The sequence below is a fragment of the Haemophilus sp. HN_Hi08 genome (genome assembly GCF_049824455.1).
Lineage (GTDB): Bacteria > Pseudomonadota > Gammaproteobacteria > Enterobacterales > Pasteurellaceae > Haemophilus > Haemophilus influenzae_D.
The window spans coordinates 519,044-749,729 of the sequence record NZ_CP187493.1; the positions used below are offsets into that span (position 1 = coordinate 519,044).

Below are 230,686 nucleotides of genomic sequence, written 5' to 3' on the forward strand. Positions count from 1 at the left end.
TGCCTAATTTTGAGGCTAAAGACCACAAATTTAGGCTCAATATTTAGCATTTATACTTTGTGAAGAAATAAGCGGATTTTAACTAAACCCAATACCTAATTTATGAATTTAATATAAAATACGCGTTTGAATATAACCTTAATAGGAGAAATACAATGTCTAAATCTTACAATCAACGCCAACGCAAAAAACTTCATCTTGCGGAATTTCAAGAGCTTGGTTTTCTTGTCAATTTCCAATTTGCAGAAGGTACTTCGATTGAAACGGTAGATGAAATCGTTGATCGTTTTATTAACGAAGTGATTCAACCAAATGGTCTAGCTTACGAAGGTAGCGGTTATTTACATTGGGAAGGTTTAGTTTGCCTAGAAAAAATTGGCAAATGCGATGAAAGCCATCGTGAAACTGTGAAAAAATGGTTAGAAACAAATGGTTTGCAACAAATTGAAATAAGTGAATTATTTGACATTTGGTGGGAATATCCAGCAAAAGCAGAATAATCTAAATTGAAAGCAGCATAGCATAAATCGCTATGCTGTATTGTTTTAATGCCTTGCAAAATTCATTAAACCTTAGATTTTTTGATCTATAACAAATAAAGTTCAAATAATTGACAAACTACCTATTTTGGGTTGTTTTCATTCATTTATCGTAAACACATAATCCGTCTTCTACAGAAGCATTTAGAAATATTTTAAAGACAATGACCGTTGAAAATTTACCTCGCAGACAATTTTTACGCGGTAGATTTTCAACATTGAGCTGTTTAGAAAATAATCAAAAACAGAATTTTGTGGGTATTAGACCGCCTTGGTCTGTGGAAAATTCTATTTTTGTGGAGCAATGTACACGCTGTGGCGATTGTCTTTCTGTCTGTGAAACCAATATTTTGGTAAAGGGCGATGCTGGCTTTCCTGAAGTTCGTTTTGATAATGGCGAATGTACTTTTTGTGGAAAATGTGCAGATGCTTGTAAACAGCCTATTTTTCATCCTCGTGAGCAGTTGCCTTGGTCACATAAAATCGACATTGGCGTAGCTTGTTTAACTTTACACCGTATTGAATGCCGAACTTGCCAAGATAATTGTCCAGCTAATGCGATTCGTTTCAAATTACAAATGGGTGGCGTAGCACAACCTTTAGTTAATTTCGATGCTTGTAATGGCTGTGGGGCTTGTGTGCAAGGTTGCCCTGTGAATGCAATAACAATGAACGATCTAAAACAAAATGAATAATACAAATTTAATATCAGAAAATGCGGGAGATTGGCACGTTGTTGGATTGATCGTGCAAGGTAATCCAAAAAAATTATCAGCAATTCAAACCGCACTTTTAGCGATTGAGCATACTGAAATTCCGACTTTTGATGAAAAACTTGGGAAATTTGTGGTGGTAATGCAATCGCACGATCAGCATCTCTTGCTTGAAAAAATGGAAAGTGTGAAAGATATCGACGGTGTGATTAATGTATCGTTGGTGTATCACGAGCAAGATGAACAAAATAAATAATTTTAAAATCAAACGTTTAACGTGGGGGAAAACGCGATGAATTTAAGTCGTCGAGACTTTATGAAAGCCAATGCGGCTATGGCAGCCGCAACGGCAGCGGGGCTAACCATCCCAGTAAAAAATGTGGTCGCAGCCGAATCCGAAATTAAATGGGATAAAGGCGTATGTCGTTTCTGTGGTACTGGTTGTGCTGTGCTGGTTGGGACTAAAGATGGGCGTGTTGTGGCATCTCAAGGCGATCCTGATGCAGAAGTAAACCGTGGTTTAAACTGTATTAAAGGCTATTTCTTACCGAAAATTATGTACGGTAAAGATCGTTTAACGCAGCCGCTTTTACGTATGACAAACGGAAAATTTGATAAGAACGGCGATTTTGCGCCAGTTTCTTGGGATTTTGCGTTCAAAACAATGGCTGAGAAATTCAAAGAAGCGTTTAAAAAGAACGGGCAAAATGCAGTGGGTATGTTCACTTCTGGACAATCAACCATTTGGGAGGGTTATGCGAAGAACAAACTTTGGAAAGCAGGTTTCCGTTCTAACAACGTAGACCCAAATGCGCGTCACTGTATGGCGTCTGCAGCTGTTGCATTTATGCGTACTTTCGGTATGGATGAACCAATGGGCTGTTATGATGATATTGAACAGGCAGACGCTTTCGTGCTTTGGGGATCAAATATGGCGGAAATGCACCCAATTTTGTGGTCGCGCATTACTGATCGCCGTATCTCCAATCCTGATGTTCGTGTCACTGTTCTTTCGACTTACGAACATCGTAGTTTTGAACTTGCCGATCACGGTTTGATATTTACACCGCAAACTGATTTGGCGATTATGAACTATATCATCAATTATCTTATTCAAAATAATGCGATTAATTGGGATTTTGTTAATAAACATACAAAATTTAAACGTGGAGAAACGAATATTGGCTATGGTTTGCGTCCAGAGCATCCGTTAGAAAAAGACACGAATCATAAAACAGCTGGGAAAATGCACGATTCTTCTTTTGAAGAATTAAAGCAACTTGTCTCAGAATATACTGTGGAAAAAGTGTCGAAAATGTCTGGGTTAGATAAAGTTCAGTTAGAAACTTTAGCGAAACTTTATGCCGATCCAACGAAGAAAGTGGTTTCCTACTGGACAATGGGCTTTAACCAACATACACGTGGTGTGTGGGTAAACCAATTAATCTACAATATTCATTTACTTACTGGAAAAATTTCAATTCCGGGTTGTGGGCCATTTTCATTAACTGGTCAGCCTTCTGCTTGTGGTACAGCGCGTGAAGTAGGTTCATTCCCTCATCGTTTACCTGCCGACTTAGTGGTAACTAATCCTAAACACCGTGAAATTGCTGAACGTATTTGGAAATTACCAAAGGGGACGGTTTCTGAAAAAGTGGGGCTACACACAATTGCACAAGACCGTGCAATGAATGATGGCAAAATGAATGTGTTATGGCAAATGTGTAACAATAATATGCAAGCAGGGCCAAACATTAATCAAGAGCGTTTGCCAGGCTGGCGTAAAGAAGGCAACTTCGTGATTGTTTCAGATCCTTACCCAACTGTATCCGCACTTTCCGCTGACTTAATTCTTCCAACGGCAATGTGGGTAGAAAAAGAGGGGGCTTACGGTAATGCAGAACGTCGTACTCAATTCTGGCGTCAGCAAGTCAAAGCACCAGGCGAAGCAAAATCAGACTTATGGCAATTAATGGAGTTCGCAAAATACTTTACGACTGATGAAATGTGGACAGAAGACTTACTTGCACAAATGCCTGAATATAGAGGTAAAACTTTATATGAAGTGCTTTTCAAAAATGGTCAAGTAGATAAATTCCCATTGAGCGAACTTGCTGAAGGTCAATTAAACGACGAATCAGAATATTTTGGTTACTACGTTCACAAAGGTTTATTTGAAGAATACGCTGAATTTGGTCGTGGTCACGGTCACGATTTAGCTCCATTTGATATGTATCATAAAGCACGTGGTTTACGCTGGCCAGTTGTAGAAGGTAAAGAAACCTTGTGGCGTTACCGTGAAGGCTATGATCCGTATGTTAAAGAAGGGGAAGGTGTGGCTTTCTATGGTTATCCTGATAAGAAAGCGATTATTCTTGCGGTGCCTTATGAACCACCAGCTGAGTCACCCGATAATGAATACGATTTATGGTTATCGACGGGTCGTGTTCTTGAACATTGGCATACGGGTACAATGACACGCCGTGTACCAGAATTGCATCGCGCATTTCCAAATAATTTAGTATGGATGCACCCATTAGATGCACAAGCACGTGGTTTACGTCACGGCGATAAAATTAAGATTTCATCTCGTCGAGGCGAAATGATTTCTTACTTGGATACTCGCGGACGTAATAAACCACCTCGTGGCTTAGTATTTACCACTTTCTTTGATGCAGGTCAGCTTGCAAATAGCTTAACCCTAGATGCGACAGACCCAATTTCAAAAGAAACCGACTTCAAAAAATGTGCGGTAAAAGTGGAAAAGGCTGCGTAAAAACGATGTAAAAATCAACCGCACTTTATTTTCTCTCACCAATAAAAGAGGAAGATGAAAGTGCGGTTAAAATTTAAAAAGAAAATGAAGAAACCCGCTCTCAATCCTGAACGTAGAAAATTTCTCAAAGAAGCAACCCGTACTGCGGGTGGTTTAGCTGGCGTTGGGATTTTGTTGGGATTGCAGCAAAATCAAAGTCTTGCGCGAGAAGGTGTGCCATTACGTCCGCCCTTTGCTTTGCAAGATGCAAAAGCGTTTTCTGCCGCTTGTATTCGTTGTGGACAATGTGTTCAAGCCTGTCCTTATGACATGCTGCATTTAGCATCTTTATTATCGCCAGTAGAAGCGGGAACGCCGTATTTTATTGCGCGTGATAAACCTTGCGAAATGTGTCCCGATATTCCTTGTGCAAAAGCCTGTCCTAGTGGTGCATTAGAGCGTCAAGCAACAGATATTAATGAATCGCGTATGGGGCTGTCAGTACTGTTAGATCACGAAACTTGCTTAAATTATCAAGGATTACGTTGCGATGTTTGTTATCGGGTTTGTCCATTAATCGATAAAGCGATTACATTGGAAAAACAACATAATCCACGTTCTGATAAGCACGCGTTATTTATTCCAACAGTACATTCTGATGCTTGTACGGGATGTGGAAAATGTGAGCAAGCTTGTGTGTTAGAAGAAGCAGCGATTAAAATTTTACCAATGAATCTGGCAAAAGGTATGTTAGGTAAACATTATCGTTTAGGCTGGGAAGAAAAAGCGAAAGCGGGTCATTCTCTTGCGCCTAAAGATATGATTTCGTTGCCAACTCGAACGCCAGAGGGAGCTACAGTAATGCCTGAACCAGCAGAACCCGTGCTTGCGCCTATTTTAGGGAGTGGCAAATAATGGCAAATGCACCAAAATTTGCAGGGAAAGAGGCTCGAGAAAAATGGGGCTGGTGGTATGCAAACCGCTTTTTGTTTTGGCGTCGATTAAGCCAACTCAGCATTCTTGCCATGTTTTTAAGCGGGCCTTATTTTGGCGTATGGATTTTAAAAGGTAATTATAGTGGAAGCTTATTGCTCGATACTATTCCATTAAGTGACCCTTTAATTACCGCTGAAAGCTTGGCTGCAAGACATTTACCAGATGCTCTCACTTTGATTGGTGCAGCGATTATTGTGTTATTTTACGCAGTACTTGGTAGTAAAGTGTTTTGTGGTTGGGTATGTCCGCTAAATGTTGTAACTGACTGTGCTGCGTGGCTTCGCCGTAAGTTAGGCATTCGCCAAACAGCAAAAATTTCGCGTAGTTTACGTTATGGCATTCTTGTGCTTATTTTACTAGGCAGCTGCGTAAGCGGAATGTTGCTTTGGGAGTGGGTTAATCCAGTGGCTGCTCTTGGCCGCGCCTTTGTGTTTGGTTTTGGTGCAACAGGCTGGCTATTACTTGTTATTTTTCTTTTTGATTTATTGATTGCAGAACATGGCTGGTGTGGACATCTTTGCCCAATTGGTGCTGCTTATGGTGTGATTGGCGCAAAAAGTTTAATCCGTATTAAAGTGATTGATCGTGCTAAATGCGATAATTGTATGGATTGCTACAATGTTTGTCCCGAAGCCCAAGTGTTACGTTCGCCTTTACACGGAAAAAAAGACGAAAGCCTACTCGTGCTTTCCAAAGATTGCATCAGCTGCGGACGTTGTATTGACGTTTGCGCTGAAAAAGTTTTTAAATTTTCGACCAGATTCGATCATTCAGGGGAGTGATTAATATGACTAAACAGGTATCTAAAATTTTAGCGGGATTATTTACCGCACTTTTTGCTGGCTCACTGATGGCATCTGATGCACCAGCAGTGGGAAAAGATTTAACTCAAGCGGCTGAAAATATTGCACCCGCATTTCACAATCCACCGCGTCAAAGCGAATTACCCGCATTGAACTATGTAAACCAGCCTCCAATGGTTCCACATAGTGTTGCAAATTATCAAGTGACAAAAAATGTAAATCAATGTTTAAATTGTCACAGCCCAGAAAATTCTCGTTTGAGTGGTGCAACTCGAATCAGCCCAACTCACTTTATGGATCGTGATGGAAAAGTAGGTTCAAGCTCCTCTCCGCGTCGTTATTTCTGTTTACAATGTCACGTTTCTCAATCAAACGTAGATCCAATTGTTCCAAATGATTTTAAACCGATGAAAGGTTACGGAAACTAGTTTAAGAGGTCTATATGTCTGAGAAAAAACCAAATATCTTAAAGCGTTTCTGGCAATGGTTTAGAAAACCAAGCCGTATGGCAATTGGTACGATTATTATCTTATCGGCTATTGGCGGTATTCTTTCTTGGGTTGGTTTTAACTATGGTTTAGAGAAAACCAACACAGAACAGTTCTGTGCAAGCTGCCATATGCAAGATGTTTATCCAGAGTATTTGCATAGTGTGCATTATCAAACTCGTACTGGCGTGGGGGCAAGTTGTCCAGATTGTCACGTACCACACGAATTTGGTGCAAAAATGAAACGTAAAATTATAGCGGCTAAGGAAGTATATGCTCACTATACTGGAAAAGTGGATACCTTAGAAAAATTCAATGCGCATCGTTTAGAAATGGCTCAAAATGAATGGGCTCGTATGAAAGCTAACGATTCTAAAGAATGTCGTAATTGCCATAATGTAGATCGAATGAATTTCAATGATCAACGTTCTGTGGCAGCACGTATGCACCAAAAAATGAAAACTGAGGGTAAAACTTGTATTGACTGCCATAAAGGTATTGCACACCAATTACCTGATATGAGTGGCGTTGAGTCAGGCTTCAAAGACGAGAAGTGATTTTCTAAAAATAGGCTGAAAAAATACCGCACTTTTATCAGCCTATTATAAATTTGGGTAGTTTATAAAAAAATCTGCACTTTAATTCGCTGATTTCTTCAGCCTTTAAGGTGCAGACTAATTATATTTTCTAAAGTGCGGTTAATTTTTAGATTATTTTTAGCCTAAGATTTTATCTAACTCTTGGCTAACCTCTTCTACTTTTTGTGTACCATCTAAACGGAAATATTGAGTATTCCCCTCTTTCGCTTCTGCTTGGTAATAATCAATTAATGGACTAGTTTGTTTATGATATACGGCTAAACGATCTAATACAGTTTCTGGTTTATCATCTGCACGAATAATTAAATCTTCGCCAGTTACATCATCTTTACCTTCCACTTTGGGTGGATTATAAACGATGTGGTAAGAACGACCAGATGCTTGGTGTACACGACGACCGCTCATACGTTCAACAATCACTTCGTCTGGCACATCAAATTCTAAAACAAAGTCAATTTTAACACCTGAATCTTTCAGTGCATCCGCTTGTGGAATAGTACGAGGGAAACCATCTAACAAGAAACCATTTGCGCAGTCAGGTTGTGCAATACGATCTTTTACAAGCGCAACGGTTAATTCATCTGGTACTAATTTACCTTCATCCATTAATGCTTTAGCTTGTTTGCCCAATTCAGTCCCCGCTTTGATTGCAGCACGGAACATATCGCCAGTTGAAATTTGCGGGATACCAAATTTGTTCATAATAAATTGTGCTTGAGTGCCTTTACCTGCACCCGGCGCACCTAAAAGAATAATTTTCATAAAAATCTCCATTAATAAAAAACGTGATTAAGATACTGATAAAGAATAGTGTGGTCAAATTTTTTATAATTTTTACCGCACTTTTATACAAAGCTGGTCTTATGATTTTGTTGATTCCAAGGTGCTACCCAAAATAAACAAAGCATGCCTGGAATCGCTAAAAATAAACAAAACCAAAAATACTGATAATACCCCACTGCTCCCACTACATAACCAGAAAGCATACCTAAAACTTTACTAGGCAAAGCTGAAAGGCTTGTAAAAAGTGCAAGTTGCGTTGCAGTATAAAGCGGATTACTCTCACGCGCCATAAAAGCCACAAAAGCCGCGGTGCCAAGTCCAACGCCGATATATTCTGCGGCAATCACAACACCTAGTTTCCATAACTCGGCTGATGTAATAACATCAAAATGACCGAAAGCAGACAACCAAATAAACCCACCAATTGTTACCATTTGTACAAGCCCAAATAGCCACAATGCACGGTTAATACCCAGTTTTATTATTATCACACCACCAGCAAGCCCAGATAAAATGCTTGACCAAAGTGCGGTACTTTTTACAACAATAGCTATATCCTCTTTGCTAAACCCCATATCATAAATAAATTTGGTTTGTAGCGTTGTGGCAAAAGAATCCCCGAACTTATACAAAAACAAAAACAGTAAAAAACCGATAGCCTGAATAACGCCCTTACGCTGGAAAAATTCTTGTAATGGAATCCAAAATGCTTGATAGAACGGCTGATTAGTTTGCTGCATGTCTATTTTTGGCTCTTTTGCTAAAAATAACGTCATAAAGATGCCCGCTAACATACAAAGTGCGGTCCATAAAAAGACAGTTTCCCAAGGATAAATCGCCGCCAAATAGAGCGATAATCCACCCGGAATTAATCCCGCAATTCGATAAGCATTAATATGAATAGTGTTTCCCAAACCTAATTCATGATCACTCAAAATCTCACGACGATACGCATCCAACACGATATCTTGTGTGGCTGAAAAAAAGGCGATAAGCAACGCAATATTTGCCACCACGCTCAGTTGTGTGAGCGGATCAAACAGGCTAATGATGTAAAGTAAAATCAATAATGCCACTTGTGAAAGCAGCATCCAGCTACGACGACGCCCTAAAAAACTCGGGAAATAACGATCCAATAATGGTGCCCACAAAAATTTCAATCCATAAGGCAACATCACGCCAGTTACTGCACCAATAAGCTCAATTGAGAGATGCTTATCCGTCAGCCAAACAGGCAACATTTGCAATAACACAAATAATGGCAAACCAGAATTAAAACCTGTGAATACGCAAATCAACATTTTGCGTGTAAAAATTTGGGAAGAAAGGGAATTTGACATAAAGTGCGGTTAATTTTGGTTGTATTTTAGAAATTTCGCCTTTCAATTAAAGGATTTTTGTAAAAATTAGGGGATTTTTAATCATTCCCCCCAATGTTTAGCATTCTTCTTCCTAAAAAAGAAAAACAAATATTAGAGAATATTAATCTCTGTACCCTTTGGGATTATTTTTCTGCCAGTTCCACGTATCTTGCATCATTTTTTCAAGACCACGTTCTGCCACCCAACCAAGCTCTTTTGCAGCTAAACTTGGATCAGAATAACAAGTGGCAATATCGCCAGGGCGGCGTTCTACAAGTTTATATGCAATTGTAATATCGTTGGCTTTTTCAAAGGCTTTTACCATATCTAATACGGAATAACCATGACCTGTACCAAGGTTATAAATATGTAAACCAGAGTCATTTTCATGACGTTGAAGCGCTTTTAAATGTCCCACGGCTAAATCCACTACATGAATATAATCACGCACCCCAGTTCCATCGCGAGTGTCATAATCACTACCAAATACAGAAAGTTGTGCTAATTTACCGATAGCAACTTGGCTAATATAAGGTAATAAATTATTTGGAATGCCATTTGGATCTTCACCAATCAAGCCACTTTCATGCGCCCCAACTGGATTAAAATAACGCAAGATGGTCATGCTAAATTTTGGTTCCGCTTTTGCTGTATCGCGTAAAATCTGCTCAACCATATATTTAGAGGTACCATAAGGATTGGTTGTACCGCCGACTTCACAATCTTCTGTAATTGGAATAATTTTTGGATCACCGTAAACCGTTGCAGATGAGCTAAACACAAAGTTCCAAACACCCGCTTTTTTCATTTCTTGAATTAATACAAGGGTGCCAGCGACATTGTTCATGTAATATTCTGTCGGCTTTTGAACACTTTCCCCTACGGCTTTTAACCCTGCAAAGTGAATAACAGAGCTAATCTCATTTTCTGCAAAAATTTTTTGTAACAAAGTACGATCTAAAATATCGCCTTCATAAAACTTTGCGTCTTTGCCCGTAATTTGTTTTACGCGTTCAAGGGATTTTGGCGATGAATTGCAAAGATTATCTAATATCACCACCTCTTTGCCAGCATTTAATAATTCTACAACTGTGTGAGAACCGATATAACCGGCACCACCTGTCACTAAAATGGCCACAATGATCTCCTTATTAATTATTGAGACTAAAAAAATTATATCACTATTTTGTGTGATAAGAAAGATGTCTTGTATGCCCTTGCGGTCGCACCGCACGTTTTAAACGATATGGTTTCGGCAGTTCAAGCAAGGCTTCTGTTTCATATTGGCTCACTGGGATAGAATGGCCAATATATTCTTCAATTGCTGGTAAATTCATCGCATATTCTTCGCAAGCGAAACTAATAGAAACACCACTTTCCCCTGCTCGTCCAGTACGGCCAATTCGGTGAACATAATCTTCTCGATCATCGGGTAAATCATAATTGAAAACATGCGTCACATCAGAAATATGCAAGCCACGAGCAGCCACATCTGTTGCTACTAAAATATCTAAATTACCATCAGTAAATTGTTTTAATAAGGACAAACGTTTTTTCTGTGCTACATCGCCAGTCAGTAAGCCGACACGATGCCCATCAGCAGCCAAATAACCCCAAATTTCTTCACAACGATGTTTCGTATTAGCAAATACAATACAACGCTCAGGCCATTCATCTTCCATTAAGGTTAAGAGAAGTGCCATTTTATCCTGATTAGATGGATAAAAAAGTTCTTCTTTAATGCGATGTCCTGTCTTTTGTTCTGGTTCTATTTCAATATATTCAGGATCATTCATATCTTCAAATGCTAATTCACGCACTTTATAAGAAAGCGTCGCTGAAAATAACATCGTTAAACGCACTTGCGGAGTGGGGCATTTACGCAATAAATAACGAATATCACGGATAAATCCAAGATCGAACATTCGATCCGCTTCATCTAGCACGACAACTTGAATTTCATCTAAACAAATTACGCCTTGTTTCACATAATCAATGACTCGCCCCGTCGTACCAATCAAAATATCTACGCCACGCTCAATCGCTTGTAGTTGTTTATCATAACCATCGCCACCATAGGCAAGTGCGGTTTTTAATCCACAGGCTTTTGCAAGAAATTCTGCGTCATTACTAATCTGCACCGCTAATTCTCGAGTAGGTGCTAAAATCAAAGCTCTTGGGTGAGGATATTCCAGATTAGGATCTTGGTGAGTTAAAAGATGGTGAAAAGTAGCCGTTAAAAAAGCCATTGTCTTGCCTGTACCAGTTTGAGCTTGTCCTGCGACATCGCGTCCATTTAAACTGATAGGCAAGGATAAAGCCTGAATTGGGGTACAAAAATCAAAGCCTTTTTTTGCCAAAGCATCTCGTACAATCGGATGTAGAGGAAGATCGGAGAATCGTTGTTGGCTTAAATAATCTTGTTGCATAAAAATTACATTTTAGAATAATAAAATTACGTTTAGCATAGCATTTTTAGGAAAAATCCTCAAAAAAGCACCGCACTTATAAAAATTAACCGATAGGGTTTCCTATCGGTTAATCTCTATTTAATGCTCCATTCGTCACTCACATTTGGATCCATTGCAAAATCAGCAGTATCACTTGGAATCGCTTTTTCTTCAGCCGCCCATTCGCCAAGATCGATTAACTGGCAACGTTTGCTACAAAAAGGTCGAAAAGTACTTTCATTTGTCCAAGGCACAGATTTCTGGCAAATCGGACAAGGTACTTCAATAATTTCGTCAGACATTTTTATTTTCCGCTTGTTGTAAATAAAACTGGTGCAATTCTAGCACCTTTTTCTGCAAGTGCGGTAAGTTTTGAGCCAGATCAGCATCATTGTTAATCACATCATCCGCCCATTTCAAACGCTCTTGTTGAGAAACTTGAGAATTTATAATTCGTTGAATTTGCTCAAAATTATTGTTATCTCGTTGAGCTGAACGAGCAAGTTGAGTTTGTGGACTCACATCTACTACCAAAATACGATCACAAAGTGCGGTCAATTTATTTTCTATTAATAAAGGGACGACAAATAATGTGTAAGGTGCAGTTTGTTCAGAAAGTTGTTGTTTCATTCGTTCACGAATAGCGGGATGTAAAAGATTATTTAACCACTGTTTTTCTTCATCATTGCAGAACACTCGCTCTCGTAAGGCTGCACGATTAAGTTCTCCTTGCTCCGTTAAAATTTGAGCCCCAAAATGTTCAACAATTTTTGACAATAAAGGGGAATCTTTCGCAACGACTTCTCTAGCAACCACATCCGCATCTACTAGAGGTACGTCAAGATCGGCAAATAAATTAGCAATCGTTGTTTTACCACTACCAATGCCACCAGTTAAGCCAACAATATAAGTCATATAATTTCCCATAAAAAATAAGCGGCGATATTAATCGCCGCTAACCATATAATCAACGAAAGAAAATAAATCATTTCGGATAAACTGGAAGACGTTTACAAATTGCTAATACTTTTTCTTTAGTTTCAGCAATCACTTGTTCTTCATTTTCTTTGCCTAAAGCATCTAAAACATCACACATCCAGCCAGCTAATTCACGCACATCATTTTCATTGAAACCACGGCGAGTCACAGATGGTGTGCCTACACGGATACCTGAAGTAACAAATGGTTTTTGCGGATCATTTGGTACAGCGTTTTTGTTCACGGTAATATTTGCTTTGCCTAATGCCGCATCAGCTGCTTTACCTGTTAATCCTTGTTTAATGAAACTTACTAAGAACAAGTGGTTTTCAGTACCATTTGATACAACGTCATAATCACGTTGTTTAAATACATCAACCATTGCTTTCGCATTTTTGATTACATTTGCTTGGTATTCTTTATATTGAGGCTCTAATGCTTCTTTAAAGCAAACTGCTTTTGCCGCAATAATATGAACTAATGGACCACCTTGATTTGCGGGGAATACAGATGATTGTAATTTTTTGTAGATTTCTTCATTGCCACAAGATGAAAGAATTAAACCACCACGTGGACCGCCTAAGGTTTTGTGGGTTGTAGTGGTTACAACGTGTGCGTGCGGAAGTGGATTTGGGTATAAACCTGCTGCGATTAAACCTGCAACGTGTGCCATATCCACAAATAAATACGCACCCACTTCATCTGCGATTTCACGCATTTTCGCCCAATCCACAACTTGTGAATAAGCCGAGAAACCAGCAACGATAAGTTTTGGTTTACATTCTAATGCTTTTTGACGAACATCTTCATAATCAATTAAGCCATCCGCAGTGATTCCATAAAGCACAGAGTTATAAATCTTGCCAGAGAAACTGACTTTTGCACCGTGAGTTAAGTGACCACCGTGAGCCAAATCCATACCTAAAATAGTATCGCCTGCATTAATCAACGCACCATACACTGCAGCGTTTGCTTGTGAACCAGAGTGCGGTTGAACATTCACGTAATCTGCACCAAATAATTCTTTCGCACGATCAATGGCTAACTGCTCCACAATGTCTGCATACTCACAACCACCGTAATAACGTTTACCTGGATAGCCTTCAGCGTATTTATTAGTGAATTGTGAACCTTGAGCTTCCATCACACGCGGACTAGCATAGTTTTCAGATGCAATGAGTTCGATATGTTCTTCTTGACGACGATTTTCATCTTGGATCGCTTGCCACAATACCGGGTCGTAATCAGCGATAGTCATATTTCTTGTAAACATTGTGTTCTCCTGTTATGTAATTTATGGCAGATAGTTTAACTGTTTATGGATAAAAACTTAATTAAAATTTCATTCCTAAATTTTCATTACTTAAATGAAATTAATTCATCATAATGATATGAATTATTTTTGCAACTCTCGTTCAACAGCCCTATACCCAATATCTCGACGATAAAAACGCCCAGACCATTGAATTTGCTCAGCCAATTTTAACGCTTTCTGCTGTGCCTCAAATACGCTTTCGCCTAATGCAGTTACACAAAGTACACGACCGCCGTTTGTTACTAGCTTGCCTTCTTGTTCTGCGACACCCGCTAAGAAAACTTTCTCGTTTTTGACCGCACTTTTAGGCAATCCGCTGATTTCATCGCCTTTGCGATAATCTTTTGGGTATCCTTCTGCAGCCAATACGATACCTAAAGAAGCCTGTTGATCCCACTGTGATGTTACTTCATCTAATTTGCCGTCACAGGCTTTAAGACAGAGTTCAACAAGGTCTGATTTGAGACGTAGCATTATTGGTTGCGTTTCCGGATCGCCAAAACGACAGTTAAATTCGATCACTTTCGGCTGACCATTCGGCATAATCATTAATCCTGCATACAGGAAGCCAGTATAAACATTGCCTTCTTCCGCCATGCCATTAACCGTCGGATAAATCACTTCCCGCATAATGCGACTATGAATTTCGGGTGTTACCACAGGTGCAGGCGAATACGCACCCATACCGCCTGTATTTAATCCCGTATCATTTTCGCCAACACGTTTATGATCTTGGCTAGTCGCCATAGGCTCAACATTTTTACCGTCTACCATTACGATAAAACTGGCTTCTTCGCCATCTAGAAACTCTTCAATTACTACTTGGCTCCCCGCTTCGCCAAAGGCATTGCCAGAAAGCATATCATGCACAGCGTTTTCCGCCTCTTGCAAGGTCATCGCAACGATTACGCCTTTACCCGCAGCTAAACCATCTGCTTTAACGACAATTGGTGCGCCTTTCTCACGCAAGTAAGCCAATGCTGGTTCGACTTCGGTAAAGTTTTGATATTCCGCTGTTGGAATTTTATGACGAGCAAGAAAATCTTTAGTAAATGCTTTTGAACCTTCTAATTGTGCCGCTGCTTGAGTTGGGCCAAAAATTTTCAATCCTGCCTTGCGAAATGTATCAACAACACCAACTACTAACGGAGCTTCAGGGCCAACAATGGTTAATCCAATTTGTTTATCTTGAGCAAATTTCACTAAGGCTGGAATATCTGTCGCAGAAATATTCACGTTTTCTACTTTGTGTTCCAATGCAGTGCCAGCGTTACCTGGTGCGACAAAAACTTTATCCACAAGTGGAGATTGTGCAGCTTTCCAAGCCAGAGCGTGTTCACGACCGCCGTTTCCGATGATAAGAATGTTCATAATAATCCTAGTATCTTTTTGAATTTAATCCCCTCTTTACGAAAGAGGGGGAGAGTTAGATAAATTAATGTCTAAAATGTCGCATCCCAGTTAATACCATGACCATATTATGTTCATCCGCGGCATCGATGACTTCTTGATCACGCATTGAACCACCTGGGTGGATCACACATTGAATGCCCACTTTCGCCGCTGCATCAATGCCATCACGGAATGGGAAGAAAGCATCAGATGCCATTACACAACCAGCCACTTTTAAGCCTTCATCTTGCGCTTTGATACCTGCAATCTTCGCAGAATATACGCGGCTCATTTGACCTGCACCAATGCCAACAGTTTGATTATCTTTAGCGTAAACAATGGCATTAGATTTCACAAATTTTGCCACTTTCCAGCAGAACAATAAGTCTTTTAATTCTTGTTCAGTTGGCTGACGTTTACTCACCACTTTTAAATCATCCAAACCAACCATACCTAAATCAGCATCTTGTACTAATAAACCACCATTTACACGTTTGAAATCTAAACGTTCAGAACGTGAGGTCAATCCTCCACATTCAAGCAAACGGACATTTTTCTTGCGTTGTATTACTTCTTGCGCTTCAGCAGAAACTTTCGGTGCAATAATCACTTCGACGAATTGGCGTTCCACAATTTCATTTGCTGTTTTTTCATCTAATTCACGGTTAAAAGCAAGAATTCCGCCAAATGCAGACGTTGGATCGGTTTGGTAAGCGCGATTATAAGCATCTAAAATATCCTTACCTAACGCCACACCACAGGGATTAGCGTGTTTAACGATAACACAAGCTGGCTCATCAAATTCTTTCACGCATTCAAGTGCTGCATCAGTGTCGGCAATGTTATTGTAAGATAATGCCTTACCTTGCAGTTGATTAGCCGTAGCCACGCTCCCTTCTTTCACATTTAAATCAACATAGAAAGCAGCATTTTGATGGGCATTTTCTCCATAACGCATGGTTTGTTTACGTACGAAATTAAGATTTAAAGTCCGTGGGAATTGACCGCACTTTGCATTCGCCTCTTCTTCCTCTGCAATATGATAAGGTTTTACTAGCTGACCGAAATAGTTGGCAATCATAGAATCATATTGAGCGGTATGTTCAAATGCTTTAATCGCAAGATCAAAACGAGTTTCAAAAGTTAGGCTGTTTTGGTGTTTATCCATTTCTGTAAGAATGGCGTTAAAATCATTATTATTCACTATGATCGCTACATCTTTATGGTTTTTCGCCGCAGAACGAACCATGGTTGGCCCCCCAATATCGATATTTTCTACCGCATCAGTCAAGGTGCAATCTGGCTTAGCAACGGTAGCTGCAAAGGGATATAAATTCACAACAACCATATCAATGCCTTCAATACTATGTTGTTGCATAATGGCATCGTCCGTACCACGACGACCAAGAATCCCGCCGTGTATTTTTGGATGTAAGGTTTTCACTCGACCGTCCATCATTTCAGGAAAACCTGTGTAATCAGACACTTCAATTACAGGTAAACCATTTTGTGCTAAAAGTTTTGCCGTTCCGCCTGTTGAAAGTAGTTTTACACCGCGTTTAACTAAACCTTGAGCAAACTCTACAATACCCGTTTTATCAGACACACTCAGTAAAGCCTGACGAATTGGACGATCTGCCATTGTATTTTCCTTTCATTAAATAGTTAAAAATAAGCGATGAGAATTATAACGCAAACGTTTGCTTAAATATAGAAAAGATTAAATATAATTTCTTAAAGTGCGGTAAAAATACGATAAATTTCAGGCATAAAAAAGCCCACATAAATGTGGGCAAAAATAAGGATAAAATTATGAAACTACAACTAAACTACTTTTTAAAAAACTTATTATCTAAAGCACAAGCACCTGCGCCAGAAAATACAAAATATAGAAAGAGAAGTGAGTAAAGTAATGCAAGTTCGCCGCCATTTGCAATTGGGAAAAATAGATTTCCTTTTCCTGCTACGTGCATAAAGAAATAGGCATATGCCATTTCCCCTGACAAAATAAACGCAGCTTGGCGTGTAAATAAACCTAAGATTAATAAAATGGAACCAACAATTTCAATTACGCCTGCCACTAGTAGCATTGGATCGCCTACTGCACCATTTCCTCCAGTCATAGAAATTGGAAATTCCAAAAATTTTGCCGTGCCGTGTAAAATAAACATATAAGCGACAACGATACGTAAAAATGCCAAGAAATACGGGCGATATTTTTCAAGATTGTTCATTTTGCTTTCCTTTTGTTTAAAGATGAATTAAAACGGCGTCATATTAATCTTTAACGGATAGTCAAACAATAATTAAAATTGAAAAATACTTTTTACCAAAAGTAAAAAATAACTAAAGTAGCTTTTCAATCCAATTAGAAAAAGCATCAGCATCCATAAAGCCCGTTACTCTACTTCCTTTAATTTCATTATTTTGCTGATCAAAAAATAAAATCGTAGGCAATCCCATCACATTAAAGCGTTCCATTAATGCTTTATTTTCTGGGCTATTCTTTGTCATATTCACTTGTAACAATAAGATATTTTGAAATTGCTGTTGCACTTGTGGATCTGAAAACGTCAGCTTTTCAAATTCTTTACAAGCAACACACCAATCCGCGTATAAATCCAACATAGCAATTGAATGCGGATTTTCCGCTAAAGTGCGGTCAAGTTCTTCAGTATTTTTAATTTGCTTAAATTTAACTTGAGAAACAGGCATATTTTCTACCGCACTTTGTGTTGTAGTTTGAGTTTGCCAAATCCAATTTTGCAGGGGTTGTACAGTAACCATAGCCAACGCAAAACTAATAATTTTAATAGCATAGCCAAAACCGTTCTTAGACATCTGCAACGCAAACCAAATAAAAAATACTGTCGCTAACCCAGCCCATAAGCGAGGTTCCCATACTTCAGGCAAAATACGAGAAAGTAAAAACACAGGTAACGCCAACATAACAAAGCCGAATGTTTGTTTTACGGTATTCATCCATTCGCCTGATTTTGGCAAAATTTTATTACCAAACAATGTGATTAACATTAGCGGCACGCCCATACCCAGTGCAAGTAAATAAAGGGTTGCTGCGCCTGTGAATAAATCGCCACTTTGCGCCACATAAAGTAAAGCACCAGAAAGTGGCGCAGATGTACAAGGCGATGCCACCAGCCCAGCAATCATTCCCATCGCAAAGGAACCGCCAAAAGCACCTGAGGTTTGTTTTTGGCTCCATGTATTCAATTTATTTTGTAAGCTATTTGGCAATTGAATAGTAAATAAGCCAAACATTGAAAGGGCAAGCACAACAAATAAAATAGAAAGCCCGATCATCACATAAGGATGTTGCAAGGCGATTTGAAACGGTAAACCGATGGCTGCCACTGCAAGCCCTAACAAAGTATAAGTCAGTGCCATACCTTGAACGTAAAGAAAAGCTAAACTAAACGCACGCATCATATTTGGACGTTGTTGCTGACCGATAACAATAGCAGAAAGCAACGGTAACATTGGCAATACGCAAGGCGTAAAAGCCAGTCCCAATCCCAATAAAAAGAAACCGAAAATTGCCCATTTACTATGGAATAAACCATCAGCTAAACGATCTTGTTCAGATAAAAGTGCGGTATTTTTTTCAACTGTTTTTTCGACAATTTGCTCTTGAGAAAGAGCTAAATCGCCAATTCGCAATACTTTAGTTTCAGGCGGATAGCAAAAACCTTCGGTACATCCTTGATAAGTGATTTCAACCTTATCATCAGCATTATTAAATGCTCCGCTAAATATTCCATCAATTGAGTGAGTAAAAACTTGCACTTCGCCAAAATAAGGATCTTGATGTAATTCCGCTGCCTGTTGGGTATGCAAAGAGAGAGAATTTGATTTACCAACTAATTCAGCATTAATCTTATCTTGATATAAATAATAGCCATCAGCAATATCCCAATGGGCTTGTAACTGGCTTTTATCTGTAGATAAAGTAGCAGAAAAAGCAAAAGCATCATCTACTTTTAAAAAGGTTTGTTTTTTATCGAATAAACCTGAATTAGCCGCAAAAGCAGTGAAAATCAGCGTAAAAAAAAGAAAGAGTTTTTTCATAGAATTGAGTGTAAAAATATAAATGTTCGAAATTCTATCACAAAGAAAGTTGAATACCTAAAACTATGATTTAGATCACAAAAAGGAAAATCAGGTAAAAAATCACCGCACTTTTTTATTGTTACAATAATGTTGCACAGCTAGAATGATAGCTTTGATAGCATACGCCAAAATAAGTATAAGGATGGAAAATGGCTACTCCAAAAATTCTCGTTGTTGAAGATGAAATCGTCACTCGAAATACGCTTAAAGGGATTTTTGAAGCGGAAGGATATGATGTATTTGAAGCAGAAAATGGTGTTGAAATGCATCATATATTGACAAATCATAATATTAATTTGGTTGTGATGGATATTAATTTACCAGGTAAAAACGGCTTATTATTGGCAAGAGAACTCCGTGAAGAATTAAGCTTACCTCTTATTTTTTTAACTGGTCGAGATAATGAAGTGGATAAAATTTTAGGTCTGGAAATTGGTGCCGATGATTATTTAACCAAACCTTTTAACCCTAGAGAACTGACTATCCGCGCACGTAATCTATTGCATCGCACAATGCCGCATCAAGAAAAAGAAAATACATTTGGTCGAGAATTCTATCGTTTTAATGGTTGGAAATTAGACCTAAATAGCCACAGTTTAATTACACCAGAAGGACAAGAATTCAAACTTCCTCGCAGTGAATTCCGTGCAATGTTACATTTCTGTGAAAATCCAGGAAAATTGCAAACGCGCGAAGAATTGCTGAAAAAAATGACAGGACGAGAGTTAAAACCTCAGGATCGTACCGTAGATGTCACAATTCGACGTATCAGAAAACATTTTGAAGATCATCCAAATACTCCAAATATCATTATGACTATACATGGAGAAGGCTATCGTTTTTGCGGAGATATTGAATAAAGAGATTTTTCTACATAAAAATTCCTTTTTGAAATTCATTTCCTATTTTGTTAGAATTCGCACACTTTTCAGTATCTAATGAAAAGTGAGTTCGGATGAAGGTAGCTGGAGAGCGGGGAATTGACCCCACACCGACGATGTAAAATCTTTCAGGTGCGATGGCAGGGACTGTTACTGGACGAACCCTTGGAGAGATCCATTTTAGAAATGGACGCCGAAGGCGCAAAAGAGCGGTTAATTTTTTAATCGTTTTTCAAACGCTCAGGCAAAAGGACAGGGGCAAAAGACAATCTATTGTAAGTGTGGAAATTATCTATCTTTTCACCGCACTTTCTTTTCCATTGTATCTTTTCGTCTTCTTGTCGTGTTTATTTTTGATTTAAACGACGAGGAATCACAATGACAATTGAGTCAATTCTTTCAGCTATTGATAGCTTTATTTGGGGCGCACCGCTACTTATATTATTATCTGGTACAGGACTCTATTTAACGTTACGCTTAGGCTTTATTCAAATTCGCTACTTACCGCGCGCACTAGGTTATTTGTTCAAAAAAGATAAAGGTGGAAAAGGGGATGTTTCCTCTTTTGCCGCACTTTGTACTGCATTAGCCGCAACAATTGGAACGGGTAATATTGTGGGCGTTGCAACTGCGGTACAAGCAGGTGGGCCTGGCGCTATTTTTTGGATGTGGCTGGTTGCTTTGTTAGGAATGGCAACAAAATATGCCGAATGTTTACTCGCAGTTAAATATCGTGTTCGTGATAAAAATGGCTTTATGGCTGGCGGCCCGATGTATTACATTGAACGCGGACTAGGTATTAAATGGCTGGCAAAATTATTTGCATTATTTGGTGTAATGGTGGCCTTTTTCGGAATAGGTACATTCCCACAAGTAAATGCAATTACTCACGCAATGCAGGACACTTTTAACATTCCCATTTTAGTTACAGCAATTATTGTTACACTTTTAGTCGGCTTAATCATTCTTGGCGGAGTTAAACGTATCGCAATCGCATCATCAGTAATTGTGCCGTTTATGGCGATTTTATACGTCACAACTTCACTGGTTATTATCCTTTTGAATATAGAAAAAGTACCAGATGCGATTTTATTGATTATTGATAGTGCTTTTGATCCACAAGCAGCATTAGGCGGTGCCGTAGGGCTTACTGTAATGAAAGCGATTCAATCAGGCGTCGCTAGAGGCATTTTCTCCAATGAATCAGGTTTAGGAAGCGCGCCAATTGCAGCCGCAGCGGCACAAACTCGTGAGCCTGTCCGTCAAGGTTTAATTTCTATGACAGGAACATTCTTGGATACCATTATTGTTTGTACGATGACGGGGATTGTATTGGTATTAACTGGAGCTTGGAATAACCCTGAATTAGCGGGTGCAACAGTAACAAACTACGCCTTTGCACAAGGTTTAGGCACATCAATTGGTGCAACGATTGTAACAGTTGGCTTATTATTTTTTGCATTCACGACTATTTTAGGTTGGTGTTACTACGGGGAACGTTGCTTTGTTTATCTCGTCGGTATTCGTGGCGTAAAACTATATCGTTTAGCTTATATTATGTTGGTTGGTTTAGGGGCATTCTTACACTTAAATTTAATCTGGATTATCGCCGATATTGTAAATGGTTTGATGGCTTTCCCAAATCTTATCGCACTTATTGGATTGCGAAAAGTGATCGTTGAAGAAACAAAAGATTATTTTCAACGTTTAAAAATTAATCATTATGATCAAGATGAAGTGATAAAATAGTTAAATAAAAGGTGCTGTTCAGCAAATTCTGTGAGACAGCACCTTTATTTTTCTATTTTTAATCAGCACTATAATATAATTTTCCGATTTCAATTTTTTGACGACCCGTATCTTCTCGCCATTTATTACTATCACGTAAAGAATACACACAACCGCAATATTCTTGTTGATAGAATCGCTCACGCTTACTAATCTCAATCATACGCTGTGAACCACCTTCCTTGCGCCAGTTATAATCCCAGTAAACTACATCATCATATTTTTCCGCCGCACGATGTCCACAGCCATTGATTTGATTCATATCTTTCCAGCGAGAAATTCCCAAGCAACTAGTAAATACAGGGAAACCGTGTTTATGTGCATATTCAGCCGTTTTTTCAAAACGCATATCAAAACACATTGTGCAGCGAATACCTCTTTCAGGCTCCCACTCCATTCCTTTGGCACGATCAAACCAATTTTGACGATCGTAATCAGCATCAATAAATGGAATACCAAATTTTTTTGCAAAACGGATATTTTCTTCTTTACGAATCAAATATTCTTTGAGTGGATGAATGTTTGGATTATAAAAATAAATTGTAAATTCAATGCCTGATGCAAGAATTGCTTCCATCACTTCACCAGAGCAAGGCGCACAACAAGAATGCAAAAGGAGCTTATTGTGTCCATCTGGCAACTCAAGTTTTTCACGAATAAAAGGTGCGTTAGGATCCTTACGGATTTTTTGTTTTCGCGGTTTAGCTTGAAAATTGACCGCACTTATTTCTAGTTTAGGTTGAAGTTCTGTATTCATAAAGTTTAATTAAAATTAATGGGTATCAAGTATATAAGCTAAATTATGGACTAATAATTTCTATCCACAGACAAATATGCCAAAGAAATCAATGCCTTCTTATAATCACTCTCTGGCAATATTGCAATTGAATCCACTGCTTTTTGCGCTTCTTCTTTTGCACGATTCATCGCGTAATCTAAAGACTTATGCTCAGTCATAATAGCTAACACTTCATCAATAGCTTCACGTTTACCGCCTTGCTCAATCGCTTCTCGAATTAAAGCTGCCTGTTGAGCATTACCATGACGCATAGCATGTAGCAGAGGAAGGGTTGGTTTTCCTTCAGCTAAATCATCGCCTACATTTTTACCTAGAGCTTGCGCATTTGCACTATAATCCAATACATCATCCACAAGCTGAAATGCAGTGCCAAGATAACGCCCGTAATCTTGTAAAGCCTTTTCTTGAACTTCTGTTCCACCCGCAACAATTGCCGCAGCTTGACCAGCCACCTCAAACAAACGAGCAGTTTTGCTATAAATTACACGCATATAATTAGTTTCGCTCGTTTCAGGATCATTAACATTCATTAACTGCTGAACTTCGCCTTCCGCTAAAACGTTAGTCGCATCCGCCATAATACTTAAAATTTTCAATGATTCTAATTGTGCAACTAATTGAAATGCACGCGTATAAATAAAATCGCCTACCAACACACTCGCCGCATTGCCAAATTCAGCATTCGCCGTAGCACGCCCACGACGCATATCAGATTCATCTACTACATCATCGTGTAATAAAGAAGCGGTATGAATAAATTCAACAAAAGTAGCACAAGTAATTGAATTAGATCCTTCGAACCCTAAAGATCGAGCTGCAAGCACTGCGATCAACGGGCGTATCCGCTTACCGCCACCTTGAACAATATAAAAACCTAACTGTCCTATTAGCGGTACATCTGAATTAAGCTGAGCAAGAATATTTTGATTAACTTTTTGCATATCGGGATCTGCAAGTTTTTGGATCTCGTCTATGCTCATAAGATCTTGTTTCTTCATTTTTTCATCAATTATTAGTCAAAAGTGCGGTGCATTTTACCCGAATTTTCAGACTTTCTGAAATCAATCCGCAAATGAAGGGAATTTTTTTATTTTATTGTAAATAAATTCTTGCCATAGGTAGGATTTTTCCGTAGAATTTGCCACCTATTTTATATGAATTTTTAAGTGTGGACTGCTAAAGAGCAGGGAAACACAATTAAGCGGAGTATTTATGTACGCAGTTTTCCAAAGTGGCGGTAAACAACACCGTGTGAGCGAAGGTCAAGTTGTTCGTTTAGAAAAACTTGAACTTGCAACTGGCGAAACAGTTGAGTTCGATTCTGTGTTGATGGTCGTTAATGGTGAAGATGTTAAAATTGGTGCACCAGTAGTTGCTGGTGCAAAAGTAGTGGCTGAAGTTGTTGCACAAGGTCGTGGCGAGAAAGTTAAAATCGTTAAATTCCGTCGTCGCAAACACAGCCGTAAACAACAAGGTCATCGTCAGTGGTTCACAGAAGTGAAAATCACTGGGATTCAAGCATAATTTCAGAGGAGATCAAGTAGATGGCAACTAAAAAAGCTGGTGGTTCAACTCGTAACGGTCGCGATTCTGAAGCTAAACGCCTTGGTGTTAAACGTTTCGGTGGCGAGTCTGTATTAGCAGGTAGTATTATTGTTCGTCAACGTGGTACTAAATTCCACGCAGGTAACAACGTAGGAATGGGAAGAGATCACACCTTATTCGCAACCGCAGATGGTAAAGTGAAATTTGAAGTAAAAGGCGAGAAAAGCCGTAAATACGTAAGTATTGTTACTGAATAATTTAAAATCTATTCCATTGAAACGCCCTACAATTTTGTGGGGCGTTTTGTCTTTTTCTTAATTTCACATAAGTGAGAACGCAATGAAACAACAACCTTTACTAGGCTTTACCTTTGCACTTATTGCTGCAATGGCTTGGGGGTCATTGCCTATTGCTTTGAAACAAGTTTTGTCTGTAATGAATGCGCAAACTATCGTATGGTATCGTTTCATTATTGCTGCAGTTTCATTATTGGCTTTACTTGCTTATAAAAAACAATTACCTGAATTAATGAAAGTTCGTCAATATGCGTGGATTATGCTTATTGGAGTAATTGGTCTTACCGGCAATTTTCTATTATTTAGTAGCTCGCTGAATTACATTGAACCGTCAGTTGCACAAATTTTTATTCATTTATCCTCTTTTGGAATGCTCATCTGCGGTGTACTGATCTTCAAAGAAAAATTAGGGTTACACCAAAAGCTCGGGCTTTTCTTATTGTTAATTGGTCTAAGTTTATTCTTTAATGATCGTTTTGCTGTATTTTCTGGACTAAATAAGTATTCAACAGGTGTCATTTTAAGTATAGGGGGTGCTCTTATTTGGGTCGCTTATGGAATGGCGCAAAAATTAATGTTGCGTAAATTTAATTCACAACAAATCTTGCTAATGATGTATTTAGGTTGTGCCATAGTCTTTATGCCGATGGCTGAATTCTCGCAAGTGCAAGAACTCACACCTTTAGCTCTGATTTGTTTTATTTACTGCTGTTTAAATACCTTAATTGGATACGGCTCTTATGCGGAAGCACTTAATCGTTGGGATGTATCAAAAGTCAGTGTTGTTATCACACTTGTACCTCTTTTCACGATCCTATTTTCTCATATTGCCCATTATTTTAGCCCAGTAGATTTTGCAGCCCCAGAATTGAATAATATTAGCTATATTGGTGCATTTGTTGTAGTATGCGGGGCAATTTTATCCGCAATTGGACATAAATTATTACCGCATAGAACTCATTAAAGTGCGGTTTATTTTGGAGAAGTTTTAATGAAATTTATTGATGAATCCCTTATTAGAATTGAGGCAGGGGATGGTGGCAACGGTTGCGTAAGTTTCCGTCGAGAAAAATTTATTCCGAAAGGCGGCCCTGATGGTGGCGATGGTGGCGATGGTGGCGATGTATATTTACAAGCCGATGAAAACCTCAATACCTTAATTGACTACCGTTTTAATAAACGCTTTGCGGCAGAGCGTGGAGAGAATGGACGGAGTTCAGATTGTACAGGACGTCGCGGTAAAGATATTATTTTACCTGTTCCCGTAGGAACTCGTGCTATTGATAACGACACCAAAGAAACTTTGGGGGATTTAACCGAACACGGTCAAAAAATGTTGGTAGCCAAAGGTGGTTATCACGGTTTAGGGAATACTCGTTTCAAATCATCAGTAAACCGTGCACCGCGTCAAAAAACAATGGGAACACCGGGCGAAAAACGAGATTTATTATTGGAATTAATGCTACTTGCTGATGTGGGAATGCTCGGTTTACCTAATGCTGGTAAATCCACTTTTATTCGTGCCGTTTCAGCAGCCAAACCAAAAGTTGCAGATTATCCATTTACTACCTTAGTACCAAGTCTCGGTGTTGTGAAAGTGGATGACTCACACAGTTTCGTAGTGGCAGATATTCCTGGATTAATTGAGGGCGCAGCAGATGGTGCTGGGTTAGGAATTCGTTTTTTAAAACATCTAGAACGTTGTAGAGTGCTTATTCATTTAGTCGATATTGCGCCAATTGATGGCTCTAATCCAGCAGATAATGTTGCTATTATTGAATCTGAACTTTTCCAATACAGTGAAAAATTATCAGAAAAGCCACGCTGGTTAGTATTCAATAAAATTGATACGATGAGCGATGAAGAAGCTGAAGAGCGAGCCAGAGAAATTGCTGAACAATTAGGTTGGGAAGAAGATTATTACTTCATTTCAGCGGCAACAGGGAAAAATGTTTCTCCACTTTGTCGTGATATTATGGACTTTATCATAGCAAATCCACGCGAAGCTGAAACACAACAAGTTGCACCTGAAGAAGTAAAATTCAAATGGGAAGATTATCATCAGGAACAACTAGCGGAGCATCAATTTGATGATGACGAAGATTGGGATGATGATTGGACTGAAGAAGATGATGAAGGAATTGAGTTCATCTATAAACCTTAAGAAAGTCTAATTTTGTAAGCATTAAAAATTTAAAAGCACCTAAAACTTTTAGGTGCTTTTTGCTATCAATTAACGCTCAAAAATTTCACAATCAGTAAAGAAATAAGCAATTTCACGATTTGCATTTTCTATACTATCTGATCCGTGAACCGAATTCTCACGCTGACTTAATGCAAAATCTTTACGAATTGTCCCTTCTTCTGCAGTTTCTGGATTCGTTGTACCAATCAAAGTGCGGTAATCTTTCACTGCATTTTCTTTTTCAAGAACAGAAACCACTATCGGTGAAGACATCATATATTCAACTAAAGGCACAAAAAATTCTTTGCCTTGATGCTCGGCATAAAAGCCTTCAGCCTGCTCACGAGTTAAGCGTACCATTTTAGAGGCTATGATTTTAAAGCCATTTTGCTCAAAACGAGTTAAGATTGTTCCAATTAGATTACGCTTTACCGCATCAGGTTTAATAATCGAAAACGTTCTTTCTGTCATCATATCTCCTTACTTCAATGATTTTGATAACATTAAATTTGCTAAAGTTTGCACACCAATCCCTGTCGCCCCAACAGCCCATAAATCACTACTAGATTTACGATAAGTCGCGGAACAATCAATATGCAACCAATTTTGTTGATAATTTTTTACAAAATACGATAAAAATGCCGTTGCTGTACTTGCCCCCGCCCCAACTGGAACAGAACCAATATTAGCAATATCGGCAAAAGATGAATTAATTTGTGAGCGATGAAAATCTTCAAATGGTAAACGCCAGAAAGGTTCATTTTCTTCTTGTGCTGATTGGAAAAGATTCTTCACGAGATCATCATCCATAGATAATACCGAATGATAGTCATTTCCTACAGCCATTTTTGCTGCGCCAGTTAAAGTTGCACAATCAATAATAAAATCTGGATTTTGGCTGTCCGCTTCAATCAATCCATCAGCTAACACCAAACGCCCTTCAGCGTCAGTATTCAGCACTTCTGCTGTCACGCCATTTTTATAAGTAATAATATCGCCTAGTTTAAAGGCATTATTGCTTATCAAATTCTCTGCACAACATAAATACAGTTTAACGCGTTGATTTAATCCGCGAGCGATAGCGAAACCTAATGCCCCCGTTAATAATGCTGCCCCACCCATATCGGTTCGCATTGTGCTCATTCCATCACTTGGTTTGATACTGTAGCCGCCACTGTCAAAAGTAATCCCCTTGCCAACTAAACAAGCTAATACGGGAGCATTCGGATCTTGTGTTGGATTGAAATCAAGTTGCAACATAGCTGGCAAGTTAGCAGAGCCTTTTCCTACAGTCCAAATTCCGTGATAACCTTGTTGCTCAAGTTCCTCACCAGAAATAATCTTAAAACTTACCGCACTTTTTTCATTATAAATGTCCGCTTGGTTTAAGATAAATTCAGCCGCACGTTCTGCTAATGTTACTGGTGTTAGGCTTTGTGCTGGCTCATTAATAATCCCACGCACAAAATCACCACATTTGATACGCGCTAATAATTCATCTTGTAGATCATGATCCAAATGAGGAAACTCAATCCCGTAATCTTGTTTTGCTGTATAAAAACCTTGATAAAACGCCCAGCAAAATTCTAAATCCCATTCTTCACCGAGCAATTCCATATTTTTAATTCCCTGCCCACGCAATTTACGAGCGGCTTGTTGAACTAAAGTGCGGTCAGTTTTTTCATTATTTTTTAAATGAATTGTTGCTTTATTAGAGTCAAAGCTCAAAATAGCATTTTTTCCCCAAGCATCATTCGCTAAGTTATTTGAAAGTGTAATTTGCATATTTATTCCCCCATGTATAAACAAAATAAATTTAGAAACTATACCAGCTTTATTTCTAATAGTTAATTATTTGACCTTATTCACTCACTTTTTGACACCATTCTTGATGATTTAAATACCAAATTACCGTTTTTCTTAATCCCGATTCAAAAGTTTCTTTAGGTATCCAGCCTAGTTTATGATTGATTTTACTTGTATCAAGCGCATAACGAAGATCGTGACCCGGTCTATCTTGCACATAGCAAATTAAATTTTCATATCTATCAATATGTTTTGGCTTATTAGGTAAAAATTCTTCCAGTAAAGAACAAATAGAACTCACCACTTCAATGTTGGGCTTTTCATTATTTCCGCCAATATTATAGGTTTCCCCAATATTTCCTTTCGTCAAAACGCTATATAGTGCATCAATATGATCTTCAACAAATAACCAATCTCTAATTTGTAAACCATCGCCATAAATAGGCAGTGTTTTTCCCTTTATCGCATTTAAAATCATTAATGGAATTAATTTTTCAGGGTACTGATACGGGCCATAATTATTTGAACTATGTGTAATGATTGTCGGTAACCCATATGTTCTATACCAAGCCTGCACAAGATGATCGCTTGCCGCCTTTGAAGCTGAATAAGGACTACTAGGTTTATAAGCTGATGTTTCAGTAAATAAACCTTTGTTACTTTCTAAATCGCCATAAACTTCATCGGTGGAAATATGTAAGAATCGGAAACTGGATTTTTTTTGATTATCTAAACGATGCCAGTAGTCTAGAGTTGATTCAAGTAGCCTATAAGTTCCTACAATGTTAGTTTGTATAAACTCCGAAGAAGCATTTATAGAACGATCAACATGGCTTTCAGCGGCAAGATGGATAACGGCATCAGGTTGATATTGTGCAAAAATATAAGATAACGCCTTAGTATCACAAATATCTGCTTGTACAAAAGCATAACGTGGATGGTTTTCTACAGTTTTAAGTGAGGATAAATTTCCTGCATAAGTCAGCTTATCAACATTTACGATCTTATTATGTGTCTTTTCAAGAAGATAACGGACAAGCGCAGAACCAATAAAACCCGCTCCACCAGTTACTAGAATTGTTCTATTTGTATTCGACATTTTTACCCAAGTCTCGTTATAAACAATTTCAAACGAAAAGTGCGGTAAATTTTACCGCACTTTTAAACATGATTTCATCAATGATGATTACGCATAATACATTTCAAACTCAACTGGATGTGGAGCCATATTTAAACGCTCTACTTCTTTACGTTTGATACTGATAAACGCATCAATAAAATCTTTAGCAAATACGCCACCTTGAGTTAAAAATTCATAGTCTTTTTCTAATGAATTCAATGCTTCTTCTAACGAGCTTGCCACTGCTGGAATATCTTTTAATTCTTCAGGTGGCAGATCGTAAAGATTTTTATCCATCGCATCGCCTGGATGGATTTTGTTTACCACGCCATCAAGACCTGCCATTAATAATGCAGCAAATGCTAAATATGGGTTTGCTAAAGGATCTGGGAAACGCGCTTCTATGCGAATCGCTTTTGGATTGGTTACAGCAGGGATACGAATTGAGGCAGAACGATTACTTGCAGAATAAGCCAACAATACAGGTGCTTCATAACCCGGCACTAAACGTTTATATGAATTAGTGCTTGAATTAGTGAACGCATTTAAGGCTTTAGCGTGCTTAATGATACCGCCGATGTAGTAAAGCGCGGTTTCTGAAAGGCCAGCATATTTATCGCCTTGGAAAATGTTTTTTCCGTCTTTGCTTAACGACATATTACAGTGCATGCCTGAACCATTATCTCCAGTAATTGGTTTTGGCATAAAACACGCTGTTTTACCGTGCTCTAACGCCACATTTTGCACAACATATTTATAGATTTGGGTTTCATCCGCTTTTAAAGTCAGTGTATTGAACTTAGTCGCAATTTCATTCTGCCCTGCAGTCGCCACTTCATGATGATGGGCTTCAATCACAAGGCCCATTTCTTCTAAAATCAAGCACATTTCAGAACGAATATCGTGCGCACTATCAATTGGTGCAACGGCACAATATCCGCCTTTTTTCAATGGACGATAAGCGTTATTACCTTCTTCATATTTTTTATTCGTGTTCCAAGCAGCTTCTATATCATCAATAGAAAAAGACGCTTTGTTCATTGATACATTAAAACGTACATCATCAAATAAGAAGAATTCAGGCTCTGGGCCGAAAAAAGCTTGATCTGCAATACCAGTTGAACGCATATAATTTTCTGCACGAATTGCAATTGAACGTGGATCGCGATCATAGCTTTGCATTGTCGTTGGTTCATAAACACTGCAACGAATAGAAAGCGTTGGAATTTGCGCAAATGGATCGACAACTGCGGTTTCAGCCATTGGCATAAGCAACATATCGGCTTTATTAATTGTCTTCCATCCTTCTACAGAGGAACCATCAAACATCTTGCCGTCTTCAAACATATCTTCATCAACAAGGCTAACTGGGATAGAAACACCATGTTCTTTACCTTTAATGTCAGTAAAACGAAGCAATACAAACCTAATATCATTCTCTTCGATCAATTTAAACACGGAAGCAATGGCATCTGACATAGTAGATCCTCTTTCTATATAAAAAATTAAGTAAGCATTATAGTCTAATCAAATCTGACTTTCATTAGATTTGTTGTGGCGTTATAGTAAAAAGCACGGAAAGCCTGTATAATAGCTGCTATTAAAAATAAGTTGTATTTTATTCAATGAACGGTACAATATGCCCAATCAATCAATCAATCAATCAATCAATCAATCAATCAATCAATCAATCAATCAATCAATCAATCAATCAATCAATCAATCAAAGTCTGTCATTATTGCAGGTAATGGAACAAGTTTAAAATCAATTGACTATAGTTTATTACCTAAAGATTATGATGTTTTCCGTTGCAATCAATTTTATTTTGAAGATCATTATTTTCTTGGTAAGAAAATAAAAAAGGTATTTTTTAATTTTTCTGTAATTTTTGAACAATACTATACGTTTCTGCAATTAATTAAAAATAATGAATATGAATATGCTGATATTATTTTGTCATCTTTTCTGAATTTAGGGGATTCAGAATTAAAGATAATCCAGCGTTTAGAAAAATTATTACCACAAATTGATCTTGGTCATAACTATTTAAAAAAACTACGAGCTTTTGATGCTCATTTACAATATCACGAACTATATGAGAATAAGAGGATTACATCAGGCGTTTATATGTGTGCAGTGGCAACTGCAATGGGTTATAAAGATCTTTATTTGACAGGCATTGATTTTTATCAAGAAAAAGGGAATCCTTACGCATTTCATCATCAAAAAGAAAATATTATTAAATTATTACCTTCTTTTTCACAAAATAAAAGTCAAAATGATCTCCATTCTATGGAATATGATTTAAATGCACTTTATTTCTTACAAAAACATTATGGTGTAAATATTTACTGTATTTCGCCAGAAAGTCCTCTATGTAATTATTTTCCTTTATCACCACTGAATAACCCATTTACTTTTATTCCCGAAGAAAAGAAAAATTACACACAAGATATTTTAATTCCGCCAGAGTCAGTGTATAAAAAAATTGGTATATATTCCAAACCAAGAATTTACCAAAATCTGGTTTTTCGGTTGATCTGGGATATATTACGTTTACCTAATGATATAAAAAAAGCTTTGAAAGCAAAGAAAATGAGACTACGTAAATAAACCTGAGGTATAATGCCTCGTTTTCTTCAACATAAGACAACAACCTATATTAGGATTAGGTGCAGTAAATTGCACCTTTTTTATAAAATCATATACCGTGCAAAATTGCACCTTACTCGAAGCATTAGATAATGAAAAACGAAATTGATATTAAAAAACTCCGTAACATCGCAATTATTGCGCACGTAGACCATGGTAAAACCACTCTTGTAGATAAACTTCTGCAACAATCTGGTACTTTTGAATCTGCACGTGGTGATGTAGATGAACGCGTTATGGACTCAAATGATCTTGAAAAAGAACGTGGCATTACAATTCTTGCAAAAAATACCGCGATTAACTGGAATGACTACCGTATTAACATCGTGGATACTCCAGGACACGCCGACTTCGGTGGCGAAGTTGAACGCGTACTTTCTATGGTGGATTCTGTTCTATTAGTTGTTGATGCGTTTGATGGCCCAATGCCACAAACGCGTTTCGTGACTCAAAAAGCATTTGCTCACGGATTAAAACCAATCGTGGTCATCAATAAAGTTGATCGCCCTGGTGCGCGTCCTGACTGGGTTGTAGATCAAGTATTTGACTTATTTGTCAATCTTGGTGCAAGTGATGAACAGTTAGACTTCCCTATTATCTATGCTTCAGCATTAAATGGCGTTGCAGGTCTTGAGCACGAAGAATTAGCAGAAGATATGACTCCGTTATTTGAAGCCATTGTGAAATATGTAGAACCGCCAAAAGTAGAACTTGATGCGCCATTCCAAATGCAAATTTCACAATTAGACTACAACAACTATGTAGGTGTTATCGGCATTGGTCGTATTAAGCGTGGTTCGATTAAACCAAACCAACCAGTTACTATCATCAATAGTGAAGGAAAAACTCGTCAAGGTCGTATCGGTCAAGTACTTGGTCATCTTGGTTTACAACGTTATGAAGAAGATGTTGCTTATGCAGGCGATATTGTTGCAATCACTGGTTTAGGAGAATTAAACATTTCAGATACGATTTGTGATATTCACGCAGTGGAAGCGCTTCCATCATTAACTGTTGATGAACCAACAGTAACAATGTTCTTCTGTGTGAATACCTCTCCATTTGCAGGACAAGAAGGAAAATATGTCACATCGCGTCAAATTCTTGAACGCTTAAATAAAGAATTGGTTCACAACGTAGCGTTACGCGTAGAAGAAACCCCAAACCCAGATGAATTCCGTGTTTCTGGTCGTGGGGAATTACACCTTTCTGTATTAATTGAAAATATGCGTCGTGAAGGTTATGAACTTGCGGTTTCTCGTCCAAAAGTAATTTATCGTGATATTGACGGTAAAAAACAAGAACCATACGAACAAGTAACTATTGATGTAGAAGAACAACATCAAGGTTCTGTGATGGAGGCATTAGGTATCCGTAAAGGTGAAGTCCGTGATATGTTGTCAGATGGTAAAGGCCGTGTTCGCTTAGAATACATCATTCCTAGCCGCGGATTAATTGGCTTCCGTGGGGACTTTATGACCATGACTTCTGGTACAGGCCTACTTTACTCAAGCTTTAGCCACTACGATGAAATCAAAGGTGGAGATATTGGCCAACGTAAAAATGGTGTATTAATCTCAAACGCAACAGGTAAAGCACTGGGTTACGCATTATTTGGCTTACAAGAACGTGGTAAGTTAATGATTGATGCAAACGTGGAAGTTTATGAAGGGCAAATTATCGGTATTCATAGTCGTTCAAACGACTTAACTGTAAACTGCTTACAAGGTAAAAAACTGACCAATATGCGTGCGTCAGGTAAAGACGATGCGATTGTGCTGACTACACCTGTAAAATTCAGTCTTGAACAAGCCATTGAATTTATCGATGACGATGAATTAGTGGAAGTGACACCTGAATCGATTCGTATCCGTAAAAAACTTTTAACGGAAAACGATCGTAAACGGGCAAATCGTACAACGACAAGTACTAGCACGCATTAATAAACAACTTTAGCACGAAAATTTGTAAAAAAATTAACCGCACTTTGGGGATACAACTAAAGTGCGGTTATTTTTATGCTCAATTTACTAAGGCGAAAGTCTTTCTCTAATCCAATTATCGCTTTCTTTACGATAACGAATGCGATCATGTAAACGGCTTGGTCGCCCTTGCCAAAATTCCACGGTTTCTGGCACGACTAAATAGCCGCCCCAATAATCTGGTCGAGGCACGTTTAACGGATGTTTAACCGCAACCAATGCGGCTTTTGCTAGTAAAGATTTATAATTAGAAATCACCGCACTTTGTTCACTTGCCCAAGCACCTATACGACTGGTGTAAGGTCGGGTAGCAAAATATTTATCAGATTGTTCTGCTGAAATTTTAACCGCCTTACCTTCAATCCGCACTTGGCGTTCCAATTCAGGCCAAAAGAAAGTCAGCGCGACATAAGGATTACGCTCAATACAGCTGCCTTTTCGGCTAAGATAATTGGTAAAAAAGACAAAACCTTGTTCAGTGACTTCTTTTAGCAAAACCATTCGGCTATTTGGGCGACCTTGTTCATCAACAGTCGCAATATTCATTGCGGTAGGCTCATTAACTTGAGCATGAATAGCCTCTTTCTGCCACTGTTCAAATTGCGAAATTGGATTTTCATAACAATCATTTTGTGAAAGCACGCGTTTAGTATATTCATCGCGAATATTGTGTAATTCCATTTTCTCTCCTTTTAAATTTGATGAAAAACGCAAATAGAATAAAGTCTGTAAAATCATTCGTCAATTTTCATAAAATAAAACTCAAATGCAATCGCCCCTTGCAATTATTAGAAATATGCGTATCATCTAGCCCCCTATATTCAACCTCGGGTTCCCTAACCCCGATTTATTTAAACTAAAAAGGTACAACATGAAATTAACCTCTCCGATCTTTAATGATCAACAAAAACGTCGTGCAATCATCTGGCTCAGCTTTTTCCACATATTCATCATTGCCGCAAGCAATTACTTTGTTCAAATCCCTTTTGAAATCACGCTAAAATTGACCGCACTTGGTGCAGCAAACGATTTTTCCTTCCACAGCACTTGGGGAACGCTCACATTCCCATTTATCTTTTTAGCTACTGATTTAACCGTGCGTATTTTCGGTGCGGAAGATGCTAGAAAAATCATCTTCGTGGTGATGTTTCCTGCATTGATTGTAAGTTACGTCATATCGGTTTTATTCTCTGAAAGCAAATTCCAAGGTTTTGAATCATTAACGCATTTTGATCTATTTGTATTCCGTATTGCTATTGCGAGCTTTGCCGCTTACGTGGTAGGACAATTGCTTGATGTGATCGTATTTAACCGCTTACGCCAGTTAAAAACATGGTGGGTGGCGCCAACTAGCTCAATGACATTTGGCTCAATGGCGGATACCTTTGTTTTCTTCAGTGTAGCCTTCTATCAAAGTGCCGATCCTTTTATGGCTGAACACTGGGCACAACTCGGCTTTGTAGATTACCTGTTTAAGCTATTTGTCGGCATTATATTATTCGTACCAGCCTATGGCGTAGTATTAAATGTTATTTTACGAAAACTACAAATGCTCGTAACAGAACGCGTTCCTGCATAAACTAAATTTCTGGCGCATATAAAACAATTAACCCCGCTCTTTTGAGTGGGATTAATTGTTTTTGAAATACTGCAAATAAAAATTAAATTAATTTAACAGGTACTTTTACGACTAATTTTTTTATTTTTTCTGTTTTTCCATTCACTACACAGCAAGGTTTATGCGGTTCGTAAGGATAGAATACAGCGAACATTTTTGGCTTCATTGTGACGGTGAATTTATCATCAATATCTGCACAAAGTTGATAATCATCCGCTTCGTTATAAGATTCATATTTAGACAAATCAGGATAATTAGCGCCAACTTCTATATTTTCCATACCGCGGATTAACACCTGAACATCTAAGTATTCATGATGTAACTCTGCTTTTTTACTGCTTGGTTCTGCTGTTTCTGGTTCCATTACGTTCATATAAATTTGATCGTTAATATCATGGCGACCATTTTCTAACGCATTCAAATCTAACGTATTCAAATAATCACATACTTCAGCAATCGCTTTTGGTAAACCAACTTTAAAATTTGGGCTGGTTAAGCTGCTAATAATCATAGAATTTTCCTTATAGTGGATAAAAGTTATCCTATGATACCAAGTCGGTTAAATGAAATAAAGTTACCAATCACACAAAAACCTCTGTATAATGCCTAGGCTTTATTTTCTACATTAGCGTGCGGCTATCAAAAGCAATTTTAAGCGCTCGAAAGTGCGGTCATTTTTTCGAAAGATTTCTTTTGCTAGTCGCAATCTGGAAAATAAGGCATTGTTTTTAATATAAATTTTAAGGAAAACATTGTGAATCCAATTGTTAAACAATTTAAATACGGTCAGCATACCGTAACCCTAGAAACTGGCGCAATTGCACGTCAAGCAACTGCTGCGGTCATGGCAAGTATGGACGATACCACGGTATTCGTTACTGTTGTGGCTAAAAAAGATGTAAAAGAAGGTCAAGACTTCTTCCCATTAACCGTAAACTACCAAGAGCGTACTTATGCGGCGGGTAAAATCCCTGGTGGTTTCTTCAAACGTGAAGGTCGTCCATCTGAAGGTGAAACTTTAATTGCACGTTTAATCGACCGTCCAATTCGTCCATTATTCCCAGAAGGTTTCTTCAACGAAATCCAAGTTGTGGCAACTGTAGTTTCTGTAAACCCACAAATCAGCCCTGACTTAGTGGCAATGATTGGTGCTTCTGCAGCATTAACTTTATCTGGTGTGCCTTTCAACGGCCCTATCGGTGCGGCGCGCGTTGGTTTTATCGATAACCAATTCGTATTAAACCCAACGATGGCTGAACAAAAACAAAGCCGTTTAGACTTAGTAGTTGCAGGTACTGACAAAGCCGTATTAATGGTTGAATCTGAAGCCGACGTTTTAACTGAAGAACAAATGTTAGCGGCGGTAGTATTCGGTCATCAACAACAACAAGTTGTGATTGAAGCTATCAAAGAATTTGCAAAAGAAGCGGGCAAACCACGTTGGGATTGGGTTGCACCACAACCAAACACAGATTTAATCAATAAAGTAAAAGCAATTGCTGAAGCGCGTTTAGGCGATGCATACCGCATTACTGAAAAACAAGCTCGTTACGAACAAATCGATGCGATTAAAGCAGATGTGATTGCACAAATCACAGCTGAAGATGAAGAAATCAGCGAAGGTAAAATCGTGGATATTTTCACCGCACTTGAAAGCCAAATCGTTCGTGGCCGTATCATTGCAGGCGAACCACGTATTGATGGTCGTACCGTTGATACCGTTCGTGCATTAGATATTTGTACTGGCGTATTACCACGTACTCACGGTTCTGCAATTTTCACTCGTGGTGAAACACAAGCATTAGCTGTTGCAACGTTAGGTACTGAACGTGATGCACAAATCATTGATGAATTAACAGGCGAACGTCAAGATCACTTCTTATTCCATTATAATTTCCCTCCATATTCTGTAGGCGAAACAGGAATGATCGGTTCTCCAAAACGTCGTGAGATCGGTCACGGTCGTTTAGCAAAACGTGGTGTAGCGGCTGTTATGCCTAGCCTTGCGGAATTCCCGTATGTTGTGCGTGTTGTATCTGAAATTACTGAATCTAACGGTTCTTCTTCTATGGCATCGGTATGTGGTGCGTCTTTAGCATTAATGGATGCGGGCGTTCCAATCAAAGCAGCTGTTGCAGGTATCGCAATGGGCTTAGTGAAAGAAGAAGATAAATTCGTGGTGCTTTCAGATATTTTAGGCGATGAAGACCATTTGGGCGATATGGACTTTAAAGTGGCAGGTACACGTGAAGGTGTCACTGCGCTTCAAATGGACATCAAAATTGAAGGTATCACACCTGAAATTATGCAAATTGCATTAAACCAAGCGAAGAGTGCGCGTATGCATATTCTTGGTGTAATGGAACAAGCAATCCCTGCTCCACGCGAGGATATTTCTGACTACGCACCACGTATCTATACAATGAAAATTGATCCTAAAAAAATCAAAGATGTGATTGGTAAAGGTGGTGCAACAATCCGTTCACTAACTGAAGAAACTGGCACTTCTATTGATATTGATGATGATGGTACAGTGAAAATTGCCGCAGTCGATGGCAATGCTGCGAAAAATGTAATGGGACGCATTGAAGAAATCGTTGCAGAAGTTGAAGCTGGTGCAATTTACAAAGGTAAAGTCACTCGTCTTGCTGATTTTGGTGCATTCGTCGCAATCGTTGGAAATAAAGAAGGTTTAGTTCATATTTCTCAAATTGCTGAAGAGCGTGTAGAAAAAGTTAGCGATTACCTCCAAGTGGGTCAAGAAGTAAACGTAAAAGTTGTTGAAATAGATCGTCAAGGTCGTATTCGTTTAACAATGAAAGACTTGGCTCCAAAACAAGAAACTGAAATTAACCAAGAAATGTCTTCCGAAGAACAAGAATAATCTTGGAATATTGAATCAAAACTTGACAGCAACAGCTGCCAAGTTTTGTTGTTTTCCAACTTTTAGGCATAAAGAAAGCAAATGTGGTGTTTTCGCTTATCTCGCCATTTTATAGTCTATTTATTTAGCTTATGTGCGATCTTACTCCTTGCAGGCTGTGTTCAGTCTAGGGGCGGTTTTGTGTCTAAAAATCATGTCGTGTTGGCTGAACAAAATCCGAATACTCACTTTGAACAAGAAGTGATGATCGTACGATTAAGCCAAGTACTACTCGTTGGAAAAATGAGTAATGAAGAACGTGCATCGCTACATTTTGAACGTGGCATACTCTATGATTCCCTTGGATTATGGGGACTTGCTCGTTACGATTTTACTCAAGCCCTTGCATTACAGCCGAAAATGGCTTCTGTGTACAATTACTTAGGGCTTTATTTATTGCTTGAAGAAGATTACGACGGCGCATTGGATGCTTTCAATACGGTGTTTGAATTAGATTCAGGTTATGACTATACCCACCTTAATCGTGGTTTAAATTTTTATTATGTAGGGCGTTACCCTCTTGCTCAGCAAGATTTCTTACAGTTCTACCAAGCCGATACAAAAGATCCCTATCGTGTCTTATGGCTATATTTGAACGAACAAAAATTAAAACCACAAGAAGCCCAAACAAACCTTGTTGAACGAGCAAAAGGGCTATCAGAGGACTTCTGGGGTACACATATCGTTCAATATTACTTAGGACACATCTCTGTAGAAGAATTACAACAACGTGCGAATGGATTTGCTGAAAATTCGCAACAATATGCTGAAATTCTTACAGAAACCTATTTTTATCTAGCAAAACAAAAACTCAATGTAGGGCTAGTAGATGAAGCGGCAGCTTTATTTAAACTAGCTATGGCAAATCAGGTTTATAACTTTGTTGAGTATCGTTTTGCCGCATTTGAACTAATGAAATTAAAACCGGTTCAAACAGAAGACGAAAAAGAAGAAAAAAGTGCGGTGGCAAAATAAGTACTTAGGGTAGGTATACCCTAAGTTATGCAAAGCGGTTCTCCTTTGGAGAACTGCTCTCCTCCAACGAGGCAGCACTAAAATTAGCCTAGAGTATATTTACCCTAGGACTACGTTTTAATAGCAACATAAACCCGAAAGCCCGTTGAGCTTTCCTTATTTATATTCGAGTATTTTAATGACTGACAAAATTACTTTTAATGACTTAGGCTTACCTGAGTTCATCTTAAAAGCTGTTTCTGACTTAGGTTTTGAAACCCCTTCTCCAATTCAACAAGCTTGTATCCCACATTTGCTCAGTGGCAATGATGTGCTAGGTATGGCACAAACGGGTAGTGGTAAAACCGCTGCTTTTGCACTGCCTTTATTAGCACAAATCGATCCAAGTGAAAAACATCCACAAATGTTAGTAATGGCACCTACTCGCGAACTTGCTATTCAAGTTGCCGATGCGTGCGAACAATTTGTTAAATATGCTCATGGCTCCCGCATTGTTACCCTATATGGCGGGCAACGTTATGACATCCAACTTCGTGCATTAAAACAAGGCGCACAAGTAGTTGTGGGTACACCTGGTCGTATTCTTGACCATATTCGTCGCGGCACATTAAATCTTTCTGAACTTCGTTTTATCGTATTAGATGAAGCCGATGAAATGCTACGTATGGGGTTCATTGATGATGTAGAAACCGTCATGGCTGAATTACCAGAAAATCATCAAACTGCGTTATTCTCTGCAACAATGCCTGAACCGATCCGTCGTATTACGAAACGTTTTATGAATGATCCGAAAGAAGTGAAGATCAAAGTTAATAACGAAAATGCTCCAGATATTGAGCAAAGTTGTTGGTATGTGCACGGCGTGCGTAAAAACGAAGCTCTTCTTCGTTTCTTAGAAGTGGAAGATTTTGATGCCGCAATTATTTTTGCTCGCACTAAAACTGGCACGTTAGACATTACAGAACTACTTGAAAAAAATGGTTTCCGTTCCGCCGCACTTAATGGCGATATGACACAACAATTACGCGAACAAACCCTCGATCGTTTACGTAACGGCAGTTTAGATATTGTAGTAGCAACCGATGTGGCTGCTCGTGGTATTGATATTGAACGTATCAGCCTTGTGGTAAACTACGACATTCCGCTGGATGCAGAATCTTATGTACATCGAATTGGCCGTACTGGTCGTGCAGGTCGTTCTGGTCGTGCTTTATTATTCGTTGAACCTCGTGAGCGTCGTTTACTTCGTAATATTGAACACCTAATGAAAAAAGGTATCAATGAAGTAGAATTGCCAAATCATCTTGTGTTACAAGAATGCCGCCGCAAAAAATTCGTTGCAAAAATTACGAAACAACTTGAGCATCACGATTTAGAACAATATCGTAGTTTATTAGAAGACTTATTCACAGCCGATCAAGATCAAGAAGATATTGCTGCAGCAATGTTAATGTTGTTACAAGGTAAACAAAAATTAATTCTTCCACCTGATCCGCCAATGGAAAAACGTCGTCGTGAACGTAATGAATGCGGTGATCGCCGTGAAAATCCACGTTCAGCTGAACGTCGTGGCGAACGTAAAGGCTACGGAAATCCACGACCAATGGATTTATATCGTATCGAAGTCGGTCGTGCAGATGGTGTAGAAGTTCGCCATATCGTTGGTGCAATTGCTAATGAAGGCGATATTAACAGCCGTTATATTGGTCATATTAAACTTTATGATGATTACACTACCGTTGAATTGCCACAAGGTATGCCGAAAGAATTATTGCAACAATTCGGAAAAACACGCGTATTGAATAAACAAATGCAAATGTCTTTCTTAGGCGCAGTAAAATCCGATAATTCCCGTGGCGGTGATGATTTTAACGGTAAACGTAAAGGCCGTGGGGGCGATTTCCGTGGAGAACGCGGACGTAATGAACGAAATGGTGACAATCGTGGAAATCGTAAATTTAATGAAAAAAGTAACCGCACTTTTAGCGACAAACCACGCCGTGATCGTAGATCATCATTCTAAAAATAAATAGTCTGATATTTTACATACGCTTAGCCTCTTGAACCTCAAGGGGCTTTTTATTGTCTATAGTGAAAGTTTTGGCTACAATCCCATAACTTTTTTATATAGGAAAAATCATTGAAAGGTCTTTTTTTACGTATTATTACTGCTCTAGCTTTATTATTTTGGGCTATTGATATGGTATTCCCATGGCAATTTTTACGTCATACTGAAGAAAATCATTATGCTGCAATTCAATCAAGGGAAGCACTTTATGTAGGTACAATAAATAACCAGATTTCTTATTTTACCAATAAAGATGGTGAACGAGGCTTTGAATATGAATTAGCCAAAGCATTTGCTGATTCACTAGGTGTAGAACTCGAAATGAAAACTTTCGATAATCAAGAGCAGTTATTTGATGAACTTGATAAACATAATATTGATTTAGCTGCCGCCCATCTTTTATACCATCCTAAAAATGCGGAACGTTTCCAAATAGGCCCAGCATATCATTCTGCTTCATGGCAATTAGCTTATCGAAAAAATGAAAATCGTCCTAAAAATTTAGGTAACGTAAAGAAAGATATTTATATCTCAAATAATTTAGCATTAGAAGAAACGTTAAAAGAATTACAAAAACAATATCCACAATTAACTTGGAAAAGAAATCAAACACTTACTCAAGAAGAACTATTACTACAACTGGCTGAAGGCAAAATTCCTTACGTTATTGCAAATTCTATTGATATTGCTGCAATGCAACAAATAAAACCAGAATTAGCCATTGCCTTTGATATTACTGATGAAGCAAACGTTCACTGGTATTTACCCAATAAATCCTACCACGATCTGCAAACGGCTTTACTCAATTTTATGAATAATGCCGAAGAAACGGGGCTTTTAGATAATTTAAAAGAAAAATATTTAGGACATATTTCACAATTTGATTACGTGGATACGCGTTCTTATATGAACGCAATTGAAAATACACTGCCACAATATTCACCGCTTTTTGAAAAATATCAGGGAGAATTAGATTGGCGGTTACTCGCAGCAGTGGCTTATCAAGAATCCCATTGGGATCCTCACGCAACATCGCCAACTGGCGTACGTGGCATAATGATGCTCACCAAAAATACCGCACAACATATGAAAATCAGTGATAGAACAAATCCTGAACAAAGTATTAAAGCAGGTTCGGAATATTTACACTGGTTGATTAGTCAGCTTCCTGAAGGCATTGAAAAGGAAGAAAAAATTTGGTTTGCCTTAGTTGCCTATAACATAGGACTCGGTCACTTAATTGACGCACGTCGTTTAACTCAAAATCTTGGAGGAAATCCAGATAATTGGCTCAATGTGAAAAAAAATCTGCCTTTATTAGCAGAAAAACGCTATTATTCCCAACTCAAATACGGCTATGCTAGGGGCTATGAAGCCTATCAATATGTAGAAAATATTCGCCGCTATATGAATAGCATCGTAAATTATCATCGAGTCCAAGAAAATCAAATAATAAATGATAATGCAAGCAACGAAAGTGCGGTTAAAAATTTAGAAGAAATAAAAGAAAATAAGGATTAATAAAATGTTAAAACGCAAAACTTTTCTTAAAAAGAAAGCTAATTTACAACAAAGTTCTTTATCACGAAATCTACGTTTAAGACGTTTAAAACACCGCAAACAAAAACAATTTTCGAGACATTCATTACAATTTGTGGTACAAGAAATTTGTTGTTAAGTAACCTATTTTTCTTATCAAAATAAATAAAAAAATAACCGCACTTTTTGATATAATTTATATCATTAAAGTGCGATCTTTGTTTTACAATAATCGTAAAATATAGTGTGAAATTTTATAGATTAATCAATATTTTATTCTGATTTTATCCCTAAGTTTCCAATTTTCACACCGACTAGACCAATAGATACGGGATCAAAATAATCCCCTAAAAATTTGAACAATTCATTTAACTCTGTAAAAGAACGTTGAATTTTTATTTGATCCTCCACTTTACGCACAAATTCATAGCGTATGTTATTTTCTTCAAAATAAGCCGTTAGGGTTAAATAAATCCTTTCAAAGAAATGGCTTTTTGCCCCCTCCTCTCCGGGATCACTAATACGCACATTCCACGTATTATTAAGTAGAATTTGAGGCTGTTTTGACATATTTTACTCCTTATTATTTTTAACCTAAGAAAAACCCGATTATAAAGTTTCTGTAATCAAAAAATTTATAATCGGGCTTTTCAAACATTTTCCCTGGGTGTTTCACTTTACGTTGGTAACTGCCTTTCCCTTTACGTTTTTTCTCAATACGCTGACGAAATAATTTATCGCCTAGCAATGCCATCACTGCATTATCTTTTATCACGCCTCGAGTATGCTGATAAACGGTTTCATTTTCAACCGCACTTTTTTGTTGCTTTGCCATAATTTTTCCTCAAAAAAGCCGCGGAAGGATTTCCACGGCGGGAGTATTATACTCGCAAACGTTTAAATTACAAAATCTCAAGTACAGTTTCTGGTGGACGCCCTATTTTAGCTTTATCGCCATTTATAACAATTGGGCGTTCAATAAGTGCTGAATGTTCACTCATGGCTTTTAATAATTCAGCTTGAGAGAGCTCTAAATTATCTAAATTTAAGCTTTTATATAAATCATCTTTCGTGCGCATCATTTGACGCACATCATCAATTCCTAATTTTTGAGCAATACTTTTTAATTCATCAATGGAATATTGCTTTTGTAAATAGAGTTCAATTATTGGCTGAATACCTTGATTTTCTAATAATGCTAGCGTTTCACGGCTTTTTGAGCAATGTGGGTTGTGATAAATAATAACAGACATAGGATTTCCTTTTAGTAGCTATAAACACTGTAAATTTTAACTTATAATGGCGAAAAATACTTATAGGAAAAGAAATTATGCTAGAAATGTTAAAAAGCTGGTACTCGCGCCGTTTAAGTGATCCGCAAGCGATGGGACTATTAGCAATATTATTATTTGGCTTTATCTCCATTTATTTTTTTGGAGATTTAATCGCGCCTTTGTTAATTGCTCTAGTACTATCCTATTTACTAGAAATGCCGATCAATTTTTTAAATCAATATTTAAAATGCCCAAGAATGTTAGCGACAATTCTTATTTTCGGTAGTTTTATTGGTCTAGCAGCAATTTTCTTTTTGGTATTGGTGCCAATGTTATGGAATCAAACTATTTCCTTATTAAGTGATTTGCCCGCTATGTTTAATAAATCTAATGAATGGCTACTCAATTTACCCAAAAATTATCCTGAACTTATTGATTATTCAATGGTTGATTCTATTTTCAATTCTGTGCGAGAAAAAATCCTTGGTTTTGGCGAATCTGCTGTAAAACTTTCTTTAGCCTCTATTATGAACTTGGTTTCTTTAGGGATTTATGCCTTTTTAGTGCCATTAATGATGTTTTTTATGTTGAAGGATAAATCAGAACTTTTACAAGGCGTGAGCCGTTTCTTACCGAAAAATAGAAACTTAGCTTTCAAAGTATGGAAAGAAATGCAACAGCAAATTTCTAATTACATTCACGGAAAATTATTAGAAATACTGATTGTCACTTTAATCACTTATATTATTTTCTTAATTTTCGGGCTAAATTATCCACTCTTATTGGCTTTTGCGGTGGGTCTTTCAGTTCTCGTCCCCTATATTGGCGCAGTTATTGTCACGATTCCTGTTGCATTGGTTGCTTTATTCCAGTTTGGAATCAGCCCAACATTTTGGTACATCATTATTGCTTTTGCTGTAAGCCAACTTTTAGATGGAAATCTCCTTGTGCCTTATTTATTTTCTGAAGCCGTCAATTTACATCCACTAATTATTATCATTTCAGTATTAATTTTTGGCGGTTTATGGGGATTTTGGGGTGTATTCTTTGCCATTCCTTTAGCCACTTTAGTAAAGGCCGTAATAAATGCCTTACCTCAAGATTAAATAATCTTTGAATTTTAAGTACTTTATTTAATTAGAGATTTATATAAATAAAAAATAGTTAATCGTAAATTTTCGATTAACTATTTTTTTAATTTATTCTAAAAGTAAATCAACTAAGGTAATTCATCAATTTCTTTATCTACTTTAGGCGGAATCATATGCTCACGACGTAAACCAACATCGTATGCAATGGCGATGGCAACAAAAATCGAGGAATAAGTACCAAATCCAATACCTACGAGTAAAGCGAGTGAAAAGTTATGAATGGAAGGACCACCAAAGAAGAACAATGCCATCACGACAACTAATGTAGTAACCGAAGTAATGATAGTTCTTGATAAAGTTTGCGTTAAAGAAATATCAATAATATCAATCGTATCCAATCGTCTAATTTTTCGGAAATTTTCACGAACCCGGTCAAATACCACAATACTATCGTTGATGGAGTAACCCACCACAGATAAAATCGCTGCGACAAAAGTAAGATCAATTTCAATTTGTAATGCAGAGAATACCCCTAGCGTAATAATGACGTCGTGCGCAAGAGAAGCGATACTGCCAAAGCCTAAACGCCATTCAAAACGTGACCCCACATAAATAAGCACCATTGCTAATGTCGCTAAAGTCGCATATACCGCACCTTGTGCTAATTCTTCACCAACATTTGGGCCAACGAACTCAATACTGCGAATTTGAATGTCTTTATCTACATTCTGTAGCATACTTTTGACGTGTTCACCAATGGTAGAATCATTATTACTTGCAGGTAAACGAATCATCACATCCTGAACCGATCCTGTGGTTTGAACAACTGGACTTTCAATTCCATTTTCGTGAAGTTTACTACGAATTTGTTCAAGGTTAGCGGACTGCGAGAAGTGAGTATCAAATACCACTCCACCAGTAAAATCTAAGCCCCAGTTAAATCCTTTGGTAATAATAAAAAATAGAGAAATTACCATTAAAAGTGCGGATAATATATAACCCCATTTACGCACTTTCATAAATTCAGTCAATGGGAACGGGAGCTTGATCCCATTGATTTCACGGATAAAATGCCCGTCTTTATCTTTTGTAAAAAGTTTCATCATTTCTCGCCTAAATTAATAATTTTTTAAGTTGTTTGCCGCCGTAAAGGGCATTAACTAATGCGCGAGTTCCAGTAATCGCGGTAAACATAGAAATCGCAACACCAAGTGAAAGCGTAATTGCAAAACCTTGAATTGGGCCTGTTCCAACCGCGTATAGAATAATTGCAGTTAAGATTGTGGTTAAGTTTGCGTCAAAAATAGAAGTAAATGCGCCGTTATAACCTTCATTAATGGCTTGCTGAATTGAACGACCATTACGAATTTCTTCTTTAATACGTTCAAAAATTAATACGTTCGCATCTACTGACATACCTAAAGTTAAAACGATACCCGCAATACCTGGCATTGAAAGCGTCGCTCCGGGTAAAATAGACATTAATCCCATAAGTAATACGATATTAATAACAAGTGCAAAACTTGCAATCACACCAAACATTTTGTAGTAAAACAACATAAAAGCAATAACCGCAACTAATCCCCAAAGGCTCGCATTAATCCCTTGTTCTACATTTTGCGCACCTAATGATGGGCCAATTGTTCGTTCTTCAACAATTTGAATTGGTGCAATTAATGCGCCAGATTTCAACAAGGTAGAAAGATTGTGCGCTTCGGCAATACTATCAACACCAGTAATTTGGAAATTAGAACCAAAACGCCCTTGAATTGTTGCAACATTAATGACTTCTTCATGCTTTTCTAAAATGGTTTTGCCATTTTCATCTTTTTTACCGTTATCTTTATATTCAACATAAAGCGTTGCCATTGGTTTTTTGTAATATTTTTTAGTGGTCTGAGACATAATCTCGCCACCTTCGCTATCCAAGGTTACACTTACTTGCGGCGTGCTTGAATGCTGATCTAAACCAGAGCTTGAATTAATAATATGCTCCCCACCTAATACCGCACGTTTAAATAATGCAACAGGATGACCTTGGCGATCATATTTAACTTCCGAATCAGCTGGTAACATATTACGAGAAATAGCATCGGCTGTAACATTTTGATTTACGATACGAAACTCAAGTGTTGCCGTTGCCCCTAAAATTTCTTTTGCACGTGCAGTGTCTTGAACACCTGGTAATTCAATCACAATACGCTCCGCACCTTGACGTTGAATTACTGCTTCTACAACCCCTAATTCAGCAACACGTTTACGTAAAATCGTTAAATTTTGCTCAATGGCTAAGTCGCGTGCTTCATTTAATGCTGCAGTAGATAGCCCTAAATTAATACTATCAGCATCAGGCTCAGTAATGTCTAATGTTGGATGCAATTGGCGAATAATTCGCTCAGCTTTAGCACGCTGGTTTACATTAGCTAAGGTTATCAACGTACCAAAATGCTCAGTATTTTTAATAGCAGTATATTGAATTTTTTCTTTACGAAGTTCGCCACGCAAACTGTCTTGTAACTGCTCTTGGCGTTTTACAAGTGCTGCATTCATATCCACTTCCATCAAAAAACGAACCCCACCGCGTAAATCTAATCCCCATTTCATTGGGTTAGCACCAAACATACTTAACCAAGCTGGAGTCGCAGGAGCAAGATTTAATGCAGTGGTGTAATTATTGCCAAGACGTTCAGCAATTTTATCTTTAGCGAGGAGTTGATCATCGGTATTAGTGAAACGAGCCAAAATTGAGCCGTTCTCAAGTACGACAGATTTGGTTGGAAGATTATTGGTTTTAAGCACATCTTGAACTTGTCCAAGCACGCTAGTATTCGCTTCTTGACCGCGCGTACCAGAAATTTGAACCGCAGGATCTTCACCATAAATATTTGGAAGAGAATATAAAATCCCGATGGCTACAATAAAAATCACCATCAAATTCTTCCATAATGGATAACGGTTTAACATAGTTTTCCTTTTCTTTTCTAACGCACAGAGCCACAATACGTGGCTCTGGAAAATAATTTAACGTTACTCTTAAAGTGATTTTAATGAACCTTTAGGAAGAACGCTCACAATGTAGTTACGATTAATCGTAATTTCTGTCGTGTCGTTTAATGCAATCACGATGCTATCACTACCTTCGGTTACTTTAGTAATTTTGCCGATTAAACCACCAGAAGTTAAAACTTCAGTACCCTTTGCAAGCTCAGACATCAATTTTTTATGTTCTTTATTGCGTTTAGCTTGTGGGCGATAAATCATAAAGTAAAAAATTAAACCGAAGATCACGAAAATAAATAGCGTGGAGATTGGGCTTTGTGCTTCCATTGTGTTTTCCTTATTAATTTAAGTTAAAAATTTTGCGTAAAATACCATAAATTGCTTCATTGGGAAAGGCGAACCATCCTCAATATTCACTGTTATATAAAATGACTGAAAATATTGATTGTTTATCGTTCATTTCTTGAACATCATTGAACTTATCAATGAAATATATACTGTGGAAAAATGATGATTGACAATATTATTTAATGGAGATTGAGTTTGAGCTTCTATAGAGAATATTTCTATTTCACTGATAAAAAACGCTTAATTATCATTCATAACCATAAGCAGCACCAAGCATAACATCTTTCTTACCAGACATATTAGATGCTCCGCTGAGTTTGATAATGTGTTTACCATTATCCGTCACGTGGGAGTATCCAACAACTAAGGCTTGTTCGCCGCGATAATGTATAGCCGCCGTACTGATGGTAGATTTACCATTAGTACGAGGTTGCGGCAATAGCTCCATTGCAGCAATGGCTGCACCACGACGACCTCGACGATCAATTTCATCAACTTTTGTCGCTTTTGAACCTAAACCTATCGCAGTTGCATTACTATCACTTGCTTCAGAATTTACACCTATAGCGGTAGATAGATTGCCTGTAGCTTTCGCATTATATCCCACTGCAGTACCCACATAACCTGCTTGTGCGTTGTTCCCAATGGCTGTACCACCAGCAGCATTTGTGCCAAATTTTTGTTCTAATTGGTAATTCGATTAATCAATGTGTTGTATTCTTCTTGTGTGAGAGTAACATTATCCTCCCACGCAGGCACACTTAAAACAGAAAAAAGAGAAAGGAAAATAAGAGAAATTTTCGCACTAAAGTGCGGTTGATTTTTGCTGTGTTTTGCTAAATTATGGCTGGCAGATTGTACATCATAAGTTAATTCCTTTTTGTTATATTTGTTTAAAAAATTTCATTGTTTCTTATAAAAAAGAAGACGCGAATTTTACTTAAACGCTCAACAAAAAGCTATAAAATAATTTATCGTGAGTATGTTTACTCACGATAAAACGAAGACTTATCTAAAATACCACTTCGCCAACAACACACCCGCATTCACCGCAATGTTTAGGCCTGATTTAATTGGGCTTGCGAGCGTTAAACGCACTTGTGTATCCTCTGGCGTCGCTAAACTTTCCGTAGAGCTTTCACTTAGCACAAAAACCACTTTATTTTTTAACCGCACTTTATCCAACGGTTCACCTTGTTTATTGTGCGATACGTGAATAATTTGATAGCCTGATTCACGCAATTGCATCAAAGCCGAATCAATATAATCCGTTTCTAGCACACGAATATATTCCGCACCGCCTTCTGCTACACGCATTGAGGCTGCCGAATACAGATTTTCCACATTATCAGCGACAATATTTTTCACGCCAAAATAAGCACAAGTACGCAATACGCCACCGATATTTTGTGCATTATTCACGTTGTCTAATAGCACTAAACAATCCTCGTTACGAGGAATATCCAAATATCCTTGCAACGTAAAAGCTCGCGGTTTCTTCACTAATAAGCAAATGCCACCGTGATGTTCTGTTCCGCTCACGCGAGCTAATTCTTCGCTATCTACAATATGATAAGCCTTTTTGTTTTCAGCTAAATAACTCAATACTTCGCCAATTTTGTGTGACATTTGTACGGTTGCCCACAATCGAACAATACTTTCAGGGCGTTCTGCAAATAAAGCTAAACAGGCATTTTCACCGTAAACCTTCATTTCTTCCGCACGGTTTTTCTTAATTTTTTCAGGCGCACGAGGAGAAAGTGCACCCGTTTTCTTTTCTTTTGTTTTATAAATCGTGCCCGTCGTTTTTATTGTCACTTGAACCTTAGGTTTTTCTACATTTTTATTTGATGGCGCACGAGATAAAGAAAGTTGCGTAATTTTAGTTTCTTTCACTTCTTGTTTATCACGAGAAAAACGAGATTTTTCGTTTCTATTTCCATTAAATTTATCATTAAAGTGCGGTCGATTTTGGCTTGGTTTTTCTCGATACTTTTCCCCCACTGAGCGTTTTTGAAAGGTTTTTCCTGCGGATTGAAAAGACGGTTTGCGTTTGTCGTTCATAGGATTTTCCTGAATTAAAATGGCTATTATTTAGCCAAAAAATGCTAAAATTTGTGAGCATTATAACGAAAAAAAGCCTTTTTTCTATTAATAAGCACGTGAAATATTGTAAACTAACGCACTAGTCTTTAATCACGAGATGGATTATGTTAATCAATAAAACCAAACGAGCTGAACAAAATTTAAATAATTTGCCATTCCTTGCTTTGCAAGCTGAGCAAATTGAATTTTTGGGTAGCCCGGCTGAATTTAAAACTCAAATTATTGAATTAATCAGAAACGCAAAAAAACGTATTTATGTCACCGCACTTTATTGGCAAAAAGATGAAGCGGGGCAGGAAATCCTTGATGAAATTTATCGCGTGAAGCAAGAAAATCCACATTTGGATGTAAAAATTCTCATAGATTGGCATCGCGCACAACGCAATTTATTAGGTGCGGAAAAATCTGCCACCAATGCAGATTGGTATTGCGAGCAACGCCAAACTTATCAGTTACCAGATGATCCAAATATGTTCTTTGGCGTGCCAATTAACACGCGCGAAGTTTTTGGTGTATTGCACGTTAAAGGCTTTGTATTTGATGATACGGTGCTGTATAGCGGTGCAAGCATTAATAATGTCTATCTTCATCAACTTGAAAAATATCGTTATGACCGCTATCAAAAAATCACTCATGCCGAATTAGCTGATTCGATGGTAAATTTCATCAATGATTACTTGTTAGATTTCAGTGCCGTTTATCCACTTGATGTGACCAACCGCCCTAGAACTAAAGAGATCCGCGGCAATATTCGCATTTATCGCAAAGACCTTGCTCAAAATGGAAAATATTCATTAAAAAGTGCGGTGAAATTACCAAATGTTTTAAGCGTATCGCCATTGTTTGGCTTAGGTGCATCGGGCAACGAATTAAATCAAGTGATTGAAGATTTATTCTTGCAAGTGCAAGAAAAATTGGTGATTTGTACGCCATACTTTAATTTCCCACGCACATTGCAACATAAAATAGCAACGTTGTTGGAAAATGGTAAACAAGTAGAAATTATTGTTGGCGATAAAGTCGCAAACGATTTTTATATTCCACCAGAACAACCATTTAAAATGGCGGGGACGTTACCTTATCTTTATGAAAGTAATCTTCGCCGTTTCTGTGAAAAATTTGAGACTCAAATTGAAAGAGGTCAGCTTGTGGTGCGTTTATGGCGTGACGGCGATAATACTTACCACTTAAAAGGTGTGTGGGTAGATGACCGTTATATTTTACTCACGGGCAATAATCTTAACCCTCGAGCATGGCGTTTGGATGCAGAAAATGGCTTATTAATTTACGATCCACAACAACAGCTTTTAGCCCAAGTGGAAAAAGAGCAAAACCAAATTCGCCAACATACAAAGGTATTAAAATATTACACTGAATTAGAAGAATTGAATCAATACCCAGAACCAGTGCAAAAACTTCTGAAAAAATTTGCACGGATTAAAGCAGATAAATTAGTGAAAATGATTCTGTAATTATAAGAAAAGTTTTATATTTTTTCTTAAATTCGCTTCCAGTATTAATCTGATAAATTCTGTGGTAATCGTTCAAGAATAGCTTTCCAATAGGTCGAAGAACGTAAATTATTTTTACGGATGCAATCCACTACTGCATCGGCATTTCCCTCAAGACAAATTTGTTGCATTTCTAAGTAAAATTGCTTTGTTAATTCACGGTGTGTTTTTTCTTTAAAAAATAACAATCCTATTCGCTGATAAACGCCTTTTAAACTATTGAAAATTAAACGATAAAAGGGTTTGTTGGCAACAACAGTGAATTGACGAAATAATTGGTAATCAAATTCTGTGTAATCTTGTGCTGTGTTTTGTAATTGCCCTAATTCAGCAAAAAGTGCGGCAGATTTTTGAGGAGAATTCTTTACGGCTTCATAAATGTAAGATTCCGACATTTTACTACGTAAAGACAGCATATTATCAATAATTAAGGGCGCGGATTGCATATCTAAAGCAATTAGGGTTTCAATAATATTCGGCCCAGCAGCATCCCAAATATTATTTACTTTAGTGGGTTTGCCGTGCTGAATTGTTAGCCAACCATCACGAGCCAAACGTTGTAAAACTTCACGTAAGGTAGTGCGAGTTACACCAATCTTATCGGCTAAATCACGTTCTGATGGTAAATTACTGCTCGCAGGAAAAACATCTTGCCAAATGCTTTTTACAATATATTCCTCTGCTAAAGCAGCTGGACTTTGGGCTTTTAAAATATCGTTATTGTTTTGCATTACAATTAAAAATCAGATAAAAATCAAAAAAAATGCAATTTTATAAAAAAATTACTTGGTTTTTATTATCCTTTAAAGGGGGATATATTACAATGTTCACGTGATAAAAATAATGGAGTTCACTATGACAAACACTCAAGCTTTTATGAAAAACTTTCTTGGGGCAAGTCCAGACTGGTACAAACTTGCCATTGTGGTTTTTCTTATTATAAATCCAATTGTTTTCTTTTTTATCAGTCCTTTTATTGCGGGTTGGTTACTCGTTGCAGAATTTATTTTCACATTGGCAATGGCATTAAAATGCTATCCGCTTCAACCGGGTGGTCTATTAGCAATTGAAGCTATTATTATCGGAATGACAAATGCCAAACACGTCAAAGCAGAAATTATGGCAAACTTTGAAGTGATCTTGTTACTGATGTTTATGGTGGCAGGTATTTTCTTTATGAAACAATTACTGCTTTATGTATTTACTAAATTACTTGTCAAAATTCGTTCTAAAATTGCACTTTCTATTGCCTTTTGTTTTAGTGCTGCTTTTTTATCGGCTTTTCTCGATGCTTTAACGGTTGTAGCTGTTATCATTAGTGTCGCAATGGGATTCTATGGTGTGTATCACAAAGTTGCATCAGGCAATAATTTAATTGATGCGGTTGATATTTCAGACGATAGAAAAATTATTGAACAACAGCACGAAATCTTAGAAAAATTCCGTGCATTCTTACGTAGTTTAATGATGCACGCAGGGGTAGGGACTGCACTTGGTGGTGTAATGACCGTTGTTGGAGAACCACAAAACTTAATTATTGCAGAACAAGCAAAATGGAACTTTATGGAATTTTTCTTACGTATGGCACCCGTGACTATTCCTGTATTTATCTGCGGATTACTCACTTGTTTCTTAGTCGAAAAATTCAAATTATTTGGTTATGGCGAGAAATTACCAGACGAAGTGTGGAAAATCTTATCAGATTTAGACCGCACTAATTCAGAAAAAATGTCTAAACAAGATAAAATTAAATTAGGTATGCAAGCGTTAATCGCAATTTGGTTAATTCTTGGATTAGCATTCCATCTTGCCACAGTCGGTTTAATTGGTTTAAGTATCATCATTTTTGCTACTTCCTTCACTGGTGTGACGGATGAACATACTATTGGTAAAGCCTTTCAGGAATCTTTACCCTTTACTGCATTGCTCGTTGTATTCTTTTCTGTTGTTGCAGTAATTATTGATCAAAAACTTTTTTCACCAATTATTCACTTCGTTCTTTCTGCGGAAGAAAATACGCAACTTGCTTTATTCTATGTGTTTAATGGCTTGCTTTCTTCTATTTCTGATAATGTATTTGTTGCAACGGTTTATATTAACGAAGCTAAAGCTGCATTAACTAACGGCGTTATTGCACCGCATCAATTTGAATTGCTTTCTGTTGCCATTAATACAGGTACAAACTTACCGTCAGTTGCAACACCAAATGGACAAGCTGCTTTCTTATTCTTATTGACTTCATCACTTTCGCCATTAATTCGCCTTTCTTATGGCAGAATGGTTTATATGGCTTTACCTTACACGATTGTACTTTCAATCATTGGTTTACTGGCTATTGAATTTATTTTACCAGCTGCCACAATTTGGTTAGCAAGTTTAGGTTTAATTTTGCCAATTTAAGGAGAAAAAATGCTCGCGCTATTAAAACAATTTTCTGAAAAACGTTTTGTGTGGTTTTTATTGGCTTTTTCAAGTTTAGCCTTAGAATCTACCGCACTTTACTTCCAATATGGAATGGGCTTACAACCTTGTGTGCTTTGTGTTTATGAACGTTTAGCAATGATTGGCTTATTTGTAGCGGGCATTATCGCTTTACTTCAACCTCGCGTTTTCATCCTTAGATTAATCGCCTTGGTTTTAGGCTTATTCAGCAGTATTAAGGGCTTATTAATTTCGTTTCGTCATCTTGATTTGCAAATAAATCCAGCCCCTTGGAAACAATGTGAGTTTATTCCAAACTTTCCCGAGACTTTACCATTTCATCAATGGTTTCCATTTATATTTAACCCGACTGGCTCTTGTAATGAAAGCCAATGGTCATTATTTGGTTTAACGATGGTGCAATGGCTGGTGGTTATTTTTTCACTATATGTGGTTATTCTTACATTATTGTTAATTGCTCAAGTGATTAAAACACGGAAACAAAGAAGATTATTTAACTAAAAAATACGGTGAAATTTCACCGTATTTTTTATTACATTAAAATCAACCGCACTTTATTCTACGGTAACTGATTTTGCTAAGTTACGAGGTTGATCTACGTCAGTACCTTTAATTAAAGCCACATAATAAGAAAGCAATTGCATTGGAATGGTATAAAAAATTGGTGCAACAATATCATTGACTTTTGGCATCGTGATGATTTTCATTCCTTCACTTGGCGTAAATCCTGCTTCTTTATCGGCAAATACATATAATTGACCACCACGAGCTCGCACTTCCTCAATGTTCGATTTTACTTTCTCTAATAATTCATTATTTGGTGCAACGACAATCACTGGCATATCGGCATCAATTAACGCTAATGGTCCGTGTTTCAATTCTCCTGCCGCATAGGCTTCAGCGTGAATATAAGAAATCTCTTTCAATTTCAAAGACGCCTCTACCGCAATAGGATAAAATTCGCCACGACCTAAGAAAAGTGAATGATGTTTTTCAGCAAAATCCTCTGCTAATGCTTCAATTTCTGAATCAAAGGCTAACGCTTTTTCAATTTCAGCAGGTAAGGATTGCATTGCTTTAATAATTTCACGTTCTTTTTCTGCAGAAATATGACCTTTAACTTTACCAAGTGCCGTCACCAACATTAATAACGCAGCTAGCTGTGTCGTAAATGCTTTTGTTGATGCCACCCCGACTTCAACACCGGCACGCGTCATAAATGCAAGATCTGATTCGCGTACGAGCGAAGATCCAGCAACATTACAAATTGTTAATGCTGCCATATAGCCCTTTTCTTTCGCTAAACGAAGTGCGGCTAAAGTATCTGCTGTTTCGCCAGATTGAGAAAGGGTAATCAATAAGCTATTTGGACGGGTAACAAATTTGCGATAACGAAACTCTGATGCAATTTCAACATCACAGCTCACGCCAGCCAAAGATTCAAACCAATAACGCGCCACCATACCTGCATTATAAGATGTGCCACAAGCAACAATTTGAATATGCTCAACTTTTTCTAAAATGTCTTTTGCACCATTTCCGATTGAATCGACAATCACATTTTCGTGATTGATACGCCCTTCCATTGTATTAATAAGTGCGGTTGGCTGTTCGTAAATTTCTTTCTGCATAAAATGGCGGAATTTACCTTTCTCTGCCGCGTCATTTTCAAGATTAGACTCGTGAATTTCACGTTTAGCCTTATTACCGTGAGTATCATAAATATCAACTGTACGACGTGTAATTTCTGCAATATCCCCTTCTTCTAAAAAGATAAAACGGCGAGTAACACTTAATAGCGCAAGTTGATCTGAAGCTAAGAAATTTTCGCCAATACCTAAACCAATCACAAGCGGACTACCAGAACGAGCTGCGACTAAATGTTCAGGATTACGACTATCCATTACCACCATCCCGTATGCGCCCGTGAGTTGTTTTACCGATTTCTGCACAGCCTCTAAAAGGGAATCCGTGCTACGCATTTCCCATTCAACCAAATGTGCGATCACTTCAGTATCTGTTTGCGATAAAAAGACATAGCCACGAGATTTTAATAATTCTCGAAGTTCTTCATGGTTTTCAATAATACCGTTATGTACTACAGCAAAAGTACCTGACGCATGGGGGTGCGCATTAGTTTCTGATGGTTCGCCGTGAGTTGCCCAGCGAGTGTGTGCAATTCCCGTTCCACCAATCAATGGTTTTTCTGATACGGCTTCATCTAATGCTTTAACTTTACCTAAACAACGAATACGTTGTAATTCATTTTGTTTATTGATTACTGCAACACCAGCTGAATCGTAACCACGATATTCCAAACGATGTAAACCATTAATTAAGATTTCCGCTACATCTCGTTGCGCTACTGCGCCGACAATACCACACATAAGTCTTCCTTATTCATTCTATTACTAAGTTTGTTTTTACATTTGCCACGCTATACAATAAAAAAACCCTGCGTAATCGACAGGGCTTCATTTCATTGATGTTATCAATTATTTAATTGCATCTTTTAATGCTTTACCAGATACAAATGCTGGCACTTTAGATGCTGCGATTTGGATTTCAGCACCAGTTTGTGGGTTACGGCCAGTACGAGCAGCACGTTCATTTACTTTAAATGTACCGAAACCGATTAATTGTACAGGCTCACCTTCTTTTAGGCTTGCAGTAATTGCATCTAAAGTCGCTTCTAACGCTGCTTTAGCTTGTTTTTTGTTTAACTCTGCAGCGTTTGCAATTGCATCAATTAAATCTGTTTTGTTCATAAATTTGTACCTTCTGTTAAATAAAAATTTGATTCTTTAAAAGTATCTTTGCGAACTCGTCGCAAAAGCTGTGCAAAGGATAATCTAACTTGAGATGAATTAAAAGCATGATTTATAAAAATTGTGACAAATCTCACGTTATTGATGAAATTCTATACCAATGTTAGATATGCCCTCAGTCCGAATTTCATTTTTTAAAGCTAAAATTAATTCAATATCACGTTTTTCACATTCTTTAAGCAAACGATAAACTTGCCATTGCACATCAAGTTCTGTTTGAATATCTTCATTTTCTTTTAGCTCACTTTCTGACCAATCTCGTCCAGTTTCTGTTTCCAATAACGCTCTTATTGTTCCCAACGAAATTAAGCTTATTTCCACCGCCCTTTCTAAGGTTTCTCCCGCAATAATAGCGTGTAAAATTTCAGCTAAAGCCTGACAGGCATCTAATGCAGGCACAACACCAAAACTATCATAATCATTCACATCGGGAATAATGCTTTCTAATTTCTCCAACTGATTTTCAAAGTTGATTTTGACATCTTTAATTGTTAAATATTCCCACACCAAATTGAGAATATTTTGATACGTTTTAGCTTCAACGCTAAGCTCGTTCATTTGACAGAACAATTTAAAATTTGGTGCCATACGTTCACATAAAGCAGCCATAAAAGTAAGATGTTGCCAACTTTCTAAGTTTTCTAAGCGTTTATGAATCGGATTTCGCATCTTATTTCCTTAATTTATAAGAGTTGGAATATTTATTAATCGCGTTTATTTTCCGCTTTACAGAGTTCAAGCGTTGCGTGAATTAATTTACGAGCGATAGTACCTGTTGGCGGTAATTCTGGCAAGGGTTGATCATAAGAAAACCATTGTGCGTCATAAATTTCACTTTCCTGCAATGTTATTTCTCCGCTTTCATAATCAGCAAGAAAACCGACCATTTGAGAGTTTGGAAATGCCCAAGGCTGGCTACCAAAATAACGAAGATTTTTTATTGAAATCCCCGTTTCTTCAAAAACCTCTCTATTCACCGCTTGTTCAAATGTTTCCCCTACTTCGACAAAACCTGCAAGCGTCGTATATATTCCTCCGTTGGGACTATAATGTCGCTTATGATTTGCCAATAGAATTTCGTGACCACGACGAACCGCAACAATAATTGATGGGCAAATCACAGGATAAGTTCGATACCCACAGTGAGTACATTGCACGGCAAGTTCATCTTGAGTTTGTTGTGTTTTATGACCGCACTTTCCACAGAATTTATGGGTTTTCAGAAAATGATTAATTTCCACTCCTCGACTTAATATATAAAATTCATCCTCTGGCAGTGAAAGTAATTTACGCAAACTCACATATTCTCGTTCGTCATTTATTTGCTCTGCAACAAGCCACAAGGGATGATTTTTCCATTCTCCAATTTGCATTGCTTTCAATCCTTCCAAATCAATATCTTTAGCGATACCAAAAGGCAATTCATTATTCACTAAATACAGATTAGAACCTTGTGTAAGCAACCAATAACCAAAATCATCTTGTTGAAGTATTTTCATTTTTTCTCCATAAAAATAACCGCACTTTCAAAAGTGCGGTTATTATAAATCTTCTTTTTATAACTCACTAATAATAAGAATGTTCGCCACGTTGATGCTCGGTTATATCTTTTGCACCTTTTAATTCATTCGGGAATAGGCTAATAAGTTGTTTTTCTACGCCATCTTTTAATGTAACGTCCACCATTGAACAACCATTACAACCACCACCGAATTGTAAAATTGCGTAACCATCTTCAGTAATTTCAATTAAGGTTATGCGTCCACCGTGATTTGCAAGCTGTGGATTAATTTGAGTTTGAATGACATATTCAACACGTTCAATTAATGGCGCATCATCAGCCACCTTACGCATTTTGGCATTTGGTGCTTTTAAGGTAAGTTGCGCACCAAGTTCTTCGGTAACATAATCAATTTCTGCTTCTTCTAAGAAAGGCAGGCTGACCTCATCAATAAATGCAGAAAAAGTGTCATATTTCATTTCAACATCACTTTCTTCCACGGCATTCGGTGGGCAATAAGATACGCCACATTCCGCATTAGGCATACCCGGATTAACGACGAAAATACGAATATTGGTTCCTTCTTCTTGGGTGTCTAAAAGTTTTCTAAAATGCGCTTGTGCGGCATCAGAAATAGCGATTTGCTGGGTTGCTTGTTCCATAATTATGTCCTAAATACTTGAGAGAAAGTATCGGAAATAATACGCTCATCGCGTTTTTTTTTCCAGTGCTTTATATTAAGCCCGTGCCAGTCCCCACACTTGGATCTCCTCCACACCTAATTTTCGCAACAATTTTGAGATTTCATTGAGTGTAGAGCCTGTAGTAATTACATCATCCACCAGCGCGACTCGATGATAAGGAAATTCATTTTTCAAAACAGCAAGAGAAAAGGCATTTTTTAAATTCTGACGACGATCTTTTGCACTCAAACCACGTTGAGTATGCGTATGTTTCACACGTTTTACGATATTGTTCAAATTAGGAATATCCAGCCAACGACTTAATTGCCGAGATAATAAATCAGCCTGATTATAACCCCGTCGCCACTGACGAAAATGATATAAAGGCACAGGAATGATTGCTTCTGGCAATTTAAGTTGATGCGTTCGCTTAGCATCACGCACCGCAAGATATAAAAGCCGAGCTAAAGTGCGGTCAATCCAAAATTGATTTTGAAATTTAAAACGATGAATTAACACTGAAAGTGGCTCAACATAATGCCCTATAATGACCATCTTATCCCAACTAGGTTCTTGTTTAAGACAATTTCCACAATGCTGCGCATAATATTGCAATTCCGCACCACAATGACCGCAATAAGGAAAAGATTTAATTTGTTTTTGGCAACCTGAACATAACCCATTTTTTGCGATATGAAGATTGCCACGACAGTGGATACAGCGAAAATTTAAAAAATTCATTTGATCCTTATTAGTGATTACTGCAACCTAGGGTAGATATAAGCGTTCCCCACAGGGGAACTACGATTACTATCACTAACCGTAGGTATACTTACCCACGGCTTACAAACCTAGGGTAGGTTTACCCTAGGCTAATTGTAATGCTACCCCGTTGGGGTAGGCATAAGTGTTCCCCAAAGGGGAACCACGATTACTATCACTAACCGTGGGTATACTTACCCACGGCTTACAACATTCCCAAAAACAACTAAACATTTCTCTCAAACCATTCTACGTTAAAATCTATTCCTTCACGTTGAAATAGGCTCTTCATTTCATCATTGAAATGAGTTTCTTTGTGATGCTGTTTTTGATTCTTAATGTAATTAATAAGTTGATGTTTATCTGTCGCTATAAGTTAATGCGCAATATCCTACTGACCAAGCCGTAAATTCTGGAAATAATGGTTTATTTTCATCTAAAAAACGGTGTGTCGATTTTTTTAATTTACGAACAAATTCAGCCACTGAAATCGTTTGGTGTAATTCAACAAATAAATGTAGATGATCTGGCATACCATTAATTCGATGAAGTATAGAATGGTGTGATTTAACAAATCCCCAAATGTAATCATAGAGAATTTTCTCATTTTCTTCATTAATGGCATAAACACTGTCTTTTGTCCTAAAAACAATGTGATAAAACAAACGGCAGTAACTCATTGTAACTTTTTCCCCGCACTTTTTTGCTTCAACGCCTCTAACGTTTCTCCTGCTTTTAAAATATGCGGCGTCACGAAAATCACGAGCTCACGTTTTTGATGTCGTTCGCTTTCTTTGCTGAATAATCGTTTAATAACGGGTATATCGCCAAGCAATGGCACCTTATCTTCGCTTTTCGTAATTGTGTCGTGAAACACGCCGCCAAGCACAATGGTTTCCCCATCTTTGGCAAAAACCTGAGTATTAATTTCTTGCTTATCAATAGAAACCACCTCATTTTGTCCATAAGAAACACGAGAACCTGGTGAGTTTTGGCTCACTAATAAATCAAGTAAAATATTGTTATCTTTAGAAATATGTGGTGTGACTTCCAAACCAAGCACCGCCTCGCGAAATTCCACAGATTGCGTATCGTTACGAGTATTGCTCACAATATAAGGAATTTCTGTCCCCTGTTTAATGCTTGCACTTTTCTTATTTGTGGTTAGTAAGCGAGGGCTTGCGATAATTTCTACATTATTTTCACGCTCTAACGCACTCAATTCTAAATCGAGCAATCGCCCATTAATTTTGGCGACTTGTAATGCTATCGAGCCAGCAGGTGTTGTCGTTGTCGCAAAATTTACATTAAGATTATCCGCAATATTTTCAAAGCTATTGCCTGCAAGACTGCCCGCAACTCGTCTTGCATTTTCCGTTGGATTAAAAATCCCCCACCGAACGCCAAGTTCTTTCAAACTCTCATCTGTTATCGTCACAATACGCGCTTCAATAGCAATCTGCTCAATAGGTTTATCCATTTCAGAAATTAGTTTTTTGATATTTTGCACAGAATGAGGTTCATCTTGAATCACGAGCAAATTACTACGATCATCAAAGGTAATGCTCCCAGCTGATGAAAGCAAAGAGCCACTTCCTGTCGTTAAGGACTTCATTAATTCAGAGGCTTTAGCAAAATGGAGTTTTACTGTATGGCTCTCTAAGTGCGGTTCATTTGTAGTAAGATTTCCTGCAACTTGCCATTTGCCTGATTGCCCTCCATTCAGATAGTAAATACCCTCATCTTTATTCAAAGTAAGCTTCTTACTTTTAGCGATTATTTGTAGTAAACGTGGCATATCAATATTATCTAATCTCAATGAAATATTACTTTCTAATGCTTCATCTATCACTAAATTCACATCTTGTTGAAAAGCCAACTGCTCTAATGTTTGAGCTAAAGGTGCTTGCGATAAACGAATAAAAAAACGTTCGTTATCAGTTTTGGGATTAGCAAAAACAATTAAGGGTAAACAAAAACAGACTAAAAAATAACCGCACTTTAAAAAATATTTCTTCATAATCTTCCTTTAAAAACTTAATTTTTTCCATTCACTACTATCACATTGCTCTCCGAGCTTGCGCATAAATTGAACATTGTTTTGGTCGATTTTTTCTACAATATAGCCCTCTTGAGCCACATCAACACCCTCTAAAACACTGTAAATTTGCAAATTCTGATCCAGCAATAACGCAAACGCTTTATCTTTAGAAATCACTACGCCCACCAATTTTAAAGCATTCAAGGGAATTTCAGCCGCTTGGCGATTTTCATCCGCTCCGCATAGATTATTAGGTACATCTGAGGAAATTATTTCTGTCTGTTCCATTACTGTTTGTGCGTTATCAAACTGAGAACGGTTACGTTGTGTTTTATCGAAAGGATCCTGCCCCCAACTGCAATTTATAAAAAGCAATGCAGTTAGGAAAAACCAATACTTCATTTTGTCTCCTTCTCTAGCTGAAAAATAATCTCGGTTTGCAATGGGCTGTCTTCGGGTTTCATAAATTGCAGCCGACTTACTGAAAGCTGTGACGTACTAGCTAAAAGTGCGGTTAAAAATGTCTTCGTTTTTTCAAAATGCCCAATAAGCTGTAAATGCAAAATGGGCTGTTGCCCCATTTCCCAACGTAAATGCTGAGATAATCCGTTACGCACAGCTAAACGTTGAATTTGTTTATTCAAAGGAATAATTTGTGCAGCCAGTTCTGGAGAAAGTTTTCGACTTTCCGACTGCTGCTGTAAAGAAGTTAAAATTTTCTGTTGATATAGAAATTCCAAACTTTTTTTTGCTAATTCATATTCAGTTTCAGCAAAATGCTCACTAGCCTCGATATAATCTAAAACAGGGCGAAAAATCACCGCACTTAATAACAACAAAAAGGTTAAACTCTGTATATAAACAGGCTGACTTAGCCATTTGCTAAAAGGAGTAAAAGGATCGTTAAAAAAGGCTTTCACTTTTCTTCTCCTTGTTCCATATCAAAGCGAAAATACAATGACTGTTGTTCAGGATGAAACTGGCTTAATTTCACATTGGGAAAATGTTTCTTTAAAAATTGATGAATCAGTTCAAATTCTCTTTGATCTTGTGCGAGACCTTCCAAACTTAAGTTATGAGCATCTTGTTTAAATTTATTCAGTTCTCCTTGCTGAAAAGGTAATTCACTTAGCAGCTGTAAACTCTTTTTTACTTGCTCTTTAGGAATAGATGTCAAAATTTCGCCAACCTGCACTGCACTACGCAACTGTTTAATTTGCTTGGTTGTTTTATGAAATTGCTGATTAAGTTTTTCAAAAGATGTTTGCTGCGCCTGCAAATGTTGTTTCTGTTGTTCAATCAAATTGCTAAAAGCCAACATTAAATTAATAGCAAGCAAGATAAATAAAGCGATATAAAAAGCTAAACGACGTAAACGGTTTTGATGTTGATAAGTACGCCAAGGCAATAAATTCATCGACATTTAGTTACCTACTTTTTGTTGATATAAATCTTTTTGCCATAGCGCGTTGCCCAGTGCAATAAAAGGGAGTTCTGTTTCTACTCGCTGCCAGTGTTCTGGTAATGGCGTATGACTTGAGGGAATTTGATAAACAAAAACTTGTTCAAGTTGCCCTTCAAAACGTTCGGTAAATTGTTCATAAAGTGCGGTCAAATTTTCGTGAGATTGTAAAATTTGCGATTGCTGCGATCTTTCACAAATCGCCAAACAATAGTCATCTTCTTGAAATAAAAATAAGGTATTTTCTGACCGCACTTGTGCATTCAACAAATACTGAAATGCACGCAAAATAGCATTTGACGCAACATCCAATACATTAATTTTAAATGGCTGAAAATCTTGCAAATAAGTTTGAGCAGTACTTTTACGAATTGCAGTAACGTCTAATCGAAAACCTTGCTTTAACGAGGTAGAACGATAATCAAACCATAATTCATCTAAAGAAATAGGCAGCTCTTTTTCAAGCACAAATTTACATTGTTGATGACATTCTTGCGCATTTAACACTTGTGGCAACATTAATACTTTCGACCAAGTTAAGTGAGCGGGAATGCTTGCCACAAACTGTAAAGGAAAGGTTTTCCCTTGATATTGTGTTTTTAGCTGTTGTAAAAAACGATTTTTAAAATCACGATCATTAACAAAAATTTGATAACTTTGTGGCTGTTCAAGATCATCAAACCACACAAAATCAAAATAACCCTGCTTACGATGAATGCCGATTTGTAAAGTGAGGTAATTTTTCAGGGAGAATTGCATATTCTTTCCTATTCTTTAAAGGCTGAATCTTTTATACTTAACAACTAAATCATAGGTCTCTTGACAAGAATATTCATTAACCAAGCGAGAATTTTACGATGCGGATCGCAAAATTAATATTAAGCACCCTATTAACTTTATGTATTTTAGGTTTAGTGGCTGGCGGAATGCTGTATTTCTACCTAAAATCGGAATTGCCCTCAGTAGAAACATTAAGAACCGTTGAATTACAACAGCCAATGCAGATTTATACGGCTGACGGTAAATTAATTGGCGAAGTGGGCGAGCAACGCCGTATTCCAGTGAAATTAGCTGATGTACCGCAACGCTTAATTGACGCATTTTTAGCAACGGAAGACAGTCGTTTTTACGAACATCACGGATTAGACCCTATCGGCATTGCTCGTGCATTGTTTGTCGCAGTGAGTAATGGCGGTGCATCACAAGGTGCAAGTACGATTACTCAACAATTAGCGCGTAACTTTTTCTTAACCCCAGAAAAAACCATTATTCGTAAAGCTCGTGAAGCGGTGCTTGCGGTAGAAATTGAAAATACCCTCAACAAACAAGAAATCTTAGAGCTTTATTTAAACAAAATCTTTTTAGGCTATCGTTCTTATGGTGTTGCAGCAGCAGCACAAACCTATTTCGGTAAAGCATTGAATGAATTGACCTTATCTGAAATGGCGATTATTGCTGGTTTACCTAAAGCACCTTCAACAATGAATCCGCTTTATTCGCTAAAACGTTCAGAAGAACGTCGCAATGTGGTGCTAAGCCGAATGTTAGATGAAAAATACATCAGCAAAGAAGAATATGATGCTGCATTGAAAGAGCCGATTGTGGCGAGTTATCACGGCGCAAAATTTGAATTTCGTGCTGATTATGTCACTGAAATGGTGCGTCAAGAAATGGTTCGCCGTTTTGGAGAAGAAAATGCCTACACCAGTGGTTATAAAGTATTTACCACTGTACTTTCAAAAGACCAAGATGAAGCACAAAAAGCTGTGCGTAATAACTTGATTGATTATGATATGCGTCACGGTTATCGCGGTGGTGCGCCATTATGGCAAAAAAATGAAGCCGCTTGGGACAATGATCGCATTGTCGGTTTTCTACGCAAATTGCCAGATTCAGAGCCATTTATTCCTGCTGCAGTGATTGGAATTGCAAAAGGCGGTGCTGATATATTGCTCGCTTCTGGGGAAAAAATGACCTTATCAACCAATGCAATGCGTTGGACAGGCAGAAGTAATCCTGTGAAAGTCGGCGAGCAAATTTGGATTCGTCAGCGTGCTAATGGGGAATGGCAATTAGGACAAATTCCCTCAGCAAATTCAGCATTAGTTTCTCTTAATTCAGATAATGGCGCGATTGAAGCAGTGGTGGGTGGCTTTAGTTATGAACAAAGTAAATTCAACCGTGCGACACAATCCTTGGTTCAAGTAGGTTCTTCTATTAAACCATTTATTTACGCTGCAGCATTAGAAAAAGGCTTAACGCTTTCAAGCGTATTACAAGACAGCCCGATTTCTATTCAAAAACCAGGACAAAAACTGTGGCAACCGAAAAACTCGCCTGATCGTTATGATGGGCCGATGCGTTTACGTGTAGGATTAGGTCAATCCAAAAATATGATTGCTATTCGTGCGATCCAAACGGCAGGTATTGATTTCACAGCAGAATTTTTACAACGTTTTGGTTTTAAACGTGATCAATATTTTGCAAGTGAAGCCTTAGCACTTGGTGCTGCCTCTTTCACACCATTAGAAATGGCGCGAGCTTATGCCGTGTTTGATAATGGTGGCTTCCTCATTGAACCTTATATCATTGAAAAAATTCAAGATAATACAGGAAAAGAATTATTTGTCGCAAACCCTAAAATTGCTTGTATTGAATGTAATGATATACCTGTGATTTATGGCGAAACTAAAGACAAAATCAACGGCTTTGCCAATATTCCTTTAGGCGAGAATGCCTTAAAACCAACAGATGACAGCACCAATGGCGAAGAATTAGATCAACAACCTGAAACCGTGCCTGAATTGCCAGAATTACAATCAAATATGACCGCACTTAAAGAAGATGCGATTGATTTAATGGCTGCAGCAAAGAATGCTTCGTCGAAAATAGAATATGCACCACGAGTCATTAGTGGCGAACTTGCTTTTCTCATTCGTAGTGCCTTAAATACGGCGATTTATGGCGAACAAGGTTTAGACTGGAAAGGCACAAGTTGGCGTATTGCACAAAGCATTAAACGTAGCGATATAGGCGGTAAAACTGGTACGACCAACAGTTCAAAAGTGGCTTGGTATGCGGGATTTGGTGCAAACTTAGTCACTACAACTTATGTCGGATTTGATGACAACAAACGTGTACTTGGGCGTGGAGAAGCAGGTGCAAAAACAGCAATGCCTGCTTGGATCACTTATATGAAAACGGCTTTAAGTGATAAACCTGAACGTAAATTGCCACCGCCGCCAAAAATTATGGAAAAAAGTATTGATACGATGACTGGATTACTTTCTCCAGCTGGTGGACGTAAAGAATACTTTATTATGGGAACAGAACCAACCCGTACCTATCTTTCGGAAATGCAAGAGCGTGGTTATTACGTTCCTACAGAGTTACAGCAACGCTTGAATAATGAAGGCAATACGCCAACGCCTGCTGCACAACCACAAGAACTCTTCTAAAAATGACCGCACTTTAGTGCATAATCAGGCGAGTCAATTGGCTCGCCTTCGTTATTAAAACAAAGGATATATTATGCTGAGTTATCGTCACTCATTTCACGCTGGCAATCACGCCGATGTCTTAAAACATATCGTTTTAATGCTCATTTTGGAAAATCTTAAACTCAAAGAAAAAGGCTTTTTTTATTTGGATACGCACTCTGGTGTAGGTCGTTATCGTTTATTCTCAAATGAATCAGAAAAAACGGGGGAATATAAAGAAGGTATTGGACGCTTGTGGGATCAAACAGACTTACCCGAAGATGTTGCACGTTATGTAAAAATGATCAAAAAACTCAATTATGGTGGCAAAGAACTACGTTATTATGCTGGCTCGCCTTTAATTGCTGCTGAATTGTTGCGCCCACAAGATCGCGCACTATTGACCGAGCTTCATCCTAGCGATTATCCAATTCTTCGCAATAATTTTAGCGACGACAAAAATGTCACCGTAAAATGTGACAATGGCTTTCAACAAGTCAAAGCAACGCTACCTCCAAAAGAACGCCGTGGCTTAGTGCTAATCGATCCGCCTTATGAATTAAAAGAAGATTATGATCTTGTCGTCAAAGCTATTGAAGAAGGCTATAAGCGTTTTGCCACAGGTACCTATGCGATTTGGTATCCTGTTGTATTACGCCAACAAACTAAACGTATTTTTAAGGGCTTAGAAGCAACGGGGATTAGAAAAATTCTAAAAATTGAGCTCGCTATTCGCCCTGATAGCGATCAACGAGGAATGACTGCAAGCGGTATGGTAGTAATTAATCCACCTTGGACATTAGAAACCCAAATGAAAGAAATTTTGCCTTATCTCACAAAAACATTAGTTCCAGAAGGCTCTGGAAATTGGACAGTCGAATGGATTACACCAGAGTAACTCCCATTGTAAACTCTACTAAATCTTACCGCACTTTATAGCTTAAAAGTGCGGTGAAATTTTCTGAGATTTTAAATAAATCCCACAGTTCCCAAAAGCCCATTTTTTCGCTAGAATGCACGCAATTTTTGACTTAATAAAGGATAACATTATGTTTGGAAAAGGCGGTTTAGGCGGCTTAATGAAACAAGCCCAACAAATGCAAGAAAAAATGCAAAAAATGCAGGAAGAAATCGCGCAACTAGAAGTAACGGGTGAATCTGGTGCAGGTTTAGTGAAAATCACAATTAATGGTGCACATAACTGCCGTCGCATTGACATTGATCCATCTTTAATGGAAGACGATAAAGAAATGTTAGAAGATTTAATCGCGGCTGCTTTTAATGATGCGGTGCGTCGTGCAGAAGAATTACAAAAAGAAAAAATGGCATCGGTTACCGCTGGAATGCCATTACCTCCAGGAATGAAGTTTCCGTTTTAATCAAACACTTGTCTTCCCCTGCTTGCGGGGGAAGGTGTCGCAAAGCGACGGAAGGGGGTTCCTCCCAAGCCTTCGGTAGCTTCCTCCGTAAATAGAGGGAGCGAAAAGTAGCCTTATATTTCATCTCAAATTATGCAAAGCAGTCCACTTTTAGAACACCTTATTGAAAACTTACGTTGTCTTCCTGGCGTAGGGCCTAAATCGGCGCAACGTATGGCTTATCATCTTTTACAACGTAATCGTAGCGGTGGAATGAATTTAGCTCGAGCTCTCACAGAAGCGATGTCTAGAATTGGCCATTGTTCACAATGTCGAGACTTTACGGAAGAAGACACCTGCAACATTTGCAATAATCCACGCCGTCAAAATTCAGGTTTGCTTTGTGTCGTTGAAATGCCAGCAGATATTCAAGCGATTGAGCAAACTGGACAATTTTCAGGACGTTATTTTGTTTTAATGGGACACTTGTCTCCACTTGATGGCATTGGTCCTCGTGAAATTGGCTTAGATTTACTGCAAAAACGTTTAGTAGAAGAATCTTTCCACGAAGTGATTCTTGCAACAAATCCAACTGTGGAAGGCGATGCAACAGCAAACTACATCGCTGAAATGTGCCGCCAACATAATATCAAAGTGAGTCGTATCGCTCACGGTATCCCTGTGGGTGGGGACCTAGAAACTGTAGACGGCACAACGCTTACCCACTCATTTCTAGGTCGTCGTCAAATCGACTAATCTTCTCATACCATTATGCGTTTATTTATCGCCGAAAAACCAAGCCTAGCTCGCGCTATTGCAGATGTGCTACCTAAACCCCATCAACGTGGGGACGGTTTTATTAAATGTGGCGATAATGATGTGGTAACTTGGTGTGTAGGGCATTTGCTCGAGCAAGCAGAACCCGATGCCTATGATCCTAAATTCAAACAATGGCGTTTAGAACATCTCCCTATTATTCCTGAAAAATGGCAACTTTTACCGCGAAAAGAAGTAAAAAAACAGCTTTCTGTGGTGGAAAAACTGATCCATCAAGCGGATACACTTGTTAATGCAGGAGACCCAGATAGAGAAGGACAATTACTTGTAGATGAAGTGTTCAGTTATGCCAATTTAGCTGCTGAAAAACACGACAAAATTTTACGCTGCTTGATTAGCGACCTAAATCCAAGTGCGGTAGAAAAAGCAGTAAAAAAATTACAACCTAACCGTAACTTTATTCCTCTTGCCACATCCGCACTCGCACGAGCCCGCGCCGATTGGCTTTATGGCATTAATATGACCAGAGCATATACCATTCGTGGCAGACAAACTGGCTATGATGGCGTGCTTTCGGTTGGTCGAGTGCAAACCCCTGTGCTGGGTTTAATTGTACGTCGAGATTTGGAAATTGAACATTTCCAGCCCAAAGACTTTTTTGAAGTACTAGCTTGGATTAATCCAGAGAGTAAAGAAGAAAAAACTCGGGAGAAATCAACCGCACTTTTCAGTGCCTTATGGCAACCCAGCAAAGCTTGTGAAGATTACCAAGATGATGATGGCAGAGTACTTTCTAAAGGCTTAGCTGAAAACGTTGTAAAACGTATTACAAATCAACCTGCGGAAGTAACCGAATACAAAGACGTTCGTGAAAAAGAAACGCCACCCTTGCCTTATTCCCTTTCTGCGTTGCAAATTGATTCGGCAAAGCGATTCGGTATGTCCGCTCAAGCCGTATTAGATACTTGCCAACGCCTGTATGAAACTCATCGTTTGATTACTTATCCGCGTTCTGATTGTCGCTATTTGCCCGAAGAACATTTTGCCGAAGGCCATAACGTATTAAATGCAATTTCAACCCATTGTGAAACTTATCAACGCTTACCAAATGTTATTTCAACTGAACAGAGAAATCGTTGTTGGAATGATAAAAAAGTAGAAGCTCACCACGCAATTATCCCGACAGCCAAAAATCGTCCAGTAAATCTAACACAAGAAGAACGTAATATTTACAGCCTTATCGCTCGCCAATATTTAATGCAATTTTGCCCTGACGCAGAATATCGTAAAAGCAAAATCACATTAAACATTGCTGGCGGTACCTTTATAGCTCAAGCGCGAAATTTACAAACCGCTGGGTGGAAAGAGTTATTAGGCAAAGAAGACGACACAGAAAATCAAGAACCCTTATTACCCATAGTAAAGAAAGGACAAATTTTGCATTGTGAACGTGGAGAAGTCATTAGTAAAAAAACTCAACCGCCAAAGCCTTTCACAGATGCAACCTTGCTTTCAGCAATGACGGGTATTGCGCGATTTGTACAGGATAAAGAACTCAAAAAAATCCTGCGAGAAACGGATGGATTGGGCACAGAGGCTACTCGCGCTGGCATCATTGAGTTACTTTTTAAACGCGGTTTTTTAACGAAAAAAGGGCGAAATATTCACAGTACAGAAACAGGAAGAATTTTAATTCAGGCATTACCAGATATTGCCACCCAACCAGATATGACAGCTCATTGGGAATCGCAACTCACAGACATTAGTCAAAAACAAGCAAGCTATCAGCAATTTATGCATAACTTGAATCAAATGCTGCCTGATTTAGTCCGTTTTGTAGATCTTAATGCATTAAGACAATTAAGTCGCATTAAAATGATTAAATCTGATAGAGCAAAACCTAAAAGTGCGGTAAAAAAATCGAGTAAATCAAACGGTGAAACTGATTAAAGTTAAACCAATTAATATTTTTTTTATGCAAAGCACTTGCGAGAAAATTGAATTTTCTATAACATTCACGACCAGTTTTCTTGCAAAATTGCAAATTAGAGAGAAAAAATGTATCAAGTTCTTTTATTTATTTATGTTGTTGTCGCGATTGCCTTGATCGGGTTTATTCTCGTTCAACAAGGTAAAGGAGCGAACGCTGGTGCATCTTTTGGTGGTGGCGCATCAGGTACAATGTTTGGCTCTGCTGGTGCAGGTAACTTTTTAACACGTACCAGTGCGATTTTAGCAACTGCATTTTTTGTTATTGCTCTTGTTTTAGGTAACATGAATTCACATAAAGGCAATATTCAAAAAGGTGCTTTTGACGATTTATCACAAGCTGCAGAGCAAGTTCAGCAACAACAAACTGCTCCAGCGAAAGAAAATAAAAATAGCGACATCCCACAATAAAATAGGATTAGCATAAAAATTAACGCTCTGGTGGTGGAATTGGTAGACACGCTATCTTGAGGGGGTAGTGACCACAGGTCGTGCGAGTTCAAGTCTCGCCCAGAGCACCATTTGACTAAACAAAGCCCCGCGAAACTAATCGTGGGGTTTTGTTTTATCCAGGTTTCACAAGGGTTTATAGCACTTTAACCCCTCATATCTAATCTTACCTAGTGGTTCTAAAAGCTGGCGATTTAACTACGCTAGACCACTCACAGGGAAAAGAACAAAAATAGCCTTAGGCGGTTATCCAGAATTATCGTTAGCAGATGCCCGTGCTAAACGTGAAGAATATCGTGCGTTACTTTCGAAAGGTATCGAACCACAAGAAGAAAAAATACGCATTCAACAATAATATGAAAACTGCTTAAAATATACTTTTCATTCTGTTGCAGAAAGTTATTTTTATGGCATTTATAAAGAAAAGGCTAAAAATTCAGAAACACGAGAAAAGAATTGGGAAAGATTGAAAAATCATATCTTCCCTTATATTGGTGATAAGCATCTATCAGAAATAAAAGTAAAAGAGTTAGTTAGCATTTGTGAAAAAATAGCAGATAGAAGTAACACGCTCAAAAAAAATACACCAGATTATCGGTGTAATAATGGATCGTGCGATAACACAAGGTATCATGGAAAGTCATAATTGCAGACTGGTTTTGAAAAACTATTAATTTGCTGATCTTTTTTAACGGCATTACGATTAAAAGAGACAGTAAGTGCGTAATAGTCAGAAATTGGTTTTAAAATGCTTGAATTTACTGACTTCGATTACATCTATAAGCAAATAGTTTTTGAGTTATTATCTAGTACATTAATTTTATTTTTTCAAGATAACAATAAATTCTTTTTCCGAAGTGTAATATTGTTCGACCAAAGCAACAGAATTTTCTTCGGCAAAAATAGAAAAATTTTCCACCGCACTTTCAATGTTTAAGATCAACATTAGTTCATCATTTTTATCCAAATTTTTTAAGGCTTTTTTGGCACTTAAAAGAGCAATTGGGCATCGAAGTGCGGTTAAATTGAGCTGATATTTCATTCTGTAACTTGACGACGAATGCTCATATTTTTACCCATTTCAGACAACACATCATCAGCTAAAAATTCTCGCCCCATCTCAAATAAAGGTTCTTCTAACGTAATATGACGTTCATAACCTTGAACAAAGCGTTCAATTAAATGTTCATCAATATTTTGACGTTGTTCAGAAATAAGTTCTTCTAACTGCGCAGATAATGCATTCCAATTTTCATGCAAATTTTTGTGCTGTTGTTCCAATTCATCAATGGCACTTTGTGCTTGCGGAGCCACTTTGACTAGTTGAGGGAAAAAATCTAATTCTTCATCATCGTGATGTAAAGGCGCGGCACGATTGAAATAGCTTAAAATCTGCTCAACATCATTTAATACAGCCTGAGTATAGCCGTGTTTTTCTAGATAATCAGGCAAAATGCTTAACTGACGACAAAAACGTTTTACCTTGCTATGGCAGGCATAAAGCATTTCAATAGGTTCATTCCATGTGGCGAATTGTTGAGGTTCAAGAATTTGCATAAAGTTTCCTTTGTTAAAAAGTGCGGTCAAAAAACGTTTCATTTTTCTACCGCACTTTCATTCATTATGATTTATCTGCTAATTGTAATGGCGGAACGGGTTTGCCCATACGAGCATAGAATTCTACTACAAAATCATCGAAACGATCATCTTCTATTGCTTGACGAATTTCAGCCATTAAACGTTGATAATAGCGTAAATTGTGAATGGTATTTAAGCGTGCGCCTAAAATTTCACCACACTTATCTAAATGATATAAATAAGCTTTGGTGTAGTTTTTGCAGGTGTAGCAATCACATTCAGGATCTAACGGACTGGTATCATCACGATATTTTGCATTACGGATTTTAACAATGCCATCAGTCACGAATAAATGGCCGTTACGTGCGTTACGGGTTGGCATTACGCAATCAAACATATCAATACCACGGCGAACACCTTCCACTAAATCTTCTGGCTTACCCACGCCCATTAAATAACGTGGTTTATCCGCAGGAATTTGTGGGCAAATATATTCTAAAATGCGGTGCATATCTTCTTTCGGCTCGCCAACAGCTAAACCGCCCACCGCATAACCGTCAAAGCCAATATTCACTAAGCCTTCTAGTGATACTTTGCGTAATTCTTCAAATACGCCGCCTTGAATAATACCGAATAGCGCATTTTTATTGCCTAATTCATCAAAGCGATCACGGCTACGTTTTGCCCAACGAAGTGACATTTCCATAGATTTTTTCGCATAATCAAACGTTGCAGGATATGGTGTACATTCATCAAAAATCATCACAATATCTGAGCCGAGATCATATTGAATTTCCATAGATTTTTCAGGCGAAAGGAAAATGCGCTCGCCGTTAATTGGGTTTTGGAATTTCACGCCTTCTTCTGTAATTTTACGTAATTTACCTAAACTGAATACTTGGAAACCGCCACTGTCAGTCAAAATCGGGCGATGCCATTGCATAAAGTCGTGCAAATCGCCGTGTTTACGCATAATTTCTTGCCCTGGACGTAACCATAAATGGAAAGTGTTACCCAAAAGAATTTCTGCACCTGTCGCACGCACTTCTTCTGGCGTCATGCCTTTTACCGTGCCATAAGTACCTACTGGCATAAATGCAGGGGTTTCTACACTGAACGTGCCTTGTGGACGCTCAAATACTAAACGACCACGACGAGCACTGCCGCTTATTTTATCTAATTCATACTTCATTTTAGCTCCAACGAATAAACAGTTCGAAGATTTTTATGAATAAAAAAGCCTGTTCAAAGTTACAGGCTTTATGCTATCATATTTTTAATGCTCTTTGAGCAGAGGCGGATCTGCTAAAATCAGTCCGCCAGTACGCACCTGACGGGCTGCTTAGTAGATCCTTCATTTGTAATCAAATTGAGGATAAAAACTATGATTAATCTTATTATTAAACTAGTCATTGTTATTCTACTTTGCCTACTATTGAAAGGTAGCGCTGGCAGGTAGATTCTCCGACACAAGGGATGGTTACAGCCATCTCTTGTTCTTTATTGTAAGTGCTGACTAATTACAAGTCAAACAACTTATTCTAATCCTTTTACATTTGGATTTTTAGTGATGAACATCGCATCGCCATAACTGAAAAAACGATAGTGATTTTCGACCGCACTTTTATAAGCATTCATTGTATTTTTATAACCAGCAAAAGCTGAAACTAACATAATCAATGTGCTTTCAGGTAAGTGGAAATTAGTAATTAAGCAATCCACCACTCGGAATTTTTTCCCTGGATAAATAAAAATAGAGGTATCAGAAAAATAAGGCTCAATTAAATCTGGATTGCCAAATTCTTCCGCAGAAAGTGCCGCACTTTCAATAGAACGAACAGAAGTGGTTCCCACTGCAATTACACGTTTGCCCGCTTTTTTTGTTGCAATAATCGCATTGCAAACTTCTTGGGAAACTTCCACGTACTCCGCGTGCATTACGTGATCTTCAATATTTTCCACACGAACAGGCTGGAATGTTCCCGCGCCCACATGCAATGTAACAAATTCAAAATTCACACCTTTTGCTTTGAGTTTTTCAAGTAAATTTTCATCAAAATGTAAGCCCGCTGTTGGTGCCGCTACAGCACCTGGGACTTTACTATAAACGGTTTGATAACATTCTTGATCGGCTTCTTCATCTGGACGGTCGATATAAGGCGGTAATGGCATATGTCCAATGGCTTGCAACACATCTAAAAGAGCGGTTGATTTATCACTTAATTCCACTTCAAACAACGAACTATGGCGTGCTGTCGTTACCGCTTTAATGCCATTATTTTCGCCTAATTTATCTTCCCCTAAAAATAATTCAGTCCCTTCTTTAGGGGATTTCGATGAACGAATATGTGCTAAGAAACGATGTTCATCTAACATTCTCTCAACTAAAACTTCAATTTTGCCACCACTGGCTTTACGCCCAAACATTCTTGCAGGAATAACGCGCGTATTATTAAAAATCAACAAATCGCCTTCATCAATTAAATCTAATACATCAGAAAAAGTGCGGTGAAAAATTTCTCCGTTTTCGCCATTTAACTGTAATAAACGACAAGAAACACGATCAGTTTTAGGATAACGAGCAATTAATTCATCGGGTAAATCAAAATTAAAGTCTGAAACACGCATAATAAAATTTAGGTTAAATAAATAGGCGATAAGTCTAGTTTGAATTGAAAATGATCTCAAGAAAAAATCTTTTCTACAGGAAAGATAAAATAACCAGCAATTATGCTGGTCATTTGGGATTAATTATAAATTTGCTTTTTTAGTTGCTTTTACGTTTACATCACAATTTTTGACGATGATATTATCGCTAGATTTACCTTTTTGAATTAAATTTACAGGCACAACAGAATCAAATTTATCTAACGTTAAGCCACTATCTACATTCCAAACATAATCCCCAGAAACGAAACTTGTAAAGTCATTTTGTGATTTATCACGAGTAAAATCTTTCGCAATAATGCCATCGCCCACACTTACCATTGCAGCAACTGGTTCTTGGTTTTCAAATTGATACACAGCAGTCACCGTTTGTTTATTGCAGGAATATACAACTGTTTTATCAGTGATTGTTGGAAGTGTTTGCATTTCAGCTATTTGCGCAGATGATTTTGTCATTTCAGGTGCATCCTTTGCACAAGCAGATAATACGACGGCAGCAGCAAATGCGGGTAAAATTTTAGTTAAATTCATTATTAAATCCTCTTAATTAATCCCCTATATAGGGTGCTACTTAGATACCTTTAATAAAATAAAGTTCCATTATTGGAATAAAAAAGGTGGGATCTGATCTGCCCCACCTTGTTTATCAATAAACGATAAAATTATGTTGATTTTTACCAACGATACCCCAATTTCACGCCCACATTTTGCTGTTTGCCGAGTTGTGAACCTTGAGATTTCGAAATAAAAGCGGAAAGTTGGAAATGTAAAATTTCCGCTTTTAATCCCACTTCTTTTTGCCAATAACGTCCAAATGGTTGTTGCAACATCGTGCGATTTACCGTGGTTTGTACGTTAGCGTTTGAAACATCAACATAATTGACTAAGAAATAAGGCTTAACGCTGATATTATCTGTCGGAGTAAATGTATAATCAACTCGAATGCCAGCATTATAGCGATTAAATGCAAGGCTAGGCGTTTTCACTTTCACTTCCTCAGATTGATAATTTTCACGTTCAATAAAATAGCGATTAACACCAAAATAAGGCTGAATGCCCAATTGCCCTAAACGGAACTGATAACTTGCATTCACGCCATAATTTATCGCTTTTCGATGAATTTTTCGGCTTTGTTCTTCAGCCATTTTACTCGCACTGATTCCCGTTCCCACGTTTACACCAAATTGTAAATTGCCCCATTGATATTGGGCAAAACCCGACATCATCGTTAATGTCGCGTGATTTTTAACCTGTTCATCAAAGGTATTATCTGAACGGCTATGCGAGAAAACTGCCCCAATTCGTCCATTAGCTAAGGCTTTTTGCACCCCAATTTGACGTAAGTTCGTTTTCTGCTGATAAGCACGGAACGCATCAGAATCATAGCGTCTTTTATCCTGTGCGATATTTGTCCACACGGCAGATTGTGCTTGATCTACAAAAAGACGATCTAATTCATCTTGAACAGAAAGCATACTATTTACTGTTGCAGATAATTCTGATAACGCACTATTTGAATAACGGCTGATCAAGTCTTTTTGTTTGCGTTGTCTTTCAGCTTGCTCTTGAGCTTTACGCTCTTTTTCCACTTGCTGTTGGACATCAATAACCTCAAGTGCGGCTTGTAATACGTTTAACAGGCTTTGATCAAGCGGGGGATCAGAAAACACTGCTCTTTTTGACCGCCCTTTTTTTGTTTTTGCCTTACTTTTTTGTGTTTCAGCAGTCAGTTCAGCTTGTTTGGCTTCTAATGCGTTTAACTGGCTTTGATCAGGCGAGGTATCAGAAAACGCTGCTCTTTTTGACCGCACTTTTGCCTCAGGTTTTTGTTTTTTAGCAGTCAATTCATCTTGTTTTTCTTTTAATGCCTGCTCTCTTTGTTCAGCGTTGGCTAAATTATCGGTTAATTCCTGCTCTTTTATTGGGTTATATAAGCGGAATTCGCCGTTTTTCTTCACTAATTTATAACGCCATGCACCCGCATCAACGTGGTCATTTTCTAACGTGAATGTGAGTTTGTCTGATAACGGTTGATTATCTAAGCTTTCAATCAAAGTTAATTGCTCAAGGGTCACAGGTTCTTTGCCTGTGTTGCGAACAGCTAATGTGTAATCGCCTTCAGCGTGATTAGATAACTTTAATTTATCGCTTTTATAGCCAAATAAAGAGGAAGTAAATTGGAATGTGCCTTGCCCACTCAATTTACCATTTACTGTCAATGTGTTGAAACGATGTTCAGCCGATGTTGGCGTCGTTTCCGTCTCTAACGAACGGCGACGACGGCGTGGCGTATTGTTTGAGCTAGCTGAATAAGCTGAATTTAACGTAACAGTACTGTTATTTAGTGTTAAATTCTGCAATGTGGTATCGCTAGGCATTGTCCAAGTCGCATTTTCCAATGTTACTGTTGTGCCTTTGTCGCCCTGAATTTGGTGCGAAAAATGGCTGTTTTTTAAATAAAATTGAGCTGAATCCGTTAAATGCACATTACCGTTCAAGTTTGCATTATCCACTGTTGCTTGAGCTTGCTGATGAAGACTGATTGTGCCAATCTGGGTTGCGTGATTGTTTAATGTGAAGTGGCTAGTATCCGCTAAATTCACATCGCCCGTTAAAGTGGCATTATTTACCGTTGCATTTGCGTGATTTGAAAGTTTGATATTGCCTATTTGGGTGGCATTGTTGCTTAATGTAAATTGGCTGTGATTTGTTAAAGTGACATTGCCATTAAGTTTTGCTAAACCTTTAACATTCGTCGTTGCATTATCAGTTAAATTAATAGAGCCATTGATTTGTGTTATAGGTATAGAAGCAATAACAGCGTTATTGTTTAAATCTACTGTTTTACAAGTCGTTAATCCTGTCCAATCTGAACGCGTGCAAATGGTATTTTGCTGATTTGGCACAACACCAAATGTGGCATTTGCATTATTGCTGACTGTCCAATTTCCTTCAATTGAAGAAACATTGCGAGAAACCACCGCACTTCCGCCTTTAATTTGGAAGTTTTCAGCTTTAAATTTGCGGTTGATCCAATCGTGATCCCACACAATTTCGCCTTGTGGTATACCTTCCATTTCTGACCAACGTTTATTTAAATGATTGTAGGCGTGCGGTGTCGGTCTACCGCTGAAAAATAGTTTACCTTTTGTTTGGGTAATATCGCCTTTTAAATTTGTACCACCTGAAAGTAGCAAAGTACGATCTTCTGTGGTTGGTTTATAAATAAGGTTTAATCGTCCATTGTGTTTATTTTCATCTGTTTCGCCAAACCAACCGTTAAATGCAATATCTCGCTTATTAGTTAATTGTTTTAAATTATCATTTATGGTGTCATAACCTGTAATAGTAACATTAGCCACTTGAGTGGTATTATGGTTCACAACCATCGCCCCCTCGTCCGTATTTTGGATACGTTTAAAGGTTAATGAATGCCCGTTAAGATCTAAGCGACCACCACGAAAGCCGAAATAGATATTGTTAGGATCAACTTGATCTGTACTATTTAATTGAACTGTTGCTCGACCGCTTACAATGCCAACTTCTTTGAAAGCTTGTTTTTGACCCGCTTCATCTGCTTGTTGATCTAAAATGACTGTACCATCGCCTACGCTGATCGAACCTTTATTTATCCCTTTGGCTTTAACGTGCAATGTGCCTTTGCCGATTTTAGAAAGTCGATCATTTTCCACACCGTTTACTTTCCAAATAACAGTGCTTTCATCACTGATAGATATACCTGCCCCTTTCCACGTTTCATCTTTGGTAGGCGAAACTATAAAATCCCCTTCAAAATACAAACCGCCTGCGCCTTGATCAATATTGCTTGTTAAAGTAATTGTTCCATTTCCTTTATCAATAAAAGCAATATTTTTACCATTGCTTAGTGCTGGAGAATAATAATTGTTCCCATCATATGTATAAATGGGCTCTTTTTTACGATTGGGCAAATTATAATTCGCTATCTGTACTCTATACTGTTTATTATCTTGTGCTGTAACAGAACCAGAACCATCTTTATTATCAGTAAAAGTATAATGGCGATCCTTAGGTGTTCTAGGATTAAATATGGTATGAATATCCTTAGCATAAACTTCATCGTAAAACCATTCTTCACGCACTAACTGAAACCCATTACCTCTCCCCACAAAAGGATTTCCGCTTTGTAATACACCATTTATAAGCCATTTTTCTTTTTTTGCATCATAAATAAACATTGGCGAACCACTATCACCTTGAGCACCTCCCGTAGGTAATGGACCATAATGATTAGGGCTAACTACATTACCACTAAAATTGACTGTACCATTACCGTTTCCACTCTGAGTATGAGTATTTCCTGCGGTAAGGTACCGATACGCATCTGCAACGAAATATGAACTGTTTGCATTCGTTTTTTCATCTTTATCTGTACGCCAATATTGATCCCCTGAACCTATACGTACACGCTCAGGATAATCCTCTTTATTAGCATATACCCTTCCATCCACAAGCGGTGTCATACCTATCGGTTCAATTTCAGTTACAAATTTATGTAAACGAGGCATATGGTAATCCCCATCATAATGATTACGTCCCTGATCAGGCTTATAATTGTTACGTTTAGCTATTTGATAAGTAAAACGATGTTGATCGGGATTTACTCCTTCCGCACCAAAATCAGCATCAGTGTACCCTCCATTGTGAGCAACACTTACAATATATTGCTCTCCCACTAATGTTGCATAGCCACCTCGCGATACCACAGAAAAATCAATCATCGGGGCTTTTGTCATTGATGTGCCAACTAAATTTCCATTTTTATTGTAAACCTCAATATTTTTAGCCCCAACTGTGAACTTCCCTTTATTCTCGGCAAAATCACGATAATATTGGTAGTCAATCCCAAAATAAGTGTGACCTGCCCACGCTTGCGATACTATCCCTAATGAAATGCAAGCGGTTAAAAAATTCAGACGAAATACAGTTTTTTTCATAATGTTTATTTAATTAAGTAATTTTTCGTATTAAAAAATACGTGGTTAAACGACTATTGAACAATAAAAGTGCGGTGATTTTCTAAGGGATTTCAGCTAAAAAAACGAACTAAAAGGCACAAAAGAAAATAAATGAGTAAAACTATATAGTAATTAAGCCAAAATTTCTAGGTTTTTGCTTAATACTTAGTGGGTAATCTAATCTTGCGATGTGGTAATATTGTATATAATTTACATAGGCAACTAAAGTTAAAACAATATCACTAATAAAATAACCGCACTTTATGTGAGTTTTCTCTGAAAGTGCGGTCATTTTTTCTAAGGTTTTTCTAAAATCGGTTTAAGGAAGCGAGCGGTGTGGGAACTTTCTACTTTGGCAACTTGCTCTGGTGTACCCGTCGCAATAATTTGTCCGCCGCCACTGCCTCCCTCTGGGCCAAGATCGACAATCCAGTCTGCGGTTTTAATCACATCAAGATTGTGTTCTATCACGACAATAGTATTTCCTTGATCGCGTAATCGATGCAACACCTCAAGTAATTGCTTAATGTCAGCGAAATGCAAACCAGTCGTCGGTTCATCTAGAATATACAAGGTTTTACCCGTATCACGTTTAGAAAGCTCGGTCGCTAGCTTAACGCGTTGTGCTTCGCCGCCTGAAAGTGTTGTGGAAGATTGACCTAATCGAATATAGGATAATCCCACATCCATCAAGGTTTGTAATTTTCTTGCAATCATTGGAATCGCATCAAAAAACTCGCGTGCTTCTTCCACTGTCATATCTAAAACTTGATGGATGGTTTTACCTTTGTAACGAATTTCTAAGGTTTCGCGATTATAGCGTTTACCTTTACATTGGTCGCAAGGAACATAAACATCGGGCAAAAAGTGCATTTCAACTTTGAGTACACCGTCGCCTTGACAGGCTTCACAGCGTCCACCTCGTACGTTAAAGCTAAAACGTCCTGGATTATAACCGCGCGCACGCGCTTCTGGTACGCCAGCAAAAAGTTCACGAATTGGGGTAAATAAGCCTGTATAAGTGGCTGGATTTGAACGTGGCGTGCGTCCAATCGGGCTTTGATTAATGTCGATAACTTTATCGAAATGCTCTAATCCCTCGATAGATTGATAAGGTGCGTAATCCGTCTTTTCTGCTCTATTTAACGTATTTTGCGCAAGTGGAAATAAGGTGTCATTAATAAGTGTGGATTTTCCCGAACCAGATACACCAGTCACGCAAGTAAATAAACCAACGGGAATATCTAAATTCACATTTTTTAAGTTATTACCTGATGCGCCTTTAAGTTTGAGCCATTTTTTCTTATCAAGTGCGGTGCGTTTTTTCGGGATTTCGATTTTATCTGCACCCGATAAGAATTTTCCTGTGATGGAATTTGGATTGAGCATGATTTCATCGGCATTTCCTTGTGCAATAACTTGTCCGCCGTGTACGCCAGCACCAGGCCCAATATCAATAATATGATCAGCCGCACGAATTGCGTCTTCATCGTGTTCTACGACAATTACCGTATTACCAAGATTACGTAGATGAATTAATGTATTAAGTAAGCGTTCATTATCACGTTGGTGCAAGCCAATAGAGGGTTCATCTAATACATACATAACGCCAACAAGTCCCGCACCAATTTGACTGGCAAGGCGAATACGTTGCGCCTCACCGCCTGAAAGGGTTTCCGCAGAACGAGAAAGAGAAAGATAATTCAACCCAACATTGACTAAAAACTGCAAACGCTCGCGGATTTCTTTAAGAATTTTTTCCGCAATTTGTGCTTTTTGCCCAGTTAAAGAAAGTGCGGTAAAAAATTCGAGGGTTTCGCCAATGCTTTTTTCCGCAATTATCGGCAAATTGGTTTTTCCAATATACACATTGCGCGCTTCGGGTCGTAAACGAGAACCGCCACAATCTATACAAGGTCGATTGCTAATATTTTTTGCTAATTCTTCACGCACCGACATTGATTCCGTTTCTTTATATCGGCGAGCCATATTATTCAAAATCCCTTCAAAAGGGTGCTTGCGAATAATCACATCGCCACGATCATTCATATATTGGAATTCAATTTCCTCTTTGCCTGAACCCTGCATAATGATGTGTTGAATTTTCTTTGGCAAAGATTCATAAGGGGCTTCAACATCAAAATGATAATGTTTCGCCAATGATGTAAGCATTTGATAATAATAGAAATTACGACGATCCCAACCTTTCACTGCACCGCCTGCAAGGGAAATCGTTGGATTTTGCACCACACGATCTTCATCAAAATATTGCTGCACACCCAAGCCATCACAAGTTGGGCAAGCACCTGCAGGATTGTTAAAGGAAAACAAACGAGGCTCTAATTCTGGCACAGAATAACCACAATGCGGACAAGCAAAATTTGCCGAAAAAATTAATTCTTCCGCTTTCGGATTATCCATTTCTGCCACAATTGCGGTGCCACCTGAAAGCTCTAATGCAGTTTCAAAAGATTCGGCTAAACGTGTTGCTAAATCTGACCGCACTTTAAAGCGATCCACCACCACTTCAATTGTATGTTTTTTCTGTAAAGCTAATTTTGGCGGATCAGATAAATCGCAAATTTCGCCATCAATACGCGCACGAATATAACCTTGCGCAGCAATATTTTCTAAAATCTTGAGATGTTCGCCTTTGCGATTTTTGACCACTGGCGCAAGTAACATCATTTTGCTGTCTTCTGGCAAACTTAATACTTTATCCACCATTTGACTAATCGTTTGTGCCGTTAATGGAACGTTGTGATCGGGACAACGCGGCTCCCCTACACGGGCAAACAATAAACGTAAATAATCGTAAATTTCCGTAATTGTTCCCACTGTAGAACGTGGATTGTGTGAGGTGGATTTTTGTTCAATGGAAATTGCAGGGGAAAGCCCCTCAATAGAATCCACATCAGGCTTTTCCATTAAAGATAAAAACTGACGCGCATAAGCAGAAAGGGATTCAACATAACGGCGTTGCCCTTCCGCATAAAGCGTATCAAAGGCTAAAGAAGATTTCCCCGAACCTGAAAGCCCTGTGATCACCACAAGTTTATTGCGTGGAATGGTTAAATTAATATTTTTCAGATTATGGGTTCTAGCCCCGCGAATATCAATATTTTCCATAAAATAACTCAAAAGTATGAAATAAGTGTAAATTTTGCGATCATTATCGCATATTTTAATATCTGTGCAAATATCCAGTTAAAATATATAGATCTTTTAAAAAATTTCAGGCAAAATAACCGCACTTTTTTAGATAAAAAATGAGGTTTTTTATGGCTGGAATTAATAAAGTCATTATTGTAGGTCATTTAGGTAATGATCCTGAAATTCGTACTATGCCAAACGGCGATGCCGTTGCAAATATCAGCGTAGCAACCAGTGAAAGCTGGAACGATCGTAATACGGGCGAACGCCGTGAAGTAACAGAATGGCACCGCATTGTATTTTATCGTCGTCAAGCGGAGATTTGCGGCGAATACTTGCGCAAAGGTTCTCAAGTGTATGTGGAAGGTCGTTTAAAAACACGTAAATGGCAAGATCAAAATGGTCAAGATCGCTACACCACAGAAATTCAAGGCGATGTAATGCAAATGCTTGGTGGACGTAATCAAAACGCAGGTTATGGTAATGATATGGGCGGTGCGCCACAACCCTCTTACCAAGCTCGTCAAACTAACAATGGTGGTAGTTATCAATCATCTCGTCCTGCACCACAATCAGCCACATCACAACCAGCAACACCACAGGCTGAGCCACCAATGGACGGATTCGATGACGATATTCCGTTCTAAATGACATAGATTGAAAAGTAAATGATAAAAATCTGAGAGAAGCTGAATAAAAAAGAGCTTCTCTTTTTTATTTTAATTTTTAAATTAAAAGGACTAAGCCTATGATTATAGATTTAGTCCTTAATTTTATAGCTTTAGTTTTAGGGAAGATTAATTGCTACCATTTATCTTCCATATCACATTTTATTGAAGAGTAAAACTAATTTGCACACTTAAACTCGAAGGAAAGCCTGCTGGTCTTGCTCCCACAGAACGAGAAACGTTAATAGCGTCTAATGCCGCCTTATCTAAACTTTCATCGCCTGAGGATTTTGTAACTCTAGCTCCACTTAGCGAACCATCAGCTCCCACATTAAAAGATACACTCACTTTTCCTTGTTTGCGCATTATCTTCGCTCGAGTTGGATAACGTTTATGACTTTCAATTTCACGGCGAATTGCAGAACGGTAAGCAGCTATTTCACTCGTATCCGTTCCACTTCCTGCTACCTGTGCATTGCTATTAGCTGCGCTTGTTGTGCTTGCTTTATCATTTACGTTAGCACTTGAATCAATATTTTTATCGCCTTTTGGTAGATCTTTATTGATTGGTTTCTGTTGTGGTTTAACCTCTTTTTTAGGTTTATTTTTCGGCTTTTCTTTCGGTTTTTCTTTGGGCTTTGGCTTTTCCTTTTCGGGTTCTTTGATTTTTTTCGGTTCAGGTTTTATTGTTGGATCTTCTACAATTTCTTGTTTTTCTGGTTCTGGTTCTGGTTCTGGCTCTGGCTCAGGCTCTTTTTGTACATTTTCAGGCTCTGGAGCAGGTTCTTCCAACACCATACCCTGCAAAAGCTCCATAGAAATACTTGTAGATATATCGCCTTGTGCACTATTTGCGCTATCACTTGGCTTATTCCAATTCCACAAGATAAATCCTATAACAATACCGTGTACGATCAAAGAAATAAGCAAACCCAATAGCGAACGTTTTGTTTGCTGCATAATTATTCCTTACGGCGTAGTTGGTACAGACTGGGAGGGAGTAGATTCTTGAGAATTTTTACCCGCACTTTTTCCCTTATCTTTCATAGAAACAATTGCCACATTTTTGATTTCATTTTTAGAAAGCATATCTGTAATAGTCACAAAATCTTGGAAGGAGGCTTCGGCATCAATTTTTAAAGTGACTTTCTGATCTTTATTCCATTGAGCAATTTCTGCTTCAAGAGCTTCTTGCGTAATAGGTCTATCATTGAAATAGAGCTGTTTATCCGCTGTCACTGTTAATAATTTAGCGAGCTCGTCAGATTTAAATGCGACTGCTGTACTGGCTTTTGGTACATTTACTTGAATTTTACCTTGAGAGATAAAAGATGCAGTAATAAGCACCACAGTAAGCAATACCAACATAATATCAATGAAAGGGATAATGTTGATTTCATCAAATTTTTTCACTGATTATTCCTTATCTTTTTGTTCGTTTAATACTTTCCATTTCAAACGATTAACTTCCACTTTACGACCTAAACCGTTATAAAACACCATAGATGGAATAGCCACTAGAATACCTAATGCTGTTGCTTTTAATGCTAAAGATAAGTGCAACATAATTTCACTTGGATCAATGTCGCCACCGCCGTGACCGATTTGATAGAAAGTTAATAAAATCCCGATAACTGTACCAAGTAATCCAACATAAGGTGCATTGGCACCGATGGTAGAAATCACTGTCATATTACGGTTTAAATCAATTTCTAATGCGTGAATAGTAGAATAATGTGCCGCATTTACCTTTCTTAAAAAAAGGTAACGTTCAATTACCATCGCAAGCATAATAACGCTCATCAGTAATAATAAACCGATGATAAAATAATCACTGTACTGTTGTAAAAAATCAAAAAGTTGTAGCATTTTTTTTCCTTGTTATTTGAGAATGAATTTCAATCAGGCGAGGAATTCTAACAAAGGCTGAATAATGCGTAAACCTTGAATTGAAAAATTTATGAATTTTTACCGCACTTTATGTGGAAAAGTGCGGTTATTTTTTGAAAAATTATAAGGAGCGAAGATAATCAATGATCATTTGATGATGGTCTTTTGTCTTAAATTTATCAAATACTTGCATAATATTTCCGCTTTCATTAATTAAAAAACTAATTCGATGAATACCGTCGTAAGTTCTCCCCATAAATTTTTTTTCGCCCCATACGCCAAATTGCACCGCAACTTGATGATCAGGATCAGAAAGCAATGTGAAATTAAGTTCTTTTTTCTCAATAAATTGAGCTAATTTTTTCGGAGCGTCAGGGCTAATGCCAAGTACAACTAAGCCTAGTTCATCTAATTCAGATTTGCTATCACGCAATCCACAGGCTTGTGTGGTGCAGCCTGGCGTGAGTGCCTTTGGATAAAAATAGATTAAAACTTTTTTACCACGAAAATCATTTAAAGAAACAGGTTTTTCCTGTTGATTTAATAAGGTAAAAGCAGGTGCTTGATTACCAACAGATAATGGATTCATAAAAAACTCCTTTAATGAAAAAAAATTTGCAAATCAAAGTTATTTTAGCGACTATAACAAGTGAAACCAAATAATAAAATTGAAAACCGATGGAGGTTATATGTCAGCGCAAAATCCTTTATTTTCGGGTAGCATAGTTGCCCTTGTTACGCCAATGAATCATTATGGCGAAGTCGATTTTTCCTGTTTAGAAAAATTAGTAGAACACCACATTGAAGCAGGTTCTAATGCGCTTGTTTCTGTAGGTACAACGGGAGAATCTGCCACGCTAAGTATTGAAGAAAATGTAAAAGTCATTGAAAAGACCGTTGAATTTGCCAAAGGACGTATTCCTATTATTGCGGGAGCGGGTGCAAATGCGACAAGTGAAGCAATTACAATGACTAAATTATTACGAGACAGTGGCGTAGCAGGATGTTTATCTGTTGTGCCTTATTATAATAAACCAACCCAAGAGGGAATATATCAACACTTTAAAGCCATTGCGGAATGTACTAATTTACCACAGATTCTTTATAACGTTCCTAGTCGCACAGGCAGTGATATGAAGCCAGAAACGATTGCTCGTTTAGCTAAAATTGAAAATATTGTAGGTATTAAAGAAGCAACGGGAGATGTGAGCCGAATAGTTAAAATTAAGCAGCTTGCTGGTAAAAATTTTATTGTTTTAAGTGGTAATGATGCAACAGGCTTAGAAGCAATAAAATTAGGTGCTGAGGGAGTAATATCAGTAACAAATAACATTGCAGCAAAAGATATGGCTGATATGTGCCGTTATGCACTCGTGGGAGATTTTGATAAAGCGGAAGAAATTAATGCTCGTTTAATGCGTTTACATCACGACCTATTCATTGAATCCAATCCAATTCCAGTGAAGTGGGCAGCTTATCGCTTAGGCTTAATTAAATCGCCACATTTACGTTTGCCACTTACGACACTTAGTGAAGAAATTCAACCAAAAGTAGAAGATGCACTAAAAATTGCAGGATTGTTATAAAAATAAAAGGGTAAGTAATTACCCCTCACTTTTATGTATTATAGATCAGTAAAATGATCAGAAAAGTGCGGTCAGAATTTATCAAATTTTCAATTTAGTTAAGGTTAGTATATGAAAAAAATAATATTGAGTTTAACAACGGCTATTATCCTCGTCGGTTGTTCGTCTAATCCCGAAACCTTAAAAGCAAGCAACGATTCATTTCAAAAATCTGAGGCGAGCATTCCCCATTTTTCCCCTTTGGCTACTGGAGGTGTACAGTTACCAAAAGCTGATGATGCTTATTCGTTACCTAATATTGAAGTGAAAAAAAGGGGAGATATTGATATTCGTCCACCATTAATCCCTCTTGCTATTATTCAAAATTCAATAACAAAATTTGATGGCGAACGTTCGTTGATTGTTTACCCAAAACAACAGGCAAAACTATATAATCTTCAGCAAGTTGAGCGTTTATTGAAAGATGAGGGTATTTCATCAACAACAGATGGCTTGATTTTAACAACTGATTGGACAAAAACAGAACGAATTGGCGATAAATCTATAGAAATAAAATATCAAATAGAACAAGTAATGACGCCTGATGTAATTGCGATTACCGTATCTATTTTGCATATGCGCCGAGATGGTATTATTTTTACACCAAATATATCAGATAAACAATATTATACTTCGGAACGTTTAAATCGCATTGTTTTAGCTCTCACTACAGCCTATAACAAACAATTACAGGATTTATCAAGCACTTCAATTCAATAGGGGGCGTCATATAATAATTTCTCTAAAATAAATGTTTAGAAATGAGACATAGATCATCCTTTTGAAAATTACTCTGATATTTATCTTTAAAGCACTTGAAAATCTAAAATAAGAACGCTATTTTGTTATTAACTAGAATTTAAATCACGCAACAAAGAGGTAAATGCTATGACACTTAATATTACCAGTAAACAAATGGACATCACCCCTGCAATTCGTGAACACTTGGAGGAAAGACTTGCGAAGTTAGGTAAGTGGCAAACGCAGTTAATTAGCCCACATTTTGTTTTAAACAAAGTACCTAATGGATTTACTGTCGAAGCCTCTATTGGCACACCTTTAGGCAATTTATTAGCCAGTGCAACTTCAGATGATATGTATAAAGCAATTAATGAAGTGGAAGAAAAATTAGAACGTCAGCTTAATAAACTTCAACATAAAAGTGAATCTCGCCGAGCGAATGAACGTTTAAAAGATTCTTTTGAAATCTAAATACTGTAAAAAGAATAAAATCTAATCTGGCAGCCTTATTGTAAAATAATATGTCTGTCAGATTAATTTAACCTATCTTACACGGCGATGTAAACTTCAATGCGTTTACGCTTACCCCACTACAAGAACATAAACGACAACTTTATCTTTAATAACTTCATAAACTTAAACAATAGCCTACAGAGCGAAATTTTATTTTATAAAACACACCAAAAAATCCAGAAAACCGCTCGGCAAGTACGTATGAATTTCCTAAGCGTTCGATTAATTTTTTCTTAAATTGGTTTTAATAGAAATAAAGACTAATGAAAGATACAGATTGTATTTATATTTTTTAACGAGATAGATATTATTTGACGGGATTAATGGCGGTGAGAAAGGGATTTGAACCCTTGATGCAGTTTCCCACATACACGCTTTCCAGGCGTGCTCCTTCAACCACTCGGACATCTCACCGTAAAAGGTAGGCGAACTATAAAGATTTACTCTGGTTTAGTCAAGTTTTTTACTATAAAAAATAAAAATCTTTAAAAGATTAGTTAAAAAATAGGCAGTAAAAACTATTGAGCTAATCCAGAGTTAGAAGATACTAATAATTTAGTAATATGTAACCTTGATAATTATTAAAACAGTTGATTTTTAATAGATACCATATATTAATTTATCTTTTATTCTCTTTCTTAACCTTTTTATTTTAATTAAAAAAGGGATTTTCTCAAAATGATCATACCAAGATGATGGTACATCAATAATTTTATCCATTTCTTTTAAAAGTAAATTTCCTATATGACAATTTAAGTGACCGCATTTTTTGTGCCAAAATTTATATGGACCACAATAATGAGAAATAATTATTGGCATTTTTACGTGTAATAAATTTTTCTTTTTAATCAAACCTCGATCTGTTGGTGTAAAATTAAATCTATTATTGATAAATTTTACTTTTCCTTTACAGATACCATTTAGAATATCTTGATCTTGGTATTTCATAACATTATTGTATTTATTCATCCAGTTTATTGATTTTTGGAAAATATTTTCTTCTTTCCATTTATTTAAATTAATTAATAATATACCTGCATTAAAATAAGAATATCCTTCTAAACCAATGGATTTTTTATAAGATTCATTTTTTACGTCAATAAAAGTATCTCGACATGCTGCCAAATAATAATTCGTTATATCTATATCCCAAAGTTCTTGAAGTGAAGAGTTTGTTAATGTATCTACATCGATATAAATAGCTTTTTCTATATTCTTTATATATTTAGTTAAATTTAGTCTAGCGTAAGTCGCTAAAGATATGTAATCTATTGTTTTTGGAAAGTTTTGAAAATCAGCCTCACAGACAGGCAAGAAAAATACTTTACAAGAATATGCACTTGCTAAATTATTTATTATGGTCTTATTTTCCTGATTTATTTTCATATCAAGAATATAAAAATTTATTTTTTCAGGTGTATTTTTAATAATGCTAAAAATACTTACAGCTAAATAAGTTGCATAATAGTTGTCAGATGAAAATATAATATTTATTATCTGTCTGTCTGTCTGTCTGTCTGTCTGTCTGTCTGTCTGTCTGTCTGTCTGTCTGTCTGTCTGTCTGTCTGTCATAAAATTATCTCTGATTAACGTGTAAATTATTATTTTTAGGGTTATTTTTTATTGATAGATTAAATAATTTTATTAACTTTATAATTTATTTTTTAAAACGCTCAATGCCTTTGCTCGATGAGAAATTTTTTTCTTCTCAGCTGTTTCTAATTCAGCAAATGTGCAACCTTGTTCTGGACTAAAGAATAAACTGTCATAACCAAAGCCATTTTCGCCTTTTTCTTCAAAACCAATCACGCCACAACACTCACCTTCGGCGATAATTGGCGATGGATCTGTTGGATGCTGTAAAAACACGATACAGCTCACAAATTTGGCTTGGCGTTGTTCTTGTGCAATATGAGCAAGCTCTGCCAATAATTTCTCACGGTTTTTAGCATCATTACCCTCTTCGCCAGCATAACGTGCAGAATACAGACCTGGTGCGCCATTAAGTGCGGAAACTACTAAGCCAGAATCATCCGCAATAGCAGGCAAACCTGATTTCTCTGAGGCATAGCGTGCTTTTAATAAGGCATTCTCAACGAAAGTTAAGCCTGTTTCTTCTGGGCTTTCAATGCCTAAATCTGTTTGTGCAATCACTTCAAAGCCAAAATCAGATAGGACATCAGCCATTTCTTTTACTTTTCCTTTATTGCCTGTAGCAAGTACGATTTTTTGTTTCATAATCAATCCTTTTATTGATGATAAGCTGACGTTAAATCAGCCCAGTTTTGCTCGGTAAATTGAATATTCATTCGTCCAACTTCTTTTTCGAAGGAACGTTTTAAACGGTTCAGATTTTGCACTTTCCAAAAATCTCCAGATTTTTCGCCGCACTTATCAAAATCCAGTAACCAACATTTTTGCCCTTGTTCAGCTTGTTGAAGCAAAATATTATGTGCATTCAAGTCTGTATGGCAAATCTGTAAATCATGTAGTTTTCGAATCAAACGACCAATTTGCCTCCAAGTTTCTTTTGGCAATGTTTGTGTTTGTAAAAGTGCGGTTAAATCCTGCGCGTTTTCGATTTTTTCCGTCAAAATATCCGCTTGATAGCAAATACCTAACTTGCCTTTTTGAATACGTGCAGCAATGGGTTTAGGTACAGGTAACCCCGCTTCATACAAACGTTGCAACAAATGAAACTCAGCAAAACTACGGGTAGTTTCAAGATCAGAAAAACGATAACGATCTTTGTTCAGTTTACCCCAAAGTCCACCGCGATAATAATGACGCAACGCACAATTTACACCAAACCAATCTTCGGTTTGCAAGAAATAAGTGGTGCCTCGACCTTTTGCACTCCCTATCACTCGTTCTTGTTTTTGCCAAAATTCCGCTTGGAAAAACTCGGTTACTTGCTCAAAAGTGCGGTCAAAATTAAAGATAAAATATTGGTTATCTTGTTGGAATTGGTGCATTAGAACGTTGTTATGAATAGAAAATGGGGTCATTCTACTTTAAAATAGGCACAAATTAAATGATAAAGGAACGTTAATGCCACTTTTTACCGAAGCTCCAAAATCTCTTTGTATTCTCCGATTATCAGCGGTAGGCGATGTTTGCCATGCCTTAGCGGTGGTTCAGCACATTCAGGCATATTATCCCCAAACAGAAATGACTTGGATTGTAGGAAAAACCGAAATGGGTTTGCTTTCGGGCATTCCTAATATCACGCTCATTCCTTACGATAAAAAAGCAGGATGGAAAGGTATTTTATCACTCTGGAAACAACTAAAAAATAAACAGTTTGATGCGCTATTAAATATGCAAACAGCATTTCGTGCATCAATCCTTTCTTTAGGAATTAAAGCAAAATTCAAAATTGGATTTGGAGAAAAACGTTCTCGCGAAGGACAATGGCTATTTGTAAATCGTCGTATTACAGATCCTTTTTCCCCTCACGTATTAGATGGATTTATGGCTTTCGCTGAATATATTGGCGTACCGAAATCAGAACCAAAATGGGAATTAGCTATTTCAGAAGATGATTATAAATTTGCCGATCAATTTATTGATTTCTCTCGTAAAAATTTATTGATTTCCCCTTGTTCTAGCAAAGCAGAAAAAGATTGGCTAATTGAACGTTATGCAGAAATTGCCAATATTGCCCATCAGCATAATATCAATGTGATTTTCTGCAGTTCGCCAGCCAAACGTGAATTAGAAATAGTCGAAAAAATTACCGCACTTTGCCATTTCACGCCAACCAATATTGCAGGAAAAACAAACCTAAAACAGCTTACCGCTTTAATTTCTAAGGTTGATTTGGTGCTTTCGCCAGATTCTGGCCCTGCCCATATTGCGACAACACAAGGAACACCCGTTATTGGCTTGTATGCCTATCACAATCCTTTGCGTACTGCGCCTTATAATAATTTAGATAACGTGGTATCAGTATATGAAGAAAATGCCCAAAAAGAATTTGGCAAACCGTCTTCTGAACTACCTTGGGCAACCAAACTAAAAGGAAAAAATTTGATGGCAGAGATTCAAGTCGAACCCGTCATTGAACAAATGAAAAAATTGGGATTATTTTGAAAAAATGATCTGTATTTCAAAACTTAGATGGTTTTAATATAGCCAACTTGAAAGTTGTTTTTGGAAAGTAAGAACTTTAGTTTTTTAAGTTAAAAATCAATAGCTTGTTGTTAAAATAATTTATATTTAGTCATAAAAATCTATACCTTAATCTCTTGCTTATTTAGTCCAATTTTTGCAGGTACAGATTGAAATCCAAAATTAGTTTGAATTTTACGCAATTAAATGCAAATGATTATAAATAAACCAATTGATTATTATAATCATCATTGTTATTATCATCGCCATTCTCCTCTTTTTAATTATTACAATAAGGAAAACAGATGCGATTTTCTAAACTTTCCCTTGCAATTGCAACAACCTTAGTGACAGCAAATGCGCTAGCGCAATCCGTTGAATTAGACTCTATCAACGTTATTGCGACACGAGATCCAAGTAGGTTTGCTTATACGCCAGAAAAACAATCTAAAGATAGTCTTCTTTCTAAGCAAGCGACTAGTGTTGCAGCAGCGTTAGAAGACATTCCCAATGTTGATATTAGAGGCGGTTCGAGAAGCATTGCTCAAAAACCTAATATTCGAGGGTTAAGTGATAATCGTGTTGTGCAAGTCATTGATGGCGTAAGACAAAATTTTGATTTAGCACATAGAGGTTCTTATTTTCTTCCAATGTCACTTATTCAAGAAATTGAAGTAATCAAAGGGCCAAGTAGCTCCTTATGGGGTAGCGGTGCATTGGGTGGTGTTGTGGCAATGCGTACGCCAAATGCTTTAGACTTATTGAAAAATAATGACAAATTCGGAGTTAAAATTCGCCAAGGTTATCAAACTGCTAATAATTTATCGGAAAGGGATGCTTCTGTATTTGCGGCAAATGACAAATTCGATGTTCTTATTAGTGCTTTCTATAATAATGCGGATAATTTACGCACTGGTAAAGGCAACAAGCTGAATAATACAGCCTATAAACAGTTTGGGGGCTTAGCAAAATTCGGTTGGCAAATTAATGATGCGAACCGTGTGGAATTATCCCACCGCGAAACTCGTTTTAAACAAACAGCACCAAGCAATAATGAGGTGGAAAACGAACTTACTAATGAACAAATTAAAAAACAAATCGGAGAATTCCACGGCTCAGACAACAGTTTTCCGCCGACAAGAAAATCACCATCAGAAATATCAGAGTTTTACTCTAAAGTGAAAACACGTTTTGGCAGTGTTAGTTATTTAAGTGATCAACAAATTCCTGATCAAAGCACGGTATTTAACTATTATTTAACGCCTGATAATCCTTATCTAAATACGCATATTGCGCTATACAACAATAAGACTATTGAGAAAGAACAGCGTAAAGTCAGTGGTGTGAAAGATCAGACTAAATTGACTACCCGAGGTATAAATTTACGTAACTCTTCCGAATTATCTCACATTTCCTTTGTTTATGGGGTGGATTATATGCGAGATAAAATCAGTACTGAACGAGGCACAAACAATAATGATGCGCAGTTTCGAGCGGAACCCTACAATGCGAATTCAAACACTACAGGCGTTTATTTAATCGCCCATATTCCACTATTTGGGGAAAAATTGCTACTTTCGCCAAGTGTACGTTATGACCACTACGATACCTCAAGTAAAACTGTAAAATACAAGGATAATCATTTATCGCCTGCCACAAAATTGACTTGGAAAGTGACCAATTGGTTAGATTTTTCTGCCAAATATAATGAAGCCTTCCGAGCCCCATCTATGCAAGAACGGTTTGTGAGTGGATCTCACTTTGGGGCAAATATTCTAGGAGCAGATCAGATCAATAAATTTGTAGCAAATCCAAATTTGCGCCCTGAAACAGCAAAAAATAAAGAAATTACCGCAAATCTACATTTTGATAGCCTGTTTAAACAAGACGATAAATTCAAAATTGAAGCCACTTATTTCCGCAATGATGTGAAAGATTTAATTAACTTAAAGATATTTAATAATCCAAATCCAAATCCAAATCCAAATGGAAATACTGTATTGTTGCCAACAAATTCCCAGTATCAAAACATAGCTAATGCCCGTTTAAGCGGTATTGAATTGCAAGCCCAATACCAAACAGAACGTTTAACGCTGTTTACTAACTATGGCAGTACCAAAGGTAGAGATAAAGATAGCGGCGAAGCTTTATCAAACATTGCCGCAAGCAAAATCGGCGTAGGTGCAGATTATGCTTTAGTAAAAGACAAATTCACGGTGGGAGCGACAATAACCCATTACGCTGCCCAACATCGAGTGCCTAAAGATCACGCTGTTACCTACCCAAGTTATATACTGACCGATCTTCGTGCTACCTATGCGCCATTAAAAGGCGAATGGAAAAACCTGCGTTTAGATTTTGCGCTGGAAAACTTGTTTGATAGAAAATATCAACCCGCGTTTAGTTTAATGGAAGGCACTGGTCGTAATGCGAAAATTAGTGCGGTTTATAGCTTCTAAATTTACTTTGGAAAACGCCCTAAAGCTGTTTTCCCTCAATTTTTGTAATTTTATCAATTAATAGGACATAAGGAATGAAAATGAGACCTCGTTATTCTGTTATTGCAAGTGCGGTCAGTTTAGGCTTTGTTTTGAGTGAATCAGTGATGGCATTAGGTCGGCCAGATACTGGATCATTGAACCGTGAACTAGAACAACGTCAAATTCAATCAGAAGCCAAACCTAGTGGCGAATTATTTAATCAAACGGCAAATTCGCCTTATACTGCACAGTATAAACAAGGACTGAAATTTCCACTTAAGCAAGTACAGATTTTAGATCGAAACAATCAGGAAGTCGTCACAGACGAGCTTGCACATATTTTAAAAAATTATGTAGGAAAAGAGGTATCGCTGTCAGATTTAAGTAATTTAGCAAATGAGATCAGCGAATTTTATCGTCATAATAATTATTTAGTGGCAAAAGCAATTTTACCACCGCAGGAAATTGAGCAAGGTACGGTAAAAATTTTGTTACTTAAAGGTAATGTAGGCGAAATACGCTTGCAAAATCACAGTGCATTAAGCAATAAATTTGTATCCCGTCTCTCTAATACAACAGTGAATGCGTCCGAATTTATTTTGAAAGATGAGTTAGAAAAATTTGCTTTAACAATAAACGATGTTCCAGGGGTAAATGCTGGTTTGCAACTCTCCGCAGGCAAAAAAGTCGGCGAAGCGAATTTACTGATTAAGATTAACGATGCAAAACGTTTTTCTAGTTATGTTTCAGTAGATAACCAAGGCAACAAATATACAGGGCGTTACCGTTTGGCTGCGGGGACAAAAGTCAGTAATTTGAATGGCTGGGGCGATGAATTGAAACTGGATTTAATGAGTTCTAATCAGGCTAATTTAAAAAATGCTCGTATAGATTATTCCTCTTTAATTGATGGTTATTCTACGCGTTTTGGTGTAACTGCTAACTATCTCGACTACAAATTAGGTGGTAATTTTAAATCATTACAATCTCAAGGGCATTCCCATACCTTAGGGGCTTATTTGTTGCACCCAACAATCCGTACACCAAATTTTCGTTTAAGTACTAAAGTGAGCTTTAATCATCAAAACCTTACGGATAAACAACAAGCGGTTAATGTGAAACAAAAACGGAAAATAAATAGTTTAACTGCAGGGATTGACGGTTCTTGGAATCTTATTAAAGATGGGACAACTTATTTTTCATTATCTACTTTGTTCGGTAATTTAGCGAATCAAACTAGTGAAAAACAACATAATGCAGTAGAGAATTTTCAACCACAATCGCATTTTACGGTATATAACTACCGCTTGTCTCACGAGCAAATTTTACCAAAATCTTTTGCTTTCAATATTGGTATAAACGGTCAGTTTGCCGATAAAACCCTTGAAAGCTCACAGAAAATGTTGCTTGGTGGTTTGTCTGGAGTACGTGGACATCAAGCTGGTGCGGCTTCTGTGGATGAAGGGCATTTGATACAAACAGAATTCAAACATTATTTACCAGTCTTTTCCCAAAGTGTGCTAGTGAGTTCATTGTTCTATGACTATGGTTTGGGAAAATATTATAAAAATAGCCAATCTCTCGCACAAAGCGTGAAAAATAACGTGAAATTACAAAGCGTTGGTGCAGGACTTTCTCTTTCAGATGCTGGCAGCTATGCCATCAACGTCAGTGTCGCCAAGCCGCTTGATAACAATATTGATAATGCCGATAAACACCAATTGTGGCTTTCTATGATTAAAACTTTCTAAGGAGGTATGCTATGTATAAATTAAATGTAATTTCTCTTATCATTTTGACCACTTACACTGGTGCGGCATATGCCTCTACACAGGATTTGCCACAACAGGGTTTGCCACAAAAGGATAAAGTCGTTTCTGGGAATGTCACTTTTACTACAACTGCAGATAAAATGACGATTAATCAAACGTCCGATAAAGCTCAAATAGACTGGAAGAGTTTTGACATCGGCCAAAATAAAGAAGTGAAATTTGAACAGCCTGACGCAAATTCTGTGGCATATAACCGTGTAACTGGCGGCAATGCTAGTCAAATCCAAGGGAAATTGACGGCAAACGGTAAAGTTTATTTAGCAAACCCTAATGGGGTTATTATTACCCAAGGGGCAGAAATTAATGTAGCTGGTTTACTTGCAACGACCAAAGATTTAGAGAAAATCAGTGAAAATGGCAATGGCAATGGCAATGGCAATGGCAATGGCAATGGCAATGGCAATGGCAATGGCAATGGCAATGGCAATGGCAATGGCAATAGCTATCAATTTACCCGTAAAACAAAAGATGGTCAGGTGGTAAAAAACCGTCAGGTGCTAAAAGACGGTCAGGAGCTAAAAGAAGGTCAAGTTATCAATAAAGGGAAAATTACGGCGAAAGATTTCGTGGTACTTAATGGCGATGAAGTTATCAATGAAGGGGAAATTGGCGCTACAAATGGCAAAGTATATTTATCCTCAGGCTATAATTTCACATTTACCTTACCAGATAGCGGTATAAGTGTGGCATTAGAAGATAATACAGTACAGGGTATTGTTAAAAATGAAGGGATTATTAAAGCAGAGGACATTACGCTAAATGCAAAAGGGCGTAAACAAGCATTAGATAGCTTGGTTATGAATAATGGTGTGTTAGAAGCAACTAAGGTTAGTAATAGAAACGGCAAGGTTGTGTTATCTGCTGATGAAATTAAGTTAAATGATAAAAGTGACATTAAAGGGGAGAGTGAGGTTGTATTTACCTCAAATAAGGAACTTGAAAACAATATAAAAATCACTTCTCAAAATGGCTCAAAAGTTACCTCGCCTAAAATCAACTTTAAAGGCAAAAGCGTTAATATCAAAGGTAACTTTGGACGTGAAGACAATAATAATTACTATAAAGATGAATTTAAAACATTAAATACAGAAGTTAATATTGACGTGCCAGACAATGAAAATATTCGTATTGCGGATGTTGAAGATAAAGATAAACATAAACATAAACATAAACATAAAGAGAAAGATAAAACGGGTACGGGTTCATTTATACAAACAGGGGCGTTAAGTTCATTACTAGCTAATAATGGAAAAGTAACTCTTAAAGGAAAGGACGTTAATATTTCAGGACGTATTCATATAGATTCCTTTAAAGGCACAGATTCGCTATTAAAGCTAACTAACAAAGGTCATATTAATATCAATAATGCGGATATTCATTCAACAGGTCGTTTATTTTTTATAACCAGTTTGCAGAATAAGGAAGATTTTAAATCAAATATTACCATTACTGACAGCAAAATAAATCTTGGTAACGGAGCTATGGGATTGGGGCGTAGTCTCGATGAAGAAAACTGCGATAACAGATGGTGTAGAACGGAAAGCTCACAACGCAAGAAGTTTGATGTTGATATGCGTAATGTAGTATTTGATCAGGTTGATGATGTGGTTGTAGCAGGTGGATTTAAAAAAGTTAATTTAGATCGCATCGTTGCCACAGGAAAAACGAATTTTTACATTGATGGGGGGGTATCCCGTAATAATTCAAAATATGAATACGGTGTGTTAGATTTAGACAAACGTACGCTGTTATCGGAGTTAGATCAACGCAGACGCCGTTGGAAATATTACGATAATTTAGATTTAGATATGAATAAAGCCTATTGGCATCGTTTTGATATGTTTGCCAGCAAAAATACAGGGCGATCAACTATTAAAGATACAGAAATTAATATTTCTAACAGTAAGATTAATCTGAAAAATGGATTTGTACATTTACTGGCAGAAAAAATTAAGTTAGATCATAGCAAGATTGATATTACCTTTGATAAAGATAATTCACAAGATATTTCAACTCAAATTAACCGTTTAGGAATGAATGGTAAAGTGTCAATGATAAACTCACATATTAAAATCGTGGGCGATGAGAAAATCGATATATCTGCAAAAGCACCTTATGCTACGATGTTTTTAATCGGGGAATTAATAGGGGAAAAAAGTTCTATTTTTGTGAAATCTCATCAGGGTTACACCTTTAGAACTGATGGCGATACAAAAATTGCAGGTAAAAACAGTAAAGATGACTTGAAAATTACCGCAATTAACACTGGTGGAAGAACTGGGAAAGAAGTGATCATTAATGGTGCGCCTGGCTCAATTGATAATGATGCGAATATTGCCAATATGGCATTTACTATTGGTGATAACGCAAATACCAAAACAACCATTGAAAATGCCGACATCACTGCCTTAGCACCAAACGGTGGGACAGCTTATTTAAGCTCCAAAGGGGTAGAAATTGAGGTAAAATCAAATTCAAATTTCACATTCTTTGAACTTCCTCGTGAGAAAAACTTTAATCAAACAAAAATTAACGGCGATTCTACCAAACTCAGTGAACGTGGTTTTGCTAGACTTTATGACAAAATTAACGGTGTGCGAGCCAGCAATTTGTCTGCTGAGCAATTGAATGTTACGGACGCAAGCGAAAAAATCATTAATACAAAGTTAGTGAGTAGCTTAGATGTTGAAAAACTTGTTTCTGTTGCAGTTTGTGATGCAGGTAACGGTTGCGAAGAACAACAATTCGGCGATAAAGGTAATAATACTAAAGTGAGTGTTGGAGAATTAGAAGCTGAACAATAACTATTCAGAACACAAGGTAAAAGTGTAAAGCCAATCTGACAGGCACCAATTAAATTGCATGCCTGTCAGATTTATTAATAGCCACTATCGTTACATTATTTTAAACAACCACGAACAATCAATACGCCAACATTTCGAGCTTGCGCGACGGCTTTTGGTTTACTCAGTTTAATTTTTAATCCTTGAAGTTGATAACGTGACTCAAGCAAATCTGCCACTTCATAAGCCACTCGCTCAATCAACAAGAAAGATTTACTTTCCACATAATCAATAATCGCTTGGCTCACTTCAGCATAATTCAAACAATATACAACATCATCCGTTTCTGCCGCTTGTTTGCAATCCCAAGCCATTTCTAAATCAAACACAAGTTTTTGCTTTATTTGCTGTTCCCAATCATATACACCGATTTGTGCAAAAACAGTCAATTCTTCAATAAAAACACGATCCATAAGATTTCCTCTAAAATTATTGTAGGCGTATGCTATCAATTTTGGGTAGAATAACGAACAGTTTTTCTTGCTGGAGTGCAAAATGAGCCTTTTCGCCCTTTTTTATATGCTTTTTGCCTATCTTTTAGGCTCAGTTTCCAGTGCGATTTTAATTTGTCGCCTTACTGGATTGCCAGATCCACGTCAAAATGGTTCACACAACCCTGGGGCGACAAATGTGTTGCGCATTGGAAATCGTAAGTCTGCCTTGGCGGTGCTTATTTTTGATATGTTAAAAGGGATGATTCCTGTATGGGCAGGTTATTATTTAGGTTTAACCCAATTTGAATTAGGGATGGTCGCACTTGGTGCTTGTTTAGGGCATATTTTCCCAATTTTCTTTCAATTTAAAGGTGGCAAAGGTGTTGCAACTGCCTTTGGGGCAATCGCACCGATTTCTTGGGCTGTTGCAGGTTCAATGTTTGGTACGTGGATCTTTGTTTTTCTTGTTAGTGGCTATTCTTCATTAAGTGCGGTTATTTCTGCATTACTTGTGCCTTTTTATGTGTGGTGGTTTAAACCTGAATTTACTTTTCCCGTTGCACTGGTGTGTTGCCTATTAATTTATCGTCATCACGATAACATTCAACGCTTATGGCGTGGTCAAGAAGATAAAGTTTGGGCTAAATTTAAAAAGAAATAAAAATTTTGCCGCACTTTCTAAATTTCCACTGGAGTTTTCTGTGTATACTAAAGGTTCCGTTTCCACCCGTATTGCGAAATATTTATTTATCATTCTTATCGTTGCTGGTGTGATTAGTTCTCTCAGTTTGGCAATTATGAGCAGTAATAAATATGATGCCGAAGCCATTAATATTTCAGGTTCTTTGCGTATGCAAAGTTATCGCTTACTTTATGAAATGCAAGAACAACCAGAAAGCGTGGAAACGAACTTACGCCGTTATCATATAAGCCTTCATTCATCTGCTTTACTAGAAGTTCAAAATCAATTTTTCACACCGAATGTATTAAAACATTCCTATCAAAACATTTTGCAACGTTGGACGAACATGGAAAAATATGCGCGCCAACAGGATGTAAAAAACTATAGTAAGCAGCTTACTAACTATGTTGCAGATGTTGATTATTTTGTGTTTGAACTACAACGTTTTAGTGAGCAAAAATGGATTTTGGGCGTATCGGTGCTTTTTTTCGCTATGTTGTTAATTTTAGCTATGGTGTCTTATGTGATTTGGTACACACAGCGAGAAGTTGTAAAACCTTTGCATTTAATGACAAAAGCCAGTATGCAAGTGCAAATGCGTCAATTCAATCATATTCCACTTGACACAAGGAAACAAAACGAACTTGGCACACTGGCTCGCGTATTTACACAAATGTCCACAGAACTGGGACAGCTTTATTCGCGTTTAGAAGAAGCTGTAAACGAAAAAACGCAAAAGTTGCGTCAAACTAACCGCACTTTAAGCACTCTTTATCAAAGTGCTCAACTTCTGAATACAAACACAATTAACGATAAAATTTTAAATCAAGTTTTGAATTACATTTTTATTAGCGATCATTTGAACTTCGTTAAAGTGGAAGTGATGGGGGCTGAACATTGGGATATTACATTGGGTAAGCAAGATGCTAATAATGAACTACAAATCGAAACCCTTTCTGTGGATAACGAAGAATTAGGTGTACTCTCTTGGCAAGCAGGATTACCTTGTCCAGATCCTCGAATTATGCAAAATTTAGCACAAATGCTTGCTCGTGCGCTTTATTTCCATAAAAATTTACGTCAGAAAGAACAGATTTTATTAATGGAAGAACGCTCAATTATTGCGCGAGAGCTGCACGATTCTTTGGCTCAAGTCTTATCATTTTTACAAATTCAACTTACTTTGCTCAAACATAACCTGAAGAAAGAAGACGAACAATCAAAAGAAAAGAGTTTGGCAATTATTGCCAATTTTGAACAAGCCCTTTCTGGTGGTTATGCACAGTTACGTGAGCTTTTAGCCACTTTCCGTTTAACCATACAAGAAGCGAATTTACAGCTTGCACTAAAACAAGTGATTGATTCATTACGCTCACAAACAACAATGCAAATGAATGTGAATTGTCAATTACCATCGCAAAGTTTGAACCCTCAACAGTTGGTTCACGTTCTGCAAATTGTACGTGAAGCCACCACCAATGCGATCAAGCATTCTCAAGGCACGGTAATTGAAATTAGCGCAAGAATTAATGCGGAAGGCGAGTATGAAATTTTAGTTGAAGATGATGGGATTGGCATTCCAAACCTTGAAGAACCTGAAGGGCATTACGGCTTGAATATTATGGCGGAACGTTGTCGTCAGCTTAATGCACAATTGCATATTCATCGCCGTGAACAAGGCGGCACACAAGTCAAAATTACCTTGCCACATACATTATATTAGGACATCAAAATGCAAAATTTACAACCTTTTCACACTTTCCACATTCAGTCTAATGCTCGTGAAATTATTGAAGCACATAGTATCGAACAGCTACAACAAGTGTGGGCGCATTCTAAATCAGAAAATTTACCCACTCTTTTTTTAGGTCAAGGAAGTAATGTTCTATTTCTAGATGATTTTAATGGCATCGTGATCCTTAATCGTTTAATTGGGATTACGCACGAACAAGATGCAAATTTTCACTATCTTCACGTCAATGGCGGGGAAAATTGGCATAAATTGGTGGAGTGGTCTATTAACAATGGTATTTATGGCTTAGAAAATCTGGCTCTGATTCCCGGTTGTGCAGGCTCTGCTCCCATTCAAAATATCGGTGCTTATGGCGTTGAATTTAAAGATGTATGTGATTATGTGGAGGTACTTAATTTAAATACGAACGAAACCTTTAGACTCGACACAGAACAATGTGAATTTGGTTATCGTGAGAGTATTTTTAAACATCGTTATCAGCAAGGTTATGTGATTACAGCGGTTGGATTAAAGCTAAAAAAAGATTGGCAGCCTATTCTAAAATATGGTTCGCTTGTAGAGTTCGATCCGAAAACGGTCACCGCTAAACAAATTTTTGATGAAGTCTGTCATATCCGTCAAAGCAAATTACCTGATCCCAATGAAGTGGGTAATGCAGGGAGTTTCTTTAAAAATCCCGTTGTCAGTTCAGAACATTTTGAAGAAATCAAAAAACATCACGAAAATCTACCGCACTTTCCACAAGCTGATGGCTCAGTGAAATTAGCGGCAGGCTGGCTGATTGATCAATGCAATCTTAAAGGTTTTCAAATTGGTGGGGCTGCGGTTCATAAAAAACAGGCATTAGTATTGATTAACAAAGATAATGCAAGTGGACAAGACGTGATAAAACTTGCATATTATGTACGCCAAAGCGTTGCTGAAAAATTTGGTGTATCTTTACAACCTGAAGTACGATTTATCAGTGCAACTGGCGAAGTAAATAGTGAGCAAATTATCACGTAATTTTATAAAATAATTGAACTTTTGATTGGTAAAATCTGTCTTATTAACAAATTGGTTCAATAAGATAGCTTATTGTGCTATAACTAAGTACATTGTTGGCAAAAGCCAAAATAAAGAAGGGAAACGATGGATAAAGAAACACAAATGATGTTAGTTCCTCAAGGCAGTATCGAAGGTTATATTCGTGCAGCAAATGAATATCCGATGCTGACCGCAGAGGAAGAAAAGGAATTAGCAGAACGTTTGTATTATCACGAGGATTTAGATGCAGCGAAAAAACTCATTTTGTCGCATCTTCGTTTCGTGATCCACGTGGCGCGTGGCTATTCTGGCTATGGTTTGCCACAAGCTGACTTAATCCAAGAAGGCAATATCGGCTTAATGAAAGCGGTCAAACGTTTTAACCCTGAAGTTGGTGTACGCTTGGTGTCATTCGCCGTGCATTGGATTAAAGCTGAGATCCACGAATATGTTCTTCGTAACTGGCGTATCGTAAAAGTCGCAACCACGAAAGCTCAACGTAAATTATTTTTCAACCTACGTAAAACTAAACAACGTTTAGGTTGGTTCAATGAAAATGAAGTTGATATGGTCGCAAATGAATTGGGTGTTTCCAAAGAAGATGTGATCGAAATGGAGTCTCGAATGAGCGGTGCGGATGTCGGTTTTGATTTACCTACTGATGATGCAGAAACAGAGACCTATTCTCCAGCCCTTTATTTGGAAGATAAAAGTTCTAATTTCGCAGCAGAGCTTGAAAATGAAAACTTTGAAAGCCAAGCAACCGAGCAATTAGGTGCGGCGTTACAAAGTCTAGATGCACGTAGTCAGGATATTATCAAAGCTCGTTGGTTAGATGATAACAAAGCTACATTGCACGACTTGGCAGCAAAATATAATGTCTCTGCGGAACGTATTCGTCAATTAGAAACTAATGCACTGAAAAAATTAAAAAGTGCGGTGAATTTTTAAATAATTTAGAAAAAGAAAACCTGCTGATTAGCAGGTTTTTTATTTCTCATTTAACCGTAATTTCAAATCTTCAGCAGTTTGGCAGGTCTTAATCTTATCAAACACTTTGTTCGCTTCATCATATTCCTTATTCAAATAACGTAACCATTGTTTAATTCGTGCCACATGGTAAAAACCGCTGTCATATTCATTTTCAACATTCGCGTATTTTTGCAAGATTTTTTGAATCTCACACCAAGGCATTTTTTCTGCATTTGATTTCAGAGCATGACTTAAATTCGGAATATTCAACGCGCCTCGTCCGACCATTAAATCCTGACAACCTGTTTGGGATAAGCAATCTTGCCCATCTTGCCAATGCCAAATTTCTCCGTTAGCAATAACTGGAATGGATAAACGCTCTCGGACTTCGCTAATTTTTTTCCAATTAATTCGATCAGCACGATAACCATCGGCTTTTGTACGTCCATGAACTGTAATTTCGGTTGCGCCGCCTTGCTCTACCGCATCAGCGATTTCAAAGGCTTGAGAAATATCATCCCAGCCTAACCGCACTTTTACACTAACGGGGAATTCACTTGGCAAAGCTCTGCGTAAGGCTTGAGTGGCACGATAAATCAATTCAGGCTGTTTCAATAATGCCGCACCGCCATTGCTGCCATTCACCGTTTTAGAGGGGCAACCACAATTTAAATCAACGCCATGAGAGCCAAGATCGATCGCACGAATCGCATTTTCAGCAAGGCATTCTGGATTCTGCCCTAGCAACTGCACTCGCACAGGCGTGCCAGAAGAAGTAAAGCCCTGATTTTTTAATTCAGGGCATAAACGATAAAATACTTTTTCAGGGAGAAGTTGATCAACTACGCGAACAAATTCTGTTATACATAAATCGTAGTCATTCACTTCGGTGAGAAGTTGGCGTACAAAGGGATCAAGAACCCCTTGCATAGGCGCAAGAATAACACGCACTATTTCCAGCCTTTTGCTTTACAAATTAAATCGTAAGCGGCTTGAATCTGTTGAGTTTTTTCTTTTGCCATTTCCATCATTTCTGGCGGTAAACCTTTCGCCACAAGTTTATCTGGATGGTGTTCATTCATTAAACGACGATAAGCACGCTTAACCGTGCTTTGCTCGTCGGACTCAGTCACACCCAATACTTTATAGGCATCATTTAAAGTTGGGCCTGAAGCATGTTGGTAACCACCACTATTTTGTTGCTGATATTGGTGGCCACCTTGATATGCACCTTGTTGGTATTGCTGATAAAAACCACCTTGAGTAAAAGCTCGAGCAGCCATTTCCATCGCAATCATTTGTTCAAATTGCATACGAGAAAGCCCAAGTTCTTCAGCGATCACATAAAGCACTTCTTTCTCATTTTCATGAAGTTCTGAATCGGCAAAAGCCGCTTGAACTTGCACTTGTAAGAACATTCGCAATAAATCAGCACGTTGCCCACAACCAATGCGAAATTCACGGATAACTTGACGAATCGGGAAATCAGATTCTTTACCACGACGAAACGCATCTTGCGCTAATTTACGCCCCGCATCATCCAGTTTAAGCTGAATCATTAATTGATTAGCTAATTGAATATCTTCTTCTGTTACACGCCCTTTCGATTTACTTAAATGTCCTAACACCGCAAAGGTGGTTTGCATAAACAAGTCTTGACGCGTTGTTTTCTTTTTAAAGAAACTAGAACTTACCGAGCCAAGTTCATACAATTTTTTATCTGCAATAGAACCTAAAATGAGCCCAGCTATCGCACCAAAAAATCCACCAACTTTCCAACCTAAAAATACGCCTATAATTTTTCCAATAAATTCCATTCTTTCCTCTGTTAAGTCAAAGTGCGGTTATTTTTATAATGTTATTTATAATGATGATAAAAATTTATTTCTCAAGTTTTATACGCCAAATTCGGCACGATAAGCACGCATTTCTGGCAAATGGCTACTGTATCGAGGATCTTGTTCGATAAATTGCATCAAATCATCTAAATCAATGATTGATAGCACTTGGCATTGATAATCACGTTCTACTTCTTGAATTGCTGAAAGCTCGCCTTTTCCTCGTTCCTTACGGTTTAGAGCGATCAATACCGCCGCAAGCTCTGCTTTATTTGCACTGATTAATTCCATAGATTCACGAATTGCAGTGCCAGCCGTAATCACGTCATCCACAAGCAAAATTTTTCCTTGCAATGGGCTACCAATTAAATTGCCGCCCTCTCCGTGATCTTTCACTTCTTTGCGATTAAAACACACGGGTTTATCAATACCATAACGATTAAATAACGCCACCGAAACTGACGTGCCAATTGGAATACCTTTGTAAGCAGGGCCAAAAACCACATCAAAATCTACCGCACTTGCTTGAATTGCCGCAGCATAGAACTCGCCTAAACGTGCTAAATCTGCCCCTGTATTGAACAAACCCGCATTGAAGAAATACGGACTTTTACGCCCCGATTTCAAAGTAAACTCGCCGAATTTCAATACATTTCGGCTTAAAGCAAATTCGATAAAATCGCGTTTATATTGTTCCATTTTTTAATCCCTATAAACTATGTTTATAAGCCTAACGCTTCGCGTTGAGCGATAAAAATTTGATTACAGCCTTGTTTCGCTAAATCTAATAATGTTAATAATTCTTCATGGCTAAATGGCTCGCCTTCTGCGGTGCCTTGTACCTCAATCATGCGACCATCTTCCATCATCACAACATTCATATCAGTTTCCGCTGCAGAATCTTCTACATATTCCAAATCACAAACAGCTTGACCATCAACAATCCCCACAGAAATTGCCGAAACTAGCCCTTTAATGGGGTTAGTTTTTAACGTGCCATTCTCAATTAAACTGTTGATCGCATCACATAATGCGACTGCAGCACCAGTAATGGATGCAGTACGTGTGCCGCCATCTGCTTGAATAACATCGCAATCTAAAGTAATCGCACGTTCGCCAAGTGCTTTGAGATCCACCATCGCACGCAAAGAGCGAGCAATTAAGCGTTGAATTTCCATTGTGCGTCCGCCTTGTTTACCTTTAGCCGCTTCACGTTGCATACGACTATGTGTTGAACGTGGCAACATTCCATATTCAGCCGTGACCCAGCCTTGCCCTTGTCCTTTTAAGAAACGTGGCACAGCATCTTCAACTGTTGCAGTACAAAGCACTTTGGTGTCCCCAAATTCAACAAGCACGGAACCTTCAGCGTGCTTGGTGTAATTACGGGTAATTTTAATTTGGCGGGGTTGATTATTTTCTCGATTATTTGGACGCATAATTATTCCTTGATATGGTTTAGAGCGATGTAATAAAAAAGCGCACTATTCTAGCACGCTTTGATTTTTATTTTTGTTAAAATTCACTAAGATATTGATTATTGATAATAAAAAAGCAAGGTAAGTAACCTTGCTTTATTAATTTGGTGGAGATAATCGGGATCGAACCGACGACCTCTTGAATGCCATTCAAGCGCTCTCCCAACTGAGCTATATCCCCATAAAAGACAGCAACATAATAAAATTTGACTATGTGGCTGTCAATACGATTTTATTATGCGCTTGTTATCCGATTAAATATTAAGCATTTTGTGCATGAATAAAATCAATAGCACGCTGAATACGTGCAAGTACGCGATCTCTGCCGATACCGACTAGGGTAACATCCATTGATGGAGATTGACCAGAACCTGTCACAGCGACACGTAATGGCATGCCAACTTTGCCCATGCCCACTTCTAGTTCAGCAGCCGTTTGCTCAATCGCTTCGTGAGTAGAATGTAAATCCCAGCTAGAAAGTGCGGTTAATTTTTCTTTCACTTTTGCAAGCGCTTCAGCAGCATTGCCTTTGAAATGTTTTTTCGCTGCAGCTTCATCAAAGGTTTCAAACTCTTCAAAGAAGTAGCGGCTTGAACTTGCCATTTCTTTTAAGGTTTTGCAACGTTCCGCAAGCATGGTGACTATTTCAGTTAATGCAGGACCATTGGTTGTATCAATGCCTTGATCTCTGTAATGCCATTCAAGATGTTTAGCCACATATTCTGGCGGTAATTCACGGATATAATGTTGATTCAACCATTGTAATTTTTCGGTATTAAATGCGCTAGCTGATTTGCTAACGTGATCTAATTCGAAATAGTTGATCATTTCTTCGCGACTGAAAATTTCTTGGTCGCCATGTCCCCAGCCTAAACGTACGAGATAGTTGATCAAAGCTTCCGGTAAGTAACCATCATCACGATATTGCATGACGCTCACTGCGCCATGTCGTTTAGAGAGTTTTTGGCCATCATCTCCATTAATCATGGAAACGTGCGCATAGGTTGGAATTGGGGCTCCAATGGCTTTTAAAATGTTAATTTGACGTGGCGTGTTGTTGATATGATCTTCGCCACGCACAACGTGTGTGATACCCATGTCCCAGTCATCTACAACTACACAGAAGTTATAAGTTGGAGAACCGTCTGTGCGACGAATAATAAGATCATCAAGCTCACTGTTGCTGATTTCAATACGACCACGTACGGCATCATCAAATACTACCGAGCCTTCAGTTGGATTTTTAAAACGTACAACGTGGGGTTCATCAGGTGAATGGTTGTGATCGTGTAAGCAGTGACGATCATAACGTGGTTTTTCTTTATTTTGTTCTTGAGTATGACGAAGTTCTTCTAAGTGTTCTTTAGTACAATAACAACGATATGCTAAGCCTTGTTCAATCATTTCATCGATCACTTGGTTATAACGATCAAAGCGTTTAGTTTGGTAATAAGGGCCATGCTCCCACGGAAGATTTAACCATTCCATGCCTTCAATAATGGCAGCAGTGGCTTCAGGTGTTGAACGCTCTAAATCAGTGTCTTCAATTCGTAATACAAATTCGCCGTTATTATGTTTTGCGTATAACCAAGAATAAAGTGCGGTACGTGCGCCACCTACATGTAAATAACCTGTAGGGCTAGGAGCAAAACGAGTACGCACTTTTACATTTGGATCTAAATTAAAAGGAGCATCTAGTTTCATTTTTATAACCTATCTTCAATAAAATATTAGTCGTTATTCTACTACGACTTGTTTGACTTCTAAATAAAAAAGCGGATTTTATGCTTATTTTTACGACAATTAAACAAAATTTAATAAAAAGGTATTGACTGAAAATGCATTCTCCCTATAATGCCAACCCACAACATTAAGGGCGATTAGCTCAGTTGGGAGAGCACCTCCCTTACAAGGAGGGGGTCACTGGTTCGAGACCGGTATCGCCCACCACTTCTCTAAAAAGTGTTCTTAATGTTACTAAGTTTGACCAAGCGGGCGATTAGCTCAGTTGGGAGAGCACCTCCCTTACAAGGAGGGGGTCACTGGTTCGAGACCGGTATCGCCCACCACTTTTCTAAAGTGTCCTTTCCGCTCAAACTTTCCCTTTATATTTAAACGCTTTCTAGTGGGCGATTAGCTCAGTTGGGAGAGCACCTCCCTTACAAGGAGGGGGTCACTGGTTCGAGACCGGTATCGCCCACCACTTTATTTTCAAATTATCCAAATAATTTCCTTTTCCCGTTCAATCTATTACGTTTACGTGATAAAGTGTGCAGACATTGTCATGTGTCATTTTAGTCTGTTATGCATCATAGGGAAAATTTATGATCGCTTATATTTTCTTAGCTTTATTCACGATTGCGGCAGTGATTTTTATCGTAAACTCCCATTATCGTTGGACTTATTTCTTTGCTGTTACGCTTTTTACTTTTTTATTTGGCGGCATGCTTATGGTTTCTGGCCAATGGCAACGTGCTTTAAATTTTTCATCAGTGCTTTTTGTAGTGCTGATGTTATTTCATCGTTTAAAAATTCATTATTACAAACAGCCTTTGTTAATTTCAGATTTCTTTCTTGTGGTAGATTGGCGAAATTGGGAAACCTTAATTCATTATAAAGGTGCGTTGTTTGGCGTTATTGGGCTAATTGCGTTATTAGGTTATGCGATTTTTGGTTTTAATGATGCCGAGTCTTTAGGGGTATTGGGTAACAGCATTGGGGTGTTATTGTTTATCCTTAGCTTTAGTTTGATGTGGCATTATTCTAAAAATCCAAGTGCGGTGCAAGTTTGGTTAGATTCTTTGCCCGATGATGGTCGTGATGTGTTTTTAAATTTACCAATGTCTTGCCGCGGTATTTTTTTCAAGGTGCCAAATTTTGATGGCAATAGCCAAAATTTTATTGAAAAAATGACCGCACTTTCATCTGATACAAACAACCTATCTGAAACAAAACCCGATATTGTTGTGACATTAATGGAATCCACGCTGAACCCTCATCAATTTGCTTTTAGTCAGCAATCTATTCCACCACTTTCCATGTTTGAACCCCAAAATGATACAGTATTTGCTTCGCCGTTGCGTGTACATACTTTTGCTGGCGCAACGTGGAAATCAGAATTTGCTTTTTTAGCCGGTGTGCCTTCGACAGATTTTGGTGCGTTAGCAAGTGGCGTTTTTTATTCTGTTGTACCGCACTTGCAATCAGGTTTAGTGAAAAATCTAAAAGCTCAAGGATATTTTTGTGTTGCTTTGTCGCCTTTTACAAAAGGTAATTACAATGCAAAATCCGCTTATGATCATTTCGGTTTTGATTTGATGTTACAGCCGCAAGATCTTGGTTATCCTGCACCTATCAGTAAAAATCTTTGGGATATTAGTAGTGAAGAAATGATGAAGTACACCCGAATGATTTTGGAAAAACAGCATCCAGCGTTAGAAAATGTAGATCAGCCAATGTTTGTTTATGTATTGACTATGCGTGAACATGGTCCATACGAATTGGGCATGGAAAATATATTTAATCTTCAAATGCCTAATTTAGGGGCTAAAAGTATTTCTGCATTGAATGACTATACTCAACGTATTGTCGCATTGAATGATGCGATTGAAGGAATGAATAACTATTTACACGAACGTAAAAAACCTTTTGTGCTAGGCTATTTTGGCGATCATCAAGTAGCATTTGATAATGCTATCCCTCCGAAGAAAGGGGATTATGCACAGCCCGATTATGTGACGCAATTTGTTGTAAGAAGTAATTGTGCGAGTCAATTTAAGCAAGAACAAAAGTTTTTAGATCTTGCTTTTGCTGGAGGCGTCTTGATGAATGTAGCTGGATTATCAGCAGAAGATGAATTTATGAAAGCGAATATGGCAATGTGCAAATTGAGTGATGGCAAATTAGAAGATTCTTCTGATATTCAGCTACTCAATGATTATCGCCATTATTTATATCAAACATTGGCGATTGCCAGATAATTTTCTTATAGATCGAGCATTATTGCTCGATCTGCTCGCCAATTTCATCTAAGGTTGAAGCTAATTGCGCACCAACTAATACCACAAGCCAACTTATTTGAATCCACAATAACATAATTGGTAAAGTTGCCATTGCACCGTAAATTAATTGATAAGAGGGAAAAGTGACGATATACCAAGTAAATGCTTGTTTACCAAGAGTGAAAAAAATCGCGGCAAGAAATGCACCGTAAGCTGAATGCTTAATTTTCACTTTTTTATTCGGTACAACTGTATAAATAAGGGTAAAAATAAACCAAGTAAATAAAAAAGGCACAAAACTGAGCAATTTTAAGCCTAATGATAAATGTTCCGATTGCTCAAACATTATTTTAATATACGAACTAATCCCAATACTCACGCCAATAATAAGTGGGCCAAGTGTCAAAATCATCCAATAAATCGCAAAAGAAGAAAGCGGAGAGCGAGATTGACTATTGTGCCAAATACTATTTAATGTTCGGTCGATGTTATTAATTAGCATCAAGGCAACGGCAATTAAACTCACAATTCCCACCGCACTCATTTTCTTTGAGTTTGATACAAATTGATCGATATATTCGCCCACCATATCACTCGCTGATGGTGCAAAATTAGTAAAAATCATTTCTTTTAATTCTCCCGTCACTTCATTGAATACAGGAAAAGCAGAGAAAATAGAAAAAATAACCATAACTAAAGGAACCATTGCTAACATTGTGCTATAAGTCAATGCACCAGCTACTTGATTAAGTTTATTTTCTGAAAAACGTTTCCAAAAGAGCAGGCTAAATTGTTTCAATGAAATCATAAAAATCCCCCACAGCAATGTTTAAATTTTTTACCCGAATCACAGACACAAGGTTGTTTCATTGTCGGTAATGATACCGTTGGATCCACAAAATACCAACGATCTTCAATTTTCACAAAAATTGACCGTTCTTGATGGGCTTGCTCACATTCATCGCCTTGAAAAATCGCCTTAAATTCCACCGCACTTTGAGTTTTTGTAAGGCTTTCCGTTTTTAGAATTTCTAATCCTAGCCACACGGTGTTGTCCGCCCATTCTTGCAATAACCTAGGCTCTAATAAAGTTTGTTGGCTTGGCACAGTTGTTACAACAATATAGGGAATATTTTTTAACACATAAGCCGTATAACGTGAACGCATAAGTTGCTCTGCCGTTTCGGGAAATGCTTGTTTTAAATGAAATTTTCCACAACAATCCGCATAATGATGACCAGATTGACAAGGACAATTTTCTAAAGAAAGTGCGGTTGAAATTTCTGACATATTTATCTCTGTTGTTTGAATTTCGATACTTGTGAGCGAATTGAGCGTTTAAAGGCTTCAGCTAATACTTCAATATCTAATGCTGCTTCTAGTTCAGCTTCATTTTCAGGTGAGGATAACAAGCGATTTAAATGGCGAATTGTTATTTGCGGATAAGGACGGGCGAGCAATTTTAATTCATCGTTTTGCTTAATTATTCCTGTTTCAATAATACGAACATACCATCCACTAAGCCCCGTTTGATAAATAATATCACGTGTATTTTCGTTTTCTGTATTTTTTGATAAACGTTCGCAAGGTTTGCGTGGCTGGGACACTTCTAAAATGGTTGAACCGATTTGATAACGATCGCCAATACACACATTGTCTTCATTCAAGCCTGACACGACAAAATTTTCTCCGTATGTCGCAGTATCCATATAAGAAAAATCTTTATTTAATAAAGCATTTAATTTATTAAAAGAATCTACCGACATAAAAAAGAGAGCTTTATCTACACCACCGTGATGTTTTTTCAAACCCACATCGTTTCCTTCCGCACCAAGAGAATGAATTTTTACCGATGGCACAACTTTTTTACGAATCGCGCTTTCGTATTGGCTTCCATCTGAAAAGGTTAGGGTTTGAACTTCCCCTACTTTTATAACTAAAATTTTTGCATTCATTTTATTTTTCGCTTGTTCTAGAAAAAATTTACGTGGAATTATAACCGAAAACGTTTAACTTTTTGACCGCACTTCTTTTTTTACTTATTATTAGTTATCAGAAAAATGAAAGAAAAATAATGAAAATGTTTGAAAAAGAAAACAAAATTTTCTAAAAATGTTTTATTTCTTTTCTTTACAATAAGATTTTTCCTAAGGGCGAAATCATCACGTTCAATGATAATAAGGAGATTTATTATGTCAGACGTATTTCACTTAAACCTCACTAAAGCACAACTTAAAGGCGCAACACTCGCTATTGTTCCAGGCGATCCTGCGCGCAGTGAGCGTATTGCGAAACAACTTGATAACCCAGAGTTTCTTGCAAGCACGCGTGAATTTACATCGTGGTTAGGTTATGTCAATGGTCAGCCTATTGTTGTATGTTCTACGGGTATTGGTGGCCCTTCAACATCAATTTGTGTGGAAGAACTGGCTCAACTTGGTGTACGTACTTTCTTACGTATTGGTACAACGGGTGCAATTCAACCGCACATTAATGTAGGCGATGTTCTTATCACAACCGCTTCTGTTCGCTTAGATGGCGCAAGCTGTCATTTCGTACCTTTAGAATATCCCGCTGTGGCAAACTTTGAATGTACAACCGCACTTTATAATGCAGCGAAAGCAAAAGGTATCGAGCCTTATGTGGGTATAACCGCTTCATCTGATACATTCTATCCTGGTCAAGAACGTTATGATACCTATAGCGGTAAAGTATATCGTGATTACCAAGGGCTACTTAAACAATGGCAAGATTTGAATGTAATGAACTACGAAATGGAATCCTCAACATTGTTCACTATGTGTAGTGCATTGGGTTTACGTGCAGGAATGGTTGCAGGCGTGATTGTAAACCGTACTCAACAAGAAATTCCAAATGAAGCAACAATAAAGCAAACGGAAGAAAAAGCTGTGTCTGTTGTGATCGCAGCTGCACAAGCGTTGTTAAGTTAAATTAATATTTATTTGAAGCAATAAAACCTTATTTTATTCTGCACCTTAATTAGATTTATTTTCTAATGAAGTAAGGTGCAGATTTTTTATTAACAAACTGCGATCTTCTGATCAATTTAATCAAAGTAGTCTATTTGCTCGTTGGCATTAAAACCTAAACTTGATATAAGTTCTAAATAAACTATTTCTAAAGGCTAAATAACCTGAAATATTGATGACTAAAATTAGATTTCTGTTAAATCTACATTTTTAGTCTCTTTTGAGGCTAATAATGCCAAGAGAGTCATTAATACATTGATTGCTAAATAAATCCCTACGCCCATTACACCAAATGACGCATTAATTTTTAAAGAAATCATCGCCGCAATTGTTGCACCAATAATTGATGCCAAATTATAGGCGAGAGATGCGCCTGAATAACGCACTTCCGTTGGGAACAATTCTGGTAATAACGCTGCCATTGGACCAAATGTCATTCCCATAATCGCCATACCAATCACTAAAAATGCAAATACGCTAACTGGTGTGCCATTTTCTAAGAATAACGGCATTGCTAAACCAAGCACACCGATAGCAATAGTTACCCAAATTAACCATTTACGACGACCGATTTTATCGGCATAAACACCAGAAATACTAATAAAAATACCAAATACAATCGCACTAATTAATAACAAGCCAGTAAATGTATTTGCTGGGATACCTAAGCCAAGCGCATAACCTGCTTCAGAAAGCTTTGGCGCGGTTCGAGAATATGCCTGTGCAAAAGCCGTCATAATGTAAAACAGAGAATAAGTTGCCACCATAATAAATGTACCAATGATCATTGGTTTTAAGTGTTTGGTAAACACAACACTCACTGGTGCATTCAATTTTTTGCCTTTTTGCTCTGCTTCCACAAATACGTGGCTTTCGTGCAAAGTTAAGCGAACATATAAACCAACTGCAACTAATAAAATGGAAGAGACAAACGGAATACGCCACGCCCATTCAACAAGTGCATTATGACCAAGTAAATAGCTAACTAAGAAGAACGTTCCATTAGCGACAAATAAACCAATTGGTGCGCCTAATTGAGGGAAAGTACCGTACCAAGCTCGTTTTCCTTCTGGTGCATTTTCTGTTGCGACTAACGCTGCACCGCCCCATTCGCCACCGAGTCCAATACCTTGACCAACACGGCATACGCAAAGCAAAATCGGCGCCCAAATACCAATTTGAGCATAGTTAGGAAGTAAACCAATTACTACCGTTGAACCACCCATTAAAACAAGGGAGGCAACCAAGGTTTTTTTACGACCAATTTTATCGCCGAAGTGACCAAATAATGCAGAACCAATAGGGCGCGCAAAAAATGCAAGTGCAAGCGTAGAAAGAGAAAGTAAGTCATTAGAAAGCGGATCATCGCTTTGGAAGAATTGCGTATTAAAAACTAATACAGCGGCAGCCGCATAGATATAATAATCAAAAAATTCGATTGCTGTACCGACCATCGAGGCTAACGCCACTTTCATCGGATTATTGCGAAGTTGTGTAGACATTGTGTTTTCCTAGAAGTTTATTATAAAAAGAAATGGATAAATCCTAGCATTTTAACTAAGGTCTAGCAATTTTTAATATGCAATTTTCTATTTTTTTAGAGAAATATTTTGAATTTTCTAAATGTGAGTTATGCCCAGCACAGGGAATTGTCACTAAATTAATTTGATTTTCTTTCGCAATAGTTTGAAATTTATGATCTCGTTCGCCACAAAAATAAAAAAATGGCAAAGAACTTAACCGCACTTTTTCACTAAAATCAGGTTGCTTGGATAGACTTGTCGCCAACAACATTTTGCCAATATTTTCCCCACAATTTGATTTTCGTTTTTCAACCAACTGTAATCTTTCTTCTGCAGTCAAATAGGAAAACACAGGTTGTTGATACCAATCATTTAACACATTTTCTGGCGATTCTTGTACAAAACGTTGCGACCAAGCAAAATCTTGCTGGAAACGAGCCTGTTTTTCTTCGTCGGTTTTTAAACCTAGATTCGCCCCTTCTAAAATAACGCCTTGCAAATTAGATCGTTCCACCTGAGCTTGCATCGCATAATACAAAGCGATCCGTCCACCTAGAGAATACCCAACAAGAAAATAGGGTTCATTTTTTACCGCACTTTTAATTTGCTGAGATAAATACTCCGCCGTTTCTTCAAAATTTGTAACTTCAACGCCTTTGGCTTGTCCATGAAAAGGCAAATCTAGCGGAATACAATTAAAGTGCGGTAAATTTTTAATGACTTTTTGCCAGTCGTTTTTTGTACCAAGAAGTCCGTGAAGAAAAATGATGTTTATCATTGGAGGGATTATTGATAGAAATAATAAAATATGGCGGGACCAAAGCCCGCCTACAGAATACTTAAGCACCAATCACGGCGTGACTAATTTGCTCGATTAAGCGTTTATACAAACTACTACCATCACTCGGATTGGTTTTAATTTCAATTAACGTTGCCTTGCGACGACTATAAGCCTGTTTAACAACGGAATTAAGATCTGCCCAAGTATAAGGATGAGCGTATTTGAGATCGAACATTGCCGCGATTTGAGAAAAATCGCCGTTATGCGGTAATCGATAGAACTGATCTTTGACTTGTTCATCCACAGGTAACATATCAAAAATCGCGCCACCATTATTATTGATCACAAAGATTACTGTTGGTTGCGTAACGTTTTTGAATAATGCGAAAGAATTTAGATCATATAAAGTGGACGTATCGCCAATCACCGCAACAACAGGTTTATTTGAACCTATACCAATTCCAGCTGCCGTAGCCAACAAACCATCAATTCCACTCGCGCCACGATTGGTATAAACAGGATAACTTTCTGGTAATTGCGTTAGCGCATCAACCAGACGAACAAGTAAACTATTACCTAAAAATAAAACACCGTTATAAGGTAAAAGTGTTGGTAAACGTAATGCGAACGAGGCTTCCGTTAAATTTCCGCCTACTTGCTGTTCAATAAAGGTCGCACAGAACTTAGATAAAGCTAATGGCTCAAGCAACCAAGGCTTTTGGCGTAAAGGAGGATGCGCACGCAACCAATGATGTGCTTTAGCATTAAATCTTGTCAGCGAATGATGATAAGGATCTAATGCTTTACCGCTTTGTTCAACCAACCAAAATTCCCCTTTAAACGCCTGTAAGAATTGATTAATGCGTTTACTAATAAAGCGTGCGCCAAATTGAATCACAATATCAGCTTGCAGAAGTTTTTCACGAACAGTTTGGCTTGCCAGCCAAATATCTTCATAAGGCGTCGTTGGAACAACACCAGATTGAATATCCGTCAGTAACACCCAGCCCATAGCACTTGCCCAAGAGTTAATGCCCATCGCTTGTTCTGCAGGTAATTGACCAACCACAACAACACCACGTTTGGTACGCCAATGATCCCAGTTTTCATGCATTAATACTTCGTTCTGTTGAGCTTCCACATTCATCCAAGGCTTAGTTTGAATTAACCAGCGTTGTAATGGCTGCAGCCAACTATGGGAATCTACAGCCTCATCAGTTGCATCATAAAGTGGCTCGGCAAATGGCACATTAATATGAACAACGCCACCTTGTTGTTTTTGTTGGAAGGCAGCCTGTTCAAGTAGAGAAATTAACCACTGCGCAGAATAATCAGCTTTCGGTTTAGGTAAATTAACATTTGCAACCGGATACTGACCAAACATATTTTGTTGCAAAATAGCCTGATTTGCACCGCACTCCCAAAGCTCTGGTGGACGATCAGCAGTTAAAACAAATAAATTCACACCCGTTTGGCGAGCTTCAATAATGGCAGGATAAAGATTTGCTGTTGCAGTACCTGATGTAACAATAATTGCGACAGGGGATTGAGTTGCCTTAGCAATACCCAAAGCAAAAAAACCTAAACCACGTTCATCAAAATGCGTATGACAAGTGACTGAACCCGCATTTTGCAAACGTACAGCTTCAAGAGTTAAAGGTGTCGAACGCGAACCTGGCGCGATACAAACGTGAGAAACGCCTTGACGCACCAAGGTTTCTAAAATCACTTTCGACCAACAACGATTAAACACGCTTACCGACATTTTTTTCTCCGTTATCATTTTTCTTCTGCAAACAAGGAAATCAACCCTGCTGCTTTACGTTCAATTTCTTTCCACTCTTCCAATGGCTGCGAGCCTGCCACAATGCCTGCGCCAGCAAATACACGAATACGATGAGCTTCAATAAAGGCAGAACGAATCGCCACACAAAACTCGGAACCAACATCGCTCATCACACCCAATGTTCCCGCATACCAGCCTCGATCAAAGGTTTCAATTTCTGACAAAATCATTTTGGCTTGTTGCTGTGGCAAACCAGATACTGCAGCTGTAGGATGAATCGCTTTTAATATATTTACATCCGCATAATGTGCGGTCAAATTTGCACGAATTTTACGAATCAAATGTTGTACTTTACGTAACGGCTTCAATTCAACATTGCTTACATCAAAACTTTCTACTTGCTGACGTAAATTCTGCGAAATATCTTCTACGACCAACCAATTTTCTTTTAAATTTTTCTCGTCATTTAACAACCAATTGGCTTGAGATTGCGTTTCTTCCTCACTTTCAGAAACCGATGCCGTCCCCGCCAAAGCCTCTGTTAGCAACAAATTATACTCACGAGCAAATAGGCGTTCTGGCGTAGAACCAACAAAAACCGAATGAGAATTTTCAGCCCATAAAAAATGATAACAACTTTGATTTTGCTTTTCGCTTTCTGCTAAAAAATCGTACGCGTTAATCGCTTGCTTTAAATGAAAAGTGGTTTCATTGGCTAATACAATTTTTGTCAGTTCCCCACTTTTAATTTCTACCAAAGCCTGATTTACCCAATCGCACCAAGTTCTTTCGTTAGCTCGAAGCTCTGTATGCAAAGGAATTTGTTTTGGCAAAGCAGAAAGTGCGGTGATATTTTCAAAAGTTTTTAGGTGGGCTAAAGTATCATTCGCACTTTGCTCATCTTTCACAAAAAATGATACCAATGCACCTTTCTCATCCTGTTCAACAAGAATTTTTGGCAATACAAATTGTGCGATACCTTGAAATTGCAAACCACCTACCAGTGGGAAACCACTTTCTTCAATAAACTCTTGCACTAAATTTAATTGTGAAAATGACTGCACTTCGCCAAGCGCAGCCAATGCTTTTTCTTCATCACGAAAATGTAAATAAAATTGTGGATACGCAGATTGACTTTTCAGCCAAGCCAATAAATCGACCTTGTCCAGTTTCACCTGAAAACGGACAAGTTCATTCGTTGATTGCTGTAAATATGCGTGAATTTTTGATTTTAACTCGCCTATTGCCTGCGCTAAATAACTCATTAGATTTTGTTTTAAATACACAAAAAATTAGCCGTATTCTACCGCAGATTGTTAATGACAAAAAATTTTTTTACAAAATCTTTTCAATATTGAAAATTCAGCGTAAATTAACCGCACTTTTCTCGAAAAATTTATTAGAAACAAAAGGATTTCACTATGCGATTATTCCCAAAATCCGACAAATTAGAACACGTATGTTATGACATTCGTGGGCCAGTGCATAAAGAAGCACTACGCTTAGAAGAAGAAGGCAATAAAATTTTAAAACTTAATATCGGCAACCCCGCCCCTTTCGGCTTTGAAGCACCCGATGAAATTTTAGTAGACGTGCTACGTAATTTGCCATCGGCTCAAGGCTACTGCGATTCAAAAGGTTTATATTCTGCTCGTAAAGCCATTGTTCAATATTATCAATCAAAAGGTATTCACGGTGCGACCGTCAATGATGTGTATATTGGTAACGGCGTATCTGAGCTTATCACAATGGCAATGCAAGCATTACTTAATGATGGCGATGAAGTGCTTGTGCCGATGCCTGATTATCCGCTTTGGACTGCAGCGGTAACCCTTTCTGGCGGTAAAGCTGTTCATTATCTTTGTGATGAAGAAGCAAATTGGTTCCCAGCTATTGATGATATTAAAGCGAAAGTGAATGCTAAAACTAAAGCCATTGTTATCATCAATCCAAACAATCCAACTGGCGCAGTGTATAGCAAAGAATTATTACAAGAAATTGTGGAAATCGCGCGCCAAAATAATTTGATTATCTTCGCAGACGAAATCTATGACAAAATTTTATACGATGGCGCAATACATCATCACATTGCCGCACTTGCCCCTGATTTATTAACCGTTACGCTGAATGGGTTATCAAAAGCTTATCGAGTTGCAGGCTTCCGCCAAGGTTGGATGATTTTAAACGGCCCAAAACATAATGCGAAGGGTTATATTGAAGGCTTGGATATGCTGGCATCAATGCGCTTATGTGCTAACGTACCAATGCAACATGCAATTCAAACCGCACTTGGTGGCTATCAAAGTATTAATGAATTTATTTTACCGGGCGGCCGATTACTTGAGCAACGAAACAAAGCCTATGATCTTATTACTCAAATACCCGGCATTACTTGCGTAAAACCAATGGGGGCGATGTATATGTTCCCGAAAATTGATGTGAAAAAATTCAATATTCACAGTGATGAAAAAATGGTGCTTGATTTACTCCGCAAAGAAAAAGTGTTACTTGTGCACGGTAAAGGATTTAATTGGCATTCGCCAGATCACTTCCGTGTTGTTACTCTTCCTTATGTAAATCAACTTGAGGAAGCCATTACAAAATTAGCAAGATTTTTGTCTGATTACCGTCAATAATGAATGCTTTGACAACATTACAAAGGGGACTGAATGTCCCCTTTTTATCGATATAAATATATTGCACTTTCCTTTTGCACTACTATAATAGTGCAAATTTATTTTAGAGGCATTTTATGACACAACAAAGATCCCCTTCTCTCTTAGGCGGTGCGATGATCATCGCTGGTACAGCTATTGGTGCAGGCATGCTGGCTAACCCAACTTCAACGGCTGGTGTATGGTTTATTGGTTCGATTCTCGCTTTAATTTATACTTGGTTTTGTATGACGACATCAGGATTAATGATCCTAGAAGCTAATCTGCATTATCCAACAGGTTCAAGTTTTGACACCATCGTTAAAGATTTATTAGGAAAAAGTTGGAATATTACCAACGGCCTTTCTGTTGCTTTCGTCTTATATGTTTTGACTTATGCCTACATAACCTCAGGCGGAGGCATTACACAAAATCTGCTAAACCAGGCATTCAGTTCTGCTGAAAGTACGGTGGATATTGGAAGAACTTCAGGATCTTTAATTTTCTGCCTTATCCTTGCAGCCTTCGTGTGGCTTTCAACCAAAGCGGTGGACCGTTTCACAACTGTGTTAATTGTCGGGATGGTGGTCGCTTTTTTCCTTTCTACCATTGGTTTATTAAGCTCTGTAAAAACAGAAGTTTTATTCAATACAGTCTCTCAAAGCGAACAAACATATTTACCTTATTTATTGACCGCACTTCCAGTTTGTCTCGTGTCCTTTGGTTTCCACGGGAATGTTCCAAGTCTCGTCAAATATTACGATCGTGATGGTCGTCGTGTGATGAAATCGATCTTTATTGGTACGGGCTTAGCATTAGTGATTTACATCTTATGGCAGCTTGCTGTGCAAGGTAATTTACCACGCACTGAATTTGCCCCAGTCATTGAAAAAGGCGGCGATGTTTCTGCATTATTAGAGGCTTTACATAAATATATTGAAGTAGAATACCTTGCCGTCGTATTAAATTTCTTTGCTTATATGGCAATTTCTACGTCATTCTTAGGTGTAACTTTAGGCTTATTTGACTATATCGCCGATCTGTTTAAATTTGACGATAGCTTATTAGGCAGAACAAAAACAACACTTGTTACTTTTTTACCGCCATTATTGCTAAGCCTGCAATTTCCTTATGGATTTGTGATTGCCATTGGTTACGCTGGATTGGCGGCAACAATTTGGGCTGCAATTGTCCCCGCACTTCTTGCCAAAGCAAGTCGCCAAAAATTCCCAAATGCGACTTATAAAGTGTACGGAGGAAGTTTTATGATTGGGTTTATAATGTTATTTGGCATATTAAATATTGTGGCGCAAATTGGGGCAAACTTAGGTTGGTTTGCAAGTTTTACTGGGTAAGTTTTAAAGAATGGATTTAAATTTTCAAGATATTTAAATGATTAAATAGTGATCTGCACCTTATAGGTGGGTTATGTAGTCCAACTAATTCATGCAGATCAGCCCCTTAATTATTTTACTTTTTATTAGTTACAAACAATCTTCACTGCCAGTCCGCCTTGCGATGTTTCGCGATACTTAGCGTTCATATCTTTGCCTGTTTCGTACATTGTTTCAATCACTTTATCCAAGCTTACTCTTGGATTAGTGGTACGGCGTAAAGCCATACGTGATGCATTGATTGCTTTAACTGAAGCAATCGCATTGCGTTCGATGCAAGGTACTTGAACTTGACCGCCGACAGGGTCGCAAGTTAATCCTAAATTATGCTCCATTGCAATTTCAGCTGCGATGCACACTTGTAGTGGATTGCCACCCAGAATTTCAGCAAGTCCTGCAGCCGCCATTGAACAAGCTACACCGACTTCACCTTGACAACCCACTTCTGCGCCAGAAATCGAAGCGTTCATTTTATAAAGTGAACCAATCATACCTGCTGCTAATAAATAGCGTTCAATGATTTCAGGTGTTAATGGCGAGATAAATTTTTCGTAGTAAGCTAATACTGCTGGAATAATCCCACACGCACCGTTAGTTGGAGCTGTGACTACACGTCCACCCGCTGCATTTTCTTCATTGACAGCAAGCGCAAACATATTGACCCAGTCGATCACACGCATTGGATCGTTAGATAAATTCGTATTAGCTTGCAACATACGATAAAGTGAAGCCGCACGACGTGGTACTTTTAATGGGCCGGGTAAAATACCCTCTGTGTGAATGCCGTGTTCAATACAAGCCTGCATCGTTTTCCAAACATTCTCTAGATGAGCACTGACAGCCTCTTTGCCATTCAATGCGATTTCATTTTCCAACATCACAGTGGAAAGCATTAAACCGTTATCACTGCAATGTTTCAAAATATCTTCGGCATTTTTGTAAGGATAAGGCACTTGGACTGTGGTTTTTTCTTCTTTGCCAAAATGGGCTTCATCGACAATAAAACCACCACCAATCGAATAATAGGTTTGGCGATAAAGTTCTGTGCGATTTTCATCAAGAGCGGTAATTGTCATGCCATTTTCGTGCAATTTTAAAAAAGTGCGGTGGAAAATGAGATTATTTTCAAAATCAAATTTTACCGTTTTTTGATCAATATTAATGGGTAAAAGCGCAGTTTGTTTCACTTTCTCGATGAAACCTGAAATCATATCGATGTCCACATTATGTGGTAAATAACCCGCTAATCCCATAATGATGGCGATATCTGTACTGTGACCTCTCCCTGTCATCGAAAGAGAACCATACACATCCACATGAATTTCAGCTGTTTGTTCAAACTGATTTCGTTTAATTAAGTCGTCTATAAATTGTTTACCCGCTTTCATCGGACCGACCGTGTGGGAACTGGATGGCCCAATTCCCACTTTAAACATATCAAATACGCTAATCATAAATTTCTCAAAATTCGTTAAAAATTAAAAGCGATTATAATAATCCATAAACAACTGCAGAAATAGCAATTAGTCCCATAATTGTTACAAATACATTACTGAAATGTCCGCTGTAGCGTTTCATTGCTGGGATTTTGCGAATCGCATACATTGGCATAATGAATAAAATCATCGCAATGATTGGGCCGCCAAGAGATTCAATTAAGCCTAAGATACTTGGATTAATAATCGCAACGCCCCATAAGGTTAATAAGAAGAAAAGTGCGGTCGCATAATTGAGTTTTTTACGATTTACAGATTCGCCTTTCATTTTCAAATATAAGCCTTCTAATCCTTCACGTGCCCCCATATAGTGACCGAAGAATGAACTTGTAATTGCTAAGAATGCAACAAGCGGGCCAAAATAAGAGATATATGGATTATCAAATTTATTTGCTAAGAAAGACAAGATACTAATATTCTGTTCTTTTGCTGCCACTAATTCTTCAGGTGTTAGTGTTAATACACAGCTAAATACGAAGAACATTACGAAGAATAATAAAATCGTTGAAGCGCCTTTTTCTGTATGGCTGATATGGCGTTCTGCGCCCTCAAACGTTTTGTATTCACGGAATTGTGAGCAAGTGAACGATGAAGTCGCTGGCGAATGGTTAAATGAAAATACTAATACGGGAATGGTTAGCCATAAAGTGGTTAAGAAACCACCTGCTGTTGGAAATTCATATAATACGGTACTATTCCATTCAGGAATTAAGTAAATAGAAAGAACAAATAAAATTAAGACTAACGGGTAAACAAGCCATTCTGTGATTTTTAACATCACTTTTTCATTAAATAACATCACGGAAATCAATACCGCAATTAATACAAAAGAGAGAATAACTCGATTTGGTGATGCCATACCAAGTTGATTTACAATGAAAGAATCTACGGTGTTCGTGATACCGTTACCGTAAATTAACAGAATAGGGAAAATTGCGAAAAAATAAAGTAAGGTAATAAGTTTACCAGCGGTTTTACCAAAGTGTTCTTCCACTACTTCAGTAATATCGCTGCCAGGCTTTTTAGATGAAAGCACAAAATAAGCTAAGCCACGATGAGCAAAATAAGTCATGGGCCCGACGATAATTGCCATTAAAACTAACGGCCAAAATCCCCCCATCCCTGCGTTAATCGGCAAGAACAATACGCCCGCGCCAACCGCCGTACCGAAAAGGTTTAACATCCACGTTGCATCAAATTTGTTCCATTTGAGTTTTTCTGTTGATTTCATAGTTTGCTCCAAAGCATAAATTACTTAAATTTGTCAATTTGTAGAGCAAAATCCGCTCCAACTAAATTTGAGTATTATGTTATGCCGATAAATAGAGAATCTCAAAGAGAAAATTCTAAAATTGTGATCAAGTTAAAATTTTTTTATAAAAAGTGCGGTAATTTTCAGCGACAAAAAAATCGGTGCGATGACGACACCGATTGCGTATAAAAATAAATGAAATTAGAACCGCACTTTTTTCAATCTTAAGGCGTTCATCAATACGGAAATTGAGCTCAACGCCATAGCAGCACCAGCGATTATAGGGCTAAGAAAACCGAAAGCGGCAAGGGGTATGCCGAGAATATTGTAAATCAAAGCAAAAAATAGATTTTGTTTGATATTTTTCAAGGTTGCTCTTGCAATAAAAAGCGCATCCACAAGTTGATTCACCGAATGTTGCATAAGCGTTGCAGAGGCTGTTTGTTCTGCAATATCTGAACCTGATTTCATCGCAAAACTGACGTTTGCAGAAGCTAAAGCAGGCGCATCATTTATTCCATCGCCTACCATTGCGACAATATGACCTAGATCTTTCAGCTTTTGGATTTGTTCCGCCTTATCTCTAGGACTGAGTCCACCAAAGGCTTTCTTAATGCCGAGCTGTTTTGCTATGTAATCAACGACAGATTGTTGATCACCACTCATAATTACGACATCAATATTTTGCTGTTGTAAGCGTTGAATGGCGTGCAAGCTATCGTTTTTTAAAGTATCCGTCAGTGCAAATGCACCGATGGGTTCATCATTTATGGATACTGCGACAATGCTCGCAATTTGCCAAATATCCTCTAAATTTTTAGGCAAGATTAAACCGCAATAATCAGGTTTACCGACTTTTATTGTTCCCACTTGTTCTAATTCGGCTTGAATGCCTTGACCCACTTCCATCTTTGAAAAAAGTGCGGTGGGAATTTCTAACATTTTTTGTTCTGCTGCTTGCACAATAGCTTTTGCAATTGGGTGGTTAGCTTGTCGTTCAACTGCTGCTGCAAAACGATACAAATCGTCTTCAGAATACACCGCACTTTGTGGCTGCCATAAAGCAGAGATTTCAAGCTCTCCTTTTGTTAATGTGCCAGTTTTATCAAGTACAACGGTATCCACGTGGGCGGTTTCCTCCATTGCAGCCGCATCTTTAAACCATACGCCAGCATTGACTGCTTTACCTAAACCAACCATTATGGCTGCTGGTGTGGCTAATCCCAAGGCACAAGGGCAAGCCATCACAAGCACGGATACCGCGTGAATTAGTGAAGACACACTATCATTCGTCAGAATATAAGTGAGTGCGAAAGTAACAAGTGAAATCACTAAAACGACAGGCACAAACACGGAAGCAACTTTGTCAGCAAATCGTGCGATTGGCGCTTTTGATCCTTGTGCATCTGATAATGCATTCATCATATCGCCAAGTAAGGTTTGGCTACCAAGCTGATTTGCTCGATAGATAATAGAACCTTCTGTTACCATCGCCCCCGCTAATACTTTTCCACCTTTCTGTTTTTCTTCTGGACGAGATTCGCCCGTTAAATGGCTTTCATCACACCATCCATTTCCACTTTCAATTATGCCGTCTGCCGCAATACGTTCGCCTTGATTCGCACGAATGATTTCGCCGATATTGACTTGGTCAAGAGCAATTTCACTCCATTTTTCATTACGTAAAACAGTGACTTTTTTCGGTGTCAGTTGCAAGAGCATACTCAAGCTATTTAAGCTATGCTTTTTAGTGCGATCTTCAAGAAATTTTCCAAGACTGACAAAACCAATTACCATTACAGAAGCTTCAAAATACACATGCCCCATTGCATGATCGGCGTGGTAAAACAACATGAAAGCAGAATAAAGATAAATAGTGAGCGTTCCTGTGCTGACCAGTACATCCATATTGGCAAGTCCACCACGAATACTACCGATTGCTCCGCGATAAAATGGAATGGCTAACCAAAGTTGCACAATGCTTGCTAATGCAAATTGCCAAATCGGCGGTAACATCAAGTGATGTGAGCCACTCATCATGCCAAGCATACCAATCAGAAATGGAATATTGATTATCCAAAGTATGATTAATCGCCAAGGGATTGATGTATTTTCTTCTATTGGTAATTCATTGGCTTGTTTGATATGAGCAGAAAAACCTGTTTTATGGATAATCTCGATAATTTGAGTTTCGCTTGCTTGCGTAGCGTCAAATACAACTTGTGCTTCTTCGACGGCAAAATTCACTCCCGCTTGTTGCACAAATGGTTTTTTATTTAAAACTTTTTCAATGCGATTGGCACAAGATTGGCAGGTCATCCCACCAATCTGAATTGAAATTTTTTTACTCTGTGGCGTCAAATCCAGCATCTTCAATGACCTCAATCAGCTGTGCAACATTGACTCGATTTTCATCAAAAGTAATATTTACTTTACCCTCTAATTGCACATCAGCAGATTGTACACCATCTAATTCAGTTAAAACTTGAGTAAGACTTTTTACGCAACAGCCGCAATGTATGCCTTTTATGTTTAATGTGATAGTTTTCATTTTTACTCCTTGTTAGTTGTTTTATTGATGAATGCGATTGGCAGGCCATCCCACCAATCTGAATTGAAATTTTTTTACTCTGTGGCGTCAAATCCAGCATCTTCAATGACCTCAATCAGCTGTGCAACATTGACTCGATTTTCATCAAAAGTAATATTTACTTTACCCTCTAATTGCACATCAGCAGATTGTACACCATCTAATTCAGTTAAAACTTGAGTAAGACTTTTTACGCAACAGCCGCAATGTATGCCTTTTATGTTTAATGTGATAGTTTTCATTTTTACTCCTTGTTAGTTGTTTTATTGATGAATGCGATTGGCAGGCCATCCCACCAATCTGAATTGAAATTTTTTACTCTGTGGCGTCAAATCCAGCATCTTCAATGACCTCAATCAGCTGTGCAACATTGACTCGATTTTCATCAAAAGTAATATTTACTTTACCCTCTAATTGCACATCAGCAGATTGTACACCATCTAATTCAGTTAAAACTTGAGTAAGACTTTTTACGCAACAGCCGCAATGTATGCCTTTTATGTTTAATGTGATAGTTTTCATTTTTACTCCTTGTTAGTTGTTTTATTGATGGTTAAACTATAAACCTTTACATAAGGTTAAGGTCAAGAAGTTTTTTATGAATATTAGTGAAGCCGCAAAATTAGTAGGTTTATCTACAAAACAAATCCGTGATTATGAAAAAATAGGGTTAATTAAACCCGCTGTTCGCAGTTTGTCAGGCTATCGAAATTATGGAGAAAGTGATTTAGAAAGGTTGCATTTTATTCGACACTCACGCAATGTTGGGTTTTCGTTACATCAAATCGCACAATTATTAGCACTACAAGATAATCCTAAGCGTAGCTGCCGAGAAGTGAAAGTGCTAACTGCTCAACATATTGCGACATTAAATCAACAAATAGAACAGTTACAAAAAATGGTACAAAAATTGCAGCACTGGCACGACAGTTGTCAGGGCAATGACAACCCTGAATGTTTAATTTTGAATGGCTTGAACGGATAAGTGAAAAGTGCGGTTAATATTCCCAGTTTTCTGGATCGACACCTAATTCACGCATAAGCACTTTGGCATCTTCAGGGATTTCATCATTACGCTCTTTCATTAAATCTGCATCGGTGGGTAAAGGTTGTCCTGTGAATGCGTGTAAGAATGCTTCACAAAGCAATTCACTGTTAGTTGCGTGACGTAAACTTTTTAATTGGCGGCGAGTGCGTTCATTCGTCAAAATTTCCAGTACTTTAATGGGAATAGATACTGTAATTTTTTTTACTTGCTCACTTTTTTTGCCGTGTTCTGCATAAGGGCTGATATATTTTCCGTCCCAATTCGCCATAATTTCCCTTAAGTGCTTATTGATAACCTTACAAATTGTCCGTATTCTAATTAAAAATCAAATAAATAACAATCTAGACGGCTAAACTTCCAAAATAAGTTCTTAAAAAAAGTGCGGTAATTTTTTATATTAAATGCTAATAAAAGCTAGACAGCGTAGGGTTTTAGTGGTAATTTACGCGCCATTCAAAGGGTGCAAGCCCACCATTCGAATAATCAATTCTTATTAATTCCAACATTTATTCATTATGCATTTAACAGAACTTAAAAATACGCCTGTTTCTGATCTTGTGAAACTCGGCGAGGAGCAAATGGGCTTAGAAAATTTAGCTCGTTTGCGTAAACAAGATATTGTCTTTGCAATCTTAAAACAGCACGCCAAAAGTGGCGAAGATATTTTCGGCGGTGGTGTGTTAGAAATTTTACCAGATGGTTTTGGTTTCCTTCGTTCTGCCGACAGTTCCTACCTTGCAGGCCCTGATGATATCTATGTTTCCCCAAGTCAAATTCGCCGTTTTAATCTTCAAACTGGTGATAAAATCGAAGGTAAAATTCGTCCACCAAAAGAAGGCGAACGCTATTTTGCACTTTTAAAAGTTGATCAAGTTAATGATGACAAACCTGAAGTTTCTCGTAGCAAAATCTTATTTGAAAACTTAACGCCATTACATGCTAACTCTCGTTTAAGAATGGAGAGAGGCAATGGCTCAACAGAAGATTTAACTGCCCGTATTTTGGATTTAGCCTCGCCAATTGGTAAAGGCCAACGTGGGTTAATCGTAGCACCACCAAAAGCGGGTAAAACAATGTTGTTGCAAAATATTGCGCAAAGTATCACGCATAATTACCCCGATGTGGAACTTATCGTATTATTGATTGATGAACGCCCAGAAGAAGTGACAGAAATGCAACGTTCAGTAAAAGGCGAAGTCATTGCTTCTACTTTTGATGAACCCGCAACTCGTCACGTTCAAGTGGCAGAAATGGTAATCGAAAAAGCGAAACGTTCTGTAGAGCATAAAAAAGATGTGGTCATTTTGCTTGATTCTATTACTCGTTTAGCGCGCGCTTACAATACAGTCACTCCAGCTTCAGGTAAAATTTTGTCTGGTGGTGTGGATGCTAATGCGTTGCATCGTCCAAAACGTTTCTTTGGAGCTGCACGTAATGTGGAAGAAGGCGGCAGTTTAACGATTATTGCAACAGCACTAGTTGATACGGGTTCGAAAATGGATGAAGTAATTTTTGAGGAATTTAAAGGTACGGGTAATATGGAATTGCACCTTTCTCGTAAAATTGCAGAAAGACGCGTATTCCCAGCCATTGACTTTAAACGCTCTGGTACTCGTAAAGAAGACTTACTCACAACAGCGGACGAATTACAAAAAATGTGGATTCTTCGTAAGATTCTTAATCCAATGGATGAAGTGGATGCAATGGAATTCTTGATTGATAAGCTGATGATGGCGAAAACCAACGAAGAGTTTTTTGAAGTGATGAAACGTTCGTAAAAGCAACCGCACTTTTATGAAGAACAAGGGGAAAATATTATGTTTTCCCCTTTTTAATATCCGTAATATTTGACGAAATAAATGATGACAGCTGATAAGTTCATAAAAGGGGCAAAAGGTATAAATTCTTTTTTCTTTTTATGAATAAGCGAAAAACATATTCCAAGCACTGAGGCTAATAATAAAAAGTGCGGTAAGGTTTCTAAACGAATAAAACTTCCTAATGCCATTGCTAGCCAATAATCTCCCCGTCCAAAGGCTTCTTTTCTGTAATAACATTTTGCAATCCAATAGATTGCGTAGAAAACAATAAAAAAACTAGCCGCACTTTTTATGCTTTCAGATAACGTTAGCAATGAAAAGTTATTGTCTGCTCCAAATAATCCTAGAGTAAGTAACCATAAACAGGGTGTCGTAGAAATAAGTTGATAGTGCCAATCAAGATAACTGATTGTCCAAAGAATAATAAGTGTGAGTCCGATCCATACAGTAAAAATAGAATCTTTGAAGGCAATTTGTAAAAATATAAATCCAACTCCAACACTTAAAAAATACCTCAAAATATGACCGCACTTTTTTTGTTGAATAGAGGCAAAGTGCGGTTGAAATGGAGAACGGTTTTGTGGAAATAATTCAACGTAAGTCGCATAAATCTCTTGCTGCAAATGCGTAATAAAACCAGATAGGTAGAACCACAATGCGATCCCTAAGATACCGCCTAATAAAAACATTATGAAATAAATCATTGAATAACAGAACCCATATTAAAGATAGGTAAATACATTCCCATCATAATAATTCCAATCAGGCTTCCGATGATTACCATCATTAATGGTTCTAGCATTTGTGAGAGGAAGTCAATTTGATGATTAAGTTTTTCTTGGTAATTATCCGCGATATGCTCTAGCATCAAAGCGAGTTTTCCGCTTTGCTCGCCAATTTGTAGCATTTGTTGTGCTTCCATCGGGAAAAGATCGCTACTTACGCTATTAGAAAACGCATAGCCTTGAGAAACCCATTGCAAAATTGACCGCACTTCTTTATCTAATACCATATCGTTTACAAGCGTTTTCTTGGTTTGCCAAGTTTGTGTGCGAGGAAGAAAACTGTCTAGTGCCTGATTAAGCGGTACGCCAGCCTGCAACATAATTTGTAAACTTTGACTAAAGTTCACTAAACGTGAAAGCTTTTGAATTGTGCCAAAAATAGGCGTGATAGAAATAAGTTGATTTTTCTTTTGATGAAACCAAGTCTGGCGTTTTAGATAGAAGTAATAAAATAGAAAAAAACTAAAAGCGAAAAATAGCAAAATGCCAATATTTTGCTTAAGAAAATTAGATATTGAGAGCAATATTGCGGTTATTGTTGGTAACTCAGCATTATTGCCACTGTACATTTCAGCAAATTGAGGCACGATAAAAAGCAGTAATGCGAGTGTCAATAATAGAGAAATTCCCAATACCATTGAGGGATATAACATAATTTTCTGTAATTTACGTTGCAATGCTAAAGATTGGCTACGATGCGTGGCTATTTTTTTACAAACAACGGAAAGTTTTCCCGTCATTTCTCCCACTTGAATCAGTTGAATTTCTTGTTGAGTAAGATATTTCCCTTGTTGTTCAATGGCTTGTGAGAATGCTAAACCAGATTCAATAGATTGAAGTAGTCGTTCAAGCCATTCATTGAGCATAATTTGAGTACAATTTTGTTGCAAAATTTGCAGACTGTTTTTTAACGGAATAGCGGACTGTAGCAACGTGGCTAATTGATTGAGTAATTCACTAATTTCTGAATTTTTGGGCTTTGCCCCAAATTGCCAGTTTTGTTGTAATTTGATGTGAGTAAGCCCGCGGCTTATTAATTGAAAGTGTGCTTGTTGTTTTGTATCCGCAATAATTGAGCCTTTTTGTTCCTGATTTAATGCGTTACTAGCTTGATAATAAAAGAGTTTTTTAGTCATGAGTTTTTACCTAGCACACGTTCAAGTTCTTTATTATCCGTCATTCCTTGATTAACTTTTTCTAAACCACTCGCATGTAAATTTTTAAAATCCGTTTGATAGCCATTCTGCTGCCAATGTAGAAATTGATACACGCCGATTCGACCTTGATAACCTTGATTGCAATCACAAGAATTTATTAAATTTCCACCGCACTTTGGACAGATTTTTCGTACAAGACGTTGCGCAATAACGAGCAGTAAGCTGTTTTCAATTTCATACTGTTGAATACCAAGTTGTTGTAATCGAGAAATGGCAGATATCGCATCATTGGTATGTAAAGTTGAGAGTACTAAATGCCCGGTTTGGGCGGCACGTAGTGCAATCATTGCACTTTCTTCATCGCGAATTTCGCCTAGCATAATAATATCGGGATCTTGGCGTAAGAAAGTGCGCAATAGACGGCTAAAATCTAATCCAATCTGTGGGTTAATTTGGCTTTGAATAATGCCATCCAGCTCAATTTCAATGGGATCTTCAGCAGTCATAATATGTTTATCAGGCGTATTTAGCCACTGAAGTGCGGTGTAAAGTGAGATACTTTTTCCACTTCCTGTTGGACCAGTGACTAAAATTAATCCTTGTGGCTGGCTAAGTGCGTGTTGAAATGCTTGTTGCTGATTTTCTGTCATACCTAATTCAGAAAAGCTAAGTTCTACTGGCTTATTTTGTTGCGCTCGCAACACGATTTTTTCGCCCCAATGGGTTGGTAAGGTTGAAAGGCGAAAATCAAGAATATCGGAAAAAGTCGTTTTAAATTGAAATCGCCCATCTTGTGGAAGTCGATTTTCACTAATATCTAATTTAGCCAGTAATTTTAAGCGTGAAATAATACGATTGGCGAATATTTTGCTTATTAAGGGTTGTGGTTGTAAAACACCATCAATTCTAAACCGCACTTGAAATTGATCAGCCAAGGTTTCTAAATGAATATCAGAGGCATTTTTTTGTAAGGCAGATTCAAAAATCTGATTAAGTAAGCGGATAACAGGTTCATCATCTTCTTGTTCAAAATGGGTCTCTTGATGTTGATAGAATTTAACTTGTTCTTCCACTTGCATTTGGCGCGGAGTAAGTTGTTGTAACAGTTCTTTGAGTTGGCTGCTTTCTAACAAAATTGGTTCGACAGGTTTTCCCGTTATAAACGCAATGGTTTCACAGGCGGAAAGATTAGAAAGGGAATCGACACCTAACCAAAGACGATTATTTTCTTCTTTGAGTGGTAACGCAAAATAACGTAAGAGCAGAGACTGTTGTTGCTGATTACGTTCCCATAAATCTGGCGAGATCGTAAATACCTCGCCATTTTGAGCAATTACACGCTGAGTATGAAGTAAAGCATAGCTCGTCATTGTGTGACACTTCCGCAAAAATTTGCAGGAAATAAAGAGGCATCCGTTCCTTTGCAGGTTGTTGTCCAAGTTACACCTGCTGCAGCATTACCTGTAGCTTGCAAAATATATTCTATATTTGCCAATGTGCCATTCCCTTTTACTGTAATGCCACCTGATTGAGTGATAACTGAGGCTACATAGCCTTTTGCTGTCTTTATATCCGCTGCAATACCATTTTTTCCCCCTGTACAGCTTGTTGTTTCATTTGTGCTATATACACATAATTCCACATCAGCCTTATAAGGCGCAGACGCTTGCAGTAATTCGGATACCGCAGCTTTTTTGGTATAATTTTGATAAGAAGGAATTGCGATGGTGGCTAAAATAGCAATAATTGCAATCACAATCATTAGCTCGATTAATGTAAAACCTTTTTTCAAGGTTTGCTGTGTTGTTAGTTTCATTCATTTTCCTTTTATTAAGCCTTTGTTGGCAACGACATTGTGAAAAGGAAAAATTTGTTTGTAAAATTGACCGCACTTTTTCTGCGATCCTGATCGCAAAAAAAGGAAAAATGTATGCGAAAAATAAAAGATATTGAGAAAGGATTGCTGACCGATTGTCGGCAAATTCCATCTCCGCATTTTGATAAACGCCCAGATTTACAAGATATTTCACTTCTGGTGATCCATTACATTAGCTTACCGCCAGAACAATTTGGTGGCGGATATGTGGATGATTTTTTTCAAGGGAAATTAGATCCTAAGATTCATCCTTATTTTGAAGAAATTCATCAAATGCGTGTTTCTGCCCATTGTTTGATTGAACGAAATGGGCGAATTACGCAATATGTCAATTTTAATGATCGCGCTTGGCACGCAGGCGTATCGAATTTTCAAGGACGAGAAAAATGCAATGATTTTGCCATTGGAATTGAGTTGGAGGGGAGTAATGAACAGCCTTTTACCGACGATCAATATTTTTCATTGCAAGAACTTACCAATGTAATAATGAAAAGTTACCCGAAGATTACGAAAGCTCGAATTGTTGGACATTGCGATATTTCGCCGAAACGTAAGATCGATCCTGGTCAATATTTTGATTGGGAACGTTATTTATCCAGTGTGAAATAATCTGTATAAAAATTAAACATCAAATTTTGGGTATTCTGTGTATTCTAAATGCATTCATTCTTTTACTTCTAACCAGTTGAATTAAAAGGAATAAATTTAAAGCTGAAATTTTATTAAAAAAGTTAATTTGAGTTATACAACATTACAGATTTTCTCAACCACAATTTTATCCACAGAAATATTGAATAACTCAAAGAGATGGTAAAAAGATCTTTTGTGAATAAAACCATTTTAAAAATTGTATTTTTTTACCGCATTTTCTTCCATTTTTGTATGTAAAAAGTGCGGTTTATTTTTATTTAAGATCTTTTGGTTACAAATAACCCGATTTATTTTGAAGTTTGATGTGATAAGGATCTTTGCCCTCTTTTTACGAGATCAATTCACAATCAAAAATCCATTATTCACAAGTTATCCACAACATAGATACTTTTCGTCATATAAACAAAATAAGAATATTTTGTTGTCTAGAATTTTCCCCTCTCCGTAAAAATTGTGTATTTTTAACCGCACTTTAGGTTTAAACCCAATGTACGGTTATTTTTATTGATTTTCGTCTTTTCGATTTTTGCGATTTTTTCCAAAATATGATACTTTTTCGCCGTCAATAAGACATCAAACACAAATCAATATGAACGACGAACAGCAAAATTCAAACCAATCTGAAAATACAAAAAAACCTTTTTTCCAATCTTTATTTGGTCGCTTTTTTCAAGGCGAATTAAAAAATCGTGAAGAACTTGTGGAAGTGATTCGCGATTCAGAACAAAATGATTTAATTGATCAAAATACGCGTGAAATGATTGAAGGCGTGATGGAAATTGCGGAACTTCGTGTTCGCGATATTATGATTCCTCGTTCACAAATTATTTTTATTGAAGATCAACAAGATTTAAATACTTGTTTAAACACAATTATTGAATCCGCTCATTCTCGTTTTCCTGTGATTGCCGATGCGGATGATCGCGATAATATCGTGGGGATTTTGCACGCAAAAGAGTTATTAAAATTTTTACGTGAAGATGCGGAAGTCTTTGATTTATCTTCATTATTGCGCCCCGTCGTGATTGTGCCAGAAAGCAAAAGAGTGGATCGTATGTTGAAAGATTTCCGCTCAGAGCGTTTTCATATGGCCATTGTGGTGGATGAATTTGGTGCGGTATCAGGTCTTGTTACTATTGAAGATATTTTGGAACAAATTGTTGGCGATATTGAAGATGAATTTGATGAAGAAGAAGTCGCGGATATTCGTCAGCTTTCTCGTCATACTTATGCGGTGCGTGCGCTCACAGATATTGATGATTTCAATGGACAATTTAATACGGATTTTGATGATGAAGAAGTGGATACCATTGGCGGTCTGATTATGCAGACTTTTGGTTATTTACCAAAACGTGGGGAAGAAATTATTTTGAAAAATCTTCAATTTAAAGTGACTTCTGCAGATAGTCGTCGATTAATTCAACTTCGAGTCACAGTGCCAGATGAACATTTGGCAGAAATGAATAATGTAGATGAAAAATCTGAATAGGATTTTATTATCAATTAAATTTATGAATAAATATTTTACTTATCTTATTGCGATTATATCAGGTTTACTCGGCGTTTTTGCCTTTTCGCCATTTGATTATTGGCCTTTAGCCTATGTTTCTTTACTCGGTTTACTTTATGTCGCTAAAAATCCTAAAAAATCCACCGCACTTTTATCCACTTTCTTGTGGGCGATGGGATTTTTCTGCTTTGGAGTAAGTTGGCTTAATGTCAGCATTCATCAATTTGGTGGTGCGTCTTTAGGGGTAAGTTATTTCCTTGTCGGTTTACTTGCGGCTTATCTTGCGCTATACCCGATGCTGTTTACCTATTTGGTTCATCATTTCAAAGTGCAAAGTGCGGTAATTTTTGCCGTGATTTGGACATTGACAGAATTTTTACGGGGTTGGATTTTTACTGGTTTTCCTTGGCTTCAATTTGGTTATACACAAATTGACAGCCCATTTTATGGCATTGCCCCTATTTTTGGCGTAACAGGATTAACGTTCTTTACTGTTTGGGCAAGTGCGGTAATTTTTAATCTCGTTTCCTCTTTGTTTAAAACGAAAAACCTTAAATTAGTTTTAGCGAATGCTTTGTTATTGATCATCGTGGGGGGATTAAGTGCTTATTCATCCCGAATTCACTTTGTAAAATCTGTTGAAGATAAGGCAATTTCAGTCACGCTTGCACAAGGTAATATTGAACAAAATCTTAAATGGGATCCTAATTATTTCTATTCTACTTTGGCAATTTATCAAAAATTAATCGCAGAAAATCTTGGTAAAACAGATTTAATTATTTTGCCTGAATCAGCCTTACCAACCCTTGAAAATGCGATTACGCCATTTTTTGAGGGATTAGAGCATGCTGCTAAAGAAACGAAAACGGAGATTATGATTGGAACGGTATTCCAAGATACAAAATCTGGTAAGTTATTAAATTCAATTATGACTGCTGGAAACCCAGATTTTCCTTATCAACCAAATACGCAAAATCGTTATAATAAACATCATCTTGTGCCTTTCGGGGAATATGTTCCGCTAGAAAGTATTTTGCGACCACTTAATTCAGTGTTTAATTTACCAATGTCAGCATTTCAAAGTGGAGAGGCTGTTCAACCCTCTTTAATCGCAAAAAAACGTGCTTTTTCGCCAGCAATTTGTTATGAAATTATTTTCGGCGAGCAAGTGCGACAAAATTTGAAACAAGATACGGATTATTTGCTCACGTTATCTAATGATGCGTGGTTTGGCGATTCTATCGGGCCTTGGCAACATTTACAGATGGCAAGAATGCGTGCTTTAGAGTTAGGCAAACCGCTTATTCGTGCAACGAATACGGGGATTTCAGTTTTCGTTGATGCGCAAGGTAAGGTATTAGCGCAGGCACCACAATTTATTGAAACAACTTTGACTTATAAGATTGCACCTACAGAAGGCAAAACCCCTTATTCTGTATTAGGAAATATGCCTTTGTATGCTTTGTCTTTATTGTTTTTACTCTTGCACAGTATGATGGCGTTTATTCGTCGTAAGATGAATATCCAATAAAAACACCAGTTAAAATGACCGCACTTTTTCACTCATATAAATAAACATTATGCGCATACCAAGAATTTATCATCCAATATCCCTTGAAAATCAAACTCAATGTCTTCTTTCGGAAGACGCGACAAATCACGTTGCTCGAGTGTTAAGAATGACAGAAGGCGAACAGCTTGAACTCTTTGATGGTTCTAATCATATTTATCCAGCAAAAATTATTGAGTCAAATAAAAAGTCCGTAAAAGTAGAGATTTTAGGGCGTGAGCTTGCGGATAAAGAATCCCATTTAAAAATCCATTTGGGGCAAGTAATTTCTCGCGGAGAACGAATGGAATTTACTATTCAAAAATCTGTAGAATTGGGGGTAAATGTGATTACGCCATTATGGTCAGAACGCTGTGGCGTAAAACTTGATGCAGAGCGAATGGATAAAAAAATCCAACAATGGCAAAAAATTGCGATTGCAGCTTGCGAACAGTGCGGTCGTAATAGCGTGCCAGAAATTCGTCCATTGATGAAATTGCAAGATTGGTGTGCAGAAAATGATGGTGCATTGAAATTGAATTTACACCCACGCGCGCACTATTCTATTAAAACCTTACCGACTATTCCATCTGAGGGTGTTCGTTTATTAATTGGCTCGGAAGGTGGATTATCTGCACAAGAAATTGCACAAACTGAACAGCAAGGATTTACAGAAATTTTATTAGGAAAACGTGTTTTACGTACTGAAACTGCATCACTTGCAGCGATAACTGCATTACAAATTTGTTTTGGGGATTTAGGCGAATGATGGAATTACAAGGAAAATTTTTGATCGCAATGCCACATTTAGACGATTATTTTAATCGCACGGTAGTATTTATGTGTGAGCATAATGAACAGGGTTCAATGGGTTTGGTAATTAATCAGCCGACAGATTTAAGCATTGCGGAACTTTATTCAAAACTCAATTTTATGATGAAAAATGACCGCACTTTTGGTAACGAAATGGTGGTCGCAGGCGGGCCTGTGCATACAGAAAGAGGGTTTATTTTACATAAGAATACGCTTAATGCCTTTCAGCATACTTATAAAGTCACAGAGGAACTTTCAATGACAACCTCCGCTGATGTAGTGGAAACGCTCGGTTCAACTTTTGCACCTGAAAAATATCTTGTTGCACTAGGATGTTCAAGCTGGGGGGCAGGTCAGTTAGAAAAAGAAATAAGCGATAATGCGTGGTTGGTGGCGTCATCTAAGGATCAAATTTTATTTGATATGCCCTATGAAGATCGTTATATGGCGGCTAATCAGTTACTTGGTATTCATCCTTATAATTTTGCCTTAGCGCAAGTGGGGCATAGTTAATGGAAATTACCGCTCTAGCTTTTGATTTTGGCACTAAAAGTATCGGTTGTGCCATAGGGCAAAGTATTACAGGTACAGCACAAGCCTTGCCAGCTTTTAAAGCACAAGATGGCATTCCAAATTGGGAAGCGATCGAAAAATGCTTGAAAGAATGGAAGCCAGATGTTGTTATTGTTGGTCTTCCTTTAAATATGGACGGAACAGAACAAAATTTGACTTTGCTGGCTCGTAAATTTGCAAATCGTTTACAAGGTCGTTTTGGGGTTAATGTCCATTTACAAGATGAACGACTAACCACCACGCAAGCTCGTAGTGAGATTTTTGAACGTGGTGGTTTTAAAGCATTAAAAAAAGGCAAAGTCGATGGTATTTCAGCCTGTTTAATTTTAGAGAGCTGGTTTGAATGCACTGAATATTAAATTTACATTGCCAAAATAAACCTAATTTTAGAATGATTAAAGTGCGATTTTATAATCTCGTTTTTTCGCCACCAAATTCATCTAATAAATTTTCGGTGAGTTTGGCTAGAATACCAGTCATCAGTACAAAATCTGCATCGAAACGCTGTGTAAAATCTTCTTTCAGAATATCATCATTTTTTTCACGTATACTATCTGCAAATTTTAAACGTTTGATTGTGCAATCCTCGTTAAAAACGAAAGTTAAGGTATCTTCCCATTCTAAGGCTAATTTACTTACTACTTTTTTGCCATCTTGCAGAAGTGCGAGAATTTCTTCATTTTCTAAGGGTTGTTTTTTACAACGAATAACGCTGTCTTCCTGACTACCGCGAAGCTCGGCTTCTTCTAATGCAAGTAACCAATGGGGTAAGCTATCTTGAAGGATCCAATTGGTTAAAATCGTGCTGGGTTCATTAGCAAAGGCTAAAGGCACGACAGGGAGCGATCCTAGGGATTTACGCAGTAATGCAAGTGCATCTTCTGCGCGTTTACTCGATGCGGCATCAATATGAATAAGATTATTTTCCGTATCAATCCACAGTGCCGTATGCTGATTTTTACTAAACGCACGGGGTAATAAATTCATCACGACATCATCTTTTAATGTCTGTTTTTCTACCTTTTTAAGTTTGCGATTTTCTTTTTGTTCAAGGTTTTCAATGCGTTCATCAAGTTCACGTTTGACCACATTTGCTGGCAAGATTTTTTCTTCTTTTTTGGCGATTAGTAGAATTTGTTTTCCAACAGAAAAATAGAGTAAATCAGTGCCTCGTAATGGGGCTGACCAACCAAATTTACTTTGATCTTGAGCACCGCAAGGATGAAATTGACAATCTTCCAGTTGAGTTTGTAGCTGTGCAAGATCCCAATCTAGCGGTTTAGTCAGTCTATAAGTCATTAAATTTTTGAACCACATCGTAACACTTCCTTCAATATAGGGTAGAATATGCAGCATTATAGCCCATAAAAGTAGGAAAAACGATGCAACACAAATTGATTGCCTTTATTGGCGGCGGTAATATGGCACAGGCTATTATTCTTGGTTTATTGAAACAAGGTTATCCTGCCGAGCAAATTATTGTGAATGATCCGAATGAGGAAAAAAGAGCATTTTTTGCCAATCTTGGCGTGACAACTTCTGAAAATAATGTGGAAAGCGTAATCAAAGCGGAAGTTGTATTGCTTGCGGTAAAACCTCAAATGATGGCTGAAGTTTGTTCGCCACTAAGTGCGGTGGATTTTTCCGATAAATTATTAATTTCCATTGCTGCGGGGATTTCAACTGAACGCTTGAACGCATTAATTCCAAGTGCGAACGCAGTAGTGCGTGTTATGCCAAATACGCCCGCATTAGTGGGCGAAGGTATGGCAGGTTTATTTGCACCGAAAAATACGAGCGAAAATCACCGCACTTTTGCACAAGATTTGTTGGGGGCAGTGGGAAGAACGGTTTGGGTGGATGATGAAACTCAAATGCACGCAGTAACTACCGCTTCAGGAAGTAGCCCTGCCTATTTCTTTTTAATGCTAGAAGCAATGCAGAAAGCCTTAATTAAAATGAATATTGATGAAAAAACTGCCCGTGAATTAGTGCAGCAATCAATGCTCGGTGCAGCAAAAATGGTAACAGAAAATCCGCAAATTGCACTTTCAACTTTGCGTGAAAATGTCACCTCGAAGGGCGGCACCACCGCGGCAGCGTTAGCCGTATTTGACGCACAACATTTTAATCAAATAATAGAGCAAGCTATGCAGGCTTGTTTATCTCGTTCACAAGAAATGGAAACTTTATTCTGATGCAAGTTCGTCCTTTTTATTGGCTCGCACTGAGCTTTCTAGGTTACTACTGCGCTTATGGCGTATTTTTACCTTTCTTTCCCGCATGGTTGAAATCACAACAATATGGCGAAGAAATGATTGGCTTAGTTATCGGGAGTGCTTATATTTTCCGATTTGCGGGCGGATTATTTTTTTCATCGCTGATTAAAAAAGCCAATCATATTATTAATTCCTTACGCCTATTGGCGTTAGCATCGGCCATTATTATGGCGGCAATGAGTTTAGTTGCACATAATTTTTGGTTGTTATTTATTGCTATTGGTTTATATGCCTCTGTGAATTCAGCAGGAATGCCAATTGGGGATTCCTTGGCATCCACTTGGCAACGCCAAATCGGCTTAGATTACGGCAAAGTACGTTTAATTGGCTCTGCTGCCTTTATCCTTGGCGTAGTGGTGTTTGGTGGCATGATTGGCTGGGTTGGCGAGCAAAATATCGTGTGGATTTTAACCGCACTTTTATCTTTCTATACCATCATTCAGCTTTTAAAACCCACCATTCCCCCAAAAGATGAAATACCTGAAGGCAGCGATCAAAATCATATTGGTTTTATTGCTTTACTGAAAAATCCAATGACATTGCGAGTAATGATTGCAGTAGGACTCATTCAAGGCTCTCATGCGGCTTATTATGTTTATAGCACGATTTATTGGACAAGTATTGGGATCTCCATTTCTCAAACTAGCTTACTTTGGGGCATTGGCGTATTAGCAGAAATTGTATTATTTTTCTTCTCTCGTCGCTTATTTCAAAATATTTCTATCAGCGTGCTGCTTTATATTTCTGCGATTGCGTGCGTTGGACGCTGGGCTGTAATGGGATATATTGAAGATTTTTGGTTGATATTCTTATTGCAACTTATGCATAGTTTGACTTATGCCGTGTGCCATTATGCGATTGTTCGCTATATCACTACACAACCGCAAAGCCATATTGCGAAATTACAAGGTTTGTATAATGGTTTATCCAATGGTGTGTTAATTGCCATTTTTACCGCGATTGCGGGAACGATTTATCCAACGTCGCCAGCGATGACATTTGTATTGATGAGTATCATCGCGGCTGCTGCATTTTTTGTGATTCCACGCAAGTTAAATGCCTTTTTGATTGTTCAGCATAAATAGGACGCATCGCTTCCTTGTAGAAAAGTAATATGAAAAATCTTGCGCTTATTGATTTGTTTCTTAATGAATATTGGATTGAAAAAGGGCTTTCAGAAAATACCGTTCAATCTTATCGTTTGGATTTAACCGCACTTTGTGATTGGTTGGATAAAAATGACTTGTCTTTGGAAACTTTAGATGCTGTTGATTTGCAAGGTTTTCTAGGAGAGCGTTTAGAGAAAGGTTACAAAGCCACTAGCACCGCGCGAATGTTAAGTGCAATGCGTAAACTTTTCCAATATTTATATCGGGAAAAATACCGAGTGGATGATCCAAGTGCGGTGCTAAGTTCGCCTAAATTACCCAGTCGCCTGCCAAAATATTTAACTGAGCAACAAGTGTCAGATTTGCTCAATACGCCAGATGTGGACGTGCCTTTGGAGTTACGAGATAAAGCAATGTTAGAGTTGCTTTATGCAACGGGGCTTCGTGTGACGGAGTTAGTTTCGCTTACAATTGAAAACATGAGCGTACAACAAGGCGTGGTGCGAGTGATTGGTAAAGGGAACAAAGAGCGTATTGTGCCAATGGGGGAAGAAGCTGCTTATTGGGTTCGTCAATTTATGCTTTATGGTCGCCCTGTTCTCTTAAATGGGCAGAGTTCTGATGTTGTGTTTCCAAGTCAGCGCGCACAGCAAATGACTCGTCAAACTTTCTGGCATCGTGTAAAACATTATGCCATTCTCGCAGATATTGATGCTGATGCACTTTCCCCTCACGTTCTTCGCCATGCTTTTGCCACCCATTTAGTGAATCACGGTGCGGATTTACGTGTGGTGCAAATGTTGCTAGGGCATACAGATTTATCCACAACACAGATTTATACTCATGTGGCAAAAGAGAGATTGAAACGATTACATGAAAGATTTCATCCTAGAGGATAATTTCGGGGTAAATTTTTATAGTTTTAAAGATTGATTGTGAATTTCTTATTGATTAATTAATTTGACACACATCACAAATTTTGAATAAAAAATTAGACAGCTCAAGCATATTTTGCTATCTTGCAAAAAATTTCGACATTTATTCTATCGAAAAGTAATTTTGGATTCTAAAATGAAAAAAATAACGCTTTTTTTTACTGCACTTTTATGCTTATTTTCAACTTCTGTTTTAGCCGAATCTAATTTAATACCTAAACAATGTGAGCAATTATTTAAAGAAACAGAAAATTTGATTGCCCAAGCAGAAAAACAACCTGGAACCCACATTCAAGTAAATAAAATCAAAAGTAAACTAAACCAAAGCAAACAACAAATTCTTCAAATGGAATTAGCGACTCAGTTAAAAAGTTGTGAAGTGGGTTTAGCAAAATTAAGTAATTTGAAAAGTTATAGTGAGTAATTAAAAAAGCCTTGTTGAATACAATAAGGCTTTTTTAGTAGTTAAATTTATCTAGTCTGATAATTTCTGCAGACCGAAATGGCGATAAGTTTTCGATGTTGCAATACGTCCACGTGGCGTTCTTTGTAAAAACCCCTGTTGAATCAAATAAGGCTCTAAAACATCTTCAATGGTATCACGTTCTTCGCCAATTGCAGCAGCAAGATTATCCAGCCCCACAGGTCCACCATCAAAACGCTCAATAACTGCAGACAACAATTTTCTATCTAAATAATCAAATCCAGCATCATCTACATCCAACATTGAAAGTGCTTGTTTTGCCACATTTACCGAAATTACTCCCCCATTGCGTACATCTGCATAATCACGCACACGTCGTAATAAACGGTTTGCAATTCGAGGCGTGCCTCGTGAACGACGAGCCACCTCGAAAGCGGCCTGCTGTTCTAATTCAAGATTTAAACAGTCCGCACTTCTTGCCACGATAGAGGTTAAATCTTCTACAGAATAGAATTCCAAACGTTGCACAATACCAAAACGATCACGCAATGGCGAAGTCAAAGAACCCGCTCTAGTGGTCGCACCAACCAAAGTAAAAGGTGGCAAATCTAATTTAATAGAACGAGCAGCTGGCCCTTCGCCAATCATAATATCTAATTGATAGTCTTCCATTGCTGGATAAAGGACTTCTTCAATCGCAGGGGAAAGTCGATGGATTTCATCAATAAATAATACATCGTGCGGTTCAAGATTAGTTAGCATTGCAGCCAAATCGCCCGCTTTTTCTAATACTGGCCCCGATGTCGTACGAATATTGACGCCCATTTCATTTGCCACAATATTAGCAAGGGTTGTTTTTCCCAAACCGGGAGGGCCAAAAATCAACAAATGATCTAAGGCATCTTGACGGAGTTTGGCAGCCTTGATGAAAATATCCATTTGCTCGCGTACTTGCGGCTGCCCAACATAATCTGCTAATAGTTTAGGGCGAATAGCGCGGTCAATAACATCTTCATCAACCTTAGCTTGCCCGCTAATAATTCTATCTGCTTCAATCATATCTTTCCTACAGTGCGGCTTTTAACGCTTCGCGGATAACTTGTTCACTGGTTAATTCTGGCTTAGCAACTCGTTTCACCATTTTTTCTGCTTCTGAAGGTTTATAACCTAAAGCAATCAAGGCTGAAATAGCTTCATCAGATGAATTTTCTACACTCGGTTCAATAGATGAAACTGACCGAATATGGGTACTTTCTACAAAGAAATCACTTTGTTTTACACCTTTAAATTTACCTTTCAGTTCAACTAACAAACGTTCAGCAGTTTTTTTGCCAACCCCTGGGATTTTAGTGAGTTTAGAAAGTTCTTCTCTCTCTATCGCATAGGCAAATTGTTCGACCGACATGGCGGATAAAATCGCTAAGGCTAATTTAGGCCCCACCCCATTTGTTTTAATTAATTCACGAAATAAAGTGCGGTCTGTTTTTTGGGCAAATCCAAAGAGTAAGTGAGCATCTTCCCGAACAACAAAATGGGTGAATAAAGTCGTTTCTTGACCAATTTCTGGTAAATCATAGAAACTCGTCATAGGCAAAAGCAATTCATAGCCTACGCCTTGCACATTAAGTAAAATTTCTGGAGGTTGTTTTTCTAAAAGAATGCCTTGTAAGCGACCGATCATAATTCTTCCGAATGATAAAAAATTTAACGCATAGAATAAAATAAAACTGGACGAACATCCAGTTAAATTTTTAATCTAAAGCGTCCTCGGCTATATCTGGTCTTTAAAAGTGCGGTCATTTTTTCTTGCGTTTCTGTCATTTTCACAGAATTGGCAATATGTAAAGAATGTTGAATAGAATGTGCGTGTGTAATCGCGATAGCCAAGGCATCCGCAGCATCGGCTTGAGGTTTATCTGATAACTTCAAAATACGAGTTATCATTTCTTGCACTTGCACTTTATCAGCGGAACCAATGCCCACAACCGTTTGTTTTACTAAACGTGCGGCATATTCAAAAACAGGTAAATCATGATTTACTGCCGCCACAATCGCCGTACCTCGAGCCTGCCCTAGTTTTAAAGCTGAATCCGCATTCTTCGCCATAAACACTTGTTCAATCGCAAACATATCAGGTTGAAATTGCGTGATAATTTCAGCCACTCCAGCATAAATCCGTTTCAATCGGGTGGGTAAATCTTCAACTTGAGTGCGAATTGCACCACTGCCGAGATATTCCAAATGTCTTCCTGTTTGACGAATCACACCATAACCCGTTACGCGAGAGCCAGGGTCAATACCTAAAATAATGCTCATAATTTCTATAAAAAATGGGTAATTAAATTACCCATTTATTGCATCATTAAAGTTGAGATGCCACTTCGTCACTGATTTCACCGTTGTGATATACGTTTTGTACGTCATCACAATCTTCCAACATATCAATTAAACGAAGTAATTTTGGTGCGGTTTCGATATCAAGATCAACGGTTGTTGATGGAATCATCGTTACTTCAGCTTCTTGAACTTTAAAGCCAGCTGCTTCAATGCCATCACGCACTGAACCCAAATCTTCCCAAGCAGTATAGATTTCAAATGAACCATCATCTTGTGGTTGAATATCATCAGCACCCGCTTCGATAGCCGCTTCAGTTAAGGCATCTTCGTCCGCTTCTGCGATTAAGATTAAACCTTTTTTGCTGAATAAGTAGCCTACAGAGCCTTCAGTTCCTAAGTTACCACCACATTTGGTAAAACTTGGGCGAACCTGTGAAATGGTGCGGTTTGCATTATCACTTAAACATTCAACCATAACTGCTGTACCGCCTGGGCCATAACCTTCATAGATTTTGGTTTCCATATTGGTGTCATCGCCACCACCTACGCCACGATCAATAGCTCGGTTGATAGTATCGCGCGTCATATTGTTGCTAAGTGCTTTATCTACTGCTGTACGTAAACGCGGGTTAGCACTCACATCACCACCACCAATTTTAGCTGCGGTAACAAGTTCACGAATTAATTTAGTAAAAATTTTACCGCGTTGTGCATCTTGTGCTGCTTTGCGGTGTTTAATATTAGCCCACTTACTATGGCCTGCCATGTTGTTTTCCTTCTGTTTTGATCTTATTGATCTTGATTTAATTAAACGTTTTGACCTAGGCTAGGTATAGCCTAGGCTAGTAAAAGTGTTACCCCGTTGGGGTAAATATAGCTTTTCCCAAAAGAGAACCGCTATTACCATAATTAGCTGTGAGTATACTTACCTACGGGGATTAAAAAGATATTTTTTAATAGCTTCCGCATTATTCTGGGATTTCGTCATTTCTACTGCTTTTTTCGCCGATACCCAGCAAAAATCTAAATGCTCACTCAATACTGGAATAAATTCTTTTTCCACCTCACACAAAAACCAATGTTCTTTGCAGTGAGTGATATTCGGTGCGTATTTATATCGGAAATGTGGAAAAATTTCAAATTCTATGCTCTCTTTGCAATCGAAAAGTGCGGTGGAATTTTCCGAAATTTCTAACCGCACTTCTTCCCATAGCTCACGAATTGCTGTGTTTTTTGGTGTTTCACCACTTTCAATGGTACCAGTAACAGACTGCCAAAAATCAGGATCATCTTGGCGTTGGAGCATTAAAACTCGGTTTGTATTTGTAGCGTAAATTACAACGAGAACAGATTGATTATTTTTGTATTGCATCATTAAAAATGCGGTCAAATCTGACCGCACTTCATTCCTAATATTTCAAACTTATTCTGCTTTAACGACAGAAATTGCCAACTCTTCCAATGCTTGCGGATTCGCAAAGCTAGGCGCTTCTGTCATCAAGCACGCTGCCGCAGTAGTTTTAGGGAAAGCAATCACATCGCGGATATTTTCAGTGCCAGTTAAAAGCATAGTTAAACGGTCTAAACCAAATGCTAAACCTGCGTGTGGTGGTGTGCCAAATTTTAACGCATCTAATAAAAAACCGAATTTTTCACGTTGTTCTTGTTCGTTAATGCCAAGAATACGGAATACAGTTTGTTGCATTTTCGGATCGAAAATACGTACTGAACCGCCACCTACTTCATAGCCATTGATTACCATATCGTAAGCATTTGCTACCGCACTTGTTGGATCGGCTTCTAATTGCTCTGGGCTAAAATCTTTTGGCGACGTAAATGGATGGTGCATTGCGGCAAGATTGCCTTCATCATCACGTTCAAACATTGGGAAATCAATCACCCAAAGTGGTTGCCATTCGTCTAAACGAGTTAAACCTAAATCGCGACCTAATTTCAAACGCAATGCACCCATTGCATCCGTCGTAGTTTGCCATTTGTCTGCGCCAAAGAATAAAATATCGCCAGTTTGAGCATTGACACGTTCTGCTAATGATTTCCATACCTCTTCATTTAAGAATTTCGCAATCGGGCTTTGTACGCCTTCAAGGCCTGCATTGATATCATTTACTTTCGCCCAAGCCAAACCTTTTGCACCGTAAATACCAACAAATTGTGTATATTCATCAATTTGTTTACGCGTAATTTCATTGCCATTCGGTAGACGGATTACAGCCACACGACCATTTGGATCATTCGCTGGGGCTTGGAATACTTTGAAATCTACATCTTTGACAATATCTTCTACATCCACCATTTCTAATGGGTTACGCAAATCTGGCTTATCAGAACCAAAACGACGCATTGCTTCTTGCCAAGTCATCACTGGGAACTTACCTAAATCTACACCAATGGTATCAAGCCATAAGCCGTGTACCATACGTTCCATAATTTCACGTACTTCTGGCGCAGTTAAGAAAGAGGTTTCCACATCGATTTGAGTAAATTCAGGCTGACGATCTGCACGTAAATCTTCATCACGGAAACATTTTACGATTTGATAATAACGGTCAAAACCAGACATCATCAAAAGCTGTTTAAAAAGCTGTGGAGATTGTGGCAACGCATAAAATTTGCCTTTATGTACACGGCTTGGCACTAAATAGTCACGCGCACCTTCAGGCGTTGCTTTGGTAAGCATTGGGGTTTCAATATCAAGGAAACCATTGTCATCCATGAAACGACGTACAAAACTGGTAATTTTCGCACGGGTTTTCAAACGTTGAGCCATTTCAGGGCGACGTAAATCTAAATAACGGTATTTTAAACGTTGCTCTTCAGTATTGTTTTGGTTAAAGTCGAGAGGCAACACATCAGAAGCATTGTAAACACGCAATTCTTTCACTAACACTTCCACTTCGCCCGTTGCCATATTTTTGTTGATTTGGTTTTCAGGACGTGCGATCACTTCACCCTTAATTTGGATACAAAATTCGTTACGTAAACTCGCAGCCGCTGTCAATGCTTCTTGATATTTCGGATCAAAACAAACTTGCACAACGCCATCACGATCACGCATATCAATAAAAATCAAGCCACCTAAATCACGACGGCGATGAACCCAACCGCTTAATGTTACGTCTTGTCCGATATTGTTACGGTTTAATGCTCCGCAATAATGTGTACGCATCATTTCAAAATCCTTTGTACTCTTTTAATTATGCTCAAAAATCTGCCACAATTATAGCGGAAAACCAAGAGAGATAAAAAGGTTATTTATGCTGACAAATCAATCAAAAAAGCAAAGAAAAGTAATAAATGTTCAAAATAAAGGCTTTTTTGTGCCATATCATCAGATTTTTTGTTATATTATGTGGCTTGTTGAGATTAAATTACGTTAAGGATAACCACATGTTATTTATCAATATTACTTTTGCCTGTATTTTAGCGATCCGTTTTTACAGTCTGTCTATTTCAATTCGTCATGAAAAAGCACTCATTGCAAAGGGTGCAATACAGTATGGTAAACGCAATTCCACACTGTTGTCCATTGCCCATGTTGTATTTTATTTTGCGGCGATCATTGAGGCTAATAACCAAAACCTGTCATTTAATAGCACTTCACAAATAGGGTTAGCGATTTTAATTTTTGCTATTGCAATGCTATTTTATGTGATTTATGAGCTAAAAGAGATTTGGACAGTAAAACTTTACATTTTACCGGAACATCACATTAACCGCTCTTTCTTGTTTAAATATGTACGTCACCCGAATTATTTCTTAAACATTATTCCCGAGTTAATTGGTTTATCGCTTTTCTGCCAAGCAAAATATACCGCATTGATTGGATTACCCATTTATTTGCTTATCCTAGGCGTGCGTATTAAACAAGAAGAAAGTGCCATGGCGCATTTATTTCCTAAATCATAATTTATTAAATTTCTTCTAAAATAATGCCCCTTTCTCTCTGCCTTTAACACATTATGGTAAAAGATACTCTATTTTCTACCCCCATTGCTAAATTGGGGGATTTCATCTTTGACGAAAACGTTGCTGAAGTCTTTCCAGATATGATTCAACGCTCCGTGCCTGGCTATTCCAACATTATTACTGCAATCGGTATGCTGGCGGAACGTTTCGTCACGGCTGATAGTAATGTTTATGATCTTGGTTGCTCGCGAGGTGCCGCCACACTTTCTGCACGTCGAAATATTCATCAACCAAACGTAAAAATTATTGGTATCGATAATTCTCAACCGATGGTTGAACGTTGTCGCCAACATATTGCGGCATATCATAGTGAGATACCAGTAGAAATTCTCTGTAATGATATTCGCTACATTGAGATTAAAAATGCCTCAATGGTCATTCTCAACTTTACCTTGCAATTTTTACCGCCTGAAGATCGTATCGCATTGCTTACCAAAATCTATAAAGGCTTAAATCCAAATGGCGTATTAGTACTTTCTGAAAAATTCCGTTTTGAAGATACCAATGTTAATAATTTGCTTATTGACTTGCACCACCAATTCAAACGTGCCAATGGTTATAGCGAACTTGAAGTGAGCCAGAAACGCACTGCACTTGAAAATGTGATGCGTACAGACTCTATTGAGACACACAAAGTGCGGTTAAAAAACGTAGGATTTTCACAAGTAGAGCTTTGGTTCCAATGCTTTAATTTTGGCTCGATGATTGCGGTTAAATAAAACAACAGCGATTTAATCTTCTTACTTGCATACAGCAATTGAAATGATTAGTATATACTTATTAAATACATAGTATATACAGGAGGGTAAATATGCTTGCTAAAGTGTTTCAAAGTGGTAACAGCCAAGCTGTTCGGATCCCGATGGACTTTCGTTTTGATGTCGATACCGTAGAAATTTTCCGAAAGGAAAATGGGGATGTGGTATTACGCCCAGTTTCTAAAAAAACAGATGATTTTCTTGCGTTATTTGAAGGATTTGATGAGACCTTTATTCAAGCACTTGAAGCGCGTGATGATTTACCGCCTCAGGAGCGAGAAAATTTATGATTTATATGTTAGACACCAATATCATTATTTATTTAATGAAAAATCGCCCCAAAATTGTTGCCGAACGAGTATCACAATTATTGCCTAATGATCGCTTAGTTATCAGCTTTATTACTTATGCTGAACTTATTAAAGGCGCCTTTAGTAGTCAAAATTATGAGCAATCAATACGAGCAATAGAATTACTTACTGAACGAGTAAATGTACTATATCCCAATGAACAAATCTGTTTACATTATGGCAAATGGGCAAATACACTCAAAAAACAAGGGAGACCTATCGGAAATAATGATCTATGGATTGCTTGTCACGCATTGAGTTTAAATGCTGTTCTTATTACACATAATGTAAAAGAATTTCAGCGTATTACAGATCTTCAGTGGCAAGATTGGACAAAATAGATAATTCTGATTTTTTATTTTACTTATGACATAATCTGTTTAACTCAACTAAAAAAGGACAAACCGATGCAAATTTTACACACTATGTTACGCGTGGGTGATTTAGATCGTTCAATCAAATTTTATCAAGATGTTTTAGGTATGCGTTTATTACGCACCAGTGAAAACCCTGAATACAAATATACACTGGCTTTTTTAGGTTACGAAGATGGCGAAAGTGCGGCAGAAATTGAATTAACATACAACTGGGGTGTAGATAAATATGAACACGGCACAGCATATGGACATATCGCTATCGGCGTAGATGATATTTATGCGACTTGTGAAGCTGTTCGTGCAAGCGGTGGTAACGTTACTCGCGAAGCAGGGCCAGTTAAAGGTGGCTCAACCGTCATTGCTTTTGTTGAAGATCCAGATGGTTATAAAATTGAATTTATCGAAAACAAAAGTACTAAATCTGGTTTAGGCAACTAAAGTGCGGTCAATTTTTATTGTATTTTTAATAACGTAGGGATTCCTACGTTATTTTATTTTTAAGAGATAGATTATGTCCGATTCTCAAGAAATCCCTTATCACAACCAATTAAAAAATCGCTTTCGTGGCTATTTCCCCGTCATTATTGATGTTGAAACTGCAGGTTTTGATGCAAAAAAAGATGCGTTACTCGAACTAGCCGCCATCACATTAAAAATGGATGAAAACGGTTATTTGCATCCTGATCAGAAATGCCATTTTCATATCGAGCCTTTTGAAGGAGCAAATATTAATCCTGAGTCCTTGAAATTTAATGGCATTGATATTCACAATCCATTACGTGGTGCAGTATCTGAACTTGATGCAATCACGGGGTTATTTCAAATGGTGCGTCGAGGACAAAAAGATACGGATTGCCAACGTTCTATCATTGTGGCGCACAATGCTGCTTTTGACCAAAGTTTTGTGATGGCTGCTGCTGAACGTACCGGCGTAAAGCGTAATCCCTTCCACCCTTTTGGCATGTTTGACACGGCAAGTTTAGCAGGCTTAATGTTTGGTCAAACTGTTCTTGTTAAAGCCTGTCTTGCTGCTAAAATCCCCTTTGATGGGAAACAAGCCCATTCAGCGCTATATGATACCGAACGCACGGCGGAATTATTCTGTTATATGGTCAATCATTTAAAAGATTTAGGTGGCTTTCCCCATATTTCTCAAATAGATGAAACAGAAAACACAGCAGAAAATCAGACCGCACTTTAAAAAAACTAAAAAAGTGGTTGCAATCGTTTGATTTTTCCAGTAGTTTAAAAGCAATTCTTATTTGGAGATAAAAAATGAACATTATCCGTCGTCACCATCATCACCATTCAACTGAATAATCTTTCAGGTTTTTGGTGTGCTTGGAAGATTTCTTCCGAGCTGACTGGATAATAAAAATCTTACCCCTCGGAAGGCTACTTTCGAGGGGTTTTGTTTTATTTATGATATAGGAGGCATTAATTTAGCGTTATTATTTATTCAATAAAAATTTTAAAGTAAAGTATTTATCATTTAATTTACAAGGAAAAACACAATGTTATCAAACCCCGTTGTTATCTCGATCATCGTTTTGCTGGCACTTAGTTTGCTACGCATCAACGTTATTATCGCACTGGTGATTGCTGCACTTACCGCAGGATTTATCGGTGATTTAGGTTTAACTAAAACCATCGAAACCTTTACAGGTGGCTTAGGTGGCGGTGCTGAAGTCGCGATGAACTATGCAATGCTTGGTGCGTTCGCTATTGCTATTTCTAAATCAGGTATTACCGATTTAATCGCTTATAAAATCATCACAAAAATGAATAAAACACCAACTGCTGGCAATTTAACTTGGTTCAAATATTTCATTTTTGCGGTGTTGGCATTGTTTGCCATATCTTCTCAAAACTTACTTCCAGTGCATATTGCCTTTATTCCAATCGTTGTACCACCGCTGCTTTCAATCTTTAACCGTTTAAAAATTGATCGCCGTGCAGTAGCTTGCGTACTTACATTTGGTTTAACTGCTACCTATATGTTATTACCAGTGGGCTTTGGAAAAATCTTTATCGAAAGTATTTTAGTTAAAAACATTAATCAAGTAGGTGCGACCTTAGGTTTACAAACAAATGTAGCACAAGTTTCTTTAGCAATGTTGTTACCTGTTATTGGAATGATTTTAGGCTTACTCACAGCCGTATTTATTACCTACCGTAAACCACGTGAATACAATATCAATGTTGAAGAACCAACAACTAAAGATATTGAAGCCCACATTGCTAATATTAAACCAAAACAAATTGTTGCAAGTTTAATCGCAATTGTCGCAACCTTCGCAACACAATTAGTCACAAGTTCAACTATCATTGGCGGTTTAATTGGCTTAATTATTTTCGTACTATGTGGCATTTTCAAACTAAAAGAGAGCAACGATATTTTTCAACAAGGCTTACGCTTAATGGCAATGATTGGCTTTGTAATGATTGCTGCTTCAGGTTTTGCAAATGTGATTAATGCCACCACTGGCGTAACAGATTTAGTACAAAGCCTAAGTTCTGGTGTTGTGCAAAATAAAGGTGTTGCCGCATTATTAATGCTTGTCGTTGGTTTATTAATTACAATGGGTATTGGCTCATCATTCTCTACAGTACCGATTATTACATCAATTTACGTACCTCTCTGTTTATCTTTTGGTTTTTCTCCATTAGCGACAATTTCTATTGTGGGCGTAGCCGCGGCTTTAGGAGATGCAGGTTCGCCCGCATCAGACTCAACATTAGGCCCAACATCTGGCTTGAATATGGATGGCAAACACGATCACATTTGGGATTCTGTTGTACCTACCTTTATTCACTATAATATTCCATTATTGGTATTCGGCTGGATTGCAGCAATGTATCTTTAACGATTATAATCCCCCACTTGGGGGATTTTTTTATGACTGTTAAACAACTTATCCAACGCTTAGATCAAAAAGTTCAACAACTTTATCAGAGCAACTTGCTGCAAGAAGAAAAAATCTTCGCCAAATTTGACCGCACTTTATTTAGTGAAAACGGACAAACTGTTGCCTTTTATCTAAAGGAAATTAATCAAACCCTTGATAAAATAAAATCCCTACAATCAGAAAATCCTGATCATTACATCTTCATTACCAAACGCTTACTTGCCCAATGTACTGCGCTATCAGAAGCACTCACGCATAAAAATAAGCCTTTTATCATTAATACGAACCTCACTCCGCAGCCGCAAAAAAAATCTCAACATAACATTCATAAATTACCGCCAAGAGAACGCCTAGAAAAATATTACGAGGCACGAGAGCAGTTGAATAATCTTTATCGACAACATAAAGATTTAGCACAAGCTGAAAAAAATAATGATGAAAAAATACGTTATGCTCAACTTGCAGAAGTTTATAAAAAACGCCAGCAAAAATGCCAAGAGGCAATCGATCTTTTAGAAGAATATTTGGTGTTTAAAGAAGAATTAGAAAACCGTGAAAATACGGAAAATAGATGATGAGAAATAAAAAACTAATTCTTCCGAATTAGTTAGCTCGTAAAAATTGATGGCGGAGGAATAGGGATTCGAACCCTAGGAGGGCGTAAACCCTCGCCGGTTTTCAAGACCGGTGCCTTCAACCACTCGACCATTCCTCCGTGATTTAATGCGCGTGAATAATACGTTCTCTAATAAAAACCGTCAAGTAGAAATAATCATATTTATTCTAAATGATTATTTTTACTACAGCTTATAAAATAAAAAGAATTGACGTAATTTTGGTTACGCCAATTCTATTTTTATTTTTGATTATTCTGCTTTTGCACGAGTAGGTTCAGAATAAACGTGGCTAATTGCACAATGATGTCCCGCCGCACCTTTTCCATAGAAATAATAACGAGAATCCTGCCAAGCTCTAATTGGGAAAGCCTCTGGCATTTCATCACTCGCTTTCGCCAAAGTCATCTCAGCTTTAGTATGAATCACCGAAGAAATAGTACCTAAACGTCCATTAAATTCATAAGTGCGGACAAATTTTGATACGTTCTCGACCGTTTCAGGTTCATTTACATTAATTGCTGGCTCGATAGATTCAACAACTTCTTGAGGTTTATATGAATTTAAACGCTCTAAAGATTCTTGCACCTTTTTCTGTACCGATTCATTAGCTGGTTGAGTAATAAAATCTAATGCAGGTTTTACATCAAGGGATTTTTCTTCAACGACAATTCCCATTGCTGGCGTGATAAACCCTTTTTTAGTTTTCTCTTGCTCAAGCAATTCATCGACAGATAAGAAATGATTTTCTTTTGGCAGATTTACCGTTGAATAATCAATCCAAGCCTTGCCACTTGCCAATTCAGGTGAAGCCACCGCAGCAAATAATGGCATTGGCGATTTTGGCTCTTGATTACGGCGACGACGCTGATTATTCGCTGTACGCAAATGACGTGGAGTACGACGCTGACGCTCTTGATGTTCAGAACGTTGGTTCTGATGAACGGGTTTTTCATCATTTTGAACCGTAATTACATCCATTTCTGACATTTTTTCAGTCGTGTTCAAATTATTTTCAACAACTGTTTCATTATCTTCAACGCGCACGCGTTTACGTAAATCACGACGTTGGCGACGTTGAGTTACAGGCTCAGTTCTTTCTTCTTTAGCCTCAAAAACAGGTGTAGAATTTACCGCACTTTCAGCGATACTTTCTTCCACTAAGTTACGGCGTGGACGGCGTTGATTACGCTCACGGACATTGCGAACCTGTTCTTCGGTTCTTTCCGCCTCGTTATTTTCAGAACGTGGACGACGAGAAGTGCGACGATCCTGTGAACGGCGTTGATTACGATTAGGATTGCGTGAAGTGCGGTTATTTTTCGGTTTGTTTTCTTCAGATTTAGCAGCAAATAAACCTTTAATCTTCGCAATAATTTTAGCTAACAAAGAGGGTTCATTTGATTTACGCTCAACTGGCGTTGGCGCAGCTTCTGAAATAGAAAGCGCAACTGCTGCACTTTCAACCGCAGGCTGTTCAATAACAGCTGTTGTTTCTATATTACGAGAAACCAGTGATTCTTCAGTATTTTCATCTTTCTCACAGTGAATTTTCGCTAAGTTATAGCTTAATTCATTTACTTCTTCGCCATCACGTAAACGGAAAACACTAAAATGCGGTGTTTCCATTGCTTCATTTGGGGCAACAATAATATCGACATTATGACGCTTTTCAATATTACTGATTGCTTTGCGTTTTTCATTAAGAAGATAAGAGGCAATTTGTACTGGCACAATGGTATGCACTTGCTTGGTATTTTCTTTTAACGCTTCTTCTTCCAGTAAACGCAAAATAGATAAAGAAAGGGATTCATTATCACGCACTTTGCCTGTGCCTTGACAACGAGGGCAAATATGGTGCGAAGACTCGCCCAATGATGGGCTTAAACGCTGACGTGACATTTCCAACAAGCCGAAACGAGAAATTCGGCTAATTTGAATACGGGCGCGATCTGGACGAACCGCATCACGAATACGATTTTCTACTTCACGTTGATGGCGGATTGGTGTCATATCAATGAAATCGATAACAACTAAACCACCTAAGTCACGTAAACGTAATTGACGCGCGATTTCATCTGCCGCTTCAAGGTTGGTATTTAATGCCGTTTCTTCAATATCGCCACCACGAGTAGAACGTGCAGAGTTAATATCAATAGCGGTTAAGGCTTCAGTTACATCAATAACAATTGAACCCCCTGAAGGCAAACGTACTTCACGTTGGAATGCGGATTCAATTTGAGATTCAATTTGATAGTGGCTGAAAAGTGGCACTTCGCCTTGATAAAGTTTCACGCGATTGATGAAATCAGGACGAACAAGTTTGATATGTTCTTTCGCTTTCTCAAAAATTTTTGGGCTATCAATAAGGATCTCGCCAATATCACGACGCAAATAATCACGAATAGCACGTACAATCACATCGCTTTCTTGATGAATTAAGAATGGAGCTGGACGGCTTTGTGAAGCTTGTTTGATCGCTTCCCAATGATGTAATAATACTTTTAAATCCCATTGTAATTCTTCTGGCGATTTTCCCACACCAGCAGTACGGACGATTAAGCCTACACCGTCAGGCACATCTAATGAACTTAATGCTTCTTTTAGTTCAATACGTTCATCGCCTTCAATACGGCGAGAAATTCCCCCTGCCCGTGGATTATTCGGCATAAGTACCAAATAACTGCCAGCAAGAGAAACAAAAGTGGTTAATGCAGCCCCTTTATTACCACGTTCTTCTTTATTAACTTGAACGATAACTTCCTGTCCTTCAACCAAAATATCGCGTATATTCGGACGACCTTGGAAAACATAATCATCGGGAAAATATTCACGGGCAATTTCTTTTAAAGGTAAAAAACCGTGACGTTCTGCACCATAATCTACAAAAGCCGCTTCTAAGCTTGGCTCAACGCGAGTAATTTTTCCTTTGTAGATATTCGCTTTTTTTTGTTCGTGTCCCGGACTTTCAATGTCCAAGTCAAAAAGGCGTTGTCCATCGACAAGCGCAACACGCAACTCTTCTTTTTGAGTCGCATTGATTAACATTCTTTTCATTGTCAATTCTCTTATTAAATATTTAAAAAACCTCAAAATAAACCGCACTTTGCTTCATTATCGACCTCGTGTTTCTCGCGCCAGTCAATCTCACGACTGTATGTTGCTGGGTGCATTGATAAGGTTATTAAGCACAAATGTTTGCTTGATAAAACAACGCGATATTCCGCACGCGTTGCAAGCGGCTAATTTATTTTAAGAAAAATGTTGATTATCAATGTCTTATGCCGAGTGCTGCATTGAGTTTTTACCAACAAAACTTATCCTTTTTACGCAAATTCTTAGGCGCAAAAAGACGTTCTATTATCCATAGAAAACGATTAATTGGCAAGGCGAATTTACGTTCTAGCGTTACGTTCATATTACGTTCATAGCACCTTTGTGATATGATTTGCAGCGATTTTCAAAAGGGAACAAAATGACAAAACAAAATGAAAACATCATTAATTCATCCGTAAAAATGCTGACAATTAGTGAAGATGAAAGTGGACAACGAATTGATAATTATTTATTAGCAAAACTCAAAGGCGTACCTAAAAGTTTAATTTATCGCATTGTGCGTAAAGGCGAAGTGCGAGTAAACAAAGGCAGAATTAAACCAGAATATAAATTGCAAACAGGCGATGTTGTACGCATTCCACCAGTGCGTGTCGCAGAAAAAAATGATGCGCCGATTTCAAAAAATCTCAATAAAGTTACCGCACTTGAAAACCAAATTTTATTTGAAGATGATTGCTTGATTATTTTAAATAAACCCTCAGGAATCGCAGTGCATGGCGGGAGTGGTTTAAATTTTGGTGTGATTGAAGCCTTACGAGCATTACGCCCAGAAGCATGCTTTTTAGAACTGGTTCATCGTTTGGATCGCGATACATCAGGCATTTTATTAATTGCGAAAAAACGTTCAGCATTACGCAATTTGCACGAACAACTTCGCGTCAAAACCGTTCAAAAAGATTATTTAGCGTTAGTACGTGGGCAATGGCAATCCCATATAAAAGTTATTCAAGCCCCTCTTTTGAAAAATGAATTATCTAGCGGAGAGCGTATTGTGCGTGTCAGCGAGCAAGGCAAACCATCTGAAACTCGCTTTAGCATTGAAGAACGCTATACAAATGCTACTCTCGTAAAAGCATCGCCGGTCACAGGGCGAACCCATCAAATCCGTGTGCATACACAATATGCTGGGCATCCTATTGCATTAGATGATAAATACGGCGATAAAGATTTTGATAAACAAATGAATGAATTAGGATTAAACCGTTTATTTTTACACGCTTTTTCAATTCGATTTGAACACCCTAAAAATGGCGAAACGCTACGCTTTAATGCGCCACTAGATCATCAAATGAAAGCAATTTTGCAAAAGTTACGGGAAAGCAAATAGACAATATTTCTGTTTATTGCTACACTTGCACACGGAGACAACTCGTTTCTATCAACAAATTTCATAATAACGACAACAAAGGATAGCAAAATGGCAAAAGGACAATCTTTACAAGATCCTTATTTAAATGCGCTTCGTCGTGAACGCATTCCTGTATCAATTTACCTTGTAAACGGAATTAAACTTCAAGGTCAAATTGAATCATTCGATCAATTCGTGATTTTATTAAAAAACACAGTGAACCAAATGGTATATAAACACGCAATTTCAACGGTTGTACCTGCTCGTTCAGTTTCGCATCACAATAATAATCATCATACTGCTCCAACAGAAGCAGTTGAAAACGTGGAAACTCAAGCAGAGTAATCACAACACCATTAATGGACAATCAATATTTATTAAGTGCGGTTGAAAATTCTTAGGAAATTTCAACCGCACTTTTTCCATTTCAAATCGGAAAATTATTTTCCAATTCCATATTGTTTCAATTTATTCGCAATCGCAGTATGGGAAACGCCTAAACGTTGAGCTAATTTTCGCGTGCTTGGATATTCTGCATAAAATAATTTTAGAACTTGTGCTTCATAAGATCCGATGATTTCATCTAAGGTTTTATTTCCAAATTCATCCAAAGAAATTACCGCACTTTGTGGCGGAGCAAGATTTAAACTTTCGATAGTCAAATGATTATCTTGTACCAGAGAGCAGGCACGATAAAGGGTGTTATAAAGCTCACGAACATTCCCTTTCCAATCATATTTCTGCAAATAAAGAAGAAAATCTTTATCGAAAGTTGGTTTTGCAATTTTTAATTCTTCACTGATTTCCTGTAAAAAACCTTGTGCCAGTGGCTCAATATCTGCAACGCGATTGCGTAATGCAGGCACATTAATAGTGAGAACATTTAAGCGATGAAATAAATCAGCACGTACTTTACCTTGCTCAACAAGAAAATGGAGTGGAACCTGTGATGTGCAAATCACGCGCACATTTGCATAATGCTCCTTTTCTTCGCCTACTCGACGAAAAGATCCATCCGTTAAAAAACGCAATAATTTAGCCTGCAAACCCAATGAAAGTTCAGCAATACCATCAAGTAAAACTGTACCCTCATTTGCGTATTCAAAAAAACCAATGGTTTCACTGTCGCCAACTTTTCTACCAAACATTTCACTTTCGGCATCTTCATCCGGCAACCCCGCACAATTTACTGCGATAAATTTCTTATCACGACGTAAACTCTGATAATGGCAGGCTTTCGCTAACAAATCCTTTCCTGTCCCCGTTTCGCCTTGAATTAACAAAGGCACATCAAACATAGCAAAACGTTTCGCGTTTTCTACCGCACTTTTCATCGCTTCACTTTGTACAACAAAACAATCGAAGGGTTTTTGAGGATCAAATTTAGAAATCGTCATATTCAGGGAATGGAGATAATTAAGATATGGCTATGATAATTTCTTTACAACAAAGTGTAAATATTATTTTACATAAGGTAAAAATGCGATCATTTTTGACCGCACTTTATATAGCTAAGGTTTTAACATTTTTTCTGCTTCACGAACACGAACAAGGAATTGTTTACGTTCAGCTGAACTCATACCGCTGCTAGTACCAGGTAATTTTACGGTAAGAGGATTAACAGCTCGACCGTTAATATGAAATTCATAATGTAAATGCGGCCCCGTAGAAATGCCCGTGTTACCAGAAAGTGCAATACGTTCGCCTTTTTTAACTGTTTGCCCTGCTTTTACTAAGGATTTGCTCAAGTGCATATAAACAGTTTGATATTCACGCCCGTGACGCAACATAACATAACGCCCAGCACCGCCAGCCTGATAAGCGACCTTTTCAACTGTACCATCTGCTGGTGCAATAACTGGTGTGCCTTGAGAAACAGAGAAATCCACGCCTTTATGGGGACGAACACGTCCTGTTACTGGATGGCGACGATTTGGATTAAAAGGGGAGGAAACTCGCGCTTGTCGCTGCAATGGATAACGAGCAAAACCTTTGCCTAAAGTTTCCCCTTGCTGATTATAATAACGACCATTTGCCGCTTGCACTGCATAATAATTTTTACCACCAGATGAAATACGTAACGCTTCAACATTACCTTGACCTGTAAGTTTATCGCCTAAATATTCACGAGAAACTAAAATGGCAAATTGAGTGCCTTTTTTTAGTTTTCGTAAACTCACTTGCCATTGTAAGGCGTTACTAAGTTGGCTAATTTGTCGCGTATCAAGACCTTGTTCTCTTAAACTACTATTTAAAGAATTTTGAATCTCGCCTTTTAATACTTCTTTTCGCCAAATACTTTTCTTTTCAATAACTTGGCGTTTAAATTTCCCATCTTCGAGACGTTCATAAATACGTTCTTCTTTTTCAGAAACCAGCCAATTTAAATATTCCAAGTTATCATTTTTATTTAAAATCCAGTAAAATTGCTGACCTGCTTTTAAGTGGGCTAATTCGGGATCAAGCTTAATCAACGGTTGTACTGATGAATCATCTAAACCAGATAAAACTAAAACATCTTTTAACGTATCTCCTTCGGTTACCGTATAGCTAAATTGATCAGTAATTCTTATGGCTTGATCGGCTGCGTCTAATAAACCATTGAGTGCGTCTTGTGCGTGTTGAGGTAAAGTACCGAGATCATCTGAAGATAGTTTTACTTCATCAACTTCATCATCTTTTGCTTGTAGTTCATCATCATAAGAGGTGGCATCTTCATCAGGTTGAAGTGCGGTGGAATTTTTATTTGGCGATGTATTTAACTCGTGATATTCCCCACTGTCAGAGGTGGAAAATATGGGATTTTCTTCAGATTTGTCTTTTATTGTAAGTAAAATGCCTGTCAAAATAAGCAGAATAGCAACAAAAAACACGCCTACTTTTATATATGCGCGTTTTTTTCGTCTATCTCGAGCTAATTTTACGTGTTGCACTGGCATCCCTAAAATAAAAAAGTTTTCAGCATTCAGACTACAGATTATAAAGAAAATTCATTCCTATGGAAAAAGCATTATTCAAATGCTTAAATATTCGACATTGGATAGAAAATCTTGAGAATTCTATAAAAATGCGTTATTTTCCCCAACCATTGTTGAAAACACGGCGATTTTATGAATATCACAGCCATTCGCAACGAGCAAAATCCACAACCGCTCATTCAATTAAAAAATATCAATGTGGTTTTCGCACAAAAAACCGCTCTGCAAGATATTAATTTAAATATCTATCCCAATTCTATTATTACCATTGTGGGGCCAAATGGTGGTGGAAAATCTACGTTGTTAAAAACCTTATTAAAACTACAAACGCCCACTTCTGGCGAAGTCATTTATAGTAAAAATGTTCGCATTGGTTATGTACCACAAAAAATCCATTTGGATCATAGTTTGCCTATTACGGTTGAGCGATTTCTTTCGCTAAAAAAAGGCATTAAAACCCAAGAAATATCCACCGCACTTGAGCAACTTTCGATTTCACATTTACGCAAAAGCAATATGCAAAAACTTTCTGGTGGCGAAATGCAACGTGTATTATTGACGCGTGCAATTTTAAATAAACCGAATTTACTTGTGCTAGACGAACCCACTCAAGGCGTAGATATTACTGGGCAGGCAGAACTTTATCAGCTCATTCATCAAACCCAACAAAAATTAAATTGTGCCGTATTGATGGTATCACACGATTTACACATTGTGATGGCGGATAGTAAAGAAGTATTGTGTATTAACCAACATATTTGCTGTGCAGGTACGCCCGATGTTCTCTCAAATGATCCAACATTTATGCGTTTATGGGGAAATCAGCTCGCACAAAATGTCGGCTTTTATACCCATCATCACAATCATCATCACACCTTGCACGGTGATGTGTGCGGTTGTAATTCATCAGCAGTGCATTGTCAAAATAAGGATAAATAATGTTTGAAATTTTATTTCCTGCCCTTTTAACAGGCATTGTGCTTTCGCTTATTACCGCGCCACTTGGCGTATTTGTGGTATGGCGGAAAATGGCTTATTTTGGCGACACTCTTTCTCACTCTGCGTTGCTCGGCGTGGCGTTAGGTATTTTCTTACAAGTCAATCCTTACATTGCGATTGTGGTGCTTACCTTAATTCTTGCTATCGCAATGGTGTGGTTAGAAAGCAATACGCAATTTTCTATTGATACCTTGCTCGGCATTATTGCCCATAGCTGTTTATCTCTCGGGGTTGTAACCGTAGGATTATTACGGAATGTACGGGTAGATTTAATGAATTACTTATTCGGGGATTTGCTCGCAATTAATTATACGGATTTAATTTATATTGGCATTGGCGTGATAATTGTGCTTTCAACATTAATTTATTTTTGGCAATCCTTACTTTCCACCACTGTATCGCCAGAACTTGCGCAAGTTGAAGGTATTAATATCAAAAAAATGCGTTTTATTTTAATGATATTGACCGCATTGACTATTGCCTTGAGTATGAAATTTGTCGGTGCATTAATTATCACATCCTTATTAATAATCCCTGCGGCAACCGCTCGTCGCTTTGCGAGAACGCCAGAATCTATGGTGGGCTGGGCGATTATTATGAGTATGTTATCGATTATAGGTGGATTAATATTATCAGCCTTTTATGATACCGCTGCTGGGCCTTCTGTTGTGATTTGTTCCGCGTTTTTATTTGTCTTATCGCTCTTTAAAAGAGAGCGATTATAAGCTTGCCCAACCAGTGAAAACCATTTGCGCCACAGTTTAATTCTTGATAAAGTGCGGTCAGTTTTTACGGTCTTTTTAGGATAACAAAATGAACCAAGAATATTTAGATTTTGAATTGCCGATTGCTGAATTAGAAGCAAAAATTGAAGCATTACGAGCAGCATCAGATGATAAAGTTGATTTAACTGATGAAATCAAACGCTTACAAAAGAAAAGTAACGAACTCACTAAAAAAACCTTTGCCAACCTTGATGCTTGGCAAGTTTCACGTATGGCGCGTCATCCAAACCGCCCCTATACATTAGATTATATCGAACATATTTTTACGGAATTTGAAGAACTTGCAGGGGATCGCGCTTTTGCTGATGATAAAGCCATTGTTGGTGGCTTGGCGCGTTTAGATGGTCGTCCAGTGATGGTTATCGGTCATCAAAAAGGTCGTTCTGTAAAAGAAAAAGTACAACGCAATTTTGGTATGCCAGCACCTGAAGGCTACCGCAAGGCTTTACGTTTAATGGAAATGGCTGAACGTTTTAAATTGCCAATTATCACATTTATTGACACACCAGGAGCTTATCCTGGTATCGGCGCAGAAGAACGTGGTCAAGCGGAAGCTATCGCCCGTAACTTACGCGAAATGGCACAACTTACCGTTCCTGTTATTTGTACCGTTATCGGCGAAGGCGGTTCGGGCGGTGCATTAGCTATTGGCGTGGGCGATAAAGTGAATATGTTGCAGTATTCCACTTATTCTGTGATCTCGCCTGAAGGCTGCGCTTCTATTCTTTGGAAAAGTGCGGAAAAGGCATCAACAGCAGCAGAAGTAATGGGATTAACCGCAAGCCGTTTAAAAGAATTAAATCTTATCGACAGCATTGTGCAAGAACCTTTGGGTGGCGCACATCGCAATTATGCGAAAATAGCTGAAAACTTAAAACTTCGTTTAAAAGAAGATTTAGCTGAACTCGATGAACTAAGCAAAGAAGAATTATTAAATAGACGCTATGAACGTTTAATGTCTTACGGTTATTGCTAACTAACATTCTAAAAGAGCGGTGATTTTTACCGCTCTTTTTTGATCTAAATATACAACAAAGGAGAAAATATAATGAAAAACGTACTTTCGATCCAATCCCACGTAGTCTATGGTTTTGCGGGTAACAAATCCGCGACTTTTCCAATGCAGTTGTTAGGCGTCGATGTGTGGGCATTAAATACCGTTCAATTTTCTAATCACACGCAATACGGAAAATGGACAGGTATGGTCATTCCACAAGAACAAATCCGAGAAATTGTAACTGGACTTGATAATATTGAAAAACTACAAGAATGTGATGCTTTGTTATCAGGTTACTTAGGTTCTGCGGAACAAGTCGATCAAATTCTTTTTGCCTTAGAACAAATCAAACTGCGTAATCCAAATGCACTTTATTTATGTGACCCAGTTATGCCACATCCGAAAAAAATCTGCGTGGTTGCCAATGGTGTTCGCGAAGCACTTATTGAAAAAGCCATTCCAGTGGCAGATATTATGACGCCAAACTTACACGAATTGCGTCAGCTAACCGAATTCCCAATTAATACCTTTGATGATGTATTAAAAGCGGTGAATGCGTTGATTGCAAAAGGCGTGAAGAAAGTTCTCGTTAAACATTTAGGCAGCGCGGGTAAAATTAACGATCCTGATACATTTGAAATTATTATGGCAACCCCTGAAGGTGTTTGGCATTTAAGCCGTCCACTTTATCAATTCAATTTTGAACCAGTGGGCGTGGGCGATTTAATCGCAGGGACATTCTTAGCAAATTTACTCAATGGAAAATCTGATGTTGAAGCTTTTGAAGCGATGAATAACGAAGTAGCAGGCGTAATGAAAACCACCTTTGAACTGGGTTCTTACGAATTACAAACCATTGCCGCACGTTTTGAAATTCTCAATCCAAGCAGCAACTATAAAGCTGAAAAAGTTGCCTAATGGATTTACTTTCAGACATTGAAAAACAACTCAAAAAAACCACCGCTCAAGGGTTTCTTATCGCCTTGAGTGGTGGTTTGGACTCCACTGTACTTCTTTCTTTATTTGCAAAACTTTGTCAAAAACAACCGCACTTACCGCCTTTATCAGTACGAGCTATCCATATCCATCACGGCTTAAGCCCCAATGCAGACAGTTGGGCTAAACACTGCCAAGACTTGTGCGATCAATTACAAATTCCGTTGATTATCGAGCGCGTACAAGTAGATAAAACCAATGGCATTGAGGCTGGGGCGCGTGAAGCACGCTATCAAGCCATAAAAAAACATCTTCAAACACAAGAAATGCTGGTTACAGCACATCATCTAAACGATCAAACTGAAACCTTTTTCTTAGCCCTAAAACGTGGCAGTGGGCTACAAGGCTTAGGCGCAATGCAACAACAAAGTGTATTGTTCGGCATGCCAATTTTACGCCCTTTGTTAGGCTTTACTCGCACCCAGTTAGAAAATTACGCGCAAAAAGAAAAACTCAACTGGATTACAGATGAAAGTAATGAGGATAACCGATACGATCGTAATTTCTTACGCAATGAAATTTTGCCAGAATTACGTGCACGCTGGGCTTATTTTGATTTAGCCGTGCAACGTTCCGCACAACATTGTTTTGAGCAACAACAGCTAATTAATGATTTATTGAGCGAAATTTTTGCACAACATTGTCAAATTAAAAACCAATTTAAACTGTGTCTGTTCCGCAAATATTCTCTCGCAAAACAGACCGCACTTTTGCGTATGTGGCTTGCCAAAAACCAACTTGAAATGCCAAGTAAACGCCAGCTTACACAACTTATTAATGATGTCATTTTTGCAAAAGAAGAGGCAAATCCTCAGTTTCAGCTTGTAAATAAAGTCATTCGACGTTATCAAGATAGTTTATATTTAACTAAACGGTTTTCTGATCTAACCAAATACTGCCTAAAATTAGAACAAAACATGCTAAGTTTACCTGATAATTTAGGCAATCTCACTGTTCAAGAAAATGAAAATAATCTGATTTTCTACTGGCAGGATTACTCTGTTACGCTGGAAAAAACGAACTTGCCTATTTCTATTCGTTTTGGCTATTCGGGCAAAGTGAAACATCATCCGAAACGACCAAGAGAAGATATAAAAAAAATCTGGCAAGAATTAAGCGTACCACCTTGGGAACGAAATCGGATTCCTTTAATTTTTTATGGCGATAAGCTAAAAAGTGCGGTCGGTTTTTTCCGTGTTTTTGACGCGTTTTAAAATCAAGTTAAAGTGGCTTTACATCTAAAAATGCGTTCAAAATTTGAGCGGTGAATTCTTTTCTTAGATAAAAACCTAAAGGCAAGGTATCTATAATTTCGCCATTTTTTCCTATGCCTTTTGTCACAGCGCGACTATTTGCACCCTTCGGGCGAAGTTGCATAACCTCACCAATTCGAGCGGTAATTTGCTCCAATTTGCCAAGTACAATTAAATCCATCAATTCTTCCCAATCTTGTTTTAATTGACGTTCTTGCTCAGCGGTTGGCTTCCAGAAAATTGGCGCGCCGATATGGCGTTCACGTAATGGAATATGGCGGCTGCCTTCAATCGGCATCCAAAGTACACAAGAAAGTTTATGACGAACGTGAGAATTTTCCCATTTAACCCCTGAATTTTGTACCAATGGAGCAAGGCTCACAAAGGTGGTTTCAAGAGGATAACCCTCCGCATTAATCGGTAACGTTTTAAGTTCAACACCTAAATGAGAAAAATCCTGTTCAGCTTTACTCCCTGCCGTTGCGCCTAAAGCACGCTCTAATAACATGCCGACCCAGCCTTTATCACGTTTTAAATCAATCGGGACAGGAATATGCAGTTCATCAGCTAACTCCCCAAAAGTTAAGCCAGCAATGGATTGCGCTTGGGAAAGTAATTGTTCAAGGGTTTGTGGAATCATTCGTGATATTTCTTAAAAAAGCGAGGCTTCGTGTTTTCAGTGCCTTTATCAATATAGGGAATTTTCTCTAACTGTAATAAAAAACGTTTTGCCTCTAAGCCACCGCCAAAACCAGTTAAAGTACGATCTTTACCTAAAATGCGGTGACAAGGAATAATAATGCTAATCGGATTACTGCCTACCGCGCCGCCCACGGCACGAACAGCTTTAGGATTATTAATACGTAACGCCAGCTCTCCATAAGTTGAAAGCTTGCCATAATCAATTTCTCGCAAGGCTTGCCAAATGGCTTGTTGAAACGCGGTGCCTTCTGGTTTTAAGGGAATGTCTGAAAAATACTCAACTTCCCCATTAAAATATCGTTCAAAAGCTAACCGCACTTTTTGAAAAACAGGCAATTCATCTTGCTTGTGCCATTTTGGATTAGGCGCATATTGCTCTTTTTCAAAATCAATATGCGTAATGCTCTCGCCGTCAGATAAAATCAAAAGCCGTCCCACTGGCGAGGGGTAATAAGTGTAATAAAGTGCGGTCATTTTTCGCCTTGTTTTATAAAAGAAAAGCACACTTGGTGTGGAAGTGTGCTTCATTATGCTAAATTTTTTAACGGATTAGAAACTATAATTTAAGTTTAAGCCGTAAAGATTTGCGTGTGCTTGAGAAGTGTAATTTGCGGTTGTTGTTATGAAGCCACCTACAGCTTTTTGTACTTCTTTAAAGTGAACTTTTTTGCCTTTTAAGTAAGCATAGCCAAGATCAACAGATAAATTCGGCGTGAATTTATAGGTTGCCCCTAAACTATACCAAGTGCGATCGGTATCTGGAATTGCAGCACTACGGTGATGACGAGATGCAGCTTGATCGTAAGCAATACCCGCACGTAAGGTTAATTTTTCATCAAGATTATAACTTGCCCCTAATGCAACACGAGAGTTATTACTGTATTGCAATTCTTTATCAAAAGCTTTCTTACCATCTTCGAAGCTAGCATGTAATTTTGTTAAACGACTCCAATGGGTATATTTATAACTATAATGCACTGCAAATTTGTCAGTTAATTGATGGAAACCAGAAAGTTCTAAGTAATCTGGCAATGTAAGGGTTAAATTACCTTTTTTCCCTGCCTCAATAACCTCTGCTTCTAAACTAGTGGCAGTGCGGTCAGTAAAATCAATGTCCACTTTAGAATGATAGGCTAAACCAATTCGGTTAGCTTCATTAAATTGATACATTACACCTGCATTCCAGCCAAACCCCCAAGCTGCTCTATCTTGTAATGACACAACAGATTTGTCTTTAGAGGTCAAATAGTCAGTAGCTTTATCTTTAGGATTTACTGTTTTGATTGCGTTTTGTGCAATCTTAACACTCTCCGCAATAATACCCGCATTCCGTTCAACTTGGGCTTTAGCATAAACTGCATTTACCCCTAAACCTAGGCTCAAGCCTTCTGTTACTCGATAAGCACCACTTAAATTTAAGTTGATAGCAGTCAAGTCAGTTTTTCCACCAAATACACCAGCATCATAACTATCGTCATATTTACTTTTTAAACCGAAATTGACATTCATTCCTGCGCCCAGCGCGAATTTATCATTCACTGGCGCAACGAAATAAAGATTTGGCACAAAAGCACCAGGAATAACATTACGCGCTGAAGCTGAGCCGTACTTTGTTGTTCTCATTGTAGTAGCTGTTATAGAAGAATCTACATCACCATTCATATTAATTCTAGAATCAACATAAACGCCACCCGTGGAAAACTGTGCAGTTTTAAATAAACTCATCAAAGCTGGGTTAGTTGCCACGACAGAAGCATTATCTGCAATCGCCGCTTCACCCGCATAGGCACGACCAAGCCCAGAAGTAGAAACTTCCGCCAATTGGAAAGCCGCCGCATTTGCACCACCTGCAGCCAACAACATTGCCGTTGCTAATATAGATTGATTAAATTTTTTCATTTGGAACCCTTTGTTATAAATAAAAATTTGGGCAATTGTAAAGCCAGAATCTATTGAGTGCAACTATTTTTATTAGAGCTACGATCAGTTAGCAGGAGTTTTTTGCATTTAATGGATTGTTTTGTTCAATTTTTGTCATTTATGGGGAACAAGAAAAATGATAAAATGTGCCAAAATATTCATATAAGGAAAAGAAAATGACCGTAAAATGCAAAGCAGAAGAATCCTTAACTTGTAGCTGTGTTGATGTAGGCACAATTATTGATGGCTCTGACTGTACCGTAGAAGTACATCAAGTTTATAACACAGAAGCTGATGCCAATGCAGCGCTTGAACGATTAACAAAGAAAGCGCGCAATACAGAAAGCGATCCTTGCGAAATTAAAAGCGAAATCGTGGCAGTTGAAAACGGCGTTCAACTAAATGCTTCTTTCACTTTTAGTTGCCAAGCAGAAGCGATGATTTTTGAACTGGCGAATCGTTAAAAACAATTAAAAATTTGACCGCACTTTTATTGAATTAGAATAGTGGACGTTTTAAAAATACGCACTATGAAAACGATTTTTAAAACGTCCACAAAATTTAATATCCCTCTTCTTGCATATTCGGCAAAAATTCCGCTTGCTGAATACGCTTTACTTCCGTACGAATTGAACCATCTGAATATAGCTCAATTTCACGCCAACCAGGCTGTAAGGTATCAAGAGAAAAATACTGGCAATCAGGTTTAAATTGAATACAAGTCGCTGGTGTTGCCATCACTTGATAACCATTCCATTCACTGTTTACTTCTTGATGAATATGCCCATACAAAATAGCTTTCACATTAGTAAAAGGCGCAAGCACTTCTGCCAATTCGTGAGAATTACGAAGGTTATGTTGATCAAGCCACGCGGAATTAGTTGGTAATAAATGATGGTGTAATACAACCAACGTATAACGTTCAGGATTTTTTTCTAAGGTTTCTTTTAATAAATCGAGTTGATGCTGGCTTAGTTGTCCGTGTGGTACACCGTAAACTTGGCTATCCAACAATACAGCTTGCCAATGCTTGCCCAATAGAAGATGTTTTGCCGCGTTCATTGGTGGCTGATTTAAAAATTCTGCCATTTTAGGCTGAAAATCGTGATTTCCAGGAATCCAAAATACGGGTTTATTAAAAGGTCTCATCATTTCTACAAAACGAGTGTAACCTTCATCACTACTATCTTGCACCAGATCGCCTGTAGCAAGAATCACATCAAATTGGTTATTTTCTTGCTGAATTTCCTTTAATACTTGAGCAAAACTTGCTTGTGTATTGACCCCCAATAATTCCGCACTTTCATCTTTAAATAAATGGGGATCTGTAATTTGTAATAATTTAATAACAGGCTTTTCCGCCTGATAAACAAACGTATTTTTCATTAATGCCCCCTAACTACATTTCCAACTTTGTTGTAACTGAGCATAATTTAATTGAAGCCACTGCAATCCAATCACTGCAATGCCATTATCAATTTTCCCCTCGCACATCCATTGATACGCCTGTTCACGTTTTACTACCTGTACTCGAATATCTTCATTTTCTTCAGCCAAACCGTGAATACCTTTTGCTTGTGAGCTATCCACTTCGCCTGCAAATAAATGAATCCGCTCCACTATGCCACCTGGGCTATCCCACACACTTAAACAATGCGTTAAATTTTTGACTTGAATTCCCGCTTCTTCTTCACTCTCACGCAAAGCAACTTCTTCTGGCTTTTCGCCTTTTTCCACCATACCCGCAATTAGTTCAAGTAACCAAGGCGAACGATTAGATTCTGGATGATAAGCCGCACCAATACGAACTTGTTCGACTAAAATCACAGAATCTTCTTTTGGATCATAAGCGATAACTGCTGAGGCGGCACCTTTAATCAGTAATTCTCGGGTTACGATGCCACTTTGCCCTCCAGCAAAAAGTTTATGTTTAAATTGGATTTGTTTAAGTGTGAAAAAACCTTCATACAAAGTTTGTTCGCCCAATATTTCTATATCTTGTTGGCTAAAATGTTGAATTTCTGACATCTGTTTTCTCCAAAACTGAACGCAAAATCATACGCTTAAAAGACTACAAAAAAAATAGAAGGTTTCCACTTTTTGTTGAAAGTTTGAAGTGAGTCACAAAATAAAATACCGTGATAATTTATCAATAATCACGGCATTCTTTTTTCAGAAGTATGTAAGATAATGTTTTACTCCATTTTTACAAAACAGATATTCTACAAAACCTTACTCACAATTTTTCCATCAGCCACTTGAGTTGTAATGAAATCCCCTTGATTGACATCTTTCACACTAACAATGGCTTTACCTTGCGGGTTTTCCGCAATGGAATAACCTCTTGCCAATACTTTCAACGGGCTTAAGCTATCCAGTTTTCCGCATAACGTTGCCAGTTTATTTTGACGCTCCGTCACTTGGCGATTTACGCAAAAATTTAACCGCACTTTTAGCTGCTCTAAGCGTTGTTGATGACGTTGCACTCGATATGGCAATGGATTTTGTTTTAAACGAACAGAAAGTGCGGTGAATTTTTGTTGTGTATTTTCAAACTGACGCAACATTGCAAGTTGCAAGCGATGCGTAAGCTGTGCATTTTTCGCTTGTTGAACACGTAACTGATTCTGTGGATGCTGATTGTGTAATCTTAAGGTTAGCTGTTTCAAACGCTGGCTTTTTCGCGTAAATAAACGATCAAATGCCATATCTAAACGTTGCTGTTGATGGCGAAGTTGTTGCAATAATTCATCTTGATTACGACTAACTAACTCAGCCGCTGCGGAAGGGGTCGGCGCACGAAGATCTGCCACAAAATCGGCAATCGTCACATCTGTTTCGTGTCCCACCGCACTGATAATGGGTAAGGTTGAACGAAAAATCGCTCGCGCCACGTTTTCTTCATTAAAACACCAAAGATCTTCTAATGAACCACCACCACGCCCAACAATTAATACATCCACTTCTTGTCGCACATTAGCAAGTTCAATCATTTGCACAATTTCTGCTGTCGCCTCTTTACCTTGAACTGCAGTGGGATAAATAACAACTTTTAAACTTGGATCACGGCGTGCCAAAATATGCAAAATATCTTGCAATGCCGCACCTGTAGAAGAAGTTATAATCCCAACGGCTTTACTAAAGTGCGGTAGATTTTTCTTGAGATTTTGAGCAAACAATCCCTCCGTAGCCAACTTCATTTTTAACGCTTCAAATTGCTGTTGCAATAATCCCTCGCCAGCTGGGTGCATAGAATCAATAATAAGTTGATAATCGCCGCGAGGCTCATATAAACTCACATTGGCACGCACAAGCACTTGCATTCCATTTTGTGGACGAAAAGCAACACGCAAATTTTTCATACGAAACATCGCACAACGCACCTGTGCATTTTTATCTTTCAGCGTTAAATACCAATGCCCAGACACAGGTTGGGTAAAATTGGAAATTTCCCCCGTCAGCCAAATTTGGGAAAAATGCCCCTCCAACATCTGACGTGCGGCAGAGTTGAGTTGAGAGACGGAATAAATATTGTCTGACATATTATTCAATTAACACCCAACCATCATCAACCCAGTTACAAATTGAATCTAACAGCAAATCCATTGAGGTTTTAGGATCTTCGGTTTTATTCACTAAACTTGATAAAAATGCCCAATCTAAACTTTCGCCGTCAGATAAGCGTTTTAATACTTCGCTCTCAATTACATTAAGTTCATCTAACCATTCGCCATTCGCATAAATTCGCAGCGGATTTTCGGTGTAAAGCAATTTACAATTGTTGTCTTGAGAAAGGAACGCGCCATCTTCTTCTAAAATTGACCGCACTTCATCTGGATCGCACATTTCATCAGAAACCAATAACTCATAACGACGAGAACTCACCGCACTTGCCACAGCTTGTTTAAATAACGTATCAAAAGCTTTTGAATTAGCCAATTTATCTAATAAAAGCTGTTTCATTGCTTGAATATTTTCATCTGCCAGTTTACCTGTACGTTGTTCAGACTGGCTTAAACGTAGCGGCAAATCAAATTCACTTAAATTCAAATCAGGATCTTGATGACAGAAACCTTTGCTTACGCTATCAATCAAATTGCTTAAATTTGGATAACGCAAGCCAAAAGAAAAGGTTAAACAATCATCTTCAGCCACGCCATAATGTGCCATACGGGCTGGAATATACAAAATATCGCCTGGATTCATTACTTCATCAATGACTAATTCGCCCATATCATCAAAAATTCGGATCGATTGATTTGGTTTAAATTCAGTGCTTGCATCACACCATTTACCCACTTGCCAACGACGATGACCATAGCCTTGCACTAAAAATACATCATATTCATCATAATGCTTGCCGACAGAGCCACCTTTCGGGGCGTAAGACACCATAATGTCGTCACGTTGCCATTGAGGAATAAAGCCAAATTTGTTCCAAAGTTGCCCTAATTCAGGCGACCATTGCTCCAAATTTTGAACTAATACCGACCATTTTTCTGGTAACTTTTGGAAATCCTTTTCGCTTAAAGGGCTAAAAAAAACTTTCCAATTATCATCAGAAAATGTCTTTACTAAACGAGCAGTAACATCTTCATTTTGTGCAAGTTCAATAATATCTTGTGGCTCAAACTGCCCAACAATTTCAGGTAAACCGTTACGAATTACAAGTGGCTTTTTCTGCCAATAATCACGTAGAAAAATTTCTGGCGTGATATGTTCAGGTAAACAAAAATCAACAGATGAAAGTGCGGTCATTTTTAAGCTCCTTTTTCTTTATTTTTAGCGGCAGCTTGTTCTGCTGCACGTTTACGGCGAATTTCTTTCGGATCAGCAAGTAATGGACGATAAATTTCAATACGATCGCCCTCTTTTAATACATCAGTCAATTTTATTGGACGACTGAAAATCCCAATTTTATTTGTACTCAAATCAATCTCTGGAAATTGGCTTAAAATCCCCGATTGCGTAATCGCCGTTTGCACGGTGATTCCTTCATCAACTTGAAAAGATTTCAAATAATAACGTTCGGGAAAAGCATAAGCGATTTCAATGTTAATCTGATTCATTTTTACTTCTTCATTAAAAAATTTTAACCATTATAACGGAAAAGTGCGGTGACTTTTAATGATAAATCACGTGCAATAAATTACCCCTTTGTTTCCGCCTTATAGATTGAGAATTTAAGGCTTTTTCGCTACAATACGCCACTATTTTTTACATCATCAAATAAAAATGTCAGAAATAAAACTCATTGTTGGTTTAGGCAATCCTGGCGAAAAATATGCCGATACACGCCATAATGCAGGCGAATGGCTTATTGAACGCTTGGCACGTCGTTTTAATGTTTCGCTAAATCCTGAAAATAAATTCTTTGGAAAAACTGTCCGCACTTTATTGAATGGAAAAGAAGTACGCCTTTTAGTGCCAACAACTTTTATGAATTTAAGCGGTAAAGCAGTTGGCGCATTGGCAAGTTTTTATCGTATTAAACCTGAAGAAATTTTGGTTATTCACGATGAACTAGATTTGCCTGCTGGCACAGCAAAACTCAAACAAGGCGGTGGGCATGGAGGGCATAACGGCTTAAAAGATATTGTGGCTCAATTAGGCAATAACAATAATTTCTACCGTTTACGTATTGGCATTGGGCATCCTGGCCATCGTGATTTAGTGGCAGGTTACGTCTTAAATAAACCATCTCCAGCAGATCGCGATGCACTTGAAAAAGTGCTAGATGAAGCCACTGATTGTGTGGAAATGATTTTCAAAGATGGAATGGTCAAAGCGACCAATCGTTTAAACAGTTTTAAAATTTAAAAGTGCGGTTAGTTTTACAACCGTTTTACTCAAAATAAGGGAAAAATTATGGGATTCAAATGTGGTATTGTGGGATTGCCAAATGTGGGCAAATCTACTCTTTTTAACGCACTCACTGAAGCAGGTATTGAAGCCGCAAACTATCCATTCTGTACTATCGAGCCAAATACGGGTGTCGTGCCAATGCCAGATCCGCGTTTAGATGCATTGGCAGAAATCGTTAAACCTGAACGCGTATTACCAACCACGATGGAATTTGTGGACATTGCAGGCTTAGTTGCGGGAGCAAGTAAAGGCGAAGGCCTGGGTAACAAATTCCTCGCTAATATTCGCGAAACCGATGCGATCGGTCACGTCGTACGTTGCTTTGAAAACGACGATATTGTACACGTTGCAGGGAAAATTGACCCACTTGATGATATTGATACCATCAATACCGAATTAGCTTTAGCTGACTTAGACAGCTGTGAACGAGCGATCCAACGTTTACAAAAACGTGCTAAAGGTGGCGACAAAGAGGCTAAATTTGAACTTTCCGTTATGGAAAAAATCCTCCCAGTGCTTGAAAATGCAGGAATGATTCGCTCAGTTGGATTAGACAAAGAAGAATTGCAAGCAATCAAGAGTTACAACTTCTTAACGTTAAAACCAACAATGTATATCGCAAACGTAAATGAAGATGGTTTTGAAAATAATCCATATTTAGATCGCGTTCGTGAAATTGCTGCAAAAGAAGGCGCGGTTGTTGTTCCAGTATGTGCGGCGATTGAATCTGAAATTGCAGAACTTGATGATGAAGAAAAAGTCGAGTTTTTACAAGATTTAGGCATTGAAGAACCGGGATTGAACCGCGTAATTCGTGCAGGTTACGCACTTTTAAATCTTCAAACTTATTTCACTGCTGGCGTAAAAGAAGTGCGAGCTTGGACAGTTTCAGTTGGTGCTACCGCACCAAAAGCAGCAGCAGTAATCCACACCGACTTTGAAAAAGGCTTTATCCGAGCAGAAGTTATTGCTTATGAAGACTTTATCCAATTCAACGGTGAAAACGGTGCAAAAGAAGCAGGTAAATGGCGTTTAGAAGGTAAAGATTACATCGTACAAGATGGCGATGTCATGCACTTCCGATTCAACGTGTAAAAACACATAAAAAATAACCGCACTTTTGACGCATAAATCAAGGTGCGGTTTATATTTTATAAAAGGAATATTATGTCATCTATTAAATATCGTCCAGAAATTGATGGACTACGTGCAATTGCTGTTATTTCAGTCATTATTTATCATCTTAATGAAAACTGGTTATCTGGTGGTTTTCTTGGGGTGGATATTTTCTTTGTTATTTCTGGTTTTCTGATTACGGGTATTATTATCACAGAAATTCAACAGAATTCTTTTTCGTTTAAACAATTTTATACTCGACGTATTAAACGAATTTATCCTGCTTTTATTACAGTGATGGCATTAGTGTCTTTCATTGCGTCTGTTATTTTCATTTATAATGATTTTAATCAATTAAGAAAAACCATTGAATTAGCTACAGCTTTCTTATCTAATTTCTATTTAGGTTTAACACAAGGTTATTTTGATTTAAGCGCAAATGAAAATCCTGTGTTACATATTTGGTCATTAGCCGTAGAAGAACAATACTATCTTATTTTTCCACTTATCCTAATTTTAGCTTATAAAAAATTTAGAGAAATTAAAGTATTATTTATTATAACGCTAATTTTGTTTTTTATTTTACTTGCTACCTCTTTTATTCCAGCTAATTTTTACAAAGAAGTATTGCATCAGCCTAATATTTATTATCTCTCTAACCTAAGATTTCCAGAATTACTTGTAGGATCTTTGTTGGCAATTTATCATAATCTTTCAAACAAGGTTCAATTGAGTAAGCAAGTAAATAATATTCTGGCTATCTTAAGTACATTACTATTATTTTCCTGCTTATTTTTAATGAATAATAATATTGCATATATTCCAGGTATTACTTTAATTCTTCCTTGTATTTTTACAGCATTAATTATTCATACCACATCACAAAATAACATCATTAAATTATGTTTATCTAATAAAGCAATAGTGTTTATTGGGAAAATCTCTTATTCCCTTTATTTATACCATTGGATTTTTATTGCTTTTGCTTATTACATTACTGGAAGCAAGCAGATTCAAGGCATTACAGTTTTAATTGTTGTTATATTAACTATTATTTTTTCTATCACAAGTTATTATTTAATTGAGCAACCTATAAGAAAATCAAAATTAAACTTTAAACAGGCATTTATCTATCTTTATCTAATTCCATCTCTTTTTATTATTGGTTATAACACTTATGAAAGAAAACAGATTAGAAAAGAAAAAGAACATATTGAACAAGATGTTTTATCTGTTAATTTAGAGAATAACTTCCCAACTACAGTTTTAACAATAGGGGATTCTCATGCTGGTCATCTTACTTATTTTTTAAAATATCTTGGTAAGCAAGAAGGATGGAAGTCAACTATTTTAAGCATAACTGATGGGAAGGATTGTTTTGTTTTAGTGGATAAAAGCAATAGAATAACATCTGAGTGTCAAGAGTTATTTGATGAGATTAATTCACCTAAATATAAAGCTATTTTTATTTCTGGATTTTATGATTTAAGAATGGGAGGACAACCTGTTCCAAGATTTAACGCAGAATCAGCTATTATTCCTAACTTCAAAATAAGATTTAGGGAAACAATAAAATTACTTGCTAAATCAAAATCGGTTTATATCTTTGCAAATAACAGTTCTATTAGCAGATCACCTATTCGTGGATATTTACTAGAGAAATATGGACTTGAAAAGTATTTAGAACCAATTCGTAGAATGGGCGATATTGATGCGAGTAACAAAATCATTCACGATTTAATCAAAGATATTCCTAATGTTTATTGGGTAGATGCTCAACAGTATTTACCAAAAGATAGCGTTATGGCAGAAGGAAAATACTTATATGGAGATCAAGATCACTTAACAAATTTTGGTGCTTACTATATGGCAAAAGAATTTAGTAAATATCAACGAGTGATGACACCTGAACAAGTGAAAAAACTCTACGAGTAGAAACTAAAAGCGTTGAGCTATTTGCCCAACGCTTTTTTATATTTACCTAAGTTCATCAACTAACTTCTCACCAATAGGTTTTCGCCATCCAATCAGCAATTCTGGTAGTTTATCTTGAGAACAATCATATTTCCAAACCCATTTAATTAATTCATCCAAAGTGCGTTTACTCGCAACAATTTCAGGGGATAAACCTGCTGGTGTTAAGCTATTCACTTTTTCTTGTAACAATCGAATTGTTTTTTTATAACGAGGATCTTCAGAAATACGTTCAATAGGTTTTGGGTAATCATTAGGCGAAACACGTCTTACTTGAGCAAGTAATTGTAAAATCTTTTTACCACGCACGCGTACTTCATTTTCAGTTAATCCCATTTCCAACATTTCAGATGTATTACGTGGATTATTTTTTGCCACTTTCCAAAGATTATCGGATTTCACAATATAAGAAAGTGCTAAATCACGCTCTATTGCGACGTTTTGTCGCCACTGAGCCAAAATTCTTAAACGAGACAATTCAAATGGATTTAATTTCCAAGCATTTGGAATATCTAAATACGCTTTTTCTGAATCTCGCTCTTGTAATTTATGTGTTTTAGCAAGAGCCAGTTCGCAATCATCTCTTACTGCTTGTTCCCAAGGTGTTTTCGCTAACTCTTTTTCAAGAATATGATAAAGCGGTAACAAATACCAAACATCGCCTGCGGCATACTGAAGTTGAATATCAGAAAGGGGGCGTTTAATCCAATTGGTGCGAGTTGCACCTTTATCGATTTCTACATTTAAGTATTGTTGTGCTAATTTTGCCAAGCCTGCTGATGTGCCCAGCCCAATAAAGCGTGCCATAATTTGCGTATCAATCATTGGGCGTGGAAGCTGATCAAATTCTTGTAAGAAAACCAATAAATCTTCACTACAAGAATGTAAGATTTTTAATACCTTAGGGTTGGATAACAATGCGACAAAAGGCGAAAAATCCGTAATCGCTAAAGGATCAATTAAAGAGACGCGCTCGCCATCATAAAGTTGGATTAATCCCAACTTAGGAAAATAAGTGGAAACACGCATAAATTCAGTATCTAAGGCGACCGCACTTTGCTGCTGAGCCAAATTACAAATTTCCAATAGCGAAGTATTATCCGTAATGACTGTAAAGTGCGGTGGATTTTGACATTCTTTTATCATAGTGATTTTTTATTTGAAAAGAACAAAAATGGGATATTGCTATCCCATTTTGACATTAATGTTTTGGACGTTTTGCGATCTCTTCATCGCGTAAAACCCGACGTAAAATCTTGCCAACATTAGTTTTTGGTAGTTCGTCTCGGAACTCAATTTCTTTTGGCACTTTATAGCCTGTGAGATATTGACGACAATGGTTGCGAAGTTCATCACGAGTTAAACTATCGTCCTTTTTCACCACAAAGATTTTTATCGTTTCGCCAGAAACTGCGTGAGGAACACCAATTGCCACAGCCTCAGCCACTTTGTAATTCAGCATAACGACATCTTCAATTTCATTTGGATAGACATTAAAGCCAGAAACCAAAATCATATCTTTTTTACGATCCACAATGCGTAAACTATATGATTCATCCATAATGACAATATCGCCAGTTGCCATCCAACCGTCTTTTAACACTTCACTGGTTGCTTCAGGTCGTTGCCAATAACCTCGCATTACTTGATCGCCTTTCACCCATAATTCGCCAGCTTCGCCAATTTTTGCATCAGAGCCATCATCTTTAATGATTTTTATATCTGTATTTGGCACTGGCACACCAATAGTGCCATTATGTTTCACAACATTAATCGGACAAGCAGAGATCAATGGCGAACACTCCGTCATTCCATAACCTTCAATGATGTTACAGCCCGTTAATTCGTGCCAACGTGTTGCTACAGACTGTTGAATAGCCATACCACCACCAACAGAAAGTTTCAACGCAGAAAAATCAACTTCTTTGAAATTTTCATTATTTAACAAGGCATTAAATAAGGTATTTACACCAGTGATTGCTTCAAAACGGTATTTTTTCAACTCTTTCACAAATCCTTCAATATCTCTCGGATTAGTAATTAAGATCGCCGTGACGCCTAATTCCAAAAATAATAAGCAGTTTACCGTTAAGGCAAATACGTGATAAAGAGGCAAGGCTAAAATAGCTGAACGAGTGCGAGAATGATCGCCAATAAATGGCTCTGCAATCCATTTTGCTTGGAATACATTGGTTATAATATTTCCGTGCGTCAGCATTGCACCTTTCGCCACGCCTGTTGTGCCGCCTGTGTATTGTAAAAAGGCTAAATCCTCACGCGATATTTCTGGACGAACATATTGGCGATATTTACCAATACTCAATACTTCACGGAATGTTACTGCGTGCGGTAATTTGTATTTCGGCACGAGTTTTTTCACATATTTCACAACAAAATTAACCAAAGTACGTTTACCAAATGAAAGTTGATCGCCCATTCTGGTAAGAATAACGTGTTTGACATTAGTATTGAAAACAACTTTTTCTAAGGTAGAAGCAAAATTTGATACCACGACAATCGCCACCGCACCACTATCTTGCAACTGATGTTCTAATTCTCTCGGTGTATAAAGAGGATTGACATTTACTGCAATTAAGCCAGCACGCAAAATACCAAAAAGTGCGATGGGATATTGCAGTAAATTTGGCATCATTAATGCCACGCGATCGCCACGTTGAAGTTTAAATTCATTTTGCAAATACGCGGCAAATGCACGACTGCGTTCTTCTAATTTACGGAAAGTAAGTACTTGCCCCATATTAATGTAAGCGGGGCGATCTGGATGTTCACGCACTGCTTTGTCGAACATATCCAAAATAGATTCATATTTTGAGGTATCCAAAAATTTTTCAGAACCTTCTGGATAATTTTGAAACCAAATTTTTTCCATTTTTTATCCTAATTTGTTGGAAAATCTTTAAGATTTTATCATTTAATTCAAATAATAGTGAATTTCAGGCTGAACATACCAAGGGCGATGTCTCCATCTAAAAAATCCCCAATCATCGTCTTCATCCCAATCATCTGTTGGATACTCATAGATGGTACTGAGTGTCCAAATACGGTATTTATCCGCTTGAACAACAGGATAAGTATAATCAGCTTGTTCTATTTTGCCTTTCTCTGTTCCTGCTAATTGACCACCCACCGTAATATAGCGTTCTTTTAAATTTTCAGGCTCCACAAAACCGTTGAAATAGACGATAAAGCGACCATCGGATTGAAATTCAACAAATGGTTTACCTGAAATTGATGATACGGGTAAACTTAACACTTCAATTTTTGTTTGATTTGCTAAAACGGTAGTATTGACAATTTTTCCTCCAAGTCGAACCGTTTTACAATGGCAGGTTAAATCCTGAGGAGAAATCTCGCGATAGGAATTAATAGAGAATCGCTCTTTTTCTAACCCTTTTGGTGGTGCAATACAGCCCGTTAATCCGAAACAAAGTGCGGTAAAAAATAAGGTTATTTTTCCTTTCATTTTCTATTCTCCTATTATTTAAACTTATTCACGTCCTGGTAATTTTTTCCAAGTAACCTCGTTTCGCAAATAAATCGGTTTAATCTCTAAAGCTGAAATTGTGCGTTTTTGCAAAAATTCTACTCGCGCAAGTTCTAACATATATAAGGCATTAGGTAATTCTATATCTGAGCCAGTTAGATTTTTTTCAGTAAATTGAGAATAAGCAGCCCAACCAGTCCCAACTCTAAATGCGTTATCATTTTGAAGCTGGTTAATTGCTTGTTCTGGGGAACAAACTTGTTCGCTAATGATTTCTCGCCATTGAAAAAACTCTGCGAAATCTGACCGCACTTTTTCTCTCACTAATTGAGAAAAATAGACTTCATTCATTCTGGCATCAATTGCGGCAACAACATTTTCTGCTTGATGTAATTCAAATGCCGCCTGTGCCATTGCGGTTAAATTTGAAACTGGAATCACAGGTAAACCCGCCCCAAACGCTAAACCTTGTGCAATCCCAGCACCAACACGAACTCCAGTAAAACTACCTGGGCCACGCCCAAAGGCAAGCGCATCAACTTGATTTAAACCGACCCCCGAATTTGCCAAAATTTCATCAATCATAGGCAAAATTCGTTTAGTATGAGTGCGTTGTGCAAGTTCATTAATATGTGTTTTTTCGCCACGATGAAATAAGGCGACTGAACAGGCTTCAGTAGAAGTGTCCAACGCCAATAAAGTTAAATTTTGCATTATTTATTCTCGTTTATTTATTTTGTAAGAATTGTATCACTTTGTTGAGATCACGGGTACGACTTGAGTTAGGTAAACTTTTCAAAAAAGTTTCGCCATAATTCCGCATTACTAATCGATTATCACAAATAATTACAACGCCACGATCTGTAACATCACGAATTAAACGTCCTACGCCTTGTTTCAAGGCAATTACCGCTTCAGGAATTTGAATGTCGTTGAATGGATCGCCACCTTGTAAACGACAATCCTCAATGCGAGCTTTCAACAAAGGTTCATCTGGCGCAGTAAAAGGAAGTTTATCAATAATGACTAAAGAAAGTGCATCGCCGCGTACATCTACACCTTCCCAAAAGCTAGAAGTTGCCACCAAAACGCTATGCGTTTCTTTTATAAATTGCTCGAGTAATTTGCCTTTTGAGGTTTCGCCTTGTAATAAAATCGAAAGATGACTTTTTTCACGGAAGTATTCTGCTAAACCACGCATCATTGAATAAGAAGTGCAAAGAACAAAGCAACGCCCTTTGTTTGCTTCAATCACGGGTAATAACATTTCGCCTAGTGAATTTAATGTATTCACTTGATTAGTATTTGGCAAATATCGAGGCACACAAAGCAAAGATTGTTCAGGATAATTAAAGGGACTATATAAAATTTTTTGTGTCGCGTTTTCAATGCCTAAACGTTGGCAGAAATGATTAAAAGTTCCCCCCACTTCTAATGTCGCAGATGTGAATATCCAAGCGGCTTCTTTCGCTTCAAGCTGAGCACCAAATTTATCTGCTACTGTCAATGGCGTAATATGTAAACCAAACTGGCGACCATTTCCTTCATACCAATAACAATAACCCACAATATTTGTTTCAGATAAACGCTTAAGCTGAATTTTAATGGATTCAACACGCTCAAAAATACTGTCTAAAGTTTGAGAACGACCAAGCGATAATTTAATTACCTCAGCTAAAAAATCTATTTTCTCTTGTAATAATTCAAAGGCTTTTTTCACCGCACTTTGCCTGTAAAGCTCACGCCAATTTCCTCGAACATTACTCCCATTACCCAGTAATAAGCGAAAATCTTGTACAACCTTCAGTAAGGTATCAGATGTTGTGCCAAGCTGTTGCATATCTTTGAGTTCTGTGCGATAGACAATATTAATATCTTTGCATAAATCAAAAAGCTGGCGTGATGTTAAAGATTGACCAAAATATTGACTGGCAATATCTGGTAACTGATGAGCTTCGTCAAAAATAATCACTTCTGCATTTGGAATAAGTTCGCCAAAACCACTTTCTTTCACAGCCATATCTGCAAAAAATAAGTGATGATTAACCACAACCAAATCAGCATTTAATGCTTTTTTACGTGCATTTGCCACATAACATTCTGAATAATTAGGACAATCTGTTCCTAAACAGCTTTCCGCCGTACTCGTCAGTTGTGGAATAATAGGACTATCTTCTGCAAGCTCAATACATTCTGTGAAATCGCCTGTTTTAGTACTATTGTTCCATTTTCGTACTTTACTTAGTTCAGCTAAAACAGACTTATCGCCAAGCACACCTTGAGCAATTACTTGATCTAAACGCTCTAAACAAAGATAGTTTGCTCGACCTTTTAGCAACGCAATTTTTCCCGTGAAATTAAGGGCTTTTTTAATAGCAGGCAGATCTCGATTAAAAAGCTGATCTTGAAGATTTTTAGATCCTGTAGAAATAATGGTTTTTTTACCAAAAACTAAAGCAGGCGCAAGATATGCAAAGGTTTTTCCTGTACCCGTTCCTGCTTCAATAACAAGGGAAGATTTATTTTGAATTGCTTTACCAACAGCATATGCCATTTCAAGTTGTTCAGTTCGAGGACGAAAACCTTTGATATTTTGGCTTAATTCGCCATTTAGTGAGAAAATATTGGCAATTTGATTTTCGTAATCCATTTAGTAAAACATATTTTTAAAGTCAATAACCGTTAAGATTGTCGCATAGAAACGCTAAATATCAAGAATAAAAATACTGCTGGTTTAAGATTACATAGAGGCTATTTTTAAAGAACGGTTATGCTTTGAATGGTTTTTGCTCAATTCAAAAGGTTAAAAATGATTTGCCATTACCTTATCTTTTGCTAGTCAGGCTAAAAGTGCGGTAAAAATTTTGGATGTTTTAAAATGAATAAAATCTTATTGAGTTTTTTCATAGATATCTTGCTTATCCCAAAAACTGGTTCTAGAATACATGGTTTATTGCAATCAATCGGGTAAGAATATGCTGGGAAATTGCTTTTCTTTTCCTGTTCGTGTGTATTATGAAGATACTGATGCAGGTGGTGTGGTGTATCACGCTCGTTATTTGCATTTTTTTGAACGAGCAAGAACAGAATATTTGCGTATATTAAATTTTACGCAACAAACCTTACTAGAGGAACAACAACTCGCATTTGTTGTCAAATCACTCGCCATTGATTATTGCGTGGCAGCAAAATTGGATGATTTACTTATGGTGGAAACAGAAGTTTCAGAGGTAAAAGGGGCTACAATCCTTTTTGAACAGAGACTGATGCGCAACACCCTGATGTTATCAAAGGCTACTGTTAAAGTAGCCTGTGTTGATCTAGGCAAGATGAAACCTGTGGCGCTTCCCAAAGAAGTTAAAGCTGCATTTAATCACTTAAAATAACTTTTCGGAGTATGCAATGACTGCAGAATTGAATTTTTTAGATCTTTTTCTAAAAGCAAGTATTGTTGTGCAACTGGTAATTGTGATTTTGATTTCTTTCTCAATCATATCTTGGGCAATTATCATTCAATGTAGCCGTATTTTAACGAATGCCTTAAAAGAAGCGCATACATTTGAAGATCGTTTTTGGTCAGGAGAAGATTTAAATAAACTTTATGAAGGGCTATCTAATCGTCGCGATGGATTAACGGGAAGCGAACAAATTTTTTGCGTGGGATTTAAAGAATTTTCACGTTTAAAACAAGTAAATCCAGACGCTCCTGAAGCGATTATTAAAGGCACAACGCGCGCGATGAATCTTGCGATGAACCGTGAGATTGAAAGCTTGGAAAATCGAGTTCCATTCTTAGCCACAGTGGCATCTGTTAGCCCTTATATTGGTTTATTTGGTACTGTTTGGGGAATTATGCACGCTTTTATGGCATTAAGTGGTGCAAAACAAGCAACATTACAGATGGTAGCACCGGGTATCGCCGAGGCCTTGGTTGCCACTGCAATTGGTTTATTTGCCGCAATTCCAGCGGTAATGGCTTATAACCGTTTAAGCTTACGAGTGAACGCAATTGAGCAAGATTACGTTAACTTTATTGATGAATTTACGACGATTTTACACCGTCAAGCCTTTGGTAAAGCCCCTCACTAAAAATAGGGAAAATTGACCGCACTTTAAAGAAAAAGTGCGGTAAAAATAAGTTAAAATTTTAGAGGAATATATGGCTCGTCGTCAGCGTAAAGCAATTAAATCTGAAATTAATATTGTGCCTTTTTTAGATGTGCTTTTAGTTTTAGTGTTAATTTTTATGGCAACCGCCCCTATTATTAGTCAAAGCGTTCAAGTTGAATTGCCTGATTCTGTGCAAAGCCAAGAGGTTTCTAATGAAGATAAAGTGCCTGTAATTCTTGAAGTTGCAGGTATTGGGAAATATGCGATTTCTATTGGCGGAGAACGTCAAGAAGGTTTAACAGAAGAAATGGTTACTCAATTATCTAGACAGGAATTTGATAAGGATAATAATACACTATTTTTAGTAGGCGGAGCTAAAGAAGTGCCTTATGAAGAAGTGATTAAGGCATTGAATTTACTTCATCTTGCAGGCATTAAATCTGTAGGTTTAATGACAAATCCCATTTAGCTAAGTAGGTAACACGTGCAAAATAATCGACAAAAGAAAGGAATCAATGCTTTTGCTATTTCTATCCTTTTGCACTTTATCTTGTTTGGCTTATTGATTTTAAGTTCACTTTATCACACCGTTGAAATTATGGGTGGTGGAGAAGGTGAAGGAGATGCAATAGGGGCAGTGATTGTTGATACGGGTACGGCTGCTCAGGAATGGGGGCGTATTCAACAACAAAAAAAAGGGCAAGCGGATAAACAAAAACGCCCAGAACCTGTTGTGGAAGAAAAACCACCTGAGCCTAATCAAGAAGAGATTAAGCATCAACAAGAAGTTCAACGACAAGAAGAGTTAAAACGTCAGCAAGAACAACAACGTCAGCAAGAACAGCAACGTCAGCAAGAAATCAAAAAACAACAAGAGCAAGCTCGTCAAGAAGCGTTGGAAAAACAGAAGCAAGCTGAAGAGGCTAGGGCTAAACAAGCTGCTGAAGCTGCAAAATTAAAAGCAGATGCAGAGGCTAAACGTTTAGCTGCTGCGGCAAAACAAGCTGAAGAAGAGGCTAAAGCGAAAGCAGCAGAAATTGCTGCTCAAAAAGCAAAACAAGAGGCGGAAGCTAAGGCGAAACTAGAAGCCGAAGCCAAGGCAAAAGCCGCTGCTGAAGCTAAAGCAAAGGCTGAAGCTGAGGCAAAAGCGAAAGCAGAAGCTAAAGCAAAGGCTGAAGCTGAGGCAAAAGCAAAAGCTGATGCAGAAGCTAAAGCGAAAGCCGCTGCGGAAGCAAAACGTAAAGCAGATCAAGCAAGCCTAGATGATTTCTTTAACGGCGGGGATGTTGGTGGCGGCAGTGCATCTAAAGGGGGAAACACTAATAAAGGTGGAACTCAAGGTAGCGGTGCTGCACTTGGCTCTGGCGATGGTGGTAAGGTTGGGGATCAATACGCAGGCGTAATTAAGAAAGAGATTCAACGTCGTTTCTTAAAAGATCCAAGTTTTGCAGGAAAGGTTTGTCGTATTAAAATTCAATTAGGTCGAGATGGCACGATCTTGGGCTATCAAAAAATTTCAGGCCCTGATGATATTTGTTCAGCGGCATTAAGTGCGGTGGCTAGAACGAAAAAAGTTCCAGCTGCGCCATCAGATGAAATTTATGAAAAATATAAATCGCCAATTATTGACTTTGATATTCGATAATTCTTTATAAAAATTTATTGTTAAATTTTAAAGGTAACAAAATGAAATTATTAAAACATTTAGTGGGCGTATTCGCGATTATACTTGCTATTACTCATAATGTATTCGCTGGTGATGAAGTACGCATTGTCATTGATGAAGGGGTTGATGGTGCGCGCCCTATAGCTGTCGTACCATTTGTTGGTTCTGCACCAGAAGATATTAGTAAAATTGTTGCAGATGATTTACGTAACAGTGGTAAGTTTAATCCTATTGCAGTGTCTCAAATGCCTCAACACCCAACTTCAGCAGCTGAAGTAAATCCTGAAGCTTGGTCGAATATTGGAATTGACGCAATTGTAATTGGACAAGTGATTCCATCGGGTAACGGTTATAGTATTACTTATCAATTAATTGATACGGTTGGTGCATCAGGTACGCCAGGGGCTGTATTAATGCAAAATAGCTATACGGTGACAAATAAATGGTTACGCTATGGTGCGCATACTGTGAGTGATGAAGTTTTTGAAAAATTAACTGGGATCCGTGGTGCCTTTAGAACTCGTATCGCTTATGTTGTGCAAAAAAATGGCGGTTCGCAACCTTATGAAGTTCGTGTAGCAGATTATGATGGCTATAATCAATTTATCGTCAATCGTAGTGCTCAACCAATTATGTCTCCAGCTTGGTCTCCAGACGGCCAGCGTTTGGCTTATGTATCGTTTGAAAATAAAAAATCACAACTTGTTGTACAGGATTTGAATTCTGGTACGCGTAAAGTAGTGGCATCTTTTCAAGGGCATAATGGCGCGCCAGCCTTTTCGCCAGATGGTTCTCGTTTAGCTTTTGCTTCTTCTCGTGATGGCGTTCTGAATATTTACGTTATGGGAGCAAATGGCGGTACGCCTACTCAATTGACGAGTGGTGCGGGTAATAATACTGAACCAGCGTGGTCGCCAGACGGAAATTCAATTTTATTTACATCCGATAGAAGTGGCTCGCCACAGGTTTATCGAATGGATGCAAACGGTGGTAGCGTAACCGCAGTGGGTGGTCGCGGTAGCGCACAAATTAGTGCAGATGGAAAAACACTTGTGATGATTAATGGTAACAATAATGTAGTTAAACAAGATCTCACAACGGGCGTTTCAGAGGTACTTAGTACATCTTTTCTAGGCGAAAGCCCAAGCCTTTCTCCAAATGGAATTATGATTATTTATAGTTCTACACAGGGCTTAGGAAAGGTGCTACAATTGGTTTCTGCAGATGGTCGCTTTAAGGCGAGCCTTCCAGGAAGTGATGGCCAAGTGAAATTTCCAGCTTGGTCTCCATACTTAACTAAATAAAAAACTCATTTAGGAGAAATCTAATGAACAAATTTGTTAAATCATTATTAGTTGCAGGTTCTGTAGCTGCATTAGCGGCTTGTAGTTCCTCTAACAACGATGCTGCAGGCAATGGTGCTGCTCAAACTTTTGGCGGATACTCTGTTGCTGATCTTCAACAACGTTACAACACCGTATATTTTGGTTTTGATAAATACGACATCACCGGTGAATACGTTCAAATCTTAGATGCGCACGCAGCATATTTAAATGCAACGCCAGCTGCTAAAGTATTAGTAGAAGGTAATACTGATGAACGTGGTACACCAGAATACAACATCGCATTAGGTCAACGTCGTGCAGATGCAGTTAAAGGTTATTTAACTGGTAAAGGTGTTGATGCTGGTAAATTAGGCACAGTATCTTACGGTGAAGAAAAACCTGCAGTATTAGGTCACGATGAAGCTGCATATTCTAAAAACCGTCGTGCAGTGTTAGCGTACTAATTCTTGGTATTTCTAATACTTGAAAAACAGGATCCATTTTTTATTGGATCCTGTTTTGTTTTCATCGTTTGTAATTTAACCAATTAGCTTGAAAGAATGAATTTATTCTTTTGATTCTAAAATAAATGCGTTATCATTAACTCATCGACACAGTGGGTCGTTAGCTCAGTCGGTAGAGCAGCGGACTTTTAATCCGTTGGTCGAAGGTTCGAATCCTTCACGACCCACCACTCTCTGATTTAGTTGTCCAGTTGGGTTGTTAGCTCAGTTGGTAGAGCAGCGGACTCTTAATCCGTCGGTCGAGAGTTCGAGCCTCTCACAACCTACCATTCTTATTTCTATTCTTCATCTCTAATTTAAATTTCTTTAATTTACTTAAATTCTTGACTATTTTTAGCGGTTATTATGGTAGAATATCCCTAAATTTTAGTCGGGCATCATTATGTTGGAAAATATTCGTATTGTTTTAATTGAAACTTCTCATAGCGGTAATATTGGTTCTGCGGCTAGAGCAATGAAAACGATGGGATTGAATCAACTTTGTCTTGTATCGCCAAAATCTATTGACGAGCAATCTTATGCACTTTCTGCAGGTGCGGAGGATATAGTCAAAAATGCAATGATTGTAAATAGTTTTGATGATGCAGTAAAAAATTGTTCGTTAGTTATTGGAACAAGTGCGCGTTTACGTCATTTGCAAAATACCTTAATTGAGCCGAGAGAATGTGCAGATAAAGTGATCGCACATAAAGGCAAGATAGCTATTGTGTTTGGTCGTGAACGTATTGGATTAACCAATGAAGAATTGTTGAAATGTCATTATCATTTGAATATTCCAGCTAATCCTGATTATTCTTCTTTAAATTTAGCAATGGCTGTGCAGTTGGTAAGTTATGAATTGCGTATGGCTTTCTTAGTTCAAAATAATAAGAAAAATTCACTTTCTTTAATAGAGAAAAACTATCCAACAGCAGATCAGTTAGCTTATTTTTTTGACCACACAGAACGTATATATCAATCTCTTGGATTTGTTCAAAATCAAGGAGTTATGCGTAAATTAAAGCGTTTATACTATCGTGCGAAATTAGAGAAAAACGAATTAAATATTTTAAATGGCATGCTAAGTGCGGTTGAAAAACGAATTGATTTAACAAATGAGGATAATTGACTCAATTAGTCAGATATGTAAGTATTGCACCATTAATTTTTAGGGATTCTTTATGAAACTTACTTCAAAAGGTCGTTATGCAGTTACAGCCGTTTTGGATATTGCTTTAAATGCAGATGGCGGGCCTGTAAGCCTTGCGGATATTTCTGAACGCCAACATATTTCCTTATCTTATTTAGAGCAACTTTTTGCTAAATTACGTAAAGACGGTTTAGTCAAAAGTGTTCGCGGACCCGGAGGGGGTTATCAGTTAGGGCTACCAAGTGAACAAATTTCTGTAGGAATGATTATTGCAGCAGTAAATGAAAATATTCACGTAACGAAATGTTTGGGGCGTGAAAATTGTAAAAATGGTGTGGAATGTTTAACTCACGAACTTTGGGAAGATTTAAGTTTACGTATTGAAAGTTTTTTAAACGAGATTACCTTAGCTGAGCTGGTAAATAAGCGTAATGTAAAGCGTCAATCTCATCGTGATTTTAACAATTTGTTAGTTAATCAATAAAAAGGATAAGCCGGATATTTTTCAAATAAAAAAAGTGCGGTTATATTTAGCATAATTTAGGAGTGAAAATGAAATTACCTATTTATTTAGACTACGCAGCGACCTGTCCAGTCGATGAACGTGTTGCGAAAAAAATGATGGCGTTTCTAACCATCGATGGCACATTTGGCAATCCAGCCTCTCGCTCACATAAATTTGGTTGGCAAGCAGAAGAAGCTGTTGATATTGCACGTAATCAAATCGCTGATCTCATTGGCGCAGATTCTCGTGAAATTGTCTTTACTTCTGGCGCAACAGAATCTGACAACCTCGCAATTAAAGGTGCGGCACATTTCTATCAAACTAAAGGTAAACACATTATTACCTGTAAAACTGAACATAAAGCAGTGTTAGATACTTGCCGTCAATTAGAAAGAGAAGGTTTTGAAGTAACTTATTTGTCTCCAGAAGCTGATGGTTTAATTGATTTAGAAAAATTCAAAGCTGCGCTTCGTCCAGATACAATTCTAGCTTCAATTATGCACGCTAATAATGAAATTGGTGTGTTACAAGATATTAAAGCTATTGGTGAGCTTTGTCGTGCAAATAAAACAATTTTCCATGTGGATGCAACGCAAAGTGTTGGTAAAGTTGAAATTAATTTGGAAGAATTAGCTGTTGATTTAATGTCGATGTCTAGCCATAAACTTTACGGGCCAAAAGGTATTGGTGCATTGTATGTTCGTCGTAAACCTCGTGTACGTTTAGAGGCGATTATTCATGGTGGTGGTCACGAACGTGGTATGCGTTCAGGTACATTACCTGTTCATCAAATCGTAGGAATGGGAGAGGCATATCGAATTGCAAAAGAAGAAATGGCATCAGAAATGCCGCGCTTAAAAGCACTTCGTGATCGTTTATATAATGGCTTAAAAGATATTGAAGAAACTTATGTAAATGGTTCAATGGAACATCGTTTAGATAGCAATTTAAATATTAGCTTTAACTATGTTGAGGGCGAATCCTTAATGATGGCGTTGCGCGATATTGCAGTATCTTCTGGTTCTGCTTGTACATCTGCTAGTTTAGAGCCATCTTATGTATTGCGCGCACTTGGCTTAAATGATGAATTGGCGCACAGTTCAATTCGTTTCACATTAGGTCGTTATACTACTGAAGAAGAAATTGATTACACAATTAATTTAATGAAAGGTGCGGTAGAAAAACTTCGTGCATTATCGCCATTATGGGATATGTTTAAAGAAGGTATTGATTTAAATACCATTGAGTGGTCTGCTCACTAATATTTAGTTGCCATTATCTGACAATGGCATTTGCTAGAATTGAAAAAAGGAAAGTTAAAATGGCTTATAGCGAAAAAGTAATTGATCATTATGAAAATCCACGTAATGTGGGATCATTAGACAAAAAAGATAGCAATGTTGGTACTGGAATGGTCGGTGCGCCAGCTTGTGGTGATGTTATGCAACTACAAATCAAAGTAGATGATAATGGCATTATTGAAGATGCAAAATTCAAAACTTATGGTTGTGGTTCTGCGATTGCATCTAGTTCATTAATTACTGAGTGGGTAAAAGGCAAATCTTTAGAAGAAGCAGGGGCTATTAAAAATAGCCAAATTGCTGAAGAATTAGAATTACCGCCAGTGAAAGTGCATTGCTCTATTTTAGCAGAAGATGCAATTAAAGCAGCAATTGCTGATTATAAAGCAAAACAAGGCGAATAATGTGAAAAAGTGCGGTCAATTTTGACCGCACTTTTAGCGGTGTTTGGGGGATAGATGGGTATTACATTAACAGAAAAAGCAGCTCAGCGAGTGAAAGCCTTTTTGGATAATCGTGGTAAAGGTATTGGATTACGTTTAGGTGTGAAAACATCAGGTTGTTCTGGCTTAGCTTATGTACTTGAGTTTGTAGATGTTTTAAATTCAGAAGATCAAGTTTTTGAGCAGCACGGTGTTAATATTATTGTCGATCCAAAAAGTCTCGTTTATCTCAATGGCATTGAACTGGATTATGTAAAAGAAGGCCTAAATGAAGGCTTTAAATATAATAATCCAAATGTAAAAGAATCTTGTGGTTGTGGCGAAAGTTTCCACGTTTAAGGTAATAATCTGATGTTAAATCCTTTTCAAATTTTTGATTTACCCGTTGATTTTCAGCTGGATGAAAAAGCACTAAATGCACATTATTTAAAATTACAAAAGGCTCTACATCCAGATAATTTTGTCTCAAGTAGTGCGTTAGAACAACGCGTTGCGATGCAAAAATCAACCGAAGTGAATGATGCCTTAAAAACGTTAAAAGACCCAATTTTGCGAGCTGAAGCGATCATTGCTCTTAATACTGGTGAGCAGTTAGATCTTGAACAAAAAAGCACGCAAGATGTGGCGTTTTTAATGCAACAGTTACAGTGGCGAGAACAATTAGAAGAAGTTGAAAGCCAGCAAGATGAAAGAGCATTAAATGCTTTTGCGAAAGAAATTAAACAAGAAACTCAATTATTATTGACCGCACTTTTTGAGAGTTTGAAATCTCAAGAATGGGCGAGAGCATCTCAATACTGTGATAAATTACGTTTTACCCGTAAACTTTCTGAAGAAATTGAGCGTGTGGAAGAACGAATTTTTGAATTAGATTAAATGTAGGGGCAAATGTAATTTGCCCCTACGAGATGTGAATAAATAACACTATGCAAACTCTTGAACAGCTCACTAGTCCAGAACATTCTGCTTGGATAATCATTTCCCAATGGATTGATAACGCTCGCAATCATTGTGAAGTAATTAAAAAAGATCAATCCAGTGCGGAGCGTGAGCTTTTTACTATGCAAATGCCAACATCCTCGCCAATGGGCGCAGTAATCTATGAAACAGGTGGAATTTTAATTCATTATGGTTGGTTACGTATTTTAGGTTCTGGAAGTTTTAAATTACCGCGTGGCTTGATGGATTGGAATTTCAGTAAATCTTTTAGTGAGTCAGGCGAAAAACCAAAATATTTATTAGTTGCAGATGATGTGATTGGTGGTTATTTTGCGTTAAATGGTGGTTCGTTAGGCGATAATATTGGCAAAATTTATTACTATTCGTCAAAAGATCTTACTTGGCATAATTTAAATTTTACTTACACAGAATTTTTAGCTTGGGCATTGAATGGCGATTTAGAGGCCTTTTATCAAGGACTATTTTGGCAAAATTGGCAAGATGATGTAAAACAATTAGATGGTAATCAAATTTTTGTATTCACGCCTGATTTAAACCAAGACAGAAAAATAGCAATTGATGAACGCCAAAAACAGGAAGTCAATATTGAAACCCATTACCAAGCAAGCTTTGCAGAAAAAAATAAATTTGATTTGGCGTATTCCGCCGCATAACTAGTAGAAAAAAGTATATGGCATTATTACAAATTGCAGAACCCGGACAAACAGCGGCTCCACACCAACATCGTTTGGCGGTAGGAATTGATTTGGGAACAACTAATTCTTTAGTAGCATCTGTGCGTAGTGGAAAATCCGTGATTCTTAATGATGAACAAGATCGTAGTCTTGTACCATCAGTTGTTCATTATGGCGTTGCAGAAAAGAAAGTTGGTTTGGAAGCTTTTGAACAAGCATCACTTGATCCCCAAAATACAGTGATTTCAGTCAAACGCTTAATTGGTCGAAGTCTTGCAGATGTGCAATCTCGTTATCCTAGTTTGCCTTATGAATTTGTAGCAAGTGAAAATGGATTACCTTTAATTGTTACAGCACAAGGGCAGAAAAGTCCAATTGAAGTGTCTTCAGATATTTTGTCGCGTTTAAATCATATTGCCGAACAACGCCTTGGCGGAGAACTTTCTGGTGTTGTGATTACAGTTCCTGCTTATTTTGATGATGCTCAACGTCAAAGCACTAAAGATGCTGCGCGTTTAGTAGGGCTAAATGTATTACGTTTATTGAATGAACCTACTGCAGCTGCACTCGCTTATGGATTAGATAGTGGGCAGGAAGGCATTATTGCGGTTTATGATTTAGGCGGTGGCACATTTGATATTTCAATTTTACGCTTATCAAAAGGTATCTTTGAAGTTTTAGCAACGGGGGGAGACACTGCATTAGGTGGAGATGATTTTGATCATTTAATTGCAGATTGGGTAATAGAACAAACTAAGCTAAAACCACAAACAGCAAATCAACAGCGTGAGTTAATAACCCTTGCTAACCAAGCTAAAATTACTTTGACTAATGAAAAAAGTGCGGTTATTTCTTGGCAAGATTTTTCAGTAGAAATTTCGCGGGAACAATTCAATGAATTAATTTATCCGCTTGTAAAACGTTCATTGCTAACTTGTCGTCGGGCATTGAAAGATGCCAATGTGGAATCCGAAGAAGTGCAAGCGGTGGTAATGGTTGGCGGTTCAACTCGTGTGCCTTATGTAAGAGAACAAGTTGGCGAGTTTTTTGGTAAAACACCATTAACCTCAATCGATCCTGATAAAGTTGTGGCACTTGGTGCTGCAATTCAAGCAGATATTTTAGTCGGGAATAAAACTGATTCTGATATGTTATTGCTTGATGTTGTACCACTTTCTTTAGGCATTGAGACGATGGGCGGATTAGTGGAAAAAATTATTCCACGTAATACAACAATTCCTGTAGCTCGTGCGCAAGAGTTTACTACTTTCAAAGATGGACAAACGGCAATGACTGTTCATGTGCTACAAGGCGAACGAGAGCTAGTGGATGATTGTCGTTCTTTAGGACGCTTTACTCTACGAGGTATTCCGCCAATGGCAGCGGGTGCAGCCCATATTAGAGTGACTTATCAAGTGGATGCAGATGGTTTATTAAGCGTTACAGCGATGGAAAAATCGACAAAAGTACAGTCTTCAATACAAATTAAACCATCTTATGGCTTAACTGATGAAGAAGTAACCGCAATGATTAAATCCTCTTTTGATAATGCGCAAGAAGATTTGCAAGCACGTGAATTAGCCGAGCAGCGTGTGGAAGCAGATCGTGTTATTGAAAGCGTAATTGTTGCGTTACAAGCAGATGGGGCTGAATTGCTTAGCACAGATGAATTTCATCATATTGAAACTGTGTTAAAACAATTAATGGATGTAAAACAAGGTTCAGATCGCGATGCAATTGCACAAGGAATTAAAGCCTTGGATACTGCTACCCAAGAATTTGCAGCACGTCGAATGAATGCATCGATTAATAAAGCTTTGACAGGCAAAAATTTGTCAGATATTGAAAAACCGTAAAACTGCGGTCAGATATTAAATAATTTTGAGGAAAGTATTATGCCAAAAGTGATTTTTTTACCTAATGAAGATTTTTGTCCTGAAGGTATGGTCGTTGATGCTGCAACAGGAGATAACTTATTAGAAGTTGCTCACAATGCGGGAGTAGAAATTCATCATGCTTGTGATGGTTCTTGTGCTTGTACAACTTGCCACGTGATTGTTCGTGAAGGGTTTGATTCTTTAAATGAAACGAGTGATCAAGAAGAAGATATGCTAGATAAGGCTTGGGGATTAGAAATGGATAGCCGTTTATCTTGTCAATGTGTCGTGGGAAATGAAGATCTTGTGGTAGAAATTCCAAAATATCACCTTAATCACGCAAATGAGGCTGCTCACTAATGAAATGGACAGACGCCCAATTAATTGCAGAAGAACTTTACGATCGTAATCCAGATTTAGATCCAAAAACCGTTCGTTTTACTGATTTACATAAATGGATTTGTGAACTTGAAGATTTTGACGATGATCCGAATAAATCAAATGAATCAATTCTTGAGGCTATTTTATTAAAATGGTTAGATGAATTTGAATAATCAGAAATTTGATTGAAAAAATACCCGCACTTTGATGCGGGTATTATTTTTTAAAGGTTGTTTAATTTCATTTTTGCCATTTGTTGTTCTAATTGGCTACCACTTTGTTGTGCTTGCTCAAAGCTGTTTTTCGCCGCAACTTTATCTCCTTTTGCAATTTGGATATCGCCAGTTAAAATCGCTTTGCGAGCATTAAAACTTTCGCCTTTCACTTGGTTTAATGTGCTTAAAGCATTATCTAATTGACCCAATTGAAATTGCACCGCACTTAGACGTAATGCAACAATAGATGTTAATACTTCATCTTGAGATTGGGTTAATGCTTGGTTTAAATTTGCTTCTGCTGCTGAAAAATCTTGTTTTTCAGTGGCTTTTTTCGCTTCATCTAACAAAGCAAAGACAGCGTATGCCGTTTTGCTGTTAGCTTGCACAAATTGTTCTATATTTGCTTTTTTAGCCTGTTCGTCTTGTTGCACAGAATTAATTAAAGCATCATATTGTGCGGAGGCTTGAGCGATTTGTTCTGCTTGGTGGGCTTGCCAATAACGCCATCCAAACATACCGCCCACACCTAAGATAAAGGCGACAATAATTGTTTTGCCATTCTCTTTCCACCACTCTTTCAACTGGTTAATCTCTTGTTCTTCTTCAATGGAATAAGCCATATTTTTCCCCTTTTAAATTAAAATTGAGTTTGAATATAGTCGATTATATTCACTAAATCTAAGGTTTGCTGATCTGCACCACCTTGTAAGTGTTTAACAACGACTTGTTTATTTTGGACTTCGCTTTCGCCGATAACTAATGCTAATGTTGCACCAGATTTATCTGCACGTTTAAATTGTTTTTTAAAATTGCCACCAGAGCAGTGCAACATAGTATTTAAGTGCGGTAATTCTGAGCGTACTTTTTCCGCTAATTCAAAAGCGGCTAATGTTGTGCCTTCGCCTTGATAAACAACATAAATATCCACCGCACTTTTAACAGGAACATTTGGATTAACTTCTTGTACCAACAAGACTAAACGCTCTAATCCCATCGCAAATCCGATGCTTGGCGTTGCGTGTCCGCCAAGTTGTTCCACTAAACCGTCATAACGACCGCCGCCACACACGGTACCTTGTGCACCAAGAGCAGAGGTTACCCACTCAAATACAGTTTTGTTGTAATAATCTAAACCACGCACGAGTTTAGGATTAATTTCATATTGAATATCAACAGCATCTAATAATGAACATAATTGTTCAAAATGCTCACGGCTTTCATCATCTAGATAATCAAGTAATTTTGGCGCGTTATCCAATACTTTTTGTAATTCTGGATTTTTGGTATCCAAAATACGCAATGGATTTTTTACCAAGCGATCTTTTTCTTCATCGCTCATTAAATCTTGATGGTTTTCTAAGAATCCAACCAACGCAGAACGATAATTTGCTCGTGCTTCTAAAGAACCAATAGAGTTAAGTTGAAGTGTAACATATTGATCGATACCTAATGCTTTCCATAAACGATAGGTAAGCATGATTAATTCTGCATCGATTTCTGGATTTGCAATACCGAATACCTCAACACCTGCTTGATGGAATTGACGGTAACGCCCTTTTTGTGGACGTTCATGACGGAACATTGGCCCGATATACCATAAGCGTTGTTCATTATTATAGATCCAACCGTGTTCAATGGCTGCTCGCACACAACCTGCTGTGCCTTCAGGGCGTAAGGTTAATTGTTCATTGTTATCCCAAAATGTGTACATTTCTTTTGAGACAACATCAGTTACTTCGCCGATTGCGCGCGCAAATAATGGCGTGCTTTCTACAATTGGCATACGCACTTCCGAATAGCCATAACTATTTAATACATTGCGTACTTGTGCTTCAATCCATTGCCATAATGGAGATTCTGTTGGGGCGCAATCGTTCATACCACGAATTGCTTGAATTGTTTTTGCCACGAGCTTTCCTTAAATAATTCTGTTTTTTGGATCTTGTCGTGCGATTTTCGCACGAATTTTTGCTTCTAATTGGTTCACTATATCTTCGTTATCAAAACGCTCTTTTTGACGTTCGCCGTCAAGATAATAACCGCTTTTTTTGTTACCACCCGTTACGCCGAGATCGGAGACGAGTGCCTCGCCAGGACCATTCACTACACAGCCGATAATCGATACATCCATTGGTGTAATAATATCTTCAAGGCGTTGTTCTAGTGCATTTACTGTGCCGATCACATCAAATTCTTGGCGAGAACAAGTTGGGCAAGCAATAAAATTAATGCCACGAGAGCGAATTCTTAAAGATTTCAAAATATCAAAACCGACTTTGATTTCCTCTATAGGATCTGCCGCCAAAGAAACGCGCAGCGTATCGCCAATGCCCTCAGCTAATAACATTCCTAAACCCACCGCAGATTTTACTGCACCAGCGCGTGCGCCACCTGCTTCTGTAATGCCTAAATGTAAAGGTTGTTTAATTGCTTTAGCCAGTAAACGATAAGATTCGACCGCTAAGAATACATCGGAGGCTTTTACGCTCACTTTAAATTGGTTGAAATTTAGGCGATCTAAAATTTCTACATGACGTAATGCGGACTCTAATAATGCTTCTGGTGTTGGTTCGCCGTATTTTTCTTGCAGATCTTTTTCCAAAGAGCCAGCGTTTACGCCAATACGAATCGGAATATTTTTGTCACGAGCACAATCAACAACGGCACGGATGCGATCTTCACGACCAATATTGCCAGGATTAATACGTAAACAATCCACGCCATATTCTGCGACTTTTAACGCAATACGATAGTCGAAATGAATATCTGCTACGAGCGGGACATTCACTTGTTGTTTAATTTGTTTAAATGCTTCTGCAGCATCCATTGTTGGAACAGATACACGAACAATATCTGCACCAACACGTTCTAATGATTTAATTTGAGCAACTGTCGCTTCCACATCAGTAGTGCGAGTATTTGTCATTGATTGCACGGCAATCGGTGCATCCCCACCAATTGGTACATTTCCCACATAAATTTTTGTCGATTCACGACGCTTAATAGTTGGCTGAAAAGCTGACATTATTTTTCCTAAGGTTGTGAAAGTTTGAATTTTGCTACGCGACCATCCACTTTAAGAGGATAATTCTCGCCTTTGTAAGTGATGCGCACATTGCTTGGTGCGCCTACAATTAATGAAAATTCATTGCCATTAAAGGTTAATATTTCGCCTTGTTTATATTCTTTTTGTGCTAATACGTGACGGGCGTTATCTTTTACACTAATCCAACTGCTATTTGTCAAAATTTCAATCATTAAATCGCCTTTTGCTATAGGTAACGTTGGAGAAATACTTGGATTTTCGACCGCACTTTGAATGTCTGAAACTGATTTTTCATCGTTTTTGAGTAGTGAAACGCTATTTTCTTGTGCTATTTCTAGTAACACATTATTTGTTATTTCTACTGGTTGTGAGACTGGTGCTGCTGTTTCTGGTGCAGATTTATTACTTTCTTCTGTTGTCACAAGAGCGGTGGCAGGCTGATTGTTTTCGGTAGAGGCAACATAGCTTTGCACTAAATCATCGCGTTCTTGAGTATTTTGTTGATAACTTTGCCACCACCAAAGCCCTGTCATACCAATTACAATCACGAATACTATTGCGGTTAAACGCCCGATCCAACGATTGTGAGAAGAATATTGATTAACGGCACGGGTTGAACGTGCATTTTTCCCTAAATCATTTTTTTCGGTTTCAGCAAAAACAATATTTTCCCACACAGAATCTGGCAAACGTAAGAATTTTGCATAGCTGCGAACATAACCTTTGACAAATATAGAAGGCGTTGATTTTTGAATAAATTCATTATTTTCAAGTTGCTCTAATATAGAAGGGCGTAGCGTGATTTCTTTAGCGACATCTTCAAGAGAAAGATTTAAGGCTTCGCGTGTTTGACGAAAAATCTCACCAGGAGAAAGCACTTGCTCAGTAGTTGGATTCATAAATTTAATCAAATAATTAGGCGGTAAATAAGGGCTAAATTTTAAAGTCCAATACTTGATTTGGCAATGCTTTATTTTAGGCTATTGAATTTTTCCGCACGTTTTCCATCGATTTGACGTAATTTTTCTAATGTTTGCTGATAAATATCCATTTTTTTCGCGGAATAAGCACAAAGCGCGATATTTTCAAATGTATCTGCTTGATGATAATAATTCGGCGAATTAAGGGCTAATTCAAATTGTTGCTGGGCTTGCTCAAATTTCTTTTGACTACATAGAAACGTACCAAAATTATTATGTACATCGCCTTGTTTATGATTAAGTTTTACGGCTATTTCATACTCACGAAAGGCATTTTCTATTTGCCCTTGTTGTTGATAATAATGTGCAAGTGCTGAATGTACGAGATAGTAATTTTTATCGTGTTGAAGTGCTTTGTCTAAATTGATTTTAGCCAGTTGAGGATTATTTTGCTGAAGATAGCTCAAAGCGAGTTCCACTCGCGCTTTGGCGGCAGCTTGATGATCTAAGCTAGACGCAGATTGTGAAACGCAGGCAGAAAAAATGAAAGGGAAAATAACCGCACTTAGTTGTTTACTTATTGTTTGCATTTTTCTCCTTTTAACAGGGGCAGTCGAAATATTTAATATGCTTTAATTTGTATGAAAACATAGGGCATGTGAACTTGATTAATTCACATGCCTAGAATATTAATTAACTTCTGTTACCCCAATATTTTGTCCAAATTGGCGTTTCATTGCCGTACGTTTAGTACGATCGATCACATCTCCAGCTAGCTGTCCGCAAGCCGCATCAATATCATCGCCACGGGTTTTACGGATAATCACGGTAAAGCCATATTCCATTAATGTTTTTTGGAAGCGGTCGATACGCGTATTCGAGCTTTTTGCATAAGGTGCCTCTGGGAACGGATTCCACGGAATTAAATTAATTTTACAAGGTGTATTTTTTAATACTTCTGCAAGTTGATGAGCGTGTTCAATGCCATCATTTACATGATCGAGCATCACATACTCAATCGTCACTTTGCCGTGGTTTGCATTTGATACATTTAAATAACGATTTACTGAGTCAATCAAGGTTTTGATATTATATTTTTTGTTGATTGGCACAATTTCATCACGTAATTCATCATTTGGTGCATGTAATGAAATTGCCAGTGCCACATCGATCATTTTGCTCAAATTATCTAGTGCTGGCACAACCCCAGAAGTTGATAAAGTGACACGACGTTTTGATAAACCGTAAGCAAAGTCATCTAACATAATTTCCATTGCAGGAACAACGTTTGCGACATTTAATAAGGGTTCGCCCATTCCCATCATTACCACATTTGTAATGGGTCTAACGCCAGTTACGCCAAAGTTACCAATAATTTTAGAGGCTCGCCATACTTGACCGATAATTTCTGAAACCGTTAAATTGCGATTAAATCCTTGTTGTGCTGTTGAACAAAATGTACAAGCTAAGGCACAGCCAACTTGGGAAGATACACAAAGCGTCGCGCGATCTGCTTCGGGAATATACACAGTTTCAACTTGCTGCTCGCCCACTTGCATTGCCCATTTTATCGTGCCATCGGCTGAACGCTGTTCAACGGCAACTTCTGGGGCTTTAATTTCTGCAACCGCCTTAAGTTTTTCACGTAATTTTTTATTAATGTTTGTCATATTGTCGAAGTTATCTTCGCCAAAATGATAAATCCATTTAACTAACTGATCTGCTCGAAATGGTTTTTCGCCGAGTTCTTTAAAAAATTCGCGCATTTGTTGGCGCGTTAAATCCATTAGATTAATTTTTTTAGCGGGTGCATCTGATTGCACTGACAATAATTCTGACATTTTAGCCTCGTTATTACACATTGTGGCGATAGCATTGTGCAGGTGTTTTTATCAAAAACTCACAACGAAAAATTCGCAATTAAAAAATGAACGGCGATTGTACAGATTTGTCGCCGCATAATCTAGCGGAATTGAAAAACGATGGAAAATCTTACCGCACTTTTTTGCGATCTAGATCGCAAATATTTTCAATTACAGCGGAAAAAGTGCGGTAAAATATCAGCCTATTTTTTAAGGTGACCAATAATGTTTAAAAAAGCTTTATTTATTTTATCTTTGTGTCCTTCTTTTGCGCTGGCACAGTCTTATGTTGTGTATGATTTTACCCATAATCGAGTGTTGGAAAGCCATGCGCCTGATAGTATTCAGCCTATTGCCTCTGTAACAAAATTAATGACGGCTAATGTATTTTTAGAGAATAATAAAAATCCTAATTGTCGAATCGCAATCACAAAAGAGGATACGGATCGAATTAAAGGTACAGGAACAAAATTACCTAAAAATATTCCTATCTCTTGTAACGAATTATTGAAAGCAATGCTTGTCCATTCTGATAACTATGCTGCCCACGCGCTTTCTCGTGCAGCGGGAATAAGTCGTCGCCAATTTATTAATAAAATGAACGAAAAAGCCCATCAACTTGGCATGTATTCTACTCGTTTTCACGATAGTTCAGGGTTATCTAGCTATAATATTTCCAGCCCGATGGATTTGGTTAAACTCGCTAAATATTCATTAAATAAATCGGACATTAAACGTTTATCTAATCTTAATGCAACTTATATCCAAGCAGGGAAACACAAACTTTATATTAAAAATACTAATAAGTTAGTGCGTGATGAAATCTTTGATGCGGCAGTGAATAAAACGGGCTACATTCAAGAGTCTGGTTATAATCTCGTTTTCATTAATAAACACCTATGCAAAAATGCAACTATTGGCGTAATTAGTTTAAATAACACTTCCTCTGCGTATCGTTCTAGCTTTACTAAAAGCAAATTAGAAAAATTCGGCTGCACAGCATTAAATGGAAGAACAATTCGTGATGTAGCTGGAGAAGCTCAATATGAAGATGGCTATGATGAAGTGGGATTTAATACGCTAATTCAGCAATTATCAAAATAATGTTCATAAACATAAAAAACGCGAGATAACAGTTTGTTTTATCTCGCGTTTTTCATATTTTATTCTCAAAAGGTAAATCTATAATAATTTCAATATTCTAGACTTAATTTGATAAAAAGTCATTCTAATGACAGAAAATACCTTTATTGCTTGTATGATTAAGAAAATTTTTTGTTTTATGCTTTTTTCATAAAAGCAATACATTTTGTATGAAATAATTATAAATAAATTTATCATTTTGATAATCATTTCCATTCCAAAACAACATAAAAAGTAGTACTATTATTTCCGATGAATAATTGTTGTGCTGTTGAACAATTATTCAGGCATTCAATCTATCTTTTTTAAATAAGGACATCTTATGCGAAATTCATTCAAAATTATGACCGCACTTGCACTTGGTTTATTTGCAATGCAAGCTAACGCAAAATTTAAAGTCGTCACCACTTTTACCGTGATTCAAGATATTGCGCAAAATGTGGCAGGCAATGCAGCAACAGTGGAATCTATTACCAAACCAGGTGCTGAAATTCACGAATATGAACCAACGCCAAAAGACATTGTAAAAGCACAATCTGCCGATTTAATTTTATGGAACGGCTTAAATTTGGAACGTTGGTTTGAGCGTTTCTTCCAAAATGTTAAAGATAAACCTGCTGTGGTAGTAACAGAAGGTATTCAACCATTATCTATTTATGAAGGCCCGTATAAAGATGCGCCTAATCCACACGCTTGGATGTCGCCATCTAATGCTTTAATTTATATTGAAAATATTAAGAATGCGTTAGTGAAATACGATCCACAAAATGCAGCTGTGTATGAAAAAAATGCCGCTGACTATGCTCAAAAAATTAAACAACTTGATGAACCGCTTCGTGCAAAATTAGCACAAATTCCTGAAGAGCAACGCTGGCTTGTAACAAGTGAGGGTGCTTTCAGTTATTTGGCGAAAGATTACAATTTAAAAGAAGGTTATTTATGGCCAATCAATGCTGAACAACAAGGCACACCACAACAAGTGCGTAAAGTGATTGATTTAGTTCGTAAAAACAATATTCCTGTTGTGTTTAGTGAAAGTACAATTTCAGCCAAACCTGCACAACAAGTAGCCAAAGAAAGTGGCGCAAAATACGGCGGTGTGTTGTATGTTGATTCACTTTCTGCGAAAAACGGCCCTGTGCCAACTTATATTGATTTGCTTAACGTTACTGTATCAACCATTGTTAAAGGATTCGGAAAATAATGGACTCTTTCTCGACATCAATTTGGGTTAATGATGTAACTGTTCGTTACAACAATGGTCATACTGCAATTCACAATATGACGTTCTCACTCAATAGTGGAACTATTTGTGCATTAGTGGGTGTGAATGGCAGTGGCAAGTCCACATTATTTAAAAGCATAATGGGGCTTGTGAAGCCACAACAAGGTGAAATTAAACTTTGTGATTTGCCAATTTCCCAAGCACTGAAACGTAATTTGGTTGCTTATGTACCACAATCAGAAGAAGTGGACTGGCAATTTCCAGTGTCAGTGTATGATGTCGTGATGATGGGGCGTTATGGGTATATGAATTTTCTTCGTATCCCCAAAGCGATTGATAAACAAAAAGTTCAAGAGGCGATGCAGCGAGTAAATATTGAGCATCTTGCGCATCGTCAAATTGGCGAGTTATCTGGCGGGCAGAAAAAACGCGTGTTTTTAGCCCGCGCTTTAGCACAACAAAGTCCAATTATTTTATTGGATGAACCTTTCACTGGCGTTGATGTGAAAACTGAAAATGCCATAGTTGATCTTCTTCAACAGCTTCGAGAAGAAGGTCATCTGATTCTTGTCTCAACTCATAACTTAGGTTCTGTTCCTGATTTTTGTGATCAAGTGGTAATGATTAATCGCACGGTCATCGCCGCAGGAAAAACAGAAGATACCTTTAACCAACATAATTTGGAAATTGTATTTGGTGGGGTGTTACGTCATATTAAATTATTGGGCGAAAATTTACATAATGATGAAGATAAACGTTCTGTTACCGTCTTAACAGATGATGAAAAAGCCGTTGTATTCTATGGCGAAACTAAGCAAGATCCACCTGCGCCAACAACACAGGATTGCCATTTTGAAGATTGCCCTTATAAAAGTGCGGTTAAAAATAAGAGGGATTAGGTAATGTTAGATTTATTGCTCGAACCTTTTTCCTATGATTATATGCTCAAGGCGATGATTTTGAGTACCGCAGTGGGTGGCATTTGTGCTTTTTTGTCTTCATATTTAATGCTTAAAGGCTGGTCTTTGATTGGCGATGCGCTTTCTCATTCCGTTGTGCCTGGTGTTGCAATTGCCTATGCTTTTGCGTTGCCTTATGCACTTGGTGCATTTTTTGCAGGTATTTTTGCCGCACTTTCTATTCTTTGGATTAAATCCATTTCTAAACTGAAAGAAGATGCCATTATCGGGTTTATTTTCAGTACTTTCTTTGCATTAGGTCTATTGCTCATTTCTTTAAATCCAACCGCAGTAAATGTGCACAATATCATTTTAGGTAATATTTTAGGCATTGCTGATGAAGATATTTACCAAGTCGCAATTATTATCGGTGTTTGTTTAGTATTGCTTTTATTGTTCTGGAAAGACTTATTACTGATTTTTTTCGATGAAACACAGGCAAGAACAGTAGGGCTTTCGCCATTATTTTATAAGGTTTTATTTTTTACTTTATTAAGTGCTTGTGTGGTAGCTGCATTGCAAACTGTGGGGGCGATTTTAGTCATTGCAATGGTCATTACCCCTGGTGCAACAGCATATTTACTCACTGATAAATTCAAAACCTTGTCAATCATCGCTATTATTTTAGGCGCAGTGACAAATTTTGTTGGGGTCTATATTAGCTATTATTTAGACGGTGCCACTGGCGGTGTGATTGTGACCTTGCAAACATTATTATTTTTAGTCGCTTTCTTATTTTCACCAAAATATGGCTTACTCACACGTAATAAAAAGGCGGTAGAAAATGTTTGATTGGCTTTTAGAACCGCTACAATTTGAGTTTATGCAAAATGCCTTATTGACTGCATTGATTGTTTCTATTATCTGTGCATTACTTTCTTGCTATTTAGTCTTGAAAGGTTGGTCATTAATGGGCGATGCAATTTCTCACGCTGTATTACCTGGTATTGTACTCGCTTATTTGGCAGGAATTCCTTTAACGATTGGCGCATTTTTCTCAGGCATTTTTTGCTCCCTTGGCGTGGGATATTTAAAAGAAAATAGTCGCATAAAAGAAGATACTGCAATGGGCATTGTATTTTCTGGAATGTTTGCCATTGGTTTGGTTATGTTTACCAAAATTCAAACAGAACAGCATTTAACCCATATTTTGTTTGGTAATGTATTGGGTGTAAGTTATCAAGAGCTTATTCAAAGTGCGGTCATTTCTGCGATAATTTTTTGTCTGATTGTCTTTAAACGTAAAGACTTTTTGCTTTATTGTTTTGATCCAAGCCACACCCGTGTTGCAGGGCTTTCTCCTAAAATTTTACATTATGGTTTATTAATTCTACTTGCTTTAACCATTGTAAGCACGATGCAAGTGGTCGGCGTTATTTTGGTGGTGGCAATGTTAATTGCGCCAGGAATTACCGCACTTACGCTCACAAAATCTTTTGATAAAATGCTATGGATTGCTATTGTCAGTTCCATTACATCAAGTCTAATTGGTGTAATATTGAGCTATCATTTTGATGCCTCAACAGGTGCTTGTATCATTCTTCTGCAAGCCGCATTTTTTGTTATAGCATTAGCTTATAGCAAGATTAGAACAATATGATTTCCTATCTTTTGAAAACGGTACAAGCTAATTGTTTGTGCCGTTTTTGTTCGATGAAATATTCTTTCAACTTCCACAAGGTATTTATTTTATATAAGTCATTCTTTATCTTATTTGATATTCCTAATATTAAATCCTTATAGTAACGGTTCAATGATTACCCTCAAAATTTTGCTTAAAAGAGAAACATAAAATTAATAACGATAAACTCAACGCAGTGTACTTTTTAATATCTACTGTTTTAACTATTTTAAAAAAGACTTTAGATTGTTTTATTCGATTTTAGAACAAACAAAAAAGCGAATCTTTCGATTCGCTTTTTTAAGTATGCCTTCTAACAAATAATTAGAAGTAAACGCGTAAACCTACACCCACTGATTTTTCTTTTTCAGTTTTTACTGTTGTTTTACCCTTATCAGTTGCAGTTGTTCTAGTTCTAGCGTAAGCACCTTCAATATAGGTTAATACTTGTTTGTGAAGTTTATGATCTATACCGAATAACACAGCTTGTTCACGTTCTTTCTCACCTTGATCTACTTTACGTTCATATTTGAAGTTACCATAGAGATTAGTATCTTCCATTAATTCATATTGGAAACCTGGAGATACGAAATAGCTTTTTTGGTGTGTAGCTTTATAGTTTTTAGTTTTTGCATAGCCACTATCTAGAGACACTAATAAGCCTAAATCACTAAAACGGTAACCTAAGCTAGCTAAAGCACCATTTACTTCTTCTTTTTTACCTTGGTAGGTGTAGTTACCCTGATCGTTTTTATTATCACTGTCTTTATAGTTTGTACGACCGTAAGCAATACCTACAATAATGTTGTTAGCATCATATTTTGCACCAACTTGAACTCCGTTACTGATTTCACCGACAGTTACTTCACCAGTTTTCGTCCCAACGCGTGGAACCGTCTGTACATCACGTTCTTGTGCTAATAAATAATTAGCACCTAATACTAAACCATCAATACCATTAAAAGTATAGCCAATGGTGTTACCATTAGTAGGGATATATTTTTTAGAGTTGAGAAGACCATATTCTTTATCTTCTGCGGTTGTAATTTCATCAGCAATAGTTTTTGCGCGACCAAGTTTTACTTCACCGAATGTGTTATTTCCTAAAGTAACATAAGCATATTTGGTTGCAATATCAGCGAAGTGATCTGCCTTCTCTTTAGTGTAATCTGAAACAAAACGAGTTTCTAAATAACCTTGTGCATAGAAGCCGTCACTAAAGTTATGCGTTGCTTTAATGTGGAAACGTGAACCCTGATTACGTAATGCACCGTGTTGATTTTTTTGATCATCTTCAGTGCTAGTGCTTTGTTCCGCAATAACGCTTAAACGACCGCCTAATTCTACTTTAGTCCCTTCGTTGTTATAAACAACAACGGCGTTAGCTGCTGACGCTGCGAATGCACCAACGATTAATGCTGCAAGTGTTTTTTTCATAATTTGTATTCCTTATGGTTGTTTACTATCTATGATTGAACTTTTCTCCAATAGAATTGTCCAATCGCCAAAATAGACGAGCTGCATCTTTGCAAAAAAAATTTTTGATGTCAATACTCCAAAATTTTAATTTTCTTGAAATCTGATCGAGATCACACTTTTCAAATGAATTTGATTGTTTTTTATTCTGTTTTAGGTTTAAGTATTACCTATAAATATTTTAGGTATCGAAAAATATGACGTTATATCAGTTGTATTATTCTTCTATGTACCCCATATCTTCCTCCGTGGGATTTTCTGCCCCTTTTTTTGCTAATTCATCGCAAATTTCATTTTCTCTATGCCCTGCGTGTCCTTTCACCCATTGCCAATTAATTTTATGACGTTGGATGGATTCATCTAAGGCTTTCCACAAATCTTGGTTTTTTACAGGCTTTCCAGAACTTGCTTTCCAATTATTTTTTTTCCAATTAAAGATCCATTTTGTGATGCCATTTTTCATATATTGGCTATCACTATAAAGCGTGATCAAGCAAGGTTCTTTTAATGCATTTAATGCTTCAATGACAGCGCGTAATTCCATTCGATTATTGGTGGTTTTGAAATAACCTTTGGAGAGCATTTTTTCATGTTGTTTATAGCGTAATACGGCGCCAATTCCCCCCGCCCCTGGATTACCTAAGCAAGAGCCATCAGTAAAAATTTCAATCTGTTTTTGCATAACAAAAAGGTTGTTGTGTAGAATGACAAGTATTTTAATGGAAAGAGATAGGTTGAACAAATGATTAATCCCAATCGCCAAATTGTATTAGATACTGAAACTACAGGTATGAATCAGCTTGGCGCGCATTATGAAGGACACTGCATTATTGAAATTGGTGCAGTTGAATTAATAAATCGTCGTTACACAGGTAATAATTTCCATATTTACATTAAGCCAGATCGCTCTGTTGATCCTGATGCGATTAAAATTCATGGCATAACCGATGAAATGTTAGCGGATAAACCTGAATTCAAAGAAATTGCCCAAGATTTTTTGGATTATATTAATGGTGCGGAATTGCTTATTCATAATGCGCCCTTTGATGTTGGATTTATGGATTATGAATTTCGTAAACTTGACCTCAATGTGAAAACTGACGATATTTGTTTGGTGACAGATACGCTACAAATGGCGCGTCAAATGTATCCTGGAAAACGTAATAATTTGGACGCACTTTGTGATCGTTTAGGTATTGATAATAGCAAACGTACTTTGCACGGTGCGTTACTGGATGCCGAGATCTTGGCGGATGTTTATTTGATGATGACGGGGGGGCAAACAAATTTATTCGATGAAGAAGAATCTGTTGAGTCTGATGTTATCCATGTTGTGCAAGAAAAAGCGGCGGAAGAAATAAAAAGTGCGGTGGATTTTGCGCACAATTTAAAATTACTTCAACCTACTGATGATGAGCTACAAGCGCATTTAGAATTATTAAAAATGATTAATAAAAAAAGTGGAAATAATTGCTTTTGGGATAAACGCTTTGGAAATGACAATGTGCATTAATCGTTTGGAATTTAAGCAGGTAAGTAAAATTTAATAAAAAAAGATTGACGAGATTTGTGTTCATCATTAAGATACGCACCACTTAGCGGAGTGGTAGTTCAGCTGGTTAGAATACCTGCCTGTCACGCAGGGGGTCGCGGGTTCGAGTCCCGTCCATTCCGCCAATTTAAAATTAATATCTTATCTCGGAGTGGTAGTTCAGCTGGTTAGAATACCTGCCTGTCACGCAGGGGGTCGCGGGTTCGAGTCCCGTCCATTCCGCCAATTAAGATAAATAAAGATAGCACCTAAGGGTGCTTTTTTTGTATCTAAAATTTGCTTCATCCTTGACAAAAATAAAGCAAACTTTTAAGATTTGAAGAACTAGGGAGCTGCATACTCCCTAGTATGTTGTCTTATTAGTAAGCGTACTGGCTCACTAATAATAAAATGACAACAAGGATAATGAGTTTAATCATTTTCTTATCCTCTTCAAACGTTGCGAAAAAGCGCAACACTCGCTTTCAAGCTGTATTCTTGAAAGCGAGATTATTATAACGTTAAGTTATAGATAAATAAACAGTGTTTAGAAAGCCATAGGATTGTATCCTGTGGCTTTTTCTTTTCTTTATGAAATCATTTTTACCAATCCTTTAACTTCCGATATAATAGCCGCCATTATTTGACAAAATAAGAGATTTTTTATGGCAACTCCAGTCGTCGCCCTTGTTGGTCGCCCGAATGTGGGAAAATCCACATTATTTAATCGCCTTACTCGTACAAGAGATGCGTTAGTCGCGGATTTTCCTGGTTTAACTCGTGATAGAAAATACGGCCATGCTCATATTGCTGGCTATGATTTTATCGTTATTGATACTGGCGGTATTGATGGAACGGAAGAGGGCGTAGAAGAAAAAATGGCGGAGCAATCTTTGCTTGCTATTGATGAAGCGGATATTGTTCTTTTCCTTGTGGATGCGCGAGCGGGTTTAACGGCAGCTGATATTGGTATTGCTAATTATTTACGCCAACGTCAAAACAAAATTACTGTGTTGGTGGCAAATAAAACTGATGGTATCGATGCGGATTCCCATTGTGCTGAATTTTATCAGTTAGGTTTAGGGGAAATTGAGCAAATCGCTGCTTCACAAGGTCGTGGTGTCACTCAATTAATGGAACAAGTGCTTGCACCTTTTGCGGAACAAATGGAAAACGTCGATGAAAATGACCGCACTTCTGAGGAAGAACAAGATGAATGGGAACAAGAATTCGATTTTGATTCAGAAGAAGATACGGCATTAATTGATGATGTGTTAGACGAAGAACTTGAAGAAGAACAAGATAAAAATATCAAAATTGCCATTGTTGGTCGTCCAAATGTGGGTAAATCTACTTTAACCAATCGTATTTTAGGTGAAGATCGTGTGGTGGTTTTTGATATGCCAGGTACGACACGCGATAGTATTTATATTCCAATGGAGCGTGATGGGCAGCAATATACCTTGATTGATACGGCGGGTGTGCGTAAACGCGGTAAGGTGCATTTGGCAGTGGAAAAATTCTCCGTGATTAAAACCTTGCAAGCGATTCAAGATGCTAATGTTGTGTTATTGACTATTGACGCGAGAGAGAACATTTCTGATCAGGATTTATCTTTGCTCGGCTTTATTTTAAATGCAGGTCGTTCTTTAGTGATCGTCGTGAATAAATGGGATGGTTTGGATCAAGATGTGAAAGATCGTGTGAAATCTGAGCTTGATCGTCGTTTAGATTTTATTGATTTTGCTCGCGTGCATTTTATTTCCGCCTTGCACGGCAGTGGTGTAGGTAATCTTTTTGATTCGATTAAAGAAGCCTATGCTTGTGCAACTCAAAAAATGACGACCTCGCTTTTAACTCGTATTTTACAAATGGCAACGGACGAGCACCAACCCCCGATGATTGGCGGTCGTCGAATTAAATTAAAATATGCCCATCCAGGTGGTTATAATCCGCCGATTATAGTGGTTCACGGTAACCAAATGGATAAATTACCAGATTCTTATAAACGTTATTTATCTAATTATTATCGTAAGAGTTTGAAAATTATTGGTTCACCGATTCGTCTTCTTTTCCAAGAAGGCTCAAACCCATTTGCAGGACGCAAAAATAAACTCACTCCGAACCAATTGCGTAAACGTAAACGTTTGATGAAGTTTATTAAGAAAGCGAAACGTTAAATTCGAGATAGATAAAACTTAGACAGATTTAACCGCACTTTTAAAACTCTTTTTGGAGAACTAAAGTGCGGTTATTTTTTTATTTGTTTTGCAGAAGAAAGGTATGGCGATATTTTAAGTGCGTTGTAATAAAAATGATGAAACCGATTAAGCCTAATGCTGCGCCCGTATAACCGATTTCGTTTAATCCTAAATGGGTTGTCGCAAGATTTCCAAATAATGCGCCTGCACCAATTCCTGCATTGAAAATGCCCGAGTAAATAGCCGTGGCAACATCGGTTGCATCTGGTGCAAGTTTTAGTACGCGCATTTGTAGAGATAGTCCGATACAAGAAATGCCAATCCCCCAAATAAACACAAGACAGAACATTGCTATCATTGTTTCGGTAGAGAAGAGTAGTAGCAATAGTGAGAACATCAATAAGCTCATCGAAATAATAATAAATTTTGTGGGAGCAAATCGGTAGAATCTGTTAAATAATAGGCCTGCTGCAATACCTGAGAAACCAAAAACTAATAAAACCACAGTGGCAAAATTTGGATCCAAGTGCCCTACATCAATCATGAATGGTTCGATATAAGTATAAGCGGTAAAGTGTGCTGAAATGACGATTGCCGTTGTTACATAAAGCCAAAGCAATAATGGGCGTTTTGCAAGCAAGGGTAAACTTGCAATAGAGCCAGCATTTTTACTGGGTAAATTTGGTAATAATCGAATAATTAAAAACATAATGGATAATGCCAGTACTGCAATAATGCCAAAAGTGACACGCCAACCGACGAGCTGTCCGACAATTCGTCCAATCGGTAATCCTAAGATGGTGGCAAGTGCGGTGCCAATAGCGAGCATTCCTAATGCTTGAGTTTTCTTGTGTTTAGGTGCGATGCGTATTACAAGTGAAGCGGTAATGGACCAAAACACTGAATGTGCTAATGCAATACACATTCGAGCGAGAAGTAATATCCAAAAATTCCAAGCAATGACCGATAAAATATGCCCAACAATAAATATAATGAAAAGTTTGATTAGCAGGCTTTTACGTTCCATATTGCCGGTGGCAAGCATGGCTGGTAAAGACATAATTAGCACCGTCCAAGCATAAACTGTCATCATTAAACCAGTATCGGCGGTTTGCATATTAAAACTTTGTGCAATATCGCTTAACATTGCAACGGGTACAAATTCTGTAGTATTAAAAATAAATCCTGCGCAAGCCATAATAAACACGCGCCACGATTGAATTTTTTCAGCTTTTAAATATAACGACATTAACGTAACTTTTCTTTAATCGCATCAATTAATTGATGGCGGAATTTTTTCGTAAAATTAATTTTATATTGTGGAGAATTGCAGTTACCAAAAAAATTGATTGGCAGGGTTAAATTTTGATAGCGTTGATCCGTAGAATTTAAATTAATATCCACATTGCATTCCATTCGATTTAAATCAATGATTCCTTTCCCTTGCCCCAAAAGTGCGGGTGTTTTTAATTCAATTTTTTCAGCAATAAGTTGATTTTGTTGGAGAAATAATTGTAAGTGAAATTGTTCAAAGCGAGTGTTTAACTCTTTGTTTTTTAACAAATCATTGTTGTAATTAATCGGGAAATATTGCGCTACCATATCCAATAGATTTACACCAAGAATTTCGCCATTTTGCGCTAAAAAATTTAATTTGCCTTGAATAAGCGAGGAAGATGAAAAGCTGAAATCAAGATCAAAATCAGCGTGTCCACTTAACACTTCTGGCAAATTTAATAGTGCGAATAAGCGTTTAACGGGGAAAGTTTTGCCTGAAAAATTGACCGCACTTTGGTTGCCAATTTGTTGATATTTCAATACAGCTAAACAATCGTTATCGCATTGTGGTTTTATATAGGTCACTATTTGTTGGTGGGCTGTGTGGGTTTCAATATAACCGATAGGCTGATTATTTAGGTTTGCATCTACAAATTGAAGTAGGGCTGATTCTGATGTTGAGAAGTCTAAATTTGCTTTATGGAAAGAAAAATGGAAAGTTTTTGTTTTTCCATAAATAGGTTTATTAAATTCAATGCGAATATGGTTTTCGCCATTCAATATTACTTTTTTTGATAAAAGCTGTTTTAACGAAAAAGGCGAAACCTCTATGGATACATTGGCAGGATTTTGTGTGTTTTGAGTTAATTTGAGCTGTTGAATATTCAGTGAATGAAGTGCGGTATTACCATACAAAAGAGGCAAAAAATTAAATTTAGCTTCAATTTTTTGAGCTGAAAATTGCGTAGTTTTTATATTTTCAAGGGAAAGTGCGGGAGAAAATAATGATAAATTGACGGATTGAACGGCAATGTTTTGTTGTGCCAGTTGTTCACTAATGGCACTTTGCACTCGATAAAGTTGAATATATAAAAAAGAAAAGATCGCCAAAGCGACGATCCCTACGACAAGCACGAACTTTTTCATTGATTATTCCTTGTCTTCGTCAATTCGACTGGCTACCGCACTTTGTTGATTTTTATATTTTGCATCTTTGCGGCTACTGTATGGTCGTTTTGCTTCGCCACTTAATACTTCAAAACTTAACGCACCAATGACCATATTTGGGCGTAATGCTAATGGTAATTTCCCTGAATTATAAAATTCCAGCACGATTTTTCCTTCCCAACCTGGGTCAATGCGGTGTGCTGTGACGTGTACCATTAAGCCTAAACGGGCTAAAGAAGAACGACCATCTAACCAACCGATAATATTGGCGGGTAATTTCACGGATTCAAGTGTTGTTGCTAACGCTAAAGTACCAGGATGCAAGAAAAATGCTTCCCCCTCTGGAATAATAATTTCATCGCTCATTACCGATTCAAGCTGGGCGGATACTTCTTCTTTCGGGCCACTTAAATCAATAAAAGGCGCAGAATGTTCACGAAATACACGGAAAGAATTACCCAAGCGAACATCAATCGTCGCACCGTTGATTTTGTCATTATTTGGACGAGGTGTTAAAGAAATAATGCCATCATCGAGATAGCGTTCAATATCAGTATCGCAAAGACGCATAAGATTTCCTATTTTTGATTCAATAAATGAAGAATTTGAGCTTTTAACATATTGATTGCAATGCGGTTTTTGCCACCGCGAGGAATGACAATATCCGCATATTGTTTAGACGGCTCAATAAATTGTAAGAACATTGGACGCACGGTTGCACGATATTGATCAATCACCGATTGTAGAGAGCGACCACGTTCTTCCATATCGCGTTGTAAACGGCGGATGAAGCAAATATCAAGTGGTGTGTCTACGAATACAGAAATATCGGCTAATTGACGTACTCTTTCGTCTGTGAGCAATAAAATCCCTTCTAAAATTACGATTCGTTTTGGTGTGAAATGCGTTGTTTCGTTGGTGCGAGTATGTTCTACATAGCTATAAACAGGCACATCTACGGCACTGCCATTTTTTAGATTTTTTAAATGTTGGATAAGTAAATCGCGATCCATAGAGTTTGGATGATCGTAATTCGTTTTTACGCGCTCAGTCATTTCTAAATGACTTTGATCTTTATAGTAACTGTCTTCAGTAATGATACCAATTTCTTGGCAGCCTAATTCATTGCAGAGTTCTTTGTGAACGGTGGAAGCGATAGAACTTTTGCCTGATGCAGATGCACCTGTGATGGCGATAATGATACAAGAGGGATTTGACATAATCGTGTTTCGATGTAAGGAAAATTCGTGCAATTATAAAGAAAAGTGCGGTGAATTTCACGTTTATTTTTTTATCCAAATTTCAAAAAGTGTGAGCTTCATCACGGTATTATTTCTATTTTTCAAGTAGGATTCGAGCATCCTATCCAATAAGGAGTATGTATTATGAAATTCAACAAAATTTCTCTTTCTGTTTCTACCGCACTTTTAGCAGCAGGATTGGCTATTTCTGGTTCTGCTAACGCTAAAGGTCGTTTAGTTGTTTACTGTAGTGCCACCAATATTTTGTGCGAAACCACCACGAAAGCGTTCGGCGAAAAATATGATGTGAAAACATCCTTTATTCGTAATGGTTCAGGCAGTACTTTTGCCAAAGTTGAAGCTGAAAAAAATAACCCTCAAGCGGATGTTTGGTTCGGCGGTACTTTTGACCCTCAAGCTCAAGCTGCAGAATTAGGCTTAATTGAGCCTTATAAATCCAAACACATTGATGAAATCGTAGAACGTTTCCGTGATCCTGCGAAAACCAAAGGTCACTATGTTTCCTCAATCTATATGGGAATCTTAGGTTTCGGTGTGAATACTGAACGTTTGGCAAAATTAGGCATTAAAGAAGTGCCAAAATGCTGGAAAGACCTAACAGATCCGCGCTTAAAAGGCGAAGTTCAAATTGCAGACCCTCAAAGTGCGGGTACTGCTTATACCGCATTGGCAACTTTCGTCCAATTATGGGGCGAAAAAGAGGCATTCGATTTCCTAAAAGCGTTACATCCTAATGTTTCTCAATATACCAAATCGGGTATCACGCCATCACGTAACTCTGCGCGTGGCGAAGCGACAATTGGGGTAGGTTTCTTACACGATTATGCTTTAGAAAAACGCAATGGTGCGCCATTAGAATTAGTTGTGCCGTGTGAAGGAACGGGCTATGAATTAGGTGGTGTGAGTATCTTAAAAGGTGCGCGTAATATTGATAATGCAAAATTATTCGTCGATTGGGCGTTATCAAAAGAAGGTCAAGAATTAGCTTGGAAACAAGGGGATTCGTTACAAATCTTAACTAACACGACTGCAGAACAATCGCCAACTGCATTTGATCCAAATAAACTTAAATTAATCAATTATGACTTTGAAAAATACGGTGCAACAGAACAACGCAAAGCCTTAATTGAAAAATGGGTACAAGAAGTTAAATTAGCGAAATAGTTTTCGTGATAATCATAGCCGTGGGTAAGTATACCCACGGCTAATTATCGTAATAGTAGTTCCCCTTTGGGGAACAGCTTTTTACTCCCCGATAGGGGAGTTTCTGTAATTATCCTAGGGCCTACTTACCCTAGGCGAAAGTCGTGTTTTCTTTACTGCGAGGTTGTATGAACGCAAAAAAACTTTCCATAATGCATTCCGCTTATTTTTGGATTATTTTATCCTTGTTGGCGTTTGCGCTTCTGCCCTCCAATGCACTTGATTACGGTTTGTTTGAAAGTACTTCAGATGAATATTTAGAGGCAATGGGTTGGGCTTCTTTCAATTTAACTTGGGCTTGGTTTCTGCCTGTTATTGTGTATGGTGCTTTGCCGTTATTGAGATTGCCACGGCAAACCCAAGCAAAAACAGAGCTATTTTTGACCGCACTTTCTGTACTGTTTATGTTTATCAGTGCGACGCTGTACAAAATTAGTATGGGCTATTCTGTGATTGTGTTGCTTGTGGGATATACCGCATTGGCGACACTTTCATTGGCAAAACTGAAAGTAATGCAAGGGGATAAGTTTATTATTGCTTCTTTACTTTGCATTATTTTGTTGATTTTCTTCTTTATTGTTTATCCAACATTGGCAATTTTCGTTTCAATGTTTTATGACGGCGATACCTTTTCGCCACAGCAAGTGATGCGTATTTTAACGCAGAGCTATATTGTTCGTGTAATTACCAATTCGCTTTTCTTATCGGGCTTTGTGGGCATCGTTTCTACTGTATTTGGTTTAGCCTTTGCACTTTATACCACACGTATCGCTCGTAGAACGGCATTTATCGGAAAAATTTTCTCTATTTTGCCAATTGTTACGCCCCCATTTGTTGTAGGACTTGGGGTTACTTTAATGCTCGGACGTTCTGGTTATGTAACAGAATTTTTAAGTGAATATTTTGGTTTTTCTAGTCATAACTGGCTTTATGGTTTTAATGGGATTGCGATTGCGCAAATTCTCGCATTTACCCCGATTTCTTTTATGATTTTAGACGGTGCATTAAAATCAGTTCATCCTTCTATTGAAGAAGCCTCTTATACGTTGCGTGCTAATCGTTATCAAACTTTCTATCAGATTATTTTTCCGTTACTGCGTCCAGCATTAGCAAATTCTTTCTTAATTGTATTCATTCAATCATTGGCGGACTTTAGTAATCCTTTAGTGTTGGGTGGCAGTTTTGATGTAATTGCCACACAAATTTATTTCTATATTGCGGGTTCACAACTTGATTATGCTTCAGCCAGTACTTTAGGTTCGATGTTGTTAATTTTCTCGTTGGCGATTTTTATCATTCAATATCTTTGGATTGGTAACCGCTCTTATGTCACTGTTTCGGGGAAATCTTATCGTGGAGATGTGCAAGAGCTGCCAAACGGCTTGAAATATACTATCATCGGTATGCTTGGCTTCTGGGTAATCTTTAATATGGCACTTTACGGTAGCATTTTCTATGGAAGCTTCACTGTAAACTGGGGCGTAGATTACACTTTAACCTTGAAAAACTATGCCATGTTATTCGGGCAAGGATTGAGCGATGGGGCGTGGCCGTCACTAATCAATACCTTAATTTATGCAGGTATTGCTGCGCCATTAACCGCATTCTTTGGATTATTAATTGCCTATATTGTGGTGCGTAAAGATTTCCAAGGTAAAAAATCCCTTGAGTTCTTAACCATGCTTTGCTTTGCCGTGCCTGGGACTGTGGCAGGGGTATCTTATATTTTAGCGTTCAACAATGCACCGCTTTATATTACGGGTACGGGCATTATCGTGATTATTTCAATGGTAATGCGTGATTTACCAATTGGTATGCGAGCAGCGATTGCAGGGCTAGGACAACTTGATAAATCCCTTGATGAAGCATCGCTTTCTTTAAAAGGGAGTTCGTGGAAAACATTGTGCTTTATCGTCTTGCCATTATTAAAACCAGCGTTGCTTTCAGCGCTTGTGACTAGTTTCGTTCGTGCAATGACGACAGTAAGTGCAATTATATTCTTAGTGACAGCAGACACTCGCGTTGCTACCGCATATATTTTAAATCGTGTGGAAGACGGAGAATACGGCATCGCAATTGCATACGGTTCTATTTTAATTGTTGTGATGATGGCAATTATTTTATTCTTCGACTGGATTGTAGGCGATACGCGTATCTCTCGTTCTAAAGCGAAAAAAATGAATTAACTCGTTAAGTTGTAGGTAAAAATTATGAGTAATAATGATTTCTTAGTATTAAAAAATATCACAAAAGCATTTGGTAAAGCGGTCGTCATTGATAATTTAGATTTAACGATCAAACGTGGCACGATGGTAACATTGTTAGGGCCATCAGGCTGTGGTAAAACCACCGTATTACGTTTAGTGGCAGGGTTAGAAAATCCAACTTCAGGTCAAATTTTTATTGATGGCGAAGACGTAACAAAATCCTCTATTCAAAATCGAGATATTTGCATTGTCTTCCAATCTTACGCACTTTTCCCGCATATGAGCATTGGCGATAACGTTGGCTACGGCTTAAAAATGCAGGGCATTAGCAAAGAAGAACGCGCCCAACGTGTAAAAGAGGCTTTAGAATTGGTGGATTTAGCAGGCTTTGAAGATCGTTTCGTGGATCAAATTTCGGGTGGGCAACAACAACGTGTCGCATTGGCTCGTGCTTTGGTATTGAAACCAAAAGTCCTATTGTTTGATGAACCATTAAGTAATTTAGATGCAAATTTACGCCGTTCAATGCGTGAAAAAATCCGTGAATTGCAACAACGTTTAGGCATTACCTCGCTTTATGTGACACACGACCAAACAGAGGCCTTTGCGGTATCTGATGAAGTTATCGTTATGCATAAAGGTAAAATTATGCAAAAAGCGCCAGCGAAAGAGCTTTATTTACGACCAAATTCTCTGTTCTTAGCAAACTTTATGGGCGAATCCAGTATTTTCGATGGAAAATTAGAAAATGGCGTGGTGGATATTAATGGCTATCATGTACCTTTAAAAGACGCTGCACAGTTTAATTTACCCGATGGCGAATGCTTAGTTGGTATTCGTCCAGAAGCAATTTATCTTGCTGCAGAGGGCAATGATGCTCAACGTTGCGAGATTAAAAGTGCGGTCTATATGGGCAACCATTGGGAAGTGGTTGCAAACTGGGCAGGAAAAGATTTATTGGTAAATTGTAAACCAGAAGATTTTAATGCCGATTTAAAACAAGCTTATGTCAATTTATCTGATCATGGAATTTTCTTATTGAAGAAAGAGTAGTATGGAATATAAAGAGCGGTGAAATTTCACCGCTCTTTTGAGATTACAATTAAGGGGAAGGATTTTCCCCTTTTTTATTTCTGTTATTAAATCGCCCAACCGGCTGCATAGAATGCAACGAGTACGATTGCAATAATCACAGTGCCTACATTTAAGCGTTTAATATCGCCACTCACAATTCTTCCAATCACTAATGCCGCAAAACCTAACATAATACCAGTTACGATGTTAGCGGTAAGCACGATAAATACTGCGCAGATTAATCCGCTCATCGCGCCAACGAAATCATCGAAATCTAATTTGCTTACGTTACTCAACATTAATAGACCAACGTACATTAATGCTGGGGCAGTTGCGTAGCCTGGCACTAAGAAAGCTAATGGTTGGAAGAAAAGCATTAATAGGAATAACACACCAACAACGATAGCGGTAATACCTGTTTTACCGCCAGCAGCTGTTCCTGCTGCTGACTCAATATAAACGGCAGCTGGTGCTGTACCGAATAAACCTGAGAATAAGCTACTGATTGAGTCTGAAGTTAGGGCTTTACCGCCATTGATAATTTGACCATCCTTATCAAGCAAGTCGGCTTGACCTGCCACTGCACGAATTGTACCAGTCGCGTCAAATACTGCGGTCATCACGAGAGCAAATACCACTGGCAAGATTGCAGGTTGTAATGCGCCTATAAAGTCTAATTGTAAGAAAAGAGAGTTTTCGCCAAAAGTTGGCATTTTGAAAATTTCTCCGCCAAATTTTACATTTGGATCAAAAATTAAACCGACGATAGTAATAGCGATAATGACCCATAAAATACCGCCTTTAATTTTCATTTTTTCAAGACCAATAATTAACGCTAAACCAATTAAGGACATCATTACTGGGAATGAAGTAAAATCGCCTAATTTTACTGGCAAGCCAGCTTGGTTGCTGACAACTAAACCAACGCCGTTTGCCGCAATTAAAAGTAAAAAAAGTCCGATACCAATGCCTGCTCCGTGAGCGATACTGGCTGGTAAATTACGCAAAATCCATGCACGGATACCTGTGGCAGAAATTAAGGTAAACACAACCCCCATTAAGAATACTGCGCCTAGGGCAACAGGAATGGCGACCTTTTGACCGATTACTAAGCTAAATGCTGTAAAAGCAGTAAGAGAAATTGCACAACCAATTGCCATTGGTGCATTTGCCCATAAGCCAATTAAGATAGAGCCTAATCCTGCAACTAAACAGGTGGCAATAAAGACAGATTCCGCAGGAAAACCTGCAGCACCGAGCATATTGGGTACCACAATTACAGAATAAACCATTGCTAAGAACGTGGTTAAACCCGCGATAATTTCTTGACGAACAGTTGAACCACGTTGTTTGAGTTCAAATGTTTTTTCTAAAGTTGGCATAGTGTTCCTTGAAGTTAAGTAAAAAATTGGAAGTAATAAGGTGCGCTATTCTACATCATAAAAATAAGAAGTAAACGTTTGCGTAAGTTTTATTTAGGGGAAAGTGCGGTCAAAATTATGAATAGTTATAAAATAATCTATTTGCTGATTTTCTCTACAAATGAGACTGCGAGTCAGCAGAAAAACTGCTATACTTGTTGCGTTTTTTAACTTGATAAAATGAAGGAAACAAAATGGCTGATTTTAATCAAATTTTAACGCCAGGCGATGTAGATGCTGGCATTATCAATGTAGTAAACGAAATTCCAGAAGGTAGCTGCCATAAAATCGAATGGAATCGTAAAGTTGCGGCATTCCAATTAGATCGTGTTGAGCCAGCAATTTTCGCAAAACCAACTAACTATGGTTTTATTCCACAAACTTTAGATGAAGATGGCGATGAGTTAGATGTGTTATTAATCACTCGCCAACCATTAGCAACGGGTGTATTCCTTGAAGCTAAAGTAATTGGTGTCATGAAATTTGTTGATGATGGCGAAGTGGATGACAAAATCGTTTGTGTTCCAGCAGATGATCGTGATACAGGCAATGCCTACAATTCATTAGCAGATTTACCTGCGAATTTAATTAAACAAATTGAATTCCACTTCAATAACTACAAAGCACTTAAAAAACCAGGTTCAACTAAAGTGACCCATTGGGGCGATGTAGAAGAAGCGAAAGAAGTGATTCGTGAGTCTATTAAACGTTGGAATGAGCGTTAATTAATAAACACATTTGATTGTAAAAGTCCCTGATTCTTTGAGTCGGGGATTTTTTATAATGAGTTTCAAGAATTTAGACAATAAAAAAACACCTTTCGGTACTTGCTTTATTTGTAAGTGGTGGGTCGTGAAGGATTCGAACCTTCGACCAACGGATTAAAAGTCCGCTGCTCTACCGACTGAGCTAACGACCCAATTAGATGATTTTAAAGTAAATTTTAAAACCTTTGGATTGGTGTTTAAATGGTGCCCGAAGCCAGACTTGAACTGGCACGCCTCGAAAGGCGAGGGATTTTAAATCCCTTGTGTCTACCGATTCCACCACTCGGGCAAATTGGAGCGGGAAACGAGGCTCGAACTCGCGACCCCGACCTTGGCAAGGTCGTGCTCTACCAACTGAGCTATTCCCGCATTTATCACTAATCAGCATTGCTGCGTGACAACGGGGCGTATTTTACGGATTTATATATTACTGTCAAACGAAAAAAATAAAAAATATTTTATTTGCTTAAAAATAACTCAAATATAGATGGTTATCATAAAAAATAACTGTGTTTTATTTAAATTTATAATTGAATATTATCTAGCAAGCTTCCTTTTGCTGCTTGTAAATATTGGATCATTGACCATATAGTTAAAATAGCGGCGATATAAAGCAAGATAATTGCTGCTATTTCCATATAGTTGTTATAACGCCATAATAATCCACCTAGTGCTAACATTTGTGCTGTGGTTTTCCATTTTCCCCACCAAGATACTGCAACTTTATTACGTTCTCCAAGTTCAGCCATCCATTCACGTAATGCGGAAATTATAATTTCGCGAGAAATCATAATAATAGCAGGAATCGTAATCCAAAGAGAGTGTTTATATTCAACGATTAGCACTAAGGCTGCAACAACCATTACTTTATCAGCAACAGGATCTAAAAAAGCCCCAAATCTTGTAGTTTGTTTCCATTTACGAGCCAAATAGCCATCAAGCCAATCAGTAACGCCAGCAATAAAGAATATGAATGTAGTAATAAAAGGGGAAGATTCGATAGGTAAATAAAATGCAATCACGAAAAACGGAATCAGAATTACGCGAAACACCGTTAGGAAAATAGGAATATTAAATTTCATAGAAATGAACCGCTCTTGGGGTTAGGGATGCATCTATTCTAAAGTATCTAAGAATATAAAAAAAGCCACATTATGTGGCTTTCTTGTAAATAATTATGGATTAAAGTTTATCTGTGTTTTGTTTTAAGTATTTTGCAACGCCTTCTGGGTTATCTTTCATCCCTTCTTTACCTTTTTCCCATTGTGCTGGGCATACATCACCGTGTTCTTCATGGAATTGTAATGCATCAACCATACGTAACATTTCATCAATGTTACGACCTAATGGAAGATCGTTTACTACTTGGTGACGAACTACGCCATTTTTGTCGATTAAGAATGAAGCACGCAGTGCAACGCCAGCTTCTGGATGTTCAATACCGTATGCTTGAGCAATTTCATGTTTTACGTCTGCTGCTAATGCATATTTAACTTGACCGATACCACCATTTTCAGTTGGAGTGTTACGCCATGCATTGTGAGTGAATTGAGAGTCGATAGAAACACCAACTACTTCTACGTCACGTTTTTTGAACTCTTCATAACGGTGGTCAAATGCGATTAACTCAGAAGGGCAAACAAAGGTAAAGTCTAACGGATAGAAAAAGATTACTGCAGCTTTTCCAGCAATGTGTTTTTTAAAGTTGAAGTTATCAACGATTTCGCCATTGCCTAATACAGCAGATGAAGTAAAATCTGGTGCTTGACGGGTTACTAATACCATAGTCATTATTCCTCTATAAAGTGAAGTTAAAATTTTGCTAAAAAAAATAGCAGTAAGATTCTAATGAAAATGACCGCACTTTTATAGTCGGTTTTGTCTATTGAAGAAATTAATTTAATTTAAAGTAAGGAAATATATGCGAGCAAAATATCATCTTTCAACAACATTTATTCATTCAGGTCGTCAGAAGCGTTTTTCTCAGGGCGCGGTAAATCCTGTATTACAGCGAGCTTCTTCATTAGTATTTGACAGTATTGAAGATAAAAAATATGCAACAAAAAATCGTGCTAAAGGCGAGTTATTTTATGGTCGTCGTGGGACGCTAACACATTTTGCGTTACAAGATTTAATGTGCGAAATGGAGGGGGGAGCAGGCTGTTATCTTTATCCTTGTGGTGCAGCAGCTGTCACTAATTCGATTCTTTCTTTTGTTAAAACTGGCGATCATGTATTGATGAGCGGAGCCACTTATGAGCCAACTCAGGATTTCTGTAATATTGTGCTGAAAAAAATGCAGATCGATACAACTTATTACGATCCACTTATTGGTGCTGATATTGCAACACTTATTCAACCGAATACAAAAGTACTTTTTTTAGAAGCACCGAGTTCTATCACAATGGAAATTCCCGATATTCCGACTATTGTGAAAGCTGCAAGAACGGTGAATCCTAATATTGTGATTATGATTGATAATACTTGGTCGGCAGGTGTTCTATTTAAAGCGTTAGAGCATGACATTGATATTTCTATTCAAGCGGGGACGAAATATTTAGTGGGGCATTCTGATATTATGATTGGTACTGCCGTTGCGAATGCGCGAACTTGGGATCAACTTAGAGAACATTCCTATTTAATGGGGCAAATGGTGGATGCGGATTCTGCTTATACGACTGCTCGTGGTATTCGTACATTGGGTGTACGATTAAAACAACATCAGGAAAGCAGTATTAAAGTAGCAAAATGGTTGAGTGAGCAACCAGAAGTAAAAACGGTGTATCATCCAGCCTTACCAAGTTGCCCCGGTCATAAATTCTTTTTACGTGATTTTAGTGGAAGCAGTGGTTTATTTTCTTTTGAATTAACCCAGCGATTAACCTCAGAGCAAGTATCAAAATTTATGGATCATTTTGAGCTTTTCACTATGGCTTATTCATGGGGAGGGTTTGAGTCTTTGATTCTTTGCAATCAACCAGAAGAAATTGCACATATTCGTCCAAATATTAAACGTAACCTTACGGGTTCATTAATTCGTGTGCATATCGGCTTTGAAGATGTAGATGAATTGATTGTAGATTTAAAAGCTGGATTTGAGCGAATTGCCTAAAAGTGCGGATAAAAAAATGCTTGTTTTACACAGGCGTTTTTTATAGGATTATTTTTGCTCTGAAACTAAACCAATTTGGGAACCGTCAGCAAAATGAATTGAAGTCCCAATAATATCGACTTGAATACTTTTTCCTTGTTGTAAGTGAGGACGAATTTGAGAAAGCACGGTTTCTTCATTGGTTGATAAGGTAACGGTTTCATTTGCTTTCGGTGCAATTGTTTTTCCAAATTGTAATGCGGGAAGATTTGCTATATAGAACGGTTGGTTATTTTCTTTATAAATAGTTAGCCATTGTGCTTCTGAAATTGCTTTATCGCTTAAATTTGTAATTTCATAAGTGATAGAAAAG

At 37.7% G+C, this 230,686-nt stretch carries 224 protein-coding genes, 14 tRNA genes, 1 pseudogene, 1 riboswitch and 1 other annotated feature (1 of these 241 only partly in view); of the genes and pseudogenes, 116 read left to right on the top strand and 123 right to left on the bottom strand.

Translation table 11 applies throughout. The features are described from left to right. Nucleotides 1-155: 155 nt before the first annotated feature. The 8 genes from ACPT8O_RS02600 to ACPT8O_RS02635 all read left to right on the top strand — a co-directional run bounded on the left by ACPT8O_RS02600 (nucleotide 156) and on the right by ACPT8O_RS02635 (nucleotide 6,851). Nucleotides 156-500, top strand: a complete 345-nt coding sequence (locus tag ACPT8O_RS02600) for a YggL family protein (protein WP_021034428.1) — start codon at nucleotides 156-158, stop codon at nucleotides 498-500. A gap of 203 nt (nucleotides 501-703) precedes the next feature. Further along, entirely contained in the window at nucleotides 704-1,234 is a 531-nt protein-coding gene (gene napF, locus ACPT8O_RS02605) for a ferredoxin-type protein NapF (protein WP_021034427.1), read from the top strand. Then, nucleotides 1,227-1,508, top strand: a complete 282-nt coding sequence (locus tag ACPT8O_RS02610; protein ID WP_005686781.1) for a chaperone NapD — start codon at nucleotides 1,227-1,229, stop codon at nucleotides 1,506-1,508. The genes napF and ACPT8O_RS02610 overlap by 8 nt, the downstream gene beginning before the upstream one ends. A 36-nt stretch (nucleotides 1,509-1,544) precedes the next feature. Continuing rightward, nucleotides 1,545-4,028: a nitrate reductase catalytic subunit NapA gene (gene napA, locus ACPT8O_RS02615; RefSeq protein ID WP_021034426.1), complete on the top strand. Its 2,484-nt coding sequence runs from the start codon at nucleotides 1,545-1,547 to the stop codon at nucleotides 4,026-4,028. Nucleotides 4,029-4,082: 54 nt separating this feature from the next. Continuing rightward, complete coding sequence (napG, locus tag ACPT8O_RS02620; RefSeq protein WP_425623333.1) at nucleotides 4,083-4,922, top strand: ferredoxin-type protein NapG; 840 nt, start codon at nucleotides 4,083-4,085, stop codon at nucleotides 4,920-4,922. Continuing rightward, nucleotides 4,922-5,785 (top strand): quinol dehydrogenase ferredoxin subunit NapH, encoded by an 864-nt coding sequence (napH, locus tag ACPT8O_RS02625; protein ID WP_005662674.1) that lies wholly within the window; start codon nucleotides 4,922-4,924, stop codon nucleotides 5,783-5,785. The genes napG and napH overlap by 1 nt, the downstream gene beginning before the upstream one ends. A gap of 5 nt (nucleotides 5,786-5,790) precedes the next feature. After that, nucleotides 5,791-6,234 carry a nitrate reductase cytochrome c-type subunit gene (locus tag ACPT8O_RS02630; protein ID WP_021034425.1) on the top strand — a complete coding sequence of 148 codons (444 nt, stop codon included), beginning with the start codon at nucleotides 5,791-5,793 and terminating at the stop codon, nucleotides 6,232-6,234. Between the two features lie 14 nt (nucleotides 6,235-6,248). Continuing rightward, on the top strand, nucleotides 6,249-6,851 hold the full coding sequence (locus ACPT8O_RS02635) for a cytochrome c3 family protein (protein ID WP_021034424.1): 603 nt from the start codon (nucleotides 6,249-6,251) through the stop codon (nucleotides 6,849-6,851). Nucleotides 6,852-7,010: 159 nt separating this feature from the next. Here ACPT8O_RS02635 and adk read toward each other — a convergent pair whose 3' ends face one another. The 11 genes from adk to ACPT8O_RS02690 all read right to left on the bottom strand — a co-directional run bounded on the left by adk (nucleotide 7,011) and on the right by ACPT8O_RS02690 (nucleotide 19,258). After that, nucleotides 7,011-7,655: an adenylate kinase gene (gene adk, locus ACPT8O_RS02640; RefSeq protein ID WP_041175242.1), complete on the bottom strand. Its 645-nt coding sequence runs from the start codon at nucleotides 7,653-7,655 to the stop codon at nucleotides 7,011-7,013. Nucleotides 7,656-7,738: 83 nt separating this feature from the next. Beyond that, nucleotides 7,739-9,016, bottom strand: coding sequence for an MFS transporter (locus ACPT8O_RS02645; RefSeq protein ID WP_041175241.1), 1,278 nt, complete (start codon nucleotides 9,014-9,016; stop codon nucleotides 7,739-7,741). A gap of 142 nt (nucleotides 9,017-9,158) precedes the next feature. Continuing rightward, entirely contained in the window at nucleotides 9,159-10,175 is a 1,017-nt protein-coding gene (gene galE, locus ACPT8O_RS02650; RefSeq protein ID WP_021034420.1) for a UDP-glucose 4-epimerase GalE, read from the bottom strand. Between the two features lie 43 nt (nucleotides 10,176-10,218). Further along, nucleotides 10,219-11,466, bottom strand: coding sequence for an ATP-dependent RNA helicase RhlB (rhlB, locus tag ACPT8O_RS02655; RefSeq protein WP_021034419.1), 1,248 nt, complete (start codon nucleotides 11,464-11,466; stop codon nucleotides 10,219-10,221). A 116-nt stretch (nucleotides 11,467-11,582) separates the two neighbouring features. Beyond that, nucleotides 11,583-11,789, bottom strand: a complete 207-nt coding sequence (gene yacG / locus ACPT8O_RS02660) for a DNA gyrase inhibitor YacG (protein ID WP_005645697.1) — start codon at nucleotides 11,787-11,789, stop codon at nucleotides 11,583-11,585. After that, nucleotides 11,782-12,402 (bottom strand): dephospho-CoA kinase, encoded by a 621-nt coding sequence (gene coaE / locus ACPT8O_RS02665; RefSeq protein ID WP_021034418.1) that lies wholly within the window; start codon nucleotides 12,400-12,402, stop codon nucleotides 11,782-11,784. The genes yacG and coaE overlap by 8 nt, the downstream gene beginning before the upstream one ends. A gap of 70 nt (nucleotides 12,403-12,472) precedes the next feature. After that, nucleotides 12,473-13,738, bottom strand: a complete 1,266-nt coding sequence (glyA, locus tag ACPT8O_RS02670; protein ID WP_041175240.1) for a serine hydroxymethyltransferase — start codon at nucleotides 13,736-13,738, stop codon at nucleotides 12,473-12,475. A 123-nt stretch (nucleotides 13,739-13,861) separates the two neighbouring features. Then, the gene (gene purD / locus ACPT8O_RS02675; protein WP_021034416.1) at nucleotides 13,862-15,151 is read right to left on the bottom strand and encodes a phosphoribosylamine--glycine ligase; all 1,290 of its coding nucleotides are present in this window, start codon (nucleotides 15,149-15,151) and stop codon (nucleotides 13,862-13,864) included. A 64-nt stretch (nucleotides 15,152-15,215) separates the two neighbouring features. Then, entirely contained in the window at nucleotides 15,216-16,814 is a 1,599-nt protein-coding gene (gene purH, locus ACPT8O_RS02680) for a bifunctional phosphoribosylaminoimidazolecarboxamide formyltransferase/IMP cyclohydrolase (RefSeq protein ID WP_021034415.1), read from the bottom strand. 187 nt (nucleotides 16,815-17,001) lie between these two features. Then, nucleotides 17,002-17,406 carry a DoxX family protein gene (locus ACPT8O_RS02685; protein WP_005655793.1) on the bottom strand — a complete coding sequence of 135 codons (405 nt, stop codon included), beginning with the start codon at nucleotides 17,404-17,406 and terminating at the stop codon, nucleotides 17,002-17,004. A 112-nt stretch (nucleotides 17,407-17,518) separates the two neighbouring features. Further along, entirely contained in the window at nucleotides 17,519-19,258 is a 1,740-nt protein-coding gene (locus ACPT8O_RS02690; RefSeq protein WP_021034414.1) for a protein-disulfide reductase DsbD, read from the bottom strand. A 191-nt stretch (nucleotides 19,259-19,449) separates the two neighbouring features. Here ACPT8O_RS02690 and arcA point away from each other — a divergent pair, with 191 nt between their 5' ends. Beyond that, on the top strand, nucleotides 19,450-20,160 hold the full coding sequence (gene arcA / locus ACPT8O_RS02695) for a two-component system response regulator ArcA (protein WP_005655790.1): 711 nt from the start codon (nucleotides 19,450-19,452) through the stop codon (nucleotides 20,158-20,160). Between the two features lie 176 nt (nucleotides 20,161-20,336). Further along, a riboswitch (glycine riboswitch) is annotated at nucleotides 20,337-20,447 on the top strand. A 112-nt stretch (nucleotides 20,448-20,559) separates the two neighbouring features. Then, the gene (locus tag ACPT8O_RS02700) at nucleotides 20,560-21,930 is read left to right on the top strand and encodes an alanine/glycine:cation symporter family protein (protein WP_021034413.1); all 1,371 of its coding nucleotides are present in this window, start codon (nucleotides 20,560-20,562) and stop codon (nucleotides 21,928-21,930) included. 58 nt (nucleotides 21,931-21,988) lie between these two features. Here ACPT8O_RS02700 and ACPT8O_RS02705 read toward each other — a convergent pair whose 3' ends face one another. Together ACPT8O_RS02705 and ispB are read right to left on the bottom strand one after the other, a co-directional pair. Beyond that, the gene (locus ACPT8O_RS02705; RefSeq protein ID WP_005655786.1) at nucleotides 21,989-22,726 is read right to left on the bottom strand and encodes an epoxyqueuosine reductase QueH; all 738 of its coding nucleotides are present in this window, start codon (nucleotides 22,724-22,726) and stop codon (nucleotides 21,989-21,991) included. 50 nt (nucleotides 22,727-22,776) lie between these two features. Further along, nucleotides 22,777-23,766 (bottom strand): octaprenyl diphosphate synthase, encoded by a 990-nt coding sequence (gene ispB, locus ACPT8O_RS02710; RefSeq protein ID WP_032821872.1) that lies wholly within the window; start codon nucleotides 23,764-23,766, stop codon nucleotides 22,777-22,779. 214 nt (nucleotides 23,767-23,980) lie between these two features. On the opposite strand from ispB, the gene rplU reads away from it, so the two are divergent. The 4 genes from rplU (at nucleotide 23,981) to cgtA (ending at nucleotide 26,773) form a co-directional block, all read left to right on the top strand. Beyond that, nucleotides 23,981-24,292: a 50S ribosomal protein L21 gene (rplU, locus tag ACPT8O_RS02715; RefSeq protein ID WP_005655781.1), complete on the top strand. Its 312-nt coding sequence runs from the start codon at nucleotides 23,981-23,983 to the stop codon at nucleotides 24,290-24,292. A gap of 20 nt (nucleotides 24,293-24,312) precedes the next feature. Beyond that, complete coding sequence (gene rpmA / locus ACPT8O_RS02720; RefSeq protein ID WP_005539872.1) at nucleotides 24,313-24,570, top strand: 50S ribosomal protein L27; 258 nt, start codon at nucleotides 24,313-24,315, stop codon at nucleotides 24,568-24,570. Between the two features lie 82 nt (nucleotides 24,571-24,652). Continuing rightward, entirely contained in the window at nucleotides 24,653-25,573 is a 921-nt protein-coding gene (locus ACPT8O_RS02725; protein ID WP_005655779.1) for a DMT family transporter, read from the top strand. A 27-nt stretch (nucleotides 25,574-25,600) separates the two neighbouring features. Then, on the top strand, nucleotides 25,601-26,773 hold the full coding sequence (cgtA, locus tag ACPT8O_RS02730) for an Obg family GTPase CgtA (protein WP_005655777.1): 1,173 nt from the start codon (nucleotides 25,601-25,603) through the stop codon (nucleotides 26,771-26,773). A 69-nt stretch (nucleotides 26,774-26,842) separates the two neighbouring features. Here the strand turns inward: cgtA and ndk are convergent, their stop codons facing one another. From ndk to glnA, 4 genes are all read right to left on the bottom strand, one after another. After that, complete coding sequence (ndk, locus tag ACPT8O_RS02735; RefSeq protein WP_005655775.1) at nucleotides 26,843-27,265, bottom strand: nucleoside-diphosphate kinase; 423 nt, start codon at nucleotides 27,263-27,265, stop codon at nucleotides 26,843-26,845. Nucleotides 27,266-27,274: 9 nt separating this feature from the next. Further along, nucleotides 27,275-28,579, bottom strand: a complete 1,305-nt coding sequence (gene pepB, locus ACPT8O_RS02740) for an aminopeptidase PepB (protein ID WP_021034411.1) — start codon at nucleotides 28,577-28,579, stop codon at nucleotides 27,275-27,277. Nucleotides 28,580-28,655: 76 nt separating this feature from the next. Continuing rightward, nucleotides 28,656-29,699: a dTDP-glucose 4,6-dehydratase gene (gene rfbB, locus ACPT8O_RS02745; protein ID WP_021034410.1), complete on the bottom strand. Its 1,044-nt coding sequence runs from the start codon at nucleotides 29,697-29,699 to the stop codon at nucleotides 28,656-28,658. An 87-nt stretch (nucleotides 29,700-29,786) separates the two neighbouring features. Beyond that, nucleotides 29,787-31,199: a glutamate--ammonia ligase gene (gene glnA / locus ACPT8O_RS02750; RefSeq protein WP_021034409.1), complete on the bottom strand. Its 1,413-nt coding sequence runs from the start codon at nucleotides 31,197-31,199 to the stop codon at nucleotides 29,787-29,789. A 160-nt stretch (nucleotides 31,200-31,359) separates the two neighbouring features. On the opposite strand from glnA, the gene ACPT8O_RS02755 reads away from it, so the two are divergent. Both ACPT8O_RS02755 and typA read left to right on the top strand, forming a co-directional pair. Further along, on the top strand, nucleotides 31,360-32,334 hold the full coding sequence (locus ACPT8O_RS02755) for an alpha-2,3-sialyltransferase (protein WP_425623334.1): 975 nt from the start codon (nucleotides 31,360-31,362) through the stop codon (nucleotides 32,332-32,334). 131 nt (nucleotides 32,335-32,465) lie between these two features. After that, entirely contained in the window at nucleotides 32,466-34,316 is a 1,851-nt protein-coding gene (gene typA / locus ACPT8O_RS02760; protein WP_021034406.1) for a translational GTPase TypA, read from the top strand. 87 nt (nucleotides 34,317-34,403) lie between these two features. Here the strand turns inward: typA and pdxH are convergent, their stop codons facing one another. Continuing rightward, nucleotides 34,404-35,036 carry a pyridoxamine 5'-phosphate oxidase gene (gene pdxH, locus ACPT8O_RS02765; protein WP_041175238.1) on the bottom strand — a complete coding sequence of 211 codons (633 nt, stop codon included), beginning with the start codon at nucleotides 35,034-35,036 and terminating at the stop codon, nucleotides 34,404-34,406. Between the two features lie 190 nt (nucleotides 35,037-35,226). On the opposite strand from pdxH, the gene ACPT8O_RS02770 reads away from it, so the two are divergent. Then, nucleotides 35,227-35,934, top strand: coding sequence for a 7-cyano-7-deazaguanine/7-aminomethyl-7-deazaguanine transporter (locus ACPT8O_RS02770; RefSeq protein WP_005648239.1), 708 nt, complete (start codon nucleotides 35,227-35,229; stop codon nucleotides 35,932-35,934). Nucleotides 35,935-36,016: 82 nt separating this feature from the next. Here the strand turns inward: ACPT8O_RS02770 and nanQ are convergent, their stop codons facing one another. Beyond that, nucleotides 36,017-36,484, bottom strand: a complete 468-nt coding sequence (gene nanQ, locus ACPT8O_RS02775) for an N-acetylneuraminate anomerase (protein ID WP_021034404.1) — start codon at nucleotides 36,482-36,484, stop codon at nucleotides 36,017-36,019. A gap of 243 nt (nucleotides 36,485-36,727) precedes the next feature. Here nanQ and pnp point away from each other — a divergent pair, with 243 nt between their 5' ends. The 4 genes from pnp to mltF all read left to right on the top strand — a co-directional run bounded on the left by pnp (nucleotide 36,728) and on the right by mltF (nucleotide 43,460). After that, nucleotides 36,728-38,857, top strand: coding sequence for a polyribonucleotide nucleotidyltransferase (gene pnp, locus ACPT8O_RS02780; protein WP_021034403.1), 2,130 nt, complete (start codon nucleotides 36,728-36,730; stop codon nucleotides 38,855-38,857). A gap of 81 nt (nucleotides 38,858-38,938) precedes the next feature. Next, complete coding sequence (gene nlpI / locus ACPT8O_RS02785) at nucleotides 38,939-39,871, top strand: lipoprotein NlpI (RefSeq protein ID WP_021034402.1); 933 nt, start codon at nucleotides 38,939-38,941, stop codon at nucleotides 39,869-39,871. A gap of 178 nt (nucleotides 39,872-40,049) precedes the next feature. Then, nucleotides 40,050-41,894, top strand: a complete 1,845-nt coding sequence (locus ACPT8O_RS02790; RefSeq protein WP_021034401.1) for a DEAD/DEAH box helicase — start codon at nucleotides 40,050-40,052, stop codon at nucleotides 41,892-41,894. A 117-nt stretch (nucleotides 41,895-42,011) separates the two neighbouring features. Then, on the top strand, nucleotides 42,012-43,460 hold the full coding sequence (gene mltF, locus ACPT8O_RS02795; RefSeq protein ID WP_021034400.1) for a membrane-bound lytic murein transglycosylase MltF: 1,449 nt from the start codon (nucleotides 42,012-42,014) through the stop codon (nucleotides 43,458-43,460). A 291-nt stretch (nucleotides 43,461-43,751) separates the two neighbouring features. On the opposite strand, the gene ACPT8O_RS02800 is transcribed toward mltF, so the two are convergent. From ACPT8O_RS02800 to arsC, 3 genes are all read right to left on the bottom strand, one after another. Then, on the bottom strand, nucleotides 43,752-44,048 hold the full coding sequence (locus ACPT8O_RS02800; RefSeq protein ID WP_021034398.1) for a DUF5377 family protein: 297 nt from the start codon (nucleotides 44,046-44,048) through the stop codon (nucleotides 43,752-43,754). Between the two features lie 19 nt (nucleotides 44,049-44,067). After that, the gene (locus ACPT8O_RS02805) at nucleotides 44,068-44,313 is read right to left on the bottom strand and encodes an alternative ribosome-rescue factor A (RefSeq protein ID WP_005686661.1); all 246 of its coding nucleotides are present in this window, start codon (nucleotides 44,311-44,313) and stop codon (nucleotides 44,068-44,070) included. 67 nt (nucleotides 44,314-44,380) lie between these two features. Then, entirely contained in the window at nucleotides 44,381-44,731 is a 351-nt protein-coding gene (arsC, locus tag ACPT8O_RS02810) for an arsenate reductase (glutaredoxin) (protein ID WP_005653416.1), read from the bottom strand. Nucleotides 44,732-44,808: 77 nt separating this feature from the next. Between arsC and ACPT8O_RS02815 the strand changes: the two genes are divergently transcribed. Continuing rightward, nucleotides 44,809-45,858 (top strand): AI-2E family transporter, encoded by a 1,050-nt coding sequence (locus ACPT8O_RS02815; protein ID WP_006996235.1) that lies wholly within the window; start codon nucleotides 44,809-44,811, stop codon nucleotides 45,856-45,858. 113 nt (nucleotides 45,859-45,971) lie between these two features. Here ACPT8O_RS02815 and secF read toward each other — a convergent pair whose 3' ends face one another. The 5 genes from secF to ACPT8O_RS02840 all read right to left on the bottom strand — a co-directional run bounded on the left by secF (nucleotide 45,972) and on the right by ACPT8O_RS02840 (nucleotide 51,255). Continuing rightward, nucleotides 45,972-46,946: a protein translocase subunit SecF gene (gene secF, locus ACPT8O_RS02820; protein ID WP_005656163.1), complete on the bottom strand. Its 975-nt coding sequence runs from the start codon at nucleotides 46,944-46,946 to the stop codon at nucleotides 45,972-45,974. A 10-nt stretch (nucleotides 46,947-46,956) separates the two neighbouring features. Further along, nucleotides 46,957-48,807 (bottom strand): protein translocase subunit SecD, encoded by a 1,851-nt coding sequence (gene secD / locus ACPT8O_RS02825; protein WP_021034396.1) that lies wholly within the window; start codon nucleotides 48,805-48,807, stop codon nucleotides 46,957-46,959. 69 nt (nucleotides 48,808-48,876) lie between these two features. Further along, a complete protein-coding gene (gene yajC, locus ACPT8O_RS02830; protein ID WP_021034395.1) occupies nucleotides 48,877-49,170 on the bottom strand; it encodes a preprotein translocase subunit YajC in 294 nt (97 codons plus the stop codon). A 268-nt stretch (nucleotides 49,171-49,438) separates the two neighbouring features. Next, a complete protein-coding gene (locus ACPT8O_RS02835; protein WP_021034394.1) occupies nucleotides 49,439-49,810 on the bottom strand; it encodes a YadA-like family protein in 372 nt (123 codons plus the stop codon). Nucleotides 49,811-50,199: 389 nt separating this feature from the next. Beyond that, entirely contained in the window at nucleotides 50,200-51,255 is a 1,056-nt protein-coding gene (locus ACPT8O_RS02840) for a tRNA/rRNA methyltransferase (protein ID WP_021034393.1), read from the bottom strand. 146 nt (nucleotides 51,256-51,401) lie between these two features. Between ACPT8O_RS02840 and pssA the strand changes: the two genes are divergently transcribed. Next, nucleotides 51,402-52,769: a CDP-diacylglycerol--serine O-phosphatidyltransferase gene (pssA, locus tag ACPT8O_RS02845; RefSeq protein WP_021034392.1), complete on the top strand. Its 1,368-nt coding sequence runs from the start codon at nucleotides 51,402-51,404 to the stop codon at nucleotides 52,767-52,769. A gap of 44 nt (nucleotides 52,770-52,813) precedes the next feature. On the opposite strand, the gene fadR is transcribed toward pssA, so the two are convergent. Further along, the gene (fadR, locus tag ACPT8O_RS02850) at nucleotides 52,814-53,539 is read right to left on the bottom strand and encodes a fatty acid metabolism transcriptional regulator FadR (RefSeq protein WP_021034391.1); all 726 of its coding nucleotides are present in this window, start codon (nucleotides 53,537-53,539) and stop codon (nucleotides 52,814-52,816) included. 124 nt (nucleotides 53,540-53,663) lie between these two features. On the opposite strand from fadR, the gene nhaB reads away from it, so the two are divergent. Both nhaB and dsbB read left to right on the top strand, forming a co-directional pair. Next, a complete protein-coding gene (gene nhaB / locus ACPT8O_RS02855; RefSeq protein WP_021034390.1) occupies nucleotides 53,664-55,208 on the top strand; it encodes a Na(+)/H(+) antiporter NhaB in 1,545 nt (514 codons plus the stop codon). Nucleotides 55,209-55,217: 9 nt separating this feature from the next. Then, complete coding sequence (gene dsbB / locus ACPT8O_RS02860; RefSeq protein ID WP_021034389.1) at nucleotides 55,218-55,751, top strand: disulfide bond formation protein DsbB; 534 nt, start codon at nucleotides 55,218-55,220, stop codon at nucleotides 55,749-55,751. 53 nt (nucleotides 55,752-55,804) lie between these two features. Here dsbB and glmS read toward each other — a convergent pair whose 3' ends face one another. From glmS to ACPT8O_RS02920, 12 genes and pseudogenes are all read right to left on the bottom strand, one after another. Further along, nucleotides 55,805-57,637 carry a glutamine--fructose-6-phosphate transaminase (isomerizing) gene (gene glmS, locus ACPT8O_RS02865; RefSeq protein ID WP_021034388.1) on the bottom strand — a complete coding sequence of 611 codons (1,833 nt, stop codon included), beginning with the start codon at nucleotides 57,635-57,637 and terminating at the stop codon, nucleotides 55,805-55,807. A 108-nt stretch (nucleotides 57,638-57,745) separates the two neighbouring features. Beyond that, nucleotides 57,746-58,018: an HU family DNA-binding protein gene (locus ACPT8O_RS02870; RefSeq protein WP_005630954.1), complete on the bottom strand. Its 273-nt coding sequence runs from the start codon at nucleotides 58,016-58,018 to the stop codon at nucleotides 57,746-57,748. 138 nt (nucleotides 58,019-58,156) lie between these two features. Continuing rightward, nucleotides 58,157-58,747 (bottom strand): YjaG family protein, encoded by a 591-nt coding sequence (locus ACPT8O_RS02875; RefSeq protein WP_021034387.1) that lies wholly within the window; start codon nucleotides 58,745-58,747, stop codon nucleotides 58,157-58,159. 35 nt (nucleotides 58,748-58,782) lie between these two features. After that, a complete protein-coding gene (nudC, locus tag ACPT8O_RS02880; protein WP_021034386.1) occupies nucleotides 58,783-59,577 on the bottom strand; it encodes an NAD(+) diphosphatase in 795 nt (264 codons plus the stop codon). 67 nt (nucleotides 59,578-59,644) lie between these two features. Next, nucleotides 59,645-60,241, bottom strand: a complete 597-nt coding sequence (nfuA, locus tag ACPT8O_RS02885; RefSeq protein WP_021034385.1) for a Fe-S biogenesis protein NfuA — start codon at nucleotides 60,239-60,241, stop codon at nucleotides 59,645-59,647. Nucleotides 60,242-60,316: 75 nt separating this feature from the next. Next, on the bottom strand, nucleotides 60,317-61,003 hold the full coding sequence (locus tag ACPT8O_RS02890) for a ComF family protein (protein ID WP_021034384.1): 687 nt from the start codon (nucleotides 61,001-61,003) through the stop codon (nucleotides 60,317-60,319). A 247-nt stretch (nucleotides 61,004-61,250) separates the two neighbouring features. Next, nucleotides 61,251-61,704: pseudogene (gene tnpA, locus ACPT8O_RS02895) on the bottom strand (IS200/IS605 family transposase). Then, nucleotides 61,701-63,044, bottom strand: coding sequence for a type IV pilus secretin PilQ (gene pilQ / locus ACPT8O_RS02900; RefSeq protein WP_021034382.1), 1,344 nt, complete (start codon nucleotides 63,042-63,044; stop codon nucleotides 61,701-61,703). The pseudogene tnpA and the gene pilQ overlap by 4 nt, the downstream one beginning before the upstream one ends. 9 nt (nucleotides 63,045-63,053) lie before the next feature. Then, nucleotides 63,054-63,467 (bottom strand): pilus assembly protein PilP, encoded by a 414-nt coding sequence (locus ACPT8O_RS02905; protein WP_021034381.1) that lies wholly within the window; start codon nucleotides 63,465-63,467, stop codon nucleotides 63,054-63,056. Further along, the gene (locus ACPT8O_RS02910; protein ID WP_425623335.1) at nucleotides 63,464-63,985 is read right to left on the bottom strand and encodes a competence protein ComC; all 522 of its coding nucleotides are present in this window, start codon (nucleotides 63,983-63,985) and stop codon (nucleotides 63,464-63,466) included. Before ACPT8O_RS02910 ends, ACPT8O_RS02905 begins: the two co-directional genes overlap by 4 nt. Then, on the bottom strand, nucleotides 63,982-64,488 hold the full coding sequence (locus tag ACPT8O_RS02915; protein ID WP_021034379.1) for a hypothetical protein: 507 nt from the start codon (nucleotides 64,486-64,488) through the stop codon (nucleotides 63,982-63,984). The genes ACPT8O_RS02910 and ACPT8O_RS02915 overlap by 4 nt, the downstream gene beginning before the upstream one ends. Then, a complete protein-coding gene (locus ACPT8O_RS02920; RefSeq protein WP_021034378.1) occupies nucleotides 64,489-65,286 on the bottom strand; it encodes a pilus assembly protein PilM in 798 nt (265 codons plus the stop codon). It lies immediately after the preceding gene. A gap of 98 nt (nucleotides 65,287-65,384) precedes the next feature. Between ACPT8O_RS02920 and ACPT8O_RS02925 the strand changes: the two genes are divergently transcribed. From ACPT8O_RS02925 to ACPT8O_RS02965, 9 genes are all read left to right on the top strand, one after another. Continuing rightward, a complete protein-coding gene (locus ACPT8O_RS02925; protein ID WP_021034377.1) occupies nucleotides 65,385-67,985 on the top strand; it encodes a penicillin-binding protein 1A in 2,601 nt (866 codons plus the stop codon). 73 nt (nucleotides 67,986-68,058) lie between these two features. Beyond that, the gene (locus tag ACPT8O_RS02930) at nucleotides 68,059-68,904 is read left to right on the top strand and encodes a 23S rRNA (adenine(2030)-N(6))-methyltransferase RlmJ (RefSeq protein ID WP_021034376.1); all 846 of its coding nucleotides are present in this window, start codon (nucleotides 68,059-68,061) and stop codon (nucleotides 68,902-68,904) included. A gap of 151 nt (nucleotides 68,905-69,055) precedes the next feature. Beyond that, entirely contained in the window at nucleotides 69,056-69,385 is a 330-nt protein-coding gene (locus ACPT8O_RS02935; protein WP_005629464.1) for a YbaB/EbfC family nucleoid-associated protein, read from the top strand. Between the two features lie 132 nt (nucleotides 69,386-69,517). Then, the gene (recR, locus tag ACPT8O_RS02940) at nucleotides 69,518-70,120 is read left to right on the top strand and encodes a recombination mediator RecR (protein ID WP_021034375.1); all 603 of its coding nucleotides are present in this window, start codon (nucleotides 69,518-69,520) and stop codon (nucleotides 70,118-70,120) included. 15 nt (nucleotides 70,121-70,135) lie between these two features. Beyond that, entirely contained in the window at nucleotides 70,136-72,091 is a 1,956-nt protein-coding gene (locus ACPT8O_RS02945) for a DNA topoisomerase III (protein ID WP_425623337.1), read from the top strand. A gap of 108 nt (nucleotides 72,092-72,199) precedes the next feature. Then, the gene (gene secG, locus ACPT8O_RS02950) at nucleotides 72,200-72,541 is read left to right on the top strand and encodes a preprotein translocase subunit SecG (RefSeq protein ID WP_021034373.1); all 342 of its coding nucleotides are present in this window, start codon (nucleotides 72,200-72,202) and stop codon (nucleotides 72,539-72,541) included. 24 nt (nucleotides 72,542-72,565) lie between these two features. Further along, a tRNA-Leu gene (locus ACPT8O_RS02955) sits at nucleotides 72,566-72,651 on the top strand. 92 nt (nucleotides 72,652-72,743) lie between these two features. Continuing rightward, on the top strand, nucleotides 72,744-72,935 hold the full coding sequence (locus ACPT8O_RS02960; RefSeq protein WP_172453994.1) for an integrase arm-type DNA-binding domain-containing protein: 192 nt from the start codon (nucleotides 72,744-72,746) through the stop codon (nucleotides 72,933-72,935). Between the two features lie 57 nt (nucleotides 72,936-72,992). Further along, nucleotides 72,993-73,226 carry a phage integrase central domain-containing protein gene (locus ACPT8O_RS02965; protein WP_228003467.1) on the top strand — a complete coding sequence of 78 codons (234 nt, stop codon included), beginning with the start codon at nucleotides 72,993-72,995 and terminating at the stop codon, nucleotides 73,224-73,226. A gap of 174 nt (nucleotides 73,227-73,400) precedes the next feature. Here ACPT8O_RS02965 and ACPT8O_RS02970 read toward each other — a convergent pair whose 3' ends face one another. The 7 genes from ACPT8O_RS02970 to uvrA form a co-directional block, all read right to left on the bottom strand. Beyond that, nucleotides 73,401-73,622: a sulfurtransferase TusA family protein gene (locus ACPT8O_RS02970; RefSeq protein WP_021034372.1), complete on the bottom strand. Its 222-nt coding sequence runs from the start codon at nucleotides 73,620-73,622 to the stop codon at nucleotides 73,401-73,403. After that, nucleotides 73,619-74,137 (bottom strand): hemerythrin domain-containing protein, encoded by a 519-nt coding sequence (locus ACPT8O_RS02975; RefSeq protein ID WP_041175236.1) that lies wholly within the window; start codon nucleotides 74,135-74,137, stop codon nucleotides 73,619-73,621. Before ACPT8O_RS02975 ends, ACPT8O_RS02970 begins: the two co-directional genes overlap by 4 nt. Before the next feature lie 64 nt (nucleotides 74,138-74,201). Continuing rightward, nucleotides 74,202-75,350 (bottom strand): tRNA guanosine(34) transglycosylase Tgt, encoded by a 1,149-nt coding sequence (tgt, locus tag ACPT8O_RS02980; RefSeq protein WP_021034370.1) that lies wholly within the window; start codon nucleotides 75,348-75,350, stop codon nucleotides 74,202-74,204. Between the two features lie 344 nt (nucleotides 75,351-75,694). Next, nucleotides 75,695-76,786: a tRNA preQ1(34) S-adenosylmethionine ribosyltransferase-isomerase QueA gene (gene queA, locus ACPT8O_RS02985; RefSeq protein WP_021034369.1), complete on the bottom strand. Its 1,092-nt coding sequence runs from the start codon at nucleotides 76,784-76,786 to the stop codon at nucleotides 75,695-75,697. Nucleotides 76,787-76,909: 123 nt separating this feature from the next. Beyond that, nucleotides 76,910-77,356 (bottom strand): hypothetical protein, encoded by a 447-nt coding sequence (locus ACPT8O_RS02990; RefSeq protein WP_005668223.1) that lies wholly within the window; start codon nucleotides 77,354-77,356, stop codon nucleotides 76,910-76,912. A gap of 143 nt (nucleotides 77,357-77,499) precedes the next feature. After that, nucleotides 77,500-81,801, bottom strand: a complete 4,302-nt coding sequence (hap, locus tag ACPT8O_RS02995) for an adhesion and penetration autotransporter Hap (RefSeq protein ID WP_021034368.1) — start codon at nucleotides 81,799-81,801, stop codon at nucleotides 77,500-77,502. Nucleotides 81,802-82,119: 318 nt separating this feature from the next. Further along, on the bottom strand, nucleotides 82,120-84,951 hold the full coding sequence (uvrA, locus tag ACPT8O_RS03000) for an excinuclease ABC subunit UvrA (protein WP_021034366.1): 2,832 nt from the start codon (nucleotides 84,949-84,951) through the stop codon (nucleotides 82,120-82,122). A 152-nt stretch (nucleotides 84,952-85,103) separates the two neighbouring features. Between uvrA and ACPT8O_RS03005 the strand changes: the two genes are divergently transcribed. After that, complete coding sequence (locus tag ACPT8O_RS03005) at nucleotides 85,104-85,622, top strand: single-stranded DNA-binding protein (protein WP_021034365.1); 519 nt, start codon at nucleotides 85,104-85,106, stop codon at nucleotides 85,620-85,622. A gap of 183 nt (nucleotides 85,623-85,805) precedes the next feature. Here the strand turns inward: ACPT8O_RS03005 and ACPT8O_RS03010 are convergent, their stop codons facing one another. The 4 genes from ACPT8O_RS03010 to bcp form a co-directional block, all read right to left on the bottom strand. Beyond that, nucleotides 85,806-86,603, bottom strand: a complete 798-nt coding sequence (locus tag ACPT8O_RS03010; protein WP_021034364.1) for an energy transducer TonB — start codon at nucleotides 86,601-86,603, stop codon at nucleotides 85,806-85,808. A 9-nt stretch (nucleotides 86,604-86,612) separates the two neighbouring features. Next, nucleotides 86,613-87,056, bottom strand: coding sequence for a TonB system transport protein ExbD (gene exbD, locus ACPT8O_RS03015; protein WP_005656183.1), 444 nt, complete (start codon nucleotides 87,054-87,056; stop codon nucleotides 86,613-86,615). 3 nt (nucleotides 87,057-87,059) lie between these two features. Further along, entirely contained in the window at nucleotides 87,060-87,512 is a 453-nt protein-coding gene (gene exbB, locus ACPT8O_RS03020; RefSeq protein WP_005660631.1) for a TonB-system energizer ExbB, read from the bottom strand. A gap of 142 nt (nucleotides 87,513-87,654) precedes the next feature. Beyond that, the gene (bcp, locus tag ACPT8O_RS03025) at nucleotides 87,655-88,122 is read right to left on the bottom strand and encodes a thioredoxin-dependent thiol peroxidase (protein WP_021034363.1); all 468 of its coding nucleotides are present in this window, start codon (nucleotides 88,120-88,122) and stop codon (nucleotides 87,655-87,657) included. A 100-nt stretch (nucleotides 88,123-88,222) separates the two neighbouring features. Here bcp and dapA point away from each other — a divergent pair, with 100 nt between their 5' ends. From dapA to hpf, 3 genes are all read left to right on the top strand, one after another. Next, nucleotides 88,223-89,119, top strand: a complete 897-nt coding sequence (gene dapA / locus ACPT8O_RS03030; RefSeq protein ID WP_021034362.1) for a 4-hydroxy-tetrahydrodipicolinate synthase — start codon at nucleotides 88,223-88,225, stop codon at nucleotides 89,117-89,119. Between the two features lie 111 nt (nucleotides 89,120-89,230). Beyond that, entirely contained in the window at nucleotides 89,231-89,878 is a 648-nt protein-coding gene (gene bamC / locus ACPT8O_RS03035) for an outer membrane protein assembly factor BamC (protein ID WP_021034361.1), read from the top strand. A gap of 168 nt (nucleotides 89,879-90,046) precedes the next feature. Then, entirely contained in the window at nucleotides 90,047-90,370 is a 324-nt protein-coding gene (hpf, locus tag ACPT8O_RS03040; RefSeq protein WP_005660635.1) for a ribosome hibernation-promoting factor, HPF/YfiA family, read from the top strand. A 366-nt stretch (nucleotides 90,371-90,736) separates the two neighbouring features. Here hpf and ACPT8O_RS03045 read toward each other — a convergent pair. The 4 genes from ACPT8O_RS03045 to ACPT8O_RS03060 all read right to left on the bottom strand — a co-directional run bounded on the left by ACPT8O_RS03045 (nucleotide 90,737) and on the right by ACPT8O_RS03060 (nucleotide 93,387). After that, nucleotides 90,737-90,826, bottom strand: a tRNA-Ser gene (locus tag ACPT8O_RS03045). Between the two features lie 183 nt (nucleotides 90,827-91,009). Continuing rightward, the gene (locus ACPT8O_RS03050; protein ID WP_041175235.1) at nucleotides 91,010-91,906 is read right to left on the bottom strand and encodes a glycosyltransferase family 8 protein; all 897 of its coding nucleotides are present in this window, start codon (nucleotides 91,904-91,906) and stop codon (nucleotides 91,010-91,012) included. Between the two features lie 156 nt (nucleotides 91,907-92,062). After that, nucleotides 92,063-92,650, bottom strand: coding sequence for an RdgB/HAM1 family non-canonical purine NTP pyrophosphatase (gene rdgB / locus ACPT8O_RS03055; protein WP_012054924.1), 588 nt, complete (start codon nucleotides 92,648-92,650; stop codon nucleotides 92,063-92,065). A gap of 11 nt (nucleotides 92,651-92,661) precedes the next feature. Continuing rightward, on the bottom strand, nucleotides 92,662-93,387 hold the full coding sequence (locus ACPT8O_RS03060; RefSeq protein WP_021034359.1) for a 3-deoxy-D-manno-octulosonic acid kinase: 726 nt from the start codon (nucleotides 93,385-93,387) through the stop codon (nucleotides 92,662-92,664). Between the two features lie 76 nt (nucleotides 93,388-93,463). Here ACPT8O_RS03060 and ACPT8O_RS03065 point away from each other — a divergent pair, with 76 nt between their 5' ends. The 4 genes from ACPT8O_RS03065 to ACPT8O_RS03080 all read left to right on the top strand — a co-directional run bounded on the left by ACPT8O_RS03065 (nucleotide 93,464) and on the right by ACPT8O_RS03080 (nucleotide 101,641). Next, nucleotides 93,464-94,507 (top strand): glycosyltransferase family 9 protein, encoded by a 1,044-nt coding sequence (locus ACPT8O_RS03065; protein ID WP_021034358.1) that lies wholly within the window; start codon nucleotides 93,464-93,466, stop codon nucleotides 94,505-94,507. Between the two features lie 323 nt (nucleotides 94,508-94,830). Further along, nucleotides 94,831-96,984, top strand: a complete 2,154-nt coding sequence (locus ACPT8O_RS03070) for a TonB-dependent hemoglobin/transferrin/lactoferrin family receptor (RefSeq protein WP_021034357.1) — start codon at nucleotides 94,831-94,833, stop codon at nucleotides 96,982-96,984. 74 nt (nucleotides 96,985-97,058) lie between these two features. Beyond that, on the top strand, nucleotides 97,059-98,756 hold the full coding sequence (gene hxuB, locus ACPT8O_RS03075) for a heme/hemopexin-binding protein HxuB (protein WP_425613338.1): 1,698 nt from the start codon (nucleotides 97,059-97,061) through the stop codon (nucleotides 98,754-98,756). 11 nt (nucleotides 98,757-98,767) lie between these two features. Further along, nucleotides 98,768-101,641, top strand: coding sequence for a filamentous hemagglutinin N-terminal domain-containing protein (locus ACPT8O_RS03080; protein ID WP_425623339.1), 2,874 nt, complete (start codon nucleotides 98,768-98,770; stop codon nucleotides 101,639-101,641). Between the two features lie 95 nt (nucleotides 101,642-101,736). Here ACPT8O_RS03080 and folB read toward each other — a convergent pair whose 3' ends face one another. After that, nucleotides 101,737-102,093, bottom strand: coding sequence for a dihydroneopterin aldolase (gene folB / locus ACPT8O_RS03085; protein WP_105876703.1), 357 nt, complete (start codon nucleotides 102,091-102,093; stop codon nucleotides 101,737-101,739). 82 nt (nucleotides 102,094-102,175) lie between these two features. On the opposite strand from folB, the gene plsY reads away from it, so the two are divergent. The 4 genes from plsY to rpoH all read left to right on the top strand — a co-directional run bounded on the left by plsY (nucleotide 102,176) and on the right by rpoH (nucleotide 106,526). Next, nucleotides 102,176-102,775: a glycerol-3-phosphate 1-O-acyltransferase PlsY gene (gene plsY, locus ACPT8O_RS03090; protein ID WP_065251255.1), complete on the top strand. Its 600-nt coding sequence runs from the start codon at nucleotides 102,176-102,178 to the stop codon at nucleotides 102,773-102,775. Between the two features lie 40 nt (nucleotides 102,776-102,815). Then, the gene (narQ, locus tag ACPT8O_RS03095; RefSeq protein WP_425613340.1) at nucleotides 102,816-104,519 is read left to right on the top strand and encodes a nitrate/nitrite two-component system sensor histidine kinase NarQ; all 1,704 of its coding nucleotides are present in this window, start codon (nucleotides 102,816-102,818) and stop codon (nucleotides 104,517-104,519) included. A gap of 9 nt (nucleotides 104,520-104,528) precedes the next feature. Further along, on the top strand, nucleotides 104,529-105,554 hold the full coding sequence (gene murB, locus ACPT8O_RS03100) for a UDP-N-acetylmuramate dehydrogenase (RefSeq protein WP_118871624.1): 1,026 nt from the start codon (nucleotides 104,529-104,531) through the stop codon (nucleotides 105,552-105,554). Between the two features lie 126 nt (nucleotides 105,555-105,680). After that, complete coding sequence (gene rpoH, locus ACPT8O_RS03105; protein WP_005694033.1) at nucleotides 105,681-106,526, top strand: RNA polymerase sigma factor RpoH; 846 nt, start codon at nucleotides 105,681-105,683, stop codon at nucleotides 106,524-106,526. A gap of 39 nt (nucleotides 106,527-106,565) precedes the next feature. Here the strand turns inward: rpoH and dusC are convergent, their stop codons facing one another. The 6 genes from dusC to gltX all read right to left on the bottom strand — a co-directional run bounded on the left by dusC (nucleotide 106,566) and on the right by gltX (nucleotide 111,567). Further along, the gene (gene dusC / locus ACPT8O_RS03110; protein ID WP_118871625.1) at nucleotides 106,566-107,498 is read right to left on the bottom strand and encodes a tRNA dihydrouridine(16) synthase DusC; all 933 of its coding nucleotides are present in this window, start codon (nucleotides 107,496-107,498) and stop codon (nucleotides 106,566-106,568) included. Beyond that, the gene (gene djlA, locus ACPT8O_RS03115; protein WP_048955332.1) at nucleotides 107,498-108,364 is read right to left on the bottom strand and encodes a co-chaperone DjlA; all 867 of its coding nucleotides are present in this window, start codon (nucleotides 108,362-108,364) and stop codon (nucleotides 107,498-107,500) included. Before djlA ends, dusC begins: the two co-directional genes overlap by 1 nt. Before the next feature lie 78 nt (nucleotides 108,365-108,442). Continuing rightward, nucleotides 108,443-109,084 carry an orotate phosphoribosyltransferase gene (pyrE, locus tag ACPT8O_RS03120; protein ID WP_005644452.1) on the bottom strand — a complete coding sequence of 214 codons (642 nt, stop codon included), beginning with the start codon at nucleotides 109,082-109,084 and terminating at the stop codon, nucleotides 108,443-108,445. A 23-nt stretch (nucleotides 109,085-109,107) separates the two neighbouring features. After that, complete coding sequence (gene rph, locus ACPT8O_RS03125; RefSeq protein WP_005663925.1) at nucleotides 109,108-109,824, bottom strand: ribonuclease PH; 717 nt, start codon at nucleotides 109,822-109,824, stop codon at nucleotides 109,108-109,110. A 144-nt stretch (nucleotides 109,825-109,968) separates the two neighbouring features. After that, nucleotides 109,969-110,044: transfer RNA gene (locus ACPT8O_RS03130), tRNA-Ala, on the bottom strand. A gap of 80 nt (nucleotides 110,045-110,124) precedes the next feature. Beyond that, nucleotides 110,125-111,567 carry a glutamate--tRNA ligase gene (gene gltX / locus ACPT8O_RS03135; RefSeq protein WP_425613341.1) on the bottom strand — a complete coding sequence of 481 codons (1,443 nt, stop codon included), beginning with the start codon at nucleotides 111,565-111,567 and terminating at the stop codon, nucleotides 110,125-110,127. 170 nt (nucleotides 111,568-111,737) lie between these two features. On the opposite strand from gltX, the gene ACPT8O_RS03140 reads away from it, so the two are divergent. From ACPT8O_RS03140 to lpt6, 4 genes are all read left to right on the top strand, one after another. Next, nucleotides 111,738-111,813: transfer RNA gene (locus tag ACPT8O_RS03140), tRNA-Val, on the top strand. Between the two features lie 43 nt (nucleotides 111,814-111,856). Beyond that, nucleotides 111,857-111,932, top strand: a tRNA-Val gene (locus tag ACPT8O_RS03145). Nucleotides 111,933-111,990: 58 nt separating this feature from the next. Further along, a tRNA-Val gene (locus tag ACPT8O_RS03150) sits at nucleotides 111,991-112,066 on the top strand. Nucleotides 112,067-112,187: 121 nt separating this feature from the next. Next, nucleotides 112,188-113,843: a phosphoethanolamine transferase Lpt6 gene (gene lpt6, locus ACPT8O_RS03155; RefSeq protein ID WP_425613342.1), complete on the top strand. Its 1,656-nt coding sequence runs from the start codon at nucleotides 112,188-112,190 to the stop codon at nucleotides 113,841-113,843. A gap of 19 nt (nucleotides 113,844-113,862) precedes the next feature. On the opposite strand, the gene ACPT8O_RS03160 is transcribed toward lpt6, so the two are convergent. Genes ACPT8O_RS03160 through ACPT8O_RS03170 form a run of 3 tightly spaced genes read right to left on the bottom strand, consistent with a single transcriptional unit; the run spans nucleotide 113,863 to nucleotide 115,819 of the window. After that, a complete protein-coding gene (locus ACPT8O_RS03160) occupies nucleotides 113,863-114,672 on the bottom strand; it encodes a virulence factor BrkB family protein (RefSeq protein WP_005653369.1) in 810 nt (269 codons plus the stop codon). Beyond that, a complete protein-coding gene (locus ACPT8O_RS03165; protein ID WP_020909970.1) occupies nucleotides 114,669-115,154 on the bottom strand; it encodes a YchJ family protein in 486 nt (161 codons plus the stop codon). Before ACPT8O_RS03165 ends, ACPT8O_RS03160 begins: the two co-directional genes overlap by 4 nt. A gap of 2 nt (nucleotides 115,155-115,156) precedes the next feature. Further along, on the bottom strand, nucleotides 115,157-115,819 hold the full coding sequence (locus tag ACPT8O_RS03170) for an MOSC domain-containing protein (RefSeq protein ID WP_021035719.1): 663 nt from the start codon (nucleotides 115,817-115,819) through the stop codon (nucleotides 115,157-115,159). Nucleotides 115,820-116,056: 237 nt separating this feature from the next. Here ACPT8O_RS03170 and udp point away from each other — a divergent pair, with 237 nt between their 5' ends. Beyond that, nucleotides 116,057-116,815: a uridine phosphorylase gene (gene udp / locus ACPT8O_RS03175; RefSeq protein WP_021035718.1), complete on the top strand. Its 759-nt coding sequence runs from the start codon at nucleotides 116,057-116,059 to the stop codon at nucleotides 116,813-116,815. Nucleotides 116,816-117,039: 224 nt separating this feature from the next. Here the strand turns inward: udp and ACPT8O_RS03180 are convergent, their stop codons facing one another. The 4 genes from ACPT8O_RS03180 to ACPT8O_RS03195 all read right to left on the bottom strand — a co-directional run bounded on the left by ACPT8O_RS03180 (nucleotide 117,040) and on the right by ACPT8O_RS03195 (nucleotide 122,209). Then, complete coding sequence (locus ACPT8O_RS03180) at nucleotides 117,040-118,356, bottom strand: MFS transporter (RefSeq protein WP_005689473.1); 1,317 nt, start codon at nucleotides 118,354-118,356, stop codon at nucleotides 117,040-117,042. Between the two features lie 55 nt (nucleotides 118,357-118,411). Further along, complete coding sequence (menH, locus tag ACPT8O_RS03185) at nucleotides 118,412-119,155, bottom strand: 2-succinyl-6-hydroxy-2,4-cyclohexadiene-1-carboxylate synthase (protein ID WP_021035717.1); 744 nt, start codon at nucleotides 119,153-119,155, stop codon at nucleotides 118,412-118,414. A 61-nt stretch (nucleotides 119,156-119,216) separates the two neighbouring features. Then, on the bottom strand, nucleotides 119,217-120,923 hold the full coding sequence (gene menD, locus ACPT8O_RS03190) for a 2-succinyl-5-enolpyruvyl-6-hydroxy-3-cyclohexene-1-carboxylic-acid synthase (protein WP_041175385.1): 1,707 nt from the start codon (nucleotides 120,921-120,923) through the stop codon (nucleotides 119,217-119,219). 14 nt (nucleotides 120,924-120,937) lie between these two features. Continuing rightward, nucleotides 120,938-122,209 carry an isochorismate synthase gene (locus ACPT8O_RS03195; RefSeq protein ID WP_021035715.1) on the bottom strand — a complete coding sequence of 424 codons (1,272 nt, stop codon included), beginning with the start codon at nucleotides 122,207-122,209 and terminating at the stop codon, nucleotides 120,938-120,940. A gap of 156 nt (nucleotides 122,210-122,365) precedes the next feature. Here ACPT8O_RS03195 and ACPT8O_RS03200 point away from each other — a divergent pair, with 156 nt between their 5' ends. Next, on the top strand, nucleotides 122,366-123,580 hold the full coding sequence (locus ACPT8O_RS03200) for a pyridoxal phosphate-dependent aminotransferase (RefSeq protein WP_021035713.1): 1,215 nt from the start codon (nucleotides 122,366-122,368) through the stop codon (nucleotides 123,578-123,580). Nucleotides 123,581-123,696: 116 nt separating this feature from the next. Further along, on the top strand, nucleotides 123,697-124,953 hold the full coding sequence (mtr, locus tag ACPT8O_RS03205; protein WP_021035712.1) for a tryptophan permease: 1,257 nt from the start codon (nucleotides 123,697-123,699) through the stop codon (nucleotides 124,951-124,953). A 125-nt stretch (nucleotides 124,954-125,078) separates the two neighbouring features. On the opposite strand, the gene ACPT8O_RS03210 is transcribed toward mtr, so the two are convergent. From ACPT8O_RS03210 to ACPT8O_RS03235, 6 genes are all read right to left on the bottom strand, one after another. Continuing rightward, the gene (locus ACPT8O_RS03210) at nucleotides 125,079-126,446 is read right to left on the bottom strand and encodes an L-serine ammonia-lyase (protein ID WP_021035711.1); all 1,368 of its coding nucleotides are present in this window, start codon (nucleotides 126,444-126,446) and stop codon (nucleotides 125,079-125,081) included. A gap of 34 nt (nucleotides 126,447-126,480) precedes the next feature. After that, a complete protein-coding gene (locus ACPT8O_RS03215) occupies nucleotides 126,481-127,719 on the bottom strand; it encodes an HAAAP family serine/threonine permease (RefSeq protein ID WP_021035710.1) in 1,239 nt (412 codons plus the stop codon). Nucleotides 127,720-127,941: 222 nt separating this feature from the next. Further along, on the bottom strand, nucleotides 127,942-130,110 hold the full coding sequence (locus tag ACPT8O_RS03220; protein WP_425623340.1) for a heavy metal translocating P-type ATPase: 2,169 nt from the start codon (nucleotides 130,108-130,110) through the stop codon (nucleotides 127,942-127,944). Next, nucleotides 130,085-130,291: a heavy-metal-associated domain-containing protein gene (locus tag ACPT8O_RS03225; RefSeq protein WP_005666693.1), complete on the bottom strand. Its 207-nt coding sequence runs from the start codon at nucleotides 130,289-130,291 to the stop codon at nucleotides 130,085-130,087. The genes ACPT8O_RS03220 and ACPT8O_RS03225 overlap by 26 nt, the downstream gene beginning before the upstream one ends. Nucleotides 130,292-130,365: 74 nt before the next feature. Beyond that, the gene (locus ACPT8O_RS03230) at nucleotides 130,366-130,572 is read right to left on the bottom strand and encodes a heavy-metal-associated domain-containing protein (protein WP_005666693.1); all 207 of its coding nucleotides are present in this window, start codon (nucleotides 130,570-130,572) and stop codon (nucleotides 130,366-130,368) included. Between the two features lie 73 nt (nucleotides 130,573-130,645). After that, entirely contained in the window at nucleotides 130,646-130,852 is a 207-nt protein-coding gene (locus ACPT8O_RS03235) for a heavy-metal-associated domain-containing protein (protein WP_005666693.1), read from the bottom strand. 76 nt (nucleotides 130,853-130,928) lie between these two features. Here ACPT8O_RS03235 and cueR point away from each other — a divergent pair, with 76 nt between their 5' ends. Next, nucleotides 130,929-131,315, top strand: coding sequence for a Cu(I)-responsive transcriptional regulator (gene cueR / locus ACPT8O_RS03240; protein WP_005648963.1), 387 nt, complete (start codon nucleotides 130,929-130,931; stop codon nucleotides 131,313-131,315). A 13-nt stretch (nucleotides 131,316-131,328) separates the two neighbouring features. Here the strand turns inward: cueR and metJ are convergent, their stop codons facing one another. Beyond that, nucleotides 131,329-131,646 carry a met regulon transcriptional regulator MetJ gene (gene metJ / locus ACPT8O_RS03245; RefSeq protein ID WP_021035707.1) on the bottom strand — a complete coding sequence of 106 codons (318 nt, stop codon included), beginning with the start codon at nucleotides 131,644-131,646 and terminating at the stop codon, nucleotides 131,329-131,331. Nucleotides 131,647-131,893: 247 nt separating this feature from the next. Here metJ and rho point away from each other — a divergent pair, with 247 nt between their 5' ends. After that, the gene (gene rho, locus ACPT8O_RS03250) at nucleotides 131,894-133,156 is read left to right on the top strand and encodes a transcription termination factor Rho (RefSeq protein ID WP_005648966.1); all 1,263 of its coding nucleotides are present in this window, start codon (nucleotides 131,894-131,896) and stop codon (nucleotides 133,154-133,156) included. A 53-nt stretch (nucleotides 133,157-133,209) separates the two neighbouring features. On the opposite strand, the gene ACPT8O_RS03255 is transcribed toward rho, so the two are convergent. Genes ACPT8O_RS03255 through ACPT8O_RS03270 form a run of 4 tightly spaced genes read right to left on the bottom strand, consistent with a single transcriptional unit; the run spans nucleotide 133,210 to nucleotide 136,956 of the window. Further along, on the bottom strand, nucleotides 133,210-133,902 hold the full coding sequence (locus tag ACPT8O_RS03255; protein ID WP_041175383.1) for a prepilin peptidase: 693 nt from the start codon (nucleotides 133,900-133,902) through the stop codon (nucleotides 133,210-133,212). Further along, a complete protein-coding gene (locus ACPT8O_RS03260) occupies nucleotides 133,899-135,119 on the bottom strand; it encodes a type II secretion system F family protein (protein ID WP_021035705.1) in 1,221 nt (406 codons plus the stop codon). The genes ACPT8O_RS03255 and ACPT8O_RS03260 overlap by 4 nt, the downstream gene beginning before the upstream one ends. Next, the gene (locus tag ACPT8O_RS03265; RefSeq protein ID WP_094037832.1) at nucleotides 135,116-136,510 is read right to left on the bottom strand and encodes a GspE/PulE family protein; all 1,395 of its coding nucleotides are present in this window, start codon (nucleotides 136,508-136,510) and stop codon (nucleotides 135,116-135,118) included. Before ACPT8O_RS03265 ends, ACPT8O_RS03260 begins: the two co-directional genes overlap by 4 nt. After that, the gene (locus tag ACPT8O_RS03270; protein ID WP_021035703.1) at nucleotides 136,507-136,956 is read right to left on the bottom strand and encodes a prepilin-type N-terminal cleavage/methylation domain-containing protein; all 450 of its coding nucleotides are present in this window, start codon (nucleotides 136,954-136,956) and stop codon (nucleotides 136,507-136,509) included. Before ACPT8O_RS03270 ends, ACPT8O_RS03265 begins: the two co-directional genes overlap by 4 nt. Before the next feature lie 114 nt (nucleotides 136,957-137,070). Between ACPT8O_RS03270 and ampD the strand changes: the two genes are divergently transcribed. From ampD to ruvX, 6 genes are all read left to right on the top strand, one after another. Beyond that, a complete protein-coding gene (ampD, locus tag ACPT8O_RS03275; protein WP_021035702.1) occupies nucleotides 137,071-137,625 on the top strand; it encodes a 1,6-anhydro-N-acetylmuramyl-L-alanine amidase AmpD in 555 nt (184 codons plus the stop codon). 631 nt (nucleotides 137,626-138,256) lie between these two features. Further along, a complete protein-coding gene (gene corC / locus ACPT8O_RS03280) occupies nucleotides 138,257-139,156 on the top strand; it encodes a CNNM family magnesium/cobalt transport protein CorC (RefSeq protein ID WP_021035700.1) in 900 nt (299 codons plus the stop codon). 22 nt (nucleotides 139,157-139,178) lie between these two features. Then, nucleotides 139,179-140,708 carry an apolipoprotein N-acyltransferase gene (gene lnt / locus ACPT8O_RS03285; protein ID WP_021035699.1) on the top strand — a complete coding sequence of 510 codons (1,530 nt, stop codon included), beginning with the start codon at nucleotides 139,179-139,181 and terminating at the stop codon, nucleotides 140,706-140,708. Nucleotides 140,709-140,757: 49 nt separating this feature from the next. Then, nucleotides 140,758-141,495: a 16S rRNA (uracil(1498)-N(3))-methyltransferase gene (gene rsmE / locus ACPT8O_RS03290; protein WP_041175381.1), complete on the top strand. Its 738-nt coding sequence runs from the start codon at nucleotides 140,758-140,760 to the stop codon at nucleotides 141,493-141,495. Continuing rightward, nucleotides 141,492-142,052, top strand: coding sequence for a YqgE/AlgH family protein (locus ACPT8O_RS03295; RefSeq protein ID WP_005654097.1), 561 nt, complete (start codon nucleotides 141,492-141,494; stop codon nucleotides 142,050-142,052). The genes rsmE and ACPT8O_RS03295 overlap by 4 nt, the downstream gene beginning before the upstream one ends. Continuing rightward, nucleotides 142,052-142,471, top strand: a complete 420-nt coding sequence (gene ruvX, locus ACPT8O_RS03300) for a Holliday junction resolvase RuvX (RefSeq protein ID WP_021035696.1) — start codon at nucleotides 142,052-142,054, stop codon at nucleotides 142,469-142,471. The genes ACPT8O_RS03295 and ruvX overlap by 1 nt, the downstream gene beginning before the upstream one ends. Nucleotides 142,472-142,520: 49 nt before the next feature. Here the strand turns inward: ruvX and rdgC are convergent, their stop codons facing one another. Further along, a complete protein-coding gene (rdgC, locus tag ACPT8O_RS03305; protein ID WP_021035695.1) occupies nucleotides 142,521-143,429 on the bottom strand; it encodes a recombination-associated protein RdgC in 909 nt (302 codons plus the stop codon). 65 nt (nucleotides 143,430-143,494) lie between these two features. Here rdgC and proC point away from each other — a divergent pair, with 65 nt between their 5' ends. The 4 genes from proC (at nucleotide 143,495) to ACPT8O_RS03325 (ending at nucleotide 146,859) form a co-directional block, all read left to right on the top strand. Continuing rightward, complete coding sequence (gene proC / locus ACPT8O_RS03310) at nucleotides 143,495-144,310, top strand: pyrroline-5-carboxylate reductase (protein WP_021035694.1); 816 nt, start codon at nucleotides 143,495-143,497, stop codon at nucleotides 144,308-144,310. Continuing rightward, nucleotides 144,310-145,476, top strand: a complete 1,167-nt coding sequence (locus tag ACPT8O_RS03315) for a 3-phenylpropionate MFS transporter (protein ID WP_021035693.1) — start codon at nucleotides 144,310-144,312, stop codon at nucleotides 145,474-145,476. Before proC ends, ACPT8O_RS03315 begins: the two co-directional genes overlap by 1 nt. A 29-nt stretch (nucleotides 145,477-145,505) precedes the next feature. Beyond that, a complete protein-coding gene (gene xerD / locus ACPT8O_RS03320) occupies nucleotides 145,506-146,399 on the top strand; it encodes a site-specific tyrosine recombinase XerD (protein ID WP_005654087.1) in 894 nt (297 codons plus the stop codon). Between the two features lie 172 nt (nucleotides 146,400-146,571). After that, nucleotides 146,572-146,859 carry a DUF5339 domain-containing protein gene (locus tag ACPT8O_RS03325; protein ID WP_005656308.1) on the top strand — a complete coding sequence of 96 codons (288 nt, stop codon included), beginning with the start codon at nucleotides 146,572-146,574 and terminating at the stop codon, nucleotides 146,857-146,859. Between the two features lie 51 nt (nucleotides 146,860-146,910). Here the strand turns inward: ACPT8O_RS03325 and ruvB are convergent, their stop codons facing one another. The 6 genes from ruvB to aspS all read right to left on the bottom strand — a co-directional run bounded on the left by ruvB (nucleotide 146,911) and on the right by aspS (nucleotide 152,386). After that, a complete protein-coding gene (gene ruvB, locus ACPT8O_RS03330) occupies nucleotides 146,911-147,918 on the bottom strand; it encodes a Holliday junction branch migration DNA helicase RuvB (protein WP_021035692.1) in 1,008 nt (335 codons plus the stop codon). 7 nt (nucleotides 147,919-147,925) lie between these two features. Next, nucleotides 147,926-148,540 (bottom strand): Holliday junction branch migration protein RuvA, encoded by a 615-nt coding sequence (gene ruvA / locus ACPT8O_RS03335; RefSeq protein ID WP_021035691.1) that lies wholly within the window; start codon nucleotides 148,538-148,540, stop codon nucleotides 147,926-147,928. Between the two features lie 62 nt (nucleotides 148,541-148,602). Continuing rightward, nucleotides 148,603-149,175, bottom strand: coding sequence for a crossover junction endodeoxyribonuclease RuvC (ruvC, locus tag ACPT8O_RS03340; RefSeq protein WP_005662962.1), 573 nt, complete (start codon nucleotides 149,173-149,175; stop codon nucleotides 148,603-148,605). 46 nt (nucleotides 149,176-149,221) lie between these two features. Continuing rightward, entirely contained in the window at nucleotides 149,222-149,962 is a 741-nt protein-coding gene (locus ACPT8O_RS03345; protein WP_005662961.1) for a YebC/PmpR family DNA-binding transcriptional regulator, read from the bottom strand. 159 nt (nucleotides 149,963-150,121) lie between these two features. Next, a complete protein-coding gene (gene nudB / locus ACPT8O_RS03350) occupies nucleotides 150,122-150,598 on the bottom strand; it encodes a dihydroneopterin triphosphate diphosphatase (RefSeq protein ID WP_021035689.1) in 477 nt (158 codons plus the stop codon). Nucleotides 150,599-150,619: 21 nt separating this feature from the next. Next, nucleotides 150,620-152,386 (bottom strand): aspartate--tRNA ligase, encoded by a 1,767-nt coding sequence (aspS, locus tag ACPT8O_RS03355; RefSeq protein ID WP_021035688.1) that lies wholly within the window; start codon nucleotides 152,384-152,386, stop codon nucleotides 150,620-150,622. A 218-nt stretch (nucleotides 152,387-152,604) separates the two neighbouring features. Here aspS and ACPT8O_RS03360 point away from each other — a divergent pair, with 218 nt between their 5' ends. The 8 genes from ACPT8O_RS03360 to priC all read left to right on the top strand — a co-directional run bounded on the left by ACPT8O_RS03360 (nucleotide 152,605) and on the right by priC (nucleotide 158,152). Beyond that, on the top strand, nucleotides 152,605-153,123 hold the full coding sequence (locus ACPT8O_RS03360; protein ID WP_005688985.1) for an isoprenylcysteine carboxyl methyltransferase family protein: 519 nt from the start codon (nucleotides 152,605-152,607) through the stop codon (nucleotides 153,121-153,123). A 53-nt stretch (nucleotides 153,124-153,176) separates the two neighbouring features. Beyond that, nucleotides 153,177-153,902 carry a carboxy-S-adenosyl-L-methionine synthase CmoA gene (cmoA, locus tag ACPT8O_RS03365; protein WP_021035687.1) on the top strand — a complete coding sequence of 242 codons (726 nt, stop codon included), beginning with the start codon at nucleotides 153,177-153,179 and terminating at the stop codon, nucleotides 153,900-153,902. A gap of 92 nt (nucleotides 153,903-153,994) precedes the next feature. Then, the gene (locus ACPT8O_RS03370) at nucleotides 153,995-154,231 is read left to right on the top strand and encodes an antitoxin (RefSeq protein ID WP_005656316.1); all 237 of its coding nucleotides are present in this window, start codon (nucleotides 153,995-153,997) and stop codon (nucleotides 154,229-154,231) included. Further along, nucleotides 154,228-154,632 (top strand): type II toxin-antitoxin system VapC family toxin, encoded by a 405-nt coding sequence (locus tag ACPT8O_RS03375; RefSeq protein WP_021035685.1) that lies wholly within the window; start codon nucleotides 154,228-154,230, stop codon nucleotides 154,630-154,632. The genes ACPT8O_RS03370 and ACPT8O_RS03375 overlap by 4 nt, the downstream gene beginning before the upstream one ends. Nucleotides 154,633-154,698: 66 nt before the next feature. Then, nucleotides 154,699-155,106, top strand: coding sequence for a lactoylglutathione lyase (gene gloA, locus ACPT8O_RS03380; RefSeq protein ID WP_005688980.1), 408 nt, complete (start codon nucleotides 154,699-154,701; stop codon nucleotides 155,104-155,106). A gap of 73 nt (nucleotides 155,107-155,179) precedes the next feature. Then, nucleotides 155,180-155,869: a ribonuclease T gene (gene rnt, locus ACPT8O_RS03385; RefSeq protein WP_021035684.1), complete on the top strand. Its 690-nt coding sequence runs from the start codon at nucleotides 155,180-155,182 to the stop codon at nucleotides 155,867-155,869. Nucleotides 155,870-155,963: 94 nt separating this feature from the next. Then, nucleotides 155,964-156,085: a sequence feature (His leader region), on the top strand. Between the two features lie 97 nt (nucleotides 156,086-156,182). Then, nucleotides 156,183-157,535, top strand: coding sequence for a Na+/H+ antiporter family protein (locus tag ACPT8O_RS03390; RefSeq protein WP_021035683.1), 1,353 nt, complete (start codon nucleotides 156,183-156,185; stop codon nucleotides 157,533-157,535). Between the two features lie 32 nt (nucleotides 157,536-157,567). Continuing rightward, nucleotides 157,568-158,152 carry a primosomal replication protein PriC gene (gene priC / locus ACPT8O_RS03395; RefSeq protein ID WP_021035682.1) on the top strand — a complete coding sequence of 195 codons (585 nt, stop codon included), beginning with the start codon at nucleotides 157,568-157,570 and terminating at the stop codon, nucleotides 158,150-158,152. A gap of 50 nt (nucleotides 158,153-158,202) precedes the next feature. Here the strand turns inward: priC and ACPT8O_RS03400 are convergent. Both ACPT8O_RS03400 and rne read right to left on the bottom strand, forming a co-directional pair. After that, a tRNA-Ser gene (locus tag ACPT8O_RS03400) sits at nucleotides 158,203-158,292 on the bottom strand. 151 nt (nucleotides 158,293-158,443) lie between these two features. Then, the gene (gene rne / locus ACPT8O_RS03405; protein WP_041175380.1) at nucleotides 158,444-161,248 is read right to left on the bottom strand and encodes a ribonuclease E; all 2,805 of its coding nucleotides are present in this window, start codon (nucleotides 161,246-161,248) and stop codon (nucleotides 158,444-158,446) included. 418 nt (nucleotides 161,249-161,666) lie between these two features. Between rne and rluC the strand changes: the two genes are divergently transcribed. Both rluC and hfq read left to right on the top strand, forming a co-directional pair. Further along, entirely contained in the window at nucleotides 161,667-162,635 is a 969-nt protein-coding gene (gene rluC / locus ACPT8O_RS03410; protein ID WP_021035678.1) for a 23S rRNA pseudouridine(955/2504/2580) synthase RluC, read from the top strand. Nucleotides 162,636-162,725: 90 nt separating this feature from the next. Next, the gene (gene hfq / locus ACPT8O_RS03415) at nucleotides 162,726-163,001 is read left to right on the top strand and encodes an RNA chaperone Hfq (RefSeq protein ID WP_005693756.1); all 276 of its coding nucleotides are present in this window, start codon (nucleotides 162,726-162,728) and stop codon (nucleotides 162,999-163,001) included. A 95-nt stretch (nucleotides 163,002-163,096) separates the two neighbouring features. Here the strand turns inward: hfq and ACPT8O_RS03420 are convergent, their stop codons facing one another. Together ACPT8O_RS03420 and mepM are read right to left on the bottom strand one after the other, a co-directional pair. After that, nucleotides 163,097-164,053, bottom strand: a complete 957-nt coding sequence (locus ACPT8O_RS03420) for a sigma 54-interacting transcriptional regulator (protein WP_021035677.1) — start codon at nucleotides 164,051-164,053, stop codon at nucleotides 163,097-163,099. Between the two features lie 114 nt (nucleotides 164,054-164,167). After that, nucleotides 164,168-165,595, bottom strand: a complete 1,428-nt coding sequence (mepM, locus tag ACPT8O_RS03425) for a murein DD-endopeptidase MepM (protein WP_021035676.1) — start codon at nucleotides 165,593-165,595, stop codon at nucleotides 164,168-164,170. A gap of 171 nt (nucleotides 165,596-165,766) precedes the next feature. Here mepM and znuC point away from each other — a divergent pair, with 171 nt between their 5' ends. From znuC to tilS, 5 genes are all read left to right on the top strand, one after another. Further along, nucleotides 165,767-166,573 (top strand): zinc ABC transporter ATP-binding protein ZnuC, encoded by an 807-nt coding sequence (gene znuC, locus ACPT8O_RS03430; protein WP_021035675.1) that lies wholly within the window; start codon nucleotides 165,767-165,769, stop codon nucleotides 166,571-166,573. Beyond that, nucleotides 166,573-167,358: a zinc ABC transporter permease subunit ZnuB gene (gene znuB, locus ACPT8O_RS03435; protein ID WP_005693761.1), complete on the top strand. Its 786-nt coding sequence runs from the start codon at nucleotides 166,573-166,575 to the stop codon at nucleotides 167,356-167,358. Before znuC ends, znuB begins: the two co-directional genes overlap by 1 nt. 88 nt (nucleotides 167,359-167,446) lie before the next feature. Further along, a complete protein-coding gene (accA, locus tag ACPT8O_RS03440; RefSeq protein ID WP_021035674.1) occupies nucleotides 167,447-168,394 on the top strand; it encodes an acetyl-CoA carboxylase carboxyl transferase subunit alpha in 948 nt (315 codons plus the stop codon). A gap of 72 nt (nucleotides 168,395-168,466) precedes the next feature. Continuing rightward, on the top strand, nucleotides 168,467-169,333 hold the full coding sequence (gene pdxY / locus ACPT8O_RS03445) for a pyridoxal kinase (RefSeq protein WP_005630043.1): 867 nt from the start codon (nucleotides 168,467-168,469) through the stop codon (nucleotides 169,331-169,333). Then, complete coding sequence (gene tilS / locus ACPT8O_RS03450; RefSeq protein WP_021035673.1) at nucleotides 169,333-170,625, top strand: tRNA lysidine(34) synthetase TilS; 1,293 nt, start codon at nucleotides 169,333-169,335, stop codon at nucleotides 170,623-170,625. Before pdxY ends, tilS begins: the two co-directional genes overlap by 1 nt. Nucleotides 170,626-170,632: 7 nt before the next feature. On the opposite strand, the gene mutH is transcribed toward tilS, so the two are convergent. From mutH to ACPT8O_RS03465, 3 genes are all read right to left on the bottom strand, one after another. Next, nucleotides 170,633-171,304 carry a DNA mismatch repair endonuclease MutH gene (gene mutH / locus ACPT8O_RS03455; RefSeq protein ID WP_005649232.1) on the bottom strand — a complete coding sequence of 224 codons (672 nt, stop codon included), beginning with the start codon at nucleotides 171,302-171,304 and terminating at the stop codon, nucleotides 170,633-170,635. After that, a complete protein-coding gene (locus ACPT8O_RS03460; protein WP_021035672.1) occupies nucleotides 171,301-171,840 on the bottom strand; it encodes a methylated-DNA--[protein]-cysteine S-methyltransferase in 540 nt (179 codons plus the stop codon). Before ACPT8O_RS03460 ends, mutH begins: the two co-directional genes overlap by 4 nt. Before the next feature lie 75 nt (nucleotides 171,841-171,915). Continuing rightward, the gene (locus ACPT8O_RS03465; RefSeq protein WP_041175378.1) at nucleotides 171,916-173,265 is read right to left on the bottom strand and encodes a porin; all 1,350 of its coding nucleotides are present in this window, start codon (nucleotides 173,263-173,265) and stop codon (nucleotides 171,916-171,918) included. A 197-nt stretch (nucleotides 173,266-173,462) separates the two neighbouring features. On the opposite strand from ACPT8O_RS03465, the gene ACPT8O_RS03470 reads away from it, so the two are divergent. Then, complete coding sequence (locus ACPT8O_RS03470; protein ID WP_021035670.1) at nucleotides 173,463-173,750, top strand: YfcZ/YiiS family protein; 288 nt, start codon at nucleotides 173,463-173,465, stop codon at nucleotides 173,748-173,750. Between the two features lie 97 nt (nucleotides 173,751-173,847). Here the strand turns inward: ACPT8O_RS03470 and cpdA are convergent, their stop codons facing one another. The 5 genes from cpdA to ACPT8O_RS03495 all read right to left on the bottom strand — a co-directional run bounded on the left by cpdA (nucleotide 173,848) and on the right by ACPT8O_RS03495 (nucleotide 178,355). Continuing rightward, nucleotides 173,848-174,672: a 3',5'-cyclic-AMP phosphodiesterase gene (gene cpdA / locus ACPT8O_RS03475; protein ID WP_021035669.1), complete on the bottom strand. Its 825-nt coding sequence runs from the start codon at nucleotides 174,670-174,672 to the stop codon at nucleotides 173,848-173,850. A gap of 9 nt (nucleotides 174,673-174,681) precedes the next feature. Beyond that, nucleotides 174,682-175,314, bottom strand: a complete 633-nt coding sequence (gene nudF / locus ACPT8O_RS03480; RefSeq protein WP_021035668.1) for an ADP-ribose diphosphatase — start codon at nucleotides 175,312-175,314, stop codon at nucleotides 174,682-174,684. A 194-nt stretch (nucleotides 175,315-175,508) separates the two neighbouring features. After that, the gene (gene xseA, locus ACPT8O_RS03485) at nucleotides 175,509-176,828 is read right to left on the bottom strand and encodes an exodeoxyribonuclease VII large subunit (protein ID WP_021035667.1); all 1,320 of its coding nucleotides are present in this window, start codon (nucleotides 176,826-176,828) and stop codon (nucleotides 175,509-175,511) included. 1 nt (nucleotide 176,829) lies between these two features. Further along, nucleotides 176,830-178,044, bottom strand: coding sequence for a cupin domain-containing protein (locus ACPT8O_RS03490; RefSeq protein WP_021035666.1), 1,215 nt, complete (start codon nucleotides 178,042-178,044; stop codon nucleotides 176,830-176,832). Nucleotides 178,045-178,046: 2 nt separating this feature from the next. Beyond that, on the bottom strand, nucleotides 178,047-178,355 hold the full coding sequence (locus ACPT8O_RS03495; protein ID WP_005652202.1) for an RnfH family protein: 309 nt from the start codon (nucleotides 178,353-178,355) through the stop codon (nucleotides 178,047-178,049). A gap of 166 nt (nucleotides 178,356-178,521) precedes the next feature. On the opposite strand from ACPT8O_RS03495, the gene pth reads away from it, so the two are divergent. The 3 genes from pth (at nucleotide 178,522) to ACPT8O_RS03510 (ending at nucleotide 182,202) form a co-directional block, all read left to right on the top strand. Next, nucleotides 178,522-179,106, top strand: coding sequence for an aminoacyl-tRNA hydrolase (pth, locus tag ACPT8O_RS03500; protein WP_005652204.1), 585 nt, complete (start codon nucleotides 178,522-178,524; stop codon nucleotides 179,104-179,106). A gap of 48 nt (nucleotides 179,107-179,154) precedes the next feature. After that, the gene (gene ychF, locus ACPT8O_RS03505; protein WP_021035665.1) at nucleotides 179,155-180,246 is read left to right on the top strand and encodes a redox-regulated ATPase YchF; all 1,092 of its coding nucleotides are present in this window, start codon (nucleotides 179,155-179,157) and stop codon (nucleotides 180,244-180,246) included. A 72-nt stretch (nucleotides 180,247-180,318) separates the two neighbouring features. Then, on the top strand, nucleotides 180,319-182,202 hold the full coding sequence (locus ACPT8O_RS03510) for an acyltransferase family protein (RefSeq protein WP_021035664.1): 1,884 nt from the start codon (nucleotides 180,319-180,321) through the stop codon (nucleotides 182,200-182,202). Nucleotides 182,203-182,244: 42 nt separating this feature from the next. Here ACPT8O_RS03510 and rnd read toward each other — a convergent pair whose 3' ends face one another. From rnd to ACPT8O_RS03535, 5 genes are read right to left on the bottom strand one after another with little or no spacing between them, the layout of a single operon-like run. Beyond that, complete coding sequence (gene rnd / locus ACPT8O_RS03515; protein ID WP_021035663.1) at nucleotides 182,245-183,387, bottom strand: ribonuclease D; 1,143 nt, start codon at nucleotides 183,385-183,387, stop codon at nucleotides 182,245-182,247. 55 nt (nucleotides 183,388-183,442) lie between these two features. Then, nucleotides 183,443-185,131 carry a long-chain-fatty-acid--CoA ligase FadD gene (gene fadD, locus ACPT8O_RS03520; protein WP_021035662.1) on the bottom strand — a complete coding sequence of 563 codons (1,689 nt, stop codon included), beginning with the start codon at nucleotides 185,129-185,131 and terminating at the stop codon, nucleotides 183,443-183,445. A 42-nt stretch (nucleotides 185,132-185,173) separates the two neighbouring features. Further along, nucleotides 185,174-185,725, bottom strand: coding sequence for a Slp family lipoprotein (locus ACPT8O_RS03525; RefSeq protein WP_021035661.1), 552 nt, complete (start codon nucleotides 185,723-185,725; stop codon nucleotides 185,174-185,176). A 24-nt stretch (nucleotides 185,726-185,749) separates the two neighbouring features. Further along, a complete protein-coding gene (gene tsaB / locus ACPT8O_RS03530; protein WP_021035660.1) occupies nucleotides 185,750-186,460 on the bottom strand; it encodes a tRNA (adenosine(37)-N6)-threonylcarbamoyltransferase complex dimerization subunit type 1 TsaB in 711 nt (236 codons plus the stop codon). 13 nt (nucleotides 186,461-186,473) lie between these two features. Next, nucleotides 186,474-188,396, bottom strand: coding sequence for an ATP-dependent DNA helicase (locus tag ACPT8O_RS03535; protein WP_021035659.1), 1,923 nt, complete (start codon nucleotides 188,394-188,396; stop codon nucleotides 186,474-186,476). 325 nt (nucleotides 188,397-188,721) lie between these two features. Between ACPT8O_RS03535 and ybgC the strand changes: the two genes are divergently transcribed. The 18 genes from ybgC to iscX all read left to right on the top strand — a co-directional run bounded on the left by ybgC (nucleotide 188,722) and on the right by iscX (nucleotide 200,814). Next, a complete protein-coding gene (gene ybgC / locus ACPT8O_RS03540) occupies nucleotides 188,722-189,132 on the top strand; it encodes a tol-pal system-associated acyl-CoA thioesterase (protein WP_005656389.1) in 411 nt (136 codons plus the stop codon). A 16-nt stretch (nucleotides 189,133-189,148) separates the two neighbouring features. After that, on the top strand, nucleotides 189,149-189,835 hold the full coding sequence (tolQ, locus tag ACPT8O_RS03545; RefSeq protein WP_425613343.1) for a protein TolQ: 687 nt from the start codon (nucleotides 189,149-189,151) through the stop codon (nucleotides 189,833-189,835). A gap of 70 nt (nucleotides 189,836-189,905) precedes the next feature. After that, a complete protein-coding gene (tolR, locus tag ACPT8O_RS03550) occupies nucleotides 189,906-190,325 on the top strand; it encodes a colicin uptake protein TolR (RefSeq protein WP_005649190.1) in 420 nt (139 codons plus the stop codon). 15 nt (nucleotides 190,326-190,340) lie between these two features. After that, entirely contained in the window at nucleotides 190,341-191,501 is a 1,161-nt protein-coding gene (tolA, locus tag ACPT8O_RS03555; RefSeq protein ID WP_021035656.1) for a cell envelope integrity protein TolA, read from the top strand. Between the two features lie 41 nt (nucleotides 191,502-191,542). Continuing rightward, nucleotides 191,543-192,826, top strand: coding sequence for a Tol-Pal system beta propeller repeat protein TolB (tolB, locus tag ACPT8O_RS03560; protein WP_041175377.1), 1,284 nt, complete (start codon nucleotides 191,543-191,545; stop codon nucleotides 192,824-192,826). A 23-nt stretch (nucleotides 192,827-192,849) separates the two neighbouring features. Then, nucleotides 192,850-193,311, top strand: coding sequence for a peptidoglycan-associated lipoprotein Pal (pal, locus tag ACPT8O_RS03565; RefSeq protein WP_005669131.1), 462 nt, complete (start codon nucleotides 192,850-192,852; stop codon nucleotides 193,309-193,311). A 154-nt stretch (nucleotides 193,312-193,465) separates the two neighbouring features. Next, nucleotides 193,466-193,541 (top strand) — tRNA-Lys (locus ACPT8O_RS03570). 23 nt (nucleotides 193,542-193,564) lie between these two features. Beyond that, nucleotides 193,565-193,640: transfer RNA gene (locus tag ACPT8O_RS03575), tRNA-Lys, on the top strand. A 113-nt stretch (nucleotides 193,641-193,753) separates the two neighbouring features. Further along, nucleotides 193,754-194,479, top strand: a complete 726-nt coding sequence (trmJ, locus tag ACPT8O_RS03580) for a tRNA (cytosine(32)/uridine(32)-2'-O)-methyltransferase TrmJ (RefSeq protein ID WP_021035654.1) — start codon at nucleotides 193,754-193,756, stop codon at nucleotides 194,477-194,479. A gap of 52 nt (nucleotides 194,480-194,531) precedes the next feature. Continuing rightward, nucleotides 194,532-194,984 carry a Fe-S cluster assembly transcriptional regulator IscR gene (iscR, locus tag ACPT8O_RS03585; RefSeq protein ID WP_005659892.1) on the top strand — a complete coding sequence of 151 codons (453 nt, stop codon included), beginning with the start codon at nucleotides 194,532-194,534 and terminating at the stop codon, nucleotides 194,982-194,984. Between the two features lie 68 nt (nucleotides 194,985-195,052). Continuing rightward, nucleotides 195,053-196,267 carry an IscS subfamily cysteine desulfurase gene (locus ACPT8O_RS03590; protein ID WP_021035653.1) on the top strand — a complete coding sequence of 405 codons (1,215 nt, stop codon included), beginning with the start codon at nucleotides 195,053-195,055 and terminating at the stop codon, nucleotides 196,265-196,267. 59 nt (nucleotides 196,268-196,326) lie between these two features. Next, nucleotides 196,327-196,710 carry a Fe-S cluster assembly scaffold IscU gene (gene iscU, locus ACPT8O_RS03595; RefSeq protein WP_013527472.1) on the top strand — a complete coding sequence of 128 codons (384 nt, stop codon included), beginning with the start codon at nucleotides 196,327-196,329 and terminating at the stop codon, nucleotides 196,708-196,710. Nucleotides 196,711-196,764: 54 nt separating this feature from the next. Beyond that, nucleotides 196,765-197,088, top strand: coding sequence for an iron-sulfur cluster assembly protein IscA (gene iscA, locus ACPT8O_RS03600; protein ID WP_005649164.1), 324 nt, complete (start codon nucleotides 196,765-196,767; stop codon nucleotides 197,086-197,088). A gap of 12 nt (nucleotides 197,089-197,100) precedes the next feature. After that, entirely contained in the window at nucleotides 197,101-197,625 is a 525-nt protein-coding gene (gene hscB / locus ACPT8O_RS03605) for a Fe-S protein assembly co-chaperone HscB (protein WP_021035651.1), read from the top strand. 50 nt (nucleotides 197,626-197,675) lie between these two features. Then, nucleotides 197,676-198,362, top strand: a complete 687-nt coding sequence (locus ACPT8O_RS03610; RefSeq protein ID WP_021035650.1) for a DUF2625 domain-containing protein — start codon at nucleotides 197,676-197,678, stop codon at nucleotides 198,360-198,362. Between the two features lie 17 nt (nucleotides 198,363-198,379). After that, nucleotides 198,380-200,239: a Fe-S protein assembly chaperone HscA gene (gene hscA, locus ACPT8O_RS03615; RefSeq protein WP_021035649.1), complete on the top strand. Its 1,860-nt coding sequence runs from the start codon at nucleotides 198,380-198,382 to the stop codon at nucleotides 200,237-200,239. Nucleotides 200,240-200,278: 39 nt separating this feature from the next. Then, complete coding sequence (gene fdx, locus ACPT8O_RS03620; protein WP_425623341.1) at nucleotides 200,279-200,620, top strand: ISC system 2Fe-2S type ferredoxin; 342 nt, start codon at nucleotides 200,279-200,281, stop codon at nucleotides 200,618-200,620. Continuing rightward, the gene (gene iscX / locus ACPT8O_RS03625) at nucleotides 200,620-200,814 is read left to right on the top strand and encodes a Fe-S cluster assembly protein IscX (protein WP_005659903.1); all 195 of its coding nucleotides are present in this window, start codon (nucleotides 200,620-200,622) and stop codon (nucleotides 200,812-200,814) included. The genes fdx and iscX overlap by 1 nt, the downstream gene beginning before the upstream one ends. Before the next feature lie 50 nt (nucleotides 200,815-200,864). On the opposite strand, the gene ACPT8O_RS03630 is transcribed toward iscX, so the two are convergent. From ACPT8O_RS03630 to ACPT8O_RS03655, 6 genes are all read right to left on the bottom strand, one after another. Beyond that, nucleotides 200,865-201,479, bottom strand: a complete 615-nt coding sequence (locus ACPT8O_RS03630; RefSeq protein ID WP_005691752.1) for a YfgM family protein — start codon at nucleotides 201,477-201,479, stop codon at nucleotides 200,865-200,867. 17 nt (nucleotides 201,480-201,496) lie between these two features. Beyond that, entirely contained in the window at nucleotides 201,497-202,768 is a 1,272-nt protein-coding gene (hisS, locus tag ACPT8O_RS03635; protein WP_021035648.1) for a histidine--tRNA ligase, read from the bottom strand. A gap of 9 nt (nucleotides 202,769-202,777) precedes the next feature. After that, complete coding sequence (gene ispG, locus ACPT8O_RS03640) at nucleotides 202,778-203,884, bottom strand: flavodoxin-dependent (E)-4-hydroxy-3-methylbut-2-enyl-diphosphate synthase (RefSeq protein ID WP_021035647.1); 1,107 nt, start codon at nucleotides 203,882-203,884, stop codon at nucleotides 202,778-202,780. 8 nt (nucleotides 203,885-203,892) lie between these two features. After that, entirely contained in the window at nucleotides 203,893-204,804 is a 912-nt protein-coding gene (locus ACPT8O_RS03645; protein WP_021035646.1) for a RodZ domain-containing protein, read from the bottom strand. Between the two features lie 71 nt (nucleotides 204,805-204,875). Further along, nucleotides 204,876-205,415 (bottom strand): type IV pilus biogenesis/stability protein PilW, encoded by a 540-nt coding sequence (gene pilW, locus ACPT8O_RS03650; RefSeq protein ID WP_005649140.1) that lies wholly within the window; start codon nucleotides 205,413-205,415, stop codon nucleotides 204,876-204,878. A 99-nt stretch (nucleotides 205,416-205,514) separates the two neighbouring features. After that, nucleotides 205,515-206,666 (bottom strand): bifunctional tRNA (adenosine(37)-C2)-methyltransferase TrmG/ribosomal RNA large subunit methyltransferase RlmN, encoded by a 1,152-nt coding sequence (locus tag ACPT8O_RS03655; protein WP_042599461.1) that lies wholly within the window; start codon nucleotides 206,664-206,666, stop codon nucleotides 205,515-205,517. Between the two features lie 246 nt (nucleotides 206,667-206,912). Between ACPT8O_RS03655 and ACPT8O_RS03660 the strand changes: the two genes are divergently transcribed. From ACPT8O_RS03660 to ACPT8O_RS03680, 5 genes are all read left to right on the top strand, one after another. After that, a complete protein-coding gene (locus ACPT8O_RS03660) occupies nucleotides 206,913-207,791 on the top strand; it encodes a D-alanyl-D-alanine carboxypeptidase family protein (RefSeq protein ID WP_005669102.1) in 879 nt (292 codons plus the stop codon). A 361-nt stretch (nucleotides 207,792-208,152) separates the two neighbouring features. Then, the gene (locus ACPT8O_RS03665; protein ID WP_005669100.1) at nucleotides 208,153-209,034 is read left to right on the top strand and encodes a metal ABC transporter substrate-binding protein; all 882 of its coding nucleotides are present in this window, start codon (nucleotides 208,153-208,155) and stop codon (nucleotides 209,032-209,034) included. Further along, nucleotides 209,034-209,954 carry an ATP-binding cassette domain-containing protein gene (locus tag ACPT8O_RS03670; protein WP_005669098.1) on the top strand — a complete coding sequence of 307 codons (921 nt, stop codon included), beginning with the start codon at nucleotides 209,034-209,036 and terminating at the stop codon, nucleotides 209,952-209,954. Before ACPT8O_RS03665 ends, ACPT8O_RS03670 begins: the two co-directional genes overlap by 1 nt. A gap of 3 nt (nucleotides 209,955-209,957) precedes the next feature. Continuing rightward, entirely contained in the window at nucleotides 209,958-210,806 is an 849-nt protein-coding gene (locus ACPT8O_RS03675; protein WP_021035645.1) for a metal ABC transporter permease, read from the top strand. Then, entirely contained in the window at nucleotides 210,799-211,614 is an 816-nt protein-coding gene (locus ACPT8O_RS03680) for a metal ABC transporter permease (protein WP_021035644.1), read from the top strand. The genes ACPT8O_RS03675 and ACPT8O_RS03680 overlap by 8 nt, the downstream gene beginning before the upstream one ends. A 345-nt stretch (nucleotides 211,615-211,959) precedes the next feature. Here ACPT8O_RS03680 and ACPT8O_RS03685 read toward each other — a convergent pair whose 3' ends face one another. Together ACPT8O_RS03685 and rnhA are read right to left on the bottom strand one after the other, a co-directional pair. Then, nucleotides 211,960-213,072 (bottom strand): porin, encoded by a 1,113-nt coding sequence (locus tag ACPT8O_RS03685; RefSeq protein ID WP_021035643.1) that lies wholly within the window; start codon nucleotides 213,070-213,072, stop codon nucleotides 211,960-211,962. 256 nt (nucleotides 213,073-213,328) lie between these two features. After that, nucleotides 213,329-213,793 carry a ribonuclease HI gene (gene rnhA, locus ACPT8O_RS03690; RefSeq protein WP_021035642.1) on the bottom strand — a complete coding sequence of 155 codons (465 nt, stop codon included), beginning with the start codon at nucleotides 213,791-213,793 and terminating at the stop codon, nucleotides 213,329-213,331. A 60-nt stretch (nucleotides 213,794-213,853) separates the two neighbouring features. Between rnhA and dnaQ the strand changes: the two genes are divergently transcribed. The 4 genes from dnaQ (at nucleotide 213,854) to der (ending at nucleotide 216,822) form a co-directional block, all read left to right on the top strand. Further along, nucleotides 213,854-214,624, top strand: coding sequence for a DNA polymerase III subunit epsilon (gene dnaQ, locus ACPT8O_RS03695; protein WP_021035641.1), 771 nt, complete (start codon nucleotides 213,854-213,856; stop codon nucleotides 214,622-214,624). A gap of 87 nt (nucleotides 214,625-214,711) precedes the next feature. Then, nucleotides 214,712-214,788: transfer RNA gene (locus tag ACPT8O_RS03700), tRNA-Asp, on the top strand. A gap of 23 nt (nucleotides 214,789-214,811) precedes the next feature. Beyond that, nucleotides 214,812-214,888, top strand: a tRNA-Asp gene (locus tag ACPT8O_RS03705). A 419-nt stretch (nucleotides 214,889-215,307) separates the two neighbouring features. After that, on the top strand, nucleotides 215,308-216,822 hold the full coding sequence (gene der, locus ACPT8O_RS03710; RefSeq protein ID WP_021035640.1) for a ribosome biogenesis GTPase Der: 1,515 nt from the start codon (nucleotides 215,308-215,310) through the stop codon (nucleotides 216,820-216,822). A 79-nt stretch (nucleotides 216,823-216,901) separates the two neighbouring features. Here der and ACPT8O_RS03715 read toward each other — a convergent pair whose 3' ends face one another. Genes ACPT8O_RS03715 through udk form a run of 4 tightly spaced genes read right to left on the bottom strand, consistent with a single transcriptional unit; the run spans nucleotide 216,902 to nucleotide 220,508 of the window. Next, nucleotides 216,902-218,092 carry a sugar transporter gene (locus ACPT8O_RS03715; RefSeq protein ID WP_021035639.1) on the bottom strand — a complete coding sequence of 397 codons (1,191 nt, stop codon included), beginning with the start codon at nucleotides 218,090-218,092 and terminating at the stop codon, nucleotides 216,902-216,904. Then, a complete protein-coding gene (locus ACPT8O_RS03720; protein WP_021035638.1) occupies nucleotides 218,092-219,267 on the bottom strand; it encodes an AsmA-like C-terminal region-containing protein in 1,176 nt (391 codons plus the stop codon). The genes ACPT8O_RS03715 and ACPT8O_RS03720 overlap by 1 nt, the downstream gene beginning before the upstream one ends. A gap of 3 nt (nucleotides 219,268-219,270) precedes the next feature. Then, nucleotides 219,271-219,858, bottom strand: a complete 588-nt coding sequence (gene dcd, locus ACPT8O_RS03725) for a dCTP deaminase (protein WP_005660907.1) — start codon at nucleotides 219,856-219,858, stop codon at nucleotides 219,271-219,273. An 8-nt stretch (nucleotides 219,859-219,866) separates the two neighbouring features. Continuing rightward, on the bottom strand, nucleotides 219,867-220,508 hold the full coding sequence (udk, locus tag ACPT8O_RS03730; protein ID WP_005654445.1) for a uridine kinase: 642 nt from the start codon (nucleotides 220,506-220,508) through the stop codon (nucleotides 219,867-219,869). 165 nt (nucleotides 220,509-220,673) lie between these two features. On the opposite strand from udk, the gene ACPT8O_RS03735 reads away from it, so the two are divergent. From ACPT8O_RS03735 to fbpC, 3 genes are all read left to right on the top strand, one after another. Continuing rightward, a complete protein-coding gene (locus ACPT8O_RS03735) occupies nucleotides 220,674-221,714 on the top strand; it encodes an ABC transporter substrate-binding protein (RefSeq protein WP_021035636.1) in 1,041 nt (346 codons plus the stop codon). Between the two features lie 167 nt (nucleotides 221,715-221,881). Then, a complete protein-coding gene (locus ACPT8O_RS03740) occupies nucleotides 221,882-223,939 on the top strand; it encodes an ABC transporter permease (RefSeq protein ID WP_054249411.1) in 2,058 nt (685 codons plus the stop codon). 24 nt (nucleotides 223,940-223,963) lie between these two features. Then, on the top strand, nucleotides 223,964-225,013 hold the full coding sequence (fbpC, locus tag ACPT8O_RS03745; protein WP_021035634.1) for a ferric ABC transporter ATP-binding protein: 1,050 nt from the start codon (nucleotides 223,964-223,966) through the stop codon (nucleotides 225,011-225,013). Nucleotides 225,014-225,099: 86 nt separating this feature from the next. Here the strand turns inward: fbpC and ACPT8O_RS03750 are convergent, their stop codons facing one another. Then, on the bottom strand, nucleotides 225,100-226,416 hold the full coding sequence (locus tag ACPT8O_RS03750) for an NCS2 family permease (protein WP_021035633.1): 1,317 nt from the start codon (nucleotides 226,414-226,416) through the stop codon (nucleotides 225,100-225,102). Nucleotides 226,417-226,649: 233 nt separating this feature from the next. Between ACPT8O_RS03750 and ACPT8O_RS03755 the strand changes: the two genes are divergently transcribed. Then, entirely contained in the window at nucleotides 226,650-227,180 is a 531-nt protein-coding gene (locus ACPT8O_RS03755; RefSeq protein ID WP_005630160.1) for an inorganic diphosphatase, read from the top strand. Nucleotides 227,181-227,298: 118 nt separating this feature from the next. On the opposite strand, the gene ACPT8O_RS03760 is transcribed toward ACPT8O_RS03755, so the two are convergent. The 5 genes from ACPT8O_RS03760 to ACPT8O_RS03780 form a co-directional block, all read right to left on the bottom strand. Next, nucleotides 227,299-227,374 (bottom strand) — tRNA-Lys (locus ACPT8O_RS03760). 50 nt (nucleotides 227,375-227,424) lie between these two features. Beyond that, nucleotides 227,425-227,511: transfer RNA gene (locus tag ACPT8O_RS03765), tRNA-Leu, on the bottom strand. A gap of 4 nt (nucleotides 227,512-227,515) precedes the next feature. Continuing rightward, nucleotides 227,516-227,591 (bottom strand) — tRNA-Gly (locus ACPT8O_RS03770). Nucleotides 227,592-227,746: 155 nt separating this feature from the next. Continuing rightward, nucleotides 227,747-228,304 carry a CDP-diacylglycerol--glycerol-3-phosphate 3-phosphatidyltransferase gene (pgsA, locus tag ACPT8O_RS03775; protein WP_005692834.1) on the bottom strand — a complete coding sequence of 186 codons (558 nt, stop codon included), beginning with the start codon at nucleotides 228,302-228,304 and terminating at the stop codon, nucleotides 227,747-227,749. 100 nt (nucleotides 228,305-228,404) lie between these two features. Then, nucleotides 228,405-229,007, bottom strand: coding sequence for a peroxiredoxin C (locus ACPT8O_RS03780; protein ID WP_021035632.1), 603 nt, complete (start codon nucleotides 229,005-229,007; stop codon nucleotides 228,405-228,407). Nucleotides 229,008-229,143: 136 nt separating this feature from the next. On the opposite strand from ACPT8O_RS03780, the gene metC reads away from it, so the two are divergent. Continuing rightward, entirely contained in the window at nucleotides 229,144-230,334 is a 1,191-nt protein-coding gene (gene metC / locus ACPT8O_RS03785) for a cystathionine beta-lyase (RefSeq protein WP_021035631.1), read from the top strand. Between the two features lie 48 nt (nucleotides 230,335-230,382). Here metC and ACPT8O_RS03790 read toward each other — a convergent pair whose 3' ends face one another. Beyond that, nucleotides 230,383-230,686, bottom strand: the 3' portion of a protein-coding gene (locus ACPT8O_RS03790; RefSeq protein WP_041175375.1) for a hypothetical protein. It continues 290 nt past the right edge of the window; 304 of the gene's 594 nt are visible here — the last part of the coding sequence; its start codon lies off the right edge, out of view; the stop codon is at nucleotides 230,383-230,385.

Coding starts and splice junctions, on each gene's coding strand:
- ACPT8O_RS03465 (WP_041175378.1), bottom strand. CDS start 173,265: ATGAAAAAATTTAATCAATCTATATTAGCAACGGCAATGTTGTTGGCT.
- ACPT8O_RS03060 (WP_021034359.1), bottom strand. CDS start 93,387: ATGCACCAATTCCAACAAGATAACCAATATTTTATCTTTAATTTTGAC.
- ACPT8O_RS02645 (WP_041175241.1), bottom strand. CDS start 9,016: ATGTCAAATTCCCTTTCTTCCCAAATTTTTACACGCAAAATGTTGATT.
- rpmA (WP_005539872.1), top strand. CDS start 24,313: ATGGCAACTAAAAAAGCTGGTGGTTCAACTCGTAACGGTCGCGATTCT.
- ACPT8O_RS03490 (WP_021035666.1), bottom strand. CDS start 178,044: ATGACCGCACTTTCATCTGTTGATTTTTGTTTACCTGAACATATCACG.
- iscA (WP_005649164.1), top strand. CDS start 196,765: ATGGGTATTACATTAACAGAAAAAGCAGCTCAGCGAGTGAAAGCCTTT.
- ACPT8O_RS02805 (WP_005686661.1), bottom strand. CDS start 44,313: ATGGCAAAGCAACAAAAAAGTGCGGTTGAAAATGAAACCGTTTATCAG.
- udk (WP_005654445.1), bottom strand. CDS start 220,508: ATGTCAAATCCCTCTTGTATCATTATCGCCATCACAGGTGCATCTGCA.
- ACPT8O_RS02945 (WP_425623337.1), top strand. CDS start 70,136: ATGCGTTTATTTATCGCCGAAAAACCAAGCCTAGCTCGCGCTATTGCA.
- ACPT8O_RS03200 (WP_021035713.1), top strand. CDS start 122,366: ATGCGATTATTCCCAAAATCCGACAAATTAGAACACGTATGTTATGAC.
- ACPT8O_RS02905 (WP_021034381.1), bottom strand. CDS start 63,467: ATGAAGTATTGGTTTTTCCTAACTGCATTGCTTTTTATAAATTGCAGT.
- metJ (WP_021035707.1), bottom strand. CDS start 131,646: ATGGCGAATTGGGACGGAAAATATATCAGCCCTTATGCAGAACACGGC.
- ACPT8O_RS03235 (WP_005666693.1), bottom strand. CDS start 130,852: ATGAAAACTATCACATTAAACATAAAAGGCATACATTGCGGCTGTTGC.
- ACPT8O_RS03325 (WP_005656308.1), top strand. CDS start 146,572: ATGAAAAAAATAACGCTTTTTTTTACTGCACTTTTATGCTTATTTTCA.
- lnt (WP_021035699.1), top strand. CDS start 139,179: ATGAATAAATATTTTACTTATCTTATTGCGATTATATCAGGTTTACTC.
- nudF (WP_021035668.1), bottom strand. CDS start 175,314: ATGTCAGAAATTCAACATTTTAGCCAACAAGATATAGAAATATTGGGC.
- rdgB (WP_012054924.1), bottom strand. CDS start 92,650: ATGAAACAAAAAATCGTACTTGCTACAGGCAATAAAGGAAAAGTAAAA.
- bcp (WP_021034363.1), bottom strand. CDS start 88,122: ATGAATCCATTATCTGTTGGTAATCAAGCACCTGCTTTTACCTTATTA.
- ACPT8O_RS02975 (WP_041175236.1), bottom strand. CDS start 74,137: ATGCAAATTCTTGAACCTCAACAATTCGCCACATGGAATGAACCTATT.
- tilS (WP_021035673.1), top strand. CDS start 169,333: ATGGATTTACTTTCAGACATTGAAAAACAACTCAAAAAAACCACCGCT.
- ACPT8O_RS03065 (WP_021034358.1), top strand. CDS start 93,464: ATGCCACTTTTTACCGAAGCTCCAAAATCTCTTTGTATTCTCCGATTA.
- napA (WP_021034426.1), top strand. CDS start 1,545: ATGAATTTAAGTCGTCGAGACTTTATGAAAGCCAATGCGGCTATGGCA.
- ampD (WP_021035702.1), top strand. CDS start 137,071: ATGCGAAAAATAAAAGATATTGAGAAAGGATTGCTGACCGATTGTCGG.
- ACPT8O_RS03160 (WP_005653369.1), bottom strand. CDS start 114,672: ATGATTTCATTGAAACAATTTAGCCTGCTCTTTTGGAAACGTTTTTCA.
- ACPT8O_RS03470 (WP_021035670.1), top strand. CDS start 173,463: ATGACCGTAAAATGCAAAGCAGAAGAATCCTTAACTTGTAGCTGTGTT.
- ACPT8O_RS02630 (WP_021034425.1), top strand. CDS start 5,791: ATGACTAAACAGGTATCTAAAATTTTAGCGGGATTATTTACCGCACTT.
- pdxH (WP_041175238.1), bottom strand. CDS start 35,036: ATGGAATTACACAATATTCGCGATGAATATACTAAACGCGTGCTTTCA.
- ACPT8O_RS02890 (WP_021034384.1), bottom strand. CDS start 61,003: ATGAATTTTTTAAATTTTCGCTGTATCCACTGTCGTGGCAATCTTCAT.
- ACPT8O_RS03270 (WP_021035703.1), bottom strand. CDS start 136,956: ATGAAACTAACAACACAGCAAACCTTGAAAAAAGGTTTTACATTAATC.
- ACPT8O_RS03670 (WP_005669098.1), top strand. CDS start 209,034: ATGGACTCTTTCTCGACATCAATTTGGGTTAATGATGTAACTGTTCGT.
- iscR (WP_005659892.1), top strand. CDS start 194,532: ATGAAACTTACTTCAAAAGGTCGTTATGCAGTTACAGCCGTTTTGGAT.
- tgt (WP_021034370.1), bottom strand. CDS start 75,350: ATGAAGTATGAATTAGATAAAATAAGCGGCAGTGCTCGTCGTGGTCGT.
- tolQ (WP_425613343.1), top strand. CDS start 189,149: ATGACTGCAGAATTGAATTTTTTAGATCTTTTTCTAAAAGCAAGTATT.
- pgsA (WP_005692834.1), bottom strand. CDS start 228,304: ATGAAATTTAATATTCCTATTTTCCTAACGGTGTTTCGCGTAATTCTG.
- ACPT8O_RS03680 (WP_021035644.1), top strand. CDS start 210,799: ATGTTTGATTGGCTTTTAGAACCGCTACAATTTGAGTTTATGCAAAAT.
- gloA (WP_005688980.1), top strand. CDS start 154,699: ATGCAAATTTTACACACTATGTTACGCGTGGGTGATTTAGATCGTTCA.
- trmJ (WP_021035654.1), top strand. CDS start 193,754: ATGTTGGAAAATATTCGTATTGTTTTAATTGAAACTTCTCATAGCGGT.
- ychF (WP_021035665.1), top strand. CDS start 179,155: ATGGGATTCAAATGTGGTATTGTGGGATTGCCAAATGTGGGCAAATCT.
- ACPT8O_RS03740 (WP_054249411.1), top strand. CDS start 221,882: ATGAACGCAAAAAAACTTTCCATAATGCATTCCGCTTATTTTTGGATT.
- glyA (WP_041175240.1), bottom strand. CDS start 13,738: ATGTTTACAAGAAATATGACTATCGCTGATTACGACCCGGTATTGTGG.
- fbpC (WP_021035634.1), top strand. CDS start 223,964: ATGAGTAATAATGATTTCTTAGTATTAAAAAATATCACAAAAGCATTT.
- ACPT8O_RS02790 (WP_021034401.1), top strand. CDS start 40,050: ATGACTGACAAAATTACTTTTAATGACTTAGGCTTACCTGAGTTCATC.
- ruvB (WP_021035692.1), bottom strand. CDS start 147,918: ATGATTGAAGCAGATAGAATTATTAGCGGGCAAGCTAAGGTTGATGAA.
- purH (WP_021034415.1), bottom strand. CDS start 16,814: ATGGCAGATCGTCCAATTCGTCAGGCTTTACTGAGTGTGTCTGATAAA.
- ACPT8O_RS03210 (WP_021035711.1), bottom strand. CDS start 126,446: ATGATTAGCGTATTTGATATGTTTAAAGTGGGAATTGGGCCATCCAGT.
- ACPT8O_RS02800 (WP_021034398.1), bottom strand. CDS start 44,048: ATGTCAAAACAGCCTCAAATTCTACTTAATAATACGTGGAATGTGCGT.
- hscB (WP_021035651.1), top strand. CDS start 197,101: ATGTTAAATCCTTTTCAAATTTTTGATTTACCCGTTGATTTTCAGCTG.
- nudC (WP_021034386.1), bottom strand. CDS start 59,577: ATGAAAATACTTCAACAAGATGATTTTGGTTATTGGTTGCTTACACAA.
- hap (WP_021034368.1), bottom strand. CDS start 81,801: ATGAAAAAAACTGTATTTCGTCTGAATTTTTTAACCGCTTGCATTTCA.
- hxuB (WP_425613338.1), top strand. CDS start 97,059: ATGAAAATGAGACCTCGTTATTCTGTTATTGCAAGTGCGGTCAGTTTA.
- iscX (WP_005659903.1), top strand. CDS start 200,620: ATGAAATGGACAGACGCCCAATTAATTGCAGAAGAACTTTACGATCGT.
- napF (WP_021034427.1), top strand. CDS start 704: ATGACCGTTGAAAATTTACCTCGCAGACAATTTTTACGCGGTAGATTT.
- ACPT8O_RS03655 (WP_042599461.1), bottom strand. CDS start 206,666: ATGTCAGAATTATTGTCAGTGCAATCAGATGCACCCGCTAAAAAAATT.
- ACPT8O_RS03255 (WP_041175383.1), bottom strand. CDS start 133,902: ATGATTTATTTCATAATGTTTTTATTAGGCGGTATCTTAGGGATCGCA.
- ACPT8O_RS03230 (WP_005666693.1), bottom strand. CDS start 130,572: ATGAAAACTATCACATTAAACATAAAAGGCATACATTGCGGCTGTTGC.
- pyrE (WP_005644452.1), bottom strand. CDS start 109,084: ATGGAACAATATAAACGCGATTTTATCGAATTTGCTTTAAGCCGAAAT.
- rdgC (WP_021035695.1), bottom strand. CDS start 143,429: ATGTGGTTCAAAAATTTAATGACTTATAGACTGACTAAACCGCTAGAT.
- ispG (WP_021035647.1), bottom strand. CDS start 203,884: ATGTCAGCTTTTCAGCCAACTATTAAGCGTCGTGAATCGACAAAAATT.
- ACPT8O_RS03535 (WP_021035659.1), bottom strand. CDS start 188,396: ATGGATTACGAAAATCAAATTGCCAATATTTTCTCACTAAATGGCGAA.
- pssA (WP_021034392.1), top strand. CDS start 51,402: ATGTTAATCAATAAAACCAAACGAGCTGAACAAAATTTAAATAATTTG.
- accA (WP_021035674.1), top strand. CDS start 167,447: ATGAACCAAGAATATTTAGATTTTGAATTGCCGATTGCTGAATTAGAA.
- glnA (WP_021034409.1), bottom strand. CDS start 31,199: ATGTCAGATGCCATTGCTTCCGTGTTTAAATTGATCGAAGAGAATGAT.
- ACPT8O_RS03390 (WP_021035683.1), top strand. CDS start 156,183: ATGTTATCAAACCCCGTTGTTATCTCGATCATCGTTTTGCTGGCACTT.
- cpdA (WP_021035669.1), bottom strand. CDS start 174,672: ATGAAAAATACGTTTGTTTATCAGGCGGAAAAGCCTGTTATTAAATTA.
- secF (WP_005656163.1), bottom strand. CDS start 46,946: ATGAAACTTTTTACAAAAGATAAAGACGGGCATTTTATCCGTGAAATC.
- tsaB (WP_021035660.1), bottom strand. CDS start 186,460: ATGCAAAATTTAACTTTATTGGCGTTGGACACTTCTACTGAAGCCTGT.
- xerD (WP_005654087.1), top strand. CDS start 145,506: ATGAAAAATCTTGCGCTTATTGATTTGTTTCTTAATGAATATTGGATT.
- ACPT8O_RS02690 (WP_021034414.1), bottom strand. CDS start 19,258: ATGAAAAAACTCTTTCTTTTTTTTACGCTGATTTTCACTGCTTTTGCG.
- ACPT8O_RS03460 (WP_021035672.1), bottom strand. CDS start 171,840: ATGACCGCACTTTATTACACTTATTACCCCTCGCCAGTGGGACGGCTT.
- ACPT8O_RS03610 (WP_021035650.1), top strand. CDS start 197,676: ATGCAAACTCTTGAACAGCTCACTAGTCCAGAACATTCTGCTTGGATA.
- ACPT8O_RS02705 (WP_005655786.1), bottom strand. CDS start 22,726: ATGAATACAGAACTTCAACCTAAACTAGAAATAAGTGCGGTCAATTTT.
- ACPT8O_RS03755 (WP_005630160.1), top strand. CDS start 226,650: ATGGCTGATTTTAATCAAATTTTAACGCCAGGCGATGTAGATGCTGGC.
- queA (WP_021034369.1), bottom strand. CDS start 76,786: ATGCGTGTTTCAGACTTTAATTTTGATTTACCCGATGAATTAATTGCT.
- pilW (WP_005649140.1), bottom strand. CDS start 205,415: ATGCAAACAATAAGTAAACAACTAAGTGCGGTTATTTTCCCTTTCATT.
- ACPT8O_RS02935 (WP_005629464.1), top strand. CDS start 69,056: ATGTTTGGAAAAGGCGGTTTAGGCGGCTTAATGAAACAAGCCCAACAA.
- napH (WP_005662674.1), top strand. CDS start 4,922: ATGGCAAATGCACCAAAATTTGCAGGGAAAGAGGCTCGAGAAAAATGG.
- rfbB (WP_021034410.1), bottom strand. CDS start 29,699: ATGTCGAATACAAATAGAACAATTCTAGTAACTGGTGGAGCGGGTTTT.
- fadD (WP_021035662.1), bottom strand. CDS start 185,131: ATGGAAAAAATTTGGTTTCAAAATTATCCAGAAGGTTCTGAAAAATTT.
- menD (WP_041175385.1), bottom strand. CDS start 120,923: ATGTCGGTAAGCGTGTTTAATCGTTGTTGGTCGAAAGTGATTTTAGAA.
- ACPT8O_RS03495 (WP_005652202.1), bottom strand. CDS start 178,355: ATGAATCAGATTAACATTGAAATCGCTTATGCTTTTCCCGAACGTTAT.
- ACPT8O_RS02930 (WP_021034376.1), top strand. CDS start 68,059: ATGCTGAGTTATCGTCACTCATTTCACGCTGGCAATCACGCCGATGTC.
- tolB (WP_041175377.1), top strand. CDS start 191,543: ATGAAATTATTAAAACATTTAGTGGGCGTATTCGCGATTATACTTGCT.
- ACPT8O_RS03685 (WP_021035643.1), bottom strand. CDS start 213,072: ATGAAAAAAACACTTGCAGCATTAATCGTTGGTGCATTCGCAGCGTCA.
- ACPT8O_RS02725 (WP_005655779.1), top strand. CDS start 24,653: ATGAAACAACAACCTTTACTAGGCTTTACCTTTGCACTTATTGCTGCA.
- ACPT8O_RS03715 (WP_021035639.1), bottom strand. CDS start 218,092: ATGTCGTTATATTTAAAAGCTGAAAAAATTCAATCGTGGCGCGTGTTT.
- ACPT8O_RS02600 (WP_021034428.1), top strand. CDS start 156: ATGTCTAAATCTTACAATCAACGCCAACGCAAAAAACTTCATCTTGCG.
- corC (WP_021035700.1), top strand. CDS start 138,257: ATGAACGACGAACAGCAAAATTCAAACCAATCTGAAAATACAAAAAAA.
- rpoH (WP_005694033.1), top strand. CDS start 105,681: ATGGATAAAGAAACACAAATGATGTTAGTTCCTCAAGGCAGTATCGAA.
- rplU (WP_005655781.1), top strand. CDS start 23,981: ATGTACGCAGTTTTCCAAAGTGGCGGTAAACAACACCGTGTGAGCGAA.
- nlpI (WP_021034402.1), top strand. CDS start 38,939: ATGTGGTGTTTTCGCTTATCTCGCCATTTTATAGTCTATTTATTTAGC.
- purD (WP_021034416.1), bottom strand. CDS start 15,151: ATGAACATTCTTATCATCGGAAACGGCGGTCGTGAACACGCTCTGGCT.
- aspS (WP_021035688.1), bottom strand. CDS start 152,386: ATGATGCGTACACATTATTGCGGAGCATTAAACCGTAACAATATCGGA.
- ACPT8O_RS03675 (WP_021035645.1), top strand. CDS start 209,958: ATGTTAGATTTATTGCTCGAACCTTTTTCCTATGATTATATGCTCAAG.
- dnaQ (WP_021035641.1), top strand. CDS start 213,854: ATGATTAATCCCAATCGCCAAATTGTATTAGATACTGAAACTACAGGT.
- ACPT8O_RS03590 (WP_021035653.1), top strand. CDS start 195,053: ATGAAATTACCTATTTATTTAGACTACGCAGCGACCTGTCCAGTCGAT.
- rsmE (WP_041175381.1), top strand. CDS start 140,758: ATGCGCATACCAAGAATTTATCATCCAATATCCCTTGAAAATCAAACT.
- dcd (WP_005660907.1), bottom strand. CDS start 219,858: ATGCGTCTTTGCGATACTGATATTGAACGCTATCTCGATGATGGCATT.
- ybgC (WP_005656389.1), top strand. CDS start 188,722: ATGCTGGGAAATTGCTTTTCTTTTCCTGTTCGTGTGTATTATGAAGAT.
- dsbB (WP_021034389.1), top strand. CDS start 55,218: ATGCTCGCGCTATTAAAACAATTTTCTGAAAAACGTTTTGTGTGGTTT.
- djlA (WP_048955332.1), bottom strand. CDS start 108,364: ATGGAATTTATTGGAAAAATTATAGGCGTATTTTTAGGTTGGAAAGTT.
- ACPT8O_RS03735 (WP_021035636.1), top strand. CDS start 220,674: ATGAAATTCAACAAAATTTCTCTTTCTGTTTCTACCGCACTTTTAGCA.
- napG (WP_425623333.1), top strand. CDS start 4,083: ATGAAAGTGCGGTTAAAATTTAAAAAGAAAATGAAGAAACCCGCTCTC.
- ACPT8O_RS03420 (WP_021035677.1), bottom strand. CDS start 164,053: ATGACGATTTCTAAATTTGATCCTCAAAAACCCTTCGATTGTTTTGTT.
- ACPT8O_RS03195 (WP_021035715.1), bottom strand. CDS start 122,209: ATGAGTTATTTAGCGCAGGCAATAGGCGAGTTAAAATCAAAAATTCAC.
- ACPT8O_RS02920 (WP_021034378.1), bottom strand. CDS start 65,286: ATGCAATTCTCCCTGAAAAATTACCTCACTTTACAAATCGGCATTCAT.
- pepB (WP_021034411.1), bottom strand. CDS start 28,579: ATGCAAATTACACTTTCAAATAACTTAGCGAATGATGCTTGGGGAAAA.
- ACPT8O_RS03780 (WP_021035632.1), bottom strand. CDS start 229,007: ATGGTATTAGTAACCCGTCAAGCACCAGATTTTACTTCATCTGCTGTA.
- udp (WP_021035718.1), top strand. CDS start 116,057: ATGTCAGACGTATTTCACTTAAACCTCACTAAAGCACAACTTAAAGGC.
- dapA (WP_021034362.1), top strand. CDS start 88,223: ATGTCAGCGCAAAATCCTTTATTTTCGGGTAGCATAGTTGCCCTTGTT.
- xseA (WP_021035667.1), bottom strand. CDS start 176,828: ATGTCAGACAATATTTATTCCGTCTCTCAACTCAACTCTGCCGCACGT.
- folB (WP_105876703.1), bottom strand. CDS start 102,093: ATGGATCGTGTTTTTATTGAAGAATTGACTGTTTTTGCACAAATCGGT.
- bamC (WP_021034361.1), top strand. CDS start 89,231: ATGAAAAAAATAATATTGAGTTTAACAACGGCTATTATCCTCGTCGGT.
- ACPT8O_RS03660 (WP_005669102.1), top strand. CDS start 206,913: ATGTTTAAAAAAGCTTTATTTATTTTATCTTTGTGTCCTTCTTTTGCG.
- ruvX (WP_021035696.1), top strand. CDS start 142,052: ATGGAAATTACCGCTCTAGCTTTTGATTTTGGCACTAAAAGTATCGGT.
- ACPT8O_RS03080 (WP_425623339.1), top strand. CDS start 98,768: ATGTATAAATTAAATGTAATTTCTCTTATCATTTTGACCACTTACACT.
- priC (WP_021035682.1), top strand. CDS start 157,568: ATGACTGTTAAACAACTTATCCAACGCTTAGATCAAAAAGTTCAACAA.
- ACPT8O_RS03010 (WP_021034364.1), bottom strand. CDS start 86,603: ATGCAGCAAACAAAACGTTCGCTATTGGGTTTGCTTATTTCTTTGATC.
- proC (WP_021035694.1), top strand. CDS start 143,495: ATGCAACACAAATTGATTGCCTTTATTGGCGGCGGTAATATGGCACAG.
- secG (WP_021034373.1), top strand. CDS start 72,200: ATGTATCAAGTTCTTTTATTTATTTATGTTGTTGTCGCGATTGCCTTG.
- yacG (WP_005645697.1), bottom strand. CDS start 11,789: ATGTCTGACGAAATTATTGAAGTACCTTGTCCGATTTGCCAGAAATCT.
- ACPT8O_RS03005 (WP_021034365.1), top strand. CDS start 85,104: ATGGCTGGAATTAATAAAGTCATTATTGTAGGTCATTTAGGTAATGAT.
- tolR (WP_005649190.1), top strand. CDS start 189,906: ATGGCTCGTCGTCAGCGTAAAGCAATTAAATCTGAAATTAATATTGTG.
- ACPT8O_RS03315 (WP_021035693.1), top strand. CDS start 144,310: ATGCAAGTTCGTCCTTTTTATTGGCTCGCACTGAGCTTTCTAGGTTAC.
- glmS (WP_021034388.1), bottom strand. CDS start 57,637: ATGTGTGGTATTGTCGGCGCAGTAGCGCAACGAGATGTAGCGGAAATC.
- ACPT8O_RS02635 (WP_021034424.1), top strand. CDS start 6,249: ATGTCTGAGAAAAAACCAAATATCTTAAAGCGTTTCTGGCAATGGTTT.
- ACPT8O_RS03750 (WP_021035633.1), bottom strand. CDS start 226,416: ATGCCAACTTTAGAAAAAACATTTGAACTCAAACAACGTGGTTCAACT.
- ACPT8O_RS02925 (WP_021034377.1), top strand. CDS start 65,385: ATGCGGATCGCAAAATTAATATTAAGCACCCTATTAACTTTATGTATT.
- ACPT8O_RS03370 (WP_005656316.1), top strand. CDS start 153,995: ATGCTTGCTAAAGTGTTTCAAAGTGGTAACAGCCAAGCTGTTCGGATC.
- pdxY (WP_005630043.1), top strand. CDS start 168,467: ATGAAAAACGTACTTTCGATCCAATCCCACGTAGTCTATGGTTTTGCG.
- ACPT8O_RS03345 (WP_005662961.1), bottom strand. CDS start 149,962: ATGGCAGGCCATAGTAAGTGGGCTAATATTAAACACCGCAAAGCAGCA.
- ACPT8O_RS03360 (WP_005688985.1), top strand. CDS start 152,605: ATGTTATTTATCAATATTACTTTTGCCTGTATTTTAGCGATCCGTTTT.
- ACPT8O_RS03070 (WP_021034357.1), top strand. CDS start 94,831: ATGCGATTTTCTAAACTTTCCCTTGCAATTGCAACAACCTTAGTGACA.
- ACPT8O_RS02840 (WP_021034393.1), bottom strand. CDS start 51,255: ATGAACGACAAACGCAAACCGTCTTTTCAATCCGCAGGAAAAACCTTT.
- ispB (WP_032821872.1), bottom strand. CDS start 23,766: ATGAAGAAACAAGATCTTATGAGCATAGACGAGATCCAAAAACTTGCA.
- mepM (WP_021035676.1), bottom strand. CDS start 165,595: ATGCCAGTGCAACACGTAAAATTAGCTCGAGATAGACGAAAAAAACGC.
- ACPT8O_RS03375 (WP_021035685.1), top strand. CDS start 154,228: ATGATTTATATGTTAGACACCAATATCATTATTTATTTAATGAAAAAT.
- ACPT8O_RS03170 (WP_021035719.1), bottom strand. CDS start 115,819: ATGAATGCAAAAATTTTAGTTATAAAAGTAGGGGAAGTTCAAACCCTA.
- cgtA (WP_005655777.1), top strand. CDS start 25,601: ATGAAATTTATTGATGAATCCCTTATTAGAATTGAGGCAGGGGATGGT.
- plsY (WP_065251255.1), top strand. CDS start 102,176: ATGAGCCTTTTCGCCCTTTTTTATATGCTTTTTGCCTATCTTTTAGGC.
- metC (WP_021035631.1), top strand. CDS start 229,144: ATGCGAGCAAAATATCATCTTTCAACAACATTTATTCATTCAGGTCGT.
- ACPT8O_RS03510 (WP_021035664.1), top strand. CDS start 180,319: ATGTCATCTATTAAATATCGTCCAGAAATTGATGGACTACGTGCAATT.
- nfuA (WP_021034385.1), bottom strand. CDS start 60,241: ATGGAACAAGCAACCCAGCAAATCGCTATTTCTGATGCCGCACAAGCG.
- ACPT8O_RS03720 (WP_021035638.1), bottom strand. CDS start 219,267: ATGAAAAAGTTCGTGCTTGTCGTAGGGATCGTCGCTTTGGCGATCTTT.
- recR (WP_021034375.1), top strand. CDS start 69,518: ATGCAAAGCAGTCCACTTTTAGAACACCTTATTGAAAACTTACGTTGT.
- ACPT8O_RS03260 (WP_021035705.1), bottom strand. CDS start 135,119: ATGACTAAAAAACTCTTTTATTATCAAGCTAGTAACGCATTAAATCAG.
- ACPT8O_RS02755 (WP_425623334.1), top strand. CDS start 31,360: ATGCCCAATCAATCAATCAATCAATCAATCAATCAATCAATCAATCAA.
- ACPT8O_RS02610 (WP_005686781.1), top strand. CDS start 1,227: ATGAATAATACAAATTTAATATCAGAAAATGCGGGAGATTGGCACGTT.
- arcA (WP_005655790.1), top strand. CDS start 19,450: ATGGCTACTCCAAAAATTCTCGTTGTTGAAGATGAAATCGTCACTCGA.
- rho (WP_005648966.1), top strand. CDS start 131,894: ATGCATTTAACAGAACTTAAAAATACGCCTGTTTCTGATCTTGTGAAA.
- ndk (WP_005655775.1), bottom strand. CDS start 27,265: ATGACAGAAAGAACGTTTTCGATTATTAAACCTGATGCGGTAAAGCGT.
- pal (WP_005669131.1), top strand. CDS start 192,850: ATGAACAAATTTGTTAAATCATTATTAGTTGCAGGTTCTGTAGCTGCA.
- murB (WP_118871624.1), top strand. CDS start 104,529: ATGCAAAATTTACAACCTTTTCACACTTTCCACATTCAGTCTAATGCT.
- exbB (WP_005660631.1), bottom strand. CDS start 87,512: ATGCTACAACTTTTTGATTTTTTACAACAGTACAGTGATTATTTTATC.
- ACPT8O_RS03215 (WP_021035710.1), bottom strand. CDS start 127,719: ATGAAATCAACAGAAAAACTCAAATGGAACAAATTTGATGCAACGTGG.
- znuB (WP_005693761.1), top strand. CDS start 166,573: ATGTTTGAAATTTTATTTCCTGCCCTTTTAACAGGCATTGTGCTTTCG.
- lpt6 (WP_425613342.1), top strand. CDS start 112,188: ATGATCGCTTATATTTTCTTAGCTTTATTCACGATTGCGGCAGTGATT.
- fdx (WP_425623341.1), top strand. CDS start 200,279: ATGCCAAAAGTGATTTTTTTACCTAATGAAGATTTTTGTCCTGAAGGT.
- ACPT8O_RS03630 (WP_005691752.1), bottom strand. CDS start 201,479: ATGGCTTATTCCATTGAAGAAGAACAAGAGATTAACCAGTTGAAAGAG.
- ACPT8O_RS03525 (WP_021035661.1), bottom strand. CDS start 185,725: ATGAAAGGAAAAATAACCTTATTTTTTACCGCACTTTGTTTCGGATTA.
- menH (WP_021035717.1), bottom strand. CDS start 119,155: ATGATAAACATCATTTTTCTTCACGGACTTCTTGGTACAAAAAACGAC.
- fadR (WP_021034391.1), bottom strand. CDS start 53,539: ATGCAAAACAATAACGATATTTTAAAAGCCCAAAGTCCAGCTGCTTTA.
- nanQ (WP_021034404.1), bottom strand. CDS start 36,484: ATGATTATTAGCAGCTTAACCAGCCCAAATTTTAAAGTTGGTTTACCA.
- rph (WP_005663925.1), bottom strand. CDS start 109,824: ATGCGTCCAAATAATCGAGAAAATAATCAACCCCGCCAAATTAAAATT.
- ACPT8O_RS03225 (WP_005666693.1), bottom strand. CDS start 130,291: ATGAAAACTATCACATTAAACATAAAAGGCATACATTGCGGCTGTTGC.
- der (WP_021035640.1), top strand. CDS start 215,308: ATGGCAACTCCAGTCGTCGCCCTTGTTGGTCGCCCGAATGTGGGAAAA.
- secD (WP_021034396.1), bottom strand. CDS start 48,807: ATGTTAAACCGTTATCCATTATGGAAGAATTTGATGGTGATTTTTATT.
- ACPT8O_RS03645 (WP_021035646.1), bottom strand. CDS start 204,804: ATGAATCCAACTACTGAGCAAGTGCTTTCTCCTGGTGAGATTTTTCGT.
- ACPT8O_RS03165 (WP_020909970.1), bottom strand. CDS start 115,154: ATGTCAGAAATTTCAACCGCACTTTCTTTAGAAAATTGTCCTTGTCAA.
- arsC (WP_005653416.1), bottom strand. CDS start 44,731: ATGTCTGTTATTATTTATCACAACCCACATTGCTCAAAAAGCCGTGAA.
- typA (WP_021034406.1), top strand. CDS start 32,466: ATGAAAAACGAAATTGATATTAAAAAACTCCGTAACATCGCAATTATT.
- rluC (WP_021035678.1), top strand. CDS start 161,667: ATGACAAAACAAAATGAAAACATCATTAATTCATCCGTAAAAATGCTG.
- ACPT8O_RS03295 (WP_005654097.1), top strand. CDS start 141,492: ATGATGGAATTACAAGGAAAATTTTTGATCGCAATGCCACATTTAGAC.
- ACPT8O_RS02770 (WP_005648239.1), top strand. CDS start 35,227: ATGAAATTAACCTCTCCGATCTTTAATGATCAACAAAAACGTCGTGCA.
- cueR (WP_005648963.1), top strand. CDS start 130,929: ATGAATATTAGTGAAGCCGCAAAATTAGTAGGTTTATCTACAAAACAA.
- rnhA (WP_021035642.1), bottom strand. CDS start 213,793: ATGCAAAAACAGATTGAAATTTTTACTGATGGCTCTTGCTTAGGTAAT.
- rnt (WP_021035684.1), top strand. CDS start 155,180: ATGTCCGATTCTCAAGAAATCCCTTATCACAACCAATTAAAAAATCGC.
- cmoA (WP_021035687.1), top strand. CDS start 153,177: ATGGTAAAAGATACTCTATTTTCTACCCCCATTGCTAAATTGGGGGAT.
- mutH (WP_005649232.1), bottom strand. CDS start 171,304: ATGATTCCACAAACCCTTGAACAATTACTTTCCCAAGCGCAATCCATT.
- gltX (WP_425613341.1), bottom strand. CDS start 111,567: ATGAAACTAGATGCTCCTTTTAATTTAGATCCAAATGTAAAAGTGCGT.
- hfq (WP_005693756.1), top strand. CDS start 162,726: ATGGCAAAAGGACAATCTTTACAAGATCCTTATTTAAATGCGCTTCGT.
- ruvC (WP_005662962.1), bottom strand. CDS start 149,175: ATGAGCATTATTTTAGGTATTGACCCTGGCTCTCGCGTAACGGGTTAT.
- pth (WP_005652204.1), top strand. CDS start 178,522: ATGTCAGAAATAAAACTCATTGTTGGTTTAGGCAATCCTGGCGAAAAA.
- ACPT8O_RS02990 (WP_005668223.1), bottom strand. CDS start 77,356: ATGAATTTAACTAAAATTTTACCCGCATTTGCTGCTGCCGTCGTATTA.
- iscU (WP_013527472.1), top strand. CDS start 196,327: ATGGCTTATAGCGAAAAAGTAATTGATCATTATGAAAATCCACGTAAT.
- ACPT8O_RS02700 (WP_021034413.1), top strand. CDS start 20,560: ATGACAATTGAGTCAATTCTTTCAGCTATTGATAGCTTTATTTGGGGC.
- rnd (WP_021035663.1), bottom strand. CDS start 183,387: ATGATAAAAGAATGTCAAAATCCACCGCACTTTACAGTCATTACGGAT.
- ACPT8O_RS02915 (WP_021034379.1), bottom strand. CDS start 64,488: ATGTCGATGAATTTATTGCCTTGGCGTACTTATCAACATCAAAACCGT.
- ACPT8O_RS02875 (WP_021034387.1), bottom strand. CDS start 58,747: ATGCGAAATCCGATTCATAAACGCTTAGAAAACTTAGAAAGTTGGCAA.
- yajC (WP_021034395.1), bottom strand. CDS start 49,170: ATGGAAGCACAAAGCCCAATCTCCACGCTATTTATTTTCGTGATCTTC.
- ACPT8O_RS03180 (WP_005689473.1), bottom strand. CDS start 118,356: ATGTCTACACAACTTCGCAATAATCCGATGAAAGTGGCGTTAGCCTCG.
- ACPT8O_RS03220 (WP_425623340.1), bottom strand. CDS start 130,110: ATGCTGGATTTGACGCCACAGAGTAAAAAAATTTCAATTCAGATTGGT.
- ACPT8O_RS03665 (WP_005669100.1), top strand. CDS start 208,153: ATGCGAAATTCATTCAAAATTATGACCGCACTTGCACTTGGTTTATTT.
- ACPT8O_RS03265 (WP_094037832.1), bottom strand. CDS start 136,510: ATGACGAGCTATGCTTTACTTCATACTCAGCGTGTAATTGCTCAAAAT.
- uvrA (WP_021034366.1), bottom strand. CDS start 84,951: ATGGAAAATATTGATATTCGCGGGGCTAGAACCCATAATCTGAAAAAT.
- adk (WP_041175242.1), bottom strand. CDS start 7,655: ATGAAAATTATTCTTTTAGGTGCGCCGGGTGCAGGTAAAGGCACTCAA.
- pilQ (WP_021034382.1), bottom strand. CDS start 63,044: ATGAAGAAATATTTTTTAAAGTGCGGTTATTTTTTAGTCTGTTTTTGT.
- ACPT8O_RS02685 (WP_005655793.1), bottom strand. CDS start 17,406: ATGAACAATCTTGAAAAATATCGCCCGTATTTCTTGGCATTTTTACGT.
- ACPT8O_RS02815 (WP_006996235.1), top strand. CDS start 44,809: ATGCTAGAAATGTTAAAAAGCTGGTACTCGCGCCGTTTAAGTGATCCG.
- hscA (WP_021035649.1), top strand. CDS start 198,380: ATGGCATTATTACAAATTGCAGAACCCGGACAAACAGCGGCTCCACAC.
- coaE (WP_021034418.1), bottom strand. CDS start 12,402: ATGACTTATATTGTTGGCTTAACTGGTGGCATTGGTAGTGGTAAAACA.
- rne (WP_041175380.1), bottom strand. CDS start 161,248: ATGAAAAGAATGTTAATCAATGCGACTCAAAAAGAAGAGTTGCGTGTT.
- znuC (WP_021035675.1), top strand. CDS start 165,767: ATGAATATCACAGCCATTCGCAACGAGCAAAATCCACAACCGCTCATT.
- nhaB (WP_021034390.1), top strand. CDS start 53,664: ATGACAAACACTCAAGCTTTTATGAAAAACTTTCTTGGGGCAAGTCCA.
- ACPT8O_RS02870 (WP_005630954.1), bottom strand. CDS start 58,018: ATGAACAAAACAGATTTAATTGATGCAATTGCAAACGCTGCAGAGTTA.
- hpf (WP_005660635.1), top strand. CDS start 90,047: ATGACACTTAATATTACCAGTAAACAAATGGACATCACCCCTGCAATT.
- ACPT8O_RS02970 (WP_021034372.1), bottom strand. CDS start 73,622: ATGAAATATCAGCTCAATTTAACCGCACTTCGATGCCCAATTGCTCTT.
- mtr (WP_021035712.1), top strand. CDS start 123,697: ATGACACAACAAAGATCCCCTTCTCTCTTAGGCGGTGCGATGATCATC.
- ruvA (WP_021035691.1), bottom strand. CDS start 148,540: ATGATCGGTCGCTTACAAGGCATTCTTTTAGAAAAACAACCTCCAGAA.
- rhlB (WP_021034419.1), bottom strand. CDS start 11,466: ATGCAACAAGATTATTTAAGCCAACAACGATTCTCCGATCTTCCTCTA.